This window comes from Streptomyces sp. NBC_01450, assembly GCF_036227505.1.
Taxonomy (GTDB): Bacteria; Actinomycetota; Actinomycetes; order Streptomycetales; family Streptomycetaceae; genus Streptomyces.
On sequence record NZ_CP109480.1, the window covers coordinates 4,903,847 to 5,130,084 of the forward strand.

224 protein-coding genes, 4 tRNA genes, 4 pseudogenes and 1 riboswitch (2 of these 233 running past the window's edge) are annotated in these 226,238 nt (G+C 69.3%); of the genes and pseudogenes, 81 read left to right on the forward strand and 151 right to left on the reverse strand.

The window, feature by feature from the left end:
• Positions 1 to 327, forward strand: partial view of a hypothetical protein gene (locus OG568_RS21785; RefSeq protein ID WP_329532806.1) — the 3' portion only. 228 nt of this gene lie to the left of the window's left edge; only the last 327 of its 555 coding nucleotides appear in the window; its start codon lies off the left edge, out of view; its stop codon occupies positions 325 to 327.
• A 97-nt stretch (positions 328 to 424) separates the two neighbouring features.
• On the opposite strand, the gene OG568_RS21790 is transcribed toward OG568_RS21785, so the two are convergent.
• The 10 genes from OG568_RS21790 to OG568_RS21835 all read right to left on the reverse strand — a co-directional run bounded on the left by OG568_RS21790 (position 425) and on the right by OG568_RS21835 (position 8,214).
• Entirely contained in the window at positions 425 to 598 is a 174-nt protein-coding gene (locus tag OG568_RS21790) for a hypothetical protein (RefSeq protein WP_329532807.1), read from the reverse strand.
• Positions 599 to 748: 150 nt separating this feature from the next.
• Positions 749 to 1,282, reverse strand: coding sequence for a tRNA (adenosine(37)-N6)-threonylcarbamoyltransferase complex ATPase subunit type 1 TsaE (gene tsaE / locus OG568_RS21795; RefSeq protein ID WP_266627601.1), 534 nt, complete (start codon positions 1,280 to 1,282; stop codon positions 749 to 751).
• Positions 1,248 to 2,486: an alpha/beta fold hydrolase gene (locus tag OG568_RS21800; protein ID WP_266437160.1), complete on the reverse strand. Its 1,239-nt coding sequence runs from the start codon at positions 2,484 to 2,486 to the stop codon at positions 1,248 to 1,250. Before OG568_RS21800 ends, tsaE begins: the two co-directional genes overlap by 35 nt.
• A 157-nt stretch (positions 2,487 to 2,643) precedes the next feature.
• The gene (gene alr / locus OG568_RS21805; RefSeq protein ID WP_329532808.1) at positions 2,644 to 3,798 is read right to left on the reverse strand and encodes an alanine racemase; all 1,155 of its coding nucleotides are present in this window, start codon (positions 3,796 to 3,798) and stop codon (positions 2,644 to 2,646) included.
• A 46-nt stretch (positions 3,799 to 3,844) separates the two neighbouring features.
• Positions 3,845 to 4,675 (reverse strand): L,D-transpeptidase family protein, encoded by an 831-nt coding sequence (locus OG568_RS21810; protein WP_329536411.1) that lies wholly within the window; start codon positions 4,673 to 4,675, stop codon positions 3,845 to 3,847.
• Between the two features lie 231 nt (positions 4,676 to 4,906).
• A complete protein-coding gene (locus OG568_RS21815) occupies positions 4,907 to 6,346 on the reverse strand; it encodes an NAD(P)H-hydrate dehydratase (protein ID WP_266584863.1) in 1,440 nt (479 codons plus the stop codon).
• Positions 6,347 to 6,413: 67 nt separating this feature from the next.
• Positions 6,414 to 6,785: a holo-ACP synthase gene (locus OG568_RS21820; RefSeq protein WP_266437169.1), complete on the reverse strand. Its 372-nt coding sequence runs from the start codon at positions 6,783 to 6,785 to the stop codon at positions 6,414 to 6,416.
• 217 nt (positions 6,786 to 7,002) lie between these two features.
• Positions 7,003 to 7,494, reverse strand: a complete 492-nt coding sequence (locus tag OG568_RS21825; RefSeq protein ID WP_266437171.1) for a peptidylprolyl isomerase — start codon at positions 7,492 to 7,494, stop codon at positions 7,003 to 7,005.
• A 132-nt stretch (positions 7,495 to 7,626) separates the two neighbouring features.
• A complete protein-coding gene (locus tag OG568_RS21830; RefSeq protein ID WP_266437173.1) occupies positions 7,627 to 7,824 on the reverse strand; it encodes a hypothetical protein in 198 nt (65 codons plus the stop codon).
• An 84-nt stretch (positions 7,825 to 7,908) separates the two neighbouring features.
• Positions 7,909 to 8,214, reverse strand: coding sequence for an ATP-binding protein (locus OG568_RS21835; protein WP_329536412.1), 306 nt, complete (start codon positions 8,212 to 8,214; stop codon positions 7,909 to 7,911).
• Between OG568_RS21835 and OG568_RS21840 the strand changes: the two genes are divergently transcribed.
• The 3 genes from OG568_RS21840 to OG568_RS61475 all read left to right on the forward strand — a co-directional run bounded on the left by OG568_RS21840 (position 8,146) and on the right by OG568_RS61475 (position 9,316).
• Positions 8,146 to 8,931 (forward strand): helix-turn-helix domain-containing protein, encoded by a 786-nt coding sequence (locus tag OG568_RS21840; RefSeq protein WP_443077722.1) that lies wholly within the window; start codon positions 8,146 to 8,148, stop codon positions 8,929 to 8,931. The genes OG568_RS21835 and OG568_RS21840 overlap by 69 nt on opposite strands.
• 8 nt (positions 8,932 to 8,939) lie before the next feature.
• Positions 8,940 to 9,152: a DUF397 domain-containing protein gene (locus OG568_RS21845; protein ID WP_329536413.1), complete on the forward strand. Its 213-nt coding sequence runs from the start codon at positions 8,940 to 8,942 to the stop codon at positions 9,150 to 9,152.
• A 65-nt stretch (positions 9,153 to 9,217) separates the two neighbouring features.
• On the forward strand, positions 9,218 to 9,316 hold the full coding sequence (locus OG568_RS61475) for a DUF397 domain-containing protein (protein WP_443077876.1): 99 nt from the start codon (positions 9,218 to 9,220) through the stop codon (positions 9,314 to 9,316).
• A gap of 153 nt (positions 9,317 to 9,469) precedes the next feature.
• Here OG568_RS61475 and glmS read toward each other — a convergent pair whose 3' ends face one another.
• Positions 9,470 to 11,317 (reverse strand): glutamine--fructose-6-phosphate transaminase (isomerizing), encoded by a 1,848-nt coding sequence (gene glmS / locus OG568_RS21855; RefSeq protein WP_266584857.1) that lies wholly within the window; start codon positions 11,315 to 11,317, stop codon positions 9,470 to 9,472.
• A gap of 208 nt (positions 11,318 to 11,525) precedes the next feature.
• Here glmS and coaA point away from each other — a divergent pair, with 208 nt between their 5' ends.
• Both coaA and OG568_RS21865 read left to right on the forward strand, forming a co-directional pair.
• Entirely contained in the window at positions 11,526 to 12,494 is a 969-nt protein-coding gene (gene coaA, locus OG568_RS21860; protein WP_329532809.1) for a type I pantothenate kinase, read from the forward strand.
• Positions 12,495 to 12,566: 72 nt separating this feature from the next.
• Positions 12,567 to 13,514, forward strand: coding sequence for a DUF389 domain-containing protein (locus OG568_RS21865; protein WP_329532810.1), 948 nt, complete (start codon positions 12,567 to 12,569; stop codon positions 13,512 to 13,514).
• Here OG568_RS21865 and glmM read toward each other — a convergent pair.
• From glmM to rplM, 3 genes are all read right to left on the reverse strand, one after another.
• Positions 13,511 to 14,869 carry a phosphoglucosamine mutase gene (gene glmM / locus OG568_RS21870; protein ID WP_266437181.1) on the reverse strand — a complete coding sequence of 453 codons (1,359 nt, stop codon included), beginning with the start codon at positions 14,867 to 14,869 and terminating at the stop codon, positions 13,511 to 13,513. The two genes, OG568_RS21865 and glmM, sit on opposite strands and share 4 nt — an antisense overlap.
• A gap of 163 nt (positions 14,870 to 15,032) precedes the next feature.
• A complete protein-coding gene (rpsI, locus tag OG568_RS21875) occupies positions 15,033 to 15,554 on the reverse strand; it encodes a 30S ribosomal protein S9 (protein WP_266437184.1) in 522 nt (173 codons plus the stop codon).
• Positions 15,555 to 15,599: 45 nt separating this feature from the next.
• Positions 15,600 to 16,043: a 50S ribosomal protein L13 gene (gene rplM, locus OG568_RS21880; protein WP_075028506.1), complete on the reverse strand. Its 444-nt coding sequence runs from the start codon at positions 16,041 to 16,043 to the stop codon at positions 15,600 to 15,602.
• A 473-nt stretch (positions 16,044 to 16,516) separates the two neighbouring features.
• Here rplM and OG568_RS21885 point away from each other — a divergent pair, with 473 nt between their 5' ends.
• Positions 16,517 to 17,398, forward strand: a complete 882-nt coding sequence (locus tag OG568_RS21885) for a hypothetical protein (RefSeq protein WP_329532811.1) — start codon at positions 16,517 to 16,519, stop codon at positions 17,396 to 17,398.
• A 36-nt stretch (positions 17,399 to 17,434) separates the two neighbouring features.
• Here the strand turns inward: OG568_RS21885 and OG568_RS21890 are convergent, their stop codons facing one another.
• The 33 genes from OG568_RS21890 to OG568_RS22050 form a co-directional block, all read right to left on the reverse strand.
• Entirely contained in the window at positions 17,435 to 18,175 is a 741-nt protein-coding gene (locus OG568_RS21890; RefSeq protein WP_266438118.1) for a polyprenol monophosphomannose synthase, read from the reverse strand.
• 129 nt (positions 18,176 to 18,304) lie between these two features.
• Positions 18,305 to 19,174 (reverse strand): tRNA pseudouridine(38-40) synthase TruA, encoded by an 870-nt coding sequence (truA, locus tag OG568_RS21895; RefSeq protein WP_266437195.1) that lies wholly within the window; start codon positions 19,172 to 19,174, stop codon positions 18,305 to 18,307.
• 91 nt (positions 19,175 to 19,265) lie between these two features.
• The gene (gene rplQ / locus OG568_RS21900) at positions 19,266 to 19,778 is read right to left on the reverse strand and encodes a 50S ribosomal protein L17 (protein WP_266437198.1); all 513 of its coding nucleotides are present in this window, start codon (positions 19,776 to 19,778) and stop codon (positions 19,266 to 19,268) included.
• Between the two features lie 193 nt (positions 19,779 to 19,971).
• Complete coding sequence (locus OG568_RS21905; RefSeq protein WP_003966937.1) at positions 19,972 to 20,994, reverse strand: DNA-directed RNA polymerase subunit alpha; 1,023 nt, start codon at positions 20,992 to 20,994, stop codon at positions 19,972 to 19,974.
• 114 nt (positions 20,995 to 21,108) lie between these two features.
• Positions 21,109 to 21,513, reverse strand: coding sequence for a 30S ribosomal protein S11 (gene rpsK, locus OG568_RS21910; protein WP_006376016.1), 405 nt, complete (start codon positions 21,511 to 21,513; stop codon positions 21,109 to 21,111).
• A 64-nt stretch (positions 21,514 to 21,577) separates the two neighbouring features.
• Positions 21,578 to 21,958: a 30S ribosomal protein S13 gene (gene rpsM / locus OG568_RS21915; protein ID WP_060901485.1), complete on the reverse strand. Its 381-nt coding sequence runs from the start codon at positions 21,956 to 21,958 to the stop codon at positions 21,578 to 21,580.
• 210 nt (positions 21,959 to 22,168) lie between these two features.
• Positions 22,169 to 22,282 carry a 50S ribosomal protein L36 gene (gene rpmJ / locus OG568_RS21920; protein ID WP_003998809.1) on the reverse strand — a complete coding sequence of 38 codons (114 nt, stop codon included), beginning with the start codon at positions 22,280 to 22,282 and terminating at the stop codon, positions 22,169 to 22,171.
• 70 nt (positions 22,283 to 22,352) lie between these two features.
• A complete protein-coding gene (gene infA / locus OG568_RS21925) occupies positions 22,353 to 22,574 on the reverse strand; it encodes a translation initiation factor IF-1 (protein WP_003948620.1) in 222 nt (73 codons plus the stop codon).
• A gap of 519 nt (positions 22,575 to 23,093) precedes the next feature.
• Positions 23,094 to 23,930 (reverse strand): type I methionyl aminopeptidase, encoded by an 837-nt coding sequence (map, locus tag OG568_RS21930; protein WP_329365349.1) that lies wholly within the window; start codon positions 23,928 to 23,930, stop codon positions 23,094 to 23,096.
• Between the two features lie 169 nt (positions 23,931 to 24,099).
• Positions 24,100 to 24,762 (reverse strand): adenylate kinase, encoded by a 663-nt coding sequence (locus OG568_RS21935; RefSeq protein WP_266584846.1) that lies wholly within the window; start codon positions 24,760 to 24,762, stop codon positions 24,100 to 24,102.
• Positions 24,762 to 26,075: a preprotein translocase subunit SecY gene (gene secY, locus OG568_RS21940; protein ID WP_329532812.1), complete on the reverse strand. Its 1,314-nt coding sequence runs from the start codon at positions 26,073 to 26,075 to the stop codon at positions 24,762 to 24,764. Before secY ends, OG568_RS21935 begins: the two co-directional genes overlap by 1 nt.
• A 227-nt stretch (positions 26,076 to 26,302) precedes the next feature.
• Positions 26,303 to 26,758: a 50S ribosomal protein L15 gene (rplO, locus tag OG568_RS21945; protein WP_060901489.1), complete on the reverse strand. Its 456-nt coding sequence runs from the start codon at positions 26,756 to 26,758 to the stop codon at positions 26,303 to 26,305.
• A gap of 2 nt (positions 26,759 to 26,760) precedes the next feature.
• Entirely contained in the window at positions 26,761 to 26,943 is a 183-nt protein-coding gene (gene rpmD / locus OG568_RS21950; protein WP_060901490.1) for a 50S ribosomal protein L30, read from the reverse strand.
• A 2-nt stretch (positions 26,944 to 26,945) separates the two neighbouring features.
• Positions 26,946 to 27,548, reverse strand: a complete 603-nt coding sequence (gene rpsE / locus OG568_RS21955) for a 30S ribosomal protein S5 (RefSeq protein WP_221353022.1) — start codon at positions 27,546 to 27,548, stop codon at positions 26,946 to 26,948.
• A 64-nt stretch (positions 27,549 to 27,612) separates the two neighbouring features.
• Positions 27,613 to 27,996, reverse strand: coding sequence for a 50S ribosomal protein L18 (gene rplR / locus OG568_RS21960; RefSeq protein ID WP_168510320.1), 384 nt, complete (start codon positions 27,994 to 27,996; stop codon positions 27,613 to 27,615).
• A gap of 3 nt (positions 27,997 to 27,999) precedes the next feature.
• Positions 28,000 to 28,539: a 50S ribosomal protein L6 gene (gene rplF, locus OG568_RS21965; protein ID WP_266584844.1), complete on the reverse strand. Its 540-nt coding sequence runs from the start codon at positions 28,537 to 28,539 to the stop codon at positions 28,000 to 28,002.
• A 24-nt stretch (positions 28,540 to 28,563) separates the two neighbouring features.
• Entirely contained in the window at positions 28,564 to 28,962 is a 399-nt protein-coding gene (gene rpsH / locus OG568_RS21970) for a 30S ribosomal protein S8 (protein WP_055614920.1), read from the reverse strand.
• Between the two features lie 212 nt (positions 28,963 to 29,174).
• A complete protein-coding gene (locus OG568_RS21975; protein WP_003948630.1) occupies positions 29,175 to 29,360 on the reverse strand; it encodes a type Z 30S ribosomal protein S14 in 186 nt (61 codons plus the stop codon).
• A gap of 5 nt (positions 29,361 to 29,365) precedes the next feature.
• Positions 29,366 to 29,923: a 50S ribosomal protein L5 gene (gene rplE / locus OG568_RS21980; protein WP_266584842.1), complete on the reverse strand. Its 558-nt coding sequence runs from the start codon at positions 29,921 to 29,923 to the stop codon at positions 29,366 to 29,368.
• Positions 29,923 to 30,246, reverse strand: coding sequence for a 50S ribosomal protein L24 (gene rplX / locus OG568_RS21985; protein WP_067367101.1), 324 nt, complete (start codon positions 30,244 to 30,246; stop codon positions 29,923 to 29,925). The genes rplE and rplX overlap by 1 nt, the downstream gene beginning before the upstream one ends.
• 2 nt (positions 30,247 to 30,248) lie before the next feature.
• Positions 30,249 to 30,617: a 50S ribosomal protein L14 gene (gene rplN / locus OG568_RS21990; RefSeq protein ID WP_030831680.1), complete on the reverse strand. Its 369-nt coding sequence runs from the start codon at positions 30,615 to 30,617 to the stop codon at positions 30,249 to 30,251.
• Between the two features lie 199 nt (positions 30,618 to 30,816).
• Entirely contained in the window at positions 30,817 to 31,101 is a 285-nt protein-coding gene (gene rpsQ, locus OG568_RS21995; RefSeq protein ID WP_067367104.1) for a 30S ribosomal protein S17, read from the reverse strand.
• Positions 31,101 to 31,325, reverse strand: coding sequence for a 50S ribosomal protein L29 (gene rpmC, locus OG568_RS22000; protein WP_003998824.1), 225 nt, complete (start codon positions 31,323 to 31,325; stop codon positions 31,101 to 31,103). Before rpmC ends, rpsQ begins: the two co-directional genes overlap by 1 nt.
• Positions 31,325 to 31,744 carry a 50S ribosomal protein L16 gene (rplP, locus tag OG568_RS22005; protein ID WP_010986348.1) on the reverse strand — a complete coding sequence of 140 codons (420 nt, stop codon included), beginning with the start codon at positions 31,742 to 31,744 and terminating at the stop codon, positions 31,325 to 31,327. Before rplP ends, rpmC begins: the two co-directional genes overlap by 1 nt.
• A 5-nt stretch (positions 31,745 to 31,749) precedes the next feature.
• Entirely contained in the window at positions 31,750 to 32,586 is an 837-nt protein-coding gene (gene rpsC / locus OG568_RS22010) for a 30S ribosomal protein S3 (RefSeq protein ID WP_067367107.1), read from the reverse strand.
• Positions 32,586 to 32,933, reverse strand: coding sequence for a 50S ribosomal protein L22 (gene rplV, locus OG568_RS22015; protein ID WP_003974262.1), 348 nt, complete (start codon positions 32,931 to 32,933; stop codon positions 32,586 to 32,588). Before rplV ends, rpsC begins: the two co-directional genes overlap by 1 nt.
• A 41-nt stretch (positions 32,934 to 32,974) precedes the next feature.
• On the reverse strand, positions 32,975 to 33,256 hold the full coding sequence (gene rpsS, locus OG568_RS22020) for a 30S ribosomal protein S19 (RefSeq protein WP_168494643.1): 282 nt from the start codon (positions 33,254 to 33,256) through the stop codon (positions 32,975 to 32,977).
• A gap of 12 nt (positions 33,257 to 33,268) precedes the next feature.
• Positions 33,269 to 34,105 carry a 50S ribosomal protein L2 gene (gene rplB / locus OG568_RS22025; RefSeq protein ID WP_266584840.1) on the reverse strand — a complete coding sequence of 279 codons (837 nt, stop codon included), beginning with the start codon at positions 34,103 to 34,105 and terminating at the stop codon, positions 33,269 to 33,271.
• A gap of 38 nt (positions 34,106 to 34,143) precedes the next feature.
• Positions 34,144 to 34,560 (reverse strand): 50S ribosomal protein L23, encoded by a 417-nt coding sequence (gene rplW / locus OG568_RS22030; RefSeq protein ID WP_099921128.1) that lies wholly within the window; start codon positions 34,558 to 34,560, stop codon positions 34,144 to 34,146.
• The gene (rplD, locus tag OG568_RS22035; RefSeq protein WP_266437244.1) at positions 34,560 to 35,216 is read right to left on the reverse strand and encodes a 50S ribosomal protein L4; all 657 of its coding nucleotides are present in this window, start codon (positions 35,214 to 35,216) and stop codon (positions 34,560 to 34,562) included. The genes rplW and rplD overlap by 1 nt, the downstream gene beginning before the upstream one ends.
• A gap of 5 nt (positions 35,217 to 35,221) precedes the next feature.
• Positions 35,222 to 35,866, reverse strand: coding sequence for a 50S ribosomal protein L3 (gene rplC / locus OG568_RS22040; protein ID WP_101400119.1), 645 nt, complete (start codon positions 35,864 to 35,866; stop codon positions 35,222 to 35,224).
• 17 nt (positions 35,867 to 35,883) lie between these two features.
• Positions 35,884 to 36,192, reverse strand: coding sequence for a 30S ribosomal protein S10 (rpsJ, locus tag OG568_RS22045; RefSeq protein WP_003948644.1), 309 nt, complete (start codon positions 36,190 to 36,192; stop codon positions 35,884 to 35,886).
• Positions 36,193 to 36,729: 537 nt separating this feature from the next.
• The gene (locus OG568_RS22050) at positions 36,730 to 37,242 is read right to left on the reverse strand and encodes a hypothetical protein (RefSeq protein ID WP_329532813.1); all 513 of its coding nucleotides are present in this window, start codon (positions 37,240 to 37,242) and stop codon (positions 36,730 to 36,732) included.
• A gap of 574 nt (positions 37,243 to 37,816) precedes the next feature.
• On the opposite strand from OG568_RS22050, the pseudogene OG568_RS22055 reads away from it, so the two are divergent.
• From OG568_RS22055 to OG568_RS22065, 3 genes and pseudogenes are all read left to right on the forward strand, one after another.
• Positions 37,817 to 38,696, forward strand: a pseudogene (locus OG568_RS22055) (helix-turn-helix domain-containing protein).
• A gap of 52 nt (positions 38,697 to 38,748) precedes the next feature.
• Positions 38,749 to 39,345, forward strand: a complete 597-nt coding sequence (locus OG568_RS22060; protein WP_329532815.1) for a Uma2 family endonuclease — start codon at positions 38,749 to 38,751, stop codon at positions 39,343 to 39,345.
• Positions 39,346 to 39,457: 112 nt separating this feature from the next.
• The gene (locus tag OG568_RS22065; RefSeq protein WP_329532816.1) at positions 39,458 to 40,714 is read left to right on the forward strand and encodes a cytochrome P450; all 1,257 of its coding nucleotides are present in this window, start codon (positions 39,458 to 39,460) and stop codon (positions 40,712 to 40,714) included.
• A gap of 45 nt (positions 40,715 to 40,759) precedes the next feature.
• On the opposite strand, the gene OG568_RS22070 is transcribed toward OG568_RS22065, so the two are convergent.
• The 6 genes from OG568_RS22070 to rpsL all read right to left on the reverse strand — a co-directional run bounded on the left by OG568_RS22070 (position 40,760) and on the right by rpsL (position 48,899).
• Positions 40,760 to 43,804, reverse strand: coding sequence for a glycosyl hydrolase 115 family protein (locus OG568_RS22070; protein WP_329532817.1), 3,045 nt, complete (start codon positions 43,802 to 43,804; stop codon positions 40,760 to 40,762).
• Between the two features lie 156 nt (positions 43,805 to 43,960).
• Positions 43,961 to 44,440, reverse strand: a complete 480-nt coding sequence (locus tag OG568_RS22075) for a DUF6193 family natural product biosynthesis protein (RefSeq protein ID WP_329532818.1) — start codon at positions 44,438 to 44,440, stop codon at positions 43,961 to 43,963.
• 109 nt (positions 44,441 to 44,549) lie between these two features.
• On the reverse strand, positions 44,550 to 45,743 hold the full coding sequence (gene tuf / locus OG568_RS22080) for an elongation factor Tu (protein ID WP_097285844.1): 1,194 nt from the start codon (positions 45,741 to 45,743) through the stop codon (positions 44,550 to 44,552).
• Between the two features lie 142 nt (positions 45,744 to 45,885).
• Entirely contained in the window at positions 45,886 to 48,015 is a 2,130-nt protein-coding gene (gene fusA, locus OG568_RS22085) for an elongation factor G (RefSeq protein ID WP_329365382.1), read from the reverse strand.
• Positions 48,016 to 48,054: 39 nt separating this feature from the next.
• On the reverse strand, positions 48,055 to 48,525 hold the full coding sequence (rpsG, locus tag OG568_RS22090; RefSeq protein WP_181650348.1) for a 30S ribosomal protein S7: 471 nt from the start codon (positions 48,523 to 48,525) through the stop codon (positions 48,055 to 48,057).
• Between the two features lie 2 nt (positions 48,526 to 48,527).
• On the reverse strand, positions 48,528 to 48,899 hold the full coding sequence (rpsL, locus tag OG568_RS22095) for a 30S ribosomal protein S12 (protein WP_003948652.1): 372 nt from the start codon (positions 48,897 to 48,899) through the stop codon (positions 48,528 to 48,530).
• Positions 48,900 to 49,453: 554 nt separating this feature from the next.
• Between rpsL and OG568_RS22100 the strand changes: the two genes are divergently transcribed.
• From OG568_RS22100 to OG568_RS22125, 6 genes are all read left to right on the forward strand, one after another.
• Positions 49,454 to 50,110 carry a Crp/Fnr family transcriptional regulator gene (locus tag OG568_RS22100; protein WP_266584832.1) on the forward strand — a complete coding sequence of 219 codons (657 nt, stop codon included), beginning with the start codon at positions 49,454 to 49,456 and terminating at the stop codon, positions 50,108 to 50,110.
• Between the two features lie 511 nt (positions 50,111 to 50,621).
• A complete protein-coding gene (locus tag OG568_RS22105) occupies positions 50,622 to 51,431 on the forward strand; it encodes a hypothetical protein (protein ID WP_329532819.1) in 810 nt (269 codons plus the stop codon).
• Positions 51,428 to 53,593 carry a hypothetical protein gene (locus tag OG568_RS22110; protein ID WP_329532820.1) on the forward strand — a complete coding sequence of 722 codons (2,166 nt, stop codon included), beginning with the start codon at positions 51,428 to 51,430 and terminating at the stop codon, positions 53,591 to 53,593. The genes OG568_RS22105 and OG568_RS22110 overlap by 4 nt, the downstream gene beginning before the upstream one ends.
• A 48-nt stretch (positions 53,594 to 53,641) precedes the next feature.
• Positions 53,642 to 54,958: a PE-PGRS family protein gene (locus tag OG568_RS22115; RefSeq protein WP_329532821.1), complete on the forward strand. Its 1,317-nt coding sequence runs from the start codon at positions 53,642 to 53,644 to the stop codon at positions 54,956 to 54,958.
• Positions 54,955 to 55,458 (forward strand): Pycsar system effector family protein, encoded by a 504-nt coding sequence (locus OG568_RS22120; RefSeq protein ID WP_329532822.1) that lies wholly within the window; start codon positions 54,955 to 54,957, stop codon positions 55,456 to 55,458. The genes OG568_RS22115 and OG568_RS22120 overlap by 4 nt, the downstream gene beginning before the upstream one ends.
• Positions 55,459 to 55,484: 26 nt before the next feature.
• Positions 55,485 to 56,921 (forward strand): M48 family metalloprotease, encoded by a 1,437-nt coding sequence (locus OG568_RS22125; protein ID WP_329532823.1) that lies wholly within the window; start codon positions 55,485 to 55,487, stop codon positions 56,919 to 56,921.
• An 88-nt stretch (positions 56,922 to 57,009) separates the two neighbouring features.
• Here OG568_RS22125 and OG568_RS22130 read toward each other — a convergent pair whose 3' ends face one another.
• From OG568_RS22130 to OG568_RS22180, 11 genes are all read right to left on the reverse strand, one after another.
• Positions 57,010 to 60,909, reverse strand: a complete 3,900-nt coding sequence (locus tag OG568_RS22130) for a DNA-directed RNA polymerase subunit beta' (protein ID WP_266437286.1) — start codon at positions 60,907 to 60,909, stop codon at positions 57,010 to 57,012.
• 113 nt (positions 60,910 to 61,022) lie between these two features.
• The gene (gene rpoB, locus OG568_RS22135; protein ID WP_097285835.1) at positions 61,023 to 64,508 is read right to left on the reverse strand and encodes a DNA-directed RNA polymerase subunit beta; all 3,486 of its coding nucleotides are present in this window, start codon (positions 64,506 to 64,508) and stop codon (positions 61,023 to 61,025) included.
• A 639-nt stretch (positions 64,509 to 65,147) separates the two neighbouring features.
• Entirely contained in the window at positions 65,148 to 65,531 is a 384-nt protein-coding gene (gene rplL, locus OG568_RS22140) for a 50S ribosomal protein L7/L12 (RefSeq protein ID WP_329532824.1), read from the reverse strand.
• 110 nt (positions 65,532 to 65,641) lie between these two features.
• Positions 65,642 to 66,172, reverse strand: a complete 531-nt coding sequence (rplJ, locus tag OG568_RS22145) for a 50S ribosomal protein L10 (protein ID WP_266437293.1) — start codon at positions 66,170 to 66,172, stop codon at positions 65,642 to 65,644.
• 337 nt (positions 66,173 to 66,509) lie between these two features.
• The gene (locus tag OG568_RS22150) at positions 66,510 to 67,373 is read right to left on the reverse strand and encodes a DUF1396 domain-containing protein (protein WP_266584820.1); all 864 of its coding nucleotides are present in this window, start codon (positions 67,371 to 67,373) and stop codon (positions 66,510 to 66,512) included.
• A 148-nt stretch (positions 67,374 to 67,521) separates the two neighbouring features.
• Positions 67,522 to 68,448: a hypothetical protein gene (locus tag OG568_RS22155; protein WP_329532825.1), complete on the reverse strand. Its 927-nt coding sequence runs from the start codon at positions 68,446 to 68,448 to the stop codon at positions 67,522 to 67,524.
• 154 nt (positions 68,449 to 68,602) lie between these two features.
• Positions 68,603 to 69,328 (reverse strand): 50S ribosomal protein L1, encoded by a 726-nt coding sequence (gene rplA / locus OG568_RS22160; protein ID WP_266437302.1) that lies wholly within the window; start codon positions 69,326 to 69,328, stop codon positions 68,603 to 68,605.
• Positions 69,329 to 69,422: 94 nt separating this feature from the next.
• Complete coding sequence (rplK, locus tag OG568_RS22165) at positions 69,423 to 69,857, reverse strand: 50S ribosomal protein L11 (protein ID WP_030359033.1); 435 nt, start codon at positions 69,855 to 69,857, stop codon at positions 69,423 to 69,425.
• A gap of 195 nt (positions 69,858 to 70,052) precedes the next feature.
• Entirely contained in the window at positions 70,053 to 70,928 is an 876-nt protein-coding gene (gene nusG, locus OG568_RS22170) for a transcription termination/antitermination protein NusG (RefSeq protein ID WP_266627540.1), read from the reverse strand.
• Between the two features lie 77 nt (positions 70,929 to 71,005).
• Entirely contained in the window at positions 71,006 to 71,287 is a 282-nt protein-coding gene (gene secE / locus OG568_RS22175; protein WP_067367170.1) for a preprotein translocase subunit SecE, read from the reverse strand.
• Positions 71,288 to 71,394: 107 nt separating this feature from the next.
• Positions 71,395 to 71,467: transfer RNA gene (locus OG568_RS22180), tRNA-Trp, on the reverse strand.
• A gap of 246 nt (positions 71,468 to 71,713) precedes the next feature.
• On the opposite strand from OG568_RS22180, the gene OG568_RS22185 reads away from it, so the two are divergent.
• Together OG568_RS22185 and OG568_RS22190 are read left to right on the forward strand one after the other, a co-directional pair.
• Positions 71,714 to 72,940 (forward strand): pyridoxal phosphate-dependent aminotransferase, encoded by a 1,227-nt coding sequence (locus OG568_RS22185; RefSeq protein ID WP_266437321.1) that lies wholly within the window; start codon positions 71,714 to 71,716, stop codon positions 72,938 to 72,940.
• Between the two features lie 129 nt (positions 72,941 to 73,069).
• Positions 73,070 to 74,110 (forward strand): adenosine deaminase, encoded by a 1,041-nt coding sequence (locus OG568_RS22190; protein WP_329532826.1) that lies wholly within the window; start codon positions 73,070 to 73,072, stop codon positions 74,108 to 74,110.
• Here OG568_RS22190 and OG568_RS22195 read toward each other — a convergent pair.
• The gene (locus OG568_RS22195; protein ID WP_329532827.1) at positions 74,055 to 74,774 is read right to left on the reverse strand and encodes a hypothetical protein; all 720 of its coding nucleotides are present in this window, start codon (positions 74,772 to 74,774) and stop codon (positions 74,055 to 74,057) included. The genes OG568_RS22190 and OG568_RS22195 overlap by 56 nt on opposite strands.
• A 51-nt stretch (positions 74,775 to 74,825) precedes the next feature.
• Positions 74,826 to 75,437: a TetR/AcrR family transcriptional regulator gene (locus OG568_RS22200; protein WP_329532828.1), complete on the reverse strand. Its 612-nt coding sequence runs from the start codon at positions 75,435 to 75,437 to the stop codon at positions 74,826 to 74,828.
• 126 nt (positions 75,438 to 75,563) lie between these two features.
• On the opposite strand from OG568_RS22200, the gene OG568_RS22205 reads away from it, so the two are divergent.
• On the forward strand, positions 75,564 to 76,196 hold the full coding sequence (locus OG568_RS22205; RefSeq protein ID WP_329532829.1) for an NAD(P)-dependent oxidoreductase: 633 nt from the start codon (positions 75,564 to 75,566) through the stop codon (positions 76,194 to 76,196).
• A 243-nt stretch (positions 76,197 to 76,439) separates the two neighbouring features.
• Here the strand turns inward: OG568_RS22205 and OG568_RS22210 are convergent, their stop codons facing one another.
• From OG568_RS22210 to OG568_RS22245, 8 genes are all read right to left on the reverse strand, one after another.
• Positions 76,440 to 77,495 carry a UDP-N-acetylmuramate dehydrogenase gene (locus OG568_RS22210; protein ID WP_329532830.1) on the reverse strand — a complete coding sequence of 352 codons (1,056 nt, stop codon included), beginning with the start codon at positions 77,493 to 77,495 and terminating at the stop codon, positions 76,440 to 76,442.
• A gap of 134 nt (positions 77,496 to 77,629) precedes the next feature.
• The gene (locus tag OG568_RS22215) at positions 77,630 to 79,117 is read right to left on the reverse strand and encodes a DHA2 family efflux MFS transporter permease subunit (RefSeq protein WP_329532831.1); all 1,488 of its coding nucleotides are present in this window, start codon (positions 79,115 to 79,117) and stop codon (positions 77,630 to 77,632) included.
• Between the two features lie 111 nt (positions 79,118 to 79,228).
• Positions 79,229 to 79,798, reverse strand: coding sequence for a TetR/AcrR family transcriptional regulator (locus OG568_RS22220; RefSeq protein ID WP_329532832.1), 570 nt, complete (start codon positions 79,796 to 79,798; stop codon positions 79,229 to 79,231).
• A gap of 479 nt (positions 79,799 to 80,277) precedes the next feature.
• Positions 80,278 to 80,706 carry a MaoC family dehydratase gene (locus OG568_RS22225; protein WP_266584806.1) on the reverse strand — a complete coding sequence of 143 codons (429 nt, stop codon included), beginning with the start codon at positions 80,704 to 80,706 and terminating at the stop codon, positions 80,278 to 80,280.
• Positions 80,707 to 80,708: 2 nt separating this feature from the next.
• A complete protein-coding gene (locus tag OG568_RS22230; protein ID WP_329532833.1) occupies positions 80,709 to 81,161 on the reverse strand; it encodes a MaoC family dehydratase N-terminal domain-containing protein in 453 nt (150 codons plus the stop codon).
• Positions 81,162 to 81,327: 166 nt separating this feature from the next.
• On the reverse strand, positions 81,328 to 81,492 hold the full coding sequence (gene rpmG / locus OG568_RS22235; RefSeq protein WP_004571794.1) for a 50S ribosomal protein L33: 165 nt from the start codon (positions 81,490 to 81,492) through the stop codon (positions 81,328 to 81,330).
• A gap of 87 nt (positions 81,493 to 81,579) precedes the next feature.
• Positions 81,580 to 81,652 (reverse strand) — tRNA-Met (locus OG568_RS22240).
• Between the two features lie 47 nt (positions 81,653 to 81,699).
• Positions 81,700 to 81,772: transfer RNA gene (locus OG568_RS22245), tRNA-Thr, on the reverse strand.
• 518 nt (positions 81,773 to 82,290) lie between these two features.
• On the opposite strand from OG568_RS22245, the gene OG568_RS22250 reads away from it, so the two are divergent.
• Both OG568_RS22250 and OG568_RS22255 read left to right on the forward strand, forming a co-directional pair.
• Positions 82,291 to 83,541 (forward strand): hydrolase, encoded by a 1,251-nt coding sequence (locus OG568_RS22250; RefSeq protein ID WP_329532834.1) that lies wholly within the window; start codon positions 82,291 to 82,293, stop codon positions 83,539 to 83,541.
• Between the two features lie 196 nt (positions 83,542 to 83,737).
• On the forward strand, positions 83,738 to 84,394 hold the full coding sequence (locus tag OG568_RS22255) for an NAD(P)H-binding protein (protein WP_329365425.1): 657 nt from the start codon (positions 83,738 to 83,740) through the stop codon (positions 84,392 to 84,394).
• A gap of 19 nt (positions 84,395 to 84,413) precedes the next feature.
• On the opposite strand, the gene OG568_RS22260 is transcribed toward OG568_RS22255, so the two are convergent.
• From OG568_RS22260 to OG568_RS22270, 3 genes are all read right to left on the reverse strand, one after another.
• Positions 84,414 to 85,307 carry an IS982 family transposase gene (locus OG568_RS22260; RefSeq protein WP_329532835.1) on the reverse strand — a complete coding sequence of 298 codons (894 nt, stop codon included), beginning with the start codon at positions 85,305 to 85,307 and terminating at the stop codon, positions 84,414 to 84,416.
• Between the two features lie 357 nt (positions 85,308 to 85,664).
• Positions 85,665 to 85,877, reverse strand: coding sequence for a hypothetical protein (locus OG568_RS22265; RefSeq protein ID WP_266437363.1), 213 nt, complete (start codon positions 85,875 to 85,877; stop codon positions 85,665 to 85,667).
• Between the two features lie 263 nt (positions 85,878 to 86,140).
• Complete coding sequence (locus OG568_RS22270) at positions 86,141 to 86,995, reverse strand: polysaccharide lyase family 7 protein (protein ID WP_329532836.1); 855 nt, start codon at positions 86,993 to 86,995, stop codon at positions 86,141 to 86,143.
• 608 nt (positions 86,996 to 87,603) lie between these two features.
• Between OG568_RS22270 and OG568_RS22275 the strand changes: the two genes are divergently transcribed.
• Positions 87,604 to 88,392 carry an NUDIX domain-containing protein gene (locus OG568_RS22275; protein ID WP_329532837.1) on the forward strand — a complete coding sequence of 263 codons (789 nt, stop codon included), beginning with the start codon at positions 87,604 to 87,606 and terminating at the stop codon, positions 88,390 to 88,392.
• On the opposite strand, the gene OG568_RS22280 is transcribed toward OG568_RS22275, so the two are convergent.
• The gene (locus tag OG568_RS22280; RefSeq protein ID WP_329536414.1) at positions 88,376 to 89,383 is read right to left on the reverse strand and encodes an XRE family transcriptional regulator; all 1,008 of its coding nucleotides are present in this window, start codon (positions 89,381 to 89,383) and stop codon (positions 88,376 to 88,378) included. The genes OG568_RS22275 and OG568_RS22280 overlap by 17 nt on opposite strands.
• Positions 89,384 to 89,948: 565 nt before the next feature.
• Here OG568_RS22280 and OG568_RS22285 point away from each other — a divergent pair.
• The 19 genes and pseudogenes from OG568_RS22285 (at position 89,949) to OG568_RS22375 (ending at position 102,854) form a co-directional block, all read left to right on the forward strand.
• Positions 89,949 to 90,110 carry a hypothetical protein gene (locus tag OG568_RS22285; RefSeq protein ID WP_329532838.1) on the forward strand — a complete coding sequence of 54 codons (162 nt, stop codon included), beginning with the start codon at positions 89,949 to 89,951 and terminating at the stop codon, positions 90,108 to 90,110.
• Positions 90,111 to 90,203: 93 nt separating this feature from the next.
• Positions 90,204 to 90,473 carry a DUF6284 family protein gene (locus tag OG568_RS22290; RefSeq protein ID WP_329532839.1) on the forward strand — a complete coding sequence of 90 codons (270 nt, stop codon included), beginning with the start codon at positions 90,204 to 90,206 and terminating at the stop codon, positions 90,471 to 90,473.
• Positions 90,470 to 90,916, forward strand: a complete 447-nt coding sequence (locus OG568_RS22295; RefSeq protein WP_329532840.1) for a Pycsar system effector family protein — start codon at positions 90,470 to 90,472, stop codon at positions 90,914 to 90,916. The genes OG568_RS22290 and OG568_RS22295 overlap by 4 nt, the downstream gene beginning before the upstream one ends.
• Before the next feature lie 20 nt (positions 90,917 to 90,936).
• Positions 90,937 to 91,185 (forward strand): hypothetical protein, encoded by a 249-nt coding sequence (locus tag OG568_RS22300; RefSeq protein WP_329532841.1) that lies wholly within the window; start codon positions 90,937 to 90,939, stop codon positions 91,183 to 91,185.
• Positions 91,182 to 92,279 (forward strand): conjugal transfer protein, encoded by a 1,098-nt coding sequence (locus OG568_RS22305; protein WP_329532842.1) that lies wholly within the window; start codon positions 91,182 to 91,184, stop codon positions 92,277 to 92,279. Before OG568_RS22300 ends, OG568_RS22305 begins: the two co-directional genes overlap by 4 nt.
• Entirely contained in the window at positions 92,279 to 92,677 is a 399-nt protein-coding gene (locus OG568_RS22310; protein WP_329532843.1) for an RRQRL motif-containing zinc-binding protein, read from the forward strand. Before OG568_RS22305 ends, OG568_RS22310 begins: the two co-directional genes overlap by 1 nt.
• The gene (locus tag OG568_RS22315; protein WP_329532844.1) at positions 92,674 to 92,859 is read left to right on the forward strand and encodes a hypothetical protein; all 186 of its coding nucleotides are present in this window, start codon (positions 92,674 to 92,676) and stop codon (positions 92,857 to 92,859) included. The genes OG568_RS22310 and OG568_RS22315 overlap by 4 nt, the downstream gene beginning before the upstream one ends.
• A 2-nt stretch (positions 92,860 to 92,861) precedes the next feature.
• Positions 92,862 to 93,179, forward strand: coding sequence for a hypothetical protein (locus OG568_RS22320; protein WP_329532845.1), 318 nt, complete (start codon positions 92,862 to 92,864; stop codon positions 93,177 to 93,179).
• A gap of 107 nt (positions 93,180 to 93,286) precedes the next feature.
• Positions 93,287 to 95,404, forward strand: coding sequence for an FtsK/SpoIIIE domain-containing protein (locus OG568_RS22325; protein ID WP_329532846.1), 2,118 nt, complete (start codon positions 93,287 to 93,289; stop codon positions 95,402 to 95,404).
• 204 nt (positions 95,405 to 95,608) lie between these two features.
• Entirely contained in the window at positions 95,609 to 96,070 is a 462-nt protein-coding gene (locus OG568_RS22330) for a hypothetical protein (protein ID WP_329532847.1), read from the forward strand.
• A gap of 20 nt (positions 96,071 to 96,090) precedes the next feature.
• Positions 96,091 to 96,651 (forward strand): hypothetical protein, encoded by a 561-nt coding sequence (locus tag OG568_RS22335; protein WP_329532848.1) that lies wholly within the window; start codon positions 96,091 to 96,093, stop codon positions 96,649 to 96,651.
• An 87-nt stretch (positions 96,652 to 96,738) separates the two neighbouring features.
• A complete protein-coding gene (locus tag OG568_RS22340; RefSeq protein ID WP_329532849.1) occupies positions 96,739 to 97,086 on the forward strand; it encodes a hypothetical protein in 348 nt (115 codons plus the stop codon).
• Complete coding sequence (locus OG568_RS22345) at positions 97,083 to 97,976, forward strand: bifunctional DNA primase/polymerase (RefSeq protein ID WP_329532850.1); 894 nt, start codon at positions 97,083 to 97,085, stop codon at positions 97,974 to 97,976. The genes OG568_RS22340 and OG568_RS22345 overlap by 4 nt, the downstream gene beginning before the upstream one ends.
• Entirely contained in the window at positions 97,973 to 98,407 is a 435-nt protein-coding gene (locus OG568_RS22350; protein WP_329532851.1) for a hypothetical protein, read from the forward strand. The genes OG568_RS22345 and OG568_RS22350 overlap by 4 nt, the downstream gene beginning before the upstream one ends.
• Entirely contained in the window at positions 98,404 to 99,519 is a 1,116-nt protein-coding gene (locus OG568_RS22355; protein ID WP_329532852.1) for a DNA primase family protein, read from the forward strand. Before OG568_RS22350 ends, OG568_RS22355 begins: the two co-directional genes overlap by 4 nt.
• A gap of 24 nt (positions 99,520 to 99,543) precedes the next feature.
• Positions 99,544 to 100,677: pseudogene (locus tag OG568_RS22360) on the forward strand (IS3 family transposase).
• Positions 100,678 to 100,784: 107 nt separating this feature from the next.
• Entirely contained in the window at positions 100,785 to 101,042 is a 258-nt protein-coding gene (locus OG568_RS22365) for a primase-like DNA-binding domain-containing protein (protein WP_329532853.1), read from the forward strand.
• Between the two features lie 241 nt (positions 101,043 to 101,283).
• Positions 101,284 to 101,493: a helix-turn-helix transcriptional regulator gene (locus tag OG568_RS22370; protein ID WP_329532854.1), complete on the forward strand. Its 210-nt coding sequence runs from the start codon at positions 101,284 to 101,286 to the stop codon at positions 101,491 to 101,493.
• A complete protein-coding gene (locus OG568_RS22375; RefSeq protein WP_329532855.1) occupies positions 101,490 to 102,854 on the forward strand; it encodes a tyrosine-type recombinase/integrase in 1,365 nt (454 codons plus the stop codon). The genes OG568_RS22370 and OG568_RS22375 overlap by 4 nt, the downstream gene beginning before the upstream one ends.
• 155 nt (positions 102,855 to 103,009) lie before the next feature.
• Here the strand turns inward: OG568_RS22375 and OG568_RS22380 are convergent.
• Positions 103,010 to 103,091, reverse strand: a tRNA-Tyr gene (locus OG568_RS22380).
• 202 nt (positions 103,092 to 103,293) lie between these two features.
• Here OG568_RS22380 and OG568_RS22385 point away from each other — a divergent pair.
• Positions 103,294 to 103,782 carry a YajQ family cyclic di-GMP-binding protein gene (locus OG568_RS22385; protein WP_054228329.1) on the forward strand — a complete coding sequence of 163 codons (489 nt, stop codon included), beginning with the start codon at positions 103,294 to 103,296 and terminating at the stop codon, positions 103,780 to 103,782.
• Between the two features lie 130 nt (positions 103,783 to 103,912).
• On the opposite strand, the gene OG568_RS22390 is transcribed toward OG568_RS22385, so the two are convergent.
• On the reverse strand, positions 103,913 to 104,179 hold the full coding sequence (locus OG568_RS22390) for a GlsB/YeaQ/YmgE family stress response membrane protein (RefSeq protein WP_266437370.1): 267 nt from the start codon (positions 104,177 to 104,179) through the stop codon (positions 103,913 to 103,915).
• A gap of 171 nt (positions 104,180 to 104,350) precedes the next feature.
• Between OG568_RS22390 and OG568_RS22395 the strand changes: the two genes are divergently transcribed.
• Positions 104,351 to 105,598, forward strand: a complete 1,248-nt coding sequence (locus tag OG568_RS22395; protein WP_329532856.1) for an APC family permease — start codon at positions 104,351 to 104,353, stop codon at positions 105,596 to 105,598.
• Positions 105,599 to 105,624: 26 nt separating this feature from the next.
• Here OG568_RS22395 and OG568_RS22400 read toward each other — a convergent pair whose 3' ends face one another.
• The 14 genes from OG568_RS22400 to OG568_RS22465 all read right to left on the reverse strand — a co-directional run bounded on the left by OG568_RS22400 (position 105,625) and on the right by OG568_RS22465 (position 118,078).
• Complete coding sequence (locus OG568_RS22400; RefSeq protein WP_329532857.1) at positions 105,625 to 106,191, reverse strand: SMI1/KNR4 family protein; 567 nt, start codon at positions 106,189 to 106,191, stop codon at positions 105,625 to 105,627.
• Complete coding sequence (locus tag OG568_RS22405; protein ID WP_329532858.1) at positions 106,188 to 106,448, reverse strand: hypothetical protein; 261 nt, start codon at positions 106,446 to 106,448, stop codon at positions 106,188 to 106,190. Before OG568_RS22405 ends, OG568_RS22400 begins: the two co-directional genes overlap by 4 nt.
• Positions 106,449 to 106,463: 15 nt before the next feature.
• The gene (locus OG568_RS22410; RefSeq protein ID WP_329532859.1) at positions 106,464 to 106,856 is read right to left on the reverse strand and encodes a YccF domain-containing protein; all 393 of its coding nucleotides are present in this window, start codon (positions 106,854 to 106,856) and stop codon (positions 106,464 to 106,466) included.
• The gene (gene htpX / locus OG568_RS22415) at positions 106,853 to 107,716 is read right to left on the reverse strand and encodes a zinc metalloprotease HtpX (RefSeq protein ID WP_060901518.1); all 864 of its coding nucleotides are present in this window, start codon (positions 107,714 to 107,716) and stop codon (positions 106,853 to 106,855) included. The genes OG568_RS22410 and htpX overlap by 4 nt, the downstream gene beginning before the upstream one ends.
• Positions 107,717 to 107,872: 156 nt before the next feature.
• A complete protein-coding gene (locus tag OG568_RS22420; RefSeq protein ID WP_329532860.1) occupies positions 107,873 to 109,372 on the reverse strand; it encodes an NADH-quinone oxidoreductase subunit N in 1,500 nt (499 codons plus the stop codon).
• Complete coding sequence (locus OG568_RS22425) at positions 109,369 to 110,946, reverse strand: NADH-quinone oxidoreductase subunit M (protein WP_329532861.1); 1,578 nt, start codon at positions 110,944 to 110,946, stop codon at positions 109,369 to 109,371. The genes OG568_RS22420 and OG568_RS22425 overlap by 4 nt, the downstream gene beginning before the upstream one ends.
• 6 nt (positions 110,947 to 110,952) lie before the next feature.
• On the reverse strand, positions 110,953 to 112,944 hold the full coding sequence (locus tag OG568_RS22430; RefSeq protein WP_329532862.1) for an NADH-quinone oxidoreductase subunit 5 family protein: 1,992 nt from the start codon (positions 112,942 to 112,944) through the stop codon (positions 110,953 to 110,955).
• Positions 112,941 to 113,339, reverse strand: a complete 399-nt coding sequence (nuoK, locus tag OG568_RS22435) for an NADH-quinone oxidoreductase subunit NuoK (RefSeq protein ID WP_054228323.1) — start codon at positions 113,337 to 113,339, stop codon at positions 112,941 to 112,943. Before nuoK (OG568_RS22435) ends, OG568_RS22430 begins: the two co-directional genes overlap by 4 nt.
• Positions 113,339 to 113,992, reverse strand: coding sequence for an NADH-quinone oxidoreductase subunit J family protein (locus OG568_RS22440; RefSeq protein WP_266584783.1), 654 nt, complete (start codon positions 113,990 to 113,992; stop codon positions 113,339 to 113,341). Before OG568_RS22440 ends, nuoK (OG568_RS22435) begins: the two co-directional genes overlap by 1 nt.
• Positions 113,989 to 114,702 (reverse strand): NuoI/complex I 23 kDa subunit family protein, encoded by a 714-nt coding sequence (locus OG568_RS22445; RefSeq protein ID WP_329532863.1) that lies wholly within the window; start codon positions 114,700 to 114,702, stop codon positions 113,989 to 113,991. The genes OG568_RS22440 and OG568_RS22445 overlap by 4 nt, the downstream gene beginning before the upstream one ends.
• Positions 114,695 to 115,669 carry a complex I subunit 1/NuoH family protein gene (locus OG568_RS22450; protein ID WP_329532864.1) on the reverse strand — a complete coding sequence of 325 codons (975 nt, stop codon included), beginning with the start codon at positions 115,667 to 115,669 and terminating at the stop codon, positions 114,695 to 114,697. Before OG568_RS22450 ends, OG568_RS22445 begins: the two co-directional genes overlap by 8 nt.
• The gene (locus OG568_RS22455; RefSeq protein WP_329532865.1) at positions 115,666 to 117,039 is read right to left on the reverse strand and encodes an NADH-quinone oxidoreductase subunit C; all 1,374 of its coding nucleotides are present in this window, start codon (positions 117,037 to 117,039) and stop codon (positions 115,666 to 115,668) included. Before OG568_RS22455 ends, OG568_RS22450 begins: the two co-directional genes overlap by 4 nt.
• Positions 117,036 to 117,674: an NADH-quinone oxidoreductase subunit B gene (locus OG568_RS22460; RefSeq protein WP_266584775.1), complete on the reverse strand. Its 639-nt coding sequence runs from the start codon at positions 117,672 to 117,674 to the stop codon at positions 117,036 to 117,038. Before OG568_RS22460 ends, OG568_RS22455 begins: the two co-directional genes overlap by 4 nt.
• Positions 117,665 to 118,078, reverse strand: a complete 414-nt coding sequence (locus OG568_RS22465) for an NADH-quinone oxidoreductase subunit A (RefSeq protein ID WP_075028564.1) — start codon at positions 118,076 to 118,078, stop codon at positions 117,665 to 117,667. Before OG568_RS22465 ends, OG568_RS22460 begins: the two co-directional genes overlap by 10 nt.
• Before the next feature lie 384 nt (positions 118,079 to 118,462).
• On the opposite strand from OG568_RS22465, the gene OG568_RS22470 reads away from it, so the two are divergent.
• The 5 genes from OG568_RS22470 (at position 118,463) to OG568_RS22490 (ending at position 125,702) form a co-directional block, all read left to right on the forward strand.
• Positions 118,463 to 119,728, forward strand: a complete 1,266-nt coding sequence (locus OG568_RS22470; protein ID WP_329532866.1) for a sensor histidine kinase — start codon at positions 118,463 to 118,465, stop codon at positions 119,726 to 119,728.
• Positions 119,729 to 120,009: 281 nt separating this feature from the next.
• Complete coding sequence (locus OG568_RS22475) at positions 120,010 to 121,365, forward strand: sensor histidine kinase (RefSeq protein ID WP_329532867.1); 1,356 nt, start codon at positions 120,010 to 120,012, stop codon at positions 121,363 to 121,365.
• A gap of 358 nt (positions 121,366 to 121,723) precedes the next feature.
• Positions 121,724 to 122,383 carry a response regulator transcription factor gene (locus OG568_RS22480; RefSeq protein WP_323137216.1) on the forward strand — a complete coding sequence of 220 codons (660 nt, stop codon included), beginning with the start codon at positions 121,724 to 121,726 and terminating at the stop codon, positions 122,381 to 122,383.
• A gap of 315 nt (positions 122,384 to 122,698) precedes the next feature.
• The gene (locus tag OG568_RS22485; RefSeq protein ID WP_329532868.1) at positions 122,699 to 124,630 is read left to right on the forward strand and encodes a 2-oxoacid:acceptor oxidoreductase subunit alpha; all 1,932 of its coding nucleotides are present in this window, start codon (positions 122,699 to 122,701) and stop codon (positions 124,628 to 124,630) included.
• The gene (locus tag OG568_RS22490) at positions 124,623 to 125,702 is read left to right on the forward strand and encodes a 2-oxoacid:ferredoxin oxidoreductase subunit beta (protein ID WP_329532869.1); all 1,080 of its coding nucleotides are present in this window, start codon (positions 124,623 to 124,625) and stop codon (positions 125,700 to 125,702) included. The genes OG568_RS22485 and OG568_RS22490 overlap by 8 nt, the downstream gene beginning before the upstream one ends.
• Before the next feature lie 94 nt (positions 125,703 to 125,796).
• Here the strand turns inward: OG568_RS22490 and OG568_RS22495 are convergent, their stop codons facing one another.
• Positions 125,797 to 126,159 carry a winged helix-turn-helix transcriptional regulator gene (locus tag OG568_RS22495; protein WP_329536415.1) on the reverse strand — a complete coding sequence of 121 codons (363 nt, stop codon included), beginning with the start codon at positions 126,157 to 126,159 and terminating at the stop codon, positions 125,797 to 125,799.
• A 191-nt stretch (positions 126,160 to 126,350) separates the two neighbouring features.
• Between OG568_RS22495 and OG568_RS22500 the strand changes: the two genes are divergently transcribed.
• From OG568_RS22500 to OG568_RS22510, 3 genes are all read left to right on the forward strand, one after another.
• Positions 126,351 to 127,205 carry an SDR family oxidoreductase gene (locus OG568_RS22500; RefSeq protein WP_329532870.1) on the forward strand — a complete coding sequence of 285 codons (855 nt, stop codon included), beginning with the start codon at positions 126,351 to 126,353 and terminating at the stop codon, positions 127,203 to 127,205.
• A 168-nt stretch (positions 127,206 to 127,373) separates the two neighbouring features.
• Entirely contained in the window at positions 127,374 to 128,396 is a 1,023-nt protein-coding gene (gene rarD, locus OG568_RS22505) for an EamA family transporter RarD (protein WP_329536416.1), read from the forward strand.
• Between the two features lie 268 nt (positions 128,397 to 128,664).
• Positions 128,665 to 129,612: a M28 family metallopeptidase gene (locus tag OG568_RS22510; RefSeq protein ID WP_266437425.1), complete on the forward strand. Its 948-nt coding sequence runs from the start codon at positions 128,665 to 128,667 to the stop codon at positions 129,610 to 129,612.
• Between the two features lie 77 nt (positions 129,613 to 129,689).
• Here the strand turns inward: OG568_RS22510 and OG568_RS22515 are convergent, their stop codons facing one another.
• Positions 129,690 to 130,892: a tetratricopeptide repeat protein gene (locus OG568_RS22515; protein ID WP_329532871.1), complete on the reverse strand. Its 1,203-nt coding sequence runs from the start codon at positions 130,890 to 130,892 to the stop codon at positions 129,690 to 129,692.
• A gap of 221 nt (positions 130,893 to 131,113) precedes the next feature.
• On the opposite strand from OG568_RS22515, the gene OG568_RS22520 reads away from it, so the two are divergent.
• Positions 131,114 to 131,665 (forward strand): DUF6668 family protein, encoded by a 552-nt coding sequence (locus tag OG568_RS22520; RefSeq protein ID WP_329532872.1) that lies wholly within the window; start codon positions 131,114 to 131,116, stop codon positions 131,663 to 131,665.
• A gap of 77 nt (positions 131,666 to 131,742) precedes the next feature.
• On the opposite strand, the gene OG568_RS22525 is transcribed toward OG568_RS22520, so the two are convergent.
• The 5 genes from OG568_RS22525 to OG568_RS22545 all read right to left on the reverse strand — a co-directional run bounded on the left by OG568_RS22525 (position 131,743) and on the right by OG568_RS22545 (position 137,558).
• Positions 131,743 to 132,657, reverse strand: coding sequence for an ABC transporter permease (locus tag OG568_RS22525; protein WP_329532873.1), 915 nt, complete (start codon positions 132,655 to 132,657; stop codon positions 131,743 to 131,745).
• A complete protein-coding gene (locus tag OG568_RS22530; protein ID WP_329532874.1) occupies positions 132,644 to 133,609 on the reverse strand; it encodes an ABC transporter ATP-binding protein in 966 nt (321 codons plus the stop codon). Before OG568_RS22530 ends, OG568_RS22525 begins: the two co-directional genes overlap by 14 nt.
• A 77-nt stretch (positions 133,610 to 133,686) precedes the next feature.
• Positions 133,687 to 134,973, reverse strand: a complete 1,287-nt coding sequence (locus OG568_RS22535) for a LolA family protein (RefSeq protein WP_329532875.1) — start codon at positions 134,971 to 134,973, stop codon at positions 133,687 to 133,689.
• Positions 134,974 to 135,291: 318 nt separating this feature from the next.
• Positions 135,292 to 136,386 carry a CHRD domain-containing protein gene (locus OG568_RS22540; RefSeq protein WP_329532876.1) on the reverse strand — a complete coding sequence of 365 codons (1,095 nt, stop codon included), beginning with the start codon at positions 136,384 to 136,386 and terminating at the stop codon, positions 135,292 to 135,294.
• 161 nt (positions 136,387 to 136,547) lie between these two features.
• Complete coding sequence (locus OG568_RS22545; protein WP_266584750.1) at positions 136,548 to 137,558, reverse strand: polyprenyl synthetase family protein; 1,011 nt, start codon at positions 137,556 to 137,558, stop codon at positions 136,548 to 136,550.
• 275 nt (positions 137,559 to 137,833) lie between these two features.
• Between OG568_RS22545 and OG568_RS22550 the strand changes: the two are divergent.
• Positions 137,834 to 138,517: pseudogene (locus OG568_RS22550) on the forward strand (CocE/NonD family hydrolase); the annotation flags it as partial.
• A gap of 1,101 nt (positions 138,518 to 139,618) precedes the next feature.
• A riboswitch (cyclic di-AMP (ydaO/yuaA leader) is annotated at positions 139,619 to 139,782 on the forward strand.
• Between the two features lie 3 nt (positions 139,783 to 139,785).
• Positions 139,786 to 140,478 carry a transglycosylase SLT domain-containing protein gene (locus OG568_RS22555; RefSeq protein ID WP_266584748.1) on the forward strand — a complete coding sequence of 231 codons (693 nt, stop codon included), beginning with the start codon at positions 139,786 to 139,788 and terminating at the stop codon, positions 140,476 to 140,478.
• 185 nt (positions 140,479 to 140,663) lie between these two features.
• Here OG568_RS22555 and OG568_RS22560 read toward each other — a convergent pair.
• From OG568_RS22560 to OG568_RS22575, 4 genes and pseudogenes are all read right to left on the reverse strand, one after another.
• Positions 140,664 to 141,464, reverse strand: a pseudogene (locus OG568_RS22560) (HAD family hydrolase); the annotation flags it as partial.
• 304 nt (positions 141,465 to 141,768) lie between these two features.
• The gene (locus OG568_RS22565) at positions 141,769 to 142,971 is read right to left on the reverse strand and encodes an FAD-dependent oxidoreductase (RefSeq protein ID WP_266584746.1); all 1,203 of its coding nucleotides are present in this window, start codon (positions 142,969 to 142,971) and stop codon (positions 141,769 to 141,771) included.
• Between the two features lie 28 nt (positions 142,972 to 142,999).
• Positions 143,000 to 144,250: a carboxylate--amine ligase gene (locus tag OG568_RS22570; RefSeq protein ID WP_443077877.1), complete on the reverse strand. Its 1,251-nt coding sequence runs from the start codon at positions 144,248 to 144,250 to the stop codon at positions 143,000 to 143,002.
• A gap of 311 nt (positions 144,251 to 144,561) precedes the next feature.
• Positions 144,562 to 145,941 (reverse strand): IS1380 family transposase, encoded by a 1,380-nt coding sequence (locus tag OG568_RS22575; RefSeq protein WP_329532878.1) that lies wholly within the window; start codon positions 145,939 to 145,941, stop codon positions 144,562 to 144,564.
• Positions 145,942 to 146,257: 316 nt separating this feature from the next.
• On the opposite strand from OG568_RS22575, the gene fahA reads away from it, so the two are divergent.
• The 7 genes from fahA (at position 146,258) to OG568_RS22610 (ending at position 154,646) form a co-directional block, all read left to right on the forward strand.
• The gene (gene fahA / locus OG568_RS22580; protein WP_329532879.1) at positions 146,258 to 147,481 is read left to right on the forward strand and encodes a fumarylacetoacetase; all 1,224 of its coding nucleotides are present in this window, start codon (positions 146,258 to 146,260) and stop codon (positions 147,479 to 147,481) included.
• Positions 147,482 to 147,734: 253 nt separating this feature from the next.
• Positions 147,735 to 148,514: a GntR family transcriptional regulator gene (locus OG568_RS22585; RefSeq protein WP_329532880.1), complete on the forward strand. Its 780-nt coding sequence runs from the start codon at positions 147,735 to 147,737 to the stop codon at positions 148,512 to 148,514.
• Between the two features lie 134 nt (positions 148,515 to 148,648).
• A complete protein-coding gene (locus OG568_RS22590) occupies positions 148,649 to 148,876 on the forward strand; it encodes a 4Fe-4S dicluster domain-containing protein (RefSeq protein WP_010986276.1) in 228 nt (75 codons plus the stop codon).
• Positions 148,877 to 148,890: 14 nt separating this feature from the next.
• Complete coding sequence (locus tag OG568_RS22595; protein ID WP_329532881.1) at positions 148,891 to 150,240, forward strand: ABC transporter substrate-binding protein; 1,350 nt, start codon at positions 148,891 to 148,893, stop codon at positions 150,238 to 150,240.
• Positions 150,237 to 151,094 carry an ABC transporter permease gene (locus OG568_RS22600; RefSeq protein ID WP_329532882.1) on the forward strand — a complete coding sequence of 286 codons (858 nt, stop codon included), beginning with the start codon at positions 150,237 to 150,239 and terminating at the stop codon, positions 151,092 to 151,094. The genes OG568_RS22595 and OG568_RS22600 overlap by 4 nt, the downstream gene beginning before the upstream one ends.
• Complete coding sequence (locus OG568_RS22605; RefSeq protein WP_329532883.1) at positions 151,078 to 151,887, forward strand: ABC transporter ATP-binding protein; 810 nt, start codon at positions 151,078 to 151,080, stop codon at positions 151,885 to 151,887. Before OG568_RS22600 ends, OG568_RS22605 begins: the two co-directional genes overlap by 17 nt.
• 11 nt (positions 151,888 to 151,898) lie before the next feature.
• Positions 151,899 to 154,646, forward strand: a complete 2,748-nt coding sequence (locus OG568_RS22610) for a fumarate reductase/succinate dehydrogenase flavoprotein subunit (protein ID WP_443077726.1) — start codon at positions 151,899 to 151,901, stop codon at positions 154,644 to 154,646.
• A gap of 30 nt (positions 154,647 to 154,676) precedes the next feature.
• On the opposite strand, the gene recQ is transcribed toward OG568_RS22610, so the two are convergent.
• The 15 genes from recQ to OG568_RS22685 all read right to left on the reverse strand — a co-directional run bounded on the left by recQ (position 154,677) and on the right by OG568_RS22685 (position 172,833).
• Entirely contained in the window at positions 154,677 to 156,668 is a 1,992-nt protein-coding gene (gene recQ, locus OG568_RS22615) for a DNA helicase RecQ (RefSeq protein ID WP_329536418.1), read from the reverse strand.
• A gap of 243 nt (positions 156,669 to 156,911) precedes the next feature.
• On the reverse strand, positions 156,912 to 158,561 hold the full coding sequence (gene nuoN, locus OG568_RS22620; RefSeq protein WP_266437453.1) for an NADH-quinone oxidoreductase subunit NuoN: 1,650 nt from the start codon (positions 158,559 to 158,561) through the stop codon (positions 156,912 to 156,914).
• Complete coding sequence (locus OG568_RS22625) at positions 158,558 to 160,129, reverse strand: NADH-quinone oxidoreductase subunit M (RefSeq protein ID WP_266584740.1); 1,572 nt, start codon at positions 160,127 to 160,129, stop codon at positions 158,558 to 158,560. Before OG568_RS22625 ends, nuoN begins: the two co-directional genes overlap by 4 nt.
• Before the next feature lie 5 nt (positions 160,130 to 160,134).
• Positions 160,135 to 162,048, reverse strand: coding sequence for an NADH-quinone oxidoreductase subunit L (nuoL, locus tag OG568_RS22630; RefSeq protein WP_329532884.1), 1,914 nt, complete (start codon positions 162,046 to 162,048; stop codon positions 160,135 to 160,137).
• 14 nt (positions 162,049 to 162,062) lie between these two features.
• The gene (gene nuoK, locus OG568_RS22635; protein WP_018568277.1) at positions 162,063 to 162,362 is read right to left on the reverse strand and encodes an NADH-quinone oxidoreductase subunit NuoK; all 300 of its coding nucleotides are present in this window, start codon (positions 162,360 to 162,362) and stop codon (positions 162,063 to 162,065) included.
• Positions 162,359 to 163,177 carry an NADH-quinone oxidoreductase subunit J gene (locus tag OG568_RS22640; RefSeq protein ID WP_329532885.1) on the reverse strand — a complete coding sequence of 273 codons (819 nt, stop codon included), beginning with the start codon at positions 163,175 to 163,177 and terminating at the stop codon, positions 162,359 to 162,361. Before OG568_RS22640 ends, nuoK (OG568_RS22635) begins: the two co-directional genes overlap by 4 nt.
• A complete protein-coding gene (gene nuoI / locus OG568_RS22645; protein ID WP_099942806.1) occupies positions 163,174 to 163,776 on the reverse strand; it encodes an NADH-quinone oxidoreductase subunit NuoI in 603 nt (200 codons plus the stop codon). Before nuoI ends, OG568_RS22640 begins: the two co-directional genes overlap by 4 nt.
• Positions 163,769 to 165,145, reverse strand: a complete 1,377-nt coding sequence (gene nuoH, locus OG568_RS22650; protein ID WP_329532886.1) for an NADH-quinone oxidoreductase subunit NuoH — start codon at positions 165,143 to 165,145, stop codon at positions 163,769 to 163,771. The genes nuoI and nuoH overlap by 8 nt, the downstream gene beginning before the upstream one ends.
• Entirely contained in the window at positions 165,142 to 167,646 is a 2,505-nt protein-coding gene (locus tag OG568_RS22655) for an NADH-quinone oxidoreductase subunit G (protein ID WP_329532887.1), read from the reverse strand. Before OG568_RS22655 ends, nuoH begins: the two co-directional genes overlap by 4 nt.
• Positions 167,643 to 168,992: an NADH-quinone oxidoreductase subunit NuoF gene (gene nuoF, locus OG568_RS22660; protein WP_266584731.1), complete on the reverse strand. Its 1,350-nt coding sequence runs from the start codon at positions 168,990 to 168,992 to the stop codon at positions 167,643 to 167,645. The genes OG568_RS22655 and nuoF overlap by 4 nt, the downstream gene beginning before the upstream one ends.
• Positions 168,989 to 169,798: an NADH-quinone oxidoreductase subunit NuoE gene (gene nuoE, locus OG568_RS22665; RefSeq protein WP_266591347.1), complete on the reverse strand. Its 810-nt coding sequence runs from the start codon at positions 169,796 to 169,798 to the stop codon at positions 168,989 to 168,991. The genes nuoF and nuoE overlap by 4 nt, the downstream gene beginning before the upstream one ends.
• A gap of 29 nt (positions 169,799 to 169,827) precedes the next feature.
• Positions 169,828 to 171,171 carry an NADH-quinone oxidoreductase subunit D gene (locus OG568_RS22670; RefSeq protein ID WP_329532888.1) on the reverse strand — a complete coding sequence of 448 codons (1,344 nt, stop codon included), beginning with the start codon at positions 171,169 to 171,171 and terminating at the stop codon, positions 169,828 to 169,830.
• On the reverse strand, positions 171,168 to 171,908 hold the full coding sequence (locus OG568_RS22675) for an NADH-quinone oxidoreductase subunit C (RefSeq protein WP_329532889.1): 741 nt from the start codon (positions 171,906 to 171,908) through the stop codon (positions 171,168 to 171,170). The genes OG568_RS22670 and OG568_RS22675 overlap by 4 nt, the downstream gene beginning before the upstream one ends.
• A complete protein-coding gene (locus tag OG568_RS22680; RefSeq protein ID WP_003998928.1) occupies positions 171,905 to 172,459 on the reverse strand; it encodes a NuoB/complex I 20 kDa subunit family protein in 555 nt (184 codons plus the stop codon). The genes OG568_RS22675 and OG568_RS22680 overlap by 4 nt, the downstream gene beginning before the upstream one ends.
• 14 nt (positions 172,460 to 172,473) lie before the next feature.
• Positions 172,474 to 172,833: an NADH-quinone oxidoreductase subunit A gene (locus OG568_RS22685; protein WP_007383963.1), complete on the reverse strand. Its 360-nt coding sequence runs from the start codon at positions 172,831 to 172,833 to the stop codon at positions 172,474 to 172,476.
• Positions 172,834 to 173,557: 724 nt separating this feature from the next.
• On the opposite strand from OG568_RS22685, the gene OG568_RS22690 reads away from it, so the two are divergent.
• A complete protein-coding gene (locus tag OG568_RS22690) occupies positions 173,558 to 174,397 on the forward strand; it encodes a C40 family peptidase (RefSeq protein ID WP_329532890.1) in 840 nt (279 codons plus the stop codon).
• Positions 174,398 to 174,524: 127 nt separating this feature from the next.
• Here the strand turns inward: OG568_RS22690 and OG568_RS22695 are convergent, their stop codons facing one another.
• Positions 174,525 to 175,820, reverse strand: a complete 1,296-nt coding sequence (locus OG568_RS22695) for a geranylgeranyl reductase family protein (RefSeq protein WP_329532891.1) — start codon at positions 175,818 to 175,820, stop codon at positions 174,525 to 174,527.
• Positions 175,821 to 175,918: 98 nt separating this feature from the next.
• Between OG568_RS22695 and OG568_RS22700 the strand changes: the two genes are divergently transcribed.
• Positions 175,919 to 176,425 carry a GNAT family N-acetyltransferase gene (locus OG568_RS22700; protein WP_329532892.1) on the forward strand — a complete coding sequence of 169 codons (507 nt, stop codon included), beginning with the start codon at positions 175,919 to 175,921 and terminating at the stop codon, positions 176,423 to 176,425.
• 59 nt (positions 176,426 to 176,484) lie between these two features.
• Positions 176,485 to 176,817 (forward strand): PASTA domain-containing protein, encoded by a 333-nt coding sequence (locus tag OG568_RS22705; RefSeq protein ID WP_266584723.1) that lies wholly within the window; start codon positions 176,485 to 176,487, stop codon positions 176,815 to 176,817.
• 49 nt (positions 176,818 to 176,866) lie between these two features.
• On the opposite strand, the gene OG568_RS22710 is transcribed toward OG568_RS22705, so the two are convergent.
• The 4 genes from OG568_RS22710 to OG568_RS22725 form a co-directional block, all read right to left on the reverse strand.
• Positions 176,867 to 177,562 (reverse strand): demethylmenaquinone methyltransferase, encoded by a 696-nt coding sequence (locus OG568_RS22710; protein WP_266437487.1) that lies wholly within the window; start codon positions 177,560 to 177,562, stop codon positions 176,867 to 176,869.
• Between the two features lie 235 nt (positions 177,563 to 177,797).
• Complete coding sequence (locus tag OG568_RS22715; RefSeq protein ID WP_329532893.1) at positions 177,798 to 179,207, reverse strand: acyltransferase family protein; 1,410 nt, start codon at positions 179,205 to 179,207, stop codon at positions 177,798 to 177,800.
• A gap of 1 nt (position 179,208) precedes the next feature.
• Positions 179,209 to 181,602 (reverse strand): bifunctional polysaccharide deacetylase/glycosyltransferase family 2 protein, encoded by a 2,394-nt coding sequence (locus tag OG568_RS22720; RefSeq protein WP_329532894.1) that lies wholly within the window; start codon positions 181,600 to 181,602, stop codon positions 179,209 to 179,211.
• A 20-nt stretch (positions 181,603 to 181,622) separates the two neighbouring features.
• Positions 181,623 to 182,027: a hypothetical protein gene (locus OG568_RS22725; protein WP_329532895.1), complete on the reverse strand. Its 405-nt coding sequence runs from the start codon at positions 182,025 to 182,027 to the stop codon at positions 181,623 to 181,625.
• Between the two features lie 307 nt (positions 182,028 to 182,334).
• Here OG568_RS22725 and OG568_RS22730 point away from each other — a divergent pair, with 307 nt between their 5' ends.
• Positions 182,335 to 183,387 carry a chitinase gene (locus OG568_RS22730; protein WP_329532896.1) on the forward strand — a complete coding sequence of 351 codons (1,053 nt, stop codon included), beginning with the start codon at positions 182,335 to 182,337 and terminating at the stop codon, positions 183,385 to 183,387.
• A 27-nt stretch (positions 183,388 to 183,414) separates the two neighbouring features.
• Here OG568_RS22730 and OG568_RS22735 read toward each other — a convergent pair whose 3' ends face one another.
• The 5 genes from OG568_RS22735 to OG568_RS22755 all read right to left on the reverse strand — a co-directional run bounded on the left by OG568_RS22735 (position 183,415) and on the right by OG568_RS22755 (position 188,713).
• The gene (locus tag OG568_RS22735) at positions 183,415 to 183,861 is read right to left on the reverse strand and encodes an imidazolonepropionase-like domain-containing protein (protein ID WP_329532897.1); all 447 of its coding nucleotides are present in this window, start codon (positions 183,859 to 183,861) and stop codon (positions 183,415 to 183,417) included.
• A gap of 7 nt (positions 183,862 to 183,868) precedes the next feature.
• A complete protein-coding gene (gene mqnC / locus OG568_RS22740) occupies positions 183,869 to 185,083 on the reverse strand; it encodes a cyclic dehypoxanthinyl futalosine synthase (protein WP_067367507.1) in 1,215 nt (404 codons plus the stop codon).
• Between the two features lie 72 nt (positions 185,084 to 185,155).
• A complete protein-coding gene (locus tag OG568_RS22745) occupies positions 185,156 to 186,007 on the reverse strand; it encodes an A24 family peptidase (protein WP_329532898.1) in 852 nt (283 codons plus the stop codon).
• Between the two features lie 2 nt (positions 186,008 to 186,009).
• Positions 186,010 to 187,755 (reverse strand): serine/threonine-protein kinase, encoded by a 1,746-nt coding sequence (locus tag OG568_RS22750; RefSeq protein WP_329532899.1) that lies wholly within the window; start codon positions 187,753 to 187,755, stop codon positions 186,010 to 186,012.
• 109 nt (positions 187,756 to 187,864) lie between these two features.
• On the reverse strand, positions 187,865 to 188,713 hold the full coding sequence (locus OG568_RS22755; RefSeq protein ID WP_266437506.1) for a menaquinone biosynthetic enzyme MqnA/MqnD family protein: 849 nt from the start codon (positions 188,711 to 188,713) through the stop codon (positions 187,865 to 187,867).
• Positions 188,714 to 189,056: 343 nt separating this feature from the next.
• Between OG568_RS22755 and OG568_RS22760 the strand changes: the two genes are divergently transcribed.
• Positions 189,057 to 189,260, forward strand: coding sequence for a cold-shock protein (locus OG568_RS22760; RefSeq protein ID WP_010986243.1), 204 nt, complete (start codon positions 189,057 to 189,059; stop codon positions 189,258 to 189,260).
• Positions 189,261 to 189,365: 105 nt separating this feature from the next.
• On the opposite strand, the gene OG568_RS22765 is transcribed toward OG568_RS22760, so the two are convergent.
• Both OG568_RS22765 and OG568_RS22770 read right to left on the reverse strand, forming a co-directional pair.
• A complete protein-coding gene (locus OG568_RS22765) occupies positions 189,366 to 191,270 on the reverse strand; it encodes an AMP-dependent synthetase/ligase (protein ID WP_329532900.1) in 1,905 nt (634 codons plus the stop codon).
• A gap of 204 nt (positions 191,271 to 191,474) precedes the next feature.
• On the reverse strand, positions 191,475 to 191,897 hold the full coding sequence (locus tag OG568_RS22770; RefSeq protein WP_329532901.1) for an ATP-binding protein: 423 nt from the start codon (positions 191,895 to 191,897) through the stop codon (positions 191,475 to 191,477).
• Positions 191,898 to 192,030: 133 nt separating this feature from the next.
• On the opposite strand from OG568_RS22770, the gene OG568_RS22775 reads away from it, so the two are divergent.
• The 3 genes from OG568_RS22775 (at position 192,031) to OG568_RS22785 (ending at position 194,049) form a co-directional block, all read left to right on the forward strand.
• Entirely contained in the window at positions 192,031 to 192,894 is an 864-nt protein-coding gene (locus OG568_RS22775; protein WP_266437516.1) for a helix-turn-helix domain-containing protein, read from the forward strand.
• The gene (locus OG568_RS22780; protein ID WP_329532902.1) at positions 192,891 to 193,148 is read left to right on the forward strand and encodes a DUF397 domain-containing protein; all 258 of its coding nucleotides are present in this window, start codon (positions 192,891 to 192,893) and stop codon (positions 193,146 to 193,148) included. Before OG568_RS22775 ends, OG568_RS22780 begins: the two co-directional genes overlap by 4 nt.
• 61 nt (positions 193,149 to 193,209) lie before the next feature.
• Positions 193,210 to 194,049: a MaoC family dehydratase gene (locus OG568_RS22785; RefSeq protein ID WP_329532903.1), complete on the forward strand. Its 840-nt coding sequence runs from the start codon at positions 193,210 to 193,212 to the stop codon at positions 194,047 to 194,049.
• A 22-nt stretch (positions 194,050 to 194,071) separates the two neighbouring features.
• On the opposite strand, the gene OG568_RS22790 is transcribed toward OG568_RS22785, so the two are convergent.
• From OG568_RS22790 to OG568_RS22825, 8 genes are all read right to left on the reverse strand, one after another.
• Complete coding sequence (locus OG568_RS22790) at positions 194,072 to 194,755, reverse strand: TetR/AcrR family transcriptional regulator (RefSeq protein WP_329532904.1); 684 nt, start codon at positions 194,753 to 194,755, stop codon at positions 194,072 to 194,074.
• 55 nt (positions 194,756 to 194,810) lie between these two features.
• Complete coding sequence (locus tag OG568_RS22795; RefSeq protein ID WP_266437528.1) at positions 194,811 to 195,116, reverse strand: DUF4229 domain-containing protein; 306 nt, start codon at positions 195,114 to 195,116, stop codon at positions 194,811 to 194,813.
• Positions 195,117 to 195,210: 94 nt separating this feature from the next.
• Positions 195,211 to 195,750 (reverse strand): GNAT family N-acetyltransferase, encoded by a 540-nt coding sequence (locus OG568_RS22800; RefSeq protein ID WP_443077878.1) that lies wholly within the window; start codon positions 195,748 to 195,750, stop codon positions 195,211 to 195,213.
• An 83-nt stretch (positions 195,751 to 195,833) separates the two neighbouring features.
• On the reverse strand, positions 195,834 to 196,997 hold the full coding sequence (mqnE, locus tag OG568_RS22805) for an aminofutalosine synthase MqnE (RefSeq protein ID WP_266437531.1): 1,164 nt from the start codon (positions 196,995 to 196,997) through the stop codon (positions 195,834 to 195,836).
• Positions 196,998 to 197,038: 41 nt separating this feature from the next.
• Positions 197,039 to 197,494: an Lrp/AsnC family transcriptional regulator gene (locus OG568_RS22810; protein ID WP_266627400.1), complete on the reverse strand. Its 456-nt coding sequence runs from the start codon at positions 197,492 to 197,494 to the stop codon at positions 197,039 to 197,041.
• Between the two features lie 78 nt (positions 197,495 to 197,572).
• Positions 197,573 to 198,247, reverse strand: a complete 675-nt coding sequence (locus tag OG568_RS22815; protein ID WP_329365550.1) for a UbiX family flavin prenyltransferase — start codon at positions 198,245 to 198,247, stop codon at positions 197,573 to 197,575.
• 31 nt (positions 198,248 to 198,278) lie between these two features.
• Entirely contained in the window at positions 198,279 to 199,181 is a 903-nt protein-coding gene (gene mqnP / locus OG568_RS22820) for a menaquinone biosynthesis prenyltransferase MqnP (protein WP_329532905.1), read from the reverse strand.
• Positions 199,182 to 199,257: 76 nt separating this feature from the next.
• Entirely contained in the window at positions 199,258 to 200,715 is a 1,458-nt protein-coding gene (locus tag OG568_RS22825) for a menaquinone biosynthesis decarboxylase (protein WP_329532906.1), read from the reverse strand.
• A gap of 372 nt (positions 200,716 to 201,087) precedes the next feature.
• Here OG568_RS22825 and OG568_RS22830 point away from each other — a divergent pair, with 372 nt between their 5' ends.
• Positions 201,088 to 201,513, forward strand: a complete 426-nt coding sequence (locus tag OG568_RS22830; protein WP_329532907.1) for a PLD nuclease N-terminal domain-containing protein — start codon at positions 201,088 to 201,090, stop codon at positions 201,511 to 201,513.
• A gap of 54 nt (positions 201,514 to 201,567) precedes the next feature.
• On the opposite strand, the gene OG568_RS22835 is transcribed toward OG568_RS22830, so the two are convergent.
• Positions 201,568 to 201,906: an ArsR/SmtB family transcription factor gene (locus OG568_RS22835; RefSeq protein WP_329532908.1), complete on the reverse strand. Its 339-nt coding sequence runs from the start codon at positions 201,904 to 201,906 to the stop codon at positions 201,568 to 201,570.
• 131 nt (positions 201,907 to 202,037) lie between these two features.
• Between OG568_RS22835 and OG568_RS22840 the strand changes: the two genes are divergently transcribed.
• The 6 genes from OG568_RS22840 to OG568_RS22865 all read left to right on the forward strand — a co-directional run bounded on the left by OG568_RS22840 (position 202,038) and on the right by OG568_RS22865 (position 209,179).
• Positions 202,038 to 203,045 (forward strand): quinone oxidoreductase family protein, encoded by a 1,008-nt coding sequence (locus tag OG568_RS22840; protein ID WP_329532909.1) that lies wholly within the window; start codon positions 202,038 to 202,040, stop codon positions 203,043 to 203,045.
• Positions 203,046 to 203,089: 44 nt separating this feature from the next.
• Positions 203,090 to 203,770, forward strand: coding sequence for a class I SAM-dependent DNA methyltransferase (locus OG568_RS22845; RefSeq protein ID WP_329532910.1), 681 nt, complete (start codon positions 203,090 to 203,092; stop codon positions 203,768 to 203,770).
• Positions 203,771 to 203,928: 158 nt separating this feature from the next.
• The gene (locus tag OG568_RS22850) at positions 203,929 to 204,387 is read left to right on the forward strand and encodes a nucleoside deaminase (protein WP_329532911.1); all 459 of its coding nucleotides are present in this window, start codon (positions 203,929 to 203,931) and stop codon (positions 204,385 to 204,387) included.
• Positions 204,380 to 205,384 (forward strand): isopenicillin N synthase family dioxygenase, encoded by a 1,005-nt coding sequence (locus OG568_RS22855; RefSeq protein ID WP_329532912.1) that lies wholly within the window; start codon positions 204,380 to 204,382, stop codon positions 205,382 to 205,384. Before OG568_RS22850 ends, OG568_RS22855 begins: the two co-directional genes overlap by 8 nt.
• A gap of 142 nt (positions 205,385 to 205,526) precedes the next feature.
• Complete coding sequence (locus OG568_RS22860) at positions 205,527 to 207,635, forward strand: hypothetical protein (RefSeq protein WP_329532913.1); 2,109 nt, start codon at positions 205,527 to 205,529, stop codon at positions 207,633 to 207,635.
• Positions 207,635 to 209,179 (forward strand): hypothetical protein, encoded by a 1,545-nt coding sequence (locus OG568_RS22865; RefSeq protein ID WP_329532914.1) that lies wholly within the window; start codon positions 207,635 to 207,637, stop codon positions 209,177 to 209,179. Before OG568_RS22860 ends, OG568_RS22865 begins: the two co-directional genes overlap by 1 nt.
• A 75-nt stretch (positions 209,180 to 209,254) precedes the next feature.
• On the opposite strand, the gene OG568_RS22870 is transcribed toward OG568_RS22865, so the two are convergent.
• The 8 genes from OG568_RS22870 to hemL all read right to left on the reverse strand — a co-directional run bounded on the left by OG568_RS22870 (position 209,255) and on the right by hemL (position 217,797).
• The gene (locus OG568_RS22870; RefSeq protein ID WP_329532915.1) at positions 209,255 to 209,680 is read right to left on the reverse strand and encodes an SRPBCC domain-containing protein; all 426 of its coding nucleotides are present in this window, start codon (positions 209,678 to 209,680) and stop codon (positions 209,255 to 209,257) included.
• A 34-nt stretch (positions 209,681 to 209,714) separates the two neighbouring features.
• Positions 209,715 to 210,827 carry a c-type cytochrome biogenesis protein CcsB gene (gene ccsB, locus OG568_RS22875; protein WP_266437590.1) on the reverse strand — a complete coding sequence of 371 codons (1,113 nt, stop codon included), beginning with the start codon at positions 210,825 to 210,827 and terminating at the stop codon, positions 209,715 to 209,717.
• A complete protein-coding gene (gene resB, locus OG568_RS22880; RefSeq protein ID WP_329532916.1) occupies positions 210,824 to 212,641 on the reverse strand; it encodes a cytochrome c biogenesis protein ResB in 1,818 nt (605 codons plus the stop codon). The genes ccsB and resB overlap by 4 nt, the downstream gene beginning before the upstream one ends.
• A 3-nt stretch (positions 212,642 to 212,644) precedes the next feature.
• Positions 212,645 to 213,418 carry a cytochrome c biogenesis CcdA family protein gene (locus OG568_RS22885; RefSeq protein ID WP_266437595.1) on the reverse strand — a complete coding sequence of 258 codons (774 nt, stop codon included), beginning with the start codon at positions 213,416 to 213,418 and terminating at the stop codon, positions 212,645 to 212,647.
• Positions 213,419 to 213,424: 6 nt separating this feature from the next.
• Positions 213,425 to 214,048, reverse strand: coding sequence for a TlpA family protein disulfide reductase (locus OG568_RS22890; RefSeq protein ID WP_266437597.1), 624 nt, complete (start codon positions 214,046 to 214,048; stop codon positions 213,425 to 213,427).
• 66 nt (positions 214,049 to 214,114) lie between these two features.
• Entirely contained in the window at positions 214,115 to 215,494 is a 1,380-nt protein-coding gene (locus OG568_RS22895) for a hypothetical protein (RefSeq protein WP_329532917.1), read from the reverse strand.
• Positions 215,495 to 215,686: 192 nt separating this feature from the next.
• A complete protein-coding gene (locus tag OG568_RS22900; protein WP_266438135.1) occupies positions 215,687 to 216,385 on the reverse strand; it encodes a histidine phosphatase family protein in 699 nt (232 codons plus the stop codon).
• A 44-nt stretch (positions 216,386 to 216,429) separates the two neighbouring features.
• Positions 216,430 to 217,797: a glutamate-1-semialdehyde 2,1-aminomutase gene (gene hemL / locus OG568_RS22905; protein WP_329532918.1), complete on the reverse strand. Its 1,368-nt coding sequence runs from the start codon at positions 217,795 to 217,797 to the stop codon at positions 216,430 to 216,432.
• Positions 217,798 to 219,310: 1,513 nt separating this feature from the next.
• On the opposite strand from hemL, the gene OG568_RS22910 reads away from it, so the two are divergent.
• On the forward strand, positions 219,311 to 219,748 hold the full coding sequence (locus OG568_RS22910; RefSeq protein WP_003974483.1) for a hypothetical protein: 438 nt from the start codon (positions 219,311 to 219,313) through the stop codon (positions 219,746 to 219,748).
• 96 nt (positions 219,749 to 219,844) lie between these two features.
• Entirely contained in the window at positions 219,845 to 220,450 is a 606-nt protein-coding gene (locus tag OG568_RS22915; RefSeq protein WP_329532919.1) for a flavin reductase family protein, read from the forward strand.
• 25 nt (positions 220,451 to 220,475) lie between these two features.
• Here the strand turns inward: OG568_RS22915 and OG568_RS22920 are convergent, their stop codons facing one another.
• Positions 220,476 to 221,573: a magnesium and cobalt transport protein CorA gene (locus OG568_RS22920; protein WP_329532920.1), complete on the reverse strand. Its 1,098-nt coding sequence runs from the start codon at positions 221,571 to 221,573 to the stop codon at positions 220,476 to 220,478.
• A gap of 517 nt (positions 221,574 to 222,090) precedes the next feature.
• On the opposite strand from OG568_RS22920, the gene OG568_RS22925 reads away from it, so the two are divergent.
• Together OG568_RS22925 and lysA are read left to right on the forward strand one after the other, a co-directional pair.
• Positions 222,091 to 222,459, forward strand: coding sequence for an SAV_915 family protein (locus OG568_RS22925; RefSeq protein WP_329532921.1), 369 nt, complete (start codon positions 222,091 to 222,093; stop codon positions 222,457 to 222,459).
• 53 nt (positions 222,460 to 222,512) lie between these two features.
• Positions 222,513 to 223,889, forward strand: coding sequence for a diaminopimelate decarboxylase (gene lysA / locus OG568_RS22930; protein WP_329532922.1), 1,377 nt, complete (start codon positions 222,513 to 222,515; stop codon positions 223,887 to 223,889).
• A gap of 54 nt (positions 223,890 to 223,943) precedes the next feature.
• Here the strand turns inward: lysA and OG568_RS22935 are convergent, their stop codons facing one another.
• Positions 223,944 to 225,758, reverse strand: coding sequence for an APC family permease (locus OG568_RS22935; protein WP_329532923.1), 1,815 nt, complete (start codon positions 225,756 to 225,758; stop codon positions 223,944 to 223,946).
• Positions 225,759 to 226,137: 379 nt separating this feature from the next.
• Here OG568_RS22935 and OG568_RS22940 point away from each other — a divergent pair, with 379 nt between their 5' ends.
• Positions 226,138 to 226,238, forward strand: the start of a protein-coding gene (locus tag OG568_RS22940) for a hypothetical protein (protein ID WP_329532925.1). Its footprint extends 937 nt past the window's final position; only the first 101 of its 1,038 coding nucleotides appear in the window; it begins with the start codon at positions 226,138 to 226,140; its stop codon lies beyond the right edge, outside the window.

The window sequence follows — 226,238 nt, forward strand, 5'->3', positions numbered from 1 at the left end:
GACGACCGCGTGTGGCTGGTCACCGCGGACAACAGGACCGAGCGCACCTTCCCGGTCACTCCCGGCACGGTGGACCCGGCGGTCGGCACCTACGCCGTCACCTCACGCTCCAAGGCCGTCACCGGATCGGACGGCGCCCAGATCGAGCACGTCGTCCGCTTCACCGCCGTCGACGGCGTGCCGATCGGCTTCAGCTCCGCCATGGACGGCTCCACGGGTTCCCCCGACTCCACCAAGAAACTCGGCGGCATCCGGGAGTCCCGCAAGAACGGCACCGCGATGTGGAACTTCGCCACGATCGGCGTGAAGGTGGTCGTCATCCAGTAGTCGGCGGGCCTGCGCATAGCCGCGGGCCGGCGGGGGCTGGTCGCGCCCACGCGGCGAAGCCGCACGATGTGGCAGCCCCGCGCCCCTCTCGGGGCGCTCACGCCGCCTTGCGGACCTGCTCCTTCGAAGAAGCCCCCGGAGCCTGGGCCACAGGCGCCGCCGGCGGCCTGGAGACCGCGTCAGCGGCCGCGCATGACGCCAGCAGATCCCGCATCGACACCCCGCCGCCGCACGGCTGCTGCACCGGCACGTCACGTTCCGAAGCCGACATGGACGCCTCCTGGGGATTCGGGGGCAAGCGTGGTTAGGTAGACCTAACTACGGACTGAGGTCCATGTGACCACGGCCTGGACGCCGAACGCAACATCTTGCCGACGACTTGTCGGAACCTTCACGCCCCCGGAACCTTCACCCAGGGTGATCAAGCCGCGAGCACGCTCAGATCGACCGCCGCCCAGCGCTCCCCGAGCCCGGTGAGCGTGACGTGCCGCACCTCGTCCGTGGTGTCACCGACGGCCCGGTGGATGACGACGTCGAGCCGGTCGTCGGTGAGCTCCTCGACCTTGCCCTCGCCCCACTCCACGACGATCACCGAGTCGGAGAGCGACACGTCGAGGTCGAGGTCCTCCATCTCGTCGAGCCCGCCGCCCAGGCGGTACGCGTCCACGTGCACGAGCGGCGGACCGTCACCGAGGGAGGGGTGCACACGGGCGATGACGAACGTCGGAGAGGTGACCGCGCCCCGTACGCCGAGCCCCTCGCCGAGCCCGCGCGTCAGCGTCGTCTTGCCGGCGCCGAGCTCCCCGTTCAGCATCACGAGATCGCCCGCGCGCAGCAGCTTGGCCAGGTGAAGGCCCAACTCCCGCATCTGCTCGGGCGAGTTGACGGTGATCCGGACGTTCACGCCCTCGACGGCGGGCTCAGCCGGGTTGTGCGCTGCTGCTGGTGCTTCCATAGCCACCCACGGTAGCCCCTGCCGGGACGGCGCCCGCGCGCATCAGGAGGTCGGCGAGACGGTCTATGACCACCTCGGGGTGCTCCAGCATGACCAGGTGCCCGGCGTCCGGGACGAGTACCAGTTCGGCGTCCGGCAGCAGGTCCGCGATCGCCTCGCTGTGCTCACTCGGCGTCACCATGTCGCCGACCCCGGCCAGCACCAGCACCGGCAGTTCGGCGAAGTGCGCGAGGGCCGCGGTCTTGTCGTGCTCGGTGAACGCCGGATAGAACTCCGCGACCACGTCGATCGGGGTGCCCTCGATCATCCGTTCGGCGAACCGCACGATGGCCGGGTCGACGTCCCGGGACGCGAACGAGTACCGCTTGATGATCCCCGCGAACAGGTCGGCCGTGGCCCGCCGCCCCCGCTCCACCAGGGCGGCCTGCTGACCGAGCGCCTTCAGTACGCCGGGCAGCACCCATCGCACCGCGTTGACGCCCGCGACGGGCAGCCCGAAGTTGACCTCGCCGAGCCGCCCCGACGACGTACCGACGAGCGCGACGGCGACGACCCGCTCGCGGATGAGGTCCGGGTACTGATCGGCCAGCGCCATGACGGTCATGCCGCCCATGGAGTGCCCCACCAGCACGATCGGCCCCTCGGGCACGGCCGCGTCGATGACGGCCTTCAGGTCCTGGCCGAGCTGGTCGATGGAGACGGGTGTGTCGTCCTTCGTCTGGGCGACCCCGCGCCCGGAGCGGCCGTGGCTGCGCTGGTCCCAGTGCACCGTGCGCACCACACCGCGCAGCGCGGCCCGCTGGAAGTGCCAGGAGTCCTGGTTGAGGCAGTACCCGTGGCTGAAGACGACGGTGACGGGGGCGGGAGCCTTGCGCCCGAAGAGCCGCCGCCGGCGCGGGGTGAACGTCACATCCTGTTCGATGTCGTCCACCTCGTAGTACAGCTCGGTGCCGTCGTCTGCGTAGGCCTTGCCGGGCGTGCCACGCAGCGAGCCGTACGGGCCCGTCGAGTCGAGCGCGAGGCGGGCCTTGTTGCGCATGCCACGGCCGACCGTGAGCCGCTCTATGGCGACTCCGGCGGCGGCGCCCGCGGCGACCACGCCTATGGCGACGCCGGCGATACCGGCCTTGCGCCAGTTCCCGGCGGCGGAGGCGACGGCCGCCGCGGCGACGTCCGTCACGGCCTCCGCGCTGCTCTCGCTCACGTACCGCTCCTCTTCGCCGGGGTCTCGTTCACTTCGGAAGGTCGTGCTGGGGGTGGTGCCGGTCGTGCTGAGGTCGTGCCGGAGGTACCGCTGGTGGTGCAACTATGTCCTGTTGCCCTGTTGTCCTGCGCGGGGCACCCCCTGTACTCCTTGTGGGTTACCCGCCTTGTTCCTTATTCACGTATACGCGCGGCACTCGGGTTCCGATCCGGGTGACGATTTCGTACGCGATCGTGCCCGCCGCCCGCGCCCAGTCCTCGGCGGTCGGCTCGCCCCGGTCGCCCGGACCGAACAGGATCGCCTCCGAACCGGGCACCGGCTCGTCCCCGTCGAGATCGACCACGAACTGGTCCATCGCGACCCGTCCCGCCACCGTCCGCCACTTGCCGCCCACCAGCACCGGCCCGGTGCCGGAGGCATGACGCGGAACGCCGTCCGCGTAGCCGACGGGAACAAGGCCCAGGGTGGTGGCACCGGCAGTGACGTAGTGATGCCCGTAACTGACCCCATGGCCCCCCGGTACGTGCTTCACCAGGGCGAGGGACGCGCTCAGCGTCATCACCGGGCGCAGTCCGAAGTCGGCCGGGGTGCCGATCTCGGGGCTGGGCGAGATGCCGTAGACCGCGATCCCCGTCCGTACGAGGTCGTAGTGGCTCTCGGGGAGGGTCAGCGTGGCCGGCGAGTTCGCGATGTGCCGCACTTCGGGACGCACGCCCCGCTCCTCGGCGTACGTCACCATCTCTCGGAAACGGTCCAGTTGGGCCCGGATGGAGGGATGCCCCGGTTCGTCGGCGCAGGCGAGGTGCGACCACAGACCGGTGACATGGATCAGCCCGCGTTCCTCGGCGCTCAGCGCCTCGCTCACGAGTTCGGTCCAGTCGGCGGGCTGGCAGCCACCGCGCCCGAGCCCGGTGTCGGCCTTGAGCTGCACCCGGGCGGGGATCCCGGCCGCCTCGGCCGCGGCGGTGACCTCCCGCAGGGCCCACATCCCGCTCACCGACACATCGAGGTCGGCCTCGATGGCCTCCCGCCACGGACCGCCGGGCGTCCACAGCCAGCACATGATCCGGTTGTCGGTCAGGCCGGCCGCGCGCAGGGCGAGGGCCTCCTCGGGGGTGGCCGTGCCGAGCCAGGTGGCGCCCGCCTCCAGCGCCGCGCGGGCACAAGGGACCGCGCCGTGGCCGTACGCGTCGGACTTGACCACGGCCATCAAGGCCGCGGACGGCGCGTGGGCGCGCAGGGTCCGCACGTTGGCCCGCAGGGCGGCCAGGTCGATCTCTGCGCGGGCGCGCAGGGGTGCTGTGTCGTTCATCGCGCCCCCAGTGTCTCAGAGGGGCCCGAGGGCCCCCGGACGACGGTCAGGTGCCGACCCTGCGGCCCCACACGTACACCCTGTCGCCCGTCTTGATGGTGTTCCACAGGGAGCGGGCGTCGGCAAGGCGCAGATTGACACAGCCATACGAGCCGTTCGGGTCGTAGATGCTGCCGTAGATGGCGTGGAACGCCTCTCCGCCGCTGAAGAACTGGCTGTACGGCATCGGGGTGTTGTACAGCGTCGACCAGTGGTTCTTGTGCTTCCAGTAGATCTTGAACCAGCCGGTCCTGGTCCGGTACCCGGCCCGCCCGCTGCGCATCGGCACCGGTCCCCACAGCACCTTCTTCCCCTTCTGCACCCAGGTCAGCTGCCGGGTCAGATCCACACACGCGACGCGGGACGAGCGGACGGGGCACTTCCCGGCCGCGTTCGGGTTCTTCTTCGCGGACAGCAGCTGCATCCCGGCCCAGGTGACGGGTCCCGCGAAGCCGGTGTTCGGCTTGATCCCGTGCTTCGTCTGGAACGCCCGGATGGCGGCGCAGTCCCTCGCCGACTGCTTCCCGTCGACCTTCAGCTTCAACCACCGCTCGACCTGCCGCTGATACGGCCCGGTCAGCTTGGAGCAGGTCACGGACTTGCCCGCGACGGCCTCGCTGAGAGGGATGTACTCGATGAGCGCGTTCGTCTCCGCGGCAACGTCCCTCGGCTCGACGGCGTCCTCCCGCGCGCTCGGTGTGTACACCTTCGGCGGCAGCATCTGGTCCGGCGTGTCCACCGGCCACGGCTGATACGGCCCCGGCGCCACGCCCGGCACCAGCTCGCTCCCCGGCCCGGGCGCCGGGGGCCCGGACGCAGCCGCGCCGTCCACCGACATCACCACCACCAGCGCGAGGAGCGCTCCCACGCTCCCGCATCTCATTCGTCTGCTCATCATCATGCGACCAGCGATACGCAACCCCGACTCCCCATCCGGTGAGCCGCGCGGACGGGGTCCCCCGTTATGGGCAACGCAGCGCGCCATAAGGGGCGCGGGGCTGTGTATATGTGCGGCTCCGCCGCGGGGCGCGCCCAGCCCCCGCCCACCCGCGGACGAGGAACAGCGGGGTCAGCGCAGCGCGTCGCGGACGTCCCGCCATGCCTCCGGAATCGCCGCCGCGACATCATGCGCCCCCAAGGGCGCCCCGTCCGCCGCGAACCTCCCCGCCAGCCCGTGCAGATACGCCCCCACACTCCCCGCGTCCAACGCGGACAACCCCGCCGCGAGCAACGACCCCGCAAGCCCCGACAGCACGTCCCCACTGCCCGCCGTGGCCAGCCACGCCGTCCCCGTCGCGTTCACCCGCACCGCCCCGCCCCCCGGATCGGCGACCAGCGTCGTCGAACCCTTCAGCAGCACGGTCGCCCCGTACCGAAGCGCCAACTCCCGCACCGACGCCAGCCGAGCCCCCTCCACCGACTCCCGCGAGACCCCGAGCAACGCCGCCGCCTCCCCGGCATGCGGAGTCATCAGCGTGGGCGCGGTGCGGGCCCGTACGGCGGACCGGTCCGCGAGCCGCAGTCCGTCCGCGTCCACCAGTACCGGCACGTCCGCCCCGAGCACCTCGGCCACCGCCGACGCGTCGTCCCCGACCCCGGGCCCCACCACCCACGCCTGGACCCGCCCGGCCCGCGCGGGCCCCTGGTCCGACACGAGCGTCTCCGGAAAGCGCGAGATCACGGCATCCGCCGCGGGCCCGACGTACCGCACCGCCCCCGCCCCACCCCGCAGGGCCCCGGACACGGCGAGCACGGCGGCCCCGGGATACCGCGCGGACCCGGCCGCGATCCCGACGACCCCGCGCCGGTACTTGTCGCTCTCCGCCCCGGGCACCGGCAGCCGCGCCGCCACGTCCGCGTGCTGAAGGGCCTCCAGCCCGGCCTCCTCGGGCAGTTCGAGCCCGATGTCGACCAGGCGTACGGAACCGGCGTACTCACGCCCCGGGTCGATGAGCAGCCCTGGCTTGTGCGTCCCGAAGGTCACCGTCAGATCGGCGCGGACGGCGGTGCCCCGGACCTCTCCCGTGTCGGCCTCGATCCCGCTCGGCAGGTCCACGGCGACCACGGCCGCCCGGGAGTCCGCGGCGTACCCGGCCAGCGGCACCGCCTCGGGCCGCAGCCCGCCCTTTCCCCCGATCCCGACGATCCCGTCCACGACGAGGTCGGCCCGCAGGATCAACTCCTCGGCGGCGCCGGACCCGGCCACCGTGCCCCCGGCCCGCCGCAGCGCGGCCAGGCCCGCGCCGTGCGTCCGTTCGGGCGCGAGCAGTACGGCGGTGACCCCCGCCCCCCGCCGCGCCAGCCGGGCGCCGGCGTACAGGGCGTCGCCCCCGTTGTCCCCGCTTCCCACGAGCAGTACGACCCGGCTGCCGTACACCCGTCCCAGCAAGTCCGCGCAGGCGGCGGCCAGTCCGGCCGCGGCGCGCTGCATCAGCGCACCCTCCGCAAGCCGCGCCATCAGCTCTCGCTCCGCCGCCCTGACCGTCTCCACGCTGTACGCAGTACGCATGGGTCGAGTCTCCCGTACGGAGGCTTTCCGCGCCGCCCCGGCCGCAAGGACAACGGCCCCTGCGGGCCTACCCCTCCGCCACGACCACCGCCGAGGCCACCCCCGCGTCATGGCTCAGCGACACATGCCACGAGCGGACACCGAGTTCGGCCGCCCGCGCCGCCACCGTCCCCGTCACCCGCAGCCGCGGCCGGCCGCTGTCCTCGACGTAGACCTCCGCGTCCGTCCAGTGCATGCCCGCGGGAGCGCCCAGCGCCTTGGCGAGCGCCTCCTTCGCGGCGAAGCGCACGGCCAGGGACGCGATGCCCCGGCGCTCCCCGCTCGGCAGATGCAACTCCTGATCCAGGAACAGCCGATCAGCCAGCCCCGGCGTACGCTCCAGCGACGTCCGGAACCGGTCGATCTCGGCCACGTCGATACCGACCCCGATGATGCTCATGCCCAGCACCCTATGGGCCAAAGGGCGCTCGGCGTCGATCTCGCGGGCTCAGTGGTGAGCGTTCTTCGGCACCAGCACTTCCTGCTCGCTGAGCCGTTGGGCATGTGTCACGCTCGGGAGAGGGCGGTGGAGAGGCGGGACGGGCGCCTGACAACAGAACGAGCGGGAACGGCCACAGCCGTTCCCGCTCGATCCATGTGATGTCCGGCCAGGTCTGTCAGACGGTGCCGCAGTCCGCGATGACGATCTTCTTGGACGTGGCGCCGGAACGGCTGCCGAGCTTCTCGACGGCCTTGACGACGTCCATGCCCGCGACGACCTCACCGAAGACGACGTGCTTGCCGTCGAGCCAGTCGGTGACGATCGTCGTGATGAAGAACTGCGAGCCGTTGGTGTTCGGGCCGGCGTTGGCCATGCTCAGCAGCCCCGGCTTGGTGTGCTTGAGCTGGAAGTTCTCGTCGCGGAACTTCGTACCGTAGATGCTCTTGCCGCCGGTGCCGTTCTCGTTGGTGAAGTCACCGCCCTGCAGCATGAAGTCCGGGATGACGCGGTGGAACGGCGAGCCCTTGTAGCCGAACCCGTTCTGGCCGGTGGCCAGCTCACGGAAGTTGCGGGCCGTCTCAGGGACCACGTCGTCGTACAGCTTGAACTCGATCCGGCCGAGCGACTCCCCGTCCGCGGACACCTCGAAGAAGACGTTCTGTCCCATGGCACTGCTCCTCTTGTATTCGAAAGGTCGTGTCCGAGAATAAGAGGGCACCGGCCTACGGGTCGCAGCGGGAACCCCCACTACGGGACAAACGGAGTAACGCCACCCTCGGGACGAGCCCCCTCACCGGCACTAATCACCGTCACCGCCGGCCTGATTCACACTCCGCCGCCGGTTGTTCTTCGCGGAGGCACGCAACAGTTCCCCCATGACGAGCGTCACCGCCGCCACGCCCCGGACCCAGCGAGGTCCGCCGCGCGACGCCCACACCACACACACGCACCCGCCGACGACAAGCACCAGGAGACCGGCCAGCACCAGAACGCCCATGTTCCCCCACCTTGCATTCGCATATCCGTACGGTGCGGGTGATCCTCTCAGGAGAGAGAGCCCCCACGGGACGCCCGGCCGAAACTAGGCCGCCGCCAGCTCGCACCACACGTACTTGCCGCGCTGCCCGTTCCTGGCCAACGGCTGCCAGCCCCACAGATCGGCGCAGGCCCGCACGAGGGCGAGGCCCCGCCCCTCCTCCGCGTCGGCGACCCGTTCCCACGGCAGGGACGGCTCCGGCGGCTGCGGGTCCGCGTCCCAGGCTCCGATGCGGAGGATCCCGGCCCGCCACTGCACCCGTAGCGCCGCCTGCCCCTTCGTATGCCGTACGGCGTTGGAGACCAGCTCGGCCGCGATCAGCTCGGCGTAAGCTCCGCACAGATCAGCCAGATCGAGTCGGGCCTCACAGGCGTGAGCGAGAAGCGGCTGCGCCGTCTTGCGGCCCACTACGTGTGCACTGACGAAGTGTTCATCGACGCCCTGGTTGCCGTGGCGACCGACCGGACACGCGGCTGGTGGGAGGAATACCGAGGGGCGCTGCCCACGCCGTTCCTAGACCTTGCCGAGCTGGAGCACCACGCTACGTTCCTGCGAGAGGTCCAGTTCCTGTACATCCCCGGCCCGCTTCAGACAGAGGACTACGCCCGCGCCATCTTCTCCGACAGGGTCCCCGAGCTCCCCCAGGAAGAGCTTGAGTTGCGCGTCCGACACCGGATGCAACGGAAGGTAATCCTCGAAGGCCCCGATCCCACCTCGTACGCAGCGCTCGTCCACGAGGCAGCACTGCACATCCGAGTCAGCGACCGTACTGCCTCACGTGCCCAACTCGTCCGCCTTGTCGAACTCTCCGAAGCGGACCACATCACCGTACGTGTCATCCCCTTCAACCTGGACGGCTTCGGCGGGACCTGGACCCCCATGATGCTTGCGGGTGGTGCCGTACCCAAGCTCGACACCGCCGTTCGCGACGCACCTCATGGCACGGCATTCATCGATTCCGAGGCTCAACTCGGCGTCCTTCGAGCGCTCTTCCGTAAAATGGAGGCCGTGTCACTCGACCCCGCCCGTTCGCGTGACGTCATCTTCAGGCTGACCAAGGAACTGTGAGGCGCATGGTGACCACCACCGACCGTTGGCGGAAGTCGTCCTACTCGGGAGGCGGTGACGGAAACTCCTGCGTCGAGATCGCTAACCGCCACACCCACATAGCCATCCGCGACTCCAAGACCCCGGCCAGGGCCACCCTCACCATTCCGACCGGAGCCTTCGCCCCCTTCATCGAAGCCCTGCGCACCGACTTCGCCAGATTCCGCGGAGGCACAGCCTGACCGCCCCCGACAACTGACGGAAGTCGTCCTACTCGGGCGAAGGCGACGGCAACGAGTGCGTAGAAATCGCCAACTCGCCCACCCACATTGCCATCCGCGACACAAAGGCCCCGGCCGACGGCACCCTCACCTTCCCGGGCGCTGTTGGCGAATCCATTTGGTGATGTCGGTCCCACCCCATGGGTGCCAAAAACCGTGAACACTTACACGTTTAAGTGTTCACGGTTCCCGAGGAGGGTGTCCCCGGCGGCGGATTCGCCAACAGCATCCGCCTTCCCGACCGGGGCCTACGCAGCCTTCCTCGACGGCCTGAAGGACTACTCCACCGTCACCGACTTCGCCAGGTTCCGAGGCTGATCCACCTCGTTCCCTCGAGCCGTAGCCAGCTCGCAGGCGAACACCTGCAACGGGACCGTGGCCACCAACGGCTGCAATAGCGTCGGCGTCACAGGAATGCGGATCAGATGGTCAGCGTATGGAACGACCGCCTCGTCCCCCTCCTCCGCGATCACGATCGTGCGCGCGCCCCTGGCCCGGATCTCCTGGATGTTGGACACGATCTTGTCGTACAGAACCGAGCGCCCGCGCGGGGACGGCACGACGACCACGACCGGCAGATCGTCCTCGATCAACGCGATCGGCCCGTGCTTCAGCTCACCCGCCGCGAAACCCTCGGCGTGCATGTAGGCGAGCTCCTTGAGCTTGAGGGCGCCTTCCAGGGCGACCGGATAACCGACGTGCCGCCCCAGGAACAGCACGGTGTTCTTGTCGGCGAGCGATCGTGCGAGCTCCCGTACCGGCTCCATGGTCTCCAGGACCCGTTCCACCTCGCCGGAGATGTGGGACAGGTCCCGGATGACGGCTTGGATCTCGTCACCCCACTTGGTGCCGCGCACCTGGCCCAGGTACAGCGCGACCAGGTAGCAGGCGACCAGCTGTGTCAGGAAGGCCTTGGTGGACGCGACGGCGACCTCGGGACCCGCGTGCGTGTAGAGCACCGCGTCCGACTCGCGCGGGATCGTCGAACCGTTCGTGTTGCAGATCGCCAGCACCTTGGAGCCCTGCTCACGGGCGTGCCGCAAGGCCATCAACGTGTCCATGGTCTCGCCGGACTGCGAGATGGCGATCACCAGCGACCGCGTACCGAGAATCGGATCCCGGTACCGGAACTCGCTCGCGAGCTCCACCTCGCAGGGGATCCGCGTCCAGTGCTCGATGGCGTACTTGGCGATCAGCCCGGCGTGGAAGGCGGTACCGCAGGCCACGATGACGACCTTGTCGACCTCGCGCAGCTCGTGAACCGGGATCCGCACCTCGTCGAGCGTCAGTGAACCGCCCGCGTCGATCCGGCCCAGGAGCGTGTCGGCGACCGCCTTGGGCTGCTCGGCGATCTCCTTGAGCATGAAGTAGTCATAACCCCCCTTTTCCGCGGCCGACGCGTCCCAGTCGATGTGGTACGAGCGCACGTCCGCGGGACGGCCGTCGAAACCGGTCACCGTCACGCCGTCCCGGCGCAGCTCCACCACCTGGTCCTGGCCCAGCTCGATCGCCGACCGCGTGTGGGCGATGAACGCGGCGACGTCCGAGGCGAGAAAGGCCTCGCCCTCCCCGACACCCACCACGAGCGGCGAGTTCCGCCGCGCCCCCACCACCACATCCGGCGCATCCGCATGCACCGCGACCAGCGTGAACGCACCCTCGAGGCGGCGGCACACCAGCCGCATCGCCTCCGCCAGGTCGTCGCACGCCGAGAACTCCTCGGCGAGCAGGTGTGCGACCACCTCGGTGTCGGTCTCCGACGCCAGCTCGTGCCCGCGCTCCGCCAACTCGGCCCGCAGCAGCGCGAAGTTCTCGATGATGCCGTTGTGCACGACGGCAACGCGCCCCGCGTTGTCGAGATGCGGATGGGCGTTCGCGTCCGTGGGCCCCCCGTGCGTGGCCCAGCGGGTGTGCCCGATCCCGGTCGACCCGGTCGGCAGCGGCCGGCCGACCAACTCCTTCTCCAGGTTGACCAGCTTCCCGGCCTTCTTCGCGGCGGCGAGCCCCCCGTCCGCCAACACGGCGACGCCCGCCGAGTCGTACCCCCGGTACTCCAGCCGCTTCAGCCCGGCCATCACCACATCGAGCGCCGACTGCGACCCCACGTATCCCACGATTCCGCACATGCGCCGCAGCCTAAGCGCCAACAGCCCCCCGAACCCGGCACGTCGTGCCCGAATTCGGAAATTCTGCCGGTCCCAACGGTGCGAAGCCCGGAGACGGTCCAGTGCGCCGCGCCGCGCCGCTTCGCGCCGGGCACGCACGTGACGGACCCCACCCACCACCCCGTTCAAACTCCGTTAACAATGGACTGTGATCTCTCCGGTCTCCCCGATGCCCCGGAGCGCCCACCGGCACAGGCCGGAGGCGACTCCCTACGTCGACCTCACCCGAGCCGAGTGGAGCGTGCTGCGCGAAAAGACGCCGCTGCCACTGACCGCCGAGGAGGTCGAGAAGCTGCGCGGTCTGGGCGATGTCATCGACCTCGACGAGGTGCGGGACATCTATCTGCCGCTGTCCAGACTGCTCAATCTGTACGTCGGCGCCACGGACGGGCTCAGAGGGGCGCTGAACACCTTCCTCGGCGAGAAGGGCTCCCAGTCCGGCACCCCGTTCGTCATAGGGGTGGCGGGGTCCGTCGCCGTCGGCAAGTCCACCGTCGCGCGCCTGCTGCAGGCCCTGCTCTCCCGCTGGCCCGAACACCCACGCGTAGAACTGGTGACCACGGACGGCTTCCTGCTTCCCACCAAGGAGCTGGAGGCACGCGGCCTGATGTCGAGGAAAGGTTTCCCCGAGTCGTACGACCGTCGGGCCCTCACCCGCTTCGTCGCCGACATCAAGGCGGGGAAGGACGAGGTGACGGCGCCCGTCTACTCCCACCTGATCTACGACATCGTCCCCGACCAGCGGCTCACCGTCCGCCGCCCGGACATCCTCATCGTCGAGGGCCTGAACGTCCTGCAGCCCGCCCTCCCCGGCAAGGACGGCCGTACCCGCGTCGGCCTCGCGGACTACTTCGACTTCAGCGTGTACGTCGACGCCCGTACCGAGGACATCGAGCACTGGTACCTCAACCGGTTCAAGAAGCTCCGCCAGACCGCCTTCCAGAAGCCCGACTCCTACTTCCGCAGGTACACGCAGGTCTCCGAGGAGGAGGCGCTCGACTACGCCCGCACGACCTGGCGCACCATCAACAAGCCCAACCTACTGGAGAACGTGGCCCCCACCCGCGGCCGCGCCACCCTCGTCGTCCGCAAGGGCCCGGACCACAAGGTGCAACGCCTGAGCCTGCGCAAGCTGTAGTCGCAAGTCCCTCGACGCCGGCTGCCATCGCATGCCCCAACGTCGTCATCCCGTGCATATAACCTGCGTCGCATGCTGCATCTGCGTCTGATCACCCCGGCCGACCGCACCGACGACGTCGTACGGCTGATCGAGAGGACCGTGGGCACGACCCATCTCGTCGTGCTCACGGGTGCCGCCCGCAACCCGGCGGGGGACGTGGTGACGTGTGACGTCGCGCGTGAAGCGGGCGACGAACTGATCGCCGGGCTGAGGGAGATGGAGCTCGACCGGACCGGGTCGATCGCCGTCGAGAACATCGATCTGTCGCTGTCGAAGCGCGCCGACAAGGCGGAGGACGAGGCGCCGGGCGAGAGCGCGGACGCGGTGCTCTGGGAGCACCTGGCCGACGCGACGCACGAGGAGTCGACGCTCTCGGTGACCTACGTCGCCTTCCTCACGCTGGCCACGATGATCGCGGCCTGTGGCGTGGTCCTCGACAACGCGATCCTGATCGTGGGCGCGATGGCGGTCGGCCCGGAGTTCGGGCCACTGGCCGGCATCTGCACGGCGCTGGTCCAACGCGTCCCACGGCTGGCGTGGCGCTCCCTGAACGCGCTGCTCGTGGGCTTCGCCGTGGCGTTGGTGGTGACGGTCGGCTTCACGTACTTCATGGACGCGGTGGGCCTGTTCAGCGCGGTCAAGCTGGACGCCGAGCGGCCCAACACCAACTTCATCTACCGTCCCGACGCGTTCTCGTTCGTCGTCGCGGTCCTGGCCGGCGTGGCCGGCACCCTCTCGCTGACCTCGGCGAAGTCCGGCGCGCTGGTCGGTGTCGCCATCTCGGTGACCACGGTGCCGGCGGCGGCGAACGCTGCCGTGGCCTTCGCCTACGGCGAGTACCGGCAGGCCTGGGGCTCCACCGAGCAGCTGCTGCTCAACCTGCTGGGCATCGTGCTGGCCGGTACGTTCACGCTGGTCGTCCAGAAATGGCTCTGGGCCCAGCAGCGTGAACGCACCGCCAAAACAGGTCGGTTCTAGCCGAGCGCCGACTTCACCGCGTCCGCGAGACGGCCGGCCACCGAACGCGCGTGGTCGATGTCGGCGGCCTCGACCATGACCCGGACGAGCGGCTCGGTGCCGGAGGGGCGCAGCAGCACCCGGCCGGTGGAGCCGAGTTCCCGCTCGGCCTCGGCGACGGCGGCCGCCAGCTCGGCGGAGGTGTTCACCCGCGTGCGGTCGACGTCGGGGACGTTGATGAGGACCTGCGGCAGCCGCTCCATGACGGACGCGAGGTCCTGGAGCGTACGGCCCGTCTGGGCGACCCGGGCCGCCAGCAGCAGGCCGGTCAGCGTGCCGTCGCCGGTGGTGGCGTGGTCGAGGATGATCACGTGCCCGGACTGCTCGCCGCCGAGCGCGTAGTCGTGCTCCTTCATCTCCTCCAGGACATAGCGGTCGCCGACCGCGGTCTGGATGAGGGAGACGCCCTCACGCTCCATGGCCAGCTTGAAGCCCAGGTTGGACATGACCGTCGCGACAACGGTGTCCGAGCGCAGTGCGGAACGCTCCCGCATCGCCAGCGCGAGTACGGCCAGGATCTGGTCGCCGTCCACCTCGGCACCCGTGTGGTCCACGGCGAGGCAGCGGTCGGCGTCGCCGTCGTGCGCGATGCCGAGGTCGGCCCCGTGCTCGATGACGGCGGCCTTCAGGAGGTCGAGGTGGGTGGAGCCGCAGCCGTCGTTGATGTTCAGGCCGTCGGGCGAGGCACCGATCGTGATGATCTCGGCACCGGCCTGCGTGAAGGCCTCGGGAGACACTCGGGCGGCGGCGCCGTGCGCCTCGTCGAGGACGACCTTCAGGCCGTCGAGGCGGTTCGGGAGTACGCCGAGGAGGTGGGCGACGTACTTGTCGAGCCCCTCGTCGTAGGCGCGCACGCGCCCGACCCCGGCGCCGGTGGGCCGGTCCCAGGGCGCGCCGGTGCGGTGCTCCTCGTAGACGCCCTCGATCCGGTCCTCCAGCTCGTCGGCGAGCTTGTGGCCACCGCGGGCGAAGAACTTGATGCCGTTGTCGGGCATGGCGTTGTGGCTGGCCGAGAGCATCACGCCGAGGTCGGCGCCCAGCGCACCGGTGAGGTACGCCACCGCGGGGGTGGGCAGCACACCGACGAGCAGGACGTCCACACCTGCGCTGGCCAGGCCCGCGACCACGGCGGCCTCCAGGAACTCCCCGGACGCGCGCGGGTCCCGCCCGACCACTGCCACCGGCCGGTGGCCCTCGAACGTACCCGCCTCGGCCAGCACATGCGCCGCCGCCACAGAGAGACCGAGCGCCAGCTCGGCCGTCAGATCCGCGTTGGCGACACCGCGCACGCCGTCCGTGCCGAAGAGTCGTCCCACTGGTGTCCTCCTGATGAAGCTCAGTTTTCGGAAGTCATCCGATCATGCAAGCCTTTGAGCGCCTTGTGCCGTTATACGCCCTGGGCTGTGATAAACGAACGCCCCGGCGGCACACAGCGTGCCGCCGGGGCGAACGGTCGTACAAATGCGCAGCAGCCAGCGATTAACGCTTGCTGTACTGCGGAGCCTTACGGGCCTTCTTGAGACCGGCCTTCTTGCGCTCGACCGCACGGTCGTCGCGCTTGAGGAAGCCGGCCTTCTTGAGCGGACCGCGGTTGTTGTCGACGTCGGCCTCGTTCAGCGCGCGGGCGACACCGAGACGGAGCGCACCGGCCTGACCGGAGACACCGCCGCCGGAGATGCGGGCGATGACGTCGTAACGGCCCTCGAGCTCGAGAACCTTGAAGGGCTCGTTGACTTCCTGCTGGTGCACCTTGTTCGGGAAGTAGTCCTCGAGCGTGCGCCCGTTGATCTTCCACTTGCCGGTGCCGGGCACGATGCGAACGCGCGCGATGGCGTTCTTGCGACGGCCCAGGCCGGCGGCCGGCTGCGGCTCGCCGAAGCGGGACGCCAGCGACTCCGAGGTGTACTCACCCTCGACGGGGACCTCGGACTCGGTGGTGTACTGGTCGATGTCGACAAGCTCAGTCTCTTCGACCGGCTGCTCAACGGTGGTCTCGGCCACGATTCTCCTCAGATTCTTTTCTGTCTTTGGGGGTGGTGGCCGGAACTACTGCGCGACCTGGGTGATCTCGAACGGGACCGGCTGCTGCGCAGCGTGCGGGTGGTTCTCGCCCGCGTAGACCTTCAGCTTCGAGAGCACCTGACGGCCCAGGGTGTTCTTGGGGATCATGCCCTTGATGGCCTTCTCGATGGCCTTCTCGGGGTTCTTGGCCAGCAGCTCGTCGTAACGGACGGAGCGCAGACCACCCGGGTAACCGGAGTGGCGGTACGCCAGCTTCTGGGTCTTCTTGTTGCCGGAGAGGTGCACCTTGTCGGCGTTGATGATGATGACGAAGTCACCAGCATCGACGTGCGGCGCAAAGATCGGCTTGTGCTTGCCCCGCAGGATGTTCGCGGCAGTGGTCGCCAGACGACCCAGGACGACATCCTGGGCGTCGATGACGTACCACTGGCGAGTGATGTCGCCGGGCTTGGGGCTGTACGTACGCACGGTCGTAGCCTTCGCTTCTTCAGTGAGTGGGTCCTGACATGGCCACCACGGACGATCACGACAGCCCTGACCGCACCTCGGTGACGCATACCGAGTGCTGGTCGCTGGTCATCGGCCCCGGTGGACCGGTGTAAGGGCCCCCCACGTGAGAATGAGCAAGCCAATACACATAACGAACTGCAAGAGTACCCGCGCTTGCCCGGACGGGTCAAAACGCGGCTTCGCGACCCGGGCGCCTAGGCACTCGGGGCCACTCGAACAGTCACTGGAAACAGGATAAGGCAGCCCTTGCCCCCGCAACGTTCCGACTACCCGGCGTCACCGGACGGCCGATGCCGGGAAGCCTGTCGAAGCGTGTCGCACCAAGCACCCGGAGATGTCAGTTTTGCCCTTGCGCACTCAGGTCACACTAGGGGCTCAAGTGCCCTCCGTTGCGGAACGGCACCCCCCGTACCCCGTCTAAGATGCGCCCCATGAGTTATGGGCAGGGTGGGCAGGGGGAACCTCCGTGGGATCCCTGGAAGCCTGGTTCTCAGCAACCCGATTGGGGACGTCGGAACCAGACTCCGGACTGGGCGGCACTCGCCGAGGCGTCCGAGACACGCAACCGGCGGCGCCGGTTGCTGGTGATCGTCGGCTCGGCGGTCGCCACCATCGCGGTCGGCGCTGCCGTCGCCGTGGCCGTCGTCTCCTCGAACGGGGACAACCAGGCCGGGAACACGCCCAGCAAGCTGCCCGCCACCGCGACCATCCCGAGCGACACCACGGCGCCGGTGCCGACGTTCGCGCCGACCTCCGCGCCGCCGCCGCTGGATCCGATGGACTTCATATCCAGTGTGAAGAAGGACACCGCGCCACTCAGCCCGGACATCCTCTTCCCCGGTTCGCAGCTGACGATGGGTGACCGCGTCTACCGCAAGGGCCCCACCGCCTCGACGACGAAGTGCGCGTCCGCCGTGCAGCGCACGCTGCCCGCGGTGCTCACCAAGAACGACTGCACCCGGCTGATGCGCGTCACCTACAGCAAGGACGGCGTCGCGGTGACCGTCGCCGTCGCGGTCTTCGACAGCGAGGCCCAGGCGGCCAAGGCGAAGTCCGAGGCGGACAGCAAGAGCATCATCACCTCGCTGTCCGGCCAGGGCGTCGCCAACTTCTGCCGTACGGCGGTCTGCCGTTCGACCACCAACTCCTACGGGCGTTACGCCTACTTCACGCTGGCCGGCTTCACCAACGGCAAGGACGTGACGACGAAGGACACCAAGGTCTTCACGACCGGCGACGACCTGGCGGAGTTCACCTTCCGCCAGATCCGCCGCCGCGGCGAGGCCCAGGCGTCGACGGCGGCCAACCAGTAACCGGCCGGCCGGCCGCCCCCGTACCCGGGACCCGGGTCACTTGTTCTTCATGCGCAGCCGGATCGGCACCACCGCCGACTCCAGCTGCGTCCTCAGCGTCATCTTCGAGACTCCCTCGGTCCGCTCCTCGAAGCGGATCGGGATCTCGACGGCGCTGTGCCCCGCCCGTACGGCCTTGTACTTCAGCTCGACCTGGAAGCTGTAACCGGCGCTGTCCAGCGTGGCCAGGTCGATGTCGCGCAGGGCCTGGGCCGACCACAGGTTGAACCCGGCCGTGATGTCCCGGATCCGGGTTCCGAGCACGGTACGGGCGTACCGGTTGGCGAACCGGGAGAGCAGGACGCGGTGCGCGCCCCAGTCCTCGTCCAGTGAGCCGCCCTCGACATACCGGCTGCCGATGACCAGGCCCACCCCGTTGGCCAGGGCCGTGCCGAGCATCCGGGGCACGGCCTCGACGGGGTGGCTGCCGTCGGCGTCCATCTGGACGACGTACTCGGCGCCCTCGTCGAGCGCGAGGCCCATCCCGGCCGCGTAGGCGCGCCCGAGCCCGTCCTTCTCGGTGCGGTGCAGCACGCTCATCCGGCGCCGCCCCTTGGTGTTGTACTTCTCCGCCAGCTCGTCGGCGATCCGGCCGGTGCCGTCCGGGCTGGAGTCGTCCACGACCTTCAAGTGGAGCCCGTCGAGCGGCAGTTGAAGTACCGCCTCGGCCATTCCCGGCAGGTTGGCCGCCTCGTTGTAGGTCGGCATGACCACGGTCAGCGCCGTGTCCGCCCCCATGTCGTGCGTCAAGCCCTTCTCCCCTCCCCACCGGGCGCGGGACGTCCCAGCGCCCGGAACTGCGGCCACTCCGTCAGATACGGCACGAGGTCCGTCCCGCCGAAGTCTGCGAGTCTGCGAGTCTGCGAGTTACTGACAGGATTCACACCCGGGCGCCCCGGGCAGCGTCCGCCGGTTGCGCGCCTCCTTGTTGCGCGCGGCGAGCAGTTCGTCCGCCGGGTACCCGACCTCCTCCAGGGTCAGTCCGTGCGGCCGTACGACATGGACGGCCGAGTCCCGTACGCCGGCCGCGAGCACCTTCCCGGGCCAGTCGGGCCCGCGGTGCCCGTCCCCCACGAACAGCAGCGCGCCGATGAGCGAGCGCACCATGTTGTGGCAGAAGGCGTCGGCGCGCACGGTCGCGGTGATGATCCCGTCGTCCCCGCGCACCAGACTCAGCTCCTGGAGCGTACGAATGGTCGTGGCGCCCTCGCGCTTCTTGCAGTAGGCGGCGAAGTCGTGCTCGCCCACGAGCCGCTCGGCCGCCTCGTTCATGGCGTCGACGTCCAACGGCCAGTCGTGCCACAGGACGTGCCCCCGCAGCAGGGGGTCCACTCCCCCGGGGTTGTCGGTGACGCGGTAGGCGTACCGCCGCCAGATCGCGGAGAAGCGTGCGTTGAACCCGCTCGGGGCCTCCCGCAGGGACCACACCCGCACGTCCTTGGGCAGCCGTCCGGCCAGCCGCTTGAGCAGCTTCTCCTCGTGCTCGGCCCACAGCTCGACGGGCAGATCGACGTGTGCCACCTGCCCGCGCGCGTGCACACCGGCGTCGGTGCGCCCGGCGACGGTCAGCTCGTACGTGGTGTCCTTGGACCGCGTGACGGTCCTGAGGGCGTCCTCGATCTCCCCCTGCACGGTCCGGCGCCCCGAGGCCTGCTTGGCCCACCCGGAGAACTCTCTCCCGTCGTACGACACATCCATCCGCACCCGTACGAACCCGGGCTCTGCTTCGTCACTCACACCTAGATCCTCTCAGGGCCGGCACCTGTGCCGGAACGCGAAAGCGGGCCCGCCCCCGAAGGGACGGACCCGCTCACAGCCAGGCAGTGCCTCAGGCGTCCTTCGACTCCTCGGCGGGAGCCTCGGCGGCGTCCTCGACCTTGGCGTCCTCGACGACCTCGGCCGGAGCCTCGGCCTTGACCTCGGCGTCCTTGGCGGCACGCTTGGTGGCCGCCTCGGCCTCACCGGTGGCCTGCTGGGCCACGGTCAGGGCCTCCACCAGCTCGATGACGGCCATGGGCGCGTTGTCGCCACGGCGGTTACCGATCTTGGTGATACGGGTGTAGCCACCCGGGCGGTTCTCGTAGCGCGGGCCGATCTCGGTGAAGAGCGTGTGCACGATGCTCTTGTCCGTGATCACCGAAAGCACCTGACGGCGGTTGTGAAGGTCACCCTTCTTCGCCTTGGTGACCAGACGCTCCGCGTACGGGCGCAGGCGACGGGCCTTCGCCTCGGTGGTGGTGATGCGGCCGTGCTCGAAGAGCGACTTCGCGAGGTTCGCGAGGAGCAGCTTCTCGTGCGCGGCGCTGCCGCCCAGACGGGCACCCTTGGTGGGCTTCGGCATGGTGTTTCTCCTAGGTGTCTGCCCCGGCCGTATCAGGTACCGGGGTCAGTGTCCGAGCGGGCGATCGCCCGTCGGAGATCCGGCCACCTCTTTCAAGGCGCCCGGAGGACCCGCGCCCCAAAGGGGCGCGGGGAACTGCGCGACCAGCCAAGAACCGGCCCGCAGCCTAGAACCGGCAGCGGAACCCGAGCTCTTAGTACTGCTCGGTCTCCACAAAGCCCGCGTCCGCGTCGTCGTCCGCGCCAAAGGCGTCCGCCGCGGCGGTCGGGTCGAATCCGGGCGGGCTGTCCTTGAGGGCCAGGCCCATGCCGGCCAGCTTCGCCTTGACCTCGTCGATGGACTTCGCACCGAAGTTGCGGATGTCCAGGAGGTCGGCCTCGGAGCGGGCGACGAGCTCACCCACGGAGTGGATGCCCTCACGCTTGAGGCAGTTGTACGAACGAACCGTGAGCTCGAGCTCCTCGATCGGCAGCGCGAGGTCGGCGGCGAGGGCGGCGTCCGTGGGGGACGGGCCCATGTCGATGCCCTCGGCGTCGATGTTGAGCTCGCGGGCGAGCCCGAAGAGCTCGACCAGCGTCTTACCGGCGGACGCCATGGCGTCACGCGGACGCATGGCCTGCTTGGTCTCGACGTCGACGATCAGCTTGTCGAAGTCGGTGCGCTGCTCGACACGGGTCGCCTCGACCTTGTACGTGACCTTCAGCACCGGCGAGTAGATCGAGTCGACCGGGATGCGCCCGATCTCCTGACCGACCTGCTTGTTCTGAACGGCGGAGACGTAGCCGCGACCGCGCTCGACGGTCAGCTCCATCTCCAGCTTGCCCTTGCCGTTGAGGGTGGCGAGGACGAGGTCGGGGTTGTGCACCTCGACACCGGCCGGGGGCGCGATGTCGGCGGCGGTGACCAGACCCGGGCCCTGCTTGCGCAGGTACATCACGACCGGCTCGTCGTGCTCCGAGGAGACGACGAGCTGCTTGATGTTGAGGATCAGGTCGGTGACGTCCTCCTTGACGCCCGGCACGGTGGTGAACTCGTGCAGAACGCCGTCGATGCGGATGGACGTGACCGCCGCACCCGGGATCGAGGACAGGAGGGTCCGGCGCAGGGAGTTGCCGAGGGTGTAGCCGAAGCCCGGCTCCAGCGGCTCGATCACGAACCGGGAGCGGAATTCGTCGACGACCTCTTCGGTCAACGAGGGACGCTGAGCAATCAGCATGTTGCGATCCTTCAGTCATGGGCGCCCGCTATTTGACGCCCTGCTGCTACTGCAAGGGTACGGGCGGCACGCCTCCGAAGAGACGTACCGCCCGGAACCTAAGACAACCGTGCGTCAGACGCGGCGGCGCTTGGGCGGACGGCAGCCGTTGTGCGGGGTGGGGGTGACGTCCTGGATGGAGCCGACCTCGAGGCCAGTGGCCTGGAGGGAGCGGATCGCGGTCTCGCGACCGGAGCCCGGGCCCTTCACGAAGACGTCAACCTTGCGCATGCCGTGTTCCTGCGCGCGGCGGGCGGCCGACTCGGCGGCCATCTGCGCGGCGAAGGGGGTGGACTTGCGCGAGCCCTTGAAGCCGACGTGGCCGGCGGAGGCCCAGGAGATCACGTTGCCCGCGGGGTCGGTGATCGAGACGATCGTGTTGTTGAACGTGCTCTTGATGTGAGCGTGTCCGTGAGCGACGTTCTTCTTTTCCTTGCGGCGCACCTTCTTGGCAGCGCCCTGACGACCCTTGGGGGGCATCTATTACTCCTACGGGAGGTGGTCGGTCCTACAGCGAAGACCGCTGATAAGCGTCCGCTGAGGACTACTTCTTGCCCGGCTTCTTCTTACCGGCGATGGCGCGACGCGGGCCCTTGCGGGTACGAGCGTTCGTGCTGGTGCGCTGACCGTGGACGGGCAGGCCACGACGGTGGCGCAGACCCTGGTAGCAACCGATCTCGACCTTGCGGCGGATGTCGGCCTGAATCTCGCGACGGAGGTCACCCTCGGTCTTGATGTTGGCGTCCACGTACTCGCGGATCTTGACCAGCTCCTCCTCGGAGAGGTCACGAACGCGGGTGTTCGGGTTCACGCCGGTCTCGGCCAGCGTCTGCTGGGAAAGGGTCCGGCCGATGCCGAACACGTAGGTCAGGGCGACCTCCACACGCTTTTCGCGCGGGATGTCAACACCGGAAACGCGTGCCATTCAATGGCTCCAGTTGTCGTTCGGAGGTCTTCCGCAGAACCGGATCCCGCCCGCCGTCATCTTCTTCTCCGAAGATTCGGTACGAACCGGGTCCCCGGCCTCCGACCGGGGGTGTCAGGCCTGATGGGAATCAGCCCTGGATTCTGCGTATGAACATGTACTGCTTGCGTCGCGCGAAGTATCTGCGGGTGCAGAAGGTGCGGTCGTGCGTCAGCCCTGGCGCTGCTTGTGGCGCGGGTTTTCGCAAATGACCATGACCCGACCGTGACGGCGGATCACCCTGCACTTGTCGCAGATCTTCTTGACGCTCGGCTTGACCTTCATTAGGTGAGGTTCTCCGGGTCAGTGCCACCCCCCGCGCCCCGGAACCGGGAACACGGAGTAAGGGCAAGATCTACTTGTAGCGGTAGACGATCCGGCCACGCGTGAGGTCGTACGGAGACAGCTCCACCACGACCCGGTCGTCAGGGAGGATGCGGATGTAGTGCATACGCATCTTGCCGCTGATGTGTGCCAGGACCTGGTGGCCGTTCTGGAGCTCGACCTTGAACATGGCGTTCGGAAGAGACTCGACGACAGTGCCCTCGATCTCGATGGCACCTTGCTTCTTGGCCACGCTTCGCCCTTCGAATCGACTACCTTGATCGACTTCGCACGAGCGCATGCAGACATGCGGGTGCACGAGAGCCGACGAGTCAGTCTACGTCAGGCCTCTCGGAAAGACGAATCGAGAAAGAATGCCCCACTACGGAGATCTTTAAGCAACGGGGGTCGGCGGCGCGTGACCGCACGCCGCGGCGCGGGCGTTCCGTACCGGAGCGGCGGAGACGTACGGCGACCGGATCGCCACCTGCCGTAGCCGACCGCAGGGCCTGATGGGGTGCCGCGATGCCCCGCGCTCCGGCGACTGGGCAGGCCCCACGGACATCGACCGACAGCCAGGGCACGAACCACCGCCCGCCGCGCCGACCTATCCGGGCGCCGGCGGTCGGACTGCTGATCCGAACGCCAGATCCGGGCGCCGAGTCTGGGCGCCGAGTCCAGACAGCCGGCCGACGCCAAGTCCGGACAGCTGACCCGAGCGCGAAAGTCCGGACAGCGCGACCTCGCGCCCCGTCGGACTCACCCGTCGCCGTCAGGCCAGCGGGTCCGGTGCCGCGGTGACCCCGTGCTCCGCCAGCTTCGCCTTGCCGCCGTCGGGGGCCGTGAGGACCAGCGGGCCCTCCTCCGTCAGCGCCACCGAGTGCTCCCAGTGCGAGGACCAGGTCCCGTCGGTCGTGATGACGGTCCAGTCGTCTTCCAGCACCTCGGTCTTCGGGGTGCCCAAGGACACCATCGGCTCGATGGCCAGGCAGAAGCCGGGGACCAGCTTCGGACCCTTGCCGCGTCGCTTCTCGACGTAGTTCAGCAGGTGCGGGTCCATGTGCATCTCGGTGCCGATGCCGTGACCGCCGTAGTCCTCGATGATCCCGTACCGGCCGCCACCGGGCTTCGGCTGGCGGCGGATGTACGTCTCGATGGCACGCGAGACGTCGATGAGCCGGTTGCCCTGCTTCATCGCCGCGATGCCCGCCCACATCGACTCCTCCGTCACCCGGGAGAGCTCGAGCAGCTCCGGGGCGTGACCGGAGCCCACGAACACGGTGTACGCCGCGTCCCCGTGCCAGCCGTCCACGATCGCGCCGCAGTCGATCGAGATGATGTCGCCGTCCTTGAGGACCACCTCGTCGGACGGGATGCCGTGGACGACGACCTCGTTGGCCGACGTGCAGATGGTCGCGGGGAAACCGCCGTACCCGAGGAAGTTCGACTTCGCCCCGTGCTCGGCCAGCACCTTGCGGGCGACCTCGTCCAGGTCCTTCGTCGTGGCGCCCGGCACCGCCGCCTCACGCGTGGCCGCGTGGATGGCCGCGACGACCAACCCCGCCTCACGCATCTTGGCGATCTGCTCGGGGGTCTTGATCTGCACCATCGGGCTGTCGCCTCTCCGCTTCCAGTAACGTCTTGGCCCAAGTCTGCCGCAACCGGCGATTGAGCAACCACAACGGCGAATCACCACGCCCGCGAGAGCGGCGGCGGCTCGGCCGCAAAAAGCGGCCGCGGCACCCCGGAGGGCGCCGCGGCCGATGGCAGCGTGACGACTACTTGTCGCCGACCTTGCTCCCCAGCGCCTCCATGGCGCGTCCCGTGACCTCTTCCACCTTGCCGAGCGCCGAGATCGTCACGACCAGGCCCTGAGCGGCGTAGTAGTCGATGATCGGCTCGGTCTGCGTGTGGTAGACCTCGAGACGCGTACGGACGGTCTCCTCGGAGTCGTCGTCCCGCTGGTACAGCTCACCCTGGCAGACGTCACAGACGCCTTCGCTCTTCGGCTGCTTGTACGTCACGTGGAAGACGTGCGACGAGTCGTTGCGGCAGATACGGCGGCCCGCGATGCGCTTGACCACCTCGTCCTCGGGGACCTCCAGGTCCAGCACCGCGTCCAGCTTCATGCCCTCGGCCTTGAGCATCTCGTCGAGCGCCTCGGCCTGCGAGACGTTACGAGGGAAGCCGTCCAGCAGAAAGCCGTTCGCGGCGTCGGGCTGCTCCATGCGGTCCTTGGCCATCCCGATGGTGACCTCGTCCGGCACCAGCTTGCCGGCGTCCATGTACGCCTTGGCCTGCTTGCCCAGCTCCGTGCCCTGACTGATGTTGGCGCGGAAGAGGTCGCCCGTGGAGATGTGCGGAATCCCCAGGTTCTTGGCAAGGAACGCGGCTTGCGTTCCCTTCCCGGCACCGGGCGGCCCGACGAGGACGATTCGCATCAGCGGAGGAACCCTTCGTAATTGCGCTGCTGAAGCTGGCTCTCGATCTGCTTCACCGTCTCAAGACCGACACCCACGATGATCAGGATGCTGGTACCACCGAACGGGAAGTTCTGGCTTGCCCCGAAGCCCACCAACGCCACTGTTGGCACGAGAGCGATCAGACCCAGATACAGCGACCCCGGCCAGGTGATCCGGTTGAGTACGTAGCTGAGGTACTCAGCGGTCGGTCGGCCAGCCCGGATGCCCGGGATGAAGCCACCATACTTCTTCATGTTGTCCGCGACTTCCTCGGGGTTGAACGAGATCGCCACGTAGAAGAACGCGAAGAAAACGATCAGAAGGAAGTACATAGTGATGTAAATCGGGTGGCTGCCCTTGGTCAGGTTCTGTGTGACCCAGGTCTTCCAGGCGGAGTTGCCGCTGGAGAACTGGGCGACCAGAGCCGGGATGTAGAGCAGCGACGACGCGAAGATGACGGGAATCACACCCGCCTGGTTGACCTTCAGCGGGATGTATGTGGACGTACCGCCGTACGACCGGCGCCCGATCATGCGCTTCGCGTACTGGACCGGAACACGTCGCTGGGCCTGCTCGACGAAGACGACCAGGCCGACCATGACCAGGCCGACCAGGATCACGGTGCCGAACTCGATCCAGCCGCCGGCCAGCGTGCCCTGCGTCTTGATCGCCCACAGCGCGGACGGGAAGGTCGCGGCGATCGAGATGAACATGAGGATCGACATACCGTTGCCGATGCCACGGTCGGTGATGAGCTCGCCGAGCCACATGACGACGCCGGTACCGGCGGTCATGGTGACGACCATCACGACGGTCTGGAAGATCGACTGGTCAGGAACGATCTGGTTGGCGACCTGGCAGCCACTGAACAGCGCGCCGCTGCGAGCGGTCGCCACAAGGCCGGTGCCCTGCAGGATCGCCAGCGCCACTGTCAGGTAACGGGTGTACTGCGTGATCTTCGCGGTGCCGGCCGAACCCTCCTTCTTGAGGGCTTCGAGGCGCGGGATCACCACCGTCAGCAGCTGCAGGATGATGCTCGCCGTGATGTACGGCATGATGCCGAGCGCGAAGATCGTGATCTGCAGCAGCGCGCCACCACTGAACATGTTGACCAGCCCGAACAGACCCTGGTTGCCCTTGGCCACGTCGATGCAGGTCTGGACGTTCTTGTAGTCGACACCTGGGATCGGTACGTGGGTACCGACCCGGTAGACCACGATGATGGCGAGCGTGAAGAGCAGCTTCTTGCGCAGGTCGGGCGTCTTGAACGCCCGGGCGAACGCGGTGAGCACGGTGCCTCCTGCGACCCCCGCGCAACTGCGTCAGAGGTGACGGTCTTGAGGTTCGACGAATAGGTAGGTATCGGTCGACTGCCGTCCGAGGAACGCCGGACGAAAGTCGGCAGTGCAAGTCACCTTACCGGCGGGACTGCCCCCCTAGGAACGACCAACCGGGGATACCCCTTTTATAGGGGCACCCCCGGTCGGGATCGCTCATGTCATCGAGACGCCTGAAAAGATCAGACGAGCTCGGTGACGGTACCGCCGGCGGCGGTGATCTTCTCCTTGGCGGAGCCGGAAACGGCGTCAACCGAAACCTGCAGCGCGACGGAGATCTCGCCCTGGCCGAGGACCTTGACGAGGCTGTTCTTGCGAACGGCACCCTTGGCGACGAGCCCCTCGACGGTGACCTCGCCACCCTCCGGGTACAGCGCGGCCAGCTTGTCGAGGTTCACGACCTGGAACTCGGTCTTGAACGGGTTCTTGAAGCCCTTCAGCTTCGGGAGGCGCATGTGGAGGGGCATCTGCCCGCCCTCGAAGCGCTCCGGAACCTGGTAGCGGGCCTTCGTGCCCTTGGTACCACGACCGGCCGTCTTACCCTTCGACGCCTCACCACGACCCACACGGGTCTTGGCGGTCTTGGCGCCCGGGGCGGGACGGAGGTTGTGGATCTTGAGCGGGTTGTTCTCCGCCATGATCAGTCGACCTCCTCAACCGTCACGAGGTGGCGGACGGTGTGCACCATTCCGCGGAACTCGGGGCGGTCCTCCTTGACGACCACGTCGTTCAGGCGCTTGAGCCCGAGCGAACGCAGGGTGTCGCGGTGGTTCTGCTTGCTGCCGATGTACGACTTCGTCTGCGTGATCCTGAGCTGAGCCATGATTACGCACCCGCTCCCGCACGCGCACGCAGCAGAGCCGCGGGGGCGACGTCCTCGAGGGGCAGACCACGGCGGGCCGCGATCTCCTCGGGACGCTGCAGGCCCTTGAGGGCCTCCACGGTCGCGTGCACGATGTTGATCGCGTTGGACGAGCCGAGCGACTTCGACAGGATGTCGTGAACGCCGGCGCACTCGAGCACCGCACGCACCGGGCCACCGGCGATAACGCCGGTACCGGGGGAAGCAGGCTTGAGCAGGACGACGCCCGCGGCCTTCTCGCCCGTGATCGGGTGCGGGATGGTGCCCTGGATACGGGGAACCTTGAAGAAGTGCTTCTTGGCCTCCTCAACACCCTTGGCGATGGCGGCCGGCACCTCCTTGGCCTTGCCGTAACCAACACCGACGGTGCCGTCACCATCGCCCACCACGACCAGCGCGGTGAAGCTGAAGCGACGACCACCCTTCACAACCTTGGCGACGCGGTTGATCGCGACAACGCGCTCAACGTACGCGGTCTTCTCGGCAGCAGCGCCGCCGTCACGGCCCTTCCGGTCCCGCCGCTCGCCGCCACCGGCACCGCTTCCGCGGCGCTGGGGTCCAGCCATTGGATTACCTCTCTCTTTTTCCGCTAGCTACGCAGCGACCTAAGTCGCTAGCGCGACGGGCGACTCAGAACTTGAGTCCGGCTTCGCGGGCGGCGTCCGCCAGGGCGGCGATGCGCCCGGCGTACTGGTTGCCACCACGGTCGAATACGACAGCCTCGACACCGGCGGCCTTGGCGCGCTCGGCGACCAGGGCGCCGACCGACTTGGCCTGCGCGGACTTGTCGCCCTCAGCACCGCGGACCGTCGTGTCCAGGGTCGACGCCGACGCCAGGGTGTGACCCTTAACGTCGTCGATGACCTGGGCCACGATGTGGCGGTTGGAGCGCGTCACGACCAGGCGCGGACGCTCAGCCGTACCCGAGATGTGCTTACGGATCCGGATGTGACGACGCTTGATGGCAGCACGCTTGTAAGCGTCGCCCTTAGCAATCTTGACACCGTATGCCATGGCTTACTTACCCGCCTTTCCGACCTTGCGGCGAATGACTTCGCCCTCGTACTTGACGCCCTTGGCCTTGTACGGGTCGGGCTTGCGCAGCTTGCGGATGTTGGCCGCAACCTCGCCGACCTTCTGCTTGTCGATGCCCTCGACCGAGAAACGGGTCGGAGCCTCCACCTTGAAGGTGATGCCCTCGGGCGCCTCGACGGTGATCGAGTGGCTGTAGCCGAGCGAGAACTCCAGGTTGGAACCCTTCGCCAGGACGCGGTAACCGACACCGCTGATTTCGAGCTTCTTCACGTAACCCGTGGTCACGCCGGTGATCATGTTCGCCACCAGCGTGCGGGACAGGCCGTGGAGGGCCTTGTTCTGACGCTCGTCGTTCGGGCGGGTGACATTGAGAATGCCGTCCTCACCCTTGGCGACCTCGATCGGCGCCGCGACGGTGTGGGAGAGGGTGCCCTTGGGGCCCTTCACCTGGACCGTACGGCCGTCGATGGTGACGTCCACGCCGGCGGGAACCGTGATGGGGAGCTTGCCAATACGCGACATAGCTGTTTCCTCCGTTCCCTTCCGTTACCAGACGTAGGCGAGAACTTCTCCGCCTACGCCCTTCTTGCCGGCCTGCTTGTCGGTGAGGAGACCGTGCGACGTGGAGATGATCGCCACGCCGAGGCCACCGAGCACCTTGGGCAGGGAGGTGGACTTCGCGTACACGCGCAGACCCGGCTTCGAGATCCGCTTGATGCCCGCGATGGAGCGCTCACGGTTCGGGCCGAACTTCAGCTCGAGGACGAGCTTCTTGCCGACCTCGGCGTCCTCGACCTTCCAGCCGGTGATGAAGCCCTCCTGCTGGAGGATCTCCGCGATGTGAGACTTGATCTTGCTGTGCGGCATCGCGACATCGTCGTGGTACGCCGAGTTCGCGTTACGCAGACGGGTAAGCATGTCTGCGATGGGATCAGTCATGGTCATGAATTGGCCTTCGGCCTCTCTCGCCGGGGTTTCCTGTATGCGCCATCCCTCTCCCCACTCAGTGGCGGGACGGGTGCGGTGCGGGGACCTACGGCGTAGTAAGTCGATTGGGGCGGCAGGCGCCCAACCCTCCTAGCCTAAGCCATGGAGAGGTGGGCACCTGACCGAACCCTTTACTTACCGAGAGCCTCTGGAATCCCGAATTACCGGGACTACCAGGAGCTCTTGGTCACGCCCGGCAGCTCGCCACGGTGAGCCATCTCACGAAGGCAGACGCGGCACAGGCCGAACTTGCGGTACACGGAGTGCGGACGACCGCAGCGCTGGCAGCGCGTGTAGCCACGCACACCGAACTTGGGCTTACGAGCAGCCTTGGCAATCAGAGCCTTCTTCGCCATCTCGCTTACGCCTCCTTGAAGGGGAAGCCGAGGTGACGGAGAAGGGCACGGCCCTCAGCGTCGTTGGCCGCCGTGGTCACCACGGTGATGTCCATGCCCCGGGTACGGTCGATCTTGTCCTGGTCGATCTCGTGGAACATGACCTGCTCCGTGAGACCGAAGGTGTAGTTGCCACGGCCGTCGAACTGCTTGGGGGACAGACCACGGAAGTCGCGGATGCGCGGCAGCGCGAGCGACAGGGTGCGGTCCAGGAACTCCCACATGCGGTCGCCACGGAGGGTGACGTGGGCACCGATCGGCTGACCCTCACGCAGCTTGAACTGCGCGATGGACTTGCGGGCCTTGGTGATGGCCGGCTTCTGACCGGTGATCGTGGTCAGGTCACGGACGGCACCGTCCATGAGCTTCGAGTCACGGGCGGCGTCGCCGACACCCATGTTGACCACGATCTTGACGAGGCCGGGAACCTGCATGACGTTCTCGTACGAGAACTCCTCACGCAGCTTGCCCGCGATCTCCTCGCGGTACTTCGTCTTGAGACGCGGAGTGGTGGTGGTAGCCATCAGATGTCCTCACCCGTCCGCTTGGCAACGCGAACCTTGTTGCCCTCATCGTCGAAGCGGTAACCGACACGCGTGACGACCTTGTTGCCGTCCTTCTCAACGACCAGCTGGACGTTGGAGACGTGGATCGGCGCCTCGGTCGTGACGATGCCGCCGGCCTGGGAACCGCTGGCGGTCGGGCCGGCCTTGGTGTGCTTCTTGACCCGGTTGACACCCTCGACCAGGACGCGCTCGTCGCGCGGGTAAGCGGCAATGACCTTGCCCTGCTTGCCCTTGTCCTTGCCGGTGATGACCTGAACCGTGTCACCCTTCTTGATCTTCATGCTTACAGCACCTCCGGCGCGAGCGAGATGATCTTCATGAACTTCTTCTCGCGCAGCTCACGGCCGACGGGGCCGAAGATACGGGTGCCGCGAGGGTCGCCGTCGTTCTTCAGAATGACGGCGGCGTTCTCGTCGAAGCGGATGTACGAGCCGTCCGGACGGCGGCGCTCCTTGACGGTGCGAACGATGACCGCCTTGACGACGTCACCCTTCTTCACGTTGCCGCCGGGGATCGCGTCCTTGACGGTGGCGACGATGACGTCACCGATGCCCGCGTAGCGGCGACCGGAGCCACCGAGCACACGGATGCAAAGGACTTCCTTCGCTCCCGTGTTGTCGGCGACACGCAGTCGCGACTCCTGCTGGATCACGTCTATCTCCTGATTGTCTGCCGGTTCCCGCGGGGATCCCTTTCGGGTCACCCCGCGAGCCTGGCGGAACCGTCCTGCGGGTGGCCCCCGCAGGAATTACTTGGCCTCTTGAGGGAGAAAACCTCCGCCGGGGGCCGGGCACCTGACGGTGCGGCGGGCCCCCGGCGGGGGCAACGGGGGGACGGAGCCCCCCGTTTGATTACTTCGCCTTCTCGAGGATCTCCACGATGCGCCAGCGCTTCGTCGCGGACAGCGGACGCGTCTCCATGAGGAGGACGCGGTCGCCGATACCCGCGGCGTTCTGCTCGTCGTGGGCCTTCAGCTTGCTCGTACGGCGGATGACCTTGCCGTACAGGGCGTGCTTGACGCGGTCCTCGACGGCGACGACGACGGTCTTGTCCATCTTGTCGCTGACGACGAGACCCTCACGGGTCTTGCGGAATCCGCGCGCCTCAGTCGTTTCAGTCACGTTGCTCTCGCTCATCAGGCGCTCTCCACCGTTTCGATGCCCAGCTCGCGCTCACGCATCAGGGTGTAGATCCGCGCGATGTCCTTGCGGACGGCCTTGAGCCGACCGTGGTTCTCGAGCTGACCGGTCGCCGCCTGGAAGCGGAGGTTGAACAGCTCTTCCTTGGCTTCGCGAAGCTTCGCGAGAAGCTCCTCGTCACCCAGTTCGCGCAGCTCGGACGCCTTGGTACCGGCCGACATCACGCTTCACCTGCCTCGCGCTTGACGATCCGGCACTTCATCGGCAGCTTGTGGGCTGCGCGAGTGAGGGCCTCACGGGCGATCTTCTCGTTGGGGTAGGACAGTTCGAACATGACCCGGCCCGGGTGCACGTTCGCGATCCACCACTCCGGCGAACCCTTACCGGAACCCATGCGGGTCTCGGCAGGCTTCTTCGTGAGCGGGCGGTCCGGGTAGATGTTGATCCAGACCTTGCCGCCACGCTTGATGTGGCGGGTCATCGCGATACGCGCGGCCTCGATCTGGCGGTTCGTCACGTACGCCGGCGTGAGGGCCTGAATGCCGTACTCGCCGAACGAAACCTGCGTACCGCCCTTGGCCTGACCACGGCGCTTGGGGTGGTGCTGCTTGCGGTGCTTGACCCTACGGGGGATCAGCATGTCGGTCAGGCCTCCGTTCCGGTGCTCTCAGCCGGAGCGGCAGCCGCCGGAGCCTCGGCCTTGGGGGCCTCGGCAGCGGGAGCCTGCTGCGGCTTGCGGCCGCGGCCGCCACGCTCGCCACCACGGCCACCACGGCCGGCCGGGCGGTCGTTGCCGCCACCACGGGCCGGGCGGTTGCCGGCGCGGGCAGCGGCGTTCTCGGCGCGGACCTCGGCGATGTTCTTGACGTCGCCCTTGTAGATCCAGACCTTCACACCGATACGGCCGAAGGTCGTCTTGGCCTCGAAGAAGCCGTAGTCGACGTTCGCGCGGAGCGTGTGCAGGGGCACACGGCCCTCGCGGTAGAACTCCGAGCGGGACATCTCGGCGCCGCCGAGACGGCCACCACACTGGATCTTGATGCCCTTGGCGCCGGCCTTCATCGTGCCCTGCATGCTCTTACGCATGGCACGGCGGAAGGAGACGCGGGAGGACAGCTGCTCGGCAACGGCCTGAGCAACCAGCTGAGCGTCGGTCTCGGGGTTCTTGACCTCGAGGATGTTCAGCTGGACCTGCTTGCCCGTGAGCTTCTCGAGGTCACCGCGGATGCGGTCGGCCTCGGCGCCACGGCGGCCGATGACGATGCCGGGACGCGCGGTGTGGATGTCCACCCGCACGCGGTCACGGGTGCGCTCGATCTCAACCTTCGAGATGCCGGCGCGCTCCATGCCGGACGTCATCATCCGACGGATGGCGACGTCTTCCTTGACGTAGTCCTTGTACAGCTTGTCGGCGTACCAACGGGACTTGAAGTCCGTGGTGATGCCGAGCCGGAACCCATGCGGGTTAACCTTCTGGCCCATTACCGGGTTCCTTCCTTGCTGCTGACGACCACGGTGATGTGGCTGGTCCGCTTGCGGATCCGGTAGGCACGGCCCTGGGCACGCGGACGGAACCGCTTCAGGGTCGGACCCTCGTCGACGTACGCCTCGGAGATGAAGAGGCTGTCGGCGTCGGTGTGGTCGTAGTTGTGCGCGGCGTTGGCAATGGCGCTGTCAAGCACCTTGCCGACCGGCACGCTCGCGGCCTGCGGGGCGAAACGCAGGACCGCCTGAGCCTCCGTGGCATCCATGCCACGGATAAGGTCCACCACGCGGCGGGCCTTCATGGGCGTAACGCGGATGTACCGCGCCTGGGCCCTGGCTTCCATGGTTGTCCTTCCAGTGTCTGTCATGGTCATTCCACCCCGCGTTAGCGGCGCTTCGACTTCCGGTCGTCCTTGACGTGACCCCGGAAGGTGCGCGTCGGCGAGAACTCGCCGAGCTTGTGGCCGACCATCGACTCGGTGACAAACACCGGGATGTGGATCTTGCCGTTGTGCACCGCGATCGTGTGACCGAGCATGGCCGGGATGATCATCGAGCGACGGGACCAGGTCTTGATGACGTTCTTGGTACCGGCTTCGTTCTGAGCGTCCACCTTCTTTACGAGGTGGCCGTCAACGAAGGGTCCCTTCTTGAGACTGCGCGGCATCTAAACCCGCTCCTAGCGCTTCTTGTTCGTCTTGCGGCGGCGGACGATGTACTTGTTCGAAGCCTTCTTCGGCGAACGAGTACGACCCTCCTTCTGACCCCACGGGGAGACCGGGTGGCGACCACCGGAGGTCTTGCCCTCACCACCACCGTGCGGGTGGTCAACCGGGTTCATCGCCACACCGCGGACGGTCGGGCGAACGCCCAGCCAGCGCTTACGGCCGGCCTTACCCCAGTTGATGTTGCTCTGCTCGGCGTTGCCGACCTCGCCGACCGTGGCGCGGCAGCGCTGGTCGACCAGGCGGATCTCACCGGAAGGCATACGAAGGTGGGCCATCGTGCCCTCCTTCGCGAGCAGCTGCACCGAGGCACCGGCGGAGCGGGCGAACTTGGCGCCGCCACCGGGACGGATCTCGATCGCGTGGATCGTGGTACCGACCGGGATGTTGCGGAGCGCCAGGTTGTTGCCCGGCTTGATGTCGGCCCCGGGACCGTTCTCGACGCGGTCACCCTGCGACAGGTTGCGGGGCGCGAGGATGTAGCGCTTCTCGCCGTCCGCGTAGTGCAGCAGCGCGATGCGCGCGGTGCGGTTGGGGTCGTACTCGATGTGCGCGACCTTCGCCGGCACGCCGTCCTTGTCGTGACGACGGAAGTCGATCACTCGGAAGGCGCGCTTGTGTCCGCCACCCTGGTGGCGAACGGTCACACGACCGGAATTGTTACGGCCGCCCTTGCTGTGCAGCGGGCGGACCAGCGACTTCTCCGGCGTGGACCGCGTGACCTCGACGAAGTCGGCGACGCTGGAGCCACGACGGCCCGGCGTAGTCGGCTTGTACTTGCGGATTCCCATTTCTCAGTCCTCGTCCGATATCGGACCAGGGCGCTCCGTTAGGAGGCCTGGCCGAAGATGTCGATACGGTCGCCCTCAGCGAGGGTCACGATGGCGCGCTTGGTGTCAGCACGCTTACCGAAGCCGCTCTTGGTCCGCTTGCGCTTGCCCTGGCGGTTGATCGTGTTGACCCCGGTGACCTTGACCGAGAAGACCGCCTGGACGGCCTGCTTGATCTGGGTCTTGTTGGCGCCCGGCGCCACGACGAAGGTGTACTTGCCCTCGTCGAGCAGCGCGTAGCTCTTCTCCGAGACGACCGGCTTGAGGAGCACGTCACGGGGATCCGTGAAGGACTTGCTCAGCGGGGTCTCGACGGTGTTCTTGCCCTCGGCCTCGTGGCGCTTCGCCTTGGCGACGCGCGCGGCCTTGGCGGCCTTGGCCGCCTTGGAGGCAATGCTCGGGTGACGCGTAGCCATCAGGCTTCGCTCCCTTCGGTGTCAGCGGCCTTGGGGCCAGACACGAAGGACTCGAAAGCGGCCTGGGTGAAGACCACGTCGTCCGAGACGAGAACGTCGTACGTGTTCAGCTGGCCCGGCTCCAGGATGTGGACCTGGGGCAGGTTGCGCGCGGAGAGCAGCGCGGCCTCGTCGGAGCGCTCGATGACCAGGAGCACGTTCTTGCGCTCGCTGACCTTGCCGAGGAAGCTCTTCGCGGCCTTGGTGGAGGGGGTCTCGCCCTCGATCACGCCGGTGATGACGTGGATGCGAGCGTTGCGGGCCCGGTCGGTGAGGGCGTGGCGCAGGGCCGCGGCCTTCATCTTCTTCGGGGTCCGCTGCGAGTAGTCACGCGGCGTGGGGCCGTGGACGACGCCACCGCCGGCGAACTGCGGCGCACGGGTCGAACCCTGGCGCGCGCGGCCGGTGCCCTTCTGGCGGTAAGGCTTCTTACCGCCACCACGGACCTCGCCACGACGCTTGACCTTGTGCGTGCCCTGACGGGCGGCGGCCAGCTGCGCGACAACGACCTGGTGAAGCAGCGGAATGCTGATCTTCTCTACGTCGAAGATCTCGGCCGGGAGCTCAACAGTCCCGGCGTTGTCGCCGGAGGGCGACAGAATGTCAATGGTGCTCATAGTCCTCAGGCCCCCTTGGCCGCGGTGCGGACCAGGACGAGGCCGCCGTTCGGACCAGGAACCGCGCCCTTGATAAGGAGCAGGCCCTTCTCCGCGTCAACGGCGTGAACGGTCAGGTTCTGGGTGGTGACCCGCTCGTTGCCCATGCGACCCGCCATGCGGAGGCCCTTGAACACACGGCCCGGGGTGGCGCAGCCACCGATGGAACCGGGAGAGCGGTGCTTGCGCTGGGTGCCGTGACCGGCGCCGAGGCCCTTGAAGTTGTGACGCTTCATGACACCGGCGAAGCCCTTGCCCTTGCTCTTGCCGGTGACGTCGACCTTCACGCCCGCCTCGAACACCTCGGCGGAGATCTCCTGGCCGAGGGTGTACTCGGAGGCATCCGCGGTGCGGATCTCGACGAGGTGGCGACGGGGGGTGACGTCGGCCTTGGCGAAGTGACCCTTGAGGGGCTTGTTCACCTTGCGCGGGTCGATCTCGCCGAAGGCGATCTGGACCGACTCGTAGCCGTCGATGTCGTTGGTACGCACCTGGGTGACGACGTTGGGGCCCGCCTTGACGACGGTGACCGGAACAACACGGTTGTTCTCGTCCCAAACCTGCGTCATGCCGAGCTTCTCGCCCAGGATGCCCTTGATCTGCTTAGCCATTCTCAGATCACCGATCCCTAGAGCTTGATCTCGATGTCGACACCGGCCGGGAGGTCGAGTCGCATCAGAGAGTCAACGGTCTTGGGCGTCGGGTCGAGGATGTCGATCAGGCGCTTGTGCGTGCGCATCTCGAAGTGCTCGCGCGAGTCCTTGTACTTGTGCGGCGACTTGATGACGCAGTACACGTTCTTCTCAGTGGGCAGCGGCACCGGGCCCGCGACCGACGCACCAGTGCGCGTCACCGTCTCGACGATCTTCTTCGCCGAGGAGTCGATGACCTCGTGGTCGTAGGCCTTGAGCCGGATGCGGATCTTCTGTCCCGCCATGGCTACTCAGTAGTCCTTTGTCTCGTGAAACGCTCTGGAACCCGGGGGTTCGCGTCCCGTATCTCCGACCCACGCGGTCGGGTGTGTCGCGCTCCTGCCGCAGAAATATCCGTAACGGATTTCCCTACGAGGGACGCGGCCCGCCCGAAAGCAACCGCAGGACCGGAGGCTGGAACACCCACCGGGTGCCTGGCCCGCACCCCGCTGACACTTCCCGAAAGATTCCCGTACGTCCGCCCCAGCGCTGCCTTACGGCAGTTGAGGCGACGAGTACTGTGGGACTCGCTTCCGGTCCTCCCGACGGGAGGCGCGCAGCATCGGCACTCGACCGAGCAACCCCGTTAGTCTGCCATACACGATGGGGGGCTGGCCAATCGAGCCGAGGATCGTACCCCGAAGGTGACACAGGTCAAACCCTGGGCGCGTGCGCGCCCCGGCGGAGATCATTGCCGCCGGCCTTGGGGCGATCGACCGGGACGCCCGCCGACAGCGAGCAGCCGTCCGCGCACAGTACGTGACGGAGGGAGCTAAAAGACCTCACAGTTTGCCGGTGACGACTCCGCGCCAGGTCCACCCGGCGCCCAGGACGGCATCCTGCAGGGGGTTCTTGAGCTCAGAGCTGTCGAAACTGAACGTCTCGGTCGCTTCGAGACCGCCGTCCTTGCCCCCGCCGAGCGTCCACTGCTTCGAGACCGTCTGCACCTGACCCCGTTGGGCCTCGGCCGAAATGGACAGCCTGGGGGTGCCGCCGACCCAGGTGACCTCGTACTGCTGGTCGAGGGAGCGGACCTCGTTCTTCTCCGGGACCAGGCGCATACGGACCTGGAACACCCGACTCACCTGGGTGCGGGCGAAGAAGGTCTGCCAGGCCGGCTCCAGCATCCGCCACTCCGCCACCAGGTCGGCACCCTCCGCGCGGCCGTCCCGGATGACGTACGGGACGTCGGGGCGGTTGAGGCCGAGCAGAGCCGCGTGGACCTCAGCGGCGGATCGCGGGGCGACACCGTCGGCCGGGCGCTTGGTTCCGGTCAGCTTGTCAAAGAGTCCCATGAGATCAACCTATGACGAAGCCCCGCCGACGTCCGGGCGGAGCATGTGCACGAGGTCCCGGAAGTCGTCCAGGACACCGGGGTGTTGGGACGCGGTGCCAATCAGAATCAGGCGGATCACCGACCGCTTGCGCGGGTCGGCGACCCCCCGCCCCGGCCCCAATCCCTCGGCCCTGACGCCGAGTCCGGCCGCGGTCTCGCCCTCGTCGACGCCTTCGCCGACCGCTGGGGTGTCGCATCAGGGCCGCCCCCACGCAAGACCGTATGGGCCGAGATCGAACTCCTCCCACCGGAGCCCAGCGAGCCATGCTCCGGTGCGGCCCGCGCTCTTCCCCAAGGAACACGAGAGGGAAAGGACCCCACCAAGCCCCACCCCTCCCTCCCGCTCGCCGAAACGGCGGCCACCGCGCAAACTCACTCCCGCGAGTGAATATGCCCAACTCGGGTGGATTCGGGACCGGTTGCCTGCCTTACGCTCAGCGCGGCACAGCACCACCGCAGACATGCGACGGCCCCCGCCGGGACTGGCATCCCGAAGCGAGGGCCTGACCACCGAGGAAGAAAGAACCTTCCCGATGGATACAGAGAACCCTAGCGGGCCCCCGCGCGCGCAGTCCCGGATCGCGGGCAAAAACCACCCTCGTCGGAACGTCGACGCCCGTCCCGGCGGCGTCATCCACGACAACACCCGCCACACCACCCGCTTCACGGTGATCGGCAATCACCTCGCCCAGCACCCGGAGCTTTCAGGACTCGCGATCGGGCTGGCCGTCTACATCCAGTCGCTCCCCACCGGCGCCCGCGTCGACATCAAGACCCTCGCCGCCCGCTTCCCCGAGGGCCCCACCCGTATTGCCGCCGCCCTGCGCGAACTCGAAACCCACGGCTACCTCCGTCGCACCCGCGAACGCACCCCTGGCGGCCGCATCGTCACCCGCACCGTCTCCTGCAACCAGCCCGGACACCACGGAACGGGAACGGCAGTCGATACCCCCAGCAGGCCCACCCGCCGCCCAGCACCGGCCGAACGCCCGCCCCGCAAGCTCCTCCCCGCCGTGCCCCAGCCCGCATACCCCTCCCCCACCCTCCTGCGGACCGCCACCGACCTCCTCGCCGGCCTCCGCCGCCACGATCCCCGTCTGCTCCTCTCCGCCACCGACGCGGAGCACCTCGCCCCCGGCGTCGCCGCCTGGCTGGAGCGCGATCTCGTCCCCAGCGCCGTACAACACGCGCTGACGGCGGACCTGCCGCCCGAAGACCTGCGCCGCCCAGCCGCCCTCCTGGCCCACCGGCTCGCGGCGCAGCTGCCGCCTCCACCGCCGTTTCGCGCGCCCGCGCCGCCCCCGGACGTACGGCATCCGCTCCAGAACTGCGAGGGCTGCGACCACGCCTTCCGCTCCCCCGCGCCCGGGGCGCTGCCGCGCATGCCGATCCGATCTCCTGGGGGCCGCCTAGCATGAACGTGACGATCCTTGCCCCCGGGCACGGCAGACGAGGAGCGAGCGCCATGACCATCGCCGCGGACGACGCGCAGCACGGCACCTCTCATCTGTACCGGGCCATGCGGGACTTCGTTCAGTCCATGGACGACACCCTTCCCGGCAAATTCGAGATCACCAAGGAAGGGATCGTCCACGACCTGACCACACCCAATGGCCCCCATGAACTGACCGCAGCACACGTCCGGAGACGCCTCGAGAAAGTCATGCCGACCGAGTGCGTGGCTCACACGGGCGCCCCGGACGTGGAGGACGTGTCCGAGGGCATCCTGCGCCACCCCGACGTCATGCTGATCGCCGAGGCAGACATGGAGGGAGACGGCTCCTTCGACCCCCGTACGCTCATCGCCGCCGTCGAAGTCGTGTCCCGCTCCACCCCGGACAACGACTGGGTCGGCAAGATGCGTGACTATCCGCTGCTCGGTATCCCCGTCTACGCGATCTTCGACCCGCGTACCGCCACCGGTACCGTCCTCTCCGACATCCACCCCACCCCGCACGGCCCCCGCTACGCCACCCGCAAGGACTTCGTGTACGGCGAAGACGTCACCATCGCCGAGTGGACGATCTCGACCGCGGACCTGCCGCGGTACCCGAACCAGTAAGCCGGACCGCAGCGGCGACGAAGGCACGACGAGGCGCGCCGAAGGCATTCCGCTGCTCCGGCTGGAGCACTCCCGCGCGACACCCCACCCCCCGCCCGCCCACGCTGAACGCATGGCAGAAGAGACCAGCACCCTCGCCGGGCGGCCCGAGCGGCCCCTTCCCCCCGTTCGGGACTGGCCCGCCGGTGAGCTGAACGCGACCGAGTTCGAGCCGGTGCTCGCGGGGCTGATGCGGGAGGGGCCGCTGACGCGGATCCGGCTTCCGTACGGGGAGGGCTGGGCGTGGCTGGCGACGCGCTACGACGACGTGAAGATGATCACGAACGATCCCCGGTTCAGCCGGCGGGAGGCCTCCGTCCGGCAGGTCACACGGCTCGCGCCGCACTTCGCGCCGCGGCCCGGGGCCCTCGCCTGGGCCGACCAGCCCGATCACAACCGGCTCCGGCACGCCGTCTCGAACGCCTACACCGTGAGCGCCGTGAAGCGCCTGCGCCCCCGCGCCCAGGACATGCTCGACGCCCTGGTGGACGGGATGGTGGCGGACGGCCCCCCGGCCGACCTGATCGAGCGGGTCCTCGAACCCTTCCCGGTCAACGTCGTCTGCGAGGTCATGGGCGTACCCGTCGACGAGCGGCGGAAGTTGCACGACTGGACGCGGGAGATCATCAGCACGGCGGGCGGCGCCGAGGCCTCCGAGCGCGCCAAGAAGGGGCTCTTCGGATGGATCGGGGAGGCCGTGCGCGAGCGCCGCGACAGCGGGAGTGACGGTAAAGGCGACGGTGACAGCGAGGACGTGCTGTCCCTGCTCGGCGGTGCCGTGCGGCGCGGCGAGCTGGACGTGGAGGAGGCGATCAGCGTCGCCGGGCCGCTCCAGATCGGCGGCGAGGCCGTCACCAACAACACCGGCCAGATGTTCTACCTCCTCCTCACCCGGCCCGACCTGCTGGAACGCTTCCACAACGACCCCGCCACCCGCCCGGCCGCCATCGAGGAACTCCTGCGCCACATCCCGCACCGCGTCGCCGTCGGCCTGCCCCGTATCGCCACGGAGGACGTCGACATCCACGGCACCCGCATCAGCACGGGCGATGCCGTCTATGTCTCCTACCTGGCCGCCAACCGCGACCCGGACGTCTTCCCCGACCCCGACCGGATCGACCTCGACCGGGACGCCGGTGCCCATGTGGCCTTCGGCAACGGGCCGCACTTCTGCACGGGCGCCGTCTTCTCCCGGATGCAGATCGAGCTGCTGATCGACACCCTGCTCGAGCGGCTGCCCGGGCTGCGCCTCGCCGTGCCCGCCGATCAGGTTCCCTTCCGGCAGCGCACGATGATCCGCGGTCCGGTGGCCCTACCGGTCACCTGGTAGCGGTCACCTCGTAATGATCACCACGTAACCGTCACCTCGTAGCGGTCACCTCACGCGACGGCTCTCCGGCGGGCCCAGGTACGTCGGCCTCAGCCCGCCCGTGTCGATCACCAGCCGCTGCAGCACCACCGTCGGGTCGACCATCCAGAACTTCAGGCGGTGCACGCCGGGAGCGGCGATCACATGCCTCGTCGACGTCACGTTCACGTTGTCCGACGTGTTGCGGGCCCACTCGCTGTTCATCAGGCCGTCGTCGGCTCCCGTGGCCGCGTGGATGTCGACCGTCCGCGGCGCCTTGTCGTCGAAGGAGAGTGCGTAGCGCAGGCCGCCCGTCGGGAGGGCCGGGTTGCGCGGGGAGAGATACGCCCAGACGGCGACCGTGCCGGCGCTCAGCAGGCTCACCTCGTACTCCAGACGGGGGGAGGCCGTCCCGCCGGGCGTCCGGCGCGGGGCCGTCACGGGGTACGGCGTCATGCCCGCCCCGGTGCGGCCGATGCGCGGAACGCACCGCCAGTCGCCCACCGCCCGCGCCCAGTGCTCCGCGTCCACCGCCACATACCCGCCCGCCTCGACAAATCCGCGCAAGCCTCGGGAGGGCGGGTTCTCGGCGATCACGCGCACGGCCACCGAAGTTCCCGCGCCGCTCACCGTGATCTCGGCGTCCGTGCGGCCGTGCGGCGCCCGCGCCCAGTCCGCCGTCACCACCACCCGCGTCTGGTCACGGACGCTCCCGCGCGGACGGTCCACGGTGAGCCACGGCTGAGACGCCTCGATCCGGTAGTCGAAGGCGTCCCGGCCCCGGTTGAACACCTCGATGTACGGCGCCGGGCCCGTCCGGTACGGGCTCAGCACCGCCTCCGCGCCCGGGGAGCCGTCGACCGCCACCCCCAGTTCGGCGCCCGGCGGCAGCTCGATGCGGCGCACCGCGGGGAACAGGACGTCCGGCAGCGCGACGTTGTTCAGCTCCGGCTGCTGCCAGCTCGCGTTCGGGCCGTAGCGCGCCACGTCCCCGTAGTCGATGTGCGGCTGCGTCTGGAAACCCGCCCATTTGCCGCCCGCCACCCCGTGGTTGAAGCGCTCGGCCAGCGCGAAGTCCCGTGCCAGGCCCGCCTCCGCCGCCGCGGCCAGGTCGTTCGTCGCCGCCCGGCCCTGGGCGGCGTAGAGCAGGTTCGTGAACTCGGCCTCCCGCAGCTCGTACAGGTTGGCCGTCGCCTCGACCTCGTAGCCGACCAGCTCGAACCACGCGTCCCGCGCCGAGTCCGGCAGCCGTCGCGCGATCCGCCCGGCCCGTGCCCTGAGCGTCCGCCACTCCTGTGTGACCTGCTCGAGTTCGCGGCCGTGGAAGGGGGTTGCCTGGTCGTCGTACACCACCGCGCCCGATGCCGGGTCGAGGGTGATCCGGCGGTTGAGGAGTTCCGGCTTGCGGCGCGACTGGAGTTGTCCGTACGTCGCCAGTACGTCCGCGATCGCCGCCGCCTGCTCCGCGCCGAAGTTCTGCCGCGCGTACCGCCGTTCCCACGCGCCGAGGGATGCAGGGGTGTCCCAACGGCCTGGATTCCAGGCGTAGTCGAGGAAGAACTCGGTCGGCAGCTCGTTGCCCTTGAGGTCCCCGACGTTCGTCACCCACAGCCCGTGGTTGCCGTAGGCGTGCGCCTGGTGGAGCTGGTCCCAGAGGTTGGGCAGGTTGGCCGTGTCGACCCATTTGTAGTTGCGGCCCGCGCCCACGTAGTCGAAGTGGTAGTAGAGGCCGTAGCCGCCGGGCCGCTCGGGCTCGGCCGGGTCGGGGTGCTTGCGGATGTTGCCCCAGTTGTCGTCCGTCAGTACGACGGTGACGTCGTCCGGGACCCGCAGGCCGCGGTCCCAGTACCGCTGGACCTCCTTGTAGAGCGTCCACACCTGGGGCACCGCGGCCGGGTCGCGGCCCGTCACCTCGGCGATGATCGTCCGCTGCGCGTCGATGATCTCCCGCATCAGTTCGACGCCGTCGCCGTCCGGCAGGCCGGTGTCGCCGTCGCCGCGCATCCCGAGGGTGACGACGCCCTCGAAGTCCAGGTCGGTCATGCGGCGGATGCCGTCGCGCCAGTACGCCTTGAGCGCGTCGGCGTTGCGGCGGAACGACCACTCCCCCGTACCGCCGTACGGGTCATGGCCGGGCGTGACGACGGTTCCGGCGCTGTCGCGCACGGCGGGTACGGCGTGCCGGTTCCACTCCTCGATGCCCCGCATCATGGGCGCCTCGTGAGACGTGCCCATGACAATTCCGTACTCCTTGGCACGGGCGTGGTTGCGCGGATCGTCCTCGGCGAAGGCGCGGCCCCACACCGCCGGCCACAGGTAGTTCGCCTTCAGGCGGAGCAGTACCTCGAAGACCTTCGCGTAGAAGTCGGCGTTGAAGCCGCCGTCGTGGCCGGGCGCCTTCCCGGGGCCGAAGAAGGCGGGGGCCCAGGTGCCGAGGGCCGGGTTCTCGTCGTTGATGAAGATGCCGCGGTACTTCACCGCGGGGGTGCCCTGCGTATGGCGTCCCGGCAGCACATGGAGCGCGTCGCGGTGGACCGGGCGTACGTCGTCCCACCAGTACCAGGGCGAGACGCCGATGCCGTACGAGACGTCGTAAGCGCCGAAGATCGTGCCGCGGGGGTCGCTGCCCGCGACGACGAAGGCCCGGTCCACGCCGGGCATCGGCCGCTCGACCACCGTCTGCAACGAGGTCTCCCACCGGCCCCGCACCCCCTGGACATCCAGCTTCCCGGCGGCGATCAGGCCGTCGACCAGCGGGCTGCGCCCGACCGTCCCGACGAGCACGACCTCCCGCGCCATCCCGTCACCGGGGCGCCTGCCCGTCACCCGTTCGAGGTCGTCACGGAGGTCGCCCGCCACCCGTACGACTCCGGGGTGGTCCTCCGGGGACACCACGACCGGTGCGCCCACCAGGGAGAACGCTCCGCCGGTGAAGGAGATGTACGCGCCGGGATCGGTGGGCCGCGGCTCCTCACCGTCCGCCCATGCCGCGCCCGACAGCCCCGGTAACGCCGCGAGCCCGGCGCCGAGTCCGGCACCGAGAACGGTTCTGCGGCTGACGACTCCAGACATGCCTCACCCCTCGCCCCGACGGCGTACGAATTTGCTCAGCGGCATGACAAATAGTGGAGGGAGGGTCAGCCGGGGGGAATGGGTCGTCGGCGTCGAATACTTTCGGAGGCCGTCATCACGCTCACGGAGGCCGCCATCGGCTTACGAAGGCCGTCATCAGCGAAGATCGTCGGCGGTGCCGGCCACGGCCGGGCCGAGTCCCGCCGGAACGTGGGCCACGACCAGGGCGACGGCCGCCTCCGCCGTGCCGGTCTCACCGAGGAGAGTCCCGCCGCGTGGCACGAAGACCTGGAATCGCCCGTCGTGCCGAGGCAGGACGCTCGGCGCCCGCAGCACGTACGGGTACCGGGTGCAGCTGCTCAGATGCAGGGCGAAGTGGCTGGTGTACGGATGCAGCTGCCGCAGGGCCCGTTCCGCGCGGGCCACCTCGATGAGGTCCACGATGCCCGGGTAGCACACGCCCGGCCGGAGGATCTCCTGCCGCTCACGATGCCACCGCCACACCAGTGCCAGCTGCCGCCACCGCGCCTCCACGGCGTCGGCGGGGCCACGCCGATGCGCCGCCGCCACGTCCGGAAGATCCGGCTTCGGCGGCAGCGGCCGACGGCCCACCTCGCCCAGGTCATGGGAATCCACGCACGCAGTGTGCGCGACGAGCATGGCAAAGGGGCCCGTACGACCGAAGTCGTACGGGCCCCTTCAAGGAGCTCGCGAGGAGCTACCAGGCTGTCAAGCCAACAAGGACTTACTTGTTGATCTTGATGACCTGGCCGGCGCCCACGGTCCGGCCACCCTCACGGATGGCGAACTTCAGGCCCTCCTCCATGGCGACGGGCTGGATGAGCGAAACGGTCATCTCAGTGTTGTCGCCCGGCATGACCATCTCGGTGCCCTCGGGGAGGGTCACAACGCCGGTCACGTCCGTCGTGCGGAAGTAGAACTGCGGACGGTAGTTGTTGAAGAACGGCGTGTGGCGGCCACCCTCGTCCTTGGACAGGATGTAGGCCTGGGCCTCGAACTCGGTGTGCGGCGTGACCGAACCGGGCTTGATGATGACCTGGCCGCGCTCGACGTCCTCGCGCTTGATGCCACGGAGGAGCAGACCGACGTTCTCACCGGCCTGGCCCTCGTCGAGCAGCTTGCGGAACATCTCGATGCCGGTGACCGTGGTGGTGGTCTTCTCCTGCTTGATGCCCACGATGTCGACGGTCTCGTTGACCTTGAGGACACCACGCTCGATACGACCGGTGACGACGGTGCCACGACCGGTGATCGTGAAGACGTCCTCGATCGGCATCAGGAACGGCTTGTCGACGTCACGCTCGGGCTGCGGGATGTTCTCGTCGACGGCCTGCATCAGGTCGAGGACGGTCTGGCCCCACTCCTTGTCGCCCTCAAGGGCCTTGAGCGCCGAGACCTTGACGACCGGCAGGTCGTCGCCCGGGAACTCGTACTCGGAGAGCAGCTCGCGAACCTCGAGCTCGACGAGCTCCAGGATCTCCTCGTCGTCCACCATGTCGGCCTTGTTCAGGGCGACGACGATGTAGGGAACGCCGACCTGGCGGGCCAGGAGCACGTGCTCCTTGGTCTGCGGCATCGGGCCGTCGGTGGCCGCGACCACGAGGATGGCGCCGTCCATCTGCGCCGCACCCGTGATCATGTTCTTGATGTAGTCCGCGTGACCGGGGCAGTCGACGTGGGCGTAGTGACGGCCCTCCGTCTGGTACTCGACGTGCGCGATGGAGATGGTGATACCGCGCTGGCGCTCCTCAGGAGCCTTGTCGATCTGGTCGAAGGCCGAGGCCTCGTTCAGGTCGGGGTACTTGTCGTGCAGCACCTTGGTAATGGCGGCCGTGAGGGTCGTCTTACCGTGGTCGATGTGACCGATGGTGCCGATGTTGACGTGCGGCTTAGTCCGCTCGAACTTTGCCTTCGCCACTGGGTCCTCCTGCGGAGTGGTTCTGGTACGCCTTACTCATCGGCGCCAGGTGATCTTTGCTGGGATGCCGCCCGCCGGGGTCTGCCCTCCCGGGTGAGCCCCGGCGGTCGGTGTCAAGCCTAAAGCGTGTAAACGGTGTGTGTTACTCGCCCTTGGCCTTCGCGATGATCTCCTCGGCGACGTTCCGGGGAACCTCGGCGTAGGAGTCGAACTGCATCGAGTAGCTTGCGCGACCCGAGGTCTTGCTGCGGAGGTCGCCGACGTAGCCGAACATCTCCGAGAGGGGCACGAGGCCCTTCACGACACGGGCACCGGCCCGCTCCTCCATGGCCTGGATCTGACCACGGCGGGAGTTGATGTCGCCGATGACCTCACCCATGTAGTCCTCGGGCGTGGTGACCTCGACGGCCATCATCGGCTCGAGCAGCACGGGGCTGGCCTTGCGCGCGGCCTCCTTGAAGGCCTGCGAACCGGCGATCTTGAACGCGAGTTCGGAGGAGTCGACCTCGTGGTAGCCACCGTCGAGAAGAATGACGCGGACGCCCGTCATCTCGTAGCCGGCCAGGATGCCGAACTGCATGGCTTCCTGCGCACCGGCGTCCACCGACGGGATGTACTCCCGCGGGATACGCCCACCGGTGACCTTGTTCACGAACTCGTACGCCGGACCGTCGGTCTCGGTGATGGGCTCGATCGCGATCTGCACCTTGGCGAACTGACCGGTACCACCGGTCTGCTTCTTGTGCGTGTAGTCGTGACGCTCGACGCCCTTGCGGATCGTCTCGCGGTACGCGACCTGCGGCTTGCCGACGTTGGCCTCGACCTTGAACTCGCGCTTCATACGGTCGACCAGCACCTCGAGGTGCAGCTCGCCCATACCACCGAGGATGGTCTGGCCCGTCTCCTCGTCCGAGTGGACGTGGAAGGAGGGGTCCTCCTCCGCGAGACGCTGGATGGCGACACCCAGCTTCTCCTGGTCACCCTTGGACTTGGGCTCGATGGCGACCTGAATGACCGGCGCCGGGAAGTCCATGGACTCCAGGATGACCGGGTTCTTGTCGTCCGAGAGCGTCTCACCGGTGGTGGTCTGCTTCAGGCCCATGACGGCGACGATGTCGCCGGCGCCCACCGCGTCGATCTCCTCACGCTTGTTCGCGTGCATACGGTAGATCTTGCCGATGCGCTCCTTCTTGCCCTTGACGGAGTTCAGCACCGCGGTGCCAGTCTCCAGGCGGCCCGAGTAGACCCGGACGAAGGTGAGCTTGCCCAGGTGCGGGTCGCTCATGATCTTGAACGCGAGCGCGGACAGCGGCTCGTCCACGGACGGCTTGCGCTTGACGACCAGCTCGGGGTCCTTCACGTCGTGGCCCTCGATGGCCTCGACGTCGAGCGGGGTCGGCAGGTAGCGCACGACCGCGTCGAGCAGGGGCTGCACGCCCTTGTTCTTGAACGCGGTGCCACAGAACACCGGGGTGACCGTGACGTCCTTGGACTTGCCGGACGCGATGGTGATGCGACGGATCGCGGCGTACAGCTGCTCCTCGGTGGGCTCCTGGCCCTCCAGGAACAGCTCCATGATCTCGTCGTCGTTCTCCGCGACGGCCTCGACCAGCTTGCCGCGGTACTCCTCGGCAGCCTCGGCGTGCGTGGCCGGGATGTCGACGACGTCGTACATCTCGCCCTTCGCCGCCTCGGCGGACCACACGAGCGCCTTCATGCGGACCAGGTCCACAACGCCCTTGAAGTCCATCTCGGCACCGATCGGAAGCTGCATGATCAGCGGCACCGCACCAAGGCGGTCCTTGATCATGTCGACGCAGCGGTGGAACTCCGCGCCGGTCCGGTCGAGCTTGTTGACGAAGCAGATGCGCGGCACGCCGTAACGGTCGGCCTGACGCCACACCGTCTCGGACTGCGGCTCCACACCGGCGACACCGTCGAACACCGTGACGGCACCGTCGAGGACGCGGAGCGAACGCTCCACCTCGACCGTGAAGTCGACGTGCCCCGGGGTGTCGATGATGTTGATCGTGTAGTCGTTGTCCTCGAGCGGCCAGTGACAGGTGGTGGCAGCAGAGGTGATCGTGATGCCACGCTCCTGCTCCTGCTCCATCCAGTCCATGGTGGCAGCGCCGTCGTGGACCTCACCGATCTTGTAGCTGACGCCGGTGTAGAAGAGGATCCGCTCGGTGGTGGTCGTCTTGCCCGCGTCGATGTGGGCCATGATCCCGATGTTGCGGACCCTGGCCAGGTCAAGTGAAGTGGTAGCCATAAGGCTTCGGTCTTCTCTCGGTCTCGATGGGGGTAGCGACTACCAGCGGTAGTGCGCGAAGGCCTTGTTGGACTCGGCCATCTTGTGGGTGTCCTCGCGCTTCTTCACAGCGGCACCGAGGCCGTTGGACGCGTCGAGAAGTTCGTTGAGCAGACGCTCGGTCATGGTCTTCTCGCGACGGGCGCGGGAGTAACCGACGAGCCAGCGCAGCGCGAGCGTGTTGGCGCGACCGGGCTTGACCTCGATCGGAACCTGGTACGTCGCACCACCGACACGGCGGGACTTGACCTCGAGGGTCGGCTTGATGTTCTCCAGCGCGCGCTTCAGCGTGATGATCGGGTCGTTGCCCGTCTTCTCACGCAGACCCTCCATGGCGCCGTAGACGATGCGCTCGGCGGTGGAGCGCTTGCCGTTCATCAGCACCTTGTTGATGAGGGAGGTCACCAGAGGGGAACCGTAGACCGGGTCGATGATGACCGGGCGCTTCGGGGCGGGGCCCTTACGAGGCATTTCTACTTCTCCTTCTTGGCGCCGTAGCGGCTGCGGGCCTGCTTGCGGTTCTTGACACCCTGGGTGTCAAGCGAACCACGGATGATCTTGTAGCGAACACCCGGCAGGTCCTTCACACGGCCGCCGCGCACGAGCACGATGGAGTGCTCCTGCAGGTTGTGTCCCTCACCCGGAATGTAAGCGGTGACCTCGATCCCGCTGGTCAGACGCACACGCGCGACCTTACGCAGGGCCGAGTTCGGCTTCTTCGGGGTGGTCGTGAACACACGCGTGCAGACGCCGCGACGCTGGGGCGAACCCTCGAGTGCGGGCGTCTTGTTCTTCTCGACCTTGTCCTGCCGGCCCTTCCGGACCAGCTGCTGGATCGTAGGCACTACTTCTCCGGTTTCTGTGTGCCGAATGGTGAAGCTAACCTGGAACATCTCCGACCCACGCGGTCGGGTGTGTCGAATGCTGCAGACTCCCGCCGCAAGGCGAAAAGGGCGCAGATCACGGTGGCCGGTTACGGCTCGCCTTGCGGTTTGAAGGCACGCACGCGAGCCAGGGCACACCCCAGGCACAAGGTCTGAGCGTACCTACCTCAACGACTTCGGTCAAAACAAATGCTGTCCAGGGCGACACGCCGGACTTCTCGCCACGTCAGCGCGGTGCTCCCGTACGGGGTTGGTTGCGGGCCGGCCTTAGCGCATTCCCGGGGCGCTCGTCCCCAAAAGTTTCCGATCCCCGACGGTACCGCGCAATCCTGTCCACCGCCGTGTGCCCTTCAGTACCTTGATCGGTCGGCTGCGGCGATCGGGGGACCATGACGGCAGCACACGCACCGGACTCATCCGGGTCATCGGACTCATCCGGGTCATCTGGCTCATCGGACTTACCGGGTTCGTGGGATTCCTCGGGCTTACCCGGCGACGGGGGGCTCGACGACCGGGTGCCGTTCCTGGCCCGGCTGGAGAGCGAGGACCGCTCGGCGCTGCTCGCTCTCGGGCACGAGCTGTCGTACGCGCCCCGGATGGTGCTCCTGCACCAGAGCGAACCGTCCTCGCACGTCCTGTTCGTCACGCACGGCTGGACGAAGGTGACCGCGGCCGCCTCCAACGGCTACGAGGCGCTGCTCGCGCTGCGCGGCCCCGGCGACGTCATCGGGGAGTCCGCGGCGCTCACCGGGCGCCCCCGGTCGGCCACCGTGACGGCCCTGGAGCCGGTCCGTACGGTCGCCGTCGAACGCGGCCGCTTCACCGAGTTCCTCGCCCGCTCCCCCGCCGTCTCCTTCGCCCTCCTCGGCCTCACCTCCGACCGCACCCGGGCGGCGGACCGGCGCCGCCTGGAGTTCGCCTCCCTCAGCGTGCGGGAGCGCTTCGCGATCCTGCTGCTGGACCTCGCCCGCACCCACGGCCGGCGCACCGGCCAGGGCATCGAGCTCTCCGTCCCCCTGAGCAAACAGGAACTCGCCGGATCGGTGGGGGCCTCCCGGGAAATGGTCCAACGCCTGCTGAAGGACCTGCGGGAACGGGGGGTCGTGATGACCGGGCGCCGGGCGCTGGTGATCGTGCGGCCGGATGTGCTGCGGCGGATTGCGCGGGGGTGAGGTGGATCTGATGCCGGGTGTCGTATCTGGGCGGGTGGGTCGCTGCGGATGGGTCGCTGCGGGTCGGTGGGGGCTGGTCGCGCGGTTCCCCGCGCCCCTGCGGGCCCGGGGCTGCGCACCGGATCCCCGCCCGCCCGAAGCTCTTCGGCTGCCGGTCGGTGGGGGTCGGTCGCGCAGTTCCCCGCGCCCCCAAAAGCCTCGAGGCGCCCAGCCCACCCGGCGTTCCAGGACGAGACCGGGGGCCGATCCCCGCCCACCCCGGCCCGCATTTCCAGCCCGTCCGGCGATTGAGGACGAGGCCGTTCAGGCCGGAGCGGGGTCCGGGGGCGGCAGCCCCCGGCGGGGGGCCAGGGGCGGAGCCCCTGGGGATGGGACGGGTAGGGGCGGCGGGGGCGCGGGACCGCCCGTTCTGTGTACGCCGTCACACTCCGACTGCGTCATCCGCCCTCACGGCACCACAACCCCGCCCGCCACTCTTCTGCCACTGCCGCACCACCTGCGAGAGGCGACCATGACCGACCCCGTGAGCCGGACGATCCTGTTGCTCGACATCGAGAAGTACAGCGACCGGGACGACATCGAGCAGGCGTATCTGCGGCGCATGCTGTACGACGTCGCCGACCGCACCCTGGAGCGCGCCGGCATCGACGAACGCCTGCGCCTGCGCGCCGACCGGGGCGACTCCGTGATGGAGCTGATCGACGCCAACGCCTCCGTCACCGCACTGCTGCGCGCCCTGCTCACCGAGGTCCCCAGCCAGTTGCACGCGGTCAACCGGATGGCGTCCAGCTCGGCACAGATCCGGCTGCGGGGCGTCGTCGCCACGGGCTACGTCGCCGTGGACGAGCACGACGGCTGGGTCGGCTCCGACCTCAACCACGCCTGCCGCCTCCTCGACGCCCAGCTGCTGCGCGCGGCCCTGCGGGAGCGGAGAGACGACTTCGCCCTGTGCGTCTCGGAGAGCGTGCACACGGGGATCGTGCGGCACGGTCACGCGGGCATCCCGGCGGCGGACTTCCACGCGGTGACCGTGGACAGCAAGAACGGCCCGCTGCGGGCCTGGCTGCACGGCCCGGTGCCGGACGCCGACGACGACCACAGTGAGAAGGGGGGAACCTCGGTGCCGGGCGCCAGCTCGGGGGAGCGTCCGGCACCGAGGCGGGACGACCGGCCGGAAACCCGGGCGGGCGCCGTCTTCCACTTCGACGGAGGCGCCCCCACCTTCGGCGGCAGCCTCGTCGGCGGCGACCAGCACGGCGTGTCGGGCGGCCAGGTCACCGGAGACGTCCACCTCGGCGGGTCCGGGGGTGAGTCGGCGTGACGGTGCCTCCCCCCACCGCGCCGACCCCCGACGACGTACACCCGAAGGACGTACACCCGAAGGACCCGCACCCGGCCCCCGGACCTGACACCCGGCACGAAGACGGGGAAGGAGACGGGGAACAGGAGCGGACGCAGGAGGCGCGCGCGGCTCAGCGCGAGCTCTTCGCACACACCCCGGGGTTCATTCTCGGCTCGGCCTCGTCCTTCGGCGGGAGTCTGGTCGGCGGCGCCCAGCACGGCGTGTCCGGCGGCGAGGTCGCCGGTGACGTGTTCATGGGCGGCAAGACGGAGATCCACCACCACGGCTCGGCGGCGTCGGCGGCGTACGCCTCCGGAGAGATCCCGCGGCGCCACCTCGAGGACCTGGACGCCGTCTTCGTCGAGAGCCCCGCCTACGCCACCGCCCTGGACCGGCTCCGCGAAGAACGCGTCCTCGTCCTCGCCGGCGCCCACGCCACCGGCCGCCACGCCGCCGCGCTGATGCTCCTGCACCGCCTGGGCGTGCCCGCCGTGCACGCCCTCTCGCCGGAGACCAGCCCGGCGGCCCTGAGCGCCCCGCTCACCGCACCCGGCGGGCACGTCCTGCGCGATCTGCCGCTGAGCCGCAACCGGCCGCTGCGCGACACCCATCTCCACGCGGCCCGCGACCAGCTGAAGAAGGTCGACGGGTATCTCGTGGTGACCGTCGAGAACTCGCCTTTCCTGCTGGGGGCCACCGCCGCCGTCTGGCAGCCTCCGGAGGCGTCGGCGGTCGTCCGCGCGTATGTGGGCAGGCACCGGGCGCACGACGCCGACGACCTCCTCGCCCTCCCCCCGGTGCGGGACTTCCTCGCCCGGGGACACCATCAGCCCGCCGAGGCCGCCGAGTTCGCGAAGGAGCTGGCCGGGTTCGACGGCGGTGAGGCGGCCACGGCCCGGCTCGCGGAGTTCGGTCAGGCGGCCGTGGAGCAGCAGTGCCGGGAGTGGCTGAGCGACCCCGAGTCCACGCTGCGGGACAAGGCCTTCCTCATCTCGCTCGCCGTCTTCGACCGGGCGCCGTACGTCCTCGCCGCCGAGCTCGCGGACAAGCTGTTCGTGCACTTCCAGCGCTTGCAGCACCCCGAGGAGCCGCCGGAGATCCCGGTGTTCGGGCTCGCCGCCGAGACCCGTCTCGCGCGGGCCCGCGCCGAGGGGGAAGTGCGGAACGAGGCGACCGAATGGGGCTCCGTGCCGCAGTTCACCGCGTTCTTCCGGAAGGAGAACACCCCTCGCGCCCTGCTCACCGAGGTGTGGACGGGCCATCCCTCCGCCCGGCCCGCGCTGATCGCCTGGCTGAAGGAGCTGGCCCGCGACGGACGTCCCGTCGTACGGACCCGGGCCGCCGCGGCCACCGCCATGCTCGCGCTCGCCGACCTGCCCTCCGCGGTCGCGCTGCTGATCGACGGCTGGGCGGTGTCGAAGACGTTCGGCCCCCGGGTCACCGCCGCGAACACCCTCACGCTCGCCCAGCTCCTCGACGCGCCCGTCGTCCTGCGCCTGCTCACCCAGTGGTGCACGGACACCCACTGGGCCCGCCGCTGGACCGCGATCCGGGCGTTCGGACTGCTCGCGCCGCTGCGCCCGCATCTCGCGAGCACGGCCTTGAGCGCCCTCGCGACCCGCGCCCGCGCCGACAACAGCAGCCCGGCCGAGGCGGCCAACCTGATCGAGTCCACGGCCCTGCTGCTCTCCGTGGGCCTCAGGCGCGGCGAGATGCTCTCCGAGCTGGTGCGGCTGCTCCACCACGACACCCCCGCGGTCCGCGCGCTGGCACTGGGCGCCTTCGTACGGGCGTGCGACAACGCGGAGGAGGGCGCGCTCGTCGAGTGGTACGCCGACATCGGCATGTACCAGGCGGACTCGGCCCGTGACCTCGCCACCCTCTGGCGCACCGCCCTCGGCGACCGCGCCCACACCCGGGGCGCCCTGAACGCCCTGCACACCTGGGTGTACGTGGCCGAGCACCGCCCGGACGCGACCCAGGCCCTGGAGCTGCTGCTGCCCGCGCTGGTCGTCACGGCGGACGACCACAAACGCCTCAGCCACGAACTGCGCACCCTGCGCGGCCGGGACGGCGGCCCGCGCCCGCCCCTCGCCGACCGCCTGCTCACCACGCTGCGTCCCACCGTCCCGACGCCCTGAAGCCCTGAAGCCCTGAAGCCCTGACACAGAGTTACGAGGAGTTGACCCATGGCGGAATTCCGCCGCCCGCCGGAGTGGCAGCAACAGGCCGACAGACACACCATGCTGATCGACCCGGTGCTCACCGTGCGGCCGATCTCCCGCTTCGACTACACGGCCCGGCGGCCGGTCTCCGCGATCGACCACGCGCTGGTGTTCGCCACCGTGGGCGGCGCCTACGACGCGTACATGCCCCCGCACCGGCCGAGCCGCACGGACGCCGCGACCCGCCGCTACACCTCGGTCTACGAGGTCGACATGGGCAGCCACCCGGTACAGCTGGAACTCGAACTGCCCAGCGACGACGACGCGTTCTCGTTCAGCGCCACCGCCGATCTGACCTGGCGCGTCTCGGACCCGATCGCCTACGTGGCCGGCGGCGAACGCGATGTGCCCACGCGGCTCACCCGTGAACTCCACCAGTTCGCGCGGCCGGTCAGCCGGCGGTTCTCCATCGAGGACAGCCGGGACGCCGAGGCCGAGGTCCAGTACGCGGTCGAGAGGGGCGTCTTCGCCGACGGCATCGGGCTCGCGGTCACCTGCGTGGTGCGGTTACGCCTGGACGACGACGCGATCGCGCACCGGCGGCGGAAGCGGGCGCTGCGCTACGAGGCCGACATGCTCGACCCCGAGCACGAGTACCGGCTGCGCCAGTCCCAGCAACTGCACGAGCTGGAGGTGCTGCGCCAGACGCAGTCCCAGGAGCTGATGGCCCAGAAGATCGCCTTCTACCAGTACCACCTGCAGCACGGGGGTGTCGCCCAGTGGGCCTTCCACCTCGCCGCGCACCCCGAGGACACCCGGATGGTCATCAACGCGCTCCAGAAGGACCAGCTCTCCGCCATCGAGAGCCAGCTGGAGCTGATCGCCGGAGACACTCTGGAGGACTATCAGAAGGCCGAGTCGGCCCGCTCCACCCTGCGGGTCGTCAAGGAGCTGAACAGCCGCCAGGAGGCCCCGCCGGGGCCCCCGGTTCCCGGCCGGCCGACGCCCCCACCCGGTGGCGTACCGCAGCCGCCGTACGACCCCTCACAGCCGTACGGGGCCGCCGCCCAGCCCTATGGCGGCGCTCCGGCCCCCGGAGGCGTACCGGGCGCCCCCTACACCCCGCCCGGGCCGCCCGTGTCCCACCAGCCGTACGTCCCGCCCGCGCCCGGAACCGTGCCGCCGGGGCCCTACCAGGCCGATCCTCCGGCCCCCGCCGGGCCCCCGTACGACCAGGCCCCGCCGCCCCCGGCCGTCGCCCCCACGCCCGTCATTCCGCCCGCACCCTCCGCCTATCCGCCGCCCCCGCCCCCGGAGCCGTCCGGGACGGGACCGGAGTGACCACCACCGCTCCCGGCACCAGAACCGCCGAACGGCTGCTGGCCGAGCTGCGGGGCGAGATCGCCCGGGCCGACAGCAAGGCGTCCGTGCTGGTGGCGGCGCTCGGAATGACGGCGGGGGTCTTCAGCGGGCTGCTGGCCGGACGGAACTGGTCGCCGAGCTCGCTCTCCGCGCCAGGTACGGCCGTCTGGTGGACCGGCGCCCTGGCCCTCGCCTTCGCCCTGTTCGCGCTGCTGCTCGCGGTGCTCCCCCGGTACCGCGCCAGTTCGTGGGCCCCGGGCCGGCCCCTCTGTTTCTTCGGAGACATCCAACAAGCCGTACGTGAAGGACAGTTGGCGACCGCTCTCGCCGACACCGACCGCGACCCCGCCGCCGGACTCACCGCGGCGCTCACCGAGACCAGCCGTATCGCCGCCCGCAAGCACCAGTGGATCCGCACCGGACTGATCGCCTTCTGCGCGGGCACGGTGCTGCTTCCCGCCGGGCTGCTCATCGGCTGACGTCCCCGTCCTGAAGGAGCCCCACCTTGTCCTACCCGCCAGACCCGGCCGCCCCGGAGCCCGGCCCCGCCTATCCGGAGCCCCCGTACCCGGGCACGCCCGCGCCCCCGTCCTATCCGGGCGCCGCGCCCCAGTACCCGGGAGCCGCCGCGACACCACCGCCGTACCCGGGAACCGCCACGACACCACCGCCGTACCCGGGCACCGCCGCGACACCGCCCCCGTACCCCGGGGCCGCCACTCCCCCACCCCCATACCCGGGGACCCCCGCGCCCCCGTCCTATCCGGGCGCCGCGCCCCAGTACCCGGGGGCCGGGGCCGCGCCTTCGTACCCCGCGGCGCCGCCCGCCCACCCGGGGGCCGCGCCCACGTACCCGAGCGGCCCGCAGCCCCCCACCGCCACCGCACCGCCGTACATCCCGCCCCAGACGCCCCCCATGCATACGCCCCCCGCCGCCGCACCCGCGGCACCGCCCACACCTCCAGCACCGCCGGAGGCCACCGCGCCCGACGACCTCGACTACCGGCACGCGGGCTCCCGCGTCCACGTGGCCGCGCACCAGCGCGGGGCCGACGCCACCGCGATCGGGCAGCTGGCGGTCCAGGTGCCGGGCTTCCTGGTGAGCCTCGCCGTGGTCGCCTCGTTCGCCGTGGGAATCCTCGGCACGGCCATGGGCTGGCTGGTCATCCTCGCCTGGCTGGCCTCCGGGGCGCTCGTCTTCCACCGGCCCACCGAGCTGGCCTTCGCCCGGCACGTGATGAAGCTCAGGGTGCCGCTCGCCGAGGAGCGGGCCCGTCTGGAGCCGATCTGGCGCGAGGTCACCGCCCGTGCGGGCATCGAGGCACACTCGTACGAGCTGATGGTGGAGAACAGCACCGACCTGAACGCGGTGGCGGCCGCCGGCCATGTCGTCGGGGTCACGACGTACGCGCTGAACGAGATCCCCAGCAGCAACCTCGCCGCCGTACTCGCCCATGAACTCGGCCATCACACCGGCGGTCACGCCTGGACCGGCCTGCTCGGCTACTGGTACTCGCTGCCAGGACGGATCGCCTGGGCCTTCATGCGGGGCATCGCCCGGATCGCGATCCGGGTCGCGAGCGTCTTCTCGCTGGCCGCGACCGGGATGGTCTACCTCTTCATCGGGATGTTCGTGATCGGCGGGTTCGTCGCCGCCTGGTACATCACCGTGCCGCTCGTCATCGCCCCCTACCTGCTCGCCTACGTGGGCCGCCAGGGCGAGCTGCGTGCCGACCGGCAGGCCGCGGACCTCGGCTTCGCGCCCCAGCTGGCACAGGTCCTGTACCACTTCCAGGCCCAGGAGGACGCGGTGAAGGCGCAGGCCGCGGCGCAGGGCAGGAAGCTCAAGGAACCGGGCGGCCTGGCCAGGCTGCTGACCACCCACCCGGACAACTACACCCGGCTCCAGGCACTCGAGCCCTACCTCCAGCTCAGCCGCTGACCACGGACGACCGGCACCGGACAACGCCGAAGGGCGGCCACCCCGTACGAAACGGAGTGACCGCCCTTCAGTACTTCAGACGTACGCCTTACTGGTTGTACGGACCGTAGTCGTAGTCCTCCAGCGGGACGGCCTGGCCGGAGCCGGTGCCGAACGGCGAGTAGTCGATGTCGTCGTAGCCGACGGCCGAGTACATCGCGGCCTTGGCCTCTTCGGTCGGCTCGACCCGGATGTTGCGGTAGCGGGACAGACCCGTACCGGCCGGGATGAGCTTACCGATGATGACGTTCTCCTTGAGGCCGATCAGGGAGTCGGACTTGGCGTTGATCGCCGCGTCCGTCAGAACCCTGGTCGTCTCCTGGAAGGACGCCGCCGACAGCCACGACTCGGTCGCCAGCGAGGCCTTGGTGATACCCATCAGCTGCGGACGGCCGGAGGCCGGGTGGCCGCCTTCCTGGACCACACGACGGTTCTCGGTCTCGAACTTCGAACGCTCGACCAGCTCGCCGGGCAGCAGCTCCGCGTCGCCCGACTCGATGATCGTCACACGGCGCAGCATCTGCCGGATGATGATCTCGATGTGCTTGTCGTGGATCGACACACCCTGCGAGTTGTAGACCTTCTGGACCTCGCCGACCAGGTGGACCTGGACCGCGCGCTGACCGAGGATCCGCAGCACGTCGTGCGGGTTGGTGGCACCCACGGTGAGCTTCTGGCCCACCTCGACGTGGTCGCCCTCGCCCACCAGCAGACGAGCACGCTTCGAGATCGGGAACGCCGTCTCGTCGCTGCCGTCGTCCGGGGTGACGACGATCTTCTTGGTCTTCTCGGTCTCCTCGATCCGGATACGGCCGGAGGCCTCCGAGATCGGGGCGACACCCTTCGGCGTACGAGCCTCGAAGAGCTCGACGACACGGGGCAGACCCTGGGTGATGTCGTCACCGGCCACACCACCGGTGTGGAAGGTACGCATCGTCAGCTGGGTACCGGGCTCACCGATGGACTGGGCGGCGATGATGCCGACCGCCTCACCGATGTCGACCAGCTTGCCGGTGGCCAGCGAACGGCCGTAGCACATGGCGCAGGTACCGACGGCGGACTCGCAGGTCAGGACCGAGCGGGTCTTGACCTCCTCGATACCGTGCTTGACCAGCTCGTCGATGAGGACGTCGCCGAGGTCGGTGTTGGCCGGGGCCAGCACCCTGCCGTCGACGGTGATGTCCTCGGCCAGCGCACGTGCGTACACGCTGGTCTCGACGTTCTCCGTCTTGCGCAGCACCCCGTCCTCGCCGCGCTCGGCGATGGCCAGACGCAGACCACGGTCGGTGCCGCAGTCCTCCTCGCGGATGATGACGTCCTGCGAGACGTCCACCAGACGACGGGTGAGGTAACCCGAGTCGGCGGTACGCAGAGCCGTGTCCGCCAGACCCTTACGAGCACCGTGCGTCGAGATGAAGTACTCCAGCACCGACAGGCCCTCACGGAAGGAGGCCTTGATCGGACGCGGGATCGTCTCGTTCTTGGCGTTCGACACCAGACCACGCATACCGGCGATCTGACGCATCTGCATCATGTTTCCTCGGGCACCCGAGTCAACCATCATGAAGATGGGGTTCGTCTTCGGGAAGTTCGCGTTCATCGCCTCGGCAACCTCGTTGGTCGCCTTGGTCCAAATCGCGATGAGCTCCTGAGTGCGCTCTTCCTTGGTGATCAGACCGCGCTCGTACTGCTTCTGGACCTTCTCGTCCTGCGCCTCGTAGCCCTTGACGATCTCCTTCTTCGCCTCGGGAACGACGATGTCGGAGATGGCCACGGTGACGCCGGAGCGGGTGCCCCAGTAGAAGCCCGCCGCCTTCAGGTTGTCGAGCGTCGCCGCCACGATGACCTTGGGGTAGCGCTCGGCCAGGTCGTTGACGATCTCGCCGAGCTGCTTCTTGCCCACCGAGTAGTCGACGAACGGGTAGTCCTCGGGCAGCAGCTCGTTGAAGAGCGCACGGCCCAGGGTCGTCCGGAGGCGGAAGGTGTCACCCTGCTGCCACTCGGGCTCGCCCTCCTCCTGCGCCGGCGGGGTCCAGCCACGCGGCGGGATGGTGCCCACCGGGAAGCGGATGTCGACGGCCGACTGGAGCGCGAGCTCCCCGGCGTCGAACGCCATCGTCGCCTCGGCGGTCGAGCCGAAGGCACGGCCCTCGCCCTTGACGTCGCGCAGCTCGCCGTCCGTGGTCAGGAAGAACAGACCGAGGACCATGTCCTGGGTCGGCATCGTGACCGGGCGGCCGTCGGCGGGCTTGAGGATGTTGTTCGAGGACAGCATCAGGATGCGGGCCTCGGCCTGCGCCTCCGCGGAGAGCGGCAGGTGGACGGCCATCTGGTCACCGTCGAAGTCCGCGTTGAACGCGGTGCAGACGAGCGGGTGGATCTGGATGGCCTTGCCCTCGACCAGCTGCGGCTCGAAGGCCTGGATGCCGAGGCGGTGCAGCGTGGGCGCACGGTTCAGCAGAACCGGGTGCTCCGCGATGACCTCTTCCAGGACGTCGTACACGACCGTGCGGCCGCGCTCGACCATCCGCTTGGCGCTCTTGATGTTCTGCGCGTGGTTCAGGTCGACCAGACGCTTCATCACGAACGGCTTGAAGAGCTCCAGCGCCATGGCCTTGGGCAGACCACACTGGTGCAGCTTCAGCTGCGGACCGACGACGATCACGGAACGCGCGGAGTAGTCCACACGCTTGCCGAGCAGGTTCTGACGGAATCGACCCTGCTTGCCCTTGAGCATGTCGGACAGCGACTTCAGCGGACGGTTGCCGGGGCCCGTGACCGGGCGACCACGACGGCCGTTGTCGAAGAGCGCGTCGACGGCCTCCTGAAGCATGCGCTTCTCGTTGTTCACGATGATCTCGGGGGCACCGAGGTCAAGGAGTCGCTTCAGACGGTTGTTGCGGTTGATCACGCGGCGGTACAGGTCGTTCAGGTCGGAGGTCGCGAAGCGGCCACCGTCCAGCTGCACCATCGGACGAAGGTCCGGCGGGATGACCGGCACGCAGTCGAGCACCATGCCCTTGGGGCTGTTGCTGGTCTGCAGGAACGCGGAGACGACCTTGAGGCGCTTGAGCGCACGGGTCTTCTTCTGGCCCTTGCCGGTACGGATGATCTCGCGGAGGCGCTCGGCCTCCTCGTCGAGGTCGAAGGACTCCAGGCGCTTCTGCAGCGCCGCGGCACCCATCGAACCGTCGAAGTACGTGCCGAAGCGGTCACGCAGCTCGCGGTAGAGGAGCTCGTCGCCCTCCAGGTCCTGGACCTTCAGGTTCTTGAAGCGGGTCCAGACCTCGTCGAGACGGTCGATCTCGCGCTGCGAACGGTCACGCAGCTGCTTCATCTCACGCTCGGCACCCTCGCGCACCTTGCGGCGCACGTCGGCCTTGGCGCCCTCGGCCTCGAGCTCGGCCAGGTCGGTCTCGAGCTTCTTGGCGCGGGCCTCGAGGTCGGCGTCGCGACGGTTCTCGATCTGCTGACGCTCGACGGAGACGTGCGCCTCCAGCGAGGGCAGGTCGCGGGTGCGGCGCTCCTCGTCGACGAACGTGATCATGTACGCCGCGAAGTAGATGACCTTCTCGAGGTCCTTCGGGGCGAGGTCGAGCAGGTAGCCCAGACGCGACGGAACGCCCTTGAAGTACCAGATGTGGGTGACGGGAGCGGCCAGCTCGATGTGGCCCATCCGCTCACGACGCACCTTGGCGCGAGTGACCTCGACGCCGCAGCGCTCACAGATGATGCCCTTGAAGCGGACACGCTTGTACTTACCGCAGTAGCACTCCCAGTCCCGGGTCGGACCGAAGATCTTCTCGCAGAAGAGTCCGTCCTTTTCGGGCTTGAGGGTGCGGTAGTTGATGGTCTCGGGCTTCTTGACCTCGCCGTGGCTCCACTGACGGATGTCGTCAGCGGTGGCCAGACCGATCCGGAGCTCATCGAAGAAGTTGACGTCGAGCACTATGCGTCAATCCCTCTCAGGGTTGTAAGTCTTGGGGTCTGAAACGGGGGTCCTGGGGCCGGCAGGCCTTTGTCACCTTTTCCACAGGTGGTCAAAGGCCCGCCGAACTCCCGTCAGACCTCTTCGACGCTGCTCGGCTCGCGCCGGGACAGGTCGATGCCGAGCTCCTCCGCCGCGCGGAAGACGTCCTCGTCGGTGTCACGCATTTCGATGGACATACCGTCGCTGGACAGCACCTCCACGTTGAGGCAGAGAGACTGCATCTCCTTGATGAGCACCTTGAAGGACTCGGGGATGCCGGGCTCGGGGATGTTCTCGCCCTTGACGATGGCCTCGTAGACCTTCACGCGGCCGGTCACGTCGTCGGACTTGATGGTCAGCAGCTCCTGGAGGGCGTAAGCGGCGCCGTATGCCTCCAGCGCCCACACCTCCATCTCACCGAAGCGCTGGCCACCGAACTGAGCCTTACCACCCAGCGGCTGCTGGGTGATCATCGAGTACGGACCGGTCGAGCGGGCGTGCAGCTTGTCGTCGACCAGGTGGTGGAGCTTGAGGATGTACATGTAGCCGACCGAGATCGGCTCCGGGAACGGCTCGCCGGAGCGGCCGTCGAACAGCGGCGCCTTACCGGTCGGGAGCACCATGCGCTCGCCGTCGCGGTTCGGGATCGTGTGCTGCAGCAGACCCGCGAGCTCGTCCTCACGCGCACCGTCGAAGACGGGGGTGGCGACGTTGGTGCCCGGGGCGACCACGTCGGCCTCGATGGCCTGCAGTCGCTGCGCCCAGTCGTCGGCGAGACCGGAGACGTCCCAGCCGCGGCTGGCGAGCCAGCCGAGGTGGATCTCCAGGACCTGTCCCGGGTTCATTCGGGACGGGACACCGAGCGGGTTGAGGATGATGTCGACCGGGGTGCCGTCCTCCAGGAACGGCATGTCCTCGATCGGCAGGATCTTGGAGATGACACCCTTGTTGCCGTGACGGCCGGCGAGCTTGTCACCGTCCGTGATCTTGCGCTTCTGCGCCACGTAGACACGAACCAGCTGGTTCACGCCCGGCGGCAGCTCGTCGCCCTCTTCACGGTCGAAGACGCGGACGCCGATGACCTTGCCGATCTCGCCGTGCGGCACCTTCAGCGAGGTGTCGCGCACCTCGCGCGCCTTCTCACCGAAGATCGCGCGGAGCAGGCGCTCCTCCGGGGTCAGCTCGGTCTCACCCTTGGGCGTGACCTTGCCGACCAGGATGTCGCCGGCGACGACCTCGGCACCGATGCGGATGATGCCGCGCTCGTCGAGGTCAGCGAGGACCTCCTCGGAGACGTTCGGGATGTCCCGGGTGATCTCCTCGGGGCCGAGCTTGGTGTCACGGGCGTCGACCTCGTGCTCCTCGATGTGGATCGAGGAGAGGACGTCGTCCTGCACGAGGCGCTGCGACAGGATGATCGCGTCCTCGTAGTTGTGACCCTCCCACGGCATGAACGCCACGAGCAGGTTCTTGCCGAGCGCCATCTCGCCGTTCTCGGTCGCCGGACCGTCGGCCAGAACCTGACCGGCGACGACCCGGGCGCCCTCGTCCACGACAACCTTCTGGTTGACGGAGGTGCCCTGGTTCGAGCGGGAGAACTTGTGCAGGCGGTACGTGGTGTACGTGCCGTCGTCGTTGGCGGTGGTGACGTAGTCCGCGGAGACCTCCTGGACCACACCGTCCTTCTCCGACTTCAGGACGTCACCGGCGTCGACCGCGCAGCGGTACTCCATGCCGGTGCCGACCAGCGGCGCCTCGGACTTGATGAGCGGCACGGCCTGACGCATCATGTTCGCGCCCATGAGGGCACGGTTGGCGTCGTCGTGCTCGAGGAACGGGATCATGGCGGTCGCGACCGACACCATCTGGCGCGGCGAGACGTCCATGTAGTCGACGTCGTCACCGGGGACGTAGTCGACCTCTCCGCCACGACGGCGGACCAGGACGCGGGACTCCTCGAAGCGGAACTCGTCCGTCAGCGGCGCGTTGGCCTGCGCGATGACGAATCGGTCCTCTTCGTCGGCCGTGAGGTAGTCGACCTCGTCGGTGACGACACCGCCGGTGACCTTGCGGTACGGGGTCTCGACGAAACCGAACGCGTTGACGCGGCCGTAGGAGGCGAGCGAGCCGATCAGACCGATGTTCGGGCCTTCAGGGGTCTCGATCGGGCACATGCGGCCGTAGTGCGAGGGGTGCACGTCACGGACCTCGAAGCCGGCCCGCTCACGGGAGAGACCACCCGGGCCAAGAGCCGACAGACGGCGCTTGTGGGTGAGACCCGACAGCGGGTTGTTCTGGTCCATGAACTGCGACAGCTGGCTGGTGCCGAAGAACTCCTTGATGGAGGCGACGACCGGCCGGATGTTGATCAGGGTCTGCGGCGTGATCGCCTCGACGTCCTGAGTCGTCATGCGCTCGCGGACGACGCGCTCCATACGAGCCAGACCCGTGCGGACCTGGTTCTGGATGAGCTCGCCGACGTTACGCAGACGACGGTTGCCGAAGTGGTCGATGTCGTCGGTCTCGACGACGATCTGCGTGCCGTTGTCACCGACGGTCTCGGTCTCACCGGCGTGCAGCTTCACCAGGTACTTGATCGACGAGATGATGTCCTCGACGGTCAGGATCCCGGCGTCCAGCGGCGCCTCGCCGCCCAGCTTCTTGTTGACCTTGTAGCGGCCGACCTTCGCGAGGTCGTAGCGCTTCGGGTTGAAGTAGAGGTTCTCAAGAAGCGTCTGCGCGGCCTCGCGGGTCGGGGGCTCGCCCGGACGCAGCTTGCGGTAGATGTCGAGCAGCGCGTCGTCCTGGCCCTGGGTGTGGTCCTTCTCCAGGGTGGCGCGCATGGACTCGTACTCGCCGAACTCCTCGAGGATCTGCTCGGTCGTCCAACCGAGAGCCTTCAGGAGAACGGTGACGGACTGCTTGCGCTTGCGGTCGATGCGCACACCGACCATGTCGCGCTTGTCGATCTCCATCTCCAGCCAGGCACCCCGGGACGGGATGACCTTCGCGGAGAAGATGTCCTTGTCGGACGTCTTGTCGATGGAGGAGTCGAAGTAGACGCCCGGCGAGCGGACCAGCTGGGACACCACGACACGCTCGGTGCCGTTGATGACGAAGGTGCCCTTGTTGGTCATGAGCGGGAAGTCGCCCATGAAGACCGTCTGGGACTTGATCTCGCCGGTCTCGTTGTTGGTGAACTCGGCGGTGACGAAGAGCGGGGCCGCGTACGTGAAGTCGCGGTCCTTGCACTCGTCGATGGAATTCTTCGGAGGCTCGAAGCGGTGGTCCCGGAACGTCAGGGACATCGACCCGGAGAAGTCCTCGATCGGAGAGATCTCCTCGAAGATCTCCTCCAGACCGGACTTCGTGGGGACGTCCTGTCCGTTGTCCAGAGCCGCCTCGACACGAGCCTTCCACGCGTCGTTGCCGAGCAGCCAGTCGAAGCTCTCGGTTTGCAGCGCAAGAAGGTTCGGAACCTCGAGGGGCTCCTTGATCTTTGCAAAGGAGATGCGCAGCGGGGCGGTGCTGGCGCCGTTGTTCGTATTCGCGGTCGAGGCAGTGCGCGAGGCGGCCAAGAGGGGGTCCTTCCGAGGGCTCGGACTCACTACGCGCGTACCGGCCCCCCACTGTGGGCACAGAGACAGGTCGTTCCCGATTCAGCCAAAGGGCCAGGTCAGGGATGATCTAGTCATCGGTGCTCACGCGAGGGCATGCCCCTGGTGACGGGCAGGAGGCAGCTAACAGGCAGCGCAAAGGGTCAGTGTAGCCACTAGGCCCACTGATGTCCAGTCCCGGTTTTTAGAGACCATCGTTGTTCTCAACACCTGCGGCAAGCCACGCCCTCAATGCACATCGATACTGCCCTCTTCGCCACCGATCCATGCCTCGGATCCGGATCGTTGTGACGACGCGTCCTGAGAATTGCGCGCTGCGTGCGGTTCGTCAAGGCCCCCCATGCCCTAAGCAAGTGCCGCGATCGTCACGTGCAACCTGTCTTGCAGCCCGTCTTGCAGCCCGTCACGGGCTCGGCCGGAGGCAACAACGAAGATCACCATACTCGTCGCCACCGACAGTGCAAGGCAGCCGCCACCGGACCCCAGGAACGCCGAAGAGCGACCACCCAGTTGGGTGATCGCTCTTCAGTGCGTCAGCGTTACAGGTCCACCAGTGGCCCTGTATCAGCTCGCGAGGGGCCCTCGGGCGGGCCCGTGGGACTACTTGACCTCGACGGAGGCGCCGGCGCCCTTGAGGGACTCGGCAGCCTTCTCGGCGGCCTCCTTGGCGACCTTCTCGAGAACGGGCTTCGGGGCGCCGTCCACGAGGTCCTTGGCCTCCTTCAGACCCAGGGAGGTCAGCTCACGCACGACCTTGATGACCTGGATCTTCTTCTCGCCGGCACCCGTGAGGATGACGTCGAACTCGTCCTGCTCCTCAGCGGCCTCGGCCGGGGCGCCGGGGACGGCGGGGCCGGCAACGGCGACCGCGGCGGCGGCGGTGACGTCGAACTTCTCCTCGAACGCCTTCACGAACTCGGAGAGCTCGATGAGGGTCATGTCCTCGAACTGCGCGAGCAGGTCTTCCTGGCTGAGCTTCGCCATGATGGGCGATCCTTCCACTAATTCGGCTGGTGCCGGATGTACATGTGAGGCGGGCGTACTTTCGGCCCGCTGCGACCACTGCCTAGGCGGCGGTCAATGCGCGAGCCGAATTACTCGGCACCGCCCTGCTCGGCCTGCTTGGCACGAAGAGCGTCCACGGTGCGGACGAGCTTCGAGGGGAGCGCCTGGAAGAGCTGAGCAGCCTGAGTCTGCTTACCCTTGAACGCACCGGCCAGCTTGCTGAGCAGAACCTCGCGGGACTCGAGGTCCGCAAGCTTCTTGATCTCGTCGGCGGACAGCGCCTTGCCGTCAAGGACACCGCCCTTGATGACGAGGTTGGGGTTGTCCTTGGCGAAGTCACGAAGACCCTTCGCGGACACCACCGGGTCACCGGTGATGAACGCGACCGCCGTCGGACCGTTGAACAGGTCGTCGAGCGTAGAGATCCCGGCCTCGTTGGCCGCAATCTTGGTCAGCGTGTTCTTCACCACGGCGTACTGGGCGTCTTCACCGAGCGAACGGCGCAGCGTCTTGAGCTGCGCCACGGTGAGACCCCGGTACTCGGTCAGCACGGCGGCGTTCGAGCTGCGGAACTGGTCCGCGAGCTCGGCTACCGCGGCAGCCTTGTCGGGCCTTGCCATAGAGCGTCGGCCTCCTTCCGGGTGATGAGGACCGCTCGGAAGGGGCTGGGCAAAACGAAACGCCCCGGCGCAGGCGCACGGGGCGTAGCTCAACCGGTACGTCCGCGAGCTGAGCAAGCGAACTCCGGGAACACATCCACGGTCACCTACGCGGGTCGTCCGCAGTTTCAGCGGATCCTTCGGCCGCCTCGCCCTCTTCCGAGCGCAAGGCAACGACCAGCGGTCTTTGGCTTCTGGGGAACAGTACGTGACGGGGCAGCTGTCAAGCAAATCCGCGGGGCAGCGCCTCGGTCCGGCGCTCGACAGCGCCTCGGCTCAGCGGCAGTCCAGTGACGGATCAGCCCTTCTGGGCGTCCTTCATCAGCTGCGCGAGGTCGACGGTGTCCTTGGCCGGCGGGGCCTTCACCGTCACCGGCTTGTTGTAGTCGAGGAAGACCATGGTCATGTCGAGCGGGCCCTTGTCGGAGGCGGCGCGCACCCGGACCTGCTTGGTGTGGTCGTCCGGTCCGACCCACATGTCCATCGTGAGCTTGTCGGCGCCCAGCTCCTCGTACTGCTTCAGGCTCTTCTCGCGCTTGTCCCGCGTCGCCTTGTCCTTCTTCTTGAGCTCGGCGCGGAGTTCGTCGAGGGTGACCGTGCCCTTGTAGTGGGTGGTCTGAACTCCGTCGATCTTCTCCGTGCCGACCTTCTTCACGTCCTTGGAGCCGGTCAGGTAGGTGGATTCCTGGGACGGGTCCTGGTCGGCCTGGTCCGAGAGCTTGCTCGCGTCGATGCCCGCGGAGCCGTCGGCGCCCTTGGACATCGCCGAGATGTCGAACTTCATCCAGCTCTTGCCGTCCATCTCCTTGGCGGCGGCCGCACCCCCGCCCAGGTACATCGCCCCGTCGACGACCCGGATCTCCACCTTGCCGTCGGCGCCCTGGTCGAGGGCGGTCATCTTCATGCTCATGGCCAGTGGCTTCATGCTCATCGACGCCTGGGCCTCGACGCGGCCCGTCTCCGGGACCTTGCCGGTCATCCGGTAGCTGAGCGAGGTGATGGCCTCGCTGTTCTTCGCCGCCTTGGCCACGGCCGCCGCGGGCGTCATCTTCGGCGCATCGTCGCCCTTTCCACAGGCGACGGCACCCCCCGCGAGAACCAGGGCCGCGAGCACCGCGCCCGTCGCGCCACGCCGCACGGAACCACGCACAGAAATCTTCAAGATCCCCCCCAGGGAACTGATGAACGATTCACAGACTGGGCGTGAGCGTAACCCAGAGGGGCTCAAGTGGTCTCGCGAATTCTTTTGAGTTTCTTGGGACTCGGTGGCCTCAGCCGAGTGCGCCTCTCGGCCGGTGGCGCCGGCGCTCTCAGCTCGTGGTGCCGGACCCGCTCGCAGTGTCGCTGCTGCCCGGCGTCAGGCCCTGTGCCTTCAGCAGGTCCTTGAAATCGGCCGTGTCGCTCGCCGGCGGCGCCACGGCGGAGACCTTCACTCCGTAGTCGCTGTAGTACGTCGTGGAGGACATCGTGCCGCTCGACAACTCGCCCTTGGAGACCGCCTTGACGAGCAGGTCCTTGCCGTTGACCCAGATGTCGACGTCCTCCGTCGTGATGCCGGCCTGGGTGAACTGCTTCTTCAGGTCGGCGAGTTGACTCGCGGTGAGGCGGGAGCTCTTGGCCGCGAGGTCCGAGACGTCGACCGTGCCCGCGTAGTGCGTGGTCTTCTCGCCGCGGACCGTCTCGTCGCCGACCTTCTTCACATCGCCGGAGGCCAGCAGGAGCTTCACCGACTGGTTCGGCGAGCTGTTCTGCATCTGGTCCTTCAGGAACGCGCCGGAGCCGCCCGCGATCTTCGCCAGGTCGTCGTACGCGTACCTGACCCAGTGCTTGCCGCCCATCTGCTTGGCGAACACCTCGCCCATCTTGGCGTAGTAGGCGTCGGACAGGTAGCGGGCCTGCATGGAGGTGCTGCCCGTCTTGCGCATCGTCTCGGCCAACGTGCCGCCGGTGTACGTGATCGTCATGTCGCCGGTGAGGCCGTCGCTCCAGCCCATGACGCCGTCCGACTTCATGGACATCAGCGTGCCCAGGCTCGTCGTGGACTCGATCTTGGCGGTGTCGGCGCCGTCGGTGGACTTCTCGGCGGACTGGAGGGCCGCTATGGGGCTGACGCGGGTCGTGCCCTTGTCGGCCGCCTTGTCGTCCTTGCCGGAGCCCGAGGAGCAGGCGGCCACTCCCGCCAGCGCGCTCACCAACGCGATCGAGAGGGTCACCCGGCGCATGCGCGTGCTCTTCATTCGTCCCACCCCTATGCGAATCCTGAGAACTGCACGCTAGCGCAGCCCACTGACACACGTACCCGGGAATGAGGACGGGCCCCGCACCTCGAAAGGTTGCGGGGCCCGTGTCAAGAACGCGTATGCGACGCGGTCACCGGAGTGAGCCAGGGGCTCAGACGGCGGCCGGGTCCTCCTCGACGAGGAGGTTGCGGGTGCGGTTCGGGTCGACCGGAACGCCGGGGCCGATCGTGGTGCTGATCGCGGCCTTCTTGATGTAGCGACCCTTGGCGGCGGACGGCTTCAGACGAAGGATCTCGTCCAGCGCGGCGCCGTAGTTCTCCACCAGCTTGGCCTCGTCGAAGGAGGTCTTGCCGATGATGAAGTGCAGGTTCGAGTGCTTGTCGACGCGGAACTCGATCTTGCCGCCCTTGATCTCGGTCACGGCCTTGGCCACGTCCGGGGTCACGGTGCCGGTCTTCGGGTTCGGCATCAGACCACGCGGGCCGAGGACACGGCCCAGGCGTCCGACCTTGCCCATGAGGTCCGGGGTGGCGACGACGGCGTCGAAGTCCAGACGGCCCTTCGCCACCTCGTCGATGAGCTCGTCGGAGCCGACGATGTCGGCGCCCGCGGCGGTCGCGGCCTCGGCACGGTCACCGGTCGCGAAGACCAGGACCCGGGCGGTCTTACCGGTGCCGTGCGGGAGGTTCACGGTGCCACGGACCATCTGGTCGGCCTTGCGCGGGTCGACACCCAGGCGGAAGGCGACCTCGACGGTGCCGTCGAACTTGCTCGTGGAGGTCTCCTTGGCGAGACGGACGGCCTCGAGCGGGGCGTAGAGCTTGTCCCGGTCGACCTTGGCGTCCGCAGCGCGGAGAGACTTGCTGCGCTTGCTCACTACTGCTCCTGATGTGTTCTGAGGAGTCGTGGTACGGACCGAGCAGGCCCTGCCACGTGCGGCTCGCGCCGCATGGTTCCTACGAAGGTGGGTGTCAGCCCTCGACCGTGATGCCCATGGAACGGGCGGTGCCGGCGATGATCTTCGACGCGGCGTCCAGGTCGTTGGCGTTGAGGTCGGGCATCTTCGTGGTGGCGATCTCGCGGACCTGCGCCTGGGTGATCTTGGCGACCTTGGTCTTGTGCGGCTCGCCGGAGCCCTTCTCGACACCCGCGGCCTTGAGGATCATCTTGGCGGCCGGCGGAGTCTTGGTGATGAAGGTGAAGGAGCGGTCTTCGTAGACCGTGATCTCCACCGGGATGACCCAACCGCGCTGCGACTCGGTCGCGGCGTTGTAGGCCTTGCAGAACTCCATGATGTTGACGCCGTGCTGGCCCAGCGCCGGGCCGACCGGCGGAGCCGGGTTGGCGGCGCCGGCCTGGATCTGGAGCTTGATAAGCCCCGTGACCTTCTTCTTCTTGGGAGGCATTCCGGGTCCTCTTTCGTTTTCGCCTTCCTACGTCCGGGTCGAAACCCGGACGGCTGCCTTCAACCGAGCCAATGACCCGGATGCAGGCATACCGCACAACGATAACGGGTATCTATGCGCGGCCAAAAACCGAGCAGGTCAGACCGGCTGCGTGAGCCCGTCTGACCTGTTCGGAAGACGTACGTCCAGAAGGAGCTAGTTCTTCTGGATCTGGTCGAACGAAAGCTCGACCGGGGTCTCGCGACCGAAGATCTCCACCAGGCCCTTGACCTTCTTGGAGTCGGCGTTGATCTCGTTGATGGTCGCCTGCAGCGTGGCGAACGGGCCGTCCGTGACCGTGACCGAGTCGCCGACCTCGAAGTCCAGGACCTGGACCTCGAGCTTGCGCTGCGGAGCGGGCTTGCCCTCGGCCTCGGCGGCCTCACGGGCGGCCTTCTCCTCGGCCTCCGGGGCGAGCATCTTGACGATCTCGTCCAGCGTCAGCGGGTACGGGTCGTAGGCGTTGCCCACGAAGCCGGTGACACCGGGAGTGTTGCGGACGACACCCCAGGACTCGTTCGTCAGGTCCATGCGGACCAGAACGTAGCCCGGGAGCTTGTTCTGCTTGATCGTCTTGCGCTCGCCGTTCTTGATCTGCGCGACCTCTTCCTGAGGCACTTCGGCCTGGAAGATGAAGTCCTCGACGTTCAGCGAGACGGCGCGCTGCTCGAGGTTGGTCTTCACGCGGTTCTCGTAACCGGCGTAGGTGTGGATGACGTACCACTCGCCCGGGAGCGTGCGCAGCTCCTCGCGCAGTGCGGTGACGGGGTCGACGGGCTCGGCCTCTTCTTCGGCCTCTTCCTCGTCGCCCTCTTCGGCGTCTTCAGCGAGGGCCTCGTCGGGAACGTCCTCGTCCTCGACGTCCTCACCGGACTCGTCCTCGACGTGCAGGGCCGCTTCCTCGGCGGGCTCGCCGGCGGCGGCATCGGCAGCCTCGAACTCGTCCACGACGTCCGCGCCCTCGACGATGTCGAGCTCGTCGTCAACGGACTCGACCGACTCGCTGGCATCGTTCAGGTTCGGGTCAGACACGGTGGCTGCTTCTTCCTGGATACATGGGGGTGGAACACGCGAAAGGGGCGCCGGTGACGGCGCCCTTCGCTCTTGACTCAGCCGAAGACGTACTTGGCGGCGTGGTTGAGCCCATAGTCAATCACGGTCACCAGGCCGATCATGATGACGACGAAGACAATCACCACTGTGGTGTACGTCGTCAGCTGATTCCGAGTCGGCCAGACGACCTTGCGGAGTTCCGCGACGATCTGGCGGTAGAAAGTGGCAAGGCGCTTCAGCGGGCCCTTCTTGGCACGCTTACCGCCCTTGCGGGCCTTCTTCTGTGACTCGGGCGCCTCGGCATCAGGCATGTCGATGGAGCCCACGGCGTCCGTCACTCGTCCTCACCTGATTCCGGGTCGTGGCCGTGCCGCGCCCGGTTGAGCCGCACGGCGGTGCATTGCAGTACGTACATGCGCACACATCCTGGCGAAGGTGTGTGTAGCAGGGCCGGAGGGACTTGAACCCCCAACCGCTGGTTTTGGAGACCAGTGCTCTACCAATTGAGCTACGACCCTTTGTTTCCCCCAACGTACCGCATCCACCCGGATGCTCGGTGTGCATCCGCTGAGTGCGACCGGTGAAGGCCAACGAGGTGAGAGTGTACGTGGTCCGGGGCCGGTCGTCGAACAGAAAGTGTCCGTACGGGCCTTGTCCGCCGAAGATCGACTGGTGGGGGTCCGGATCCGGACGGTTGTTCTCTCGTTGTTCAGTCTGTGAAACCCGCGTGCCGGGGGCGTTTCCGGTCTGAAACGATGGGTCCCATGAGCGCTGCAACCCCTCCCACCGAGCGCCGGGTCTCCGCCCGCGTCGGCGCGATCTCCGAGTCCGCCACCCTCGCCGTGGACGCCAAGGCCAAGGCCCTGAAGGCCGCCGGACGCCCGGTGATCGGCTTCGGCGCAGGTGAACCCGACTTCCCGACCCCGGACTACATCGTCCAGGCCGCCATCGAGGCGTGCTCCAACCCGAAGTACCACCGCTACACCCCGGCCGGCGGCCTGCCCGAGCTGAAGGCCGCGATCGCCGCCAAGACCCTGCGCGACTCCGGCTACGAGGTGGAGGCCGCCCAGGTCCTGGTCACCAACGGCGGCAAGCAGGCCATCTACGAGGCCTTCGCCGCGATCCTCGACCCGGGCGACGAGGTCATCGTCCCGGCGCCGTACTGGACGACGTACCCGGAGTCCATCCGTCTCGCCGGAGGTGTCCCGGTCGAGGTCGTCGCCGACGAGACCACCGGCTACCGCGTCTCGGTCGAGCAGCTGGAGGCCGCCCGCACCGAGAACACCAAGGTGCTGCTCTTCGTCTCCCCGTCCAACCCGACGGGCGCGGTCTACACCCGCGAGCAGATCGAGGAGATCGGCCGCTGGGCCGCCGAGAAGGGCCTGTGGGTCCTGACCGACGAGATCTACGAGCACCTGGTCTACGGGGACGCGGAGTTCCACTCCCTGCCGGTGGTCGTGCCCGAGCTCGCCGACAAGTGCATCGTCGTGAACGGCGTCGCGAAGACGTACGCCATGACCGGCTGGCGGGTGGGCTGGGTCATCGGCCCCAAGGACGTCGTCAAGGCCGCGACCAACCTCCAGTCGCACGCCACCTCGAACGTGTCCAACGTCGCCCAGGTCGCCGCCCTCGCCGCCGTCTCCGGCGATCTGACGGCCGTCGCCGAGATGCGCGAGGCCTTCGACCGCCGCCGCAAGACCATCGTGCGGATGCTCAACGAGATCGACGGCGTGCTCTGCCCCGAGCCCGAGGGCGCCTTCTACGCGTACCCCTCGGTCAAGGCCCTCGTCGGCAAGGAGATCCGCGGCAAGCGCCCCAAGGACACGGTCGAGCTGGCCGCGCTCATCCTGGAGGAGGCCGAGGTCGCGGTCGTCCCGGGTGAGGCCTTCGGCACCCCGGGGTACCTGCGTCTGTCGTACGCCCTGGGTGACGAGGATCTCGTCGAGGGCGTCAGCCGGATCCAGAAGCTCCTGGCCGAGGCACGGGACTGACGTTTTCGCGCTCCACGCGTGTGTGCGGGCCGTTTCCCTCCGGGGAGGCGGCCCGCTTCTTCGTGCGAGCAAGACCACGAACGGGGAAAGCGCTACCGGCACGGCGGGAACGTACGGCAGGATCCTGGAATGGAGCGCGTACGTGATCTCTCTGAACTGCCGAAAGCCCATCTGCACCTGCACTTCACCGGTTCGATGCGGCCCACCACCGTGCTGGAGCTGGCCGACAAGTACGGCGTCCGGCTGCCCGAAGCCCTCACCGACGCCCTGACCAGCGGCGAACCGCCCAGGCTGCGGGCGACCGACGAGCGCGGCTGGTTCCGCTTCCAGCGGCTGTACGACGCGGCGCGGTCCTGCCTCAGAGAACCCGAGGACATCCAGCGGCTGGTGCGCGAGGCCGCCGAGGAGGACATCAAGGACGGCTCCGGCTGGCTGGAGATCCAGGTCGACCCCACCTCGTACGCACCCCGGCTGGGCGGGCTCATCCCGGCCCTGGAGATCATCCTGGACGCGGTGGACTCGGCCGTGCGGGAGACCGGGCTCGGGATGCGCGTCCTGGTCGCCGCGAACCGGATGAAGCACCCGCTGGACGCCCGCACCCTGGCCCGGCTCGCCGTGCGCTACGCGGACCGCGGTGTAATCGGCTTCGGGCTCTCCAACGACGAGCGGCGGGGCATGGCGCGGGACTTCGACCGGGCCTTCGCGATCGCGCGGGACGGCGGGCTGCTGTCCGCGCCGCACGGCGGCGAGCTGACCGGCCCGGCGTCGGTCCGCGACTGTCTGGACGACCTGCACGCCACCCGGATCGGACACGGCGTGCGCGCCGCCGAGGACCCGCGGCTGCTGAAGCGGCTCGCGGACCGCGGCATCACCTGCGAGGTGTGTCCGGCGTCGAACGTCGCCCTGGGGGTCTACGAGAAGGCCGAGGACGTCCCCCTGCGCACCCTCTTCGAGGCCGGCGTCCCGATGGCCCTCGGCGCCGACGACCCCCTGCTGTTCGGCTCCCGGCTCGCCGCCCAGTACGAGCTGGCGCGCCACCACCACGGCTTCACGGACGCGGAACTGGCCGAGCTGGCACGCCAGTCGGTGCGGGCCACGGCGGCCCCCAAGGACGTCAAGGAGAAACTGCTGTCCGGAGTCGACGACTGGCTGGCCGCCCCGGTCGCCTGAAGTGGGTGTACGGCGGATACGCCTGGAAGCCGATGTCCAGCTCTACGTGACGGCCTTCGGACGGCGGCAGGTGCCGGGTGAGAGAAGCGGCGAGCACGTCGTGCCCCTGGGCGGCCCGCTTCCCCCGCGGCCCGAACCCGGCCGCCGCCTCCAGATGAGTGGCGGCCGAGGCGAAGGTGTCGCGGGCGCCGAGAAGGAAGAGCGTCCCCGCGTGCACGTCCGGATGGATCCGGTCCCGCGCGTCGAGGCGGTCCCAGCGCTGTTCCCGGCGCGCCTCCCAGGCGGCCGCGTGGGCGGCGGTGCGCTCCTCGTTCGTGCGCACGGTGAGCGGGGTGCCCTCGCGCAGCCGACGGCGCAGCTCAGGCCATGCGGAGGCCCGCAGGCCCGGTGACCGATGGGCGAGGACGAGGTCGACCGGCACCCCGGGCGCGTAGGTCCTGGGGATGCTCCGCCGCAGCGGGACGTACACGATCGTGTGCCGGGAGAACGCGGCGAACGAGAAGAGCGCGGCGAGTCGGGCGAGTCCGTCGTGGTCGCCCACGAGATAGCCCCAGCCTTCGAAGGGGTCGCTGAGCGTGGTGTGCCGCAGCGGTGGCCGCGGCTGGACGACCCGGTAGGTGTGGGGACCGACGCGCGGCGTGAACTCCGTGACGCTCAGCCGCACGGCGAGCGCCGCACGGCCATGGAAGCTTGTCTCATCGGCCCAGGGTGACCGTCACGAGGGCTCGTCCGCAACGGAGATTCCACCCAGCAGCGTGCGGGCGATCGACGTGGCGAACTCGTCCACGGGCGGCGGCTTGCCCGCCTCGGTGGAGTCGTAGGCGAAGGCGCGCTGGGCGCAGGCGCCCAGCAGGAGCGAGGCGGCCGCGTAGGTGTCGGCCCCGGCGCGGACCCGGCCCGAGTCCTGTTCGGCGCGGAGATAGGCGTCGAGGCCTCGGATGGGCATGTGCGGGCCCGATCCCATGGAGCGCATCGACTCCTCGTGCCGGCGCTTGAGCTGCGTTTCCGCGTACAAGGAGGCGGCGATCGGAAAGCTCTGCTCATAGAAGAGGGCCGCCTGGCGGGCGATCTCGGTGAGGTTCTCCAGGAGGGTGCCCCCGCCCGGCTCGGCCGCGAGGCCGGCCAACAGCGGGGTCAGCTGCGGCAGGCGCTCCTTGAGCACGCTGACGAACAGCTCCTCCTTGCTCGGGAAGTACTTGTAGAGCGCCGCTTCCGAGCAGCCCGCGGCCTTGGCGATCTCCTTGGTCGTGGCGCGGGCGAGGCCGATGGTGAGCATGAGCTCGTGCGCCGCGTCGAGGATGCGGATCCGGGCCGGTTTCTGCTGCATGGGCCCCAAGGATTCCATGATGACCCCTGTTCGGCCTTGACGGGTGGGTGAGCGCTTACCCACCCTAGGAGCAAGCAGGGGTGAGTGAATACTCACCCACCTCATCCACCCTGGGGGGAACACGCCATGGAACTCACCGTCTTCGGTGCCACCGGAGGCATCGGCCAGGAGATCGTCCGGCAGGCGCTGGACTCCGGCCACCAAGTCACGGCCGTCGTACGGGATCCGGCTCGGCTGACCGTCACCGGCGCGGGTCTGAAGGTGTTCCGCGCGGACCTCACGGACCCTGAGGCGCTGCGCCCCGCCGTCGCGGGCCGGGACGCGGTCCTCTCCGGACTCGGCGCCCGCACCCGCAAGGACGCCGGGATCGCCACCCGGCTGACCCGTACGGTGCTGGTCGCGACGGAGGCCGAGGCGGTACGCCGACTACTGGTGGTGAGCGCGGGGCCGGTCGGTCCCGACCCCGAGGGCGCCGCGCTCGTCGACCGCGCCGCGCGGGGCCTGGTCTCGCTGCTCCTGAAGGACGTCTACGCCGACCTCGCGGCCATGGAGGGCGAGCTGGCCCGGAGCGCGACCGACTGGACGGTCGTGCGTCCGCCTCGGCTGCAGAACAAGCCCGTGACCGGCTCGTACCGGACGGCCGTAGGGAGCTTCCCGCTCAAGGGCCGGTTCATCGGACGCGCCGACGTGGCGCACGCGATGCTGGCGATGATCGACGACCCCGGGACGGTCAAGCAGGGCGTCGGAGTCGCGTATTAGGGCCTGTCCGACGGATCAAGTCGGAGGGAACCAACGGTGCCTCACCAGCGCAGGTGAGCGGGGCTTGGTGCGTACAGCTGCAAGGCGGAGGAGGGCGTCGACGCGATGGGGGTCCCCCCGCTCTGGGGGTACCTCCCAGGCCCTTAAGGCACTGGGGAGAAGTCGAGAGTGGGGGAGGGCGTGCCAAGCCCCGCGTCTGCGGCATGATCCGCCGGACAGGCCCCAGGGCTCCTGGAGCTCTGTCTAAAGCTCCACGCCCACCGTCACCGGCTCATTGACCAGGGTGATCCCGAAGGCGTCGCGGACGCCTGCGACGACCTCGCGGGCCAGCGCGAGGAGGTCCTCGGTGGTGGCCCGGCCCCGGTTGGTGAGGGCCAGAGTGTGCTTGGTGGAGATACGGGCGGGTCCGGAGCCGTACCCCTTGGTGAAGCCGGACTTGTCGATCAGCCAGGCCGCGGAGGTCTTGGTGCGGCCCTCGCCCGCCGGGTACGCGGGGGGTACGACCTCGATGCCGAGCCGCTCCGCCACGCGCGCGTGGAACGCGGCGAACTCCTCGTCCGTGAGGATCGGGTTGGTGAAGAACGACCCGGCCGACCAGGTGTCGTGGTCCTCGGGGTCGAGCACCATGCCCTTGCCGGAGCGCAGCTTCAGGACGGTCTCGCGAGCCGTGGCGAGCGGCACCCGGTCGCCCGGTTCCACCCCGAGGGAGCGCGCCGTCTCGGCGTACCTGATCGGCGCCGACAGCCCGTCCGCGTCCTCCAGCTCGAACCGGACACGCAGCACGACGTACCGGTCGGGGTCGTCCTTGAAGCGGCTGTGGCGGTACGAGAAGGCGCAGTCGGCGTTGGTCAGGGTGACCGTCTCGCACGTCTTACGGTCGTACGCGATCACTTCGGTGATGGTGGACGACACTTCCTGGCCGTACGCGCCCACGTTCTGGATCGGGGTCGCGCCGGCGGAACCGGGGATCCCCGCGAGGCACTCGAGGCCGGCGAGCCCGGACTCGACGGTGCGGGCGACCGCGTCGGTCCACACCTCGCCCGCCGCCAGCTCCAGCCTCGTACCGTCGAGAGAGAAGCCGGTGGTCGCGATGCGCAGGGCTGTCCCGGTGAAGCCCTTGTCGCCGATGACCAGGTTCGATCCGCCGCCGATGAGCAGCAGCGGCGTACCGGTGTCGTCGGCCTCTCGGACGGCGGCGATCACCTCGGCGTCGGTCGTGGCGGTGATCAGCCGGGTCGCGGGTCCCCCCAGCCGGAAGGTGGTCAGCGGGGCGAGCGGGGCGTCATGGAGTTCCTGCACGGGCTCAAGAGTACGAGAAGGGCCCCGCCGGTCGAGGCGGGGCCACTTCTGTGGGTTCACGAGACGGACCGATCAAGGCTCGTCTCAGCGCGAGGCCGTTTCCGTCGCCTCAGCGCGAGGCCGTTTCCGTCGCCTCAGCGCGAGGCCGTTTCCAGGACGGGCGCCTGATCCTCGCCCTCACCCTGGTCCTGGCCCTGGCCCTGATCCTGGGGCGCCTCGGAGCCGACGACCCGCGTCCGAGCCGCATGCCGCGCCGTCGGGATGAGCAGCGCCGCGACACCTGCCAGGGCGACCATCGCGGAGCCCACCACCAGCGCGGGCCGCAGGCCGTCCACGAAGGTCTGCGCGGTCCCGTAGCCGCCCTGCGCGGAGAAGATCGAGGACATCACCGCGATGCCGAGCGCGCCGCCCACCTCACGCAGCGCGTTGTTGGCACCGGAGGCGATGCCCTGCTCCTGCGGGCGGACGCTGGACATGACCAGGTTGGAGGCCGGGGCGAAGTACAGGGACATTCCGATGCCGCTGACGATCAGGGCGGGCAGCTGGGCGGCGTACGAGGCGTGGGCGGCGACCACGGAGGCGTAGTACGCGAGCCCGGCGGCCTGCAGGAAGAGCCCGGTGGCGACCACGGGACGCCCGCCGACGCGGTCGGAGAGGTACCCGGCGATCGGCGCGACGAGCATCGGCATCCCGGTCCAGGGCAGCATCCGCAGGCCGGCCTGGGTGGGCGAGTAGCCGAGAACACCCTGCATGTACTGGCTGAGCAGGAAGATCGATCCGAACATCCCGAGGAACATCAGCAGGCTCGCGGCGTTGATCCCGGCGAAGGCGCGGGAGCGGAAGAGCCGCATCGGCAGCATCGGATTCTTGGCGCGGATGCCGTGGAAGACGAAGCCGGTGAGCAGTGCGGCGCCCGCGAACAGACCGGTCAGGACGATCGGGCTGGTCCAGCCCTCGGCGGGCCCGCGGACCAGGCCGTAGACGATTCCGAAGAGACCGCCGCTGACGAGCAGAGTGCCGGTGACGTCGAGCGGGGCGCCGGTGCCGTGGGACTCGGCCAGACGGAGCCGGGCGAGGGGCAGCAGGGCGAGGCCCAGCGGAACGTTCAGCCAGAAGATCCAATGCCAGGACACGTGTTCGGTGAGACTGCCGCCGATGAGGGGCCCGGAGGCGACCGCGAGTCCGTTCACGGCGCCCCAGATCCCGTACGCCATGCCGCGCTTGGCGGCCGGCACCGCTGCCGTCAGCAGGGTGAGCGTGAGCGGCATCATGATCGCCGCGCCCACGCCCTGGACCGCGCGGGCGGCGATCAGCGAGTCGAGGCCGGGCGCCATGGCGGCGGCCGCGGACGCGCCGGTGAAGACGGAGAGGCCGACGAGGAAGAGCCGACGGCGGCCGAAGCGGTCACCGAGCGCCGCACCGAACATCAGCAGGACGGCGAAGGTGAGCGTGTAGGCGCTCACGGTCCATTCCAGGTCGTCCAGCGCGCCGCCGAGATCCTTGCGGATGGAGGGCAGCGCGGTGGTGACGACGAGATTGTCGAGGGCCGCCATGAATCCGGCGACGCTGGTGATGATGAGGGCCCAGGTGGCTCCCCCGCGACGTGCGGTCTGCTGTGACATCGCTCCCCCTAAGGGCGATCGTTCTTGCGGTTAGTTATTGATGACTAACTTTCGCGACCAGAAAAAAGCGGCGACATCCGCCTCCCCCGCCCGCTTCCTGCCCCTACCTGCCTACTTCTCCAGCCGACCCTTGAGCCGCGCCGACGGATACATCCCTTCCCAGACCTTGTGCTCGGGAGGAAAACCCATGGCCACCAGGCAGTTGATGAGCATGCCGTACGCCATGAAGACCGTCGTGCCGTTCGGGTCGGCGCCGAGCGGCAGATGAACCGTCTCCCACAGCCGCATCCAGTCGGCCCGTACGGCTTCGCCGAGCTCGCGATCGCCCGCCTGCTCCGCGGCCGCGGTCGCGACGTACATCTGCATCTGCATCAGCAGTTGCTCGGGGTGCTCCGCGATCGCCTTGGTGTACGCGTTCGCCATGGCATGCAGGGCGTCTTCACCCTCCAGACCCTTCGCGGCCTCCCCGAAGGTGCGGATGGTGTCCTCCATGCAGCGGCGTGCCGCCGCGAGGAAGATCGCCCGCTTGCCGGGGAAGAGCCGGAAGAGATACGGCTGCGAGACCCCGACACGCTTGGCGATCGCCTCGGTGGACGTGCCGTAGTAGCCACCCCGGGCGAACTCCGCGATCGCCGCGCGGATGACGCTCTCGCGCCTCTCGTCTGCGCTCATCCTGACCATGCGGCTAAGTTAGTACTCAATCACTAACTAAGTCAAGCGGTAGCTGAAAGCGGCTCCGCACGATGCACACGACGGTCTCCCACCCGCCCCACGCCCCGCAGCCGCGCACGGACGGAAGGGGCCGTGCCGGTGCGTCGTAAGCGCGTCGCTTACGTTCGGGTCTGGAAGCGGCTCGCTGGAGGGCAAGGCCTGATCCGGCGGCGACGTGCTCGACGTACCGGCACGGCCCCGACCCACCGACCACGCTGCGGCGCCCCACTGCGGGCCGGTGCGGACGGACCGCACATGGCCGAACAACGAACCAGCGGAGTGCGGACCAGCGGACTGCGAACCGGCGGACTGCGAACCAGCGGACTGCGAACCGGCGGACTGCGAACCGGCGGACTGCGGAAGGCCGGGTGCGCGTAAGGGGCGCCCGCAATGGCCGGCGCCCCTTACCCACTGCCTCCATGCCGACCCTCAGGTCTTCACGGCAGCCATCAGGCCAGTCGTACGACCGCTCGCGACATGCCCAGGACCTTCTGCCCCGCGCTCATCGCGGTGAGGTCGACCCGGACGGTGTTGTCGTCCAGCTTGGCCGCGACCTTGCCGCTGACCTCGATGGCCGCTCCCTTGTCGTCGTTCGGGACGACGACGGGCTTGGTGAAGCGGACGCCGTACTCGACGACCGCGCCCGGGTCGCCGGCCCAGTCGGTGACGACGCGGATCGCCTCGGCCATGGTGAACATGCCGTGCGCGATGACGTCGGGGAGACCGACCTCGACCGCGAACTTCTCGTTCCAGTGGATGGGGTTGAAGTCCCCGGAAGCGCCCGCGTATTGCACGAGTGTGGCGCGCGTCACGGGGAAGGTCTGGGCCGGCAGCTCGGTGCCGACCTCGACGTCGTCGTACGCGATCTTCGCCGTCATGATCAGCCCTCCTCCGCCGCGCGCGCCACGAGCTTGGTGACGGCCGTCACCACGTGCTCGCCCGCCTCGTCATGGACCTCACCACGGATGTCCACGATGTCGTTGCCCGCCATGGACTTGATCGCCTCGATGGTCGAGGTGACCGTGAGCCGGTCGCCCGCGCGCACCGGACGGGTGTAGGCGAACTTCTGGTCACCATGCACGACGCGGCTGTAGTCGAGACCCAGTTGGGGGTCCTGGACGACCTGCCCCGCGGCCTTGAAGGTGATCGAGAACACAAAGGTCGGCGGGGCGATCACATCGGAGTACCCGAGCGCTTTGGCGGCCTCAGGGTCCGTGTACGCCGGGTTGGTGTCCCCCACGGCCTCCGCGAACTCGCGGATCTTCTCCCGACCGACCTCGTAGGGGTCGGTGGGCGGGTAGGTCCGCCCCACGAAAGACTGGTCGAGCGCCATGGGCTCGGTACCTCCTGGTTTTCAGCCGGTGCAGCGATTCTCGAATCCGATGCCCGTACGAGGACTGTCGACGACTGCTCGACGACCACCCGCACGTCGGCACTCGGCCGATGAACGACGCGAGGCCGCCCCCGTTACTGGGGACGGCCTCGTGTACGAGCCTGATTTATCGCGTTTCGCGGTGCGCGGTGTGCGCATTGCAACGCGGGCAGTGCTTCTTCATCTCCAGTCGGTCCGGGTCGTTACGCCGGTTCTTCTTGGTGATGTAGTTCCGCTCCTTGCACTCCACGCAGGCCAGCGTGATCTTCGGGCGGACGTCGGTGGCAGCCACAGGAGTGCTCCTTGACGAACGGATGGGACATTAACGCATAGAAGAGTAGCCGATCGAAGGACCGACCCCACAATCGGCTACTGTCTGTAGCGGTGACCGGACTTGAACCGGTGACACAGCGATTATGAGCCGCTTGCTCTACCGACTGAGCTACACCGCTGAGATGCGATCGGAACCCGCCTTGCGAGCGGGAACCTCACACACCAGAGCCCCAATACGGAATCGAACCGTAGACCTTCTCCTTACCATGGAGACGCTCTGCCGACTGAGCTATTGGGGCGAGCGATGAAGACATTACACGCTCGCCCGCCGATCGCCCAAATCCGTTTCGTGGCACCCGCCCCGGCCTGTTCCCGGCCGTTCACCGCCGCTCCTCCGGCCCCTCACGGACGGTGCCTCACGGCCGTGACTCCGGCCGCTCCCGCCCCACGGACCACGGGCGCACCGCCCGGTCCAGAGGCCTCCGGTACGGGCCTCTCCGCCCACCTGACCAGCGTCTCCGTCCGGCTGCGCCGACTCGCATGTCCGGCTCTCGTCTCCGGCTTTCTGTCCGTGCACGGACCACACCGGTACGACTATTGCGCTCCTCCCGGACGAGAAGGGCTCGCCACCCTAGGCTCGACTCACGCTGCGTGATCTTGCCCCTCACTGCCCGCATCCCCACCCCACAACCTCGCCCCACCCCCACCCGACAACTCACAGCCCACGGCCCTCAACCCACAGCCCCCAACCGACAGCCCACAAACCCACAAACCCACAACCCCGTCTTCGCAGCCGCCCCCGAGCCCCAGGAGCGCGATGCCCGACAGTCAGCCGCAGCCGCCCCACTCCTCGTCGGGACACACCGACACCGGCACCCTGCTGCTGCGCGGGGCGCGGCTCACCGACGGCCGGACTGTGGACGTGCGGCTGGGCGGCGGGCGCATCGAGGCGGTAGGCACCGCCGGGAGCCTGGCGACGCCCGCCTCCGGCTCGCTCGCCGCGAAGGTGGACCTCGACGGCTACCTGCTCCTGCCGGCCCCCGCCGAGCCCCACGCACACGGCGACACGGCCTTGACGGCCGACGGCGACGGCCCCCTCTCGTACGACACCCAGGAGGTCCAGCGCCGGGCCACCGAGGCCGCGTTGCTACAGCTCGGGCACGGGGCGACGGCGTTGCGCTCGCACGTGCGCGTCGGCGACGTACAGGGGCTCGACGCGCTGACGGCGGTGCTTCAGGCGCGGCGGGCGCTGCGCGGACTGGCCGAGCTGACGGCGGTGGCGATGCCGCGGGTGCTCACCGGGGTCGCCGGTGCCGACGGCCTCGCGATACTGCGGGACGCCGTGAAGATGGGCGCTTCGGTGGTGGGCGGCTGCCCGGACGCCGACCCGGATCCGACGGGCTACGTGGAGGCGGTCCTCGAACTCGCCTCGGAACACGGTTGCCCGGTCGACCTGCACACGGACGCCTCCGATCCCGCCCGGCTCGCCCGGCTCGCGGCGATGGCGGGCGGACTGCGGTCCGGAGTGACGCTCGGCCCGTGCGGCGGCCTGGGCCGGCTGCCCTTGGAGGTGGCCGCACGGGCGGCCGACCAACTCGCCGCGGCGGGCGTGACCGTGGTGTGCCTGCCGCAGGGCGGCTGCGGGGGCGTGGACCGGCGCGGAACGGCTCCGGTACGGATGTTGCGGGCGGCCGGGGTACGGATCGCCGCGGGCAGCGGCGCCCTGCGCGACGTGTCGAACCCGGTGGGCCGCGGCGACCCCCTGGAGGCCGCGTATCTGCTGGCCTCACGGCACGGCCTGCGTCCCGAGGACGCGTACGACGCCGTGAGCTCCGGTGCGCGAGCCGCCCTCGGGCTGCCCGAGGTACGCGTGGAGGCCGGTTTCCCGGCCGAGTTGCTCGCGGTGCGCGGGAACCGGCTGGCGGGGGCACTGTCGCTCGCGTACAGCCGGATCGTGGTGCACCGGGGGCGCGTGGTGGCGCGGACGAGCGCGGTGCGGGAGTACTGCAACTCCGCGGCGGCAACGGGGCTTGACCTGCCCCGGCAGGCACGCGGAGAGCCGTCGTAGCGACAACTGCCGCCCGCCACGCCACAAGTTGTGCGCATGCCACCGCAACCGCCTTCCAGGCGCCTCCTGTTCACCCCGCAGATCATGGGCATGACGGCCTCCGCCGCCGCGCGCCCCTGTGGACAACTCAAGAGCCGCGTGAGTTGTCCACAGAGTCGTGCGGCGAACGGGTCCATCCGGGCGTACGGTCGGAAACATGCGCATTGTCATCGCTGGAGGTCATGGTCAGATCGCGCTGCGGCTGGAGCGACTGCTCGCCGCGCGCGGTGACGAGGTCGCGGGGATCATCCGCCGCGCCGAGCAGGGCGACGATCTGCGGGCGGCCGGTGCCGAGCCGGTCCTCTGCGATCTGGAGTCGGCTTCGGTGGAGGAGGTCGCGGCCCATCTGCAGGGCGCGGACGCGGCCGTCTTCGCGGCGGGCGCGGGCCCGGGCAGCGGTCCGGCCCGCAAGGAGACGGTGGACAAGAACGCCGCGATCCTGTTCGCCGACGCGGCGGAACGAGCGAGGGTACGGCGCCACGTCGTCGTGTCGTCCATGGGCGCGGACCCGGCGCATCCGGGCGACGACGTCTTCGACCTGTATCTGCGCGCCAAGGGCGAGGCCGACGAGTACGTACGCGGTCGTACGTCCCTGGACTGGACGATCCTGCGCCCCGGAGCGCTGATCGACGACGCCGGCACCGGCCTCGTACGCCTGGAGGCCTCGACCGGGCGCGGCGCGATCCCGCGGGACGATGTCGCCGCGGCCCTGGCGGAGCTGGTGGACACCCCGGCGACGGCCGGGCTGACCCTGGAGCTGATCAGCGGCTCGACGCCGATTTCGGTGGCGGTCAAAGCGGTCGCGGGGAACTAGACGAGTCATTCCGATGTGGTCAGTGGTCATAAGCGATCAAGGATCGTATGACGGGCTGGCCGGTCTTGTGGTTGTGCCAGATCGCGGCGGCCATCGCGAGGATGCGTTGGGCGACGCGGACGGCGACACCTTCGAAGGTCCGTCCACCGTGCCGTTCCAGGTCGAGCTGGCCTTTGAGGGTGTCGTTGACCGACTCGATCAGCTGCCGCACCGACTTCAGGAGGCTCTCGCCCCTGCGCTTCTTCTCGCGCTTGAAAGAAGGACGCAGCAACTCCGCGCCCCGGAAGGCCAGATCGGCCTCGAACTCCTTGGAGGCGAAGCCTTTGTCTGCGATCACCAGCAGGCTCGGCCGGTCCGTGGACAGGTGCGGTTCGCGGTCCAGCATCGCCGACAGCACCTCCCGCTCATCCAGTTTCGGGTTCGCCAGTGCCCACAGGATGGGCATCCCGGTCGGGGTGCATACCAGGAACAGGCGCAGGCCCCAGAAGAACCGGGAGTGCGAGGCGCAGTACCCGTATCCGGCCCAGCCGGCCATGTCCGACCGCTTCACCGTCGGACGCGAGCGGCCGCACTCCACCGGTGTGGAGTCGATGATCCAGTGGTTGTCGAACCAGAAGTCCGTATCGACGGCCAGCAGTCGTATTGCCCTCTTGACCAGTGGCAACGCTGCCCGCAGCCGCTTGTTCCAGCCCGGCTGCCTGGGCACGTACGGGAACATCGCTCCCAGTCGGGAGTCCACGAACCGCAGCCAGCGCGACTCCGAGGTGTAGCCCAGCAGCGCCTGGGCGACGGCAAGGGTGACCAGCTCAGAATCCGTCAGCTGCGGCGGTCGGCCAAGCCATCGGCTACCTCCGATCTCGTCGTCGATCTTCACGTACAGTGCGGTCAGCAGGGCGTCTAGGTTGTTCGTCACACAACGATCTTGGACGCCCTGTCTGCGTTCCCAGACACACCGTCAGCATTCGGAATGACTCGTCTAGGTCCTGTCGTCAAATTCCCGTCGTCCGCCCGAAGGGCGGGCCCTGCGGCGTCAGGTGCGCGCTCTCGGCATGCCGGGCACAGACCCTCGTACTGGACGTACTCGGGTCTGTGCCCGGTACGGCGAGTGGGGGCACCTCCCACGCCCTTCAGGCAATGGGGGAGCGTGCATGGCGTCGCCGGGCTGGGGGCACCTCCCGGCCGAAGGCTGGGGGAGGGAATTTGACGACAGGGCCTAGCACCGCGACAGGCACCGTTCGCCCCGTCCGGCCCACACCATCCGTCGGCCCACTCAGAACAACGGAAGCTGCCCGGGAAACTCAGGAACGGCATACCCGTCCAACGTCGGCTGGGCCGCCCCCAGCTGCGCCGGTCGACGCGACCCGGGACACGAGACCAGTTCCCCGCTCCCCCGCGCACCAGGCGGATCATGCCGGGCGAACCGTCCCGCGACGACGGCGATCTCCCGACGGCACTCGGGGCAGTTCCTGCGACGCGTAGACATGCGATCAGTCTGCCCGGCAGAAGGCAGCCGCACCGACAGCGCCCAAGCCCCCGGCCCCGATCACCACCACCCGATTCCGCATTCGAACCCGGGACAGCCGCTGGGGCCGCCGGACAGTCCCTGGCCCGGTCGTCTGGTTGGTGGCCGTCCGGCCGGGCTCGAACATTGCTGCTCGAGGTGCCCGGCCGGGTGGTTCCGTCGGTGCAGAGGGTCAGGGCCTGGTCGACGACCTCGCTGACCACGCGGGATGCGCCGAGCTTCGCTCAACTGTGGGAGACGGTGAGGCCGTAGAAGGCGACCCGAGCGCCCTTGGTGGTGCTGTCGGAGGACGACTGGTTGTACGAACCGGCCTTGAAGTACTGCTTGTAGGCGTCGAACGACGACGGGATCGCGTAGTGCGTGGTGCTCCCGTTGACCGTCAAGTCGATGGTGTGTCCGCCCGAGACCGCGATCGTGTAGTTCCATGTCTTGCCGACCGATACGTGGCCGACGGTGTGCAGTGTCTGCCCTCCGGAGGGCGAGTTCTCCGTGCCGAGGACGATGTCGCCGCTCGACCGGTAGTACAGCTCCAGCAACGGCTTGGTGGACGAGCCTCCTGTACCGAGGTGGATCTGTCCGACGCAGACGTTCGATGTGACGGACACGACCCGCAGCGTCGCCTTCATTTGATGCGTGCCGCTGAGCGACCAGTTGGCGGCGGTGCCGTTGCGGTTCATCTCCCGCAGTTCGGAGCGGGCGTAGTTCGAGTTCGGTGTGGTGACGCCCTTCTCCGGTGCCCAGAAGGTCATCGCGCCGTCACGGGTGTCCGTGTAGAAGTACGAGTCCTGGAACCCGTTGGCCCCCTGCAGCCGGGAGGACGGGATCGTCGTCGGCGAGCCGGGGGAGCCCACCGGCTCCTGAAGCTGCCATACCGACAGGTCGAAATTCCCACCGGGCGCGACGGACGGGTCCGCCAGGGGTGAGGAGACGACGCTGGTACTGCGCTGACCGCTGGGTGCACCGGCTACGCCCACGGCGGCGGAAAGTGAACTGGCCGGCGCGGCGGGAGCCGCGAGGAACAGGCCGCCGGTGACGGCGGTGGCGGTGGCCAGGGAGGTGAGCAGCGTACGCATGCGCATGGGGGGTGCCTTCCTGTCGGCTCGGAGACTCGGTTGGCGGGCGCGCGCATTTCTCAGCAGGGAGTGTTCGTGTTCATGTCTGTGAACTTCATATGCCAACATGAACATTCGGTGTCGCGACAGTAGGACTGTGGCGCGGTCACGTCAAGGCTGTCGGTGGAGCAACGCATACGTGGGATGTCGATCTCATTCACGTCGATGAACTCGACCAGAGGTCACGGACAGGCGATTGCTGTCACGGAAGTACGCCAGGCGGGCAAATCGATGTCGCACGTCCCCGGAACGACGAAAGGGCCCGTGATCAGCATTGCTGCTGTTCACGGACCCTTTCGGTCGTGTGGCGGCGCCAGGATTCGAACCTGGGAAGGCGAAGCCGGCAGATTTACAGTCCCCTCATGATCGACCCGTTGCACCACGCCTGACCTGCTGTTTCACCCGAGGTAGATGGGAGGTGCCCCAATCTCGTCCGCGTCTCGTCCTGATCATGGAAAATCGTCCGCGCATCGACCGGAGGAAGCATGGCTCTGGGCCGCCACGGAACGGCGCCAGTGGGTAAATTTACTCAGTGGCCTGGTACGCACCACGGCAGAATGGAGAGTGCTTCGCGGATGGGACCGAAGACGACGAAGGTCTACGAGACGATTCGTGATCGGCTCGCCTCCGGGGAGTACGCCCCCGGCGACAAGTTCCCCTCGGAACGCGCGCTCGTGGAAGAACTCGGTATCGGCCGTACCGCGCTACGTCAGGTGCTGGCCCGACTCGTGTCCGAGGGCGCCTTGGAAGTGCGCGGACGGAGTTCGTACCGGGTGCCCGGCGCCGTGAGCGTCAAGACGCCCGAGGGGTTGGAGCCTTGGCGCATCCATGGCGAGCGAGACGTCTACGACAACCAGTGGGTCAAGCTCCAGCTCTGGGATGTGGAGCCGCCCGGCGTGGAGCGCTTCGAACATCACGTGGTGAAGCTGCACCACGTCGCCGTCACCGCGGTTCTGGACGACCAGGAACGCGTACTGATGATGTGGCGCTACCGCTTTGTGCCGCAGCAGTGGGGTTGGGAGCTCCCCGGCGGGATCGTCGACGAAGGAGAGGAACCGGCGGACACGGCGCTGCGGGAGGTCGTGGAAGAGACGGGGTGGCGCCCAAAGTCCGTGGATCACGTCGTCACCTATCAGCCCATGGTGGGCATGGTCGACTCACCCCATGAGATCTTCGTCGGCCACGGCGCTGAGCAGGTCGGCTCCCCCACCGATCTAGAAGAGGCGGGGCACATCGAGTGGGTCCCACTGGCTGACATCCCTGGCCTGATGGCACGCGGTGAGCTGATGGGTTCCGGCACCCTCGTGGCCCTACTCCACATCCTTGCGAGCCGGGGCAAGCAGGGGGTCACAGCCTCGCACTGAGAAGGTCGACACGGCGGCGCTGCCGCACCGAACCGGTGCGGCTCGCCAACAGTCGTGCCTGCCGCAGGTGGGTGTGCGCGTCGTCGTACTCGGCTCGGGCCAAGTGCGCCTGTACGAGGTCGGCATGCAGTCCGGCTTGCGCTCGGACAAAGGTCGGGTCCACCACTTCCAGCGCGTCATAAAGGCTGGTCACCGCGTCTCCATCGCCAAGCAGGGCAAGGACGTTGCCGCGCCACCGGGCCAGATGGGCGCCGTTGAGGAAGATGCTCAGCATGTCCGGGTCTCGGTCATCGGAGCCGGGCGGGATGCTCGCCATGGCCGCATCGAGCGCCCGTCGGCAGTCGTCGGGCATTCCCGCGTGGGCGCACAACTCCGCTTCGGCGGCGTACAGCCATGCCTGAAGGCGGGGCGATCCGGCCTGGCCAAGGGTGCGTTGAGCATCGCGGACCAGGTCGACACCGAGCGCCGGCCGACCAGCCTCGCACAGTACGTACGCCTGCTCAGCCATCGCGTGAGCGAGGTACATCGGGGCCTCAGCGTCGCGCGCGGCTCGCTTCGCAAGCTCGTAGTGACGCCAAGCCCTTTCGACCGCTCCCGAGTCAATCGCCTGCCACGCCGCGAGGGTGGACGCCCCCGCGAGCGCGAGCGCCACGGGCCGCCGAGCATTCGGAAGCACCGCAAAGTTCAGCGCGTCTTCGAGGGCGCTGAGATGCCCCGCCATCTGGTCCACGAGACCGGACGCACCCCTCTCTCGGTCCATGGTGCGCAGTAGCTCGGTCTGATCGTTGAACGCCTTCACCATGGACTGACTGACACTGCTGGCCGAATCGATCCTGCTCAGCAGTTCGTCGTACCCGTCGGCCATCGACGGAGGAAGCGTGAGCGGTCCGCCCCTCAACTCTGCATCCGTGACGCCGAGGAGCTGCCGCAGGATCGCCGCGTAGCGATCCGAGATGTTGCGCTTGCCGTTCTCCCACTCGGACACGTACACCCGCAAACTCGCGGTCGACGCAACGTCCGTGACGTGCCGTCGGGCGTACTGCTCGATCTCGCGAACCAGTCGCTCCTGAGACCAGCCTCGCGCCGTTCGCGCGCTTCGCAGTCCTGTGCTCACGGCCACCGTCCGGCGATAGGTCCACTCACTGACCTTCCCAGCATGCCTCACATCGCCGCAGGTCAACAGGGGTTAACAGGACGGGTGTTAAGGCCTGTTGGCTACCGGCACTCCCTCCTGAACGGGTCTTCTGGAGATGCACCGCGGCGGGCAACCGCCGCTCGAATGGGCGAAGGCCCTTGACTCTGGTGCGCACCAGATGCTTACCTTCTGGTGCGCACCAGATGACGGAGTTGCCTCCAATTCGCGGTGTGCAAAGGGGCCCGGGACAGAGCGGGCCGAGGGACCCGGACCCCTGGTCAACCGGAGGGCTTAGACCGAAAGGTCACGTCTCCATACGCCTCAAACGGGAGCTCGTGTTCCTGGAGGAGACACGCACTGCCTCAACTTCCGCCGCGCCCCACGGCGCTGTGGATGTGCCTACGACACGTCAGGAGTCCGCATGTTCGGCAAGAAGTCGCAGCAGTCGCCCGACCTGACCTCCCCGGAGAAGTTCAAGCGCGGCCAGGCGGTCTACGACCGGATTGTGGCCGGCGAGTGCGAGGACGTCACGGCGGAGCTGGACGCCGCCTACGGCCTCAGCAGCAAGCCCGAGAACGACTGACCCGCACCACCACCCCACACGGCACGCGGCTCCGGTGCTCGAACACCGGAGCCGCTTTCGGGCCGTACCACCGACTAGGGAGAACACGACCCAATGAACCACATCGTCACTGTTCAGGAAGCCGTTACCGCCTTCGCCGACTGGAACGAGCCGACGGACGCGGAGCTGGCCGCGATCGACTCGGAGATGCCGCTGATCCTGGCGGACGTCGACCTGATCGACGCGCAGATCATCGCCATGGACCACACCCCGAACGAGGTCGACACCCGCCGCGTGCGCCGCGCCCTCGCCCGGGTCCTCACCGAGTGGCGGATCCTCGCCAACCGCACCGCCGACGAGATGGCCGCCGGGGGCGCGGCATGAGCGCCACGACCGGTCAGAGCCTCACGGCCGCGCATGCGGAGGTGAAGGCGGAGATCGCGCGGACCGACACGAAGACTGGTCTGTTGCTGGCGTTCGTCGGCGCCGTCCTCGCCGGCACGTGGACCGTCGCCAAGGATGTCCCCCTGACCACCCCCGCGTACGTCGTGGGCGGGCTCGGGATGGGGCTGCTGGTCGCCGCGGCGGGTCTGCTGCTGCGGTCGGTCCGGCCGAACCTGGGTGGTGGGCGCGGGTTTCCGCTGTGGGCGACGCTCACGGCCGAGGAGATCAGCGCCACTCTGGCCGAGGACCAGGCCGCAGACATCGCGGGTCTGTCCCGGATCGCCGTCGTGAAGTTCACCGGCCTGCGGCGCGCGGTCGATCTGACCTGCGCGGGTGGCGCGCTACTCATCCTCGCGGCCCTGCTCGCCGTCGGGGGTGCGTGATGGGACGCCGGTTCAAGGACATGCAGACGCCGGAACAGCAGTACGCGGCCCATCAGGCGCAACGTCCTGCCTCGTCGTCCCGGTCGGCGGTTAGCCCGGCCAGCCACTCTGAGTGGCGGCAGATGACCGCGCACCAGCAGGCCGCGCACCTCGCCCGACTCGACGGGCGTGAGGACGAGGCCCGCGAGTGGGAGCGGATGGGAGCGCAGGCGGCTGCCGCGGACGCGGCAGCCGAGGCGAGGCCGAAGAAGCGGGGGTGGTTCCGGTGAACCGCACCAAGCTGACGAAGGTTCAGGCCGGTGTGCTGGCAGCCGCGTTCGTGCCGATGCTGGCCACGGGCGTGATCGGCGGTTTCGGTACCTACAGCAACATCGGTCATGCCTACGGCAAGGGCACCGCGCTCGGAGCGCTGGCGGCCGGTGAGGGTGCCACGGCCGTGCTCGCCCTGGTCCTGCTGGGCTTGACCATGCTGGGGCAGTCTTCCCCGCGCGTTGTGCGTATGGGGCTGTGGGTGCTGCCGGCCGCCGCGTCCGTCATGGCCGCGATGGCCGCTCCGGATCCCGGCCGGACCGTCGTCTACGCGCTGACCCCGATGGGCATGTCCGTCTCTGCGGAGGGCATGGCGTTTCTCGCCCGGCGGATCGTCGTCCACACCGACGGCCGCGACGCGGAGAACGAGCGGCGTACGGCCGACATCGTGCAGGCTCTCGCCTATCACCGGGCGCGTGCCGCCCATCATCCGGTCGACCGGGTCCGGAAGCGGTCGGATCGGGCGTCGTGGCGTCTGGCCCGTAAGGTCGGGGTCGGGGACACGGCGCTCGGATCGAGGCTGTTGGATGTCCAGCGCGATCGGATCACCGACGGCGCGGACGCGGCGCTCGCCTCGATGTTCGGTGTCGCGGCCCCGATCCTCCCCGCCAGTACGAATGCGGAGGAATCTACCGAGACCGAGAGGAATCGGTCTACGGCTGACCTGCGGGAATCAACCCCGCCGCCCACGGCCACGCTGACCCGGCTGAACGTGCCGGATCCGGTCGCGGTCGACCTGGGCAAGTCGACTCTGCCCCTCAAGCCCGTACGGGCGATCCTGGCGCCGATCGTGGTGCCGATCGCGCGGCCGGTTCCGGCGGTGTCGAGTCGGCGGCGTCGGGCGACGGGTCGGGTTCCGGAGGTTGCCCGATCGAGCCGGCCGAAGCGCACGCCGGATCAACTGCTCGCCGAAGCCCGCACGGTGACGGCTGATTGGCCAGACGGGAAGCTGACCGCCGAGGGGATCCGCCTCGCGGTGCGCACATCCCCGGCGAACGCCCGGATGCTGCGCGACACTCTGCGAGCTGAGCGGACCGGCAAGGCGGTCGCCTGATGTCCGCCGCGTGGGGAAAGTGCTTCGACCCGTCCGGGGCCCGCTACGGGGTGCCCACCTACCCGTGGCGCCTGGCCCCGGACGGGCTGGCTACGCGCCGGCAGTTACGGGCGCAGGGCCTACGTCCCGGAGGGCAGCCGATCGCGGCGCAGACCATGCGGGTCAACCGGCGCGCGGGAGGGGTGCGGGTCGCCTACCTCTACCGCATCGACCTCGCCAAGCCCGTCCGCCCGATGACGTCGCGGAAGTGGGGCGCGCTCGCGCTGGCGATGCTCGCCCGCCGCACTTGCCCCAAGTGCCAGATCACCTACAGCTACTGCATGCCGCGCTCGCTCGGCATGTGCGTGCTGTGCGCCTACCCGGACAGCCACGACTCCGACCGCCAGGGGGCCTGTTGAGCATCTGCCGCGAGACCGCCGCCGACGACTGCGCCCGCGCCGTAGGGCTGATGGCCGCCCTCGGTGACTCCCTGCCCCCCGACCGCGAGCCGGACGAGTTCGAACAGATCGTTGCCCGCGCCCTGTACGCCAACCGGTGCGACCAGCCGCCCGCCGGCCACACCTACCCCCGGAAGGGATGACCATGGCCAACTCCGACATCCGCCGTCTGGACCGCGAGATCCAGCAGACAGTCAAGAAGCTGGAAGCCGTCCGGCGCGGCGAATGGTGGCCGCTGAACGGCTCGGAACGGCGGGCCATGGCCCGCGCGCTGGCCGGCGGCGCCTACCGCGCCTCCCGCGGCCGCAGCACCGGCCGCGCCGAGGAGCGGATGGACGCCACCGGGTCCGCCGCCGAGATGCGGCTGAACGCGGAACTGACCGCCCTGCACGGCGAGCGCCAGCGCCTCATCACCGAGGCCGCCCGCGCCAAGGCCGCGAAGAAGTCTTCCCGCTGGTTCTGACCAGCCCGCACAACCCGCCGGGGTGACCGCCCCCTGCCACGGACACGGCCACCCCGGCGCCCTCCACAACTCCCGCCCTCGAAAGGGCAGTCAGGAGAACCCTCAGCATGTCTGAGAACGTCGTTCACCTCCACAAGCCCACCGACCCCCCGACCGACGACAACGCGCCCACGGTGCTGACCGTCGTGCCCGACGCGCCGCCGGCGTCGCCCGTACCGCTGTGGGTGCGCTCGGGCCGTGCCCTCCGCACCGCCGCCACCCACGAGACCACCAGGACCACCGTCCGGGCGGTCGCCCGGCACGGCCTCTACACGTTCAACGGGGGCCGGATCGTGGCCCGCCGCACCTGGGACGGCAAGACCGGGGCCCGCTACGAGCGCATGATCCGTACGGCGGAAGCCGCGGGGAACCTGGAAGCGGCCGAGGAGTGGGAAGAGCGGTTGCAGCGCTTCCGCGCCGCCCGCCACCACCGCCGCATGGACCTCCTGCACTCGCCCGTAGAGGCCGCCAAAGGCCTCGCGGTCGGCACCGGGGTGAGCATCGGGGTGCTGGTCGCGCTCGGAGTGGTGATGGCCATCAACAACCACGACGTCACCGACGTCATCACCCCACTCCGAGCGACCATCGACTTCATCGCCCTGCTGATTCGGATCGTGCAGGTCGTATGGGGTCCGGCCCTCACGATCGGCCCGTTCCTCGCCCTGCTCGCCCTGTGGACCGTCGGCAGCAAGCAGCAGGCCGCACCGCAGTGGGCCCTGCCCGCCAACGTCCGCAGCGGTGAGGGTGAGCCGATCACCCCGTCCATCGTGGTCAAGGCGCTGCGCGACCTGGGGGTGCCCGCGCTGCGAGGTGCCATCAAGGAGATGGGCGACGCCGGCGCGTCCATGCTGGGACCGATCCGGATCGCCGGATGCGGCGTGGAAGTCGACGTCACGCTCCCGTCCGGGGTGTCGACGAACGAGGTGCAGGGCAAGCGCCGCAAGCTTGCCGAGAATCTCACCCGGCATGAGCACGAGGTGTTCATCACGATCCCGGAGGCGGCCCGCACGGTCCGGTTGTGGATCGCCGATTCCGGGGCGCTGGACGAGCCGATCGGCCCCTCCCCGCTGGTCACCGACGAGACCCTGACCGCGAACTACAGGACCGGCAAGGCGCCGTGGGGGCAGGACCTGCGCGGCGACGCCGCCGCGCTGAGCGTCTACCAGCGGCACCTGCTCATCACGGGACTGTCCAACCAGGGCAAGACCGCTGCCCTGCGCGCGCTCGCCCTGTGGCTCGCCTTCGACCGCACGGTTGAGTTCCGCATCGCAGACCTCAAGGGCGCAGGCGACTGGGACATGTTCGACGGCCTGGCCACCGTGCTGATTCAGGGGCCCACCGATGACCACGTCATCCAGGCCACCGAGATGGTTGAGGGCCTGGTCGCGGAGATGGAGCGCCGTCTCCAGGCGCCGCCCGGCACCGTGTTCGAGCCGCTGGTCGGCATCGTGGACGAAGCACAGGTGGCGTTCATGTGCCCGGCCAAGGACGAGGACAAGCGACCCTACGGCGGCTCCAAGGCCACCTCGCGGTACTTCATGGCCGTCCGCAAGGTCCACAACCAGGGCCGCGCCGTGGACGTGACCCTGTGGGAGGGCACCCAGGACCCCACCGACCAGAACCTTCCCAAGCTGGTCCGCGAGGGCGCCCACACCCGCGCCTCCCTGGTCCTGGGCACGGAGTCGCAGGCCTGCATGGCGCTGGGGGACAAGGCCGTCAACGGCGGCGCCGCCCCGCACCTGCTGCGCCAGGGACTGGACAAGGGAACGCTGGTCGTCGCGAGCGACGGCATCGAGATTCCCGCCGGCCAGGCATCCATCACGGTCCGCACGCACTACATCAGCACCGACGACGCGAAGGAGATCGCCGCCCGCGCGAAGGCGCTGCGGGACGGGGTGGCCACCCTGCGCGTCATCGAGCGGCGCGAGGAGCGTGACCCGCTCGCCGACATCGCCGCCATCTTCGGCAAGCTCCCGCGTCTGGTCACACAGGACGTACTCAAGCGGCTCACCGCGCTGAACGAGGACGCCTACGGCCGGTGGACGTTCACTGACCTGCGCCGCGTGCTGGAGGACACCGGAGCCGAGCCGTACAAGTCCGACGGCCGCATGGTCATCGCCCATGAACGCGTCGTCCGCGCCCTCGCCAACCGCGACGAGAACGGTTCCGCTTCCGCCGAAGGGTGACAGGGAGCCGACCCCCGATGGTTCAGGGAGGCAGGGAGAACTCCCTGAACGCCTCCCTGACCCGCCTCCCTGGGCTTGACCTGCACAAATGATCGTTCAGGGAGTCAGGGAGGCCCGCAGGTCAGACCCCCGAAAACCCCCTCCACAGCCACCCCGCAAGGGGGTGGTCCTGCCTCCCTGAACCGTTCCGAGAAGGGATTCCGGATGTACCCCGAACACACCGGCCACCTGCCCGCCGAACGGGCCGTGACCATCCACCAACCCACCCCCATAACGCCCGTTCAGGCGGCGCCGCTGGTGCCCGTGCAGCCCGCCGGCGTCCCGGCGGTGGCGAGCATCGTCCTACCCGACGGGCGGGTCGTCACCGGCTACGCCATCGAGCCCGCCAAGCCCGAACCCGTCGCCGCCAAACCGGCCGTCTCCCGCGCGGCGGTCAACATCGCGCTCGGAGGGATCGGGTTCGCCGCCTTCTGCGGCGGGCTGGCCCTGCTCACCGCGTTCGTCGCCGCCCTCGCCGCGTTCATCCACCAGCTCATCATCCTCGCCGCCGTCATCTTCGGCGGATGGATCGCCGTGCAGGTCTTCAGCGCGAACAGCCACCGCGGCAGCGGGACCACGGTCAACATCCGCAAAGCCGTCATCAAGCGCAACCACTTCCACGGCTGAACACCCCCTAGAGGAGAACCGTGTTCGACATCCGCATCATCTGCGACCCCGCCGACGAACCGGACATCACCCGCGCGTTGACCGCCGCGTTCGACTGCGACCCCATCCAGCGCCGCCCCGCCCACAACGGCCACCGCATCCGCCTCTACACCAAAGCCTTCCACCCCGACCCCGCCACGCTGCTCAACGACGCCCCCGAGCCGACCGAGGTAGGGCCGACAGCATGGCCCACGCCGGAAGACACCTACGCCACCGCCCCCGGCATCACCTACGAAATCGCATGGACCGCTTCCACCGCCAGGACGCTCGCCAAGAACCCGCACCGGGGCGACGTGGACCGTGAGTACTGGCTGCGCAAAGCCGCCCTGCTGGACCGCATCGCGCTGGAGCACGAGGCCGACGGCGTCCGCAACGGAACGGACGAGATCGCGGCCAATGCCGCTCGCCAGCTCATCGAGATCGACCAGAACCGGGAGCGCGACCACAGCGGCGCCCCGTACGGGCCGGATCACCCGGCCACGCTCGCCCACCCGCGCGGCTACGTCCGCCAGGAATACGCCGTCTGGGCCGAGAACCAGTAGCTACGCCAAGGGCGACCCTCACTCACGCCAATGACCGGGGTCGCCCTTGCCAACCAGTCACCCATCAAGGAACTGGAGACATCCAGCATGACCGATCGCACGAACAACCCGCGAGTACCGGACGGCGCCGAGCAAGTGACCATGGTCCGTACCGAGCCCCGCCCCGACGGCAGCACCGTCTTGGTCCTGCTCACCGTCGGCCCGCCGCTCACCCTGATCGAACACCGCATGGTCCTGGACCGGTACCTGACCCGGGCCCTGCTGCACACCCTCGCCCGCGACCTCGACGGCATCGAGCCCCCCGGACCCAACCCCGAGACCGCCGCCCTGCTGAACGCCCTGAGCACTGGTGACCGGGAGGCCTTCACCGCCGCCATGGACGGCTACAACGCCCGCATCCTCGGCCTGTGGACGGACGGGGGCGCAGCCGCATGAGTGCGCATCTGTTGAACGCGGCACTGGCTGCCGCTGAGCGTGGCTGGCACGTGTTCCCGCTCCGTCCCGGCACCAAGCGCCCCGCCCTCCACGGAGAGGCCACCTGCCCGCGCACCGGAGCGTGCGCGGGAGGCCACCAGAAGTGGGAGCAGCGCGCGACGACCGACCCCGAGCGCATCCGCGCCACTTGGTCGCAGGGCGCGTTCAACGTCGGTATCGCCACCGGTCCTTCCGGGCTGCTGGTCGTCGACCTCGACATGCCCAAGGACAACAGCAATGGGGACGCGCCTGACGGCGCGGCGACCTTCGGGGCGCTCTGCGAGCGCACCGGTCACGCCGCCCCCGACACCTACCGGACCCGGACCGCGAGCGGCGGCCACCACCTGTACTTCGCGGCGCCGTCCGGGGTGCGGCTGGCCAACACGGCAGGAACGATCGCTCCGTTGGTCGACACCCGGGCATGGGGCGGCTATGTCGTCGCCGCGGGCAGCATCACCCCCGCCGGACCCTACGAAGCCGCAGGCGGCCCCGTAACGGCTTCTCTGCCCTCGTGGTTGCTGAGCATCCTGAAACCGGCTCCCAAGCCCGTACAGGCGCCCTCAGTACCCGTAACGGCGCAATCTAGCCGATACATGGACACAGCGCTCAGCAATGAAGTCCGCAACGTCTCCGGGGCTCAACTCGGGGAGCGTGAGGCGAGGTTGTTCCGGGCGGCGCGAGCCATGGGGCGGTTCATCGCGTGGGGCGACCTCCCCCGGCACGAGGTGGAGCAGGCTCTTCAGGAGGCGGGCGAGGCGGTGGGACTGCCGCCGTCCCAGTGCCGCGCCACCCTCCGCAGCGCCCTCAACTGGTCCATCGCCCACAACCAGCACCGGCGGGGCTCGGCATGACCGCCCCTTCCCGCCCCCCTCTGAAGAGCATCACCGCCACTCCGGCCGGACCGCACACCGCTCCACAGCCTGTGGACACGACGGCCGTGGGCGAACCGAAAGGCGCCGCCCGTCAGGGCGTCGTTTCTGCTCTTCCTCGTTCCAAGCGGTTCCCTGACGGTGGCGCACGTCACGACAGCGGGAACCCCACGCCGGACCAGCCCGGCATCCGCATCTACGCCCCTCCGGTCTACCGCTTCCCGGGTGACCCGGCTCGCTGGTCGAAGAGATACGGCAGCACTCCGACCGCCGCCTACGCCTGCGCCTGCGGGCAGACCGGCACGGCCACCGGCCCCCGCGGCGTGGCCGCGCTGGTCGCCGACTACGACGCCCACAAAGCCGCCTGCACCGGAACACCCGCCACACTCACCGACGGGAGGACGGCCGCATGATGAACCGCCCCGCCACCGAGACCGAGGAACTACCCCCGCCCACCAACCCCCTGGCCGTCGCTCGACGGCTGCTGCCCGATTGGCAGACCGAGGACGGACGGCTCGTGTGCCGACGCTGGCGGGCATCGTGGATGCGCTGGAACGGCTCCTGCTGGCGCGAGATGGACGAAGCGCAGATCCGCGCCGGCATGTACACCCGCCTCGAATACGCCGTCTACCAGGCGCCGGGCAAGGACGGGCAGACCGAGGAACGCGACTGGGCACCCACCAAGCAGAAGATCGGCAACCTTCTCGATGCGCTCGGGGCGATCACCCTGTTGCCCACCGACACCGACGCCCCGGCGTGGATCGATGGCCAGGGCGCCACGGGACAGGACGAGGGGCCCATCGTGGCCTGTGAGAACGGGCTACTCCGGATTCAGGATCGTGCGCTGCTGCCGCACGGTCCGGAGTTCTTCAACCTCGTGTCCGTGCCGTTCGCCTACGACCCCGACGCGAGTGCGCCGACGTGGGAACGGTTCCTCGCGCAGGTCTGGCCCGAGGACCCCGACACCATCGCCGCACTTCAAGAGTGGTTCGGCTACGTCCTCTCCGGGCGCACCGACCAGCAGAAGATCCTGCTCATCGTCGGCCCGTCCCGCTCCGGTAAGGGCACCATCGCCCGCGTGCTGAAAGCGCTGGTCGGCAAGGAGAACCTGGCCGGCCCGACCCTGGCCGGACTCGGGACGAACTTCGGTCTGTCCACGCTGGTCGGCAAATCCCTCGCGATCATCTCGGACGCCCGTCTGTCCGGCAACGACAACAGCCAGGTAGTGGAGCGGCTGCTGACGATCTCCGGCGACGACACGATCGACATCGACCGCAAGTACCGCGAACCGTGGACGGGCAAGCTGCCCTCGCGGCTGATGATCCTGTCCAACGAACTGCCGCACTTCGGCGACTCATCCGGCGTCATCGCCAACCGGTTCATCCTGCTCAGCATGCGCGTGTCGTGGCTCGGCAAGGAAGATCCCACCCTCACCGACCGCCTCACAGCCGAGATGCCCGGCATCCTCAACTGGGCTCTGGGGCGTTACCCCTTGACCGTGGACACCCTGATCATTGGATCGTGAAGATCCGAAGGACAGGAGTTCCCGTTGGGGACGTCGAAGTACTCGCCTGAGTTCCGGGCCGATGCCGTCGCGTTGTACCGCTCCAGCCCGGGCCGGACGTACGCGTCGGTGGCCAAGGATCTTGGGGTGAACCACGAGACGCTCCGCACCTGGGTGCGGGATGCCGAGCAGGCCGCCGTGCCCGGCGCGGTGGAGGCCAGCGAGTTGGAGAAGGAGAACAAGCGGCTGCGGGCCCAGGTGAAGGAGCTCGAGCTGGAACGCGAGATCCTGCGGAGGGCCGCGAAGTATTTTGCGGGCGAGACCAGCTGGTGAGCCGTTTCCAGTTCGTTGCCGACCACCATGACGCCTTCGGCGTGAAGCGGCTGTGCCGGATCCTGGGGCTCTCCCGTTCCGGGTTTTACCGGCACCTGGCCGGCTTGGATGCGCGGGCCGGGCGGGCGCGTGCGGACGCCGAACTTGCCGGGCGGATCACGTCGATCCACACCGAGTCCGACGGCACCTACGGGGCTCCGCGCGTCACCGCCGAGCTCCAGGGCGCCGGGCTGCGGATCAATCACAAGCGGGTGGAACGCGTCATGCGGAAGTTCGGCATCGTCGGGCTGCACCTGCGCAAGAAGGTCCGCACCACGGTCCCCGCAGCCGACGCCATCCCGGTGCCGGACCTGATCCAGCGGGACTTCACCGCCTCTGGGCCGAACAAGAAGTACGTCGGCGACATAACCTACCTCCCGGTCGGCGACGGCCAATTTCTTTATCTGGCAACGGTGTTGGACCTGCACTCCAAGCGTCTGGTGGGCTGGTCGATCGCCGACCACATGCGGACCGAACTGGTCACCGACGCCCTCAAGGCCGCCGCCGGCGCGCGGGGAGGGAACCTGCGCGGAGCGATCTTCCACAGCGACAACGGAGCCCAGTACGCCTCCAAGGAGTTCGCCCAGGTCTGCAAGGACCTCGGCGTGATCCGATCACGCGGGGCCGTCGGCACCAGCGCGGACAACGCCGCCGCGGAGTCGTTCAACGCCAGCATTTCGCGCCGCCCGCCTTGCGGTCTTCCGCTGGGTCACCCGCTACAACACCTGGCGACGGCACTCAGCCCTCGGTCAGCAGAGCCCGATCAACTACGAACAGCGATCAACTACGCTGACCACCGCCGCATAACAACCGGTGTCCACGATCAAGGGTGAAGGCCCCTGGAGGGGCTCGCCCGTCTCCAGCGCAACGGACGGATCACACAGCCACCGTCCAGCCGTGAGGCGATCACCACCTTGCAGGACACCGCCTCGCCCACCAGTGCATTCGTCCGCGAACGCTGCCAGACCGGCCCGACGTGCAGCGTCCCCGTGGACGACCTGTGGAACGTCTGGCGCGAGTGGGCTGAGGACAACGGCGTCCGTGCCGGCACGAAGCAGGTGTTCGGCCGCAACCTGCTCTCCGTGGTCCCTCAGCTCAACCGCTCCCGGCCCCGTGCGCCCTCGGGCGATGAGCGGATCGCCACGTACCACGGGATCGCCCTCAGCGGTTGAGACCACATTCCGCCGGGTCGCGGCCCATCGCGGCCCACCACGTCTGACCTGCGGATTTACCCACGCCTCATCGCGGCCCAACGCGGCCCAACCCGCCCGGAGGGCGGGCCGCGATGGGCCGCACAAAGGTGGGACAAAACCGCAGGTCACAGCCTTGGGCCGCGATGGGCCGCGACCCACAGCATTGTGACGCCAACCACACCCCGCCCCGCCCTCTCCTCACACCAAGGAGACCCTCCGCATGAGCACCCCCACCCGTCGGCGCCGCGCGCCGAAGGATGAACTGTTGCCCCTGAGTGACGTCCTGGAAGAACTCGGCATCAGCCGCCCGACCTGGTACCGGTGGCGCGATCGCGGTTTCGGGCCGGAAGCGCGCCGCACGCCGTCCGGCCGCATATGTGTGCGCCGAAGTGTCCTGGACGCCTTCAAAGAAGAATTGGAAACCGCGTGACCGAGTGGAGCTACACCGTCAAATTTTGGGCAATCCGTAAGCGCGACTATCGGAAGCCCTACCAACTCCGCTGGTTCGTGGGCACGAGTTCCCACTCGGAATCGTTCCTCACGTCGGGCCTCGCGAAAAGCCGAGAAGCCCAACTCATCACCGCAGCCAACGCAGGTGAACCGTTCGACGTGGAAAGCGGGCTCCCCAAGTCTCTGGTCGTCAAGGAACGGGACATCTCCTGGTACGAGCACGCCCGCAACTACATCGAGATGAAGTGGGACGACTCCCCCGGCTCCACGCGGCGGACGTTGGCCGAAGCCATGGCAACCGTGACGCCCGCGCTGGTGAAGGACACCAAGGGCATGCCCGACGTACGAGCTGTGCGTACCGCCCTCTATAGCTGGGCGTTCAACAAGAACCGCTGGGAAGACGACATACCTGCCGATGTAGCCAAGGTGCTGGATTGGTTCGAGCGCAAGTCGTTGCCCACGTCCGCACTCTCCGAACGCATGCTTGTAAGAGCCACCCTGAAAGCCCTGTCCAAGAAACTGGACGGCAAGACGGCCGCGCCCGGAACGATCCGGCGGAAGCGCGCCATCTTCCACAACTCCCTTGAATACGCGGTGGATGCCGAACTCCTCACTGAGAACCCGCTCACCCGAATCAAGTGGAGAGCCCCGGAGCAGGTGGAAGAAGAGGTTGACCCAGCCTGCGTACCGAACCCGGGGCAGGCCTCGAAGCTCCTGGCCGCCGTGCGTGAACAGAGCCCCCGTGGACGGCGCCTCGTGGCGTTCTTCGGCTGCATGTACTACGCGGCGGCGCGCCCGGCGGAAGTCATCGGGCTACGCCTCTCAGACTGCGACCTGCCGCGTCGTGGATGGGGCATGCTCCGCATCAGGGAGACGCGCCCCCGGTCGGGCTCAGCGTGGACGGACAGCGGCGAGCCACACGAGAAGCGAGGGTTGAAGCACCGTCCTCGAAAGGCAGTGCGGCCGGTCCCGATCCCGCCCGAATTGGTGGCTCTACTGCGGTGGCACGTCACCGCGTACGGCACCGCTCCTGACGGCCGGTTGTTCCAGACGCAGCGCGGTGGACTGATCCAGGACACCGGTTATGGGGAGGTCTGGGCTGAGGCTCGCTCACGGGCCCTGACGCCTGCCGAGTACGGCTCCACATTGGCCAAGCGTCCTTATGATCTTCGCCACACGGCGGTTTCTACGTGGCTCAGCTCCGGGGTGGAGCCACAGCTCGTGGCGAAGCGCGCCGGCCACAGCGTCGCAGTGCTACTCCGCGTGTACGCAAAGTTCCTAAGCGACGGAGACGATGCCGCCAACGCCAAGATCTCTGAACGCTTGGGGCGGCATGGCTGAGGGACCCACGGCCGCCGTCCGCGCCCCGTCCGCGAAACCCGAGAGAGAGCGTTCGAACACGAGACAGAGCGAGACAGTGCTCTGATCTCACGGGCGCATGACAAAGGGCCCGTGACCTGCGTAGAGGGCAGGTCACGGGCCCTTTGTTTCCCGTGTGGCGGCGCCAGGATTCGAACCTGGGAAGGCTGAGCCGGCAGATTTACAGTCTGCTCCCTTTGGCCGCTCGGGCACACCGCCGGGGTTGCTGCCCTGAGAACCGCTTTTCGGCGGTGCTCCCTGGCAACGACGTAAACGATACCTGATGCTCGGGGGTGCTTCGCCACCGGATTGATCTGCGCTTGGAGGGGAGGGGATGGCTAGGCTTATGCGGATGCGGCCGGGGACCTACGCCGGGCTCGACGGCCGCCCCTACGCACCCCGATACAAGGAGCCACAGGACATGGCCGACTCCAGTTTCGACATCGTCTCGAAGGTCGAGCGGCAGGAGGTCGACAACGCCCTCAACCAGGCCGCCAAGGAAATCTCGCAGCGCTACGACTTCAAGAACGTGGGCGCCTCCATCTCCTGGTCCGGCGAGAAGATCCTGATGGAGGCGAACTCCGAGGAGCGCGTCAAGGCCGTTCTCGACGTGTTCGAGACCAAGCTGGTCAAGCGCGGTATCTCGCTGAAGGCGCTGGACGCGGGCGAGCCCCAGCTCTCCGGCAAGGAGTACAAGATCTTCGCGTCCATCGAGGAGGGCATCTCCCAGGACAACGCGAAGAAGGTGGCGAAGATCATCCGCGACGAGGGCCCGAAGGGCGTCAAGGCGCAGGTGCAGGGCGACGAGCTGCGCGTCAGTTCGAAGAGCCGTGACGACCTGCAGGCCGTGCAGGCGCTGCTCAAGGGCAAGGACTTCGACTTCGCGCTGCAGTTCGTGAACTACCGGTAGCTGTCGGCCGCCAGCCGGCTTCGGCCGGTGGTTCGTTGCGCGTACGAGGAAAGTCGCGTGTACGAGGAGGGGTGGGCACCCGGGGGTGCCCACCCCTCTCGCCTGCTGGCTGCGGCCTCGAGGCGCGCGCTCAACGGCGCGAGTCGCCGAACAGGATGCGGTAGAGGACGAGCAGGACGAGCGAGCCGCCGATCGCGGCGGCCCACGTGGCGCCGTCGTAGAAGTGCTTGGCGATCGGGTGGTCCAGCCAGCGCGCGGAGATCCAGCCGCCTATGAACGCGCCCGCGATGCCGATGACGGTCGTGCCGATGAAGCCGCCCGGGTCGCGGCCCGGCAGCAGGAATTTGGCGATGGCTCCGGCCAACAGTCCCAGAATGATCCAGCTGATGATGCCCATGCCATGAACCTGCCTCTCCGCGCTGTGCCTGTGCTGTGCTCCTGCTCCGGACCCGTTGTGTCATGCCTTCGAGTCCGAGCAGCCGGTGGTCGTGACGGTGTTCGTCGCGCGTTGTCGGGGAGGACGCATCGTCGGCGGTGGTCGGTTGCAGCGATCAGTAGGGTGCCGCCCATGACACAGTCCGGATCCGCATTGCGGCGCACCCTGGGCGTCGGGGACGCCGTGGTCATCGGGCTCGGGTCGATGGTGGGTGCGGGGATCTTCGCCGCGTTGGGCCCCGCGGCACGGGCGGCCGGGTCAGGCCTGCTGCTCGGGCTCGCGGTCGCCGCCGTGGTCGCGTACTGCAACGCGATGTCCTCGGCACGACTGGCCGCCGTGTATCCCGCCTCCGGTGGCACGTACGTGTACGGGCGCGAGCGGCTCGGCGCCTTCTGGGGGTATCTGGCGGGCTGGTCGTTCGTCGTCGGGAAGACGGCCTCCTGTGCGGCGATGGCGCTCACTGTGGGCGCCTACGTCTGGCCGGGGCAGGCGCACGCGGTGGCGGTCGGCGCGGTGGTGGCCCTCACCGCGGTGAACTACGGCGGCATGCAGAAGTCCGCCTGGCTGACCCGGGCGATCGTGGCGGCGGTCCTCGCGGTCCTCGCTTCCGTGGTGGTCGTGTGTCTCGGCTCGGACGCCTCCGACGCCGGGCGGCTGGACGTCGGGGCCTCGGGTGGCGCGGGCGGGATTCTTCAGGCGGCGGGGCTGCTGTTCTTCGCGTTCGCCGGGTACGCGCGGATCGCGACGCTCGGCGAGGAGGTACGGGATCCGGCACGCACCATTCCGCGCGCGATCCCGACGGCTCTGGGTATCGCGCTCGTGGTGTACGCGGCGGTCGCGGTCGCGGTCCTCTCGGTGCTGGGGCCGGACGGGCTCGGGCGCGCCTCGGCGCCGCTGGCCGACGCGGTGCGGGCGGCCGGTGTGCCGGGGCTCGTGCCGGTGGTGCGGGTGGGTGCGGCCGTGGCCGCGCTCGGCTCCCTCCTCGCCCTGATCCTGGGCGTCTCACGGACGACGCTGGCCATGGCCCGCGACGGTCGTCTGCCGGGCGCCCTGGCCGCCGTACATCCACGCTTCCAGGTGCCGCACCGAGCGGAGCTCGCCGTGGGCGCGGTGGTCGCCGCGCTGGCCGCGACGGTGGATGTGCGGGGCGCGATCGGCTTCTCCTCCTTCGGTGTGCTGGCGTACTACGCCGTGGCCAACGCGTCCGCCTGGACGCTGAGTCCGACTCCGGCGGCGCGGGTGGTGCCGGTGGTGGGAATCGTCGGCTGCGTGACCCTGGCGTTCGCGCTGCCGACGGTCTCGGTGGTCGTGGGCGCGGCTGTGCTGGGGGTGGGAGCGGCCGCGTACGGCGTGAGGGCGTGGGCGGCTGCCTCGCGGTAGCCGTCGGACAGGCCCAGGGCCGGGTGCTACGAGGCCTGTCCCGCCGCCGTGCGTATGCGGAAGTCGGGCCACGGGGCCAAGTCCGTGTCGTCGTTGGACTCCTCGTACCAGCCGGAGCCCTCCAGCCAGGTGTCCAGCCACGTCTGAAGATCGGGTGCGTCCACGTACCAGGCGTGGTCGGCCTCGCCCGGGTTCGGCTCGAAGAGCAGGACTGTGCCCCGGGGACTGCGGCAGTCCACGCACGCGTACATCCCGCAGCCCCAGTGGGATATCGGCAGGACGCCCTCGGGCCAGGGCCAGTCGGGGTCCTGACGGCCGCTCTCACGGTGGGCGAGGTACTGCGGGACGGCGGCCGGCTCGCCGGACGGGGCGCCGTCGAGCAGCGGCAGCAGGCCGTACTCCGGACCAAAACCGCCGTCCCCTATCCGCAGATAGAGCGCGGCGAGCAGGGGCGGCAGGGGGAAGCCCAGGACGGCTTCGGCGCGGGCGACCGCCGCCGCGTCCACGGGCTCGGGGAGCGAAGGCCAGCCCCACGGGCGGGTGTTGCGGGCCTCCGTACCGACCCGTGCCAGCAACTGCTCGATTTCGGTCATGGATTCATGATGCAGCGCGCCACTGACAATCGGGCGGCCTGTGGATAACCCAACGGAGCGGAGCCCGCGGTGCGGGCCCGCTCCGTAGCCGCGGCCGGCTCACCCTGGGGCGCGCAGCCGAGCAGGTCGTAGCGGACGCGTGGCGCAGGGAGCGGGTCGGCGTAGAGCGCGTCGTCTGTGTCCTCGCGCAGGGCCCATATCGACTCACCGACGCCTCTGGTGCTGTACGCCGCCACGGCGTACTTCGGATGCTGCACCCCCGCACCGCCCTGTCAGCGCGTGGCGAACGGCTCGTCCGTGCTGACGATTTCGCGGCCCAGCGGGAGCAACGAGACCGGGATGAGCTTGAAGTTGGCGATGCCGAACGGGATGCCGATGATCGTGATGCACAGGAGGATGCCGGTGACGATGTGGGCGAGAGCGAGCCACCAGCCCGCGAGGACCAGCCACAGGACGTTGCCGACGCAGGAGGGCGCGCCCGCGTCGCGGCGCTCCACCGTCGTATAGCCGAAGGGCCACAGGGCGTAGACGCCGATACGGAAGGCAGCGATGCCAAAGGGGATGCCGATGATCGTGATGCACAGCAGCAAGCCGGCGAGCAGGTAGCCGAGGAACAGCCAGAAGCCGCTCAGGACGAGCCAAATGACGTTCAGGATTGTCTTCATTGCTGGCGACCTGCCATCTGCTCGAGCCGGGCAATGCGCTCCGCCATCGGCGGGTGCGTGGAGAACATCTTCGACATTCCCTGGCCCGGGCGGAAGGGGTTGGCGATCATCATGTGGCTGGCGGTCTCGATGCGCGGCTCGGGGGGCAACGGCAGTTGCTTGGTACCGGCGTCGAGCTTGCGCAGGGCACTGGCGAGGGCGAGGGGGTCCCCGGTGAGCTGGGCCCCGGACGCGTCCGCCTCGTACTCTCTGGAGCGGCTGATGGCGAGCTGGATGAGGGACGCGGCGAGCGGACCCAGGATCATGATGAGCAGCATGCCCAGGATGCCGGGGCCCTCGTCGTCGTTCGAACGGCCGACCGGGATCAGCCAGGCGAAATTCACCAGGAACATGATCACGGAGGCGAGGGCGCCGGCGACCGACGAGATCAGGATGTCGCGGTTGTAGACATGACTGAGCTCGTGGCCGATGACGCCGCGCAGCTCGCGTTCGTCCAGGATGCGCAGGATTCCTTCGGTGCAGCACACGGCCGCGTTGCGCGGATTGCGCCCCGTCGCGAACGCGTTCGGCGCTTCCGTCGGTGAGATGTACAGGCGCGGCATGGGCTGGCGGGCCTGGGTCGAGAGCTCCCGGACGATGCGGTACAAGGCCGGGGCCTCGAATTCGCTCACCGGGCGGGCGCGCATCGCGCGTAGAGCCAGTTTGTCGCTGTTCCAGTACGCGTACGCGTTCGTCCCGATCGCGATGAACAGCGCGACGACGAGGCCGGTACGCCCGAAGAAACTGCCGATGACGATGATGAGTGCGGACAGTCCCCCGAGGAGTACGGCGGTCCTGAGCCCGTTGTGCCGGCGGTGCACGGTACGCCCTCCAAGTGGTGCGGCAGGGGAACCCTTTGCTTACTGATGCCTTGCGTCCACTCTTCAGTGGACCCTCCCGTACTGGTCAACGCCAGGCGGGGAGCACTAGTTCCCTTGTGCGGGCGGTGGCGCGCGTAGGCCGTCCGGGTGGCGGTGTCAGAACAGGCCGGTCGCCGAGAAGCGCAGGACCAGCTGGGGTGCTCCGGAGAGGGCGATGCTGAGGACGGCCGTCAGGGCGATCGCGGCGGTCAGCGGGGCCGGGACGCGGTGTTTCTCGGGCTCGCCCTCGGGGGCGCGGAAGAGCAGTGTCGTCCACTGGAGGTAGTAGAAGAGCGCGATCACGACGTTGACGGCCATGACCACGGCCAGCCAGCCGAGCCCGGCGTCGACGGCCGCCGAGAAGACGGTGACCTTCGCGAAGAGGCCGATGATGCCCGGCGGCAGTCCCGCGAGGCAGAGCAGGAAGAAGCCGAGCATCAGCGCGGACAGGGGGCTCTTCGCGTACAGGCCTCGGTAGTCGCTGATGCGGTTCAGGGGGCTCGTACGGGCGACGAGCGCGGCCACGGCGAAGGCGCCCAGGTTCACCACGGCGTACATCAGGGCGTACGCGACGGTGGAGCCGACGGCCTTCCCGGCGTCCTTGGAGTAGGCGGCGGACGCGATGGGGACCAGGAGGTAGCCGGCCTGGCCGACGGAGGACCAGGCGAGCAGGCGGACCGCGCTGTACGCGCGTGTGGCCTGCTGGCGCAGGGCGCCGACGTTGCCGACGGTCATGGTGAGGGCGGCCAGCGCGGCGAGCGCGGGGCCCCAGACGTCCGCGTACGACGGGAGGGCGACGACGGTGACGAGGATCAGGCCGGAGAAGCCGACCGCCTTGCCGACGACCGACAAGTAGGCGGCGACCGGCAAAGGCGCCCCTACGTAGGTGTCGGGCACCCAGAAGTGAAAGGGCACGGCGGCCGTCTTGAAGGCGAAGCCGACGAGGGTCAGGACGACGCCCGCCTGCGCGAGGGTGTGGAACTGTCCGTCGACGTGCTGGATCTTGTCCGCGATCTGGGTGAGGTAGAGGGTGCCGGTCGTCGCGTAGACGAAGCTGACGCCCATGAGGCTCACGGCGGTCGCGGTGACGGAGGACAGGAAGAACTTCAGGGCCGCCTCGGAGGACTTCTTGTCGCCGCGTTTGATGCCGACGAGCGCGAAGGCGGGCAGTGAGGCGACTTCGAGGGCGACGATGAGGGTCGCGAGGTCGCGGGAGGCGGGCAGCAGGGCGGCGCCCGCGGCCGAGGAGAGCAGCAGGAACCAGAACTCCCCTTCGGGGAGTTCCTTGTTGGCGTCCTTCAGGGCCGTGACCGACAGCAGTGCCGCCAGGAGCGCTCCGCCGAGGACCAGGAACTGGATGACGAGGGTGAAGCGGTCCGCCGTATAGCTGCAGGTGTGCGTGTCGCCCGTCAGACAGAAGGTGGCGCGGTCGCCGTCCAGGAGGGGCAGCAGCATGAGCGCGGACGCGGCGAGCCCCGCCACCGACACCCAGCCGAGTACCGCCTTCTTCTCCTCTCCGATGAAGAGGTCGGCGACGAGCACGACGAGTCCGACGACCGCGGCGAGGGTGGGCGGCGCGATCGCGAGCCAGTCGACGGACTGGACCAGGGAGCTCATCGGGTGCCTCCTGCGAGGAGCTGCTGTACGGCCGGGTCGGTCAGGCCGAGGAGGGCCTTGGGCCACAGACCGGCGACGACGGTGAGGGCGACGAGCGGCGTCCAGGCCACGAACTCGTAGCTCTGGACGTCGGCGAGCTTCGGCGCTCCCTGCCGCGGGGTCTCGCCCATGCACACACGGCGTACGACGGCGAGCATGTACGCGGCCGTGAGCAATGTGCCGAAGGCGGCGATCGCCATGAACGTCAGATACGCGGGGCGGCTGAGGTCGGCGGCGGGTTTGAACGCGCCGAACAGGGCCAACATCTCGCCCCAGAATCCGGCGAGTCCCGGCAGCCCGAGCGAGGCGACGGCGGCGAAGGCGAGCAGGCCGCCGAGGCGCGGAGCCTTGCCGTAGAGCGCGGCGCCGGTCTCCTCGGCGAGGGTGTCGAGGTCGGTGGTGCCCGTGCGGTCCTTCAGCGCCCCGACGAGGAAGAAGAGGAGGCCGGTGATGAGGCCGTGGGCGATGTTGGCGAACAGCGCGCCGTTCACGCCGGTCGGGGTCATCGTCGCGATGCCGAGCAGGACGAACCCCATGTGACCGACGGACGAGTACGCGATGAGCCGCTTGAGATCGCCCTTCGCGCCCCGTTTCGCGAGGGCCAGGCAGGCCAGGGATCCGTAGATGATCCCGACCACGGCGAAGGCCGCGAGGTAGGGGGCGAAGGTGTGCATCCCGTCCGGCGCGATCGGCAGCAGAATCCGGACGAAACCGTACGTACCCATCTTCAGCAGTACGCCGGCCAGCAGGACCGATCCGACGGTGGGCGCGGCGGTGTGGGCATCCGGCAGCCAGCTGTGCAGCGGCCACATCGGCGTCTTGACCGCGAGCCCGATCCCGATCGCCAAAACGGCGATGACCTGCACGGATGTGGTCAGCGACCGGCCGTTGTCAGTGGCGAGTGCCACCATGTCGAATGTGCCCGCCTTGATTCCGATCAGGAGCAGGCCCAGCAGCATGACGACCGAACCGAGCAGTGTGAAGAGGATGAACTTCCAGGCCGCGGCCTGGCGCTGGGCACCGCCCCACCGGGCGATGAGGAAGTACATCGGGATGAGCACCATCTCGAACGCGAGGAAGAACAGCAGCAGATCGAGGACGGCGAAGGTCGCGAGGGTGCCGGACTCGAGGACGAGCAGCAGTGCGACGAAGGCCTTCGGGGTCGGCCCCGCGGGCATCTTGAAGTAGCTGTAGAGCGCGCAGAGGAAGGTCAGCAGCGCGGTCAGGACCAGAAGGGGGAGGGAAATGCCGTCGATGCCGAGGTGGATCCGCACGTCGAGTGCGGGGATCCAGCTGATGTCCGTCGTGGCCTGCATCTTTGACGGGTGGTCGTGGTCGAAGCCGAGCGCGAGGACGATCGCGGCGATGAGCACCACGCCGGTGACGATCACGCCGTGCCGCAGCACGGCCTGCTCGGGCGACTTCCCCTTCAGTCCGGGCGGCGCGGGCAGGAGAGCGGCGGCGGCGCCGATGAGCGGCCCGACGACGATCAACGCGAGAAGAATCTGCATCACGGATTCACTGATATCGATCACGCCTGCTCACGCTCCCGTGGCGACGAGGAGGGCGGCGACCACCAGGACGACGGTGCCGGCGAGCAGCGCGCTCACATAGGTCTGCACATTGCCGGTCTGCGCGCGCCGTACGGCGGCGCCGAGCAGGCGGGGTAGGGCGGCGGCACCGCGTACGTAGGTGTCGACGACCTCACGGTCGAGGAACCGGACGAGTGCGGCTCCGGCCTGGACCGGGCGGACGAACAGCACGTCGTACACGGCGTCGAGGTGGAATCCGACAGCCGCGTGCCGGTGCAGCGGGCCGAGCAGCAGCCGTCCGGGGTCCGCCGGGTCGGCGGCGTAGGCCACGTCTCCGAACACGGGCGCGTGCCTGGCGATCGCCTCCGCCTCGACCAGCGCGGGCTCGGCGTCGGGGTGGGCCGCGACCGCACCCATCGGCACGCGGGGAGCCAGCGCGGTGGTGTGCCGCCAGGCGCCGTAGGTGACGATCCCGCCGACCAGGGCGAGCCCCGTGCCGAGGACGGAGGTGGTGAGCACCGGTGTCAGGTCGCGGCCGTCGAACCAGTCGGGCAGCGGACCGTACGCCAGACCGAAGGCGAGGGACGGGACCGCGAGGACCCACAGCACGACGGTCATGCTGCGCGGTTCCTTGCCTTGGTCGGGGGCCTCGGCTCCTCGCCCGTGGAAGGTCAGCAGCCACAGCCGGGTCGCGTACGCGGCGGTGAGTACGGCGGTGACCAGACCGGCGACGAGGACGATCCAGCCCGCGGCGCCGGGGGCGTGCTCGGTGTGGCCGGTGGCGACGTGCTCGGCTGCGCCGAGGATCGCTTCCTTGGAGAAGAAGCCGCTGAACGGCGGGATCGCGGCGAGCGCGAGCAGCGCCACGGTCATCGTCCAGTAGGCGTCGGGGACGCGGGATCGCAGGCCCGTCATGCGGGACATGACGGCCAGGGAGTTGGTGCCGGAGGCGTGAATGATCACGCCGGCGGCGAGGAACAGCAGCGCCTTGAAGGCGCCGTGCGAGAGGAGGTGGAAGACGGCGGCACCACGGTCGCCGACGGCGAGGGCGCCGGCCATGTAACCGAGCTGGCCGATCGTCGAGTACGCGAGGACACGCTTGATGTCGTCCTGGGCGAGTGCGGCGAGTGCCGAGCCCGCCATCGTGACGGCGGCCATGACGGCGAGGACCACCATCGCGGCCGAGGAGGCCTGGAAGACGGGGAGGAGCCGGGCGACGAAGTAGATACCGGCGGCGACCATCGTCGCGGCGTGGATCAGGGCGGAGACGGGGGTCGGGCCCGCCATCGCGTCGGGCAGCCAGGTGTGCAGCGGGAACAGCGCCGACTTGCCCGCCACGCCGGCCAGGAGCAGCAGGGCGACCAGCGTCGGATGGTGCAGTCCACCGCTCGCCACGGTGCCGAGGACCGTGGTGATGCGGAACGACCCGGCGTCGGTGCCGAGGGCGAACAGACCGATGAGGAAGGGGACGTCGCCGAGTTTGGTGACCAGGAAGGCCTTGATCGAGGCGGCGCGGGCTTCGGGGATCTCCCAGTAGTGGCCGACCAGGAAGTACGAGCAGATGCCCATGACCTCCCAGCCGACCAGGAGCACGATCAGGTCGCCGGAGTAGACGACGAGCAGCATCGCGGAGGTGAAGAGGGAGACGAGAGCGGCGTACGAGGGGTAGCGCGGGTCATCGCGCAGGTAGCCCGTCGAGTAGATCTGCACGCAGGAGGCGACGACGCCGACGAGTACGGCGACGAGGGCGGCGAAGCCGTCGATGTGCAGGGAGAGTTCGATCGGGACCGAGCCGGTGGGCGTCAGTTCGGTGGCCGCGTTGATGGCCTGGCCACCGCCCTGGCGCACGGCGACCAGTACGGCGAGGACGAGCGAGGTGAGGGACGGCAGGACCGCGAGGGGGCGGACGTAGCCGGGGGCCGTGCGGCCGAGGAGGAGTCCGGCCGCGGCGCCCAGGAACGGAAGGAGGGGGACGAGGACGGCGAGGGTGGTCGTGGTCACGCGGTGGCCTCAGCCTTCTCGTCTCCCGTGACGGGGGCTTCTTCGGTGCCGTCGCCGTGGGAGCCGTCCGGGGCGGGGCCCTCGGCGGTGTCGCGGAGCTTGTCGATGTCCGAGGTGCCGCGGCCCCGGTAGACGGCGAGGACGATCGCCAGGCCGATGCCGATCTCGGCGGCCGCGATGGCGATGGTGAACAGGGTCAGGGCCTGGCCGGAGTGGAGCGTGTCGCGGGCGGTCCTGGAGAGCCAGACGTCGAAGGCGACGAGGTTCAGGTTGACGGCGTTGAGCATGAGCTCGACGGACATCAGGACCAGGATCGCGTTGCGGCGCGCGAGGACTCCGTACAGGCCCGTGCAGAAGAGGAGGGCGGAGAGCACGGCGGGATAGGCGAGGTGCATCAGCGGGTCCCTTCCTTCTCGCTCCGGCGGCTCTGGGCACCCGCGGGGGTGACAGCGTCCGCTGTGGTGGTCGCGTCCGCCTTCGCCTTGCGGGAGAGGACGATCGCGCCGACCAGGGCGGCGAGGAGGAGGACGGAGAGGGCCTCGAAGGGGAGGACCCAGTTCTGGAAGAGGCTCGCTCCGGTGACCTCGGTGGAGCCGGCGGCGGGGCCTTTCAGGTCGACCCAGGTGGTGCGGAAGGCATCCACGACCACCCAGACGAGGGCGGCGGCCGCGGCGACGGCCACGGTGAGGGCGGCCCAGCGGTTGCCGGAGTCGGCGTCCGGGGAGCGGCCGATCGGCGCCTTGGTGAGCATCAGACCGAACAGAAGGAGGACGACGACGGAACCGACGTAGATGAGCACCTGCACCCAGGCGATGAACTCGGCCGTGAGCAGGAGGTACTCGACGGCGAGGCCGCCGAGCGTCATCACCAGCCACAGGGCGGCGTGCACCAGCTGCTTGGTGGTGACGGTGACGATCGCGGCGCCGAAGGAGACCAGGCCGACCAGGAGGAAGGCGATCTCGACACCCGTCGGGGAGAGGAAGCCGTGGCTTTCGGCGGCGGTGGTGGTGGCCCGCGCCGCGGCGGCCGTGGCTGCTGCGAGGCTCACGACGCACCGTCCTGCGGGTCGGAGGGCTTGGAGGGCTTGGAGGGATCAGGCATGCCCGTGGTCGTGGTCGTGCCTGTGGTCGAGCCCGTGGCCGGGGGTTCGGGCCGGGCTGCCTGTTCGGCTGCCTGCGCCTCGAGTTCGGCTGCCTCGACGGCTGTGGCTGCCTCGGCGGCGAGCTTGTCGGCGGTTTTGCGGGCGGCGGCCAGTTCCTTCGGTTCCTCTGCGCCTGGGTCGAGGGCGGGCGGGGCCGGGACCGTCCACATCCACTCGCGGAGCTTGTCGCGTTCGTGGGTGAGTTCGTGGATGTCGGTCTCCGCGTACTCGAACTCCGGAGACCAGAACAGGGCGTCGAAGGGACAGACCTCGATGCAGATACCGCAATACATGCACAGGGAGAAGTCGATGGCGAAACGGTCGAGGACGTTACGGCTGCGCTCGCGGCCACCGGGGGCGGCCGGCGGGACCGTCTCCTTGTGCGAGTCGATGTAGATGCACCAGTCCGGGCACTCACGGGCGCACAGCATGCAGACCGTGCAGTTCTCCTCGAACAGGCCGATGACGCCGCGGGAGCGGGGCGGGAGTTCAGGCTGGGCGTCCGGGTACTGCGCGGTGACGGTCTTCTTCGTCATCGTGCGGAGGGTGACGGCCAGGCCCTTGGCGAGTCCGGAGCCAGGAATGCGGGAACGGGTGGGCCGGAGAGACTCAGCCATGCGAGATCACCACCTTGACGATGCCGGTGAGGGCGATCTGGGCGAGGGAGAGGGGGACGAGGAGGGTCCAGGAGAGTTTCTGGAGCTGGTCCTCGCGCAGGCGGGGGTAGGTGACGCGCAGCCAGATCACGACGAAGGCGAGGAGGGCCGCCTTCAGGAGGGTCCAGACCCAGCCGAGGCCGTCGGCACCCCACGGACCGTGCCAGCCGCCCAGGAAGAGGACGGTGGTCAAAGCGCACAGGACGACGATTCCGGCGTACTCGGCGAGGAGGAAGAGCGCGAAGCGCAGGCCCGTGTACTCGGTGTACGCGCCGAAGATGATCTCCGAGTCGGCGACGGGCATGTCGAAGGGCGGGCGCTGGAGTTCGGCGAGGCCCGCCACGAAGAAGACGATCGCGCCGACGATCTGCCAGGGCAGCCACCACCACTCGAAGGCGGCGACGATGCCGGGCAGGGAGACCGTGCCGGCCGCCATCGCGACGGAGGCGGCGGTCAGCAACATCGGGAGTTCGTACGCGAGGAGCTGGGCGGCGGTACGCAGGCCGCCGAGGAGGGAGAACTTATTGGCCGAGGCCCAGCCCGCCATGATCGAGCCGAGGACGCCCACGCCCATCACCGCGAGGACGAAGAAGATGCCCGCGTCGACGACCTGGCCCACCGCGCCCTCACCCGGGCCGATCGGGATGGCGAGGAGGACGAGGAGATACGGGAGGAGCGCCACGGCGGGGGCGAGCTGGAAGATACGGCGGTCCGCGCCCGCGGGGACGACGTCTTCCTTCTGCGCGAACTTCACGCCGTCCGCGACGAGCTGGGCCCAGCCGTGGAAGCCGCCGGCGTACATGGGGCCGAGGCGGCCCTGCATGTGGGCCATCACCTTGTGCTCGGTCTGACCGACGATCAGGGGGAACGTCAGGAACACGACGAAGACAACGAGGAGGCGTAGGGCGACGTCGAGAGCGTCGTTCACTGCGTGCCTCCGGCTGGGTTTCTGGGGGTGGGGTCTTCAGGGGTGGAGTCTTCGGGCGTGGAGTCTTCGGGTGTGGGGGTGGAGTCGGGGTCCGCGCCGGAGTCCGAGTCAGGGGATGCCGGGGGTTTCGCGGTGGCCTCGGGCTCCTCGGTGCCCTCAAGGCCTCGGTCCGGCTTGGACCCCGCCCCCGGCTCCGACTCCAACTCCGACCCGGGCTCCGACCCGGGCTCCGACCCGGGCTCCGCCTTCGGTTCGTCGAAAGCGGGGCGGGCGTGGTGCCAAGGGGCGTCGGAGCTGCGCGACGCTGCGGGCCTTGCCTGTCCGGTGGGAGCTGACGGCTCGACGAGAGTGGACGGCTCGGCGGAGGGTGTCGGTTCCGTCGCGGTCGTCGGTTCGGTCGAGGCTGTCGGTTCGGTGGGGGCGGGTGGGGCGGTGGACGGTGTCCTTTGCGTCGCCGAGCCCTGGCTCGCGCTACACGTGCGGCGGGGGCCGGCGGGAGGTGTGGGCTCGGCGGGTCCCGGGGCGTCGGGGGGTGTCGGGGTCGCCTGCTGCTCGGCGGCCGGGGCCTCGGTCCGCTGGCTGGCCGAGCCCTGGCCGGCGCTGCGCGCCCGGCGCGGTGGCGTCGGGGCCTGCGCACCGGCAGCGGCGGCGGCAGCGGTACCTGCTGTGGCGGGACCGGCCTCCGTGCCACCACCAGCGATGGCCTGGCTTGCCGAGCCCTCGCCCGCCGTGCGGGCCCGGCGTACCGGGCGGTCGCCGGCGGCGCGGGCCGCTCCGCGCGCCGGGCGGGCGGGGGCCGGGGGGAGCTGGCCCTTCAGGGGACCCCATTCGTTGGGGTCGGGGACGCCGGGCGGAAGCATCTGGCGACGCTTGGGTCCACCGTGATCGGACTCCCCCGGCTCCTTCGCACCGGGCCAGGCCTTGGCGACACGGGCGGCGAGGACGAAGTCCTTGCGGAGGGGGTGGCCCTCGAAGCCCTCGGGGAGAAGAAGGGGGTCCAGGCCGGGGTGACCCTCGAAGGTGACGCCGAACATCTCGTGGGTCTCGCGCTCGTGCCAGCCGGCGCCGGCGTACACGGAGACCGCCGTCGCCAGGACGGGTGCCGAGTGCGGGACGGTCGTACGGACGAGGAGGCGGCGTACGGGAGACAGGGCCACCACGTGCGCGGCGACGCGGAAGCCGGTGCCGGGTTCGTCGACGGCGCTCAGCCAGTCGAAGTAGGTGCAGTTCAGCGAGTCGCGCGCGGTCTCCAGGGCGCGGACCCAGACAGCCGGCGGTACGTCGACCGTCAGGACCTCGTACGACTCCTCGGCCGTGGCCTCCGGGCCGAAGAGTTCCTCGACAGGGGCGGGGAGCCAGCCGACGGTCATCGGTCCTCACCCACGGCGGGCGGGCGCACCAGGTCGCTCTGGAGGGCGGCGGCCGACGGACGCGGCGAGGAGCCGTAGCGCTCTCCCAGCGACTCGCGGGCGATCTTCTCCTGGAGCTTGAGGATGCCCTGCAGCAACGCCTCGGGGCGGGGCGGGCACCCGGGGACGTAGACGTCCACCGGGATGATCTGGTCGACGCCCTTGGTGACGGAGTAGGAGTCCCAGTACGGGCCGCCGCAGTTGGAGCACGCGCCGAAGGAGATGACGTACTTCGGCTCCGGCATCTGCTCGTACAGGCGCTTGACGGCCGGGGCCATCTTGTCCGTGACCGTGCCGGAGACGACCATCAGGTCGGCCTGGCGCGGACCCGGTGCGAACGGGATCACGCCGAGCCGGATGAAGTCGTGCCGGGCCATCGACGCGGCGATGAACTCGATCGCGCAGCAGGCGAGCCCGAAGTTGAAGACCCAGAGCGAGTAGCGACGGCCCCAGTTCAGGACCACCTTCATCGGTTCCGGGGCCAGCCTGGAGAGCGCGCCGAGCCGCTTCGGCTCGGGCAGCAGCACCGGTTCGGGCAGTACCACCGGCTCGGGCAGCGGCACCGGCTCGGAGGTCTTCGAGGGGGTCACGTCCATGTCAGGACGCCCTTCTTGTATGCGTACAGCAGGCCCACGGCCAGGAAGCCGAGGAAGATGAACATCTCCACGAGGGTGGCCGCGCCGTAGCCGGGCGCGGCGAAGACGGTCGCCCAGGGGAAGAGGAAGATCGAGTCGACGGCGAAGATGACGTAGAGGAAGGCGTAGACGTAGTAACGGACCTGGGTGTGGGCCCAGCCCTCGCCGACGGGGTCGACGCCGCACTCGTACGTCAGGAGCTTCTCGGGGGTCGGGACCACCGGCCGCAGCAGACGGCCCGCCCCGAAGGCGACGGCGACGAAGAGCACGCCGACGACGACGAGCAGTCCGACGACCGAGTACGACTGGAAGTAGCCCGCCGCGACGACGGCCCCGGTTGCCGTGACAACAGTCGGTTCCGGCACGTCAGCCCCTCACTCCCTGACCTCGTTGCGCCCGACGCGCACGCCCCGTCGCGCACGCTGTGATGCGCCCTGTTCGACGATCTGTACGGACGGGAGTCTAGGGCCTGCTAAAGAGACGGTAAGCAGCCCGTCACGCATTGGCTATCGGGGTCATGTCACCGACTCGTCCGCCTCGCCCGGCGCCGGGTTCCCGGACTCGTCCGGCTCACGCGCCACCGGGTCCCCGTCCGCACCTCGCGGTCACTTCCCATTTCACCTCGCGAGCACAGCCACGTACACCTCACGGCGGTGTTCGCTTTCACCTCAAGGGGTGGGGTTTTCCCCAGTGGATCGTGGCGGTCGACCTCATGGCGCGACGGCTCGCCGCCGGGCAGGCTAGCGAATATGACCGAACGCATCACCCCTGTCGGCTCCGTCGGGCCATCGAACCCGCCGCAAGCCCCGCATACCCCGGACGCGCCCGACGCGCCGGACGAGTCGGCCGACAACGACCGGCTGCCTCCGGCTCGCTTCGCCCTCGGCCGGCAGACGTGGAAGGAGATCGCGCATCTCCTCGCGAATCTGCCGGTGTCGATCGTCGGCTTCGTGTACGTCGTGACACTCATCTCCATGGGCGCGGGGCTGGCGGTGACGGTGGTCGGGCTGCCGCTGCTCGCGGGCGGGCTGCTGGGCGCGCGGCTGCTGGGCCGGATGGAGCGGGCGCGGGCGCGCAAGCTGCTCGGCGTGCGGATCGACGAGCCGAGCCCGGTACTGGTGCGCCGGACGGGCTTCTTCTCCTGGTTGTGGTCGAGCCTGAGGGACTCGGTGGCCTGGCGGACGGTGCTGTACGACTTCATCCGGCTGCCGTGGGGCATCGTCACCTTCACCGTCACGCTCACGTCGTTGTTCCTGCTGTGGCCGGTACTGCCGTTCCTCGCCCGGGGGCTGACGAACGTGGACCGGGCCATGGTGCGCGGGCTGCTGTCGCCCTCGGACGAGTTGGAGCGGCGCATCGCCGAGCTGGAGTCGGACCGGGGAGTCGTGGTGGACACCGCCGCGGCGGACCTGCGGCGCATCGAACGGGACCTGCACGACGGGGCGCAGGCACGGCTCGTCAACCTCGCGATGGGGCTCGGCCTGGCCAAGGAGAAGCTCCTTGAGGGCCAGGCCGACGAGACCGTCGCGGCCATGGTCGACGAGGCGCACGGCGAGGTGAAGCTGGCCCTGCAGGAGCTGCGCGATCTCGCGCGCGGCATCCATCCCGCGGTCCTCACCGACCGGGGCCTCGACGCGGCGCTGTCGTCGATCGCCTCGCGCTGCACCGTGCCGGTGAAGGTGACGGCCGACCTCGCGACGAGACCGGCCGCCGCGATCGAGGGCATCGCCTACTTCACCGTGTCCGAGCTGCTGCAGAACGTCAGCAAGCACAGTGGGGCGCGGTCCGCGTCCGTCGACGTGTGGCGGGCGGACGAGCGGCTGCTCATACAGGTCCGGGACGACGGGCACGGTGGGGCGGCCCTCGACGGCGGTACGGGGATGGCGGGGCTCGCGGACCGGCTCGGTGCGGTGGACGGGCTGTTCCTCATCGACTCACCGCCCGGCGGGCCGACCACCATCACGGCGGAGCTGCCTTGGCGGAACCGGGGGGATGGGCAGGACGGGCGGGACTGAGGGGGCGGGAGGGACGGGACTGACGGGGCGGGCGGGACTGGCGGGGCGGGACTGGTTCTTACGGCCGTGGTTCCCGCGTCTCCCGCATCTCCCGCGTCTCCCGCTCTTCTCGCGTTTCCCGCGTCTCCCGCGTCTCCCGCGCTTTCCGGGCGGACGCCGGTCTCCGAGGTAGGGAAAACCCCCGTTCCAAGACGCCGACCCGCTCCATGGTCGGGAAGGGCCGGGCGCAGCAGGGTGGGAGTACGAGGCGACGAGCAGGACGAGTAGAACGGACGACACCGATGGCGACGGAGTACGGACAGGGGTACGGGTACCCGAGCGGGCCCGGATTCCGCGGGGCGGGTGCCGAGGAGCGGCGGCACCGTCTCCCGGCACCGCTGCGGGCGCCGATCGAGGCCCGCAGCTGGCGTGAGTTCGGCTATGTGATGCTGAGCCTGCCTCTCGGCCTCATCATGTTCACGTTCGCCGTCACGATGTTCTCGCTCGGCATGGGGCTGCTGATCACCTTCCTCGGCATCCCGGTGCTCGCCGCGGCCCTCGCCGGCTGCCGCGGATTCGGCGCGTTGGAGCGTGCGCGGGCGCGCGGGTTGCTCGGGCTCGAGGTGGCGGCGCCGGAGCCCTTGCGGGTGCGGAAGCACGGGGCGATGGCATGGATGGGGGCGGTCCTCAAGAACGGTCCGGCGTGGCGGCATCTGCTGTACGCGGTGGTGCAGTTCCCGTGGTCGGTGTTCTCGTTCATGGTGTCGCTGAGCTTCTGGGCGTACGGCTGGGCGATGCTGACGTATCCGCTGTGGTTCTGGCTCTTTCCGGTGTACGGCGGGCAGGGCGGCCTGCAGCTCTACGGCGACGAAACGCACGGCATCTACCTCGACAACCCCTTCGAGATCACCGTCACCGCGCTGCTGGGGCTCCTGATCACGATGGCCACGCCGTGGATCGTGCGGGCGCTGACCACGGTGGACCGGGTGATGGTGGCGGGGCTGCTCGGGCCGTCGCGGCTGGCGAGCCGGGTCGTCGAGCTGGAGTCGGACCGGGGGGTCGTGGTCGACGCCGCCGCGGCGGACCTGCGGCGCATCGAACGGGACCTGCACGACGGGGCGCAGGCACGGCTCGTCAACCTCGCGATGGGGCTCGGGCTGGCCAAGGAGAAGCTCACCGAGGATCCGCAGGCCGCGGCGAGGATGGTGGACGAGGCGCACGGTGAGGTGAAGACGGCGTTGCAGGAGCTGCGGGATCTGGCGCGCGGGATTCATCCGGCCGTGCTGACCGATCGTGGGCTGGATGCGGCGCTGTCCTCGGTGGCCTCGCGGTGCACCGTGCCGGTGCAGGTGGATGTGGATCTTCCCGCTCGGCCCGCGCCGGCGATCGAGGGGATCGCGTACTTCACCGTTTCCGAGCTTCTGCAGAACATCAGCAAGCACGCGCGGGCGACGCGGGCCACGGTCGATGTGTGGCGGGTCGAGAACCGGTTGATGCTTCAGGTTGTCGACGATGGTGTGGGTGGGGCGGATGTTTCCGGTGGGTCCGGGCTTGCGGGGCTGTCGGAGCGGCTCAGTGCGGTGGACGGGATTCTGGTGGTGGACTCGCCTGTGGGTGGGCCTACTCGGATTACGGCGGAGTTGCCCTGGCGGGGGTGAACCCGGGGGTGCCGGGTGGGGGGGGTCCTCGCCCCCGCCGCCCCTACCCGTCCCATCCCCTGGGGCTCCGCCCCAGACCCCGCCAGGGGCGCTGCCCCGGACCCCGGCGGGGCTCCGCCCCTGCACCCCACCAGTTCGAAATCACCGCCCCCGGAAAAAACCCACCCGGAGACAAAAGTGCGCCCCCGTATTCCCCTTCCCTCTGCCCCTTGATTCCCGTTGATTGCCCTTGATTCCCCTTGCTCGGGCGCGGGTCGGTCCGAATGCTGGGATGCTGAGGGCTGATGTGTGAGCGGGGACGTGGTGGCCGGCGTGGGCCGGAGACGGGTGTGGGGGGCCGAAAATCGTGGAGGACAGGGTGCGGGTGGTCATCGCCGAGGATTCAGTGCTGCTCAGGGAGGGCCTGACCCGGTTGTTGACCGACCGTGGGCACGACGTCGTGGCCGGCGTCGGGGACGGCGACGCGCTGATCAAGACCATCACCGACCTGGCGGCCCAGAACGCGCTGCCGGACGTCGTGGTCGCCGACGTACGGATGCCGCCGACGCACACCGACGAGGGCGTGAAGGCGGCCGTGCAGCTGCGCAAGCACCATCCGGGGGTGGGGGTGCTGGTGCTGTCGCAGTACGTGGAGGAGCGCTACGCCACCGAACTGCTGGCCGGTTCCAGCCGTGGCGTCGGCTATCTGCTCAAGGACCGCGTCGCGGAGGTTCGCGAATTCGTGGACGCGGTGGTGCGGGTGGCCCAGGGGGGTACCGCGCTGGACCCGGAGGTGGTCGCGCAGCTGCTCGGGCGCAGCCGCAAGCAGGATGTGCTGGCCGGGCTCACCCCACGGGAGCGGGAGGTCCTAGGACTTATGGCCGAGGGACGCACCAATTCGGCGATCGCCCGGCAGCTCGTGGTGAGTGACGGAGCGGTCGAGAAACACGTCAGCAATATCTTTCTGAAACTCGGGCTGTCCCCGAGCGACGGGGATCACCGGCGTGTTCTCGCCGTCCTCACGTATCTGAACTCCTGAGGGACTGACACTGGGGCAGCCGACCGGAATCCCCCGCGAGGCCCAGGGGCGCCCGACACGGCACCAGAGCGGCACCAGCGCGGCGCGAGACCGGCACGAGACCGGCACGAGAACCAAAGGATGAGGTGGAAGCGTCTTCCAGAGGAGCGTCGGGGGCGAGTAAGTCATGACAATTCAGGGCGTCGAACCGTCTCAAAATGGTGTCCATCATGCGAACGGCCGAGGGAAGGCGACCCTTACAGACGTAGGGTTGGTCCTGGGAAGGTCTGCGGGAAGGCCGCTCCCAGACAGCCGCCTCGAAGGAGGTCCAGTTAAGTGACCAGCCAGGTCAGTAGCCCAGCGGAGCATGCCGACGGAGCCGTCGTAGGAGAACAGCGCAAACCGGCGAGGGCAAAGGAAACTCGCCGGCTCGACCGGGTGATCATCCGGTTCGCGGGTGACTCCGGTGATGGAATGCAACTCACCGGCGACCGCTTCACCTCCGAAACGGCGTCCTTCGGCAATGATCTTTCCACGCTGCCGAACTTCCCCGCCGAAATCCGAGCGCCCGCAGGCACACTGCCGGGCGTTTCTTCATTTCAGCTGCATTTCGCGGACCACGACATCCTCACGCCCGGTGACGCGCCGAATGTCCTGGTAGCCATGAACCCGGCCGCCCTGAAGGCGAACATCGGTGATGTGCCGCGTGGCGCGGAGATCATCGTCAACACGGACGAGTTCACCAAGCGGGCGATGGCGAAGGTCGGCTACGCCGCCAGCCCGCTGGAGGACGGTTCGCTGGACGGGTACGCCGTCCATCCGGTCCCGCTGACGACGATGACGGTCGAGGCGCTCAAGGAGTTCGAGCTGTCCCGCAAGGAGGCCGAGCGCAGCAAGAACATGTTCGCGCTGGGGCTTCTGTCGTGGATGTATCACCGGCCCACCGAGGGCACGGAGAAGTTCCTGCAGACCAAGTTCGCGAAGAAGCCCGAGATCGCCGCCGCCAACATCGCCGCGTTCCGGGCGGGCTGGAACTTCGGCGAGACGACGGAGGACTTCGCGGTCTCGTACGAGGTCGCTCCGGCCGCCAAGACCTTCCCGACCGGCACCTACCGCAACATCTCCGGGAACCTGGCCCTGTCGTACGGCCTGATCGCCGCCTCCAAGCAGGCGGACCTGCCCCTCTACCTGGGCTCTTACCCGATCACCCCCGCCTCCGACATCCTGCACGAGCTCAGCAAGCACAAGAATTTCGGCGTGCGCACCTTCCAGGCCGAGGACGAGATCGCGGGCATCGGCGCCGCCCTGGGCGCGGCCTTCGGCGGCTCCCTCGCCGTCACCACCACCTCCGGGCCGGGCGTGGCACTGAAGTCGGAGACCATCGGGCTCGCGGTCTCCCTGGAACTGCCACTGCTGGTCATCGACATCCAGCGCGGCGGGCCGTCCACGGGTCTGCCGACGAAGACGGAGCAGGCGGACCTGCTCCAGGCGATGTACGGGCGCAACGGAGAGGCCCCGGTCCCGGTGGTCGCCCCGTGCACACCGGCCGACTGCTTCGACGCCGCCCTGGAGGCGGCCCGGATCGCCCTCACCTACCGCACCCCCGTCCTCCTCCTGTCCGACGGCTACCTGGCCAACGGCTCCGAGCCGTGGCGGATCCCAGAGGTCGACGAACTCCCGGATCTGCGGGTGCAGTTCGCGCAGGGCCCGAACCACACGCTGGACGACGGCACGGAAGTGTTCTGGCCGTACAAGCGCGACCCGCAGACCCTGGCCCGCCCCTGGGCGATCCCGGGCACACCGGGGCTCGAACACCGCATCGGCGGCATCGAGAAGCAGGACGGCACGGGCAACATCTCCTACGACCCCGCCAACCACGACTTCATGGTCCGCACCCGCCAGGCGAAGATCGACGGCATCGATGTCCCGGACATCGAGGTCGACGACCCCTCCGGCGAGGCCAACACCCTCGTGCTGGGCTGGGGTTCGACGTACGGACCCATCACCGCGGCGGTACGGCGGCTGCGGGCGGCCGGGGAGAACGTCGCGCAGGCCCATCTGCGCCACCTCAACCCCTTCCCCCAGAATCTCGGAGCGGTGCTGGGGCGTTACGAGAAGGTGGTGATCCCCGAGATGAACCTCGGCCAGCTCGCCACTCTCGTCCGGGCGAAGTACCTGGTCGACGCGCACTCCTACAACCAGGTCAACGGCATGCCGTTCAAGGCCGAACAGCTCGCCACGGCGCTCAAGGAGGCCATCGATGGCTGAGACGACCGCAGGAAGCGCGGACACGATCGAGTCGCTCACTCTGGTGCCCAAGGCCGAGGCCAGGCAGTCCATGAAGGACTTCAAGTCCGATCAGGAAGTGCGCTGGTGCCCCGGTTGCGGTGACTACGCGATCCTGGCCGCCGTGCAGGGCTTCATGCCCGAGCTCGGCCTCGCCAAGGAGAACATCGTCTTCGTGTCGGGCATCGGCTGCTCGTCCCGCTTCCCGTACTACATGAACACGTACGGCATGCACTCCATCCACGGCCGCGCACCCGCCATCGCGACGGGCCTCGCCTCCAGCAGGCGGGACCTGAGCGTGTGGGTGGTGACCGGTGACGGGGACGCCCTCTCCATCGGCGGCAACCATCTGATCCACGCGCTGCGCCGCAACGTGAACCTGAAGATCCTGCTGTTCAACAACCGGATCTACGGCCTCACCAAGGGTCAGTACTCGCCGACCTCCGAGGTCGGCAAGATCACCAAGTCGACGCCGATGGGTTCGCTGGACGCGCCCTTCAACCCGGTGTCCCTGGCCATCGGCGCGGAGGCGTCCTTCGTGGCCCGGACCGTGGACTCCGACCGCAAGCACCTCACCGACGTACTGCGGCAGGCCGCCGCCCACCCGGGCACGGCGCTGGTGGAGATCTACCAGAACTGCAACATCTTCAACGACGGCGCCTTCGAGGTCCTCAAGGACAAGCAGCAGGCCGAGGAGGCGGTGATCCGTCTCGAACACGGGCAGCAGATCCGCTTCGGCGCGGAACGCGCCAAGGGTGTCGTACGGGATCAGCTGACCGGTGATCTGAAGGTCGTCGCCGTCACCCCGGAGAACGAGGCACAGATCCTGGTCCACGACGCCCACTCCGCGTCCCCGACCACGGCCTTCGCGCTCTCCCGGCTGGCCGACCCGGACACCCTGCACCACACCCCGATCGGCGTCCTGCGCTCCGTGGAGCGGCCGGTCTACGACACCCAGATGGCCGACCAGCTCGACACGGCCATCGAACAGAACGGCAAGGGTGACCTCGCGACGCTCCTCGCGGGCGGGGACACCTGGACGGTCGTGGGCTGAGCGAGCCGCCCGTTCGAGGCGTTCTTCGAGGCGTTCTTCGAGGCGTTCTTCGAGGCGTTCTTCGAGGTGATCTTCTAGGCGTTCTTCTGGGCGCTCAAGAGGTTCCAGGGGCCCGGGCGGCTGACGCCCGGGCCTCGTCGTACGCGTGACGGGACTTCTCGACGTCGTCCATCCGGTCCTTGGTCCAGACGGCCAGCGCGCGCACCTGCTCGGCGGCCTCGCGGCCGAGTCCGGTGAGCGAGTAGTCGACGCGGGGCGGGATCACGGGCTTCGCGTCACGGTGGACGAGACCGTCGCGCTCCAGGGTCTGGAGGGTCTGGGTGAGCATCTTCTCGCTGACCCGGCCGATCGCCCGGCGCAGCTCGCTGAAGCGGTAGGGGCGGTCGAGCAGCTCGATCAGTACGAGCACGCCCCAGCGGCTGGTGACGTGCTCCAGGACCAGGCGGTACGGGCACATCGCCTCGCCGATGTCGTACTTGGAGACGGCCGGGGGCTTGGAGACGGCCGGAGTCTTGGCGGCGGCCGCGGCTTCTACAGATGTCTCTGCGCTTACTCCCATGCCAGTACCTTACTTCAAAGTGGGTACTTTCGCAGAGTTAGTGCACCTCCTAGGGTGAGTGGCAGACCCACCCCACAAGGAGCCAAGTCATGAGCATCGTCGTCACCGGAGCCACCGGACACCTCGGCCGCCACGTCATCGAAGGGCTGCTGGAGAAGGTTCCGGCCGACCGGATCACCGCCGTCGTCCGCGACGCGGAGAAGGCCGCCGGCTATGCGGCCCGCGGTGTGAAGATCGCGGTCGCCAACTACAACGAGCCCGAGACCTTCGGGACCCTCTTCGCCGCCGGCGACAAGGTGCTGCTCATCTCCGGCAACGAGTTCGACAAGGGCCGCGTGGCCCAGCACCAGGTCGTCCTGGACGCCGCCAAGGCCGCCGGGGTCGCGCTCTTCGCGTACACCAGCGCCCCGGGCAGCCTGACCGCCGCCCTCGCCGACGACCACAAGGGCACCGAGAAGGCGATCCTGGAGTCGGGCGTGCCCTACGCCCTGCTGCGCAACGGCTGGTACAACGAGAACTACACCGAGAACCTCGCCCCGGCCCTCGAGCACGGCGCCGTCACCCAGGCCGCCGGTGACGGCAAGGTCGCCTCCGCCACCCGCGCCGACTACGCGGCCGCCGCCGTGGCCGTACTGACCGGCGAGGGCCACGAGAACAAGACGTACGAGCTGAGCGGCGACACCGCGTGGAGCTTCGCCGAGTACGCCGCCCTGGTGGCCGAGCGGTCCGGCAAGGAGATCGTCTACAACGCCGTCTCCGTCGAGGCGCTCACCGGCATCCTGACCGGCGCCGGACTGCCCGGCCCCCTCGCCGCGATCCTGGCGGGCGTCGACGCGTCCATCGAGAAGGGCGAGCTCGCCGGCACCAGCGGTGACCTGTCCCGGCTGACCGGCCGCCCGACCACGCCGGTCGCCGAGTCGATCGCGGCGGCGCTGAAGGGCTGACTCCCCTCGGGGCCCTGGCACCGTCGCCCTCCCAGCCCTCGCCTGTCATGACCGTATGGCGATACGGGCATGACAGGCGGGGGTGCCCGGCGCTACCTTCTTGGAGGCTGCACGGGAGCAGCTGCGCGAGAGGGAGGGCCGGTGGCCGTGCGGCAGGCGAAGAACTCGATGGGGGCGACCGGCTCCACAGGCTCCAGTGACCCTGTCGGCTCGACGGGACCCCGGACATCCAGGGCCGAGCAACGCATCGGCCTGTTGAACGGCTTCGCCGCGTACGGGATGTGGGGGCTCGTTCCGCTCTTCTGGCCGCTGTTGAAGCCGGCCGGGGCCCTCGAGATCCTCGCCCACCGGATGGTGTGGTCCCTCGCGGTGGTCGGCGTCGCCCTGTTGGTGATGCGGCGCTGGGCCTGGCTCGGCCAGCTGCTGCGACAGCCGCGCAAGCTGGGGCTGATCACCGTCGCGGCGGCCGTGATCACGGTCAACTGGGGCGTCTACATCTGGGCCGTGAACAGCGAGCACGTGGTCGAGGCCTCCCTCGGCTACTTCATCAACCCGCTCGTCACCATCGCCATGGGCGTACTCCTGTTGAAGGAACGGCTACGCCCGGTGCAGTGGGCGGCGGTCGGTGTCGGCTTCTCCGCGGTGCTCGTCCTCACCATCGGGTACGGCCGGCCGCCGTGGATCTCCCTCACCCTCGCCTTCTCCTTCGCCACGTACGGGCTGGTGAAGAAGAAGGTCAACCTCGGCGGGATCGAGTCGCTCGCCGCCGAGACGGCGATCCAGTTCCTGCCCGCGCTCGCCTATCTGCTGTGGCTGGGTTCGAGCGGAGGCGCGACCTTCGGCACGGAGGGTGCGGGGCATGCGACGCTGCTCGCGGCGACGGGCGTGGTGACCGCGCTTCCGCTGGTCTGTTTCGGCGCGGCAGCGATACGGGTGCCGTTGTCCACGCTGGGGCTGCTGCAGTACCTCGCGCCCGTCTTCCAGTTCCTTCTCGGCATCCTCTACTTCCACGAGGCCATGCCGCCCGAGCGGTGGGCCGGGTTCGCGCTGGTCTGGCTCGCGCTGGCGCTGCTCACCTTCGACGCGCTGCGGACTGCGCGGCGGGCGGCGCGGGCGCTCAGGGGTGGGAGCGGGGGCGCGGTCCCCGGTGCCCGGGTGCGGGGGGCCGCCGCCATGGACGCCAAGCCGTAGAGGGTTTTTCCCTCGCCGCCCCTACCCGTCCCATCCCGACTGGGGGCTCCGCCTCCCCCAAGCCCCCCTCGGCCCCGGGTGAGTTTTTCGACCGCGGGTGGGTGGTGGCTGGTCGCGCGGTTCCCCGCGCCCCTGGGGTGGGGCTGCGCCCCCCGGTGAACGGGTTCGCTGTCCGAACTCCGCTGACCGGATTGCGCTCTTGACGGAACGTCAGCCTCAGAAACACCATCAGGCACCCCTTTCCCACCAGGAATTCGGAGCCCCCCACATGAAGCTCTCCGTTCCCGGGCGTGCCACCGGCGCCACCATCGTCGCGGCCGTCACGCTCCTCACCACCGGCGCGATATCCGGCGCGGCGCCCGCCCCCACCGCCGCGGCCGCCGCACCCGACATCCCCGTGGCCAACGTCAAGGCCCATCTCGCGCAGCTGCAGTCCATCGCCACCGCCAACGGCGGCAACCGCGCCCACGGCCGCACCGGGTACAAGGCCTCCATCGACTACGTGAAGGCGAAGCTGGACGCGGCCGGATTCACCACGACCCTCCAGCAGTTCACATCCTCCGGACGCACCGGATACAACCTGATCGCCGACTGGCCCGGCGGCGACTCCAACCAGGTCGTCATGGCCGGCTCCCACCTCGACAGCGTGACCGCGGGTCCCGGCATCAACGACAACGGATCCGGGTCCGCCGCGATCCTGGAGACCGCGCTCGCCGTCTCCCGGGCCCAGTACCAGCCCACCAAGCACCTGCGGTTCGCCTGGTGGGGCGCGGAGGAGCTGGGGATGGTCGGCTCGAAGTACTACGTGAACAGCCTGTCCTCCGCGAACCGGGCGAAGATCAGCGACTATCTGAACTTCGACATGATCGGCTCGCCGAACCCCGGCTACTTCGTCTACGACGACGACCCCACCATCGAGAAGACCTTCAAGGACTACTTCGCGGGCGTCGGCATCGCCACGGAGCCGGAGACCGAGGGCGACGGCCGCTCGGACCACTCCCCCTTCAAGAACGTGGGCATCCCGGTCGGCGGCCTCTTCAGCGGCGCCGACTACATCAAGACGGCCGCCCAGGCCGCCAAGTGGGGCGGCACGTCCGGCCAGGCCTTCGACCGCTGCTACCACGCCTCCTGCGACACGGCGTCCAACATCAACGACACGGCGCTGGACCGGAACGCGGACGCGCTGGCGTACGCCGTGTGGACGCTGTCCTCCTAGTCCTCTCCTAGTCCTCTCCCCGTCCTCTCCCCGTCCTCCAATGGCTTCCGCCCCCGTACACGCCCCAGGAGTCGCTCCTAGGGTGTGTACGGGTTGTCGGCCAGGGAGCGGGACCGGGCCCGGTCCGCGAGGCGGGTCATGCGGTTGCGGGCCGACTCCAGCTGTTCGAGGTCGTCGGCGGCGGGGCCGCCGTCGGCCACGAGTTCGCTCCACAGCGTGATCAGGTCCTGCCCCAGGTTCAGCCCCTGCACGGGGTCGCGGACCGCTCGCCAGGCCGCCGCGGCACTCTGCACGTTGCCGTACGCGGCTTCGGGGTCCTGGTGCCGCTCGCGGATCCGGGCGAGGTCGAGGGACAGGTGGAACGACCGGAGCGGGTCGCCGGCCAGGTAGGCGATGTACGAGGTCAGCTCGCGCAGCCGCAGCACCTCCGGGTGCTCGGGGCCCAGCGACCGCGACGCGTCCGCGACGACCCGCTCCGCCATCCCGGCGGCCTCTTCGATCCGGCCCATCTTCACGGCCTCGTTGATCCGCACCACGGGCTCCACGAGGAACGCCGCGCCCTCCATCTCCTCGACCGGTGCCAGTACCGACTCGGCGACGGCGTCGAAACCCCGCGCGGGAGTGGGCTTCGGCTCCGGCTCCGGCTCGGAGTCCATGCCGGACATGGTCGCCATCGCGGGCACCGGCCGCTCAGGTGTCAGTCCCACGGGCGGCGGGCCGAACTCGCCCGTCGGAGCCGCCACGACACCGGGCATGGCGTCCCGCGTCGACTCCGGCAGCGGCCGCAGGGCATGCGTCGCCGCGGCCCCGGGCAGGGGCTGAGGCTCCGGCACCGGCGGCGCCGCGGGAGGGCTCGCGGGCATCGTGGGAGGGGTCGCGGGCATCGCGGGAGGGCTCGCGGGCATCGCGGGAGGGGTTGCCCGCGCTCCGGACGCCCCAGGAACCTCGGCCGGCGGTCCCACCCGTACCGGCTCGCCCGTGTACCGGCTCGACCCGTCCCCGTAGACCTCGAGCGGTACGACGAAACCGATCCGTTCGTCGTGGATGGTGGCGAGAACGGGGTGGCCGGCGGCGAGGGCGAGTCGGTGGAGGTGGTTCAGGACGGCGGCCTGGACGGTCTCGCCGGGCACGACGACGACCGGCACGTCGCCGACCGTCGCGCCGCTCCCGCTTCCCCCGGCGGGTGCGGGGACCCACACCTCCAGCGGGCCGGCACCGGGGCCGACCGCCGAGCGCTGCCGCTTCGATTCCCGCTTCTGTTCGCGGCTGAGTCGAGCCATCGGTTCCCTCACTCGGGTCGTACTTCCATGCGTCGACCTTGCCTCAAGATTCGGTCAGGTACATACAGTCAAGTCTCTCGGCTCACCACCGCTGCATGCGTCACTACCGCGTCACAGGCTCGTAAGAGTGGCCGACGACGAGAACGACGACGATCGATGACGACCGAGGACGACTGAGGACGACCGATGACTGACGGCCGACGACCGAGGAGAGTGGTCCGGTGATACAGGGGAGCACATGGCAGGGGGCGGACGGGCCCGAGATCTGGATCCGCGGGCCGGTCGCCGACACGCCGGAACCCACGCGGTGGCACGAACCCGGCGGGGCAGAACCGGGCCACCTCGCCGTCGGCCCACGGCGATTCGCCTGGGTCGCGACACACGGCGGGGCCGGTACCTCCACGCTCGCCGCGGTCTTCGGCGGCCATGACGCGGGGCGTAACTGGCCCCGGCCCGACCAGGGAGAGCCGGGGTCGGTGCTTCTCGTCGGGCGTACGCACGCGACGGGACTGGACGCCGTCTCGCACACCCTGGACACCTTCCGCAGGGGCGAGGCGCCCCCGGGGCTCGACCTCGACGCCGTGGTGCTGGTCGCGGACGCACCCGGGCGACTGCCCCGCCCGCTCGCCCAGCGCGTCAAGGTGATCGATTCACTGATCGACGTGTACCAGGTGCCATGGATTCCGGCGTGGCGCATCGGTGACCTCACCGCGGCGCCGCCCCGGGAAACCGCCGCGCTGGCCCGTCTGACGGGCGCCGCGCACCTTCCCTGAAACCTTCCCTGACCCCGACGAGACCCGGCACCCGGCGCCCGCACGGCACGCGGGGCATGGCCGGCGTGCGCCAGTGGCTACGCGGTGATGTCCTTCGCCGCGAACCGCGCCCACGCCGCCGAGCCGAACACCGCCACGTACAGGCCCTGGAGACCGAGGTCGCGGACCAGGTCGTCCCAGTACACCGGGTCGCGCATGAGGTCGGCGAAGGACAGCCAGTAGTGGGAGAAGAAGTACGGCTGGAGGGCGTGGAGCTGGGGGATCTGGTCGAGGATCTGGACGGTGATGAGGAGGCCGACCGTCGTCGCCATCGCCGCGATGCCGCTGTTGGTCAGCGTCGAGACGAACAGGCCGAGGGCCGCGATGCCGGTCAGTGACGCGGCGACGACCAGCGCGATGAGAAACGCCCGCCCGAGCCCCTCGGCGAAGCTGATCCGGGTCCCGGAGATGGTCGTCAGCTCGCCCAGAGGGAAGAGCAGAGCTCCGACCGCGAGCGCCGAGGCCGCCACCACCAGGGTCGCGACCAGGCAGAACGTCATCGTGGTCGCGTACTTGGTGAGGAGCAGGCGGGTACGGCCCGCAGGCGCGACCAGCAGGTAGCGCAGTGTCCCCGCGTTCGCTTCGCCCGCGATCGCGTCGCCCGCGATGACGCCGATGGCCATCGGCAGGAAGAAGGGGAGGGTCGCGGCGAGTGCCGTGAACACCAGGAACAGACCGTTGTTGGTGATCTGCGAGATGAACGCCGGCCCTTCGCCGCCGCCACCGCCCGCCGACGAGCCGTCGCGCGTCTCGACCTTGATGGCGATGCCGATGAGGATCGGCACGGCCGCGAGCACGCCGAGCAGCGCGATGGTCCGCCAGCGCCGGAAGGTGGTGACGAGTTCGCTGCGGAAGAGTCCGAAGGTCCACAGAGGATTCGGTTTCCGTACGGCCGTGTCCTGGACGCGTACCGCCCCGGTCTCGGCCTCGGCCTCAAGCTCAGCCCGCGACATCGAACCCCTCCCCCGTCAGCGCCACGAACGCGTCCTCCAGTGAGGCCCGTTCGACACCGAAGCCGCGGACCCGGACGCCCGCCGTGACCAACGCGGCGTTCAGCTCGGCGAGTTCACGGTCCGGAGGTTCGGCGGTCACCCCCGTCTCCGTCACGACGAGATCCGCGACCCCTTGCTCCTTCAGCACGCGCGCCGCGTCGCCGGGGTCCGGGGTGGTCACGACCAGCCGCCCCCGGGCACCCGCCGCGAGCTCCGCCACCGGGCCCTGGGTGATCAGCCGCCCCTGCGTCATCACGGCGGCGTGCGTGCACACCTGCTCGATCTCGTCGAGCAGGTGCGAGGAGAGGAAGACGGTCGTGCCGTCCGAGGCCAGCTCCCGCACGAGGGAACGGATTTCACGCATGCCCTGCGGGTCGAGGCCGTTGGTCGGCTCGTCCAGGACGAGCAGGCGGCGGGGCTGGAGCAGCGCGGCCGCGAGCCCGAGCCGCTGCTTCATGCCGAGCGAGTAGGCCTTCGCCTTCTTGCCCGCGGCCGTGGTGAGTCCGACCCGGTCGAGGGCGCCCGCGACGCGGGTACGCCGGGTGCGCGGGTCGGCGGTCGGGTCGGCGGCGTCGTACCGCAGGAGGTTGTCGCGGCCGGAGAGGAAGCCGTACAGCGCGGGGCCCTCGATGAGGGCGCCCACGTGCGGGAGCACGGCGCGGGCGGCGCGGGGCATGGGCTGCCCCAGCACGCGCGCCGTGCCCGAGGTCGGCTCGATCAGACCCATCAGCATGCGGATGGTGGTGGTCTTGCCCGAGCCGTTCGGTCCGAGGAAGCCGAAGACACTGCCCGCCGGGACGGTCAGGTCGAGGCCGTCCACGGCGAGCTGTCCGCCGCGGTAGCGCTTGGTGAGCGCGCGAGTGGCGATCACCGTGCCGTCGGCGGGCGCGGTGGCGGCGGACCGCTCCTCCATGGGCTCCCTCGTTTCGGCTTCGTCCGTACGGTGGTCGGTTCCGTCCGTTACGGCGATCGGTTCCGTCCGTACGGTGCTCAGTGGGCGGCGTTGGCCGCCTTCACGAGCGCGTCCTTGGTGACCGCACCGGCGTACACCTTGCCGTCATCCGTGATCAGCGCGTTGACCAGGCGGGTCGAGAACACCGTGCCCGAGCCGAACTTGCCCTTGACGTGGTCGCCGAGGGAGTTCAGGAACCCGGAGACGTCGCCGCCCTCGGACGACGAGCCGGAGGGCATGCCCTGGCCGCCCGTGTCGAACTCGGCGATGGTGCTCCAGCCCTTGCCGATGGTCTTCAGACCGTCGAGCCCCTTGCCGAGGTCACCGCGGGTCGGAGCGGAATCCGGTGCCTTGGAGCCCTTGGAGTCCTTGAAGTGCTCGAAACCCTTGGGGCCCTTGAAGTCCTCGGAGTCCTTGGGGTCCTTGGAGTCCTTGCCCTCGGTGACCTTCGCGCCCTTCGGCGGGGTGAAGTCGAAGGTCGAGGCGGCCGGCTTGGCGAAGTCGACCTGGGTGAAGCCGGCGTCCACGACGGCCGCGCCGCCGCTCGTCGGGACCAGCGTGAACTTCAGCGGCACCCCGGTCTTCGCGTCCACCGCGACGGTGATCGCGCCGACCGTGGAGCCGGACTGCTTCGGCTTGATGAGCAGCCTGTAGGCGTCACGGCCCGCGACCTGCGCCGTGCCGTCGACCGTCACGGAGGTCGTGTCGTCGACCGACTTCAGGGCCTCGTCGGCGAGCTCCTTGGGCGTCGTCGGGACGTCCTTCGGCGCCTTCTCCTGCCCCTTCTCGGCTGCGGGGGCCGTCGAGTGGTACACCTCGTTCGACTTGCTGTCGTACGCCCATACGTCGTCGCCGTTGTGGATGACGCTGTACTCGGCGGCGCTTTCCAGGACGGAGACCTTGGCCTTGTCCGGGCCGTCGACCGCGACGCGCACCGTGTGCGTGCCGGAGGCCAGCTCCATGAGCTTGGACTGCGGGTCGGCGGAGGAACCGCCGGACCCCTTGGTGGCGCCGGACAGCAGGCCGCTCTCCAGGCCGCCCAGGCTGGGCAGCCCGAGATCGGTGCTGACCTTGACCGTGCCGGACAGCTCCTGGACGTCCGACTTGGCGATCTTCTCGATGAGCTGCTGTGCGGTGATCTTCGGCAGGCTGGGGTCGCCGGAGTCGGCGAGCGCCGGGACGAGCCCGATGGTCGCGGCCGCCACCCCCACCACTGCGACCGGAACGACGTAACGAGCCGCCTTGCGCCGGCCCGCGCGGACGTCGTCCGCCTCGTCGGGCGATCCTTCCGCCCCGGCGGTCCTGTCGGATTCGTACGGTGCCATGTGTGCCTTACCTCCGTCGTCGGCGGCGGCCTACCGTCCTCACTTCTCCACCCCTATAGCCGCCATTCTCACCCGAACCGGTGAGGAGTGGTGTTCTCAATCTGACCAAATCGGCCGACGAGAAGCGTCAGACCCCGGACTCAACTCCACGTACTCCTGCGGTATGACGTGAGGAGGCGGTGGCTCCCCCGACCCGTAGGGGTTGGGGAAACCACCGCCTGAGCCCGGCTGAGCCCGCCTGAGCCCGCCTGAGGCTCACTGAGGCCCTGAGGCTCGCTGAGCTCGCTGTCCGTCAACGCCGCACGAAGTCCGTGTCCGTCACCGCTGCACGAACACGTAGTCCGCCCGGTACGGCACGCCCACGATCGTGCCCGGCGAGCAGGACCCGGCCGGGGCGACGCCGCCCACGGTGTTGAGCCGCAGGATCTCCTGCGTGTCGGCCAGCAGACCGCGGTGCTTGCCGGACTGAGTGGCCTTGAGGTCCAGCTCGGCGATGTTCTTGTCGCCGTTCGGAGTCTTGGAGATCACCGCTCCGGTGACCGCGCTGCGGTCGGGCGCGACCCACTGCGGCGTACCGGAGTTGGGCTTCACGAACGTGTGCACGATGTCGCCACCGAGCAGCGCGGCGACGTCACGCTGTGCGAAGGCGTAGCCACCGCCCTCGGCGGGCTTGCACTCGTAGATCTGCTTGCCCTTGACCACGGACGCCTGGAAGTTGTCCAGGGCGTCGCGGAAGTCGAAGGAGCCGGTGACCTTGTGGAGCTGGCCGCGGACGGCTCCGCCCGGGAACTCGGCGGTGTGCAGATTGGCGTAGAACGCACCCGGGTCGTTCTTCAGCCGCTCCAGCAGGGCGGCGTCCTTCACCTTCATGGTCCCGACCACGTGGTGGCCCTTGATCGCGCCGAGCAGCTTGGTGAAGTCGATCTTTACGCCGCCGTTGGTGCCCTTGGCGCCTTGGTGGATGTGGAGCATGGTCGGCCTGCCGGTGCCGCGCCAGGTCACGGCGACGGACACCTTGTCCCCCTTGACCTTGACGAACTCCAGTGCCGCGCCGTCCTTGTCGCCGACGGCGGGGCCGCCCTTGACGGGTATCTCGTTGGCTCCGCGGAGGCTGGTGGCGAGGATGGTGCCGCCGCTGCCGCCGAGGACTCCGCTCTGCGTGACGACGGCCTGGTCGCCGTGCGTCGAGTGGCTCATGCCGCTGCCGTCGGCGTGGTGGCCGCCACTGGCGGCGACCGCCGGGATGACGGCGGCGGCGACACCGGCCGCGGCGGCCACCGCGACACCGGTCATGATCAGACTCTTGCGACGCGTACCCGACACGGCCCTGAAGGCGCGGGGCGTCTCGGACGCTTTGATCGTGACGTCGGACGCGATGTCGGACATGGCATTGAACGTGGCGTTCGATTCCATGATTCTTTTTTCTCCCCGTAGCGCAGCTGACGCCCCCTGCGTCAGCTTCTGTACGGGAGTACGGACCGATTCCTACCCTGGACTCAATCCAACAATGTGACCTGCGTCACACCGCGAGGAGCATCCGCCGGTCGCGTCCGCCAGTCGCGCCCACCGGGCACCTACCCGGCCCGGTGCACCACCGCGTCCACCAGCTCCGTGAGCGCCGCCTTCGCATCACACTCGGGGAGCGGAACGAGCGCGGCCCGGGCCTCCTCCGCGTACCGCACGGTGTCCCTGCGGGCCTGCTCCAAGGCGGGGTGCGCCCGCAGCAGGGCCAGCGCCTCCGCATGCCGGTCGTCGTCCGTGAGGTCGGAGTCGAGCAGCTCGCACAGCGCGATGTCCTCGGCGAGACCGAGCCGCTCCGCCCGCTCACGCAGCCGCAGCACCGGCAGCGTGGCGATGCCCTCGCGCAGGTCCGTCCCCGGCGTCTTCCCCGACTCGTGCGAGTCGGAGGCGATGTCCAGTACGTCGTCCGCGAGCTGGAAGGCGACACCCAGCCGCTCCCCGTACTGCGTCAGCACGTCCACGACCGTCTCGTCGGCACCCGACATCATCGCGCCGAACCGGCACGCCACGGCGACCAGCGAGCCGGTCTTGCCGCTGAGCACGTCGAGGTAGTGCTCGACCGGGTCGCGCCCGTCGCGCGGCCCCGCCGTCTCCAGGATCTGCCCGGTGACGAGCCGCTCGAACGCCTCGGCCTGGATACGGACGGCCTCGGGCCCGAGGTCGGCCAGGGTGTGCGACGCGCGCGCGAAGAGGAAATCACCGGTGAGGACCGCGACCGAGTTGCCCCAACGGGTGTTCGCACTGGGCACGCCGCGCCGCGCGTCGGCCTCGTCCATCACGTCGTCGTGGTACAGGGTGGCGAGATGAGTCAGTTCGACGACCACGGCCGAGGGCACGACACCCGGCGCGTAGGGGTCACCGAACTGCGCGGCGAGCATCACGAGCAGCGGACGGAACCGCTTTCCGCCGGCGCGCAGCAGATGCTGCGCGGCCTCCGTGATGAAGGGGACCTCACTCTTGGTGACTTCGAGCAAGCCCTCCTCCACAGCCGTCAATCCGGCCTGGATATCGGCTTCGAGAGCCTGGTCCCGCACGCTCAGCCCGAACGGCCCGACGACGGTCACGAGAGGTTCTCCTGTCTGCTGACGATCACATGGCGAACTCGGTCGATCATTCGGTCGATGACACGGTTTGTCGATGTGTCGCTGCCATCACTCAAGTCAGCGTATCCGGTCACGTTTCGATCACCACGAGCGCCCACCGTCCCCACTGCCGACTTCCTCCCGACTTCCCCCTCCCTCGCCATCCGATGTCCCCCGAGCGGCAGACAGTCCCGCGCCCGGGCCGTGCGGGATCGCGGGCGGTATGTGATAGATCAGCCGATATGGCCGATCTGTAAATCCCCCTCCCGGACGACGCCCGCCTGTACGCGCGCGGCGCCCATTGACCGACGCCGTCGTCCCCACACTCCTCGAATATCGCCCGGGCCGCCTCACCGACCGGACTCGGAGAGGGCGTGCCGACGGACCCGTACGGAGCCTCCCGCCGGATCGCGGCCCTCGCGCCCGAACCGCTCAAGGCGATCGTCACGGTCCGCTCGACCGACGAGCCCTATGACAACGACCAGCGCCACATGGGAGGTTCCGTCCCCGCCGTCGAGACGCACGCCCGGGCGGCCACGGCGCTCACCGACGTCACCCGTCCGCCGGACCCGGCGCACGTGGGCCAGGTGATGTGGCGCGACACGCGGGTGAAGCGTCTGGAGACGGTGGAGCCGTTCATCCATACGTGGCTGTCCCACCCGGCCCGGGACGCGTACTGGCGCCACGCCGGTGTGCACGCGGACGGAGGACACGAAGGGATCCCGGCCGCCGTCCTGGCGGCGGACGGCCGGCACGACCCCTACCGCGACACGGTGCCGCGGCTGGTCGAGAACCTCCCCGCCGACCGTGTGCGCGCCCCGATCGGCCCCTGATGCCACCAGCACCCGGACCGGGATCTGCCGCCGGGCCCGGCGACCGGCTTCCTCCAGGAGACGCCGAGGTGGTGGGACCGCCGGCTGAGGCCGACCAGTACGAGCGTCCCCGGGCGCGACCCCGGCATGAGCCACCGACCCGGCCTCGGCGTGATCAACAATCCCGGCCCCGGCTCGCTCGCCGATCCGGGCCCGGGCGTGATGGAGCAGCCGCCGGCCGCTGGGTGGGTGACACCGTCCGGCCCTCCCCCCCCCAGTCCCACTCCCCCACTCCCCCTGAGGCCAGGTGATCGCCCGGGTGTGCGACGTCGCTGCCGACGGTTCCTCGACAGTGGTGCCCCGGGGCGCTCTGGACCTGCCGGCGCGTTCACGACCCCGATCAGGCGGTCTCCTGGAATCCGGGCTCGGAGGCGGGGTTCGCCTTGGGCCCGGCGGGCAGCTTCCTCGAACTCCCGTCGCGAGCAAGGGAGTCGGACCCGCTCTCCACCCGCGTCCGCTCAACGAGGTCGGTCCGTCCGCACCCCCCGGAGCCACGCCGTACCGCCCGGAGCCGCACCGGGACGCCCGGATCGAGACGCGCCGCGAAATCGGCTGCGACGCCCGGGAGTTCACCACCTCCAACGAACCGGTCCGCAAGGACGGCGACGAGGTCGCCCTCCATCGGACATGGGAGAAGAGGATCGCCCGCACGACGGACCGAAATGCCGACGGCGGCGGCGAGGCGTCGGCGAGGACCAACGGGGCTTATGCGGGGCAGGAGTTCGGGCCATACCCGGACCTGATGTGCCACGAACTCCCCGAATGCCGGTCCCGCGGCCTCTACTTCAAGCCCCACACCGGCCGGCTCCCCGGCGGCCACCCCGACACTGGCCCGTCCGTGCGGGAGGCACACCCGGCTCCACCCGCGGGTTCATCGGCCCGGACACTCGGATCCTGATGTCCGATTTGCCGCCAGTGCGGCATTACTCACGCTTGGTCTCGTGAATTGGGTCACGTCCACGTGGGGCGGAATATTTACCCTCCCTTGACGACTCCCCCTTCGCATAAGGCAAGTTGAGTGGCACGTTCCGGAAAAATCGGGCAATTCATCCCTCGATTTGCCCAGGTGAAAGCGATCTACACCGGGAAATGAGGGCTTGTTCCGGACATGTGCTCTCGCATACGTTCACGTCGATCCGGACGGACCGCCCAATCCTGCCGCCGACCGGAATATTCCACCCACCCACACAGACGCACGCACGGCAGGAGCGGGGGACCCAGGTAAGTCGCCGATCCGCACACCGGAACGGCTAGGGGTGAAACCGCACACACCGTGCGGCCGGGCAGCTCCGCCCGAACCCGACAGCTCACCTCGCAGGCACCGGAGAGGAACTCGCATGGCCGCACTTGGCAAGCACCGCAGATCCAAGACCCGCAACACCCTCGTCCGGGGCATCCTCGCCGTGGGAACGGGTGGAGCCGCGCTCGCCCTTCCGATCGTGGGCGCGACCGGCGCACAGGCCGCCACCACCCCGGACGTCCAGCTCATCACGTACAAGGTGGTCGCGGGCGACACACTGTCCAAGATCGCGCAGAAGAACCCCACGAGCGGCGGCGTGGCGAAGCTGTACAAGGCCAACCGCGCGGTCATCGGCCCCGACCCGTCGGCGCTCCGCACGGGCCTCACCCTGACCGTGGGCACCAAAACCGTCCATGGCGGTACCAAAGCGAAGCCGGCGACCGCCACCCAGGCCTCCGCGAAGACGTACACGAACAACCTCGACGGCTGGATCAAGCACTCGCTGGCCATCATGGCCCAGCACCGGATACCCGGGACCTACAACGGCATCTACCGCAACGTGATGCGCGAGTCCTCCGGAAACCCCCTGGCCATCAACAAGTGGGACTCCAACGCCGCTGCCGGCATCCCCTCCAAGGGCCTCCTCCAGGTCATCGACCCGACGTTCAAGGCCTACCACGTGCCGGGCACGTCAATGGATCCCTACGACCCGGTGGCGAACATCACGGCGGCCTGCAACTACGCGGCGGCGAGGTACGGCTCGATCGACAACGTCCACGGGGCCTACTGATACGACTGGTAGGGCTGGTGCGCCTGCCGGGGCCAAAGGGGCCCAGAAGCCTGACGGGACGAATAGGACCCATCAGACTTTCCGGACCTTTGGGACTCCGAGGGCTCTCGGGACTCTGAGGGCTCTCGAGACTCCGAGGACCCTGAGAACTCCGAGAACTCTCGGGACTGAACCGGCGGGCACGGGAACAACCGCTCCAGCACCACCGCGATCCCGTCGTCCTCGTTCGACAGCGTCACCTCGTCGGCCACCGCCTTCAACTCCGGATGGGCGTTGGCCATGGCGACCCCATGGGCGGCCCAGTCGAACATAGGGATGTCGTTGGGCATGTCACCGAAGGCGATGGTGGCGGCGGGAGTGAGGCCGAGATGGGCGGCGGCGAGCGCGAGACCCGTCGCCTTGGTCACGCCGCATGGCTGGAGTTCGACGGTCCCGGGCCCCGACATGGTGACGGTGGCCAGGGAGCCGACCACGCTCCGGGCCGCTGACGCCAACTCGTCGTCGGACAGCGAGGGGTGACGGAGCAACACCTTGCTGATCCGCTTCGTCCACAGGTCGTCGCGGTGGTGCACCCGTACCGCGGGAAGCGTCGGATGCGGCATCACATACCCCGGCTCGATGAGCGTCAGCCCGTCCACACCGTCCTGGTCCACAGCGGCGTAGAGCAGTCCGACCTCCGCTTCGATCTTGCCGATCGCGGTCTCCGCGAGTTCCCTGTCCAGGGTCACCGACCACAGCAGACGGTCCGCCGCCGCGTCGTACAGCTGCGCCCCCTGCCCGCACACCGCCAGCCCCGCGCCGCCGAGTTCGTCGAGCAGCGGTCGTACTCTCGGCGCCGGGCGCCCCGTCACGACCAGGTGCCGGGCGCCCGCCTCGGCCACCCTCGCCAACACGGCCCGGGACCGGTCGGAGAGGGTGTCGTCGCCGCGGAGCAGCGTTCCGTCCAGGTCAGTGGCGATAAGTGAATATGCAGTCGGAGCGGCCATGATCCGAAGAATACGGATCGAACGACTCGTCGGCCCGGCGTGAACCAGACGACGTCCGGTATCCCGACAGCAACGCCGTTCACCGTACGGGGCGTACCGGGCGTACAAAGTCCACTTCGGCCCCCGTCCACCGAGGCGGGCGGTACGAAAAGACTCCGACCGGAATGTCACTCCAGAGGATGACGCGGCTCCGGTGACTTTGGCTGTCCGACCCCAACACGAGCTCCGGCGCTGCGGGTTGGGCTCGGCCCGGGGGCGTGGCCCACAAGCCACCGCCCCCTCGACCGTACGGCCCCCGGACGCCTCACCCGTGCGCGCCCGCCAAGTGCTTGGCCAACCGCGGCGAAGCGAACTCCGTACCGCACACGAACCGCATCACCGGCCCGTACGAAGCCGCCGCCGGCAGCCCCGTGAAGTACAGCCCGGGCACCGAGGACCGGTACCCGGCACCGAGCTTGGGGGTGCCGCGGCTCACCGCGAGCGCCGTACGCAACTCGTGCCCCAGGAAGTCCATCGCGGCGATGTCGACGCGATAACCGGTCGCCGCGATGACATGGTCGGCGGAGAGCTCCTCGCTCCGGCCGCCCAGGGTCTGGACGGAGAGCACCGGACGCCCGTCGGAGACGTCGGCGCGGACGATCCCGGAGACCTCGCTGACCTCGACCTTGCCCTCGAAGCGGTCGCGCAGCCACCACGCGCCGAGCGGTCCGAGCACCCGGCGGACCAGGTAGTGCCGGGCCTCGGCGGGCAGATAGCGGTAGGGGTGGGGGTAGTAGCTGAGCGCCCACAGGGACCATGCACGTCCGAACGGCGACTCGGGACGCAGCTTCGGCTGCTTCCAGGGCGGCGCGCCGAAGGCCACCCTGCCCTTGCCCCGGGACACCACCCGCACCCGCGCGCCCGCCTCCGCCGCGAGCGCCGCTGTCTCCAGGGCGGACTGGCCCGCGCCGACGACGATCAGCTCCTTGCCGGAGAACCGGCTGAGCTCGTGGTGCTGGGAGCTGTGCGAGACGGGGCCGGTGGGTGTGGGTCCGTCCGCCGCCGCGCCGCCGAGCTCGGGCGGCAAGTGGGCGAGTCCGTACAGACCGGTGGCCACGACGACCGCCCGCGCCGTGAACGACTCCCCGGAGTCCAGCTTGAGTTCGAAGCCCTCGCGGCCCCGGCGGTCGACGGACACGACGCGCACCCGCTCCAGCTCGGGCACCAGCTTCTGCTGGAACCACTCGCCGTACGCGATGAACGTCTCGACCGGGATGATGTCCTCGTCCGTGACGAGCCGGCGTATCCCCGCCGCGTCGCAGTAGTCGGCGATCGTGTGGCCGGGCTGCGGGGCGTCCAGGCTGGACGCGACCGGGGTCGACTTGAGAAGCATTCCCTGGGGCATGTGATCACGCCAGCTCACCATGGGCTGGCCGAACACACGCACCGGAATGCCGCGCGCCCGCAGATGGGCGGCGGTGGACAGGCCGAACGGGCCGGCACCGATGACTGCTACCGGATGAATCACGAAGTCCCCTCCCCAGGACGTACTTTCGTCACTTCGTGGTCGCACTCGTACTGCTGCCACGGCGGTTGGTCCGCCACAGCTGATACAGATGTCTCGCACCCGGCCGTACAAAGCGCGCGAGCATCGTGAAGAACGGCCGCAGGTCGTCACCCGCCAGCCAGGCCAGCTCCGTACCGCTTGCGCGCGCCGGCGCGTGCGGGGTCGTATAGCCGCTGCGTCGGTAGGCGAGCAGGGCCGGTAGGTCGATGTTCTCCACGATGTACCGGTGGCCGGCCCGCTGTTCCCCTTCGGGAACGGTGCGCCCGGTCAGGTCGAGATGCATGGCGCGGACGACGTCGATCCCCGACTCGCTCTCGAAGAGCCGGAACTGCGCGCCCATCCGGGGGTTGAAGTCGAGGAGTTTGTACTGTCCGTCGCGCCGGTCGAAGCGCAGGTCGAGGTCGATGACGCCGCTGAAGCCGATCTGCTTGATGAAACGCGCGGCGAGATCGGCGAGTTCCGGATTGTCGACGACGTACGCGTTCGCCGTCATGCCCGCGTGCGGTGGCCAGGAGCGGACCTTCACGCCCGTGAACATCGCGAGCGGCGTCGAGTCCGCGTCGAAGTACGCGTGCACGATCCAGTCCTCCGCCTCCTCCCTGGGCAGGTACTCCTGGAGGATGACGCCCGGCTGATCACCCCAGTCCCGGGCGAGCGTCAGCAGCCCCTCCCGGGTCGCGATCCTCGTCGTCCCGTTCACCGCCGGCTGGCTGCGGCGGACGAACGCCTCGCGGTTCTTGGCGACGATCGGAAACCGGGCGCTCTCGGCGAACGCCACGATCTCCTCGTACGACTGCGGAAAAGCCGCCGCCGGACTGGGAATGCCGTGTTCCACACAGAGTTCGTGCAGGCCCTGCTTGCTGGCGAGGCGCCGGGGCAGCTTGGCGTCCACCCGGGGGAAGAGGAACCGCTCCCCCAGCTCCTCCTGGTGCTCGGCGATCAGGACGGCCGCCTCCTCGTCCGTCGGGACGAGCACCGTCGGCCGCCCGATGCGGGCCCCGATCCGCAGCAGCCCCTCGACGAGACGCTCCGGCTCCTCCGTGCCCGTCGTCGGCCAGACGAAGGCGCGGCGCAGATAGCGCGAGGCCGCGGCAGGCGTGTAACGGTCCTCGGTGATCGCATACATCGGTATGCCGAGGCGGCCCAGACTTCGGATGGCGCCCACGCCGCCGTGGTGCAGCGGATAGTCGCCAAACTTCACGATCAGGCCCGGAACGTCGCGATCGGCGTCGACCGGCACTCCGCTGACGCTCCTGGCCACGGGTCCCCCCACGTGTCCCCCCTACGGACCGGACCCACCCCGTCCGTGTCCCCAAAGGACGCTAAGCCGGAATTACCGCGTCCGACAAGGCCTATTGGGACATTGCGAACTCTTTAGCCTCGATCGTTCATGAGTCCTCGTCGGTTCGCTGACGGGGACTCTGTGCTTGGGTGGTGCGGATTTTCGTGGGCTGGGGCAGGTTGGTGGCCCGGCTGTCGCGTCGGGTGGGCGCCGGGGTTCCACGGCTCCGGGATGTTGCTTTGGTTCGTCGGGATGGTCGGAGTCGCTGGTCAGCCGGGGTTCGGCAGGGCTGCGAGTCGCTGGATCGCGAGGGTGATCACATCCGTCCAGGGCCATCGGGCGGTGAAGCGGAGCCAGCGGCGGCGGCCGGTGGTGACCAGCTGGGCGGCGGCAGAGAACAGGCGCAGGCGAAGCCGTTTGGGCTCCCAGCGGCGGGTTTGTGCAATCAGGGCGAGCATCGGCATCCAGGCGAGGAGGTCGAGTGCGATCTGGACGATCTCCAGCCAGATCCGGTTCTGGGCGGTGTCGTGCAGGGGCAGGTTGCGCAGTCCGGTGGCGCGGGCGTTTCGGATGCGGTCCTCGCAGCGGGCCCGGCGGCGGTGACGCAGCTCCAGGTCGGCGAGCTGGCCGCCTTTTGTGTTGGTCGCGAAACAGGTGAGTCGTAGTCCGTCGAGGTCGGTGAAGCGCAACTGGGCGCCGGGGTGCGGTCGTTCTTTGCGGACGATCAGCCGCATGCCCTTGGGCCACGTGCTCAGGTCGGGGATGTCGGTGATCTCTGCGACCCAGGCGCCGGGCCGCTCGGTGCCGTCGGCGTCGCAGGCCGGCGTCCATGCCTTCTTCGGAATCTTCAGGACGGCCTGGTGGATGGCGTCGGTGATGGTCATTCCGACGGAATACGACAGCCACCGGCCCCGGCGGGAGAGCCAGCCGAGGAAGGCGTGGGTGCCGCCTGCGGAGTCGGTCCGGATCAGTGTCTGCCGTCCCCGCCGCAGGTGTCTGGGCAGCTGGGCCAGGGCGAGTCGGGCGGTTTCGATGTGGTCGGTGGCGGTGTTGGAGCCGGCGTTGCCGGGCCGAAGCAGCGCGGCCACCGGTTCCCCGGACCCGGCCTCGCCGTGGTCGACGAACGCGACGAGCGGATGATGGCCGAAGGTCTTCTTCCAGGTCGCGGTGGCATCCTGCTTCTCGGAGTGCGCCAGGACGAGGACGCCGTCGATGTCCACGATCACGCTGCCACCGGCGGCCGGACCATCCGCACCGGCCAACTCCCAGACCCGCGACCGCACTTCGCCCCGCGCTGACCGGATCGCGGTGAGCGCCTTCGGGCCGGCTGCGGCGAGAGCGTCGACGAGACGGGAGACCGTCGGATCGGAGGCCACGGGGCCGAACACGTCGGGCTCGGCCCGCAGCATGCCGACGTCGGCCAGACAGTCCCCGCCGAGCGCGACGGCCAGGGCCACATCCAGCAGAATCTTCCCCGGATCGTGCACTGCCCGCGGCTTGCGCCACGGCGCCAGTGCCGCCGCTATCGCGGTGTCCAGCCCGGACTTGCGGACCGTCTCGACCAGCAGCACCGCCCCGGCCTGCGAGACCACCCCACGGCCGCCGCCCTCGACACGAACACGCGGATACGACCCGCTACGCTTCTTCACCTGGAGAGTGCTTCTTTCCTCGCAACTGACAGGACCCTCGACAAGTCCCATCGTTGCAGGTCAGCAGCACTCTCCACTTATTTGATCAAGACCCGGACAGGCCCACTCGCGAAAGCGCGAGGTTAGGCGCGGGCGGGGCAACTCTTCGGATACTGCCACGGCGACTCACGACACCCCACGGCAACTCTCTGCCCACTGCCACACCACGTCACTCCCCCGTAACCTGTGCCGCGACCACCCGGAACACGTGAGACGCCCGCACATGGACCGCGCGGATCACACGGCACGTACGACCACGAAAGCGAGGCACCACCCGATGCCCCCCTTCGACGTCCCCGAGGGCGACCCCTTCGGCCCGCACAACCTCCCCTACGGCGTCTTCTCCCGGGCCGGAGCGTCCGAGCGGAGCGTCGGCGTCCGGCTCGGCGACCACGTCCTCGACGCGGGCGCGACCGCCCGCGCGCTCGGCTCCCCGTACGCCGAACTGCTCGCGCAGCCCACCCTGAACCCGCTGCTCGCCGCCGGCCGCACGGCCTGGTCCGACGTACGCCGCGCACTCACCGCCTGGGTGACGGTCCCGGCCCACCGGGAGACCATCGCACCTCTCCTGCACCCCCTCTCCGAGGTGACCCTGCACCTCCCCTTCGAGGTCGCGGACTACGTCGACTTCTACGCCTCCGAGAACCACGCCCGGAACGTCGGACAGATCTTCCGCCCCGACGCCACCGACTCCCTCACCCCCAACTGGAAGCACCTGCCGATCGGTTACCACGGCCGCTCCGGCACGGTCGTCGTCTCGGGCACGGAGGTGGTCCGCCCCTCGGGCCAGCGCAAGGCCCCCTCCGACACCGCCCCGGTCTTCGGCCCCTCCATCCGGCTCGACATCGAGGCGGAGGTCGGCTTCGTGGTCGGCGCACCCTCGACCAGGGGCACACCCGTCCCGCTCTCCTCCTTCCGCGACCACGTCTTCGGCCTCTGCCTCCTCAACGACTGGTCGGCGCGCGACATCCAGGCCTGGGAGTACGTCCCTCTCGGCCCCTTCCTCGGCAAGTCCTTCGCCACCTCGGTGTCGGCCTGGATCACCCCGCTCGACGCCCTGGACGACGCACGGGTCGCGCCCCCGGCCCGCACGCACCCCCTCCTCCCCTACCTGGACGACTCCGAAGACGAGCCCGGCGGCTACGACCTCCGTATCTCCGTCGCCATCAACGGCCACGTCGTCTCCGAACCCCCCTTCTCCACCATGTACTGGACGGCCGCCCAGCAACTGGCCCACATGACGGTCAACGGAGCCTCCCTGCGCACCGGCGACCTGTACGGCTCGGGAACGGTCAGCGGCCCCTCGGAGCACGAGCGCGGCTCTCTCCTGGAACTCACCTGGAACGGCCGCGACACCCTCGACCTCCCCGACGGCAAGCGCGCCTTCCTGGAGGACGGCGACGAGGTCACCCTGACCGCCTGGGCCCCGGGCCCCGGTGACACGCGGGTGGGCTTGGGCGAGGTGAGGGGCCGCATCACCCCGGCGCCCACCGCGTCCTGAATCCGGCACCCAAAGGCCAAGGCCGGGGCCCGGGACGGCAGCTCGGCGAGGAGTGGGGTCAGTCGGCCCAGTGGGGTCCGGGGGCGCGGCCCCGGCGGGGTGCAGGGGCGAGGCCTGCGGTGGCTCCCCACGGGTGGCAGATCTCCTCTCCTCCCGGCCAAAACCGCAGGCCAGCCCCCGGCCCTCACGGTCGACAGGTGGCGCAACACTCCAGCAACACCACCACCCGCACCCCGTCGGTATGGTCCGTCGCATGCCCACCGAACGCATCCGAGAGCACGCCGGCCTCGGCGCGACCACCGTCGCCGCCCACCGGCGTCGGCTGCGCGCGGACCGGGCGCGGCAACTTGCCGACCTGCTCCGCCACCAGGTACTGACCGGCGGTTTCCCGGACGGCACCCTGCCGCACGAAGCCGCTCTCGGCACCGACTACGGCGCCTCGCGCAACACCGTCCGCCAGGCCCTCGACCTGCTCCGCGCGGAGGGCCTGGTCGAACGCTGTCCCGGCGTCGGCACCGTCGTCGTCGCCCAGAAGTACCCGCACGGACTCGACCGGTTGATGGGACTCGCGGAGACCCTGCGTGAACACGGCCAGGTCACCAACGAGGTCCGCACGGTCGGCCCCGTGGCCGCGCCCACCCCCGTGGCCGACCGCCTCCGTATCGCACCCGGCGCGGACGTCCTCTACATCGAACGCCTCCGCCGCCTGGACGGCCTCCCCCTCTCCCTCGACCTCACCTACATCCCCCTCGACCTCGGCACCGCCCTGCTCGGCGCCGACCTCGAGAACACCGATGTCTTCCGTCTCCTGGAAGCCATCGCCGGCCAGCCGCTGGGGCACGCCGAGATCACCCTGGAGGCTGTCAACTCCGACGCACACTCGGCGGCCGTCCTGCAAGCGCCCCGTGGTGCGGCCGTCCTCATGCTGGAGCGGCTCACTCACCTCGCCGACGGCCGCCCCGTGGACCTGGAGTTCATCCGCTTCCGTGGCGACCGCATCACGATGAGCGGCCAGCTCCGCCGCGCGCTCTGACGCCTCTCTTCACCACGTCACCGTCACCTCCCTCCCTCACCACACCGCGCCCCTCCACCACCGCGCCTTCACCCCTTCATCGTTTCGAAGGGCCCTTCCGGTTCATCCCACGCACGACTTTTCTGGAGACAGCCATGCCCTTGGCGCCCCAGCGGGCCGACGTGCCCGTGACCATCGACGAGTCGAAGTGCATCGACGGCTGCACGCTCTGCGTGGACATGTGCCCCCTGGACTCCCTCGCCATCGACGAGAGCAACGGCAAGGCGTACATGCACGTCGACGAGTGCTGGTACTGCGGCCCCTGCGCGGCCCGCTGCCCCACCGGGGCCGTCACGGTCAACATGCCCTACCTGCTCCGGTGAGAGGACCGACTCCCATGAAACTCAAGGCATTCGCCGCCCTCGCCACGGCCGCCCTCGCACTTCCTCTCACCGCCTGCGGCGGCAGCGCCACGACCGGCGCCGGCTCCACGGTCACCATCACGGTCGGCTACCAGTCCAAGACCATCAACACCGTCACGGCCGGCACCCTCCTACGTTCCCTCGGCTCCTTCGAGAAGGAGCTCAAGGCCCTCGGGGACGGCACCACGTACAAGGTGAACTGGCAGGACTACGCGACCGGCGCCCCGATCACCGCCCAGATGACCGCCGGGAAGATCGACATCGGTTCGATGGGCGACTTCCCGCTACTGATCAACGCGGCCCGCGGCAAACAGCTCGGCAGCCCCACCCGCCTCGTCTCCGTCACCGGCTACAACCTCAGAGGCGGACTCAACACCATCGTCACGGCGCCGGACTCGAAGCTCGCCACCCTCGACGACCTGCGCGGCAAGAGGGTGTCGACCAGCATCGGTTCGGCGGCCGACGGCACCCTCGTACGAGCGCTGCAGCGCGCCGGAATCGACCCGGACAAGGGCATCCAGAAGCTCAACCAGCAGCCCGCGGTGGGCGCCTCGGCCCTCTCCGCGGGCAGCACCGACGCGCTCTCGCAGTTCGTCGCCTGGCCCGGCCTGCTCGCCTTCCAGGGCAGGGCGAAGGCCCTGTACGACGGCGCCGCGCTCGATCTGCCGACCTTCCACGGGGTCACCGCCCGCGAGAACTTCGCGAAGAAGCGCCCGGCCGTACTGGAGGCCTTCCTCAGGGCCCAGGCGGAGGCGACGACCTACCTGCACGACCACCCGCTGGCCGCCGCCCAGAAGGTAGCGAAGGCGACCGACCTGCCCGCCGAGGTCGTCTACCTGTACAACGGCGCTCACGGCATCGCCACCTTCGACCCGGCCCTCAAGCCCCAGCTGATCTCCGCGCTGAAGAAGGACGTCGCCGTCCTGAAGTCGGCGAAGCTCGTGGGCGCCGTCGACGTGGACGCCTTCGTCGACGACCAGTACGTCAAGCGCGCCCTCGGCCCGACCACGTACGCCGACCAGCTCGCCGCGTCACCTCCACCGGCCGCGAGCGAGGTGTGGCCCAAGGGCGCCTCCTCGACCCGTACCTTCGCCTCCCCCTCCGCCCTCCTCCACTACGTGTCCTCCCACCGCGACGCCGTCCGCGCCGCGTACGTCCCCGACGCCACGACCGGCACCCTGTGGTTCGCCGACCGGGCGGTGTGGGTGGCCGACGGCAGCGACCTGCGCCCGTTCGTCACGGCGGAGACCGCCCGGGCATACCTCGCCGGCCACCAGGGCGCGCACACGATCTCGTACGCCTCCGCGCTGGAGCGGGCGTCATGACCCGGTATCTCGTCAGGGCCGCGTCGCTCGCCGCGGCCCTGACCGCCTGGCAAGTGCTGACCAGCCTGAACGTCGACCTCTGGCTGCGCTTCTCGCAGTTCCCCACCGTCGCCGACGTGGCTCGTGCCTTCGGTGACCGCCTCGGCGGCCACGACTACTGGACGGACCTCACCGACAGCCTCACCCGGATCCTCACCGGCTTCCTGCTGGCGGCGGTCCTGGGGGTGGCCACGGGCGTGCTCGTGGCCCGCTCGCGCCTCGCCGAGGACCTGCTCGGCCCGCTCGTGGAGGTGGTGAGGCCGATCCCCGCGATCGCGCTCGTCCCGGTGGCGATCCTCCTCTTCCCCAGCAACGAACAGGGCATCGTCTTCATCACCTGCGCCGCGGCCTTCTTCCCGGTCCTGGTCTCCACCCGGCACGCGGTTCGGGCCTTGGCCCCCGTGTGGGAGGAGGCGGTACGCACCATGGGCGGCGGCCGATGGCGCATCCTCGGCTCGGTCGTCCTGCCCGGCGCCCTCCCCGGGATCTTCGGCGGTCTCTCGGTCGGCATCGGCGTCTCGTGGATCTGCGTGATCTCCGCCGAGATGATCTCCGGACAGTACGGCGTCGGCTACCGCACCTGGCAGGACTACACCGTCGTCGACTATCCCGGTGTCTTCGTCGGCATGGTCACGATCGGTGTGCTGGGCTGGGTCACCTCCACGGCCGTCGAGCGCGTGGGGCGGTGGCTCACCCGGTGGCTGCCACGCACCGAGTACGTCGCCGGGGCGCGCGTGCGCAGGGCCCCCGCCCCGGTCTCGCCGGACCAGGAGCCCGCACGCGGTGAGGAGGTGCGCGATGAGCACCTCGTCTGAAACCGGAACGCCCGTCTCCGCGCGCGGCACCCGGCTGTCCCTCGCACGCGCCTCGCTCGGCCGCCCCGGCGCCCCCGTCCTCGAAGGCGTCGACCTGGACATCACCCCCGGTGAGATCCTCACCGTCGTCGGCCCCTCCGGCTGCGGCAAGTCGACCCTCCTGCGCACCCTCGCCGGGCTGCTGCCCGCACTCGCCGGAACCGTCGCCCAGGACGGTCGCCCCCTGGTGGGCCCCGGTGCCGACCGAGCACTCGTCTTCCAGGAGGACGCCCTCCTTCCCTGGCGCACCCTGCGCGCCAACGTCGAACTCCCGCTGGCCATCCAGGGCTCGTCCCGAACCGAGCGGCGTGCGCAGGCCTCGGGCTGGCTCGCCCGCGTCGGACTCGCCGACCGCGAACGGCAGTTGCCGCACCGTGTCTCCGGCGGCCAGCGCCAGCGCGCCCAGCTCGCCCGCGCCCTCGCCGGAGCACCCCGCGCCGTCCTGATGGACGAACCCTTCGGCGCACTCGACGCCCAGACCCGCGCCGGTATGCAGGACCTCCTCGTCGGGGTACTGCACGGCACCGGAGCGACCGTCGTCTTCGTCACCCACGACGTGGACGAGGCGCTGTTCCTGGGCGACCGGGTCGCACTTCTCGGCTCCGGACACCCGGCCGACGACGACGGCGGTCCCGGCAGCCCGGGCCGGCTTCTCTGCGTACGTGAAGTTCCGCGCCCGCGTGAGCGATCCGCGCTCGACGACCCGGCGCGGCTCACCCTGCGCCGCGAGGTCCTCACGTCCCTCAGCACCTGAAAGGCACCCTCGTGGACACCCTCGTGGAGATCCCCGCGCTCGCGGACGCCGAAGAGCTGTCCTGCGACGTCCTCGTCATCGGCGGTGGCACGGCCGGCACCATGGCGGCACTCACCGCCGCCGAGCACGGGGCCGACGTCCTCCTCCTGGAGAAGGCGCACGTCCGTCACTCCGGGGCTCTCGCCATGGGCATGGACGGCGTCAACAACGCGGTCATTCCCGGCCGCGCCGAACCCGACGACTACGTCGCCGAGATCACCCGCGCCAACGACGGCATCGTCGACCAGTCCACCGTCCGCCAGACCGCGACCCGCGGCTTCGCGATGGTGCGGCGCCTGGAGTCGTACGGCGTGAAGTTCGAGAAGGACGAGCACGGTGAGTACGCGGTCCGCCAGGTGCATCGCTCCGGCTCGTACGTGCTGCCCATGCCCGAGGGCAAGGACGTCAAGAAGGTCCTCTACCGGCAGTTGCGGCGCCGCGAGATGCGCGAGCGCATCCGCATCGAGAACCGGGTGATGCCGGTACGGGTCCTGACGGCGGAGGGGCGTGCGGTGGGTGCCGCGGGCTTCAACACCCGCACCGGGCGGTTCGTCTCCGTACGCGCCGGGGCGGTGATCCTCGCGACCGGCGCCTGCGGCCGCCTCGGCCTGCCCGCCTCCGGCTACCTCTACGGCACGTACGAGAACCCCACCAACGCCGGTGACGGCTACGCCATGGCCTACCACGCCGGCGCCGAACTCACCGGCATCGAGTGCTTCCAGATCAACCCCCTGATCAAGGACTACAACGGCCCCGCCTGCGCCTACGTCGCCAACCCCTTCGGCGGCTACCAGGTCAACCGGCACGGCGAACGCTTCGTCGACTCCGACTACTGGTCGGGCCAGATGATGGCCGAGTTCGCCGCCGAGGTCGCCTCGGAGCGGGGCCCGGTGTACCTCAAGCTCAGCCACCTCCCCGAGGAGTCGATCAGCGCCCTCGAGTCCATCCTGCACACCACCGAACGCCCCACGCGCGGTACCTTCCACGCCGGTCGCGGCCACGACTACCGCACCCATGACATCGAGATGCACATCTCCGAGATCGGCCTGTGCGGCGGCCACTCCGCCTCGGGCGTACGGGTCGACGACCACGCCCGTACGACCGTGCCCCGCCTGTACGCCGCCGGGGACCTGGCCTGTGTCCCCCACAACTACATGATCGGCGCGTTCGTCTTCGGCGACCTCGCGGGAGCGGACGCCGCCCAGCACAAGCCCTACGAGGGCGAGTTGCCGCAGGACCAGCTGCGCGACGCGCATGAACTGGTCTACCGTCCGCTGCACCACCCGGACGGGCCCCCGCAGTCCCAGGTCGAGTACAAACTCCGCCGCTTCGTGAACGACTACGTGGCACCGCCGAAGTCCGGCGCCCGGCTCTCCCTCGCCCTGGAGGCGTTCGAGCGGATGCGCGCGGACATCGCGGAGATGGGCGCCCGCACTCCGCACGAGCTGATGCGGTGCGCCGAGGTCACGTTCATCCGCGACTGCGCGGAGATGGCGGCCCGCGCCTCCCTCGCCCGCACGGAGTCCCGCTGGGGCCTGTACCACGACCGCACGGACCATCCCGCGCGCGACGACGCCTCCTGGTTCCACCACCTCGACCTGCACAAGTCCCCCTCCGGCTCCATGGAGTTCACGGCCCGTCCCGTGGCCCCCTATCTCGTCCCGGTTCCCGACTTCACCCCGACGGGCGGCCCCTCCCGACACCTTGGCGAGGTCCATCCGGAGGCGGTCGCCACGGCGGGGGCACGGGACGCCGTGCCGGTGGCCTCGGCGTCCCCTGCCGTCACGGTCCCTGTCACCGATCCCAACGGCAGGGGCCTCGACCACACCGGCGACGGCACCTCACCCCACCTCCTCGAACTCCTCGCCCTCACGGAACAGGAGCCCGAACTCACCGCGCTGCAGCCCTACTTGGACGACCCGTCCCCCGCTGTCCGACGCTCGGCCGTCGGCGTCCTCACCGAGACCGTGCCGCCCGGCACCGGCCCCGCCCTCGCCGCCGCGCTCCGGGACCCGCACGGCGACGTACGGGCCACCGCCGCGGCCTCGCTGCGCGAGCTGGTGGAGACCCTGCCTGCCGAGCCCGACCTGCGCGAGGGCCTCGCCGCCGCCCTCACCGAGGACGATTCCGTCGTACGCGCCGCCGCCCTGGACGTCCTGCGCGCGCTGCGCCTGGGCGGTGCGGAACTGTTCGCGGACGCCCTCGCCGATCCCGACACAGCCGTCCGCGTCGAGGCCGTGCGCGCCCTGGTCTCCGTCGATGCCGCGGAGCCCCTGAGCCGGGCGGCGGCCGACCCGTCCCGCGAGGTCCGCGTCACGGTGGCCAAGGCCCTCGCCAACGTGAGCCCGGGAAAGCTCGTCGAGGACACCCTCGACCGGCTCACGACCGACCCGGACGCCCTGGTCCGGGCAGCGGCCTTCGCGACGCTGGCCGTCACCGGCTGCCCCGCGCCCCTGGCCACGCGGGCCGTCGCCGCCCAGGCCGACGCCGCCTGGCAGGTCCGCTCCGGCGCCGCGACCGCACTGTCCGCCGCCGAGGCCGGGGTCGCCGTCCCTGCGCTCGCCCAGGCCCTGGAAGACCCGAACCCCGACGTCCGCAAGGCGGCGGTCCTGGCCCTCGTGCGGCACTCCGCGGTCGACGAGGGCGCCCGCGCGGCCCTGGCCACGGCCACGGCGGACTCCGACGCGGACGTCAGGGCCTACGCGTCACGGGTCCTGTGACCACAGGACCGGGCGGAGGGCCGGGGCGCCCTATATCCAGTCCTCCGGCTCCGGCTCCGCGTCCATCTCGGGCCACTCCGGGTCCGGTGCCTCACCGGCCGCAGGAGCCGGCGCTCCTCCGGGGGCGCCGCCATCCAGGGAGGCGAGCACTCCAATGACGCCCTCCCCGTACGTCGCGAGCTTCTTCTCACCCACCCCGCTGATGCCGCCGAGGCCTTCGACCGAGGTGGGCCACACCGTGGCGATCTCCCGGAGCGTGGCGTCATGGAAGATGACGTACGCGGGGACACCCTGCTCCTTGGCCTGTTCGGCGCGCCAGGAGCGCAGGGCCTCGAAGGCGGGGACGAGCTCCTGGGGCAGGTCGGCCGCGGCGGCCTTGGCCTTGCGATCGCCCCGCGAGGACGAGGAGGACGACGAGCGGGAGACAGTGGGCTTCGGCGGCTCCTTGCGGAGCGGCACCTCGCGCTCGCGCCGCAGCACCGTCCCGCTCTCCTCGGTCAGCACGAGCGTCCCGTACTCGCCCTCGACCGCGAGCAGTCCTTGTGCCAGCAACTGCCTCGCCACGCCGCGCCATTCGGACTCGGCAAGCTCCTCTCCGATGCCGAACACCGACAGCTGGTCGTGATCGAACTGGATCACCTTGGCGGTGCGCCGCCCCAGCAGGATGTCGATGATCTGGCCGGCGCCGAACTTCTGTCCGCGCTCGCGCTGCAGCCGTACCACCGTGGACAGCAGCTTCTGTGCCACGACCGTGCCGTCCGCGGTCTCGGGCGGTGCGAGGCATGTGTCGCAGTTGCCACATGCCGGGGTGTGCGGGTCCTGCCCGAAGTAGGCCAGGAGCTGGGAGCGCCGGCACTGGACCGTCTCGCACAGGGCCAGCATCGAGTCCAGGTGGGCGGCGGCCCGACGGCGGAACGCCTCGTCGCCCTCCGAGCCCTGGATCATCTTGCGCTGCTGGACGACGTCCTGAAGCCCGTACGCCATCCATGCCGTGGACGGGAGCCCGTCGCGGCCCGCGCGTCCCGTCTCCTGGTAGTAGCCCTCGACCGACTTGGGCAGGTCGAGGTGGGCGACGAACCGCACGTCCGGCTTGTCGATGCCCATCCCGAAGGCGATGGTGGCGACCACGACGAGGCCCTCTTCGCGCAGGAAGCGCGACTGGTGGGCGGCGCGGGTGCCCGAGTCCAGACCCGCGTGGTACGGCACCGCCTCTACGCCGTTGCGGGAGAGGAACTCGGCCGTCTTCTCGACCGAGTTGCGGGAGAGGCAGTACACGATGCCCGCATCGCCCGCGTGCTCCTCACGCAGGAAGGACAGCAGCTGCTTCTTGGGGTCGGCCTTCGGCACGATCCGGTACTGGATGTTGGGCCGGTCGAAGCTCGCCTCGAAGTGGCGGGCGGTCGGCATGGCCAGACGCTGGGTGATCTCCTTGTGCGTCGCGCGGGTGGCCGTGGCCGTCAGCGCGATGCGCGGGACATCGGGCCAGCGCTCACCGAGCAGCGAGAGCGCCAGATAGTCGGGGCGGAAGTCATGCCCCCACTGGGCCACGCAGTGCGCCTCGTCGATCGCGAAGACGGAGATCTTCCCGCGTGACAGCAGGTCCAGCGTGGTCTCCAGGCGCAGCCGCTCCGGCGCCAGGTAGATCACGTCGAGCTCTCCCGCCAGGAACTCAGCCTCCACCACGCGCCGCTCGTCGAAGTCCTGCGTGGAGTTCATGAACCCGGCGCGTACGCCCAGCGCGCGCAGCGCGTCCACCTGATCCTGCATCAGCGCGATGAGGGGGGAGACCACGACTCCCGTACCGGGTCTGACCAGGGCCGGAATCTGGTAGCAGAGCGACTTGCCGCCACCCGTCGGCATCAGGACGACAGCGTCACCGCCCGCCACCACGTGCTCGATGATCGCTTCCTGCTCACCGCGGAAGGCGTCGTACCCGAAGACCCGGTGGAGCGTGGCCAGTGCCTCGCTCTCTCCCAGCGTCTCCGTCGCGTCCGCTTCGGTCATCACACCCGTCCCGCCCATCGTCCTGTCCCCCGTACGTCGCGCCTCGACCACTGCGTCCACGATAGAGGTCCGCGCCGACAGCCCGAGAGTTATCCACAGGCTGCGACCGATCGGCTTCCCTACGCACTCGCGTCCGGCCGCTCTCACTCCCCTGCGCGGAGCAGTCCGCGCGTTCGATTCACAGGGGACACGCGATGCGCCGATCACAGCTCGGGCCCCGCCCCCTCGCGAGAAGGGAGCGGGGCCCGGCCCATGCGTGGTTCAGCGGACGAAGACTCCCGCCTGGCTCGCCAGGTCCAGGAAGTACTGCGGCGCCACGCCCAGCACCAGCGTGACCGCCACACCGAACCCGATCGCCGTCATGGTCAGCGGCGAGGGCACGGCGACCGTCGGTCCCTCCGGCCTCGGCTCACTGAAGAACATGAGCACGATCACGCGGATGTAGAAGAACGCCGCGATCGCCGACGAGATCACACCGACCACGACCAGCGGGCCCGCGCCGCCCTCCGCCGCCGCCTTGAAGACGGCGAACTTCCCGGCGAAGCCGGAGGTCAGCGGGATGCCCGCGAAGGCCAGCAGGAAAACCGCGAAGACGGCCGCCACCAGCGGTGAGCGACGTCCGAGGCCCGCCCACTTGGACAGGTGCGTCGCCTCGCCGCCCGCGTCCCGGACCAGGGTCACGACCGCGAAGGCCCCGATCGTCACGAACGAGTACGCGGCCAGGTAGAAGAGGACCGACGAGACGCCGTCCGGCGAGGTCGCGATGACGCCCGCGAGGATGAATCCGGCGTGCGCGATGGACGAGTACGCCAGGAGCCGCTTGATGTCGGTCTGGGTGATCGCGACGATCGCACCGCCCAGCATGGTGACGATCGCGACGGCCCACATGACCGGCCGCCAGTCCCAGCGCAGGCCCGGCAGGACGACGTACAGCAGCCGCAGCAGCGCTCCGAAGGCCGCCACCTTCGTCGCCGCGGCCATGAAGCCGGTGACCGGTGTCGGCGCGCCCTGGTAGACGTCCGGGGTCCACATGTGGAACGGCACCGCGCCGACCTTGAAGAGCAGGCCCATGACGACCATCGCGGCGCCGATGAGCAGCAGCACGTCGTTGCCCATGGTGCCGGCGAGCGCCAGGTCGACGTTCGGGATCGTGCCGTCCACGACCTGCGCGATCGTCGCGTACGACACGGAGCCCGCGTAGCCGTAGAGCAGGGCGATGCCGAAGAGGGTGAACGCGGAGGCGAAGGCTCCGAGCAGGAAGTACTTGACCGCGGCCTCCTGCGACATGAGCCGCTTGCGGCGGGCCACGGCGCACAGCAGGTACAGGGGCAGCGAGAAGACTTCCAGCGCGATGAACAGGGTCAGCAGGTCGTTGGCCGAAGGGAAGACCAGCATGCCGCCGATCGCGAAGAGCAGCAGCGGGAACACCTCGGTGGTGGTGAACCCGGCCTTCACCGCTGCCTTCTCGCTGTCGCTGCCGGGCACGGAGGCGGCCTGCGCGGCGAACGAGTCGACGCGGTTTCCGTGTGCCTCCGGGTCGAGCCGCCGCTCGGCGAAGGTGAAGACGCCGAGGATGCCCGCCAGCAGGATCGTGCCCTGCAGGAACAGGGACGGTCCGTCGACGGCGATCGCGCCCATGGCCGCGATGTGCGCCTTCGTGGTGCCGTATCCGCCCGCCGCCAGTGCGACCACCGCGGCGAAGGCGGCGGCGAGCGCGACGACGGACAGGAACACCTGCGTGTAGTAGCGGGACCTGCGCGGCACGAAGGCCTCGACGAGCACTCCTACGAGCGCCGCCCCGATGACGATCAGGGTGGGCGACAATTGCCCGTATTCGATCTTCGGCGCGTTGATCTTGGAGATCGGTTCGGCCGCGGTTGTCCACAGGCTGTGGACGGCTGCTGTACTCACTTGGCCGCCTCCACCTCGGGCTTGGGGTCCGTCTTATGGACGTCGGACATGGTCTGCTGGACCGCCGGGTTGACGATGTCGGTGACCGGCTTCGGATAGACGCCCAGGAAGATCAGCAGGGCGATCAGCGGGGCGACCACCAGGAGCTCACGCACCCTGAGGTCGGGCATCTCGGCGACCTCCGCCTTCACCGGGCCCGTCATCGTCCGCTGATAGAGGACGAGTGTGTAGAGCGCGGCGAGGACGATGCCGAAGGTGGCGACGATGCCGACGGCCGGGTAGCGCTCGAACGCGCCCACCAGGACCAGGAATTCACTCACGAAGGGTGCGAGCCCGGGGAGCGAGAGGGTCGCCAGGCCGCCGATCAGGAAGGTGCCCGCGAGCACCGGAGCGACCTTCTGCACCCCTCCGTAGTCGGCGATCAGACGCGAGCCGCGCCGCGAGATCAGGAAGCCCGCCACCAGCATCAGGGCGGCGGTCGAGATCCCGTGGTTGACCATGTAGAGCGTCGCGCCCGACTGGCCCTGGCTGGTCATCGCGAAGATGCCCAGGATGATGAACCCGAAGTGCGAGATCGACGCGTACGCCACCAGCCGTTTGATGTCCCGCTGGCCGACCGCGAGCAGCGCCCCGTAGATGATGCTGATGAGGGCGAGGACGAGGATGACCGGCGTCGCCCACTTGCTCGCCTCCGGGAAGAGCTGGAGGCAGAAGCGGAGCATCGCGAAGGTGCCGACCTTGTCGACGACCGCCGTGATCAGGACCGCGACCGGGGCTGTGGCCTCGCCCATGGCGTTGGGCAGCCAGGTGTGCAGCGGCCACAGGGGCGCCTTCACCGCGAACGCGAAGAAGAAGCCGAGGAACAGCCACCGCTCCGTGTTGGTCGCCATGTGCAGTGAGCCGTTGGCGCGGGCCTGCACAATCTCCTGGAGCGAGAAGTTCCCGGCCACTACGTAGAGACCGATGACGGCGGCCAGCATGATCAGGCCGCCGACCAGGTTGTAGAGGAGGAACTTCACCGCGGCGTAGGAGCGTTGGGTCGCCGCCGCCTTGTCGCCGTGTTCGTGGGCGCGGTCCCCGAAGCCGCCGATGAGGAAGTACATCGGGATCAGCATGGCTTCGAAGAAGATGTAGAAGAGGAAGACGTCGGTGGCCTCGAAGGAGATGATCACCATCGCCTCGACGGCCAGGATCAGGCCGAAGAAGCCCTGAGTCGGCCGCCAGCGCCTGCTTCCTGTCTCGTGCGGGTCGGCGTCGTGCCAGCCCGCCAGGATCACGAACGGCATCAGCAGCGCGGTCAGCGCGACGAGCGCCACCCCGATGCCGTCCACGCCCAGCTCGTACCGCACCCCGAACTCCTTGATCCAGGCGTGGGATTCGGTGAGCTGGTAGCGGTCGCCGCCGGGGTCGAACCGCACGAGCACGATCGCGGCCAGGACCAGCGTGGCGAGCGAGACGAGCAGCGCCAGCCACTTGGCGGCGACGCGTTGCGCGGCCGGCACGGCGGCCGTGGCGATCGCCCCGACCGCCGGGAGCGCCGCCGTCGCTGTCAGCAGAGGAAAGGACATCGGTATCAGACCGCCCTCATCAGCAGGGTCGCGGCGACGAGGATGGCCGCACCGCCGAACATCGAGACCGCGTAACTGCGCGCATAGCCGTTCTGCAGCTTGCGCAGGCGCCCGGAGAGGCCGCCCATGGAGGCCGCGGTGCCGTTGACGACCCCGTCGACCAGGGTGTGGTCGACGTACACCAGGGAGCGGGTGAGGTGCTCCCCGCCGCGCACCAGCACGACGTGGTTGAAGTCGTCCTGGAGCAGGTCGCGCCGGGCGGCCCGGGTCAGCAGGGAGCCGCGCGGGGCGACGACCGGGACGGGGCTGCGCCCGTACTGGGCGTACGCGATGCCGGCGCCGACGACGAGCAGCACCATGGTGGCCAGCGTGACCGTGAGGGCGCTGACGGGCGAGTTGCCCTCCGAGTGCCCGGTGACCGGCTCCAGCCAGTTGAGGAAGCGGTCGCCGATGCTGAAGAAACCGCCCGCGAAGACCGATCCGAAGGCCAGCACGATCATGGGGATCGTCATGGACCTCGGGGACTCGTGCGGGTGCGGCTCATGGCCTTCGGCATCCGGCTGCCAGCGCTTCTCCCCGAAGAAGGTCATGATCATCACGCGGGTCATGTAGTACGCCGTGATGGCCGCGCCCAGCAGGGCCGCACCGCCGAGGATCCAGCCCTCGGTGCCACCCTTGGCGAAGGCCGCCTCGATGATCTTGTCCTTGGAGAAGAAGCCGGACAGGCCCGGGAAGCCGATGATGGCGAGGTAGCCGAGGCCGAAGGTGACGAAGGTGATCGGCATGTACGTGCGGAGGCCGCCGTACTTGCGCATGTCGACCTCGTCGTTCATGCCGTGCATGACCGAGCCGGCGCCGAGGAACAGTCCGGCCTTGAAGAAGCCGTGCGTCACCAGGTGCATGATCGCGAAGACGTAGCCGATGGGGCCGAGGCCCGCGGCCAGCACCATGTAGCCGATCTGCGACATCGTCGATCCGGCGAGCGCCTTCTTGATGTCGTCCTTCGCGCAACCGACGATCGCACCGAACAGGAGCGTGACGGCACCGACCACGGTGACGACGAGCTGGGCGTCGGGCGCGGCGTTGAAGATCGCGGCGGAGCGGACGATGAGGTAGACACCCGCGGTCACCATGGTCGCGGCGTGGATGAGGGCCGAGACCGGGGTCGGGCCCTCCATCGCGTCCCCGAGCCAGGACTGCAGCGGCACCTGGGCGGACTTGCCGCAGGCGGCGAGCAGCAGCATCAGGGCGACGGCGGTGAGCTTGCCCTCGGTCGCGCCGCCGACGAGCCCCGGGTGCCCCTCGGTGCCGAGCACCGGCCCGAAGGCGAAGGACCCGAAGGTGGTGAACATCAACATGATGGCGATCGACAGGCCCATGTCGCCGACGCGGTTGACCAGGAAGGCCTTCTTCGCGGCGGTGGCGGCGCTGGGCTTGTGCTGCCAGAAGCCGATCAGCAGGTACGAGGCGAGGCCGACGCCCTCCCAGCCGACGTACAGCAGCAGGTAGTTGTCGGCGAGGACGAGCAGCAGCATCGCCGCGAGGAACAGGTTCAGATAGCCGAAGAAGCGGCGGCGCCGCTCGTCGTGCTCCATGTACCCGATCGAGTACAGGTGGATCAGCGAGCCGACGCCGGTGATCAGCAGGACGAACGTCATCGACAGCTGGTCGAGCTGGAAGGAGACGTCCGCCTGGAAGCCCTCGACGGGGACCCAGCTGAACAGGTACTGGCTCATGGCCCGGTGGTCCGCGCTCTTGCCCAGCATGTCGGCGAAGAGGATCGCGCCGATCACGAAGGACGTGGCCGCGAGCGCCGTGCCGATCCAGTGGCCGACGGCATCGAGCCGCCGGCCGCCGCACAGCAGTACGGCCGCTCCGAGCAGAGGCGCCGCTACCAGCAGCGCAATCAGGTTCTCCACGATTCAGCGACCCCTTACAGCTTCATCAGGCTGGCGTCGTCGACCGAGGCCGAGTGGCGGGAACGGAAGAGCGACACGATGATCGCGAGCCCGACCACGACCTCCGCGGCGGCGACGACCATCGTGAAGAAGGCGATGATCTGGCCGTCGAGGTTGCCGTGCATGCGGGAGAAGACGACGAACGCGAGGTTGCAGGCGTTGAGCATGAGCTCGACGCACATGAACACCACGATCGCGTTGCGCCTGATCAGCACGCCGGTGGCGCCGATCGTGAACAACAGGGCGGCGAGATAGAGGTAGTTGACCGGGTTCACTTGGACGCCTCCTCCGTCTTCGTGCGCTCCAGGCGTTCTTCGGCGCGCTGCTCCAGCGCCTTCAGATCGCTCAGCGCCTCGGTGGACACGTCACGGATCTGGCCGCGGTCCCGCAGCGTCTTGCTGACCGTCAGCTCGGACGGGGTGCCGTCCGGGAGGAGGCCCGCGATGTCCACCGCGTTGTGCCGGGCGTAGACACCGGGGGCCGGCAGCGGCGGTACGTGCTTGCCTTCCCGTACGCGCTGCTCGGACAGCTCGCGCTGGGTCTTGGCGCGCTCGGTGCGCTCGCGGTGCGTGAGCACCATGGCGCCGACGGCGGCCGTGATCAGCAGGGCACCGGTGATTTCGAAGGCGAACACGTACTTCGTGAAGATGAGGGCGGCGAGGCCCTCCACGTTCCCGTTGGCGTTGGCCTTGCTCAGGCCGTTGAAGTCCTTCAGGGACGCGTTGCCGATGCCCGCCATCAGCAGGACGCCGAAGCCGAGTCCGCACAGCAGGGCCAGCCAGCGCTGCCCCTTGATGGTCTCCTTCAGTGAGTCCGCCGCGGTGACACCGACGAGCATGACCACGAAGAGGAACAGCATCATGATCGCGCCGGTGTAGACGACGATCTGCACGACGCCCAGGAAGTAGGCGCCGTTGGCGAGGTAGAACACCGCCAGGATGATCATGGTCCCGGCGAGACAGAGCGCGCTGTGCACGGTCTTCTTCATGAAGACGGTGCACAGGGCGCCGATCACGGCGACCGTGCCGAGGACCCAGAACTGGAAGGCCTCTCCGGTGGAGGTGGAGTAGGCGGCGAGCTGCGCGCTCATGCCCCCACCCCCTCTTCCGTGGGCTTCTCGCCCTTGGAGACGGCGACCTGGCGCTCGGTGCCGGGCGCCGCCTCGGTCACCAGACCCTGGTAGTAGTCCTGCTCGTCCGTGCCGGGGAAGATCGAGTGCGGTGTGTCGACCATGCCCTCCTCGAGCCCGGCGAGCAGCTGCTCCTTGGTGTAGATGAGGTTGGCGCGGCTGGAGTCGGCGAGCTCGAACTCGTTCGTCATCGTGAGCGCGCGGGTGGGGCACGCCTCGATGCACAGGCCGCACAGGATGCAGCGGGCGTAGTTGATCTGGTACACGCGGCCGTACCGCTCGCCCGGCGAGTAGCGCTCCTCGTCGGTGTTTTCCGCACCCTCCACATAGATGGCGTCCGCGGGGCAGGCCCAGGCACACAGCTCGCAGCCGATGCACTTCTCCAGACCGTCCGGGTGACGGTTGAGCTGGTGCCGGCCGTGGAACCGCGGGGCGGTGGTCTTCTGCTGCTCCGGGTACTGCTCCGTCAGGCGCTTCTTGAACATGGCCTTGAAGGTCACGCCGAAGCCGGCGACGGGGTTCTGGAAACCGGGCTTGGTCTCCTTCGGCTCCTCAGCCATCGGACCCCTCCTTTCCGTCACGAGATCCGCCATTCGATCCGTCACTCGCAGTATCCGGCCCGCCACTGACAATCAACTCGCGCTCGCGGCGCGGGCGGCGCCGCGGCACGGGTGGCAGCTCCTGTCCCGGCAGCGGCGGCACCGGGAATCCACCGGCCATCGGGTCGAAGGCGGCGGGCTCGGCGGGCCCTTCCTGGGCCCCCTGCTTGTCACGGAAGATGTCCGCGGCGAACGAGAGCAGCAGCAGGACGAGGACACCGCCGCCGACGTACAGGGCGATGTCGGCGAAGTCGTAGTTCTCGTTCCTGAGGGTCCGTACGGTCGCGACAAGCATCAGCCAGACCACGGAGACCGGGATGAGGACCTTCCAGCCGAGCTTCATCAGCTGGTCGTAGCGGACGCGCGGGAGCGTGCCGCGCAGCCAGATGAAGAAGAACAGCAGCAGCTGCACCTTCACCACGAACCAGAGCATCGGCCACCAGCCGTGGTTGGCACCTTCCCAGAAGGTGCTGATGGGCCACGGGGCCCGCCAGCCGCCCAGGAAGAGCGTGGTCGACACGGCCGAGACCGTCACCATGTTCACGTACTCGGCGAGCATGAACAGCGCGAACTTGATCGACGAGTACTCGGTGTTGAAGCCGCCGACGAGGTCGCCCTCGGACTCCGGCATGTCGAAGGGGGCGCGGTTGGTCTCGCCGACCATCGTGATGATGTAGATCACGAACGAGACCGGCAGCAGGATGATGTACCAGCGGTCGTGCTGCTGCTCGACGATCGTCGAGGTCGACATCGACCCGGAGTAGAGGAACACCGAGGCGAAAGCGGCGCCCATGGCGATCTCGTACGAGATCATCTGCGCGCAGGACCGCAGACCGCCCAGCAGCGGGTAGGTGGATCCAGAACTCCAGCCCGCGAGCACGATCCCGTAGATGCCCACCGAGGCGACCGCGAGGATGTAGAGCATCGCGATCGGCAGGTCCGTGAGCTGCATCGTAGTGCGGTGGCCGAAGATCGAGATCTCGTTGTCGGCGGGCCCGAAGGGGATCACCGCGATCGCCATGAAGGCCGGGATGGCCGCGACGATCGGCGCGAGGACGTAGACCACCCTGTCCGCGCGTTTGACGATGACGTCTTCCTTGAGCATCAGCTTCACGCCGTCGGCGAGCGACTGGAGCATGCCCCAGGGGCCGTGCCGGTTGGGTCCGATGCGCAGCTGCATCCAGGCGACGACCTTGCGCTCCCACACGATCGAGAACAGCACGGTGATCATCAGGAAGGCGAAGCAGAAGACCGCCTTGACGACGACCAGCCACCAGGGGTCGCGGCCGAACATGGAGAGGTCTTCAGTGGCGAGGTACAGACTGCTCATGCCTCCACCTCCTTGGGGGCCTCGCCGACGAGCGTCGCCGGGCCGATGCGGACGAGTGCGCCGGGCAGCGCCCCCGTGTCGGAGGCGACGCCGCCTCCGGCGGAGTTCAGCGGGAGCCAGACCACGCGGTCGGGCATCTCGGTGATCTGCAGCGGGAGTTCGACGGTTCCGGCGCTGCCGGTGACCGCGAGGAGGTCACCTTCCTTGACGCCTGCCTCGGCGGCCGTGGCCGCCGACACACGCGCGCGTGCCGCGTGCCGGGTCCCGGCGAGCGCGTCGTCACCCTCCTGGAGGCGGCCCCGGTCGAGCAGCAGCCGGTGGCCCGCGAGCACGGCCTCTCCCGCGGCGGGACGCGGCAGCGATGCCGCGATCTCCACGGGTCCGGTGGCCCGCAGGCCGCTCCAGGGCCCGAGTCGGTCCAGCTCCCCGCGCGTGGTGCGCAGATCCGGCAGACCCAGGTGTACGTCCATGGCGTCGGCCAGCATCTGCAGGACGCGCGCGTCGGTGGGTGCCAGGCGGCGAGTCATCTGGTCGGGCTTGAGCGCGGCCTCGAAGAAGCGGACCCTGCCTTCCCAGTTCAGGAAGGTGCCCGCCTTCTCGGCGACCGCGGCCACCGGGAGGACGACATCCGCGTACTCGGTGACCTCACCGGGCCGCTGTTCGAGCGACACCAGGAAGTCGACCTCGGAAAGGGCCGCACGCGCGCGTGCCGGGTCGGGAAGGTCGGCGACCTCCACCCCCGCCACCACCAGGGCCAGCAACTCCCCACCTACGGCGGCCTCGACGATCTGGCCGGTGTCGCGCCCGTAGCGGTGCGGGAGCTGGGAGACGCCCCAGGCGGCCGCGACCTCCTCCCGCGCGCGCGGGTCGGTGGCCGGACGCCCGCCCGGCAGCAGCGACGGCAGCGCGCCCGCCTCGATCGCGCCGCGCTCCCCGGCCCGGCGCGGGATCCACACCAGCGTGGCGCCCGTCGCGGCCGCGGCCCGTACGGCGGCGGTGAGCCCGCCCGCCACGCCCGCGAGCCGCTCGCCGACGACGATCACCGCGCCCTCGGTGCGCAGCGCCTCGGCGGCCTTGGCACCGTCGCCCTCCACACCGACGCCGCTCGCGAGGGCGTCCAGCCACTCGGTCTCGGTACCGGGCGCGGCGGGCAGCAGCGTGCCGCCCGCCTTCTCCAGGCCGCGTGTCGCGTACGTGGCGAGCGAGAAGGTCTTCTGCCCGTGCCCGCGCCACGCCTTGCGCAGCCGCAGGAAGACGCCGGGCGCCTCCTCCTCGGACTCGAAGCCGACGAGGAGGACGGCGGGCGCCTTCTCCAAAGAGGTGTACGTGACGCCCGTACCGTCGAGGTCCCGTCCGCGACCGGCGACCCGGGACGCCAGGAAGTCGGCCTCCTCGGCGCTGTGCACGCGCGCGCGGAAGTCGATGTCGTTCGTGTCGAGAGCCACGCGCGCGAACTTGCTGTAGGCGTAGGCGTCCTCGACGGTGAGGCGGCCACCGGTCAAAACACCGGTCCGGCCGCGCGCCACCGAAAGGCCCCGGGCCGCCGCCTCCAGGGCCTCGGGCCAGGAAGCCGGCTCCAGTTCACCCGACTCACCCCGTACGAGGGGCGTGTCGAGCCGGTCCCGCTGCTGCGCGTACCGAAACCCGAACCGCCCCTTGTCGCAGAGCCACTCCTCGTTGACCTCGGGGTCGGGGGAAGCCATCCGCCGCATCACCTTGCCGCGCCGGTGGTCGGTGCGGGTCGCGCAGCCCCCCGCGCAGTGCTCGCACACCGAGTGCGAGGAGACGAGGTCGAAGGGACGCGAGCGGAAGCGATACGCCGCCGAGGTCAGCGCGCCGACCGGGCAGATCTGGATGGTGTTCCCGGAGAAGTACGACTCGAACGGGTCGCCCTCGCCGGTGCCGACCTGCTGGAGCGCGCCCCGCTCGATCAGCTCGATCATCGGGTCGCCCGCGATCTGGTTGGAGAAGCGGGTGCAGCGGGCGCACAGCACGCACCGCTCCCGGTCGAGCAGCACCTGCGTGGAGATCGGGACCGGCTTCTCGTAGGTCCGCTTCTTGCCCTCGAAGCGGGATTCGGCGTTGCCGTGCGACATCGCCTGGTTCTGCAGCGGGCACTCGCCGCCCTTGTCGCAGACCGGGCAGTCCAGCGGGTGGTTGATGAGCAGCAGCTCCATCACACCGTGCTGGGCCTTTTCGGCGACGGGCGAGGTGAGGTGAGTCTTCACCACCATTCCGTCCGTACACGTGATCGTGCAGGACGCCATGGGCTTGCGCTGGCCCTCTACCTCGACGATGCACTGGCGGCAGGCGCCGGCCGGGTCGAGCAGCGGATGGTCACAGAAGCGGGGGATCTCGATGCCGAGCTGTTCGGCGGCCCGGATGACCAGGGTGCCCTTGGGCACGCTGATCTCGGCTCCGTCGATCGTCAGCGAGACGAGATCCTCCGGCGGAACCGCCGCTTCTCCCCCTCCCGAGGGAGCGCTGGTGGTCACCGTCATGCGTTCACCTCCGTGCGGTCGGCCCAAGCCGTGGACTTGGCCGGGTCAAAGGGGCAGCCGCGGCCCGTGATGTGCTTCTCGTACTCCTCGCGGAAGTACTTGAGCGAGGAGAAGATCGGCGAGGCCGCGCCGTCACCGAGGGCGCAGAACGACTTGCCGTTGATGTTGTCGGCGATGTCGTTCAGCTTGTCGAGGTCCGACATGACGCCCTTGCCGGCCTCGATGTCGCGCAGCAACTGCACGAGCCAGTACGTCCCTTCGCGGCAGGGCGTGCACTTGCCGCAGGACTCGTGGGCGTAGAACTCGGTCCACCGGGTGACCGCCCGCACCACGCAGGTCGTCTCGTCGAAGCACTGGAGTGCTTTGGTGCCGAGCATGGAACCCGCGGCACCCACTCCTTCGTAATCAAGAGGGACGTCGAGGTGCTCGTCGGTGAACATCGGGGTCGAGGAGCCGCCCGGCGTCCAGAACTTCAGCCGGTGGCCGGGGCGCATCCCGCCGCTCATCTCGAGGAGTTGACGGAGGGTGATGCCGAGCGGTGCCTCGTACTGGCCGGGGCTGGCGACATGGCCGCTGAGCGAGTAGAGCGTGAAGCCCGGGGACTTCTCGCTGCCCATCGACCTGAACCATTCCTTGCCTTTTTGGAGAATTGCGGGAACTGACGCGATCGACTCGACGTTATTCACCACAGTCGGGCACGCATAGAGGCCCGCGACGGCTGGGAAGGGGGGACGGAGCCGCGGTTGACCACGGCGGCCTTCGAGCGAGTCGAGCAGTGCGGTCTCCTCACCGCAGATGTACGCGCCCGCGCCCGCGTGCACGGTGAGCTTGAGGTCGAGCCCGCTGCCCAGGATGTTTTCGCCCAGGTAGCCCGCCGCGTAGGCCTCTCGAACGGCCTCGTGCAACCGCCGCAATACGGGGACGACTTCACCGCGGAGATAGATGAACGCATGCGAAGACCGGATGGCATAACACGCGATCACAATGCCCTCGATGAGGCTATGCGGGTTCGCGAAGAGGAGCGGGATGTCCTTGCAGGTTCCCGGCTCCGACTCGTCGGCGTTGACAACTAGATAGTGAGGTTTGCCATCGCCCTGAGGAATGAACTGCCACTTCATTCCGGTGGGGAATCCCGCGCCGCCCCGTCCGCGCAGACCGGAGTCCTTGACGTAGGCGATCAGGTCGTCCGGTGACATGGCCAGCGCCTTGCGCAGCCCCTCGTACCCCTCGTGCCTCCGGTAGACGTCCAGCGTCCAGGACTTCTCCTCGTCCCAGAAGGCCGACAGCACGGGCGCGAGCAGCTTCTCGGGGCTGGTCTCGTCGATCTCGGGTGCCAACGTCATCACTCCCCCTCCTCGGCTGCGGGACCCGCCGGGTGCGACGGATCGGAGGCCGATGTGTCCTGCGGCGCGTCGTGCGAGCTCAGGTGCTCGGCCGACGGCTGGTCCTGCGGTGCCCCACCACCACGTGGGTGGACCACGCGCGCGGGGACGTTCTCCCCCTTGGCCAGGCGGAGACCGATCAGTGAGGCGGGGCCCGCGCTGCCGCCCGCCTCCACGGCTCCCTCGCGCTCGTCGGGGAAGCCCGCCAGGATCCGCGCGGTGTCCTTGAAGGTGCACAGGGGGGCGCCGCGGGTGGGTGCGACCTGTGCTCCCGCACGCAGGTCGTCGACGAGGCGCTTCGCGGAGGCCACGGTCTGGTTGTCGAAGAACTCCCAGTTGACCATCACGACCGGTGCGAAGTCGCAGGCCGCGTTGCACTCGATGTGCTCCAGCGTGACCTTGCCGTCGTCGGTGGTCTCGCCGTTGCCGACGCCCAGGTGGTCCTGCAGGGCCTCGAAGATCGCGTCGCCGCCCATGACCGCGCACAGGGTGTTGGTGCAGACACCCACCTGGTAGTCACCGCTCGGCTTGCGCCGGTACATCGAGTAGAAGGTCGCGACGGCGGTGACCTCGGCCGTGGTCAGGTTCAGTACGTCCGCGCAGAACCGCATGCCCGTGCGCGTGACGTGGCCCTCCTGCGACTGCACGAGATGCAGCAACGGAAGGAGCGCCGAACGGGAGTCCGGGTAGCGGGCGACGATCTCGCGCGCGTCCGCTTCGAGCCGGGCTCGAACGTCGTCCGGATAGTCGGGCGCGGGCAGTTGGGGCATGCCCAGGCTGACGCCCTCGGGGGTGGTGGTCACCGGTCGACGCCTCCCATCACGGGGTCGATGGACGCGACGGCGACGATGACGTCGGCCACCTGGCCGCCCTCGCACATCGCCGCCATGGCCTGAAGGTTGGTGAAGGACGGGTCCCGGAAGTGGACCCGGTAGGGGCGGGTGCCTCCGTCGGACACGGCGTGCACCCCGAGCTCGCCCTTGGGCGACTCGACCGCCGCGTACGTCTGGCCCGGCGGGACGCGGAAGCCCTCGGTCACCAGCTTGAAGTGGTGGATCAGGGCCTCCATGGAGGTGCCCATGATCTTCTTGATGTGGTCGAGGGAGTTGCCGAGACCGTCGGGGCCGAGCGCGAGCTGGGCGGGCCAGGCGATCTTCTTGTCGGCGACCATGACCGGGCCGGGCTGCAGCCGGTCCAGGCACTGCTCGACGATGTGCAGCGACTGGCGCATCTCTTCCAGGCGGATCAGGAAGCGCCCGTAGGAGTCGCAGGTGTCGGCGGTCGGGATCTCGAAGTCGTACGTCTCGTAGCCGCAGTACGGCTGGGCCTTGCGCAGGTCGTGCGGCAGGCCCGCCGAGCGCAGGATCGGGCCGGTGGCGCCGAGGGCCATGCAGCCGGCGAGGTCGAGGTAGCCGACGTCCTGCATGCGGGCCTTGAAGATGGGGTTCCCGGTGGCGAGCTTGTCGTACTCGGGAAGGTTCTTCTGCATCTTCTTCACGAACTCGCGGATCTGGTCCACCGCGCCGGGCGGCAGGTCCTGGGCGAGTCCGCCGGGGCGGATGTACGCGTGGTTCATCCGCAGGCCGGTGATCAGCTCGTAGATGTCGAGAATGAGTTCACGATCACGGAAGCCGTAGATCATGATCGTGGTGGCGCCGAGTTCCATGCCTCCGGTGGCGATGCACACCAGGTGGGAGGAGAGTCGGTTCAGCTCCATCAGGAGGACACGGATGACCGAGGCGCGGTCGGGGATCTGGTCCTCGATGCCGAGGAGCTTCTCGACGGCGAGACAGTAGGCCGTCTCGTTGAAGAACGGCGTCAGATAGTCCATGCGCGTCACGAACGTGGTGCCCTGCGTCCACGTGCGGAACTCGAGGTTCTTCTCGATGCCGGTGTGAAGGTAGCCGATGCCGCAGCGGGCCTCGGTGACCGTCTCGCCGTCGATCTCCAGGATGAGCCGGAGCACGCCGTGGGTGGACGGATGCTGCGGGCCCATGTTGACGATGATGCGCTCGTCGTCGGACTTCGCCGCGGACTGGGCGATCTCGTCCCAGTCGCCACCGGTGACCGTATATACGGTCCCCTCGGTCGTCTCCCGCGCCGCCGCGGCGGACGCGCCGGAAGAAGGGGTCTGCGTGCTCATGAGTACGACCTCCGCTGGTCCGGAGCCGGGATCTGGGCGCCCTTGTACTCGATGGGGATGCCACCGAGGGGGTAGTCCTTGCGCTGCGGGTGGCCCTGCCAGTCGTCCGGCATCATGATCCGCGTCAGCGCCGGGTGGCCGTCGAAGATCAGGCCGAAGAAGTCGTACGTCTCGCGCTCGTGCCAGTCGTTCGTCGGGTAGACGGAGACGAGCGACGGGACGTGCGGGTCGGCGTCGGGTGCGCTGACTTCGAGGCGGATCAGCCGGTTGTGGGTGATCGAGCGCAGGTGGTAGACGGCGTGCAGCTCGCGGCCCTTGTCGCTGAGGTAGTGCACTCCGCTGACGCCCGTGCACAGTTCGAAGCGGAGGGCCGGGTCGTCGCGCAGGGTCTGGGCGACCCGGACCAGGTACTCGCGTTCGATGTGGAAGGTGAGCTCGTCGCGGTCGACGATCGTCTTCTCGATGGCGTTGTCGGGGACGAGTCCCTGTTCCTCCAGGGCGCCTTCCAGCTCGTCGGCGACCTCGTCGAACCAGCCGCCGTAGGGGCGGGCGGCCGGGCCGGGGAGCCGGACGGAGCGGACCAGGCCTCCGTAGCCGGTGGTGTCGCCGCCGTTGTTGGCGCCGAACATGCCGCGCTGGACGCGGATCTCCTCGCCGCCCTCGCCGCGCTGGCCGGGGAGGTTCGAGGCGCCGAGGTCCTTCTCGGGGTTCACCCCGTTGCCGTTCACGTCGCTCACCGCAGCAGGCCCTTCATCTCGATGGTGGGGAGAGCCTTGAGCGCCGCTTCCTCCGCCTCGCGGGCCGCCTCCTCGGCGTTCACGCCGAGCTTCGAGGTCTGGATCTTCTGGTGGAGCTTGAGGATCGCGTCCATCAGCATCTCGGGCCGCGGCGGACAGCCCGGCAAATAGATGTCTACCGGGACGATGTGGTCGACGCCCTGCACAATGGCGTAGTTGTTGAACATTCCGCCCGATGACGCACATACCCCCATGGAGATCACCCACTTCGGGTTGGGCATCTGGTCATAGACCTGTCGCAGCACCGGCGCCATCTTCTGACTGACGCGACCGGCGACGATCATGAGGTCGGCCTGGCGCGGCGAGCCGCGGAAGACCTCCATGCCGAAGCGCGCGAGGTCGTAGCGGCCCGCGCCGGTCGTCATCATCTCGATGGCGCAGCAGGCGAGTCCGAACGTGGCGGGGAAGACGGACGCCTTACGCACCCAGCCCGCGGCCTGCTCGACGGTGGTCAGCAGGAATCCGCTCGGCAGCTTTTCTTCGAGTCCCATGTCTTAAAGGCCCCTCAGTCCCATTCCAGGCCGCCGCGCCGCCATACGTACGCGTACGCGACGAAGACGGTGAGCACGAAGAGCAGCATCTCCACGAGCCCGAAAACACCCAGGGCGTCGAAGGTGACGGCCCAGGGGTAGAGGAAGACGATCTCGATGTCGAAGACGATGAAGAGCATCGCCGTCAGGTAGTACTTGATGGGGAAGCGCCCGCCGCCGGCCGGCGTGGGGGTCGGCTCGATACCGCACTCGTAGGCCTCGAGCTTGGCCCGGTTGTATCGCTTTGGACCGATAAGCGTGGCCATGACCACGGAGAAGATCGCAAAGCCTGCCCCGAGGGCTCCCAGTACGAGGATCGGCGCATACGCGTTCACGCTCCTCGCTCCTCTCAGTCGGCACTGACTGCTGGCGGTTGCGTCGGGCATGCACTTCCGCCCCACCCGTCCCACGAACCCCGTGCGTCCCGACGAAGATCGCGGACATGTGAAGCAGGTCACAAGCCCAACTGCCTCGCATCTTATGCCCGCCGGTCTGTGATCTGCGACACGGGGTATTGCACAAGCTTTGTGATCTCCACCACCTGACGAAGGATCATGAAGTCGGATGAGCAGTGATCTTCATACGCGAAGCGTCCGCGCGATCACCAGATGTGACATTTCCGCTCGTCACCACAGGTCGGGGGCGGCGTCTCAATATCAAGAGACTTCCGATGCATGCAAATTGGTGCTGGACGCGGGGGCTTGATAGTGGAGCCCGTTCACACATCAGAGGGAGGGGTGTGGACGAATGTGGACGGGCATCGGCGCGTGCACGCGTTCACGAGCGAGGACGGTCGAGAGGTGCGCGCGAGACGCCGTCGACCCGGCGACCGTTCCGTGACCTGCGTCACATCAGCCTATGAGTCAGATAAACGGGCCTTGGCCACAGGCTGCAACCGATGGTAGGCGGAGGGCAATTCGGACGTAATGGGGAAAGGGCGTGATCAAAGCCTTGATCACCTCTGTCCAGAATGCCCGTTACGGCGTCAATAAGGAGTGGCGCGAACCGGATTCGGCGGCGGATTGAACAACTGTGGCGCACCACACGTTTCTTGAAGGTATGAGGGAGTCCCTGATACCGGTTGTACTCATGTCCCACACCGCTCACATACGCAACCACCGGAAGCCCCGCCGCAACGCGACGACGCTCGCGATGCGCGCCGGAGTTGCCGGTGGCGTTCTCAGCACCTTGGCCGTGGCCGGTGCGGCTGGTTCGGCCAGCGCAGCCGAGCCCGCGACCCAGACCCTCGAACTGCCCACCCTGACGGCCGACCTGGCCACCCAGCTGGCACAGTCCGCAGACGCCACGCAGCAGGCGGCGGCGAACTACGAACTGCAGGCCGAGCGCGACGCGGCCGCCGCAAAGGCCGCGAAGCAGGCCAAGGCGGACCTCGCGGACGCCAAGAAGAAGGCCGAAGCCAAGAAGAAGGCCGAGGACGCGCGCAAGGCCGCGGCCGCCGAGGCCGTCTCTCGGTCCTCCACGCGGAGCGTCCTGTCCGCCTCCGCGGGCTCCGGCGGGAGTTCCACCGTCTCCGCCCCGGCCAGCGGCAGTGTCGCCACCGTCATCGCCTTCCTCAAGGCTCAGGTCGGCGACGCGTACGTGATGGGCGGTACGGGCCCCAACGCGTGGGACTGCTCCGGCCTCGTGCAGGCCGCGTTCCGACAGGTCGGTGTCGACCTGCCGCGCGTCTCGCAGGACCAGTCGACGTCCGGCACGCCGGTCTCGCTGTCCAACGTCCAGGTCGGCGACATCCTGTACTGGGGTTCGGCCGGTTCGGCGTACCACGTGGGTGTGTACATCGGTAACGGCCAGTACCTGGACGCGGCCAACCCCTCCAAGGGTGTGGTGATTCAGGACCTTTCGGGCTATCCGGCCACGGGCGCGGTGCGCGTTCTCTGAGCCACGGGACCGTGTGAGTCGCGGGACCGTATGAGTCATACGGCATGAAGGCCGCCACCCGAGTGCGTGGCGGCCTCGTCGTGCTGCCCCGGGGGCGGGACCCTCCCCCGGGGACCCCGTGTCGGCGTCAGGCCTTCGGTGCCACCTTCGACAGGCCGTTGATGATGCGGTCCATCGCGTCGCCGCCGGTCGGGTCCGTGAGGTTCGCGAGCATCTTGAGGGTGAACTTCATCAGGAGCGGGTGGGTCAGGCCGCGCTGGGTCGCGATCTTCATGACCTTCGGGTTGCCGATGAGCTTCACGAAGGCACGGCCGAGCGTGTAGTAACCGCCGTAGGTGTCCTTGAGGACGCGGGGGTAGCGCTGGAGGGCCAGTTCGCGCTGGGTGGGCGTCGAACGGGCGTGAGCCTGGACGATGACGTCCGCGGCGATCTGGCCGGACTCCATGGCGTAGGCGATGCCCTCGCCGTTGAACGGGTTGACCAGGCCGCCGGCGTCGCCGACCAGCAGCAGGCCCTTGGTGTAGTGCGGCTGGCGGTTGAAGGCCATGGGGAGGGCGGCGCCGCGGATCGGGCCGGTCATGTTCTCCGGGGTGTAGCCCCAGTCCTCCGGCATCGACGCGCACCAGGCCTTCAGGACCTCGCGCCAGTCCAGCTCCTTGAAGGAGTCGGAGGTGTTGAGCACACCGAGGCCGACGTTCGACGTGCCGTCGCCCATGCCGAAGATCCAGCCGTAGCCGGGCAGCAGACGGTCCTCGGCGCCCCGGCGGTCCCACAGCTCCAGCCAGGACTCCAGGTAGTCGTCCTCGTGGCGCGGGGACGTGAAGTACGTACGGACCGCGACGCCCATCGGGCGGTCCTCGCGGCGGTGCAGGCCCATCGCCAGGGACAGACGGGTCGAGTTGCCGTCGGCGGCGACGACCAGCGGCGCGTGGAAGGTGACCCCGCGCTTCTCCCCCGCGTCGCCCAGCTTCGCGTGCACGCCCGTGATGCGGCCGGTGCGGTCGTCGATGATCGGGGCGCCGACGTTGCAGCGCTCGTACAGCCGCGCGCCCGCCTTCTGCGCCTGCCGGGCCAGCTGCTCGTCGAAGTCGTCGCGCTTGCGGACGAGTCCGTAGTCCGGGTAGGAGGCGAGATCCGGCCAGTCCAGCTGGAGGCGGACGCCGCCGCCGATGATGCGCAGGCCCTTGTTGCGCAGCCAGCCGGCCTCTTCGGAGATGTCGATCCCCATGGAGACGAGCTGCTTGGTGGCGCGCGGGGTCAGGCCGTCACCGCAGACCTTCTCCCTCGGGAACGCGGTCTTCTCCAGGAGCAGGACGTCGAGTCCGGCCTTCGCCAGGTAGTACGCGGTCGTGGAACCGGCTGGTCCAGCCCCGACGACGATCACATCTGCGGTGTTTTCGGAGAGGGGTTGGGGCTCGGTCACGGCGGGGTCTCCCCAAGACTCGAAATCTGCGTGCTGACGGGCACTGGACATGGGCAGTCTATGCAGCGGTACTGATCACCTGGTTGAAGGGTTGCCCCGTGAACCAAGCTCTGCCCGACGTACGGCTGCGTGTCCCCACCGACGAGGACGCGTTCGCCTGGCACCGGATCTTCGCCGACCCGGAGGTCATGGAGTTCCACGGCGGGAAAGCGGCCGAGTTGTCGGTGTACGAGGAGCTCACCGCGCGGCAGCGCCGGCATGACGCCGAACTGGGTTTCTGTCTGTGGACCATGGTCGGCCCGGAGGGTGAGGTGCTGGGCTTCACCGGCGCGCAGCCGTGGCCGCGCGCGTGGGGGCCGAGGGGCGAGATCGAGATCGGGTGGCGGCTCGGCAGGGCGCATTGGGGCAAGGGGTACGTCACCGCCGCCGCGCTCACCACTCTGGAGCGGGTGCGCGCGGCGGGCGTCTCGGACGTCGTCGCCATGGTCAGACCCGGCAACGAGCGCTCCATCGCCGTGACCCGGCGCCTCGGCATGGAGCCGGCCGAGGTCTTCGCCCATCCCGCGTCGGCCGAGCCCGCGCACTGCTACCGCCTCGCCCTCTGACGGCTTCCGGAAGGGCCGGCCCCGGGCTTACCCTTCCGGTACCGCTGGGGGTGACGTCCGTGCGCCTGACACCCAAGACACCCGAAGTGCGCGTGCCGCGGCTCATCGGCCTGATGGCCGTGGACGCGCGCGAGACGGCCGACGCGCGAGGTGTGCTGCTCGCCGCGCCCGACCGGCCCGACTTCCATCTCACCGTCGTCGACTACGTCGTACGCCAATACCCGCCGCCCGGCTCCGAGGTGCCGCGTGGGGCCGTGGTCACCGTGTGGTTCGACCTCGGTGACGCGGAGGGCGGCGCGGGCGTGCGGGAGCCGCGGCTTCCACGACCGCCGTCGGGGGGCATGCGCCGTGAGCTCGACGAGCCCGGGGACCCGTTCGAGGTGCTCAGGTGAGACAGGCGCTCTCCGGAGCCGAGAGCGCCTGGTGGGCCCGGAGGAGCCGTCAGACGGCCTTGTAGCCCCGGTGCAGGGCCACCACGCCGCCCGTCAGGTTCCGCCAGGCCACCTTCGACCAGCCGGCCTTGCGCAGCTTCTCCGCGAGTTCGGGCTGGTTCGGCCAGGCGCGGATGGACTCGGCGAGGTAGACGTACGCGTCGGGGCTGGAGGACACGGCACGGGCGACCGGGGGCAGCGCGCGCATCAGGTACTCGGTGTAGACCGTGCGGAACGGCGCCCAGGTGGGGTGCGAGAACTCGCAGATCACGACGCGGCCGCCGGGCTTGGTCACCCGGTAGAGCTCGCTCAGCGCGGTGTCGGTGTCCTGGACGTTGCGCAGGCCGAAGGAGATCGTCACCGCGTCGAAGGTGTCGTCCTTGAAGGGCAGCTTCGTCGCGTCACCCGCGGTCAGCGGCAGCCAGGGGTGGTTCTTCTTGCCGACCCGGAGCATGCCGAGGGAGAAGTCGCAGGGCACGACGTACGCGCCGGTGCGGGCGAAGGGGAGGGACGAGGTCGCCGTACCGGCCGCCAGGTCCAGGATCTTCTGCGCGGGGCGCGCGTCGACCGCCTTGGCGACCTCCCTGCGCCACACCCGGTCCTGGCCGAGCGACAACACGTCGTTCGTCAGGTCGTACCGTTCCGCCACGTCGTCGAACATCGAGGCGACTTCGTGCGGCTGCTTGTCCAGGGATGCGCGGGTCACTCCCCCATTGTGGCAGTAGAGGGTGTCGCTGGGCTCGGGCGGGATCAGCCCGGCGCGGCTGGTGCGTGCGCTCGCAAGGCGCCGGGGGGTCCTCGTAGCGGAGCTACTAGGACCTTCCGGCAACGCGGCGAGCGTGCGTGCCAGCCGCGCCGGGCCCCGCCCGAGCCCAGCGACACCCTCTCAGACCGGGCGCCTTTGCGGCGCCCGGCCCGTACGCCGGTCTCGCACGCCCCCTTCAGGGGAGCAGCTTCGGCTTCTTCTTGGCGGCCACGTCCTCGACCCAGCCGACCAGCGGGATGGCGATCCAGATCAGCACCCAGCCGATGCCGAACATGAACCACTGGCTCTCCAGCGGCAGCCACTTCTCGAAGGCGGGCACCTTCCAGAACTGGTCGATCAGCGGGACCGCGAGCACGAGGGCGATCTCGTGCCAGAGGTAGATCGTCACCGCCCGCCCGTTGAATATCGCCACAATCCGGTCGAGCCGCTTGAAACGGGCGAGCCAGGCGAAGTCGACGTTGTAGTACGCCTTGAAGTACATCAGCAGCGTCACGAAGCCGGCCGACCAGAAGGTCTGCGCGACGGGGATTTCGTCCAGGTCGTAGGTGCCGAACTCCGCCTGGTGGGCGAAGGCGTACCAGCCGCCGTACGCCAGGAGGGCGAGCGACGCCAGGATCACCAGGGCCGGCTTCAGCCGCCGGAGCACGCCCTCGCGGTGCGCGAAGCCGACCAGCCAGCAGAACAGGAAGGTCGCGAAGTCCGTCAGGCCGCTGCCGAAGCGGTTGTCCGGCGGCTGCCAGGCGTACTGGAAGACCAGGATCGGGGCCAGGGACAGGAGCAGGACCGGGAGGGGGGCCTTGCGGAAGACCTTCAGGAGCAGCGGGGACATCAGGACGAACCAGAGGTACGTCCGCAGGTACCAGAGGATCTCCCAGGCCTGGACGCCCCACTGGTTGCCCGGCGGGTCGCCGACCGGCACGATCCAGAAGACGATCTGCCAGCCCGGCATCCAGTCGTGGATCAGCATCGCCACCACGACGAAGAAGCCCCAGAACCAGAAGGGCGGCAGCAGCCGTCGCATCCGGCTCTTGACCACCTTGAGCGCGGGGCGCTCCAGGGACTTGGCCATCAGCGAGCCGGCGAGCGCGAACATCACGCCCATCGACGGGAAGACCAGGCCGGCCCACGCCCAGCCGAAGGTGTGGTAGGCCACGACACGGACCAGCGCGACGGCACGCAGCGCGTCGAAGTACCGGTCGCGTCCGGTGCCCTTGGCCTTCGGGGCGGGGTCGGCGGCCGGGCTCTCGGGCTCCCCGGCGTCAGGGCTGGGCTCGGTCCGGACAGCGACGTCCACCGCGGGCTCCGGCTCGATCACCGGCAGGGGTGCCGTCTCGGTGACGTACACCTGGCCCTGGTCGGCGTACCCCTGGCCGTAGCCGTACTGCTGGGGAATCTGAGGCCGCGGACCCTGACCGTAGGGATCGGGCTGCTGCCCGTACCCATAGTCATATCCCGGCTGGCCCTGCTGGCCCTGCTGGCCTTGGTACTCCTGCTGCCCCTGCTGCCCCTGCTGCCCCTGGTGGCCTTGGTGGCCTTGGTACCCCTCATATCCCTGGTACCGCTGTTGTTCCGAGCCCCAGCTCATGTCAGCTCACTCCTGCCGGGGTCCCGACCTCACCCGTGCGCTTGAGCTTCTGCCAGCGGAGCCGACCGCCGGTCAGGGCCGTCACGGAGGAGTGGATCAGGACGAGATACATCATCTGGCGGTAGGCGAGCTGCTGCAGTGGCAGCATCGCGAGGTAGCGGTACTTCTCGCGGTCGAGGCGGAACGCATAGGCGGCGCAGACGAGTTGGACCACCAGCACCGCCAGCCAGGCCAGTAGTGAGGCCCAGAAGTCCACGAAGATCATCGAGTAGACGGTGAACACGTCGATGAGCGGCGCGAGGACCGGGGTGATGATCTGGAAGATCACGACGAGCGGCATGCCTATGCGACCGAAGCGACCCGACGGGCCCTTGTCCGTCAGGGACTTGCGGTGCTTCCACAGCGCCTGCATGGTGCCGTACGACCAGCGGTAGCGCTGCGACCACAGCTGCTTGAGCGAACTCGGTGCCTCCGTCCAGGCCTTGGCGTGCTCCTGGTAGACGACCCGCCAGCCCGCTCGGTGCATCGCGATGGTGATGTCGGTGTCCTCGGCGAGCGTGTCCTCGCTCATGCCGCCGACCTCGAGGACCGCGTCGCGGCGGAACGCGCCGATCGCGCCCGGGATGGTGGGCATGCAGCGCAGCAGGTCGTACATGCGGCGGTCGAGGTTGAAGCCCATCACGTACTCGATGTGCTGCCAGGCGCCGATGATGGTGTTGCGGTTGCCGACCTTGGCGTTGCCCGCGACCGCGCCGATGCCCGGGTCCGCGAAGGGCTGGACGAGCTGGTGCACGGCGTCCGGCTCGAAGACGGTGTCGCCGTCCATCATCACGACGATGTCGTAACTGGCGTTGCGGACGCCGTTGTTGAGGGCGGCCGGTTTGCCCGCGTTCTCCTGGCGGATGACCCGGACGTTGGGCAGGCCCAGCGACTCGGCGATCTCCTTGGTGCCGTCCGTGGAGCCGTCGTCGACGACGATGATCTCGATCGGATGGGTGCTCTGGGCCAGCGAGTGGAGCGTGTTGGCGATGCACTCCTTCTCGTTGTACGCGGGCACGATCACCGTCACCGGCCTGGTGACCGTCGGCCCCCAGCTGAACTTGCCACCGCTGCCGCGCTTCTTGTTGCGCTGTCTGTAGTGGCGGCGGGCGAGGATCAGCATCATCCCGAAGCGGCCCATGACGGAGATGCCGACGACCAGCAGCAGCCAGGAGAGCAGCGGCAGGACCCATTCGGCGACCGCGACCGCGTAGATGAGGGCCTTGCCCTCGTAGAGGGTGGCGCCGGTGGCCTGCTGCTGACCGGACTGCTCGATGTTCACCTTCCTGGCGGAGCCCGAACCGGGCGCGGACTGCGTGCCGCCCGGCTGCTCGCCCTGCGCGCCGGTGCCGCCACCGGCGGCCGTACCCGCACCCGCACCGGCACCCGCACCGGCACCGGTCTGTCCGACCCCGGCCTCGACGGCCTGTCCGGAACCGGTGGTGCCCGTGCGGCCGGCACCGTTCGGCACTCCGTTCAGCTTCGCCATCGCACCGCTGACGGTGGTGAAGGAATACCCCTTCGCCTTCATCTTCTTGATGTACGTGTCGAGCGCCTTGACCGTCTCCGAGCGGTCGCCGCCCGCGTCGTGCATGAGGACGACGGCACCCTTGTTGTTCTTCGGCGTGGCCCACTGGACGATCTTCGAGACGCCCGGCTTCTTCCAGTCGTCGCTGTCGGTGTCGACGAAGACGCTGGTGTAGCCGAGGTTGCCGATCTCCTTGTAGACGGGCCAGCTGTAGTTGTCGACGGCGTTGATCTCCGAGGAGTACGGGGCCCGGAACAGCGTCGTCGTGATCCCCGCCGCACCCGCGAGCGCGAGCTGGGTCTGCTTCAGCTCGCGCTGGAGCCGGCCCGTGCCCTGGTAGGAGAGGTCGACGTGGGTGAAGGTGTGGATGCCGACCTCGTTGCCCTGGTCCACGAGGTCCTTCACGACACTCGGGTAGCGGGAGACCATCGAGCCGACCATGAAGAAGGTGCCCTCGACGCCGTTGTCGTCGAGCACCTTGAGGATCTGGGGAGTCCAGGTCGGGGTCGGACCGTCGTCGAAGGTGAGCACGATGGTCTTCCTCGGGACGGACTGGGTCTTGGCCGTGCCGCCCGTGAACGTCAGGAGCGGACCGCCGTCGAGGATCTTCTGCGGCACCTTGTCGTAGGCCGCGCCGTCGCGCACCCGCGCGTCGTTGCCGATCTCGGAACGCAGATAGCCGTCGAGCAGCATCACGCTGGTGAGCCCCAGCAGGAGCAGCAGGGCGAGGATCACACGCGGTTTCTGCAGCGCCGCGGCCTTGCCGGCCGCCCGTTCCATCTTGGTGGGGGCGCGCCGGCGTCCGCGCGGAGGCGTCGTCGAAGTCATGGAGGTGGGTCCGTTTCCGGTCAGTTGGCGCCGGTGGAAGCGGACGCGGAGGGGGTCGAGGAGACGGCCGAGGAGGGGGCCGCGCTCTGGGGCAGGCGCGACGGCGGGGTGCCGGTCCGCCTGTCGGCGGGCACCTCGCCGCCCTGCGGCTGAAGGTCACGCCCGGGTGCGGAGCCCGCCTGGCCGCCGCCGAACGGGATCAGCGAGGACGGGGTCAGCGAGGTGCCCCAGCCCATGAAGGCCATCCCGAGGACGACCGCGTAACCGAAGCAGACGGCGCCGACGAGCATGCCGAACCTGCGCAGCAGACGTGCTCTGCGCCCGGAGTTGTCAACGAACACGGGACCGTCTTCGGACGCGTTGCCGCGTTTGCGGCGGCGGCCGCGCCCTTGACTGTGGTTTTCGATGGCTGACTCGGATTGCATTCCCCGGATATTAGGGCTCCTCTATGTGGCCAATTCTCTGGTTCTCATGTGAGGCGCCCATGAAACTTGGCCCAAGCTATCCATTCCCTGAGAGAATCCTTGAACATCCGCGCAGCCCACGGGCGATATATTTTTACCTTGTGCACCACTTTGCGGCCCGATCTATCCGATTCATGTACCGCTACTCATGGGTCACCTATGAGCTTCCTGTATTCGGGAATCCCACCCGGATGTGCCACCTTGGAACTCCTGAATCGCACTTTGTTTCGGTCCTGAGACAGAAATCACGAGAGCGGGTGCATACGCAATGAGGGGTTTTATGAGGCCGGCTGCCGGGCTCACCTGCCTGTTTGCTCTGGGAGCGGCGGGGTGCTCTTCCGGCGGTACGGACGCCTCGGACTCGGCGCCCGCGCAGATCTCCCAGGCCCCACGGGCGAGTGCGGCACCCTCCGAGAGCGCGTCCGCCTCCGACACCTCCTCCAGCACCTCGTACGCCCCCTACGTGAGCGCCACGGAGGCCTCCGCGACGGACTCGACAGGGTCTCCGACCACGTACAACCTGGCCTTCGTGATCTCCGACGGCACCCACTGCACGGCCAAGTGGAACGGGACGGACGCCATCGACAAGGCCGCCGTGAAGTCCCGGATCTCGGCGCTGAAGGAGTCCGGCGCGAGCGTGCGCGTCTCGTTCGGCGGGGCGTCCGGCAAGGAGCTGGCGGAGGTCTGCGACAGCGCGAGCGCGCTCGCGGCGGCGTACGGGGCGGCGCTCGACGCCGCCGGGTCCACCCAGGCCGACTTCGACATCGAGGGGGACACGCTGACCGACTCCGCGTCGGTCGCGCTGCGGTCCAAGGCGATCGCGCTGCTCCAGAAGGAGCGCAGCGACCTGACGGTGTCCTTCACGTTGCCCGTCATGCCGTCCGGGCTGGATTCGGACGGTCTGGCGCTGCTGGAGTCCGCCAACGACAACTCCGTGCAGGTCTCCACCGTCAACATCATGACGATGAACTACGGGAGTTCGTACACGGCGGACATGGGCGACTATGCCGAGAAGTCCGCCGAGGCGACCCATGATCAGTTGGAGAAGGTCTTCGGGCTGTCCAGCGCCGGCGCCTGGCAGGGGCTCGCGTTGACCTCGATGATCGGGGACAACGACGTGTCCAACGAGACGTTCAGCCTCTCGGACGCGGCGCAGGTTCGGGCGTTCGCCGAGTCGAAGAAGATCGCTTGGGTGTCGATGTGGTCGACGTTCCGGGATCAGCAGTGTTCGAGTGATGACGCTTCTTCGGACGATGCGGCCACCAATTGCAGTGGGGTTTCGCAGAGTTCGGGGGCGTTTGCGAAGGCGTTCGCCGGCTGAGTTCGTCGGATGCGGGTCGATGGGGGTTCAGCGGCGTCTGTGTACCAAGCGGCCCGCGCATACCGTCGCGATGCATGCTCCGTCCGCATCGAAGACCGCGAGGTCGGCACGTCCCGTGTCGACGATCGCGGTCTCTCGCGTACGCGGGAGTACGGCGACCTCGTTACGGGAGGCCGCCGCCCGGAGTTCCGGCGTGTCGGCGTACTCCGCCAGAACCGCCACCGCACCCGACTTCAGCACGGCGTGCACGCGTTCCCGTGGGGACGGCGCCTCGGGCAGTGGGCCCTCGTGGACGAGCGCCGGCCCGAGGACCCCGGGCCAACTGCGGACCCGCGCCCCCGGAAAACGCTTCAGCAGCACGTCCAGTGGCCCGACGCCCGCGACCCGGTCGCCCTCCACGGCGACCGCGCCGCCCTTCACCGGGTCCGCGTCCGGGCTGACGCGCAGCTCGTCGGCGGTGTGGATCGTCAGCACGGCGGCGCTAGTTGGAGGCGAGCAGCTTCAGCTCGGGATGCGCCGTGCCGCCCTCGATCGCGGTGGACGAGATGTGGGACATGACGCGCTCGTCGACGGGGTCGTTCGCCGGGTCGTCGTGGACGACGATGTGCTCGTACGTCGTGGTCCGCTGGGCGGGCACGCGGCCGGCCTTGCGGATCAGGTCGATGATCTCCATGCGGTTGGAGCGGTGCTTGGCGCCCGCCGAGGAGACGACGTTCTCCTCCAGCATGATCGAGCCGAGGTCGTCCGCGCCGTAGTGCAGGGAGAGCTGGCCGACCTCCTTGCCGGTGGTGAGCCAGGAGCCCTGGATGTGGGCGATGTTGTCCATGAACAGCCGGGCGATCGCGATCATCCGCAGGTACTCGAAGAGCGTGGCCTGGGTGCGGCCCTTCAGGTGGTTGTTCTCGGGCTGGTAGGTGTACGGGATGAAGGCGCGGAAGCCACCCGTGCGGTCCTGTACGTCACGGATCATCCGCAGGTGCTCGATGCGCTCGGCGTTGGTCTCGCCGGTGCCCATGAGCATGGTGGACGTCGACTCGACGCCCAGCCCGTGCGCGGTCTCCATGATCTCCAGCCAGCGCTCGCCGGACTCCTTGAGGGGGGCGATCGCCTTGCGGGGGCGGGCCGGGAGGAGTTCGGCTCCGGCGCCCGCGAAGGAGTCGAGGCCTGCGGTGTGGATCCGCTGGATGGCCTCCTCCACACTCACCTTGGAGATGCGGGCCATGTGCTCGACCTCGGACGCGCCGAGGGAGTGGATGACCAGCTGCGGGTAGGCGGCCTTGATGGCGGCGAAGTGCTTCTCGTAGTACTCGACGCCGTAGTCCGGGTGGTGTCCGCCCTGGAACATGATCTGCGTACCGCCGAGTTCGACGGTCTCCGCGCAGCGACGCAGGATGTCGTCGAGGTCGCGCGTCCAGCCCTTGGCGGTGTCCTTGGGGGCCGCGTAGAAGGCGCAGAACTTGCACGCCGTGACGCACACGTTCGTGTAGTTGATGTTGCGCTCGATGATGTACGTGGCGATGTGCTCGGTCCCCGCGTACCGGCGGCGGCGCACCGCGTCGGCGGCGGCGCCCAGGGCGTGCAGCGGCGCGTCGCGGTAGAGGACGAGCGCCTCTTCGGGGGTGATCCGCCCACCCGCGGCAGCACGGTCAAGGACGGCTGTGACATCAAAAGACGTGAGGTCGGCCTTCTCGGTCACCGGGAGCGTCCCTTTCGTAAGGGTTCTGGACGGACGCGGCCAGCCTACGCCAGCCCCGTCCGCGACCCGACGTCAGGCCGCGTACGCCCCGATCAGCAGCCCGACGTACGCCCCCGCGATCAGGAACGGTCCGAAGGGGATGGACGTCTTGCGCCCCGCGCGTCGCAACAGCACCAGCCCCAGCCCGTACAGGCCGCCGAACAGGAACCCGGCGAAGGTCCCGAGCACCACGGTCCCCCATCCGTACCAGCCGAGCACGGCCCCGATTCCCAGCGCGAGCTTCACATCCCCGAAGCCCATGCCGTTCGGGTTGACGAGGAAGAGGAGGAAGTACGCGCCGCCCAGCACGAGCGACCCGAGCAGCGCCGTCGGCCACTGCCCCGCATGCTCCGGTACGAGGGCCATCACGCCCAGCAGCGCCAGGGCGAGGCCCGCGAGCGGCAGGGTCAGGACGTCCGGCAGGCGCTGCACCCGGAAGTCCACGACCGCGAGCAGCACGCCGAGCGGGGCGAGCAGCAGCCAGACGGCCAGTTCGGGGCGGGCGCCGGTGGCGACGGCGAGACCGGCACAGGCAAGTGCGGTGGTGGGGGCGACGAGTGGGGTGGTGGGGCCGTAGCGGTACGCCGTCGGGGCATCGCCCGGCGGGCGCCCCGCGTCACCGGGCCCCGTATCGCCCGGCACCGACCACGGCGCACGAAGGTTGCGAAGGTGCTGGGCGCAGTCGGCGCAGCGGGCGAGGCCGAGCCAGCCGCCCGCGGCGCCCGTGAGGGCGTGTCCGTCGGGGCACCGGGTCCGCCACGCCTCGTCCGGCTCCACCGCGAACCGGTACGCGGCCCGCGGCACCAGCAGCCCCGCCGCCGCACCCCAGAGGGCGGCGACGACGGTCAGCCACAGCGGCCGCACGGACCAGAGTTCGAGGTCCACGGCTACCCGGCCTTCGACATGCGCGCCACCGGATCGCCCGCGTCCGCGTTGTCCGTCTCGTACTTGAGGTCGCCCCCGGCGGGGATCAGCCGCACCTCGTGGCTGCCCGTCGTGCAGGTGCTGGGGTTGGACGTCTTGGCGGTGCTCGTCGCGGTGAGCTGTTCGTCCGTGACCTTCTTCAGGACGAGTACGTCGTCACAGATGCCGCCGATCAGGTCGGTCGACCGGAACGTGCCCAGCTCCTGGCCCACGGCGGCCTGGTGGAGGGTGACCCGGAACGTGCCCGCGGGCAGCTTCCCGCTCAGCGCGTAGGCGTCGCCCGACCAGGTGCCGAGGTAGTGCGCGGGCACGGAGGCGAGCGTCGCGCCGGCCGGGCCGGGGGCGCTCGGTGTGGCCGCCGGACGGCTGGCCGCGGCGTCGGAGCCGCCGGCGGCGGTGTCGTCGTCAGCGCCGCCCGGGAGCAGGTGGAACATGAACACCGAGCCGACGGTCACCGCGGCCAGCGCTCCCGCGACGGCCAGCGCGAGCGTGCAACTCACCCTGCGGCCACGGCCGTTCGCGCCGGGCGCGGAGGTCGCGGCCATGCTGACGGAGAGCTTGCCCGGGTGATCTCGCCGGTCGTCGTCCCGCTGGCCGGGGCGGGCATCGGACGTGCTCGGGTGGACCGTCGGCGCCGCGACCGCGTCCTGGACGTCGCGCTGCCCCGGCACGTACGTCGGCATGGCGTACGGCGGCATGGCCGGCGGCGGACCGAACACCCCGTCGGGCGGCGGCGTCGCGGCCCCGGCCCCGGAGTCCGTGCCCACCGAAGGACTGCTGAAGCCCACCGGCCCGGACGGCGTCACCTCCGCCGCCTCCAGGTTGAGCAGCTGCACCGCGCTACGGCTGACCTGCTCCACCAGCGGCCCCGGCAGCCAGCCGGCGGTCACCAGCCGGGCCGCGCCCTCGGGGGCCAGCCGGGCCGCCACCTCCTGCGGGGTCGGTCGGCCGGCCGGGTCCTTGGCGAGGCAGGCGGCCACGAGTTCCCGCAGCTCGCCCTCCAGGGAGCCGAGCCGGGGTTCCTCGTGCACCACTTTGTAGAGGAGGGCGGCCGAGGAGTCGCCGGGGAACGGGGACTCGCCCGTCGCCGCGTACACCAGCACCGCGCCCAGGGAGAACACGTCCGCCGCGCCCGTGACTCCCTTGCCGAGGATCTGCTCGGGGGACATGTAGCCGGGGGAGCCGACGGAGACGCCCGTCGAGGTGAGCGAGGCGGTGCCGTCGGTGGCCCGGGCGATGCCGAAGTCGATGAGGAGAGGGCCGTCGAGGGTGAGCAGGACGTTGGAGGGCTTGACGTCCCGGTGGACGAGGCCCAGCGCGTGGACCGCCGTGAGCGCCTCGGCGAGGCCGGCGCCCAGTACCCGTACCGAATGCGCCGGAAGCGGGCCGCCCGCGTCCGCGACGGCCGCCGCGAGCGAGGGACCGGCCGCGTAACCCGTCGCGACCCAGGGCACGGACGCCTCCGGGTCCGCGTCGAGGACCGGGGCCGTCCACGCGCCGCCGACCCGCCGCGCGGCCTCGACCTCGCGGCGGAAGCGGGCGCGGAACTCCTCGTCGAGCGCGAAGTGCGGGTGCACGATCTTGACCGCGACCGTCCGCCCGCCCGCGCTGCGGCCCAGGTACACCCGCCCCATGCCGCCGGAGCCCAGCCGGCCGAGCAGCCGGTAGGGCCCCACGACCGTGGGTTCGTCCACTCCGAGCGGCTGCATGGCGCTCCCACCTCCCCCGTACGCACGGACGCACTGCCCAGCAGGGTAGTTCCGTACGCCTCCGCGGGGTTGCGAACGCTCCCCGCGGGTTCAGAACGCCTTCGCGATCTCAGGGAGTGAGCAGTTCGACCTTCACGTCCGTCGGGAAGCCGGTGGTCGAGCCGACCCGCCGGGCGAACTCCCGTACGGCCGCGAGCTGCGGGTCACCGAAGCGGAAGTCGAGCGTGGTGAAGTACTGCTCCAGGACCCGCTCGTCGAAGGCCTCCCAGCGGGCCGCCTGCTCGGCGACCTTGGAGACCTCGTCCAGCGAGAGGTCCCGGGAGGAGAGGAAGGCCTCGTGCACCTTGCGGGTGACGACGGGCTCGCGCTCCAGGTAGTCGCGGCGGGCCGCCCACACGGCGAAGACGAACGGCAGGCCCGTCCACTCCTTCCACAGCGAGCCGAGATCGTGCACCTCCAGGCCGAACTTCGGGGCGTCGAGGAGGTTGGCCCGCAGGGCCGCGTCGCCGATGAGCACGGCGGCGTCGGCCTCCTGCATCATCAGGCTGAGGTCGGGCGGGCACGTGTAATAGGACGGCTGGACGCCCACGCTCTCGGCCAGCAGCAGCTGAGCGAGCCGGACAGAGGTACGCGAGGTGGAGCCGAGGGCGACCCGGGCGCCGTCCAGCTGGTCCAGCGGGACCTGCGAGACGATCACACAGGACATCACCGGACCGTCGCAGCCGACCGCGATGTCCGGGAAGGCGACCAGCTCGTCGGCGTGCTTGAGGAACTCGACGAGCGTGATGGGCCCGATGTCGAGGTCGCCCCGCACCAGCTGCTCGCTGAGCTTCTCCGGGGTGTCCTTGGTGAGCTCGAAGTCGAGGAGCGTGCCCGTTCTCGCGAGCCCCCAGTAGAGGGGCAGGCAGTTCAGGAACTGGATGTGGCCGACGCGCGGCCGGGTGCGGTAATTGTCCACATCGCGAGGCTAGACCCCATGCGGTAGCGTGCACTCCCCAGGGTCCCCGTGCGGTTTCCGAAACCCTTCAGTCCTCTTGCGTCAAGCCTTGCGACAGCAAGTCGACACCACGACGTCAACCCATCCGCCATGCGGGTCAAACATCCGGGTGACGTGATCTTGCCCCCTATTGCTTTCGGCTGCCTGCGTGCTAGGCTCGCCGCAAGTTGCAGTTTGGTTTCCCTTGCAGTACAGAGCCTGCGGAGCATGTGACCGCGGGCTCTCGTCGTTTTCAGACGTATGCAGTTGTTTACACAATCGCAGGTTCTGGAGCAGGGCAACCCTTTGGGCCCAAGGAGGGCTTATGGCTACCGGAACCGTGAAGTGGTTCAACGCCGAAAAGGGCTTTGGTTTCATCGCCCAGGAAGGCGGCGGCCCGGACGTCTTCGTCCACTACTCCGCGATCAACGCGAGCGGATTCCGCTCTCTCGAAGAGAACCAGTCGGTTTCCTTCGACGTCACGCAGGGTCCGAAGGGCCCGCAGGCGGAGAACGTCACCCCGCTCTAAGCCTTCGGCTCCAAGAGCCCAATGCTTTGATCCGGAACGGATAGCAGTACCCAAGGAGCCCCGCGCCAGCCGGTCGTGGGGCTCCTGCCTTTGTCCGGAGCGGCCCTAGCGCACGTAAAGCTCCTCGATCTCCTTGCTGAAGTCACGTTCGATCGCCGCACGCTTGAGCTTCATGGTGGGGGTCACGTGGCCCGCCATTTCCGTGAAGCCCCCCGGGAGGACGGCGAAGCGACGGATGGACTCGGGGCGGGAGACGAGCTTGTTCGCCTCGTCGATCGCGCGCTGGAGGATGCCGTTCAGCTCCGGGTCGTCCATGAGGAGTTCCGGCGGGACGGGGTGCTTGCCGATCATCTGGCGCCAGTGGGTGATGCCGTCCTGGTCGAGGGTGATGAGGGCGGTGACGAAGGGGCGGCGGTCGCCGAGGACGATGCACTGGGCGATCAGCGGATGCGACCGCAGCCAGTCCTCCAGGGGTGCGGGGGCCACGCTCTTGCCGCCCGCGGTGATCAGGATCTCCTTCTTGCGGCCCGTGATGGTGAGGTAGCCCTCGCCGTCGAGTTCACCGATGTCACCGGTCGGGAACCAGCCGTCCGGCGCCGCGTCGACGACGCCGCCCGCGTTCGGGTCCCAGTAGCCGCGGAAGATCTGTTCGCCGCTCAGCAGGATCTCGCCGTCCCCGGCGATGCGGACCCGGGTGCCGGGCAGCGGCCAGCCCACCGTGCCCAGCCGGGGTTTGAGCGGGGGCGTGACGGTCGCGGCGGCGGTGGACTCCGTCAGGCCGTAGCCCTCGTAGATCTCGATGCCGGCGCCCGCGTAGAACGCGGCGAGACGGCGGCCCAGCGGGGAACCGCCGCAGATCGCGTAACGGACCTTGCCGCCCAGCGCGTTGCGGATACGCCGGTACACCAGGGGGTCGTAGAGGGCGCGGGCGGCGCGCAGGGAGCGCGAGGGGCCCGGCCCGGTGCCGTGCTGCTTGGCCTCGACCGCCTCGCCGTAGTTGCGCGCGATGCGCACGGCGCGGTCGAAGGAGGATCCGCGGCCCATCTTCTCTGCCGTGGCCCGGCCGGTGTTGAACACCTTCTCCAGGACATACGGGATGGCCAGCAGGAAGGTGGGTCTGAAGCTCGCCAGATCCGCGAGCAGGTCGTCGGTGCTCAGGCTCGGCGCGTGGCCCAGGCGCACCCGCGCGCGCAGACAGGCGACGGCGACCATGCGCCCGAAGACATGGGAGAGGGGGAGGAAGAGGAGCAGCGACGCGGCGTCCGAGGTCTTCGCCTTGAAGATCGGGAAGAGCAGGTCGATCGCGTTGTCGATCTCGGCGAAGAAGTTGCCGTGGGTGAGTACACAGCCCTTGGGCCGGCCGGTGGTGCCCGAGGTGTAGATGAGGGTGCAGAGCGTGTCGGGGCCGAGCACCCCGCGGCGTACGGCGACCTCCTGGTCCGGGACGTCCTGGCCCAGCTCGGCCAGCCGGTCCAGGTGCCCCTTCTCGAAGACCCACATGTGCCGCAGGTCGGGGATCCGGTCGCGTTCCGGGCCGAGCGCGGACGCCTGCGCCACCGTCTCCGTGGCGAGGGCGACGGCTCCCGAGTCCTGGAGGATCCAGCGGACCTGAAAGAGGGAGGAGGTGGGGTAGACGGGGACGGTGACCAGACCCGCCGCCCAGGCCGCGAAGTCCAGGAGCGTCCACTCGTACGTCGTCCGCGCCATGATCGCGATGCGGTCGCCCGGCGCCAGGCCCTCGGCGATCAGGCCCTTCGCCACCGCCAGCACCTGCGCGGCGAACTCGGCGGCGGTCACGTCCTCCCAGTCGCCGTCGGCGTTCTTCCTGCTGAGGACCGCCTCGTTCGGGGCCACGGTCGCGTTGTCGAACGGGATGTCCGCGAGCGAGCCGTGGGTCACCTGACCGACGAACGGTGGCACGGACACCTCGCGCACCACTCCGTCCAGCCGCCTGATCTCGGGCTCCACGAGGGAGGGTGCGGAGTCGTAGAGGCTGGACTGACTGGACATGGGGCGGCTCCTTGGCTGCCGGGACCCGGTCGGTATGAGGCGGGTTGGGAGTGCAAAGCCTCATACGTGCCTGGGACGTGGGGGGTTCATGCGAGTTTCAACAAGGCAGGGGGTGACCGGGATCGTACGGGGTCGAGGTGTGGAGTTTGTGGGTGTTTGGGGCGGGCGGGGTGCGAGTTGGCTGGGCGTTACCCCGGGTAAACCTTAAATCTCCAGCGGGAGTTCCGCCCACACCGTTTTGCCGACGAGGCGGTCCGTAATGCCCCAGACAGGGGCGAGCAGGGCCACGATGACCAGGCCCCGCCCTCCCTCACCGTCCACCTCCCCCGCCCCGAACCGCAGTTGCCGGTCACCCCGCGTGTCGCTCACCTCGATGCGCAGGATGCCCTCCGGGAGGCGCAGCAGGCGCAGTTCGAAGTCGCGTCCGGGTACGCGACCGTGGGTGACCGCGTTGGCGGCGAGTTCGGCCACGACGTGCTGCGCGGTGTCGCTCACGTCGCTGTCGTGCGGGTGTCCCCACGCGGCGAGTTGGTGCGCGGTGAGGTGACGGGCCAGCCGGGCGCCGCGCGGGGTGGAGCTGAGGCGCTGGCTCAGCTCGTCGATGTGGGTGGAGATTCGGAAGTTCACGTCACCGAGCGTGGTCGGCTCGTCCTACGCTGACCAGGAGCGACCCGGCGACGCTGCGTAGCCGTACGGGTGCGGTGCGCGGGGTGTGCGGGTTGTCGGCCGTGGCGGTGAGCGTGTGAAGGCGGTGGCGTACGTGACGGAAGAGACCGACCGGAGGCCGGAGACACCGGCGGAGGCCGAGGGAACGACGGGCTTGTTCACCGCGCTCGGCAAGATGCTGAAGCTGCTGCGTGAGCGGGCGGGACTGACGCAGAAGGAGTTCGGGCAGGCGGTGGGATACGGCCCCGACGCGATCTCCGCCATGGAGCGGGGGGTCCGGGTGACACGCCCCGAGCTACTGGAGAAGGCGGACGAACTCCTGGACGCGGGGGGCCTGTTGAAGCAGGCGATCCCCGAGGTCAGGGAGGCGATGAAGAAGGCGCGGACGCGTCATCCGGAGTGGTATCGCAGTTACGCCGGGTTGGAGGCGGAGGCCGTTTCGTTGTACGACTACAGCACGATGGGCGTGCTCGGGCTGTTGCAGACGGAGTCGTACGCGCGGGCGGTGTTCACCCAACGGCACCCTCCCCTCGACGAGGCGACCATCGAGCGACGCGTGGCGGACCGCCTCTCGCGACAGCAGCTCTTCGAGCGATGGCCTCCGCCGGAGTGCAGCTTCGTGCTGGAGCAGGCGGTACTGGAGCGGCCCATCGGCGGGCCCGAAGTGCACGCTGAACAGTTGCAACAGTTGCTGCGCATCGGGCGCCTGCGAAACGTGCAGCTTCAGGTGATGCCGACGGGGCGCCGTGAACACCCTTGCTTGGACAGTTCGTTCACCCTTCTGACCCCGAAAAGGAAGGAGCAGGTGGCGTACATGGAGTCCCAGGGTTACCCGAGGCTGATCACCGACCGCGAAGAGGTCCGCGTCCTCGCCGCCCGCTATGGGATCATCCGGGCGCAGGCACTCAACCCGTACGAGTCCCTGGACCTGATCGAGAAGATGCTGGAAGAGCGATGACCATAGAGCAGCTGAACTGGTTCAAGTCGAGCTACAGCAGCGGCGAAGGCGGCCAATGCCTCGAAGTCGCCTACACCTGGCACAAGTCGAGCTACAGCGACGGCGAGGGAGGTCAGTGCCTCGAAGTCGCTGTCACCCCCCACACCATCCACATCCGCGACTCCAAGAACCCCACCGGCCCCCGCCTCGCCCTCTCCCCCACCACCTGGTCCGCCTTCCTCACCGCCGAGCCCTGGCCCCCCGGCAAGTATTGACGGGGACTTACCCTGGGTAACCTGACTCCGGAGTAAATACATCCGAGCCGGGAGCTGGACCATGGCCGAGCGCTATCTGATGACCCCTCTCCTCGCCCGAGGCGCCCTGTTCTCGCCTTTCAAGCGACCCCGTCCGGACGCCCACGTCCCGCCGACCCGGCTCGTTCTCCCGGACGTCCGTATCGATCTCGACCGGCTCGCGAGGTACGAGCGGATCTGCGGGTTCGCCACGGGGGCGGACGCGCTGCCGGTGACGTATCCGCACGTCCTCGGGTTTCCGCTGGCCATGCGGATCATGGCGAGCCGCTCGTTCCCGCTGCCGCTGCTCGGGCTCGTCCACACCTCGATCGAGATCACCCAGCGGCGGGCACTGGGCGCCGGGGAAGCGTACGAACTCGGCGTGCGCGTCGCGGGGTTGGAACCCCATCGGCGGGGGACGCAGGCCTGCGTCGTGACCGAGGCGAGGGTCGACGGCGAGCTGGTGTGGGAGTCGCGGAGTGTCTATCTCGCGCGGCACCGGACGAACGGGGAGCCGACGTCCACGTCCCCTCGGGACTCCGACGGCGGCGAGCCGCTTCCCGTCCGTGCCGAGTGGCGGCTCGGCGGTGATGTCGGGCGGCGGTACGGCGCCGCTTCCGGGGACCGCAACCCCATCCACCTGCACGCCCTCACCGCCCGCCTCTTCGGCTTCCCCCGCGCCATCGCCCACGGCATGTGGACGGTGGCCCGCTGCCTCGCGGAACAGGGCGCCCAGGACGCGGTACGTCTGCACGCCGACTTCAAGGCCCCCGTACTCCTCCCAGGCACGGTCACCTACGCGGCCGACGGCCCCGCCTTCGAGCTCCGCGGCACGGACACCGGGCGCCTGCATCTGACGGGCGACCTACAGCCCATGCGGTGAAGGGGTCAGCCCGACGGAACGGTCAGTCCAGCGGAGGCGTCCAGGGGCGGTTCTCCATCAGGTCGCCCAGGCCCGCCCAGGCGAAGTTCATCAGCGTCGCCGCCGCCTGCTTCGCCGAGACGCCCGGTGCGGCGTTGGCCCAGGCGGCCAGGGACTCGGCGGCGCCGACGAGGGCCTCGGCGAGTCCGGCGACCTCCCCCTCGGGCAGGGACGGGTCACGGTGCTCCCCCAAGCTCTCAGCTTCGTTCGAGCAGGGGGTACCCCCATCGCGCGCGGCGACCACGATCAGCTCGGTGACGAAGGCGACGAGTTCCTCGCGCATCACCGCGACCTCGGCCGCGAACGGCTCGCCGTGCGTACGCGCCTGACGGTGCAGGACCGCCCAGCCGTCCGGGTTCTCGGCCGTGTGCGTGAAGAACGCCCGCAGGCCTTCCCAGAGTTGGCGGTCGGCGGGCAGCCCGGGCCGGACGCCCGCGTGTACCGCCGCGGTCAGCGCGGCCGCCTCACGGCGGATGCAGGCGGTGAAGAGGTCTTCCTTGGAGTTCAGGTACAGGTACACCAACGGCTTGGACACGCCCGCCAGATCGGCGATCTCGTCCATCGAAGCGGACCGGTACCCCCGCTGCCCGAAGGTCCGCACGGCGGCGTCCAGCATCTGCTGTTCGCGTACCGCGCGCGGCATCCGCTTGTTCTTCACAGCACCCATACAGGTAAGCGTACGATCGGCCGCCACCGGTCAGGCACCAAGAAGCCAAGGAGCGTTACGAGGTCTGGCCCTGCACGCCGCCGCGGGCGGCGTCGTCCACGCCGTCCTCCTGGCTGCGGTTCTGGTCCAGGTTGGTCTTCATGCGATCCACGCGCGCGACGACCTGCGCGGAGGCCCGGTCGCGCTCCTTGCGCAGCACGACGAAACTGATGGGCGCGGAGATCACCAGGGCGAGCAGGACGACCCACATGTTGTTGGAGTCACCCAGGCCGCGCGGGGCGATACCGAGCTGGACGAGGCCCCAGACGACCACGAGGCAGCCGGCGAAGACGCCGAGGCGCATCAGTGTGTAGCGGCCCATGTCAATCCACTCTTCCGTTCCGAACCGTTTCGAACGTTCCCAAAGGGCACCGTCCAGTGAAGCACGACCGGGGTGCCTGTCGTACAGGGGGGCCTCAGTCGCAACGCGGGAGCGGCAGCAACATCGTGATCTCGTCACGGTCGTCGCCGGGTGCGACACGCAGCGCGTCGGGCGCCCGGCCGATCTCCTTGTAGCCGCAGGAGGCGTAGAAGCGCTCCAGTCCCTCCCCGCCCCGGCAGGTGAGGCGGAGCCCTTCCAGGCCGAGCGCGCGGGCCCGGTCCTCGGCCTCGCGAAGCAGGTCGGCACCGTACCCGCGCCCCTGGAGAGCCGGGTCGACCATGACGGTGTACAGCCAGGCCCAGTGGCGCATGAGGGCGTGGTCGTTGAGGGCGAGGAACGCGGTGGCGGCGAGCCGGCCGTCGGGGGTGAAACCGGCGAGGAGCCGGGTGCGACCCTCGGCTATCGCGGTGAGGTGGGCCTCGGCGCGGGGGCGTATGTCGTCGGCGGTCACCGGCGGCACGAAACCGACCGCACCGCCCGCGTTGGTGACATCCGTCCAGAGCGTGAGCAGTTGACCGGACAGGGTCTGGGGCGGCTTCGTGTCCCGGGTGAACAGGGTGAAGGTCAGTGGCACAGCCACCGAGCGTAGAACACCGAGGTCGGAGCGGACCGGCCGGAGGCTGGGTGGCCGAAGACGTACGGCCGGTCCGCGGAGCGTCAGACGCGCATCGGCTGCGGCGACTCGCGGCGCGCCGGGTCCGGGCCGTCGTACTCGCGGATGATCTCGTAGCGCGTGTTCCGCTCGACCGGCTGGAAACCGGCGTCGCGGATCAGGTCGAGGAGATCGTCGCGGGTGAGCTTGTTCGGGGTGCCGTAGTTGTCGGCGTCGTGCGTGATCTTGTACTCGACGACCGAGCCGTCCATGTCGTCGGCGCCGTGCTGGAGCGCGAGCTGCGCGGTCTGGACGCCGTGCATGACCCAGAAGACCTTGACGTGCGGGACGTTGTCGAAGAGGAGCCGGGAGACCGCGAAGGTCTTCAGGGCCTCGGCGCCGGTCGCCATCTGCGTGCGCGCCTGAAGGCGGTTACGTACCTTGCCGTCCTTCATGTCCACGAAGTCGTGCTGGTAGCGCAGCGGGATGAAGACCTGGAAACCGCCGGTCTCGTCCTGGAGCTCACGGAGCCTGAGGACGTGGTCGACCCGGTGACGAGGCTCCTCGATGTGCCCGTACAGCATCGTGCACGGGGTCTTGAGGCCCTTCTCGTGCGCGAGCCGGTGGATGCGCGACCAGTCCTCCCAGTGGGTGCGGTGGTCGACGATGTGCTGCCGGACCTCCCAGTCGAAGATCTCGGCGCCGCCACCGGTCAGGGATTCGAGGCCCGCCTCGATCAGCTCGTCGAGGATCTCCGACGCCGACAGCCCGGAGATGGTCTCGAAGTGGTGGATCTCCGTCGCCGTGAAGGCCTTCAGGGAGACGTTCGGGAGGGCCTTCTTCAGCTCGCTCAGCGACCGGGGGTAGTAGCGCCACGGGAGGTTCGGGTGCAGGCCGTTGACGATGTGCAGCTCGGTGAGGTTCTCGTTCTCCATCGCCTTGGCGAGGCGGACGGCCTCCTCGATGCGCATCGTGTACGCGTCCTTCTCGCCCGGCTTGCGCTGGAAGGAGCAGTACGCGCACGACGCGGTGCACACGTTCGTCATGTTGAGGTGGCGGTTGACGTTGAAGTGGACGACATCGCCGTTCTTCCGCGTCCGCACCTCGTGGGCGAGCCCGCCCAGCCAGGCCAGGTCGTCCGACTCGTACAGCGCGATGCCGTCCTCGCGGGTCAGCCGCTCACCGGCTCGAACCTTCTGCTCCAGCTCGCGCTTGAGCCCGACGTCCATGGCACTACCTCTTCCTAAGACAGACTTCGTAAACCGTACGCCTAACCCTCTTCGGGAAGCTCTCCGACCCGGTTCTCCCACTTCGTGGAGAGCACGATCGTCGTACGGGTGCGGGAGACGCCCTTCGTCCCGGACAGTCGCCGGATGGTCTTCTCCAGGCCGTCCACGTCACTCGCCCGCACCTTGAGCATGAACGAGTCGTCGCCCGCGATGAACCAGCAGTCCTCGATCTCGCTGAGGTCCCTCAGCCGGTGGGCCACGTCCTCGTGGTCGGCCGCGTCGGAGAGCGAGATGCCGATCAGGGCGATGACGCCGAGACCGAGCGAGGCGGAGTCGACGGTGGCGCGGTAGCCGGTGATGACCCCGGCCGCCTCCAGCCGGTTGATGCGGTCGGTGACGCTGGGTCCCGACAGACCGACGAGGCGCCCCAGTTCCGCGTAGGAGGCCCGACCGTTCTCTCTCAGGGCCTGGATGAGCTGCCTGTCCACCGCGTCCATGCGATCGCTAGCCTTCCGCTGAAGTGTGTGAGTCCTGAGTGGTGCGATGTTGCTCAGTGGTGCTCGGGTCGTGGGTGCTCAGGTCGCTCGGGAACCGCCGCCGAGTTCGCCCTCCCACCGGCGGTACAGCCCGTGTTCGACGCCCGCCGCGTCCAGCACCCGCCCCGCGACGAAGTCCACCAGGTCCTGGATGTGGGTGGCCCCCGCGTAGAACGCCGGCGAGGCGGGCAGCACGGTGGCGCCCGCGTCGTCCAGAGAGACCAGGTGGCGCAGCGTCTGACCGTTCAGGGGAGTCTCACGAACGGCGACGACGAGCCTGCGCCCCTCCTTGAGGGTCACGCTCGCGGCCCGCTGCAGCAGGTCCTTCGACAGCCCCAGGGCGACCCCGGCCACGCAGGCCGTCGAGGCGGGCACGATCAGCATGCCCTTCGCGGGGTACGAGCCCGAGGAGGGGCCCGCCGCCAGGTCACCGGCGCTCCAGTGCCGTACGTCGTCGATGCGTACGTCAAAGGTGCCGGGCTTGCCGTCCGCGCCACGCGCCAGCCATTCCCGCAGGTCGTCCTGCCAGTGGGCGTCCCGGAAGGACAGGCCGGTCTCGTCGAGCAGCGTGAGCCGGGAGGCGCGCGAGACCACCAGGTCGACGCTCTCCCCCGCCGCCAGGAGCGCCCGCAGCACGGAGGCGGCGTACGGCGTACCGGAGGCGCCCGACACCCCCACGATCCAAGGCCGGCGCTGCGTCTGTCCTGGCTTCATGATGTCGAGGGTATCCGGCGGCTGTCGGGATTCAGACCGTGAGCCCGCGGACCAGCAGATCGAGCAGGGCACACACGAACAGGGCGATGCCGATGAATCCGTTGACTTGGAAGAACGCGCGGTTCAGACGGGACAGGTCGTGGGGCTTCACGATGGAGTGCTCGTAGAGGAACGCGCCCGCGACGATCAGCAGGCCGAGCCAGAAGAACGCACCCGCGTCGGTGGCCGCGGCGTACCAGGCGAACAGCGCGGTGGTGACGGCGTGGCAGCCGCGCGCACCCCAGATCGCCGCCGGGATGCCGAAGCGCGCCGGCACCGACATGACCCCGATCTCACGGTCCGTCTCCACGTCCTGGCAGGCGTAGATCAGGTCGAAGCCGCCGATCCAGACCCCGACCGCGAGCCCCAGGATGACGGCGTCCCACGACCACTCGCCGGAGATCGCCAGCCAGCCGCCGATCGGGCCCATCGCCTGGGCCAGACCCAGGATGGCCTGCGGGAAGTTCGTGAACCGTTTGCCGTACGGGTACACCACCATCGGGATCACGGCGATGGGCGCCAGGGCCAGGCACACGGGGTTCAGGAGAGCCGCGGCGCCCAGGAAGAAGACGAGCGCGACCAGCGCGCCCGTCCACGCGTGCTTCACGCTCATCGCGCCGGTGACCAGCTCGCGGTGGGCCGTGCGCGGGTTGCGGGCGTCGATCTCGCGGTCGATGATCCGGTTCGCCGCCATCGCGAACGTGCGCAGCCCGACCATCGCGATCGTGACGAGCAGCAGCCGGCCCCAGTGGACGTTCTTGTCCCACTCGAACATCGCGGTCAGCGCGGCGATGTAGGCGAAGGGCAGCGCGAAGACGGAGTGCTCGATCATGACGAGCCGAAGGAAGGCCTTGGTGCGCCCCGGTTGCGGGAGCGCGGCGGATGCGCTGGTCACCGGGCGCCCGCCTGTCCGCTGCCGACCCGTCCGCTGCCGACCCGTTCGCTGTCGATCCGTCCGCTGTTGATGGACCTCACAGGCCGTACTCCTTCCAACGGCGGTCGACCGTCGCCGCCGTCTCCGGGTCGGAGAGGACCATTTCCGGCCATCCCCCGTCCCGGGTGTAGCCCTCCTCGGGCCACTTCCTCGTCGCGTCGATGCCCGCCTTGCCGCCCCAGAACTGCTGGTAGGAGGCGTGGTCGAGGTGATCCACGGGACCTTCGACGACGGTGAGGTCGCGGGCGTAGTCGGTGTTGCCGAGGGCCCGCCACGCGACCTCGTGCAGATCGTGGACGTCACAGTCCGAGTCCACGACCACGATGAGCTTCGTGAGGGACATCATGTGCGCCCCCCAGACGGCATGCATCACCTTCTGGGCGTGCTTGGGGTATTTCTTGTCGATCGCGACGATCGCACAGTTGTGGAAGCCGCCGGCCTCGGGGAGGTGGTAGTCCACGATGTCCGGCACGATGATCTTCAGCAGGGGGAGGAAGAAGCGCTCGGTCGCGCGCCCGAGGGGGCCGTCCTCCGTCGGGGGCCGCCCCACGACGATCGACTGGAGCAGCGGCCGCTTGCGCATGGTGACGCAGTCGATGGTCAGCGCCGGGAAGGGCTCCTGCGGCGTGTAGAACCCCGTGTGGTCGCCGAAGGGCCCCTCCGGCAGCATCTCGCCCGGCTCCAGCCACCCTTCGAGCACGACCTCCGCGTTCGCGGGGACCTGGAGCGGGACGGTCTTGCAGTCCACCATCTCGATCCGCTTGCCCTGGATGAACCCGGCGAAGAGGTACTCGTCGATGTCGCCGGGCAGGGGGGCGGTGGAGGCGTATGTCACGGCGGGCGGGCACCCGAAGGCGATCGCGACCGGCAGCCGCTCTCCCCTCCTCGCCGCCACCTGGTAGTGGTTGCGGCTGTCCTTGTGGATCTGCCAGTGCATGCCGATGGTGCGCTTGTCGTGGCGCTGGAGGCGGTAGAGCCCGAGGTTGCGGATGCCGCTCTCGGGGTCCTTGGTGTGGGTGAGCCCGAGGTTGAAGAAGGAGCCGCCGTCCTGGGGCCAGGTGAAGAGCGCGGGGAGGGCGTCCAGGTCGACGTCCTCGCCGTGCAGCACGACCTCCTGCACGGGCGCGTTGTCGGACTTCACCTTCTTCGGCGGTACGTGGGCCATCGCGCCGAGCTTCCCGAAGGCCTCGCGTACGCCGACGAAGCCGTGCGGGAGTTCGGGCCTGAGCAGGCCGCCGATCTTCTCGCTGATCTCGCCGTACGACTTCAGCCCGAGGGCCTTCAGCAGCCGTCGGTCGGTCCCGAACACGTTCATAGCGAGGGGCATGGCGGAGCCGCGCACGTTCTCGAAGAGCAGCGCCGGTCCGCCCGCCTTCTGTACCCGGTCGACGATCTCCCCGACCTCCAGATACGGGTCCACCTCGGCCTTGATGCGCTTGAGGTCGCCCTCGCGCTCGAGTGCCCTCAGCAGGGATCGAAGATCGTCGTAAGCCATGCGTCCCAGTATCGCTGAGGGGTGCTTGGCGCCTACGTGCGCCCCACCGCCGTGGGCTGAACCGCCTGGTCTCGCCCCCGCCGCCCCTACCCGTCCCATCCCCAGGGGCTCCGCCCCTTCGACCCCAACTGGGGGCTGCGCCCCCAGACCCCCGCATCGGCCTGAACGGCCTCGTCCTCAAACGCCGGACGGGCTGAATACGCGGGGCGAAGCCCCCGCCTCAGGGGCGCGGGGAACTGCGCGACCAGCCACCACCCGCCCGCAGACGGCGAAGGAAAAGCGACCCACCCCCGTTGAAATCACCCGCTAACCTGTGCGCGTCACCGGGGCCCGCAGCGCCCCGCCACCGCCTCACTGGGGGATCCTTCCGCCATGCTCAGGTATCTGCCGTTCCTCCTGGTCCTGGCCCTGTGGATCTACGCGTTCATCGACTGCCTGAACACACCGGAGGAAGAGGTCCGGAGCCTGCCCAAGGTGGTGTGGGTGATCATCATCCTGCTCTTCGGGGAAGTTCTCGTCGGCCCGATCGCCTGGCTCGTCGCGGGCAAGGTCGGCCGGGGCCCGACCCGAGGCGTCATGCCCTCCGAGTGGCACCGCGACCAGCGCCCGCAGTACGTCGCCCCCGACGACAACCCCGAGTTCCTGAACTCCCTCAAGGCGGAGTCCGCCCCCTCCAAGGACGTCAAGGACGTCAAGGACGTCAAGGACGAGGCACTCCTGAAGGACTGGGAGGCCGACCTGCGGCGCCGCGAGGAGGAACTGCGCCGGCGCGAGGCCGGCGAGGGCTCCGAGAGCTGAGGAAGTCGCGACTCCAGCCTCTTTGACGCGCGGGGGCGGCCAACGCGTTCACGACTACGCGCGCTCCGGGCCCTCGCGCAGAACCAGGTCGAGGAGTCCGGGGAAACGGGCCTCGAATTCCTCGCGCCGCAGGCGGTTGACGCGTTTGGGGCCCTCGTCCCGCTGTTCCACCAGACCCGCCCCCCGCAGCACCGCGAAGTGGTGACTGAGAGCCGCCTTGCCGACCGGCACGTCGAAGCTGCCGCAACTGCGCGTCCACTCCGCCGAGTCGGCCAACTCCCGCACGAGAGTGACGCGTACGGGATCGGCGAGCGCGGCGAGGGCGGTCTGGACCGGAACGTCGTCGGGGTGGGTGTGTTCCGGGGCGGCTCTGTGACTCGTGCGTTCCGCCATGCCTGACTCCCCTCGGATCATTCGCACCCTGTCATTCACACCTTGCAGAGTGTTCGATGAAAACCATACACTCCCGAGTGTTCGGTTCTCATTGAACACTCGAGCTGACGAGTTCTCGCGAGGGGTGTGCCATGCGCGCGGTCGAGATCCAGGAGTACGGCGGTCCGGAGGTACTGAAGGTCGTCGAGACGGAGGTGCCCGAGCCCGGGCCGGGGCAGCTGAGCATCGACGTGGCGTACACCGGTGTGAATTTCGCCGACCTCAAGGCCAGGGCCGAGGGCTACCGGGTGCCCGCCCTGCCCTTCGTCCCCGGCCTCGAGGTCTCGGGCCGCGTGCGGGCCCTCGGCGAAGGGGTCACCGGCCTGACCGTGGGGCAGGAGGTGGCGGCCCTGACGCAGGGCGGCGCGTACGCGGACGTCGTCGTGGCCGACGCGGTGACCGTCTTCCCGCTGCCGCCCGGCGTGGACCTGCGCACCGGCGCGACCCTCCCCACCGTGCTGCCCACCGCGTACGCCCTGATCCACGCCGTGGGCCGGCTCCAGCCCGGCGAGACGGTGCTCGTGCAGGGCGCGGCGGGTGGGGTGGGCACGGTGCTGGGGCAGTTGGCGAGCGCGGCAGGGGCCGGGGCGGTCTACGGGGTGGTGTCGAGCGCGGCGAAGGCCGAGTACGCGCTCGAGCACGGCTACGACAAGGTCTTCGTCACTTCCTCCACCTCCTTCGCGAAGGAGGTGCGCGAGGCGACGGACTGGCGCGGGGTCGATCTGGCGCTCGACCCGGTCGGCGGCGAAACCCTCCGGGCGAGCCTCGCTTCCCTCGCCCTCTTCGGCCGTCTGGTCTCCTTCGGCAACGCGAGCGGGGCGGAGCCGTGGCAGGTGGGCCAGCCGGACCTCTATCCCCTGGCCGTGTCCGTCTCCGGCTTCTCCATCCTCACTCTGGCCCAGACGGCCCCGGCCGAACTGCGCGCCCTGACCGAACGCGCCTTCCGGACGGTGGTCGACGGGGTGGTGTCCCTGCCGGTGACGGCGGAGTTCGCGTTGGAGGAGGCGAGCGAGGCCCATTGCTTGATGGGGGCGCGGACGAGTACGGGGAAGTTGCTGTTGCGCGCCGACCGCGTGGCCGGGCAGGCCGAGAACGCTTAGCGGATCGTCAGGGTTGTCAGTCCCCCCGGCTAGCCTCCCTCGCCATGACCTCTCACCCGACGACCTCCGACCGGACGGCCTCCCGCCCGGACGCCACCAGGGCTTCGTACGACACCGTCGCCGTCGACTACAACGAGCTCCTCAAGGCCGAGTTGGAGGACAAGCCCTTCGACCGGGCCATGCTCGCCGCCTTCGCGGAGCAGGTGCGGGCCGGCGGGGGCGGGCAGGTCGCGGACCTCGGGTGCGGGCCGGGGCGGGTGACGCTTCACCTGGAGAGCCTCGGGCTGGACGCGTACGGGATCGATCTGTCGCCGCGGATGGTCGCCGTGGCCCGACGCAGTCATCCGCACCTCCGCTTCGAGGTGGGCTCGATGACCGACCTCGACATCGAGGACGCCTCACTTGCCGGGGCCCTCGCCTGGTACTCCACCGTGCACACGCCGCTGGACGAACTTCCGCTGTTCTTCAGGGAGTTCCACCGGATCCTGGCACCGGGCGGTCACCTGCTGATCGCCTTCAAGGTGGGCGACGAACGCGTGCACCTCGATCACGCGTACGGCCATGACCTGGACCTCGACGTCTACCGCTTCCCACCCGAGCGCGTCGCCGAACTCCTGCGTGAGGCAGGACTGGTGGAGGTCGCCCGTCTCGTCCGCGAGGCCGACGCCCACGAGAAGACACCGCAGGTGTTCATCCTGGCCCGGAAACCGGAAGCGCCGGTGTGACGGTGGGGTTCCCCTTCGAGGGACGGGATGAGGAGACGACGAGGAGACGGAGAACTTCGACGCCCTGGCGTACGGCATCGTCGAGGCGGCGTCCGAGGTGTGACGTTCGCCCGGCGTCGCTCGTTGCCCTCGCGTTTCAGCCACTGGAGAGTGGGGTCATGGAACGCATTGATCAGGCACAGGCACGGGCGTGGCTGTCGACGGCCGTCGCGGAGGCCCGCGCCGGGCTGGCGGAGGGCGGTATCCCCATCGGCGCCGCGCTGTACGGCGCGGACGGCACGCTTCTCGGCCGCGGTCACAACCGGCGGGTCCAGGACGGCGACCCGTCCATGCACGCGGAGACCTCGGCGTTCCGTGCCGCGGGACGACAGCGTTCGTACCGCGGCACGACCATGGTGACGACTCTTTCGCCGTGCTGGTACTGCTCCGGTCTGGTGCGCCAGTTCGGCATCTCGCGGGTCGTGGTGGGCGAGGCGGAGACCTTCCACGGCGGCCACGACTGGCTGGCCGAGCACGGCGTGGAGATCGTGCTCCTGGACGATCCCGAGTGCACCGCGCTGATGCGCGACTTCATCAAGGAGAACCCGGCTCTGTGGAACGAGGACATTGGTGAGTAGGCCCCCGAGCAGCCCCCGTACCCCCAGTGCCCCCGGTGCCCCGCGCATCCCGACCATCGACCTGCGGCCCTGGCTGGACGGCGACCCCGACGCCCGTACCCGCATCGCCCGCACCGTCGACGAGGCCCTCCAGACCGCCGGTTTCCTTCTCGTCACCGGACACGGCGTCGACCCGGCCCTGCGCACCCGCATCCGCGAGGCCGCCCGCGCCTTCTTCACCCTCCCCGCGGAGCACAAGCAGCCGTACGCCGTGCGGGTCGGCGGGCGCGGCTGGCTCGGGCCGGGCGCCGAGGCCAACGGCTATTCGGAGGGTACCCAGACGCCCCCCGACCTCAAGGAGTCGCTGACCTTCGCGACGCACGAGCCCTTCGAGGACCCGGTGACGAACGCGGAGTGGTACGCGCCGAACGTCTGGCCCGCCGAGGCCCCGGGGCTGCGGAAACTCTGCGAGGAGTACCTGGCGGGGATGGGCGGACTGGAGAACCACCTGCTGGCCCTCCTGGGTGAGGCCCTGGGACTGGAGCCGGACTTCTTCACCCGGCACATGGACCACCCCACGTACGGCTTCAACATCAACTGGTACCCGGGGACGGAGGTCGTCGGCGAGCCCGAGCCGGGCCAGTTCCGTATCGGCCCGCACACCGACTTCGGCACCGTCACCATCCTCGACCGCCAGGCCGGCAAGGGCGGGCTGCAGGTCTACACGGACGAGGGCGGCTGGGAGGACGCACCCTTCGACCCTGCGGCGTTCACCATCAACATCGGTGATCTGATGGCCCGTTGGACGGGTGACCGATGGCGCTCCGGCCGGCACCGGGTGCTGCCCCCGCCCGCCGACGCGCCGGCCGAGGAGCTGATGTCGCTGGTGTACTTCGGCGAGTGCACGCCGGGGACCGTGGTGGAGTCGGTGCCCGCGCCGGTGGGGCGCGTCGCGTATCCGCCGGTCGACTCCCATGTCTATCTGCGCGAAAAGCTGGATTCGATCACCGTGGGGTAAGCGGGTGAAAGCGTACGGAAAATTTTCGTAACCAAACGGACATCCCGTGCCCTAGTGCGAACCAACTCCCCCTTTTTACACTGGTGTTGATAGACCTCACAGCAGCACAGAGCAGGACCGGACCGCGCCAGGGGGAGATGCGGTGCACAGAGGGCTGCACGGACGCGGAGCGTTGTTCGACACGGATCCGCCCGGTCTTGCGCTACGGCTCGTCGGCCTGCGCCCGTACCAGCTGCGCTCAAGCCCGTACGAACACCCGAAGGAACTGCCCTTCGTGGTGTTCGCGGGCGGACGGGGGCTCGGCAAGAGTGCCGTACTGCGGGAGCTGCACGACGCGTATCGCGGGCACACGCCGGTCGCCCTGATCGACGGCGAGGAGCGGCAGTTCGCCGGGCCGCCGCCCGAGCGGCCCGCGGAGTCCTGGTCGCCGGTCGGACAGGCGCTCACGACAGTCGCCGAGCAGCTGGCCGAGCCGGTGACCGGCGCCGGGCGGATCGGTTTTCCGCGCCTGACCTCCGGGCTGCTCGCGGTCGCGGCGGGCGGCTGGAGCGACCGTGACGTGCCGCGCATCCGGCAGGAGGCGGAACGGATCCTGCTGCTGAACGAGACCGGCTCCTGGCTCTCAGGGTTCGCGGGCCGCTGGGTGAGCAAGGTCGTCTCCAAGCTCATCGCCTCGCTCAGCGGTACGGGTCCCGTGATCGCGCCCATCATCGAAGCCACCCTCGAGGCGTTCGCCGAGGGGATCGGCCCCGCTCCCCGCCGGCTGCGCAGGGCCGCCACCTGGTACCGCGACTATCCGAACGCGGGCGGCAACCCCAAGCTCGGTCTGATCCTGCTCTCCTCGCACTTCCGGGCGGGCGGCGACTCCCGCACCCACGCCGAGCGCTATCTCGTACGGGCCCTGCTGGCCGACCTCGACGACGCGTACGCGGGGGTCATGCAGCGCTCGCACCGGCTGGGCCGGCCGGTCGTACTGATCGACAACGTGCAGGAACGGGCGGGCCTCGGCCTGATGGAACCGGTGCTGCGCGACCGCGCCGACGGCATCGCCGACCACGTCGTCTTCTTCGCCGCCCTGCGCGGATACACCCATGGAGCGCTGCGCAACGCGGGCCGCCGCACCCTCCCCGAGGTCGCCCGGCACTCCGGCTGGGAGCCGGGCACCTCGCCGTCCTCACGGGCGCTGCTCGTCGCGCTGCCGCCGCTGACCCCGGACGACACCCTGCACCTCGTGGGCGGCGTCTCGCAGGGCCTCGCCGTCCCCCCGCAACTCCCGCACGCCACCCACCGGTTGTCCGGCGGCAGCCCACTCGGCGTCACCCTCCTCGCGGAGTCCGCCCGCCAGAACCTGCCCCAAGGGGCCAAGTCTCTCGGCGAGTTGCTCACCGCCGACGTCTCCGTTCACGAGGACCACGACGGCCGGCCCACCTATCAGGAGCTGCTCGGCCGGCTCGTACCCGGTGGCCGGCTCGACGAGCTGACCGTGCTCGCCGCGGCCCACGACCGCGACTCGGCCTGTGTGCTCGCGGAGGTCCAGCTCTCCGACGACTTCGGTGCGTCAGGGGTCCTCGCGCTGGAGGAACGGCTCGCGGAGGAGGGCTGGGCGCCCGCCGCCGGGCAGTTCGTGGGCGATCCGTTCCTGCGGGCGCTGCTCCTGCTGCGGCTGCACCACGACGACCCCGACCACGCACGCTGGCGGTCCGTGCACCGCACCCTCATCGACCACTACGGCGACGGGGGCCAGCGGGACAGCGCCCGCTACCGGCGGCACCACGAACTCGCCCTCGGCAAGGCCGACTTCGCGGTGGCGCACCTGCGCGACACCTTCCCGCGCACCGATACGGAGTCCTGGCTGTCCTCGCTCGTCTTCATCGCGTCCGCGCCCTATTACCACGCACACGACCCGGACGGCCGCGACTTCGGCGGCCACGGCGGTCACGACGACCGGGCGGCCGTCGCGCTCGGCCGCACCGACGCCGCCCAGCAGCCACCGGACAGCGTGGACGCCGTACTGCATCTGCGGGTACGACGGCTGCTGCACGCGGTCTGGCAGCTCACCGATCCGCTGGTGCTGCCGGATCCGAAGGTGTCCGACCGGCTCCGTTTCGAGCTGGAGCAGCTGTCGAACCTGCGGCCCGCGGGCAACCCGCTGCTGTGGCGGGCCTCGCGGGAGTGGCCGTCGGACGCGCTCGCCGGCCGCCCCCTGCGCATCCCTGGTGACGACGACGAGAACGGGAACGGGGACCTGTGATGGCGCGCTTGTGGACCTGGCTGCGCGAGGACGTCTGGGAGATTCGTTTCCGCAGATATGTCGCGCTGACCCTCGCGGCAGTGCTCGCGGGCCTCGGCGTCTGGGGCGGTATGACGGCCACCAAGGAGAACCGCTCCTGCGCACCCGGTGTCGTCCAGCCGAAGGACAGCGACGAGTGCGTGGGCGTCTCGTGGACGACGTACGCCTTCGGACGTCCGCAGTTCGCCGACACCGTACGGGCCATCCACCGCGAGAACGCCCGTCTCGCCCCCGGCAGTTATGTCACCGTCGCGCTCCTCGAGCCCTTCACCGCCACCGACGCCGACAACCTGGCCGATGTGCTGCACGAGCTCCAGGGCGCCTATCTGGCCCAGTACCAGGCCAACCACGACACCACCGGCCTGAAGCCGAAGATCCGCCTGGTGCTGGCCAACCCCGGCTCCACCGGCACGTACTGGCAGCACACGGTCGACCAGCTGGCGGGCATGACGGGAGGCTCCGACCGGCTGCGCGCGGTGACCGGGGTCGGCCTGAGCACCGACAACAACAAGAAGGCCGTCAAGGAGCTGACCAGCCGGGGCATCCCGGTGATAGGGAGTTCGATCACCGCCGACGACCTGGCCAACGGGCAGAACGGCAAGGACCCGTTCCCCGGCCTCGCCCGGGTCTCCCCCACCAACACCGACGAGGCACGCGCCCTCGCCTCCTTCGCCAAGGTCTCGGCCGCCAACGCCTTCCTCGTCTACGACCGCACCGGCGACCCGTACACGCGCACGCTCCAGGCGTCCTTCGAGAAGATGCTCAAGGGCTCGCGCTACGAGGCCCAGCCGTTCACGCCGCCCGCCGACCGCAGCCAGGAGGGCAGCACCTCCAACGTCTTCATGCAGATCACCAACATCCTCTGCAACACGCCGACCACCACGAACACCATCCTCTTCGCCGGGCGCCACACCCAACTGCGGCAGTTCATCAACATGCTGGGCCAGCGCGGCTGCCACGACCGCCGGTTCACCGTGCTCACCGGCGACGAGGGCTCCTACCTCGCCGGGGACAAGGACCTCGACCCGGCCGCCCTCAAGGACCCGCTGCTGACCGTCCGCTACACGTCCCTGGCCCACCCGGACGCCTGGCTCCAGGACAGCGCGAAGACGGGCGGCAGCGCGGCCGACGCGAAGGTGTTGCGGTCACTTCTGGGGAGTGCCGGGAAGGAGCCCGTCGGGCCCGTCGGGCCGATCGCCCTCGACGACGGCCAGCTGATCATCGCGTACGACGCCATGCGGCTCGCCGTGCGCGGTATCCGCGGGGCCTCGCCGACCGGGAAGATCCCGGCCCTCGCGGACGTCGGCCTCCAGTGGCCGCAGGTCAAGGGCAAGCAGCAGCGGGTGAACGGGGCGAGCGGGTGGATCTGCCTGAACGTCCACGGCAATCCGTACGACAAGGCGGTGCCGATCGTGCAGCTGACGCCCGAGTCGCGGGCGCGCTTTGTGAAGATCGCGTGGCCTGAGGGGAAGCCGCCCTCTGCGGAGTGTCTGCCGCCGGCTTGAGGGGGGCGCCGTTGGGGGCACGGTGACTTGGTGCGTGCGGGTCGTGTGTGGCTGGTCGCGCAGTTCCCCGCGCCCCTAAAGGGCGCTGCTGTCCGGGGCGCCTGCCAAGTGGATGACCAATTCCTCGAAACGCTGGCGCCAGCCCGGGTCCTCGTCGCTTGGGGACTCGTGGGTGAAGCGGATTGTCGTGCCTGACGGGCGGGTCGGTTCCAGGTGGAACCGGACCCGACCCCGCCCTTCGACCGTGTACTCGGCGATCCGCTCGACGTCCCACGCCGTGATACGACCGCTGCCCAGCCCGCGCAGCGTGACCGCGCCGCCCAGTCGCGGCTCGAAGACCTCGGCCTCGGCCAGCCACGCCCGCAGGCCCTCGGACGAGGCCACCGCCTTCCAGACGTTCTCCACAGGCTGGGGAAAACGCAGCAGGTAGTGCAGGACGCGGGTGCCGTCCTCCCGGGTCTCGGTGGCGCCCTCTTCGATGCCTCGGGTCACTCCGGTCATGACACCAGCGTGGCCCGAGACAGCGGGATCCGCATCAGACCCCGGCGTACGAGTGCTTGCCGGAGACGAAGATGTTGACTCCGTAGTAGTTGAAGAGGAAGCAGGCGAAGGCGATCAGGGCGATGTACGCGGCCTTGCGGCCCTTCCAGCCGGCCGTGGCACGAGCGTGGAGGTAGCAGGCGTAGGCGACCCAGGTGATGAACGCCCAGGTCTCCTTGGGGTCCCAGCCCCAGTAGCGGCCCCACGCGTCGCCCGCCCAGATGGCGCCCGCGATGATCGTGAAGGTCCACAGCGGGAAGACGGCGGCGTTCACGCGGTAGGAGAACTTGTCCAGGGAGGCCGAGGAGGGCAGCCGCTCCATGACGGAGGTGGCGAAACGGCCCGGCTGGCCGCCGGTGGCGAGCTTGTTCTCGTACGAGTCCTTGAAGAGGTACATCAGGGTGCCGACCGCGCCCACGTAGAAGACGGCGCCGCAGAGGATCGCGGTCGAGACGTGGATGTACAGCCAGTACGAGTGGAGCGCGGGCACCAGCTGGTCGCTCGCGGTGTACAGGACGGTGACCGCGAGGCCGAGGTCGAGGAGGACCGAGGCGACCAGGGGCAGGCCGAGCCAGCGGATGTTCTTCTTCAGCGCGAGCATCACCAGGTACACGGCGACGGCGACCGTGGAGAAGGTGATGCTGAACTCGTACATGTTGCCCCACGGCGCCCGCTGCACCGACAGGGCACGCGCGAGGACACCCGCCGTCTCGACGGCCCAGGCGAGCGCGGTGAGGGACACCGCGATCCGGCCGTAGAGGTCGCCCTGCTCGTCCCCGCCGTGCGCGCCGGGCCCGTCGGGCACGTCACGGGCGCCCGCCGCCGACCGGGTGACGACCTTCGGCCGCTCCAGGACGGCCGTACCGCCCGCCGACTTCACGGTGACCGCGGGGGCCTTCGCCTTCTCGGTGGCGGTGAGCGCGGCGGCCGTGCGGGCGACCTTGCTGCGGCTGCCGAAGATCCACTCGGCGATGTACGCGAAGAAGGCCAGGGTGTAGACGGCCATCGCGGAGTAGATCAGCGTGTTGCTGATGTTGGCGAGGTGTTCGTTGGTGGCCGTGGCCAGATCGGTCACGGCGCCCAGGTCGGTTGCGGTGGCGAGAGTCATTTCTCAGCCCCTTCGGCGGCAGGTACGGAGGGTTCGGCGTCGGGGTCGGTTTCGACTGCGGCTTCGTCTGTGTCGGGCTTGGTGGGCGCCTGTTCGTGGACGAGTGCGGCCAGGTCCCCCAGTTCTTCGGGGAGCTTCGCGGACTCGCTGCGGCCGAGGCCCGCCATCTCGACGACGGTGACGCCGTCGGCCCCGGTGGTCGCCCGCACCCAGACACGGCGGCGCTGGATGAAGAGCGAACCGGCGAGACCGAAGATCGCGGTGAAGGCACCGACCAGCGCCCAGTCACTGCCGGGCTGCTGGGTGACCTGGAAGTTCGCCCATTCCTCGATGCCTTTGTCGAAGGTGATGGAGCCGGCGCCGTTCGGCAGCTTCATCGTCTCGCCGGGCAGCAGGCGCGCCTTGACGATGTTGCCCTTGGCGTCCTTGAACTGCTTCATCTTCGAGGTGTCGAGCTGGTACACGTTCTGCGGGATGCCCGCGTCGACGCCCAGACTGCCGTGGAACCCGGACAGCGCGAGCACGGGGAAGTCGAGCGCGGGGAACTGGGAGAACATGTCGCCCTTGCCCGCACCCGCGAAGGTCGGCACGAAGAAGGCGGAGAAACCGAGCTGTTCGGTCGTCCCCTGCGCGTTCTTGTAGCCGTCCATGACTTTGATCGCGCCCTGCGAGGTGACGTTCGAGTCGAGCGGCAGCATCGGCACGGCGTCGTGGTAGACGACGTTGCCCTTGCCGTCCCGGACGGTGACGACGGGCGCGTAGCCGTGGGCGGTGAGATAGACCTTCGAGTCGCCGATCTTCAGCGGCTCGTTGACCTTGACGGTGGTCTTCTTCTCCTTGCCGTACGCACCGACGCTGTACGTGATGTCCGCCTGATACGTGCGGGGGGTGCCCTTGTTGGGGCCGGTGCGCTCGTAGGTGCCGGTGAACTTCTTGAGGTGGAAGCTGAACGGCGTGAGGTCGTCGGTGCTGAAGAGGTTGCCGGACTTGAAGTCGTCGTACTGCGAGATCGTGTTGGAGAAGCCGTCGCCCTCGACGATCAGCTTGTTGCCCTCGGACTTGAAGAGCTGGCCCCAGGCGAAGGCCACCAGCATCACGATCAGCGCGATGTGGAAGAGCAGGTTGCCGGTCTCGCGGAGGTAGCCCTTCTCGGCGGCGACGGCGTCCTTCTCGATGTGCGCCCTGAAGCGTCGCCGCTTGAGGATCTCGAGGGCGGCCTCGCGGACCTGCTCGGGCTCGGCCGCGGTGCGCCAGGTCGCGTACGCGGGCAGCCGGTTCAGCCGCTTGGGGGCGCCCGGCGGACGGCCGCGCAGCTGCCCGACGAACTGCCAGGTGCGCGGGATGATGCAGCCGATGAGCGAGACGAACAGCAGGATGTAGATCGCGGAGAACCACACCGAGCTGTAGACGTGGAACAGGCCGAGCTTGTCGTAGACCGGCCCGAGGATGCTGTGCGCGTCCTTGAAGGCCGCCACCTTCTGGGCGTCGGTCCCGGACTGCGGGATCAGCGAGCCGGGGATCGCCCCGAGCGACAGCAGGAAGAGCAGGATCAGGGCGACCCGCATCGACGTCAGCTGCCGCCAGAACCAGCGGGCCCAGCCGACGACCTCACGGCCGGTCCAGGTCAGCCATCCCAGGGCGCCGGGGGCGCGGGACCCGCCGAAGGAGCCGGGCACGGCCGTGTCGACCGGCGCGGTGGAGAGCTGGGATCCGGCTTCGCCGAGTTCGCCGTCGGCGCTCACCCCGATGTGCCGCTTGGCGGCCGCCGGGTCCTTCGTCCTGCCCGTGCCGGTGTCGGTGTCGGTCGTGCTCATCGATCAGATCCCTACCGTGAAGCCGTTGGACCAGGTCTGCATCTGCTGCACGATGCTGTCCCAGGCACCGGTGAGCAGGAGCAGGCCGGTCGCGATCATCATGCCGCCGCCGATCCGCATCACCCACACGTAGTGCCGCTTGACCCAGGCGAAGGCACCGAGCGCCTTGCGGAAGGCGACGGCCGCGAGGACGAAGGGCACTCCCAGGCCGACGCAGTACGCGACGGTCAGTATGGCGCCGCGGCCCGCGCTCGCCTGGTTCATGGAAAGAAAATTGATGGAGGAGAGGGTCGGTCCCAGGCAGGGCGTCCAGCCGATGCCGAAGAGCGCGCCGAGTATCGGAGCACCCAGCAGGCCGGTCACCGGCCGCTTGTGGAAGCGGAACTCGCGCTGCGTGAGCCAGGGCATCATCCCCATGAAGAACACGCCCATCGCGATCATCAGCACGCCGAGGATCTTGCTGATCGTGCCCTGGTACTCCTGGAGGGTCGACCCGAAGTAGCCGAACAGCGCCCCGCCGGAGACGAACACGGCGGTGAAGCCCACCACGAACAGGCTGGCGCCCGCGACCATCCGCCCCCGTCTGGCCTCCGCCAGATCCGTGCCGGTGACACCGGTCACGTACGACAGATAGCCGGGGACGAGCGGCAGCACGCACGGTGAGAAGAAGGAGACGAGGCCGCCGAGGACGGCGATCGGCAGGGCGAGCACCAGGGCACCGCTGACGACGGTGTCGGACGACGCGGCGAGGTTCGTGGACGCGGCAAGAAGGGACACGTCAGGTCACTTCTCCGCGAGTACGGGGTCGAGCATCTCGCGAAGCTTGTCCTCGCTGAGGGCCTGCAGCGTACGGGCCGCGATCTTCCCGTCCCGGTCGATGACGATCGTGGAGGGGATCGTCTGCAGGTTCAGCGTGCCCTTCTTGAAGCGCAGCAGCAGCTTGCTCGTCGGGTCGTAGAGGCTGGGGTAGGTGACGCCCTGCTGCTTCTCGAACGCCTGGGCCAGACTGATGTTGGCGTCACGGGTGTTGATGCCGACGAACTGCACGCCCTTCGCCGCGGTGTCCTTGGCGACCTTCACGAAGTTCGGCGCCTCGGCGCGGCACGGCGGGCACCAGGAGCCCCACACGTTCACGACGACGATCTTTCCCTTGTAGTCCTTGACGTCGAGCTGCTTGCCGTCCACGGTCGGGCCGGAGAGGTCGGGGGCCTCGGCCCGGGAACCCTTGGCGACGGTCGAGATGCCGTCCTTGCCCGCCACGAAGTTGCTGCCGCCCGAGCCCCCGGACGTCCCGCCCGAACCGCACGCGGACAGGACAAGCGCGGCGACGGCGGCCCCGGTGGTGAGCAGGGCGGCGCGGCTACGGGTGCGGTTCGAGCGCTGTTGGGCGCGGCAGGCGGCACTCATGTGAAAAGTTTCGCATGCCCGTTTCGAGGATCTTCCGCACCCCCCTTGCGGGCGGAAAACACCATTTCAGGCGGCGCTCCCGGATCCCTTGGAAGTGCCCGTCCCAGAGCCCGTTCCGGTGCCGGTGCCGGTGCCGGTGCCCGAACCCGTACCGGCCCCCGTACCGGCCCCCGTACCGGCCCCCTTGCCGGTGTCGCCGAGGAACGCCTTCCAGCCACCCGCCGGTCGCTGTCCCACGTCCAGCGTCCGCAGCTTGGCGAGTATCTCGGGCTTCTGTACGTCCATCCAGTCCACGTACTGCCGGAAGGAGACGAGGCGGACGTCCTGGCCCTTCTCCTTCTCCCAGGCTATGTGCTTGAAGGCGTACTCGACGGCGTCCATGTAGATGCCGCCGTTCCAGTGCTCGAAGTGGTTGCCGATGAAGAAGGGCGCCCGGTTGCTCTCGTAGGCCCGTCGGAATCCGGCGACGTACGCCTCGCCCGCCTGCTGCCGCCACGCCGGGTAGTTGTGCGCGGGCGCCTTCGTCGAGTTGATCGACTGGTTGGCCAGCATGTTGTAGTCCATGGACAGCACCTCGAAGCTGCGCCCCGGGAAGGGGATCGCCTGGAGGGGGAGGTCCCACAGTCCGTGCCGCTTGTCCGGCCAGACCTGGCGGCCGCCGGGCGAGGAGGCGTCGTAGCGCCAGCCGAGCTCCTTGGCGGTGGGCAGCAGGTTGTCCCGGCCGAGCAGACAGGGGGTGCGGGCGCCGACGAGTTCCTTCTCGTAGTCGAAGGGCAGCGCGGGCAAGTCGGTCCAGCCCGTGTTGGTCCGCCACTCCTTGACGAAGGACTTGGCCTGGTCGATCTCGCTGCGCCACTGCGCCGGCGTCCAGTTGCCGACGGTGCCGTGACCGGAGCAGAAGTGGCCGTTGAAGTGCGTGCCTATCTCATGGCCGTCGAGCCAGGCCTGCCGGACGAGCCCGAGCGTCGACTTGACGTGGTCGTCGGCGAGATAGCCGATGTCGGAGGCGCCCCGGGGGTTGTTGGGCGGCAGGTACTTGCGCTTCTTCGACTCGGGCAGGAGGTACAGCCCGGAGAGGAAGAAGGTCATGTGCGCCTCGTGTTCACGGGCGAGCCGCAGGAAGCGGGAGAAGAGACCGGTCCCGACCTCGCCCGCGCCGTCCCAGGAGAAGACCACGAACTGCGGAGGGGTTTGACCCGGTTCCAGAGGGACCGGCTTCGCGGGCTGGTTGGGCTGCTTGCCCGTGAAGGAGGTGGAGCCGTCGCCTATCGGGCGGGCGGGGTGCGAGGAGGCGCTGGGCTTGCCGGACGGACCGGGCTTGCCCGACCGGGAACCGCCGCCCCCGCTCGGACCGTCGTGTTGTGCGGTGCCGCACGCCGCGAGTCCCATCGCCGCCGCGGCACCCGCCCCGAGGCCGATCATTCCCCGTCGGCTGATGTCCCGCATTCGGTCCCCATCTCATCGTGCCCTCTCAGCTGGCTCCCAGCCGACACACAATAAGAGGGCACGACAAGCGGATAAGTTCCTCAGACCGCGCAACATTGATCGTATTTTACGAAGAACAAATCGGGTAACGCCGCTTCCGAAAACTTCGCGCCGATCCGTACGGGAATGAGCGCATGTACGGGTACGAGCGCTCTACGCCCCGAACGCCTTGCTCTTCCCCTTCACCGGCTTGGCGCCCGCGAGGAGATGGGCGGGGACGAGGTCCCGGGCGGGCTCGCTGTACCCCACGGACACGATCTTGTCGCCGCGGTAGGTGAAGGTCGTCAGGGACGCCAGCGTGCACTGCCGCTTGCGCGGGTCGTGCCACAACCGCCGCTTCTCCACGAAGGACCGCACGATCCAGATCGGCAACTGGTGGCTGACCACCACCGCTTCATGCCCACGGGCCGCGTCCTTGGCGGCGTCCAGCGCCCCCATCATCCGTACGACCTGATCGACGTACGGCTCTCCCCAGGACGGCTTGAACGGGTTGACGAGGTGCTTCCAGTTCTCGGGCCGCCGCAGCGCCCCGTCCCCCACCCCGAAGGTCTTCCCCTGGAACACGTTGTCGGCCTCGATCAGCCGCCCGTCGGTGTCGAGGTCGAGACCGTGCGCCTTCGCGATGGGCGTCGCGGTCTCCTGCGCCCGCTCCAGCGGGGAGGCGACGACATGCGTGACGTCCCGCTCCGCCAGGTGCTCGGCGACCCGCTCGGCCATCTGCCGCCCGAGTTCGGACAGGTGATAGCCGGGCAGCCGCCCGTACAGCACCCCGTCCGGGTTGGCGACCTCGCCGTGCCGCATGAGATGCACGACGGTGATGTCCTGATCGCGGCCCTGTGTCTGATCCCGCATCTGATCCTGCGCCTCCCGCGCCTGATCCCGCGTCTGATCCTGGCTCATGCCGTGGCCTCCGCCGCTGCCCTGGCCGCCGCCGGAAGGGCGTCGGCGATCCGCTGAATGGCCCGCTCGTCGTGGGCCGTGGACACGAACCACGACTCGAAGGACGACGGCGGCAGATAGACACCCTGCGCCAGCATGGCGTGGAAGAACGCGGTGAACCGGAAGGACTCCTGCGCCTTCGCGCCCTCGTAGTCGCGCACCTCACGCCCGGTGAAGAAGACCGAGAACATGTTGGAGGCGTTCTGCAGCCGGTGCGCCACGCCCTCCTTGCTCAGCGCCTCCGTGACCAGCCCGCGGATCTGCTCGGAGACGGCGTCGACCTTGTCGTACGCGGCGTCGTCGAGCAGCCGCAGCTGGGCGAGCCCGGCGGCGGTCGCGACGGGGTTCCCGGAGAGCGTGCCGGCCTGGTAGACGGGCCCCGCGGGAGCCAGGTGCTCCATGACGTCCTTGCGGCCACCGAAGGCGGCGGCGGGGAACCCTCCGCCCATGACCTTCCCGAAGGTCATGAGATCCGGACGTACCCCGTCGATCCCGTACCAACCGGCCTTGCTGGTCCGGAATCCGGTCATGACCTCGTCGGAGATGAACAGGGCGCCGTTGCGCGCGCAGGCGTCCTTGAGTCCCTGGTTGAACCCGGGCCGGGGCGGCACGACGCCCATGTTGCCCGGCGAGGCCTCGGTGATCACACAGGCGATCTCACCGGGGTGCGCGTGGAAGGCCTCGTTCACGGCTTCGAGGTCGTTGTAGGGCAGGACGATCGTGTCGGCGGCCTGGGCGCCGGTGACACCAGGGGTGTCGGGCAGCGCGAAGGTCGCCAACCCGCTCCCCGCCGACGCCAGCAGCGAGTCGACATGCCCGTGATAGCACCCGGCGAACTTGATCACCTTCGACCGCCGGGTGAACCCACGGGCGAGCCGGATGGCGGACATGGTCGCCTCGGTCCCACTGGACACGAGCCGGACCTGCTCAACGGGCTCGACGCGGGCGACGATCTCCTCGGCGAGCGCGACCTCGCCCTCACCGGGGGTGCCGAAGGAGGTGCCGTGCGCGACGGCCTCCTGGACGGCGCCGATGACGTCGGGATGCGCGTGCCCGAGGATCATCGGCCCCCATGAACACACGAGGTCGACGTATTCCCTCCCGTCGGCATCGGTCAGGTACGGACCGTTTCCGGACACCATGAAGCGGGGCGTACCGCCCACGGCGCGGAACGCGCGCACCGGAGAGTTCACGCCGCCGGGCGTGACGAGGGACGCACGGTCGAAGAGGGCCTGCGAGACCGGTGCCTCATAGGGATACGGCGCGTGCGCGGTCTCCCCTGTCTGGGGTGACGTACCGCCGGAGATGTTGTTCGCCTCTGCCATACCGTTCAGCGTACGGCCCGGCGTCCGCCACTCCGGCCCTACCCCGGGGCGCCGGAACAGGGCCGTACCGGGTCAGGCCCGCACCGTACGGCGTTGCCGCGGAGCAACCCGGACCGAGTTCGCCCGCACGGTCGGCTCTGCTCCCGCGAATGTGACCGTAGCTCGCTCCGTGACCCGGCAGCCACGCCGGACACCTCCGCGAGAGCCAGTCGGAGAACTGCTCGGATCGCGGTTCGGCCCCGTCCGCTGCCGAGCCGGCGACACACGAATCCAGTCTGCCCAGACGCTCATCGAGCGCCCTCTTGTCGGCGAGGAACCTCCGGCGCCCGACGCTCCCGCTGTAGATCCCACGGTTCAGGTCGTCATAGAGGCGCTCCAACTCATCGGTCACAAGCACGCGTTCGGACCGTAGGACACCCCGCTCGCCACGTCGCGCCGCGTCGGCCGCATGGTCGGCGCCCTGGGCGAAACGACGGGCGGCCTCCCGCAGCACACCCTGCGCGTCAGAGGCATCGGCACCGGCCGTGAACACGTCGAGGATGCGACGCACCACATGGGCGTCGAGTGCCTCCCGCTGAATGTGCATCCACCCGCATGTCGCCCCGCTTCCACCGTCCCCGGCGGCCGTGAGCACTTACGCGCGGTGTCGGGTGCGCTGGGCCGCAGCGTGCGGACGGCTACCGTGACGGCCCTGCCCTCGATATGGCGGACCTCGGTGCGCGCCACGCTCACCAGGCCATACGGTGGCGCGCCCCCGCCCACCCTCCGAACTCCTTGGCTACGGTCGGCCGCGCTGTCCGGCAAGAACACACCCTCGGTGCACGAGGGGACGCTCAGCACCAGACGCGTACCCGGACACCCCGATGGCGCGGTAGTGGCCCAGGAACACGCAGCCGCGCTCCACCGCTCCGGCCTTGGTAGCCTCGTCCTGGGCTTGCGGGCCGGCCTCGGATTTGTCCGACTTGAGCTTCGACTGCCGGGTATACCCTGCTGCCACGCGGCGTTTCCGCGCCGCTCCCCCCTCTTCGCTGGTCATGGCGGGAACGTATTACCTAAAATCCATGAAGGCGCCGTTCTCGGGGATAGTTCACCCCGCAGGGTTGGGGCCGGCCCTCGGCGACGGACAAGTGTTTCGGCGTACGTTTCGGCGTGCGGCCGTGGGGGAGGTCACTGTCACGATGATCGGGTTGCGTGGCGGGGGTCGCGCGCCTTAGAAAAGCAGTCGGGTGGAGATATGCATCGCGGTGGCGGACTGGGCGAGGGGACCGATGACCTCGGTCCTCGGCGTGCCCGGCGGGGAAGGCACCGGCGCGAGGCGGAGGAAGCGGCCGAGGCGCGGCGGACACAAGGGTCGCCGGGCTCACCCGGATCACCCGGATCACCCGGATCACCGGGGTCGCAAGGATCACAGAACGATCCTGAGCGGATCGACCCGTCGGGCCGTATGGACGGTATGGACTACACGGACCGCGGGGCAGACCGGCTCAGGGCAGGAAGCGGGAATGGTGGCCGGGTGGGGGTGACCTACAAATACTTCGGCGCGCCGGACGGTGCGACGGCGGCCCGCGTGCCGATCTCGATGCGCCCCGAGGAACTCGGCGGCGACGAGCTCGGCATGAACGGCATGTTCACCAAGATCAAGCCGGAGACCATGGCCGCGATGGTCCTCACCGGCATCGAGGGCGTCCCTCTCCACAAGGTCCCGCCCCTGGAACTGGTCGTCCTCCACCCCGACTACGCCGTCGTGAAGCTCCCCATGACCGTCGTCGACCCCCTCCGGGGCATCGGCGAGGAGGCGGTCGGAGCGGCGGCCTTCATCTGGTCGACCGTCCCGGACCGCGGAGGCCCGCGGGACGCCTTCAACGTGTACCAGCTCCTCCATGAATGGCAGGATTTCAGCCACCGTCTGCACGAGGCGGGGCACCAGCCGTACTGCCTGGTGTGGCCCTGATCTCCGGTTCTCCGTAACACGGGCGGGGCTCGCGGTCCCGCCCGGGGGCGGCCCGACAACAGGCGCGCCACCCGGGACCGGTGAATACTGAATTTCATGCGCATCGATTTCGACCCGGAGGCCATGGGCGGCGCCGCCTTCTACCGGTTCCTCACCTCGGTCGTCATCCCGCGTCCGATCGCATGGATCTCCACCGTCACACCGGACGGCTCCACCGAAAACCTCGCCCCGCACTCCTTCTTCAGCATCGCCAGTACGGACCCGCCGGTCGTGCAGTTCACCTCGATCGGCCGCAAGGATTCCCTGCGCAATGTCGAGGACACCGGGGAGTTCGTCGTCAACTTCTCCACCGAACCGTTGCTGCAGTTGATCAACTCCACGGCCACCGACTTCCCCCGGTCGGTCAGTGAATTCGACTACGCGGGAATCGAGCGCGAACCGAGCCTGCATGTCCGACCACCCAGAGTGGCGGCCTCCCCCGTCGTTCTGGAGTGCCGTTCGCACACCACCCTGCGTATGGGAAACGCCACCCTCGTCTTCGGACGGGTCCTCCACGCGGCGGTGCACGAGGACCGCATCGTCGACGGCCGCCCCGACTCCGAACGTCTGTTCCCGCTCACCAAGCTCGGCGGGGACGAGTGGGGCACGCTGGGAAAGGTCCTGCACCTGAACCGCATCCCCTACGAGGAACCGCGGCCTTAGTCCGGGTCCGGGGGCACGGTCACCGTCACAGCCACCCGTTGCGCTTGAACCCCCGGTGGATGACGAAGCACGCCACGGCGATCACCGTGAGGGCCAGGGGGTAGCCGAAGCGCCAGTGGAGTTCGGGCATGTGGTCGAAGTTCATGCCGTAGACGCCGCACACCATGGTCGGTACGGCGACGATCGCGGCCCAGGCGGTGATCTTGCGCATGTCCTCGTTCTGGGCGACGGAGACCTGGGCGAGGTGCGCCTGGAGGATGGAGTCGAGGAGGGCATCGAAGGCCGTTATCTGTTCGGTGACCCGCGACAGATGGTCGGCGACGTCGCGGAAGTACGCCTGGACCTCCGGGGCGATGAGGCGCATCGGCTCGCCCGCCAGGAGGTCGAGGGGACGGCCGAGGGGGACCACCGCGCGTTTGAGTTCGAGGAGCTCACGCTTGAGCTGGTACATGCGGCCGGCGTCGGCGCCCTTGGCTCCCCGGGGCGAGAAGACGGACGTCTCCACCTGGTCGATGTCGTCCTGGACGGCGTCCGTGACGGTCAGGTAGTCGTCCACGACGTGGTCGGCGATGGCGTGCAGCACCACGGCCGGGCCCTTGGCCAACTGCTCCGGCTCGGCTTCCAGGTCCTCGCGCAGGGGGCCGAGAGAGCCGTGCCGTCCGTGCCGTACGGTCACCACGAAGTCGGGGCCGACGAAGACCATGATCTCGCCGGTGTTCACGACCTCGCTGGTGGCGGTCAGTTCGGCGTGTTCGACGTAGGAGACCGTCTTGAACACGGCGAACAGGACGTCGCCGTACTGCTCGACCTTGGGGCGCTGGTGGGCGTGGACCGCGTCCTCGACGGCGAGCGGGTGCAGGCCGAACAGCTCGGCGGCCCGGGCGAACTCCGTCTCGGTCGGCTCGTGCAGCCCCAGCCAGACGAAGCCCTGGCGGCCGTGTTTGCGGACGCGGGCGACGGCCTCCTCGACGCTGGGCGCGGCCTCCTGGCGGACGCCGTCACGGTAGATGACGCAGTTGACGACGGCCGAGCCGAGCGGGGAACGGGCCGGGTGACTCAGGTCCACCCGGCGTCCGCCGCGTGCCAGACGGGCGACTTTGCGCAGGTTGCCGACCATCGACATGCGGTACTCCTTCCCCGGATTTCCCGGAACGGACGGCCAGTGTGCCAGTAGGGGGTAAGCCCGACGTCAGAGCCCGGTTCCAGCCTGCGCCGGGCGCCCGCCGCTCCGCCGGTGTCAGAGAAGGGAAGTGTCATGAATCACGGGTCGTACTCGCCTGGGAACCGCCCGATGGTGACTTCGCCCACCGCGGTGCGCTCCGCCCACTGCCGGTGACCACGCTCCGACGTACTGCCTCGCGCACGCCGTCTGCCCGGTGCCGGCCCTGTCGCCCTCGCCGCTGTCCCGCGAGCTCGCCTCCGTGCACCGCCGTATCCGGCTGTGGCTGCCCCTCGACGCACGGGAGCTGACGGAGGACAGGTCCTGAGTGACCTCCCACGTCAGGGGCGCGTTACGGGACCGGGGCAGCGCGTCAAACCTCCGTCAGCGAAGAGCCCCGTCCCCGGCCCGGCGGGCATAGCCTCACAGAGGCGCCCGGCCGAACCGGCCGGCTCCCTTCACTTCCCCGAGGAGCGGCACCATGTCTCCAGTCGAGTATTCCGAGGACCCCGAGCCTTCCGAACGCTTCCCGGCCGGACTTCTCTTCGTCCCCGTCCGGTCGGGACCCGCGGGCTGTACGGCCCGGTTCTTCCGCACCCCGCTGGGCGGCCGTACGGCCGTCGGCTTCACCTCGGTGGCGAGCCTCACCGCCACACTCGGCCCGGACCAGGCCTCCATCCGGCTCTCCGAACCCGCGCTGCGTGCGCTCGCCGCGCCTCTGGGCGTCACCGCCCTCACCGTCGACCCGTCGTTCCCCGCCCCGCGGCCGACCGCACCGCGGCCACGGTCCGTGAGCGCGAGAACTCCTGGCGCCGTTGGCACCCCCAGCACGTCGGCGCTCTGCCGGTGACCGGCGCCGCCGCCGTCGCGTGCCTGAACCTGCTGATCGGCTGAGGAGACGTCATGTCCATTCAGGAACTGCCCGTTCAAGAAACGCCCGTTCAGGAACCGCACCGGGCACCCGGGGCCGACGCGCGAGACGCCGAAGGCCTCTCCGTCTGGCCCCGCTCCGCCCGCCCCGAACCCGACGCGGACGTCTCCGTCGGCGGCGTCTCCCTCGCCGAGGCCGCCGACCGCTTCGGCACCCCCGTCTACGTCCTCGACGAGCAGGAAGTCCGCGAGCGCTGCCGCGCCTACCGCACCGCGTTCCCCGACGCCGACATCGTCTACGCGGCCAAGGCGTTCCTGTGCCGGGCCATGGCCCACTGGGTCCAGGAAGAGGGCCTCGGCCTCGACGTCTGCTCGGCCGGGGAACTCGCGCTCGCCGTCACCACCGGCTTTCCGCCGGAGGAGATCGTGATGCACGGCAACGCCAAGAGCCCCGAGGACCTGCGCACCGCGCTGCGCCTCGGCGTCGGCCGCATCGTCGTGGACAGCACCTCCGAGATCGCCCGGCTCGCCGCGATCACACCCGCCGGCACCCGCCAGAAGGTCATGGTCCGCGTGGTGCCCGGCATCGCGGCCGGCGGACACGCCAAGGTGCGCACCGGCACCGACGACCAGAAGTTCGGCCTGTCGCTCACGGACGGCTCCGCACAGCACGCCGTCACCCGGATACTCGACCAGCCGCACCTCGAACTCGTCGGCCTGCACTGCCACATCGGCTCACAGGTCACCACCGTCAAGCCGTACGTCGCCGCGGTACGGCGCATGGTCGGGCTGCTGGCCCGCGTCCGCGACCAGCACGGCATCGCCCTCCCCCAGCTGAACATCGGCGGCGGCCACGCCATCGCCTACCGCCCCGGCGAGGAACACCTGAACATCTCCGTCCTCGCCGGACGGGTCCGCGCCGAACTCGAGGACGGCTGCGCCCGCGCGGGGCTGCCCGTACCCCGGCTCACCCTCGAACCCGGCCGGGCGATCGTCGGCCCCGCCGGAGTCGCCGTCTACCGGGTGCTGGCCGTCAAGCGCACCGGCGCGCACACCCTCGTCGCCGTCGACGGCGGAATGAGCGACAACCCCAGGCCCGCCCTGTACGGAGTGCGGTACGCGCCCCGGCTCATCGGCCGCCCCTCCTCCACTCCACCCCGCCTCGTCACCGTCGTCGGCCGGCACTGCGAGGCCGGCGACATCCTCGCCGACGAAGTGGCCCTCCCCGGCGACGTACGCCCCGGCGACCTCCTCGCCGTCCCGGCGGCCGGCGCCTACCACCTGTCCATGGCCTCCGGTTACAACCTCGTAGGACGCCCGCCGGTGGTCGCGGTGTCGGACGGCATCGCGCGCGTACTCGTACGCCGTGAATCGCTGGACGACATGAGCCGCCGGGACGTCGGCCTGTAGGGCCCCTCTTCGGGGTCCCCCTCTTCGGGATCCAGCCCTGGCGCGGCGGCCGGTTCAGAGGCTCAACCGGTACGGCACCACGCAGACGACCACGTCCGTACGGGCCCGCAGCGCGGCGGCGAGGAGCAGGCCGCGCTGGTTCTGGAGGATCTGGTAGCGGCGGTGGAGGGGCTCCACCTCGGGGATGAGGACGGCGATCTGCCGTCCCTCCTCCGCCGCCCTCCGGACGTAGTCGACGATCGGTTCCACGAGCGAGCGCTGCGGGCTGTCGACGACGTCCAGGCGTACGCCCGGGTTCCAGCGGTCCCAACTCTCCCTGAGCGCACGGACCTTGGCCGGGTCGGCGTGTACGGCGACCGCGACCACCTCCTGCCCGAGGGCGCGGGCGGCCGACAGCGCGTACTGGGTGAGCCTGCTGACCTCGCCGACCGGCACGATGACGAGGGAGTCGCCGACGCGCACCGGCGGCGGGACCTCACCCAGCCCGAGTTCCCGGCCGACCACTGTGTAGTAGCGCTGGACGCGGGCGAAGAGCAGCATCAGCAACGGAATCGCGACGACCACCACCCAGGCCCCCTCCAGGAACTTGGTGGCCAGCAGGACGACTCCCGCCACGGCGGTCAGTACCGCGCCGACCCCGTTGAGGGCCGCGCGCCGCAGCCAGCCGTGCGGACGCTGCCCCGCCCAGTGCCGTACGAGCCCGATCTGACTGATGGTGAAGCCGGTGAACACGCCGATCGCGAAGAGCGGGATCATGCGGTGGGTGTCGGCGTTCACGGCGATCAGGAGAACCGCCGCGAGCAGGGCGAGGGTCATCACGCCCCAGCGGTACACCGGCCGTTCCGTGCGCAGCCCGAAGAGGTGCGGCAGCCGGTGGTCCTTGGCCAGCAGGCTCATCAGGACGGGCAGACCGCCGAAGCTGGTGTTCGCGGCGAAGGCGAGGGCCAGGGTGACGATGAGGTTGGTGGCGTAGTACGGCCATCCCGTCCCGTACGCGCCCGCCGTCAGCTGCGCGAGTACGGTCACGCCGTCGCGCGGGGCGACATGGTCGCGGCGGATCAGCAGGGCCATGCCGATGAGCATCAGGCCGAGCAGCGCGCCGAGCATCAGCTCGGTGCGCTGGGCGCGTTTGACGCGGGGTTCACGGAAGGAGGGCACGCCGTTGGCGATGGCCTCGACTCCGGTGAGCGCGGAGCAGCCGGAGGAGAACGCCTTGAGCAGCAGGAAGACGCTCAACGCCTCAGTGGCGTGGACGGACTGGAAGGTGCCGACGACCGCCACGGGATGGCCTCGCACCAGGCCGAGTACGACGATGCCGAGGATGCTCACGATGAACAGCGCGGTGGGCAGCATCAGCGCCCGCGCGCTCTCGGCCACACCGCGCAGGTTCACGGCCGTGAGCAGGGCGAGCCCGATCAGGCAGACCGCGAGCAGGTGCGAGCCGAGCACGGGGAACGCGGAGGCGAGGCTGGCCGCGCCCGCCGCCAGACTGACCGTCACGGTCAGCACGTAGTCGACGACGAGGCTGGCCGCCGCGAGCAGGCTGACGGTCGGTCCGAGATCCTTCTTCCCCACCGCGTACGCGCCGCCGCCGTCCGGATGCACGGCGATGACCTGTCCGTACGACACGACGAGTACCGCCAGGAGTCCGGCGATGACGAGCGTCACCGGGAGCGTGGCGGACAGCGCGCTCGTCCCGGCGGCGATCAGTACGAGCACGATCGCCTCGGGGCCGTACGCCACCGAGCTCAGCGCGTCCAGGGAGAGCGCGGCGAGCCCCTCGATGCTGGTCAGGTGGTACTTGTCGCCCTCCCCGTGCCGCAGCGGAACTCTTGGCCGCAGTTCGCGGCGGGCCAGGCCGTACGCCATGGGGGACCTCGCGGGGGTGGGGGGGTTCTGAGGTCAGTGTGACCGGCGTGGTGCGGTGTGGAGGGGCAAGGACGCGCCCGGACCGCGGCGGACCGAAGGTGCGGGGCGCGCAGTCGTGTCGCCGCCGATCGGGTAGTACCCGAGATGCGGTGCGGGCCGGGTGAGGGCCGCTCGTCCCTGACGAAACGGCAGGTCAGTGCAGTCTGACGAGTCATCTGTTGGCCGAATGGGCCTGGGTGGGCGTGGCCTCGGGGTGCGCCAGGTGAGCGGCTCGAGTGGTGCGCGGGGCCCGGCGGACTGACGGTGGATCACGTCAGGGTCGGGTTCTCACGAGCTGACAAGGTGTCAGCTGCCTGGCTGCGACGGAAGGACTCCGAAGATGCGATCTGCCCGCATGCTCCTCGCCACCGCGACGGCCACGGCCGCCCTCGCGATCGGCGCACCAGGCGCCCTCGCCGCCACGGCGGGTGACGGGAGCCA

Coding starts and splice junctions, on each gene's coding strand:
- OG568_RS21790 (WP_329532807.1), bottom strand. CDS start 598: ATGTCGGCTTCGGAACGTGACGTGCCGGTGCAGCAGCCGTGCGGCGGC.
- tsaE (WP_266627601.1), bottom strand. CDS start 1,282: ATGGAAGCACCAGCAGCAGCGCACAACCCGGCTGAGCCCGCCGTCGAG.
- alr (WP_329532808.1), bottom strand. CDS start 3,798: ATGAACGACACAGCACCCCTGCGCGCCCGCGCAGAGATCGACCTGGCC.
- OG568_RS21810 (WP_329536411.1), bottom strand. CDS start 4,675: ATGTCGGTGGACGGCGCGGCTGCGTCCGGGCCCCCGGCGCCCGGGCCG.
- OG568_RS21815 (WP_266584863.1), bottom strand. CDS start 6,346: ATGCGTACTGCGTACAGCGTGGAGACGGTCAGGGCGGCGGAGCGAGAG.
- OG568_RS21820 (WP_266437169.1), bottom strand. CDS start 6,785: ATGAGCATCATCGGGGTCGGTATCGACGTGGCCGAGATCGACCGGTTC.
- OG568_RS21825 (WP_266437171.1), bottom strand. CDS start 7,494: ATGGGACAGAACGTCTTCTTCGAGGTGTCCGCGGACGGGGAGTCGCTC.
- OG568_RS21830 (WP_266437173.1), bottom strand. CDS start 7,824: ATGGGCGTTCTGGTGCTGGCCGGTCTCCTGGTGCTTGTCGTCGGCGGG.
- OG568_RS21840 (WP_443077722.1), top strand. CDS start 8,146: ATGCCGTACGGCGTTGGAGACCAGCTCGGCCGCGATCAGCTCGGCGTA.
- glmS (WP_266584857.1), bottom strand. CDS start 11,317: ATGTGCGGAATCGTGGGATACGTGGGGTCGCAGTCGGCGCTCGATGTG.
- coaA (WP_329532809.1), top strand. CDS start 11,526: ATGCCCCGGAGCGCCCACCGGCACAGGCCGGAGGCGACTCCCTACGTC.
- OG568_RS21865 (WP_329532810.1), top strand. CDS start 12,567: ATGCTGCATCTGCGTCTGATCACCCCGGCCGACCGCACCGACGACGTC.
- OG568_RS21885 (WP_329532811.1), top strand. CDS start 16,517: ATGAGTTATGGGCAGGGTGGGCAGGGGGAACCTCCGTGGGATCCCTGG.
- OG568_RS21890 (WP_266438118.1), bottom strand. CDS start 18,175: ATGGGGGCGGACACGGCGCTGACCGTGGTCATGCCGACCTACAACGAG.
- rplQ (WP_266437198.1), bottom strand. CDS start 19,778: ATGCCGAAGCCCACCAAGGGTGCCCGTCTGGGCGGCAGCGCCGCGCAC.
- OG568_RS21905 (WP_003966937.1), bottom strand. CDS start 20,994: ATGCTGATTGCTCAGCGTCCCTCGTTGACCGAAGAGGTCGTCGACGAA.
- rpsK (WP_006376016.1), bottom strand. CDS start 21,513: ATGCCCCCCAAGGGTCGTCAGGGCGCTGCCAAGAAGGTGCGCCGCAAG.
- rpsM (WP_060901485.1), bottom strand. CDS start 21,958: ATGGCACGCGTTTCCGGTGTTGACATCCCGCGCGAAAAGCGTGTGGAG.
- rpmJ (WP_003998809.1), bottom strand. CDS start 22,282: ATGAAGGTCAAGCCGAGCGTCAAGAAGATCTGCGACAAGTGCAGGGTG.
- map (WP_329365349.1), bottom strand. CDS start 23,930: ATGGTGCAGATCAAGACCCCCGAGCAGATCGCCAAGATGCGTGAGGCG.
- OG568_RS21935 (WP_266584846.1), bottom strand. CDS start 24,762: ATGCGAATCGTCCTCGTCGGGCCGCCCGGTGCCGGGAAGGGAACGCAA.
- rplO (WP_060901489.1), bottom strand. CDS start 26,758: ATGGCGGAGAACAACCCGCTCAAGATCCACAACCTCCGTCCCGCCCCG.
- rpmD (WP_060901490.1), bottom strand. CDS start 26,943: ATGGCTCAGCTCAGGATCACGCAGACGAAGTCGTACATCGGCAGCAAG.
- rpsE (WP_221353022.1), bottom strand. CDS start 27,548: ATGGCTGGACCCCAGCGCCGCGGAAGCGGTGCCGGTGGCGGCGAGCGG.
- rplR (WP_168510320.1), bottom strand. CDS start 27,996: ATGGCATACGGTGTCAAGATTGCTAAGGGCGACGCTTACAAGCGTGCT.
- rplF (WP_266584844.1), bottom strand. CDS start 28,539: ATGTCGCGTATTGGCAAGCTCCCCATCACGGTTCCCGCCGGCGTGGAC.
- rpsH (WP_055614920.1), bottom strand. CDS start 28,962: ATGACCATGACTGATCCCATCGCAGACATGCTTACCCGTCTGCGTAAC.
- OG568_RS21975 (WP_003948630.1), bottom strand. CDS start 29,360: ATGGCGAAGAAGGCTCTGATTGCCAAGGCTGCTCGTAAGCCCAAGTTC.
- rplE (WP_266584842.1), bottom strand. CDS start 29,923: ATGGCTACCACCACCACTCCGCGTCTCAAGACGAAGTACCGCGAGGAG.
- rplX (WP_067367101.1), bottom strand. CDS start 30,246: ATGAAGATCAAGAAGGGTGACACGGTTCAGGTCATCACCGGCAAGGAC.
- rpsQ (WP_067367104.1), bottom strand. CDS start 31,101: ATGAGCGAGAGCAACGTGACTGAAACGACTGAGGCGCGCGGATTCCGC.
- rpmC (WP_003998824.1), bottom strand. CDS start 31,325: ATGTCGGCCGGTACCAAGGCGTCCGAGCTGCGCGAACTGGGTGACGAG.
- rplP (WP_010986348.1), bottom strand. CDS start 31,744: ATGCTGATCCCCCGTAGGGTCAAGCACCGCAAGCAGCACCACCCCAAG.
- rpsC (WP_067367107.1), bottom strand. CDS start 32,586: ATGGGCCAGAAGGTTAACCCGCATGGGTTCCGGCTCGGCATCACCACG.
- rplV (WP_003974262.1), bottom strand. CDS start 32,933: ATGGAAGCCAGGGCCCAGGCGCGGTACATCCGCGTTACGCCCATGAAG.
- rpsS (WP_168494643.1), bottom strand. CDS start 33,256: ATGCCGCGCAGTCTCAAGAAGGGACCCTTCGTTGACGGCCACCTCGTA.
- rplB (WP_266584840.1), bottom strand. CDS start 34,105: ATGGGAATCCGCAAGTACAAGCCGACTACGCCGGGCCGTCGTGGCTCC.
- rplW (WP_099921128.1), bottom strand. CDS start 34,560: ATGGCTACGCGTCACCCGAGCATTGCCTCCAAGGCGGCCAAGGCCGCC.
- rplD (WP_266437244.1), bottom strand. CDS start 35,216: ATGAGCACCATTGACATTCTGTCGCCCTCCGGCGACAACGCCGGGACT.
- rplC (WP_101400119.1), bottom strand. CDS start 35,866: ATGGCTAAGCAGATCAAGGGCATCCTGGGCGAGAAGCTCGGCATGACG.
- rpsJ (WP_003948644.1), bottom strand. CDS start 36,192: ATGGCGGGACAGAAGATCCGCATCCGGCTCAAGGCCTACGACCACGAG.
- OG568_RS22050 (WP_329532813.1), bottom strand. CDS start 37,242: ATGGGACTCTTTGACAAGCTGACCGGAACCAAGCGCCCGGCCGACGGT.
- OG568_RS22060 (WP_329532815.1), top strand. CDS start 38,749: ATGACCATCGCCGCGGACGACGCGCAGCACGGCACCTCTCATCTGTAC.
- OG568_RS22065 (WP_329532816.1), top strand. CDS start 39,458: ATGGCAGAAGAGACCAGCACCCTCGCCGGGCGGCCCGAGCGGCCCCTT.
- OG568_RS22070 (WP_329532817.1), bottom strand. CDS start 43,804: ATGTCTGGAGTCGTCAGCCGCAGAACCGTTCTCGGTGCCGGACTCGGC.
- fusA (WP_329365382.1), bottom strand. CDS start 48,015: ATGGCTACCACTTCACTTGACCTGGCCAGGGTCCGCAACATCGGGATC.
- rpsG (WP_181650348.1), bottom strand. CDS start 48,525: ATGCCTCGTAAGGGCCCCGCCCCGAAGCGCCCGGTCATCATCGACCCG.
- OG568_RS22105 (WP_329532819.1), top strand. CDS start 50,622: ATGACCGACCCCGTGAGCCGGACGATCCTGTTGCTCGACATCGAGAAG.
- OG568_RS22115 (WP_329532821.1), top strand. CDS start 53,642: ATGGCGGAATTCCGCCGCCCGCCGGAGTGGCAGCAACAGGCCGACAGA.
- rplL (WP_329532824.1), bottom strand. CDS start 65,531: ATGGCGAAGCTCAGCCAGGAAGACCTGCTCGCGCAGTTCGAGGACATG.
- rplJ (WP_266437293.1), bottom strand. CDS start 66,172: ATGGCAAGGCCCGACAAGGCTGCCGCGGTAGCCGAGCTCGCGGACCAG.
- OG568_RS22155 (WP_329532825.1), bottom strand. CDS start 68,448: ATGAAGAGCACGCGCATGCGCCGGGTGACCCTCTCGATCGCGTTGGTG.
- rplK (WP_030359033.1), bottom strand. CDS start 69,857: ATGCCTCCCAAGAAGAAGAAGGTCACGGGGCTTATCAAGCTCCAGATC.
- OG568_RS22185 (WP_266437321.1), top strand. CDS start 71,714: ATGAGCGCTGCAACCCCTCCCACCGAGCGCCGGGTCTCCGCCCGCGTC.
- OG568_RS22190 (WP_329532826.1), top strand. CDS start 73,070: ATGGAGCGCGTACGTGATCTCTCTGAACTGCCGAAAGCCCATCTGCAC.
- OG568_RS22200 (WP_329532828.1), bottom strand. CDS start 75,437: ATGCAGCAGAAACCGGCCCGGATCCGCATCCTCGACGCGGCGCACGAG.
- OG568_RS22205 (WP_329532829.1), top strand. CDS start 75,564: ATGGAACTCACCGTCTTCGGTGCCACCGGAGGCATCGGCCAGGAGATC.
- OG568_RS22215 (WP_329532831.1), bottom strand. CDS start 79,117: ATGTCACAGCAGACCGCACGTCGCGGGGGAGCCACCTGGGCCCTCATC.
- OG568_RS22220 (WP_329532832.1), bottom strand. CDS start 79,798: ATGGTCAGGATGAGCGCAGACGAGAGGCGCGAGAGCGTCATCCGCGCG.
- OG568_RS22225 (WP_266584806.1), bottom strand. CDS start 80,706: ATGACGGCGAAGATCGCGTACGACGACGTCGAGGTCGGCACCGAGCTG.
- OG568_RS22230 (WP_329532833.1), bottom strand. CDS start 81,161: ATGGCGCTCGACCAGTCTTTCGTGGGGCGGACCTACCCGCCCACCGAC.
- OG568_RS22250 (WP_329532834.1), top strand. CDS start 82,291: ATGCCCGACAGTCAGCCGCAGCCGCCCCACTCCTCGTCGGGACACACC.
- OG568_RS22255 (WP_329365425.1), top strand. CDS start 83,738: ATGCGCATTGTCATCGCTGGAGGTCATGGTCAGATCGCGCTGCGGCTG.
- OG568_RS22265 (WP_266437363.1), bottom strand. CDS start 85,877: ATGTCTACGCGTCGCAGGAACTGCCCCGAGTGCCGTCGGGAGATCGCC.
- OG568_RS22270 (WP_329532836.1), bottom strand. CDS start 86,995: ATGCGCATGCGTACGCTGCTCACCTCCCTGGCCACCGCCACCGCCGTC.
- OG568_RS22275 (WP_329532837.1), top strand. CDS start 87,604: ATGGGACCGAAGACGACGAAGGTCTACGAGACGATTCGTGATCGGCTC.
- OG568_RS22285 (WP_329532838.1), top strand. CDS start 89,949: ATGTTCGGCAAGAAGTCGCAGCAGTCGCCCGACCTGACCTCCCCGGAG.
- OG568_RS22290 (WP_329532839.1), top strand. CDS start 90,204: ATGAACCACATCGTCACTGTTCAGGAAGCCGTTACCGCCTTCGCCGAC.
- OG568_RS22295 (WP_329532840.1), top strand. CDS start 90,470: ATGAGCGCCACGACCGGTCAGAGCCTCACGGCCGCGCATGCGGAGGTG.
- OG568_RS22300 (WP_329532841.1), top strand. CDS start 90,937: ATGCAGACGCCGGAACAGCAGTACGCGGCCCATCAGGCGCAACGTCCT.
- OG568_RS22310 (WP_329532843.1), top strand. CDS start 92,279: ATGTCCGCCGCGTGGGGAAAGTGCTTCGACCCGTCCGGGGCCCGCTAC.
- OG568_RS22320 (WP_329532845.1), top strand. CDS start 92,862: ATGGCCAACTCCGACATCCGCCGTCTGGACCGCGAGATCCAGCAGACA.
- OG568_RS22325 (WP_329532846.1), top strand. CDS start 93,287: ATGTCTGAGAACGTCGTTCACCTCCACAAGCCCACCGACCCCCCGACC.
- OG568_RS22330 (WP_329532847.1), top strand. CDS start 95,609: ATGTACCCCGAACACACCGGCCACCTGCCCGCCGAACGGGCCGTGACC.
- OG568_RS22340 (WP_329532849.1), top strand. CDS start 96,739: ATGACCGATCGCACGAACAACCCGCGAGTACCGGACGGCGCCGAGCAA.
- OG568_RS22345 (WP_329532850.1), top strand. CDS start 97,083: ATGAGTGCGCATCTGTTGAACGCGGCACTGGCTGCCGCTGAGCGTGGC.
- OG568_RS22350 (WP_329532851.1), top strand. CDS start 97,973: ATGACCGCCCCTTCCCGCCCCCCTCTGAAGAGCATCACCGCCACTCCG.
- OG568_RS22355 (WP_329532852.1), top strand. CDS start 98,404: ATGATGAACCGCCCCGCCACCGAGACCGAGGAACTACCCCCGCCCACC.
- OG568_RS22370 (WP_329532854.1), top strand. CDS start 101,284: ATGAGCACCCCCACCCGTCGGCGCCGCGCGCCGAAGGATGAACTGTTG.
- OG568_RS22385 (WP_054228329.1), top strand. CDS start 103,294: ATGGCCGACTCCAGTTTCGACATCGTCTCGAAGGTCGAGCGGCAGGAG.
- OG568_RS22390 (WP_266437370.1), bottom strand. CDS start 104,179: ATGGGCATCATCAGCTGGATCATTCTGGGACTGTTGGCCGGAGCCATC.
- OG568_RS22395 (WP_329532856.1), top strand. CDS start 104,351: ATGACACAGTCCGGATCCGCATTGCGGCGCACCCTGGGCGTCGGGGAC.
- OG568_RS22400 (WP_329532857.1), bottom strand. CDS start 106,191: ATGACCGAAATCGAGCAGTTGCTGGCACGGGTCGGTACGGAGGCCCGC.
- OG568_RS22410 (WP_329532859.1), bottom strand. CDS start 106,856: ATGAAGACAATCCTGAACGTCATTTGGCTCGTCCTGAGCGGCTTCTGG.
- OG568_RS22420 (WP_329532860.1), bottom strand. CDS start 109,372: ATGAGCTCCCTGGTCCAGTCCGTCGACTGGCTCGCGATCGCGCCGCCC.
- nuoK (WP_054228323.1), bottom strand. CDS start 113,339: ATGCACCTCGCCTATCCCGCCGTGCTCTCCGCCCTCCTCTTCTGCACG.
- OG568_RS22445 (WP_329532863.1), bottom strand. CDS start 114,702: ATGGCTGAGTCTCTCCGGCCCACCCGTTCCCGCATTCCTGGCTCCGGA.
- OG568_RS22455 (WP_329532865.1), bottom strand. CDS start 117,039: ATGACCGTCGGCTGGCTCCCCGCCCCTGTCGAGGAACTCTTCGGCCCG.
- OG568_RS22460 (WP_266584775.1), bottom strand. CDS start 117,674: ATGGACGTGACCCCCTCGAAGACCTCCGAGCCGGTGCCGCTGCCCGAG.
- OG568_RS22470 (WP_329532866.1), top strand. CDS start 118,463: ATGACCGAACGCATCACCCCTGTCGGCTCCGTCGGGCCATCGAACCCG.
- OG568_RS22475 (WP_329532867.1), top strand. CDS start 120,010: ATGGCGACGGAGTACGGACAGGGGTACGGGTACCCGAGCGGGCCCGGA.
- OG568_RS22490 (WP_329532869.1), top strand. CDS start 124,623: ATGGCTGAGACGACCGCAGGAAGCGCGGACACGATCGAGTCGCTCACT.
- OG568_RS22495 (WP_329536415.1), bottom strand. CDS start 126,159: ATGTGCCCGTACCGCCTGGTCCTGGAGCACGTCACCAGCCGCTGGGGC.
- OG568_RS22500 (WP_329532870.1), top strand. CDS start 126,351: ATGAGCATCGTCGTCACCGGAGCCACCGGACACCTCGGCCGCCACGTC.
- rarD (WP_329536416.1), top strand. CDS start 127,374: ATGGGGGCGACCGGCTCCACAGGCTCCAGTGACCCTGTCGGCTCGACG.
- OG568_RS22510 (WP_266437425.1), top strand. CDS start 128,665: ATGAAGCTCTCCGTTCCCGGGCGTGCCACCGGCGCCACCATCGTCGCG.
- OG568_RS22515 (WP_329532871.1), bottom strand. CDS start 130,892: ATGGCTCGACTCAGCCGCGAACAGAAGCGGGAATCGAAGCGGCAGCGC.
- OG568_RS22525 (WP_329532873.1), bottom strand. CDS start 132,657: ATGTCGCGGGCTGAGCTTGAGGCCGAGGCCGAGACCGGGGCGGTACGC.
- OG568_RS22530 (WP_329532874.1), bottom strand. CDS start 133,609: ATGGAGGAGCGGTCCGCCGCCACCGCGCCCGCCGACGGCACGGTGATC.
- OG568_RS22535 (WP_329532875.1), bottom strand. CDS start 134,973: ATGGCACCGTACGAATCCGACAGGACCGCCGGGGCGGAAGGATCGCCC.
- OG568_RS22540 (WP_329532876.1), bottom strand. CDS start 136,386: ATGGAATCGAACGCCACGTTCAATGCCATGTCCGACATCGCGTCCGAC.
- OG568_RS22555 (WP_266584748.1), top strand. CDS start 139,786: ATGGCCGCACTTGGCAAGCACCGCAGATCCAAGACCCGCAACACCCTC.
- fahA (WP_329532879.1), top strand. CDS start 146,258: ATGCCCCCCTTCGACGTCCCCGAGGGCGACCCCTTCGGCCCGCACAAC.
- OG568_RS22585 (WP_329532880.1), top strand. CDS start 147,735: ATGCCCACCGAACGCATCCGAGAGCACGCCGGCCTCGGCGCGACCACC.
- OG568_RS22590 (WP_010986276.1), top strand. CDS start 148,649: ATGCCCTTGGCGCCCCAGCGGGCCGACGTGCCCGTGACCATCGACGAG.
- OG568_RS22595 (WP_329532881.1), top strand. CDS start 148,891: ATGAAACTCAAGGCATTCGCCGCCCTCGCCACGGCCGCCCTCGCACTT.
- OG568_RS22600 (WP_329532882.1), top strand. CDS start 150,237: ATGACCCGGTATCTCGTCAGGGCCGCGTCGCTCGCCGCGGCCCTGACC.
- OG568_RS22605 (WP_329532883.1), top strand. CDS start 151,078: ATGAGCACCTCGTCTGAAACCGGAACGCCCGTCTCCGCGCGCGGCACC.
- recQ (WP_329536418.1), bottom strand. CDS start 156,668: ATGGGCGGGACGGGTGTGATGACCGAAGCGGACGCGACGGAGACGCTG.
- OG568_RS22625 (WP_266584740.1), bottom strand. CDS start 160,129: ATGTCCTTTCCTCTGCTGACAGCGACGGCGGCGCTCCCGGCGGTCGGG.
- OG568_RS22640 (WP_329532885.1), bottom strand. CDS start 163,177: ATGAGCGCGCAGCTCGCCGCCTACTCCACCTCCACCGGAGAGGCCTTC.
- nuoI (WP_099942806.1), bottom strand. CDS start 163,776: ATGGCTGAGGAGCCGAAGGAGACCAAGCCCGGTTTCCAGAACCCCGTC.
- nuoH (WP_329532886.1), bottom strand. CDS start 165,145: ATGAGCAGTCTGTACCTCGCCACTGAAGACCTCTCCATGTTCGGCCGC.
- OG568_RS22655 (WP_329532887.1), bottom strand. CDS start 167,646: ATGACGGTGACCACCAGCGCTCCCTCGGGAGGGGGAGAAGCGGCGGTT.
- nuoE (WP_266591347.1), bottom strand. CDS start 169,798: ATGCCCCAACTGCCCGCGCCCGACTATCCGGACGACGTTCGAGCCCGG.
- OG568_RS22670 (WP_329532888.1), bottom strand. CDS start 171,171: ATGAGCACGCAGACCCCTTCTTCCGGCGCGTCCGCCGCGGCGGCGCGG.
- OG568_RS22680 (WP_003998928.1), bottom strand. CDS start 172,459: ATGGGACTCGAAGAAAAGCTGCCGAGCGGATTCCTGCTGACCACCGTC.
- OG568_RS22690 (WP_329532890.1), top strand. CDS start 173,558: ATGAGGGAGTCCCTGATACCGGTTGTACTCATGTCCCACACCGCTCAC.
- OG568_RS22715 (WP_329532893.1), bottom strand. CDS start 179,207: ATGAGCTGGGGCTCGGAACAACAGCGGTACCAGGGATATGAGGGGTAC.
- OG568_RS22720 (WP_329532894.1), bottom strand. CDS start 181,602: ATGACTTCGACGACGCCTCCGCGCGGACGCCGGCGCGCCCCCACCAAG.
- OG568_RS22725 (WP_329532895.1), bottom strand. CDS start 182,027: ATGCAATCCGAGTCAGCCATCGAAAACCACAGTCAAGGGCGCGGCCGC.
- OG568_RS22730 (WP_329532896.1), top strand. CDS start 182,335: ATGAGGGGTTTTATGAGGCCGGCTGCCGGGCTCACCTGCCTGTTTGCT.
- OG568_RS22750 (WP_329532899.1), bottom strand. CDS start 187,755: ATGCAGCCGCTCGGAGTGGACGAACCCACGGTCGTGGGGCCCTACCGG.
- OG568_RS22760 (WP_010986243.1), top strand. CDS start 189,057: ATGGCTACCGGAACCGTGAAGTGGTTCAACGCCGAAAAGGGCTTTGGT.
- OG568_RS22765 (WP_329532900.1), bottom strand. CDS start 191,270: ATGTCCAGTCAGTCCAGCCTCTACGACTCCGCACCCTCCCTCGTGGAG.
- OG568_RS22780 (WP_329532902.1), top strand. CDS start 192,891: ATGACCATAGAGCAGCTGAACTGGTTCAAGTCGAGCTACAGCAGCGGC.
- OG568_RS22785 (WP_329532903.1), top strand. CDS start 193,210: ATGGCCGAGCGCTATCTGATGACCCCTCTCCTCGCCCGAGGCGCCCTG.
- OG568_RS22790 (WP_329532904.1), bottom strand. CDS start 194,755: ATGGGTGCTGTGAAGAACAAGCGGATGCCGCGCGCGGTACGCGAACAG.
- OG568_RS22795 (WP_266437528.1), bottom strand. CDS start 195,116: ATGGGCCGCTACACACTGATGCGCCTCGGCGTCTTCGCCGGCTGCCTC.
- mqnE (WP_266437531.1), bottom strand. CDS start 196,997: ATGGACGTCGGGCTCAAGCGCGAGCTGGAGCAGAAGGTTCGAGCCGGT.
- OG568_RS22810 (WP_266627400.1), bottom strand. CDS start 197,494: ATGGACGCGGTGGACAGGCAGCTCATCCAGGCCCTGAGAGAGAACGGT.
- OG568_RS22815 (WP_329365550.1), bottom strand. CDS start 198,247: ATGAAGCCAGGACAGACGCAGCGCCGGCCTTGGATCGTGGGGGTGTCG.
- OG568_RS22825 (WP_329532906.1), bottom strand. CDS start 200,715: ATGGCTTACGACGATCTTCGATCCCTGCTGAGGGCACTCGAGCGCGAG.
- OG568_RS22830 (WP_329532907.1), top strand. CDS start 201,088: ATGCTCAGGTATCTGCCGTTCCTCCTGGTCCTGGCCCTGTGGATCTAC.
- OG568_RS22835 (WP_329532908.1), bottom strand. CDS start 201,906: ATGGCGGAACGCACGAGTCACAGAGCCGCCCCGGAACACACCCACCCC.
- OG568_RS22840 (WP_329532909.1), top strand. CDS start 202,038: ATGCGCGCGGTCGAGATCCAGGAGTACGGCGGTCCGGAGGTACTGAAG.
- OG568_RS22845 (WP_329532910.1), top strand. CDS start 203,090: ATGACCTCTCACCCGACGACCTCCGACCGGACGGCCTCCCGCCCGGAC.
- OG568_RS22850 (WP_329532911.1), top strand. CDS start 203,929: ATGGAACGCATTGATCAGGCACAGGCACGGGCGTGGCTGTCGACGGCC.
- OG568_RS22865 (WP_329532914.1), top strand. CDS start 207,635: ATGGCGCGCTTGTGGACCTGGCTGCGCGAGGACGTCTGGGAGATTCGT.
- OG568_RS22870 (WP_329532915.1), bottom strand. CDS start 209,680: ATGACCGGAGTGACCCGAGGCATCGAAGAGGGCGCCACCGAGACCCGG.
- ccsB (WP_266437590.1), bottom strand. CDS start 210,827: ATGACTCTCGCCACCGCAACCGACCTGGGCGCCGTGACCGATCTGGCC.
- resB (WP_329532916.1), bottom strand. CDS start 212,641: ATGAGCACGACCGACACCGACACCGGCACGGGCAGGACGAAGGACCCG.
- OG568_RS22890 (WP_266437597.1), bottom strand. CDS start 214,048: ATGAGTGCCGCCTGCCGCGCCCAACAGCGCTCGAACCGCACCCGTAGC.
- OG568_RS22895 (WP_329532917.1), bottom strand. CDS start 215,494: ATGCGGGACATCAGCCGACGGGGAATGATCGGCCTCGGGGCGGGTGCC.
- OG568_RS22900 (WP_266438135.1), bottom strand. CDS start 216,385: ATGCGGGATCAGACACAGGGCCGCGATCAGGACATCACCGTCGTGCAT.
- hemL (WP_329532918.1), bottom strand. CDS start 217,797: ATGGCAGAGGCGAACAACATCTCCGGCGGTACGTCACCCCAGACAGGG.
- OG568_RS22915 (WP_329532919.1), top strand. CDS start 219,845: ATGCGCATCGATTTCGACCCGGAGGCCATGGGCGGCGCCGCCTTCTAC.
- OG568_RS22920 (WP_329532920.1), bottom strand. CDS start 221,573: ATGTCGATGGTCGGCAACCTGCGCAAAGTCGCCCGTCTGGCACGCGGC.
- OG568_RS22925 (WP_329532921.1), top strand. CDS start 222,091: ATGTCTCCAGTCGAGTATTCCGAGGACCCCGAGCCTTCCGAACGCTTC.
- lysA (WP_329532922.1), top strand. CDS start 222,513: ATGTCCATTCAGGAACTGCCCGTTCAAGAAACGCCCGTTCAGGAACCG.
- OG568_RS22935 (WP_329532923.1), bottom strand. CDS start 225,758: ATGGCGTACGGCCTGGCCCGCCGCGAACTGCGGCCAAGAGTTCCGCTG.